The sequence below is a fragment of the Pantoea sp. SGAir0180 genome, from assembly GCF_043546245.1.
Genome location: NZ_CP028071.1, coordinates 1,666,322 through 1,897,007 on the forward strand (window position 1 = coordinate 1,666,322; position 230,686 = coordinate 1,897,007).

Below are 230,686 nucleotides of genomic sequence, written 5' to 3' on the forward strand. Positions count from 1 at the left end.
TTAGCTGCAACGCCCGGGCGTTGTCATTCAGCTCGTCCAGAATCACCTCGGCCTCAGTGTACTGCCCCAGCAGAATCTGCGCCCGCGCCACGTTACGCCACTGTCCCTGTAAAAAATGGTTACTGGCACTGGCCGGTTTTGGCGTCTGACGCAGCCAGTCACGCGCGCTTTTCAAATCGCCGGTCATCTGCCAGTACAGCACCCGCACTTTATCTGCATTGGCCAGCCAGTCATGATGCCAGCGGCCGTTGTTCAGCAGGTTCTCCAGGCGATTTAATAAGGTGCGCGCGTTATCAAGGTTGCCACGGGCGATGGCGCTCTGCACCAGTAAGCCCAGGCACTGGATCTGCTGCTGTGGCTGAAAACCCTGTAATACTTTCATGCCGTCGCGCGCGGCCTGCTCCGCCTCATCCAGCCGTCCCCAGGCCCATAACAGTTGGGCGCGGATGCGCAGCAGAAACTCATGCAACGGGAAGTGAGACAAATGCTGTGCTTTTACCAGCGCGAAGGCCCGCTCCTGGGTTTCATACGCGGTTTGCAGAAAGCCCTGGGCAAACAGAATCTCGCTTTGCTGAATCAGGCTCCACAGCACATAGTGCCAGGCATCTTCCCGGCGAGCCATATGCTCCGTCTGGCGCATCAGCGCCAGCGAGTTACTGAGTTCGCCTTTACAATGCAGAATTTCGCCGTGCACCGAGGTCGCGACAATCCGGCTGTAGTGGCGGCTTTCAGGCAGCGCGTCCAGCGCCAGCATCGCCAGACGCTCGGCCTCATCCGCATTACCGTCATTGATCGCCACCTGCGCCAGTAGCGCGTTAAACTCGCCGCGCAGGACCGCATCGATTTCGCAACGGCTCTCCTGCTCAAACCGGGCCAACAGGCTGTTCACCTCTGTGAAGCGGTGCTGGCTCTGCATCAGCCAGGCCTGCAATAACACCAGGTTGGGATGCGCCAACAGCATACTCCAGGGCAGTGCTTTCAACGACGATTCCAGTAACGGCAGCTCGCTCTGGTTAAACAGAGACCAGGCGTGCTCAATGAGCACGTCCCGCAGCATCTCAGCATCGCCTGAGGCGCGCGCATGATGAATGGCTTCACCCGGAAAGCCCTGCGCCATCCAGCTGGTTGCCGCCGCACGATGCAGGGCGGGAAGTTCTGCAGCCAGCTCCCACTGGCAGCGCTGTTGTAGGAAGCTGCCAAATAACGGGTGATAGCTGAACCACTGACCGGAATCATCCATGCGTTGCAGAAACAGCCCCTGGCGCTCAATCTCCTCCAGCCAGCGTTGGCCGTTCTCCTCACCGGTGACTTCGGCGATCAGCGCCGCATTGAGCGAACGTAGCAGCGCGCTTTTTAACAGGAAATGGCGGGTGGGCAACGTCACGTTATCCAGCACTTCCTCGACCAGATAGTCGTTTAAGTGACTGGCATTAATACCCGACAGACGTCGGGCCGAATGCTGCGCCGCGCCTGCGCCCTGCCGGGCCGACAGGGCGATCAGCTGCAGAGCCGTTGCCCAGCCTGCGACGTCATCGCACAGGCGCCCGGTTTCGTCGGACGCCAGCGGTGCGGGCAACCGGGCAGCAAAAAACGCCTGCGCTTCCTGATGGGTAAAGGCCAGTTGCTGGCTGCTGAGTTCCAGCAGCTGTTCGCGCACGCGCAGATTGGCAATGCCTAACTGCGGCAGATTACGCGAGAGCACGACCAGAGTGACGTTTTCAGGTTGATGGCGTAGAAAGAAGCGCATGGCATCATGAATCGCCGGATTGGTGATGTGATGGTAATCATCAATGATCAGCCACAGCGGCTTATGCCATTCCTGCAAATCGTTAAAGAGTTGGGTAAAAAGTGCGTTAAGGTTGACGTACTGCCGCTTCTGCGCCAGCACTTCACTACGGCGGCAGCATCCCTGCGTAGCCTGCTGCAGGGCCGCCACCAGATAATCCGCAAAGCGCTCCGTCTGGTTGTCGCTTTCATCCAGGGAATACCAGCCCAGCTCGGCTTTATCGGCTGCCCAGTGGGAGATCAAGGTGGTTTTACCGTAGCCAGCGGGGCTGGTCACCAGCACCAGGCGATAGTTACCGGCGGCGGATAATTTTCGTATCAGTCGCTCGCGTTTCACCGTGGTTTCATGCCGGACAGGACGGCTGAGTTTTGAGGGAATTAACATAGACGCACGCTTCTCCATTTGCTTCGGCGCATCATTTTTTTACGCTTCGTAATTATTCTTCACACGTTCAGCTATCCCTTCGGATAAAGCAAGCAGACGCTTAAGTGAATCTTCACAAAAGCGAATCTAATCACACTTAAGTAAAACTTTCGGACTTCCCTCAGGTTCTCCACCCTGCGGCTCCGCCTGCGCGAAATTCTGCCGGGAGGAGGCGCGCGCCGGAACGCAAAAGCACACTGTGGGTTATTCCCTTTTCTCCTTAAAACAGGATTTCCGGCTATGACACAGCATCCCTTTGATCAATCGCTTTTTAACGCTGCGCTGGCGCGCCAGTGGCAACAGTTTGGCCTCCAAGAGGCACACGAGATGACACCGCATCAGTGGTGGCACGCACTGAGTGGTGCGCTGGCTGAAATGCTGCGCGCGCTCCCTGCCCGGCCCGCTTCCGGCGATCAACGCCATGTCAATTATCTGTCGATGGAGTTTCTGACCGGACGACTGACCGGCAATAACCTCCTCAACCTGGGCTGGTATAACGCTGTCGCTGCCGCCTTATCGCAATGGGATGTGTCACTCAGTGACGTACTGGAAAACGAGCGCGATCCGGCGCTGGGTAATGGCGGCTTAGGGCGTCTGGCAGCCTGCTTTCTGGACGCGATGGCCACTGTCGGTCAGCCCGCTACCGGCTATGGCCTCAATTACCAGTACGGTCTGTTTCGTCAGCGTTTTGTCGACGGCGCGCAGGATGAACAACCCGACGACTGGCAGCGCGAGCGTTATCCCTGGTTTACGTACAATGCCCGGCGGGATGTCCAGGTGGGCTTAGGCGGCAGAGTCAGCAACGAAAACGGCACAATCCGCTGGCAGCCCGCGTTTTACCTCAAGGGCGAAGCCTGGGATCTGCCGGTGGTGGGCTTTGAAAATGGCGTGACGCAGCCGTTGCGGCTGTGGCAGGCCACGCATGCGCAGCCATTTGACCTGCAAACCTTCAACGACGGGGCGTTTATGCGGGCTGAAAAACGGGGCATGGATGCGGCGAAGCTGACGAAAGTCCTTTACCCTAACGACCATCATCAGGCCGGCAAAAAACTCCGCCTGATGCAGCAGTATTTTCAGTGCGCCTGTTCGCTGGCTGATATCCTTCGCCGCCACCTGCAGGCGGGCCGTTCGCTCGACAGCCTGGCCGATTACGAAGTGATTCAGCTAAACGACACGCATCCCACGCTGGCGATCCCCGAACTGATGCGGCTGCTGATCGATGAGCACCAATTCAACTGGGACAGCGCCTGGACCCTCACCCAGCGCACATTTGCCTATACCAACCATACTTTGTTGCCTGAAGCGCTGGAGTGCTGGGATACCGGCATCGTCCGCGCCCTGCTGCCGCGCCATATGCTGATCATCCACCGCCTCAATGCCCAGCTAAAGGCAGAAGTGGATGCACGCTGGCCGGGCGATGACGCGGTCTGGGCCCGACTGGCTATCGTACATCATAAGCAACTCCGCATGGCTAACCTGTGTGTAATGAGTTGCTTTGCCGTAAATGGCGTCGCCGCGCTGCACTCCCGACTCGTCAAAGAGGAGCTGTTCCCGGAATACGTCGCACTATGGCCTGATAAGTTTCATAACGTCACTAACGGCATTACGCCACGCCGCTGGATCAACCAGTGCAATCCCCGCCTTGCCCGCCTGATAAGCCACACGCTGAAGCGGCCGTGGATCAACGATCTGGACGCGCTCGCCTCTCTGGAAAACTGGGTGGATGACGCCGGTTTTTGTGCCGACTATCAGCAGATCAAGCAGCAAAACAAGCAGGATTTGGCCGCGTGGATTGCTGAGCGGACCGACATTGTCGTTAATCCCGCGGCGATGTTCGATGTGCAAATCAAGCGACTGCATGAATACAAACGGCAGCATCTGACGCTGCTGCATATCATTGCCCTCTGGCAGATGCTGTGTCGCGATCCACAGGCGAACCTGTGTCCGCGCGTGGTGATCTTCGGGGCCAAAGCGGCACCCGGTTATGCGCTGGCCAAAAACATCATTTACGCCATTAATCAGGTTGCTGAGGTCATAAATCACGACCCGCGCGTGGCCGATCGCCTGAAAGTGGTGTTTATTCCGGACTATAACGTTTCTGTTGCTGAACGACTGATCCCTGCCGCGGACCTGTCAGAGCAGATATCAACGGCGGGCAAAGAAGCGTCCGGCACCGGCAATATGAAGCTGGCCCTGAACGGCGCGCTTACGATAGGTACGCTCGATGGTGCCAACGTCGAAATTGCCGAACAGGTCGGTGAAGACAATATCTTTATCTTTGGCCACACCGTGGAGCAGGTGCAGGCGCTGAAGGCCGGGCATTACGATCCTGTTCAGTGGCGCACCAACGACGTCCAACTCGACCAGGCCTTACAGGCGCTGGAAAACGGCACCTTTAGCGCGGGCGATACGCACGCGTTTGACCTGCTGTTAAACAGTCTCGGTCCTGAGAACGGCGATCCCTGGCGGGTGCTGGCTGACTTCCGTCACTATCTGAATGCTCAGCAACGTGCCGAAGCCTTATGGGCCGATAAGCAGGCGTGGACGCGCGCAGCCATCCTGAATACCGCCCGCTGCGGAATGTTCAGCGCGGACCGTGCGATTCGCCATTACCAGCAGCGCATCTGGCAGCGTAAAGGATAATTACAATGACGCCTTTTCATCCACCTCAGGAGACGGGCCGCATAGCAACGGAATATGTGGATGCGCATGGAACGGTGCAGACGGTTTCTGCCCTCACGCGTCAGCGTTTGCTGACGGCGATGGCGCGCGAGTCGGCCCCATCCACACCATTGCCCCCCGTATGGGTTATCCCACAGGGTAAACCGATAGTGTTAACGCCTGTGCTGACCGGTCCCATGCGCTGGCAGTTAACAAGCGAATACGGGCAGCACTGGTCGGGGCAATGTGAGCCGGATAAACCGTTGTGCTTACCGGAACTGCCTGATGGCTACCATCAATTGCGCCTGACGCAAGGCATGCAACGGGTTATCTGCCAGATAATTGTGACGCCGTCACGTTGCTATGCGCCGGAGGCGTTGCTTAAGGGGCGCAGGCGCTGGGGAACCTGTGTGCAGCTCTATTCGTTGCGCTCAGCGGGCAACTGGGGCATGGGCGATTTTGCCGATCTGCGGCAACTGGTGAACGAGACCGGTCAGCGAGGCGGCGCCTTTATCGGTCTGAATCCGTTACACGCGCTGTTCCCCGCGCTGCCCGATCAGGCCAGTCCTTACAGTCCCTCTTCCCGGCGCTGGCTGAATGTGTTGTATATCAGCGTGCCCGATGTGGCTGATTTTACGCTGAGCGCCGCCGCACAGGCCTGGTGGCTCGCGGCAGAAACGCAGGACGTTCTCCAGCGCGCCCGCGCGGCACAATGGGTGGATTATCCCGCTGTCGCGTCGCTCAAGCTCACCGCACTGCGGTTTGCATGGGCGCAGTTTTTGCAGCGTGATAACGAGGACAGTGAGGTTGTCGCATTCGAGGCGTTTATCGTTCAGGGTGGTGAAAGCCTGCTGCATCAGGGCATTTTCGATGCCTTACAGGCCTGGTTTGTGGGTCAGGATCCAACCTGTCACGGCTGGGATACCTGGCCCGCTGCGTATCAACAGCCGGACAGCGCCGCCGTGCACGCCTTTCGCATCGAACACGGCGATGAGATCCGTTTTTATCAGTGGTTACAATGGCTTGCCGCCCGACAGTTTGCGGCGTGCTGGCAGGACAGCCAGCGGCTACAGATGACGCTGGGACTTTATCGGGATCTCGCCGTCGGCGTGGCCGCGAATGGGGCTGAAACCTGGAGCCAGCGCGCCTTGTATTGCCTGGCGGCCAGCGTGGGCGCGCCGCCGGATATTCTGGGACCGCTGGGCCAGAACTGGGGATTACCGCCGCTGCATCCCGGGGAATTGTATGACCGGGCATACGAACCCTGGATAACCCTGCTGCGTGCGAATATGCGTGACTGTGGCGCACTGCGTATTGACCATGTGATGGCGTTACTGCGTCTGTGGTGGATTCCGGCGGGTGAAACGGCAGCGGAAGGTGCCTATGTGACCTATCCTGTCGACGATTTGGTGGCCATTCTGGTGCTGGAAAGCCAGCGTCACCGCTGCATGGTGATCGGAGAAGATCTGGGTACAGTACCGGATACCATCGTGGCGAAACTGCGTGATGCCGGCGTTTACTCCTACAAAGTGCTCTACTTTGAACGAACCGCTGAACGCGCCTTTCGTCCGCCTGCCGCATGGCCTGCGCAGGCCATGGCGGTAGCCACCACCCATGATATGCCAACGCTGCGCGGCTGGTGGCAACACGACGATCTGACGCTCGGCAGCCAGTTGGGACTCTATCCTGACAACGCGGTGCTGGCCGGGCTCCATCGCCAGCGCAGGACAGCCCGCGCGGCGCTGTTGCAGAGCCTGCAGCGCCAGGGTTATCTGAAGAACGGCGCACTGGTGCAGGCCAACAGCCCGCGCATGAGTCTGGTGTTGAATACCGCGCTTCATTACTATCTGGCTGACTGCAACAGCGCCCTGCTGGGCTTGCAGCCCGAAGACTGGCTGGATATGGCTTCTCCGGTCAATGTACCCGGCACGGTGGAGACCTATCCGAACTGGCGACGTAAGCTCAGCCTGCCGCTGGAGGCGATGTTTGCCGATGCGCGGATTAACGGGCTGCTGGCGACCATGACGCAGAAGCGCGGATAAGAAAATAATGCGGTCCATATCAACCAAAATACAATGCCGATATGGACTGCTAAATGAATTTGGGTGTTGGCTACGCTTCATATGTCATTTCTGTGGCCGGGTTCAATTTACCTTTGGACCGAAACTTGCACACTGGCAAAGATATTAATCAGATTTATTAATATATTGAGAGGGTGCGATGATCGGTTGCTGTGCGTGTTGCGGTATTGCTTTAAACAGGGGGCTTCCCAAAGTCAAAAACAACGTTGAATATAAAAGTTGCCCGAAATGCTCTGTGACACACGGACGGCAGCATATTTACTTTCAGACGCCTAATCACTTTGGAACCACACCCGCGCGTGAAACGATAAATAATCCTCAAGGTCTTCAAAGTTATTGTGAAAGTTGCAGGCCCGCCTCAGAAAAAGACAACCCATCGAGAGTATTTCAGCATGGCTTAACATGTCATCATTTCGAATAGTCGTTCAATTTTCCGGCCGACATTCGTATTTACTTCTCTGACTGACAAAAAAAGGTGCGCCTCAGCGCACCAGGTGGAGCAAATCAGCACTGCGGAGTGATTACTCCTTGCCTTTAACACTGCTGATAAATGTTTTTCGTGCGGAAGGTGAACCGAGCCGCTCTGCTTCGTCGAGCAGTTTAAGCGCTTTATCAATATTGCCCTGGGCCACTGCCTGCCTGATGCTCTGGTTAAAGTAGCTTTCGGTATCGGTGACAAGGGGCTGAGATTTTGTGTCAGGCGCAGCAGTGGGTTGCGCGGCCTGCACGGCAGGTTGTGTTTGTCCGACCGTCACGGGCGTTGAACGGGAAGCGCCAAACAACGGCCCGACCAGTATTGAGGAGGCGGAACTGGTGCTGACGTTGATTTTTAGCCTGCCCGAGAGGCTATGGCGTGCAACGGGATCGGGAATATCCGGCACCGCGTGGCCGGTTCCCCTGGCATAGGCTTTTGCCGGATCCAACAGCGTGGTGGTTTGTGTCAGATCCTTTTCTGTGGTGAACACTAACAGATAGATTTTCTGCTGCCCCGGCACGGGCGTCAGTTTCATTACGCCTTCAAGCCGGTCAGCGGCCATTACGCCGGGTTGCTGATAGGTAAACCAGCGGCTCGGAAACCAGGCGGCCGGACGGAGATGTTCATCCAGGACAAGCACATTAGGGGCAAAGACCTGGTTATTCTGCACCTCACTGCTCAGGGTAATGGTCAGCTCTCCCAGCGTCGCAGGCAGGCTGTAAGCCGCGACCGGGCCCGTCATCCCCGGGACATTCCATCGTGAATGGCTGCCATCAAGCACTGTCACCTGAGCGCGTGAAGTATCCAGCGGCTGCCAGGTCAGGCTTTGCAGACTGGTTTGTGAAAAGTGTGGTGCGGCAGAGACATCCTGCGGCATCAGATTGATTTCGGCGCGGACAGTAGCGCTGTGCCCTGCCAGCAGCATTGCGCTCAGGCTCAGCGCTAATCCGACTTTATGCATTTTCATTGTGAACCTCGCAGAACCGGCAGCGGCACCGCCAGGCAATAGCAGCCGCTACCAGAAAAAAAGAATGCGGTGAGAGAACGTTAACCGGGGATCGCCTTACCACCAGATTTCCATCTGGGCGCCAAAGGTCCACTCGTCATTGTTGCCACGACTGTTGGTGAACAAGCCGTTGCCACTGCTGTCACGTGCGGCCAGCGTGGTGAGATCGCCCGCCGCATCTTTGCTGTAGCCCCACTTCTCATCCCATTTGGCATAGGTCGCAAACAGACGCAGCGCCGGGCGCGACCAGATGCTGTCACCTGCCTGCCATTGCTGGGCAAGCGTGATTTTGTACTGGCCATTGCGCTCGCCGACCTCCTGAGACTTCACGTTGTCATAGCCGACTTCCAGCAGGGTGCTCATGATCGGTGTCCACTTGTACATTGGCCGCACGCCCACGGTGTACCACTCGTTGCCCCGGTTGTTATCGAGGTCGGTGTTCTGGTACATCGCGACGTACATCATGTCCCAGCGCTCTGCCAGCGAGATCGCGCCGTGATCCAGGATCCGGTACAGCCGGCCGTTGTTATTGATATTGCTGCCCTGCGCTAACCCTTTGCCCTGTGACGTCAGCGCGTCCGTGGCGTACTGGAGCACAAACTTGTTGTAGCCCTTCAGCATGCTCTGGGTATGTTCTGCGGTGAACAGCCAGCCATCTTTTGAGGCGCCCTCGTCCAGGCGATAACCGTCACGGGCATTGGCACGACCATAGTCCACGCCCAGCTCAAGCACGCCATTAGGGTTGGTTTCCAGTCCGGCCAGCCGTACGTCAAAGACATCGTCAGCTGTGCTGGTGGCGTAATTGCGGATTCGATCGCTGGAGAAGGTATACGAACCGCCCGCTTCTGAAGAACGGGTTGCCGCAAAAGAAAGCTTTCCAAATCCCAGATCGACATCTTCCAGGCCCGCCCCCGGTCCCGAAATATCCCAGTAGTAGAAGTCGATCATGTGTACATCGTGGCGTTGATAAAAACGCTTACCGGCCCAGATCGTAGAACCCGGCAGCGCATCAATCAGGTTCTTGCCTTTGACATTGGCCTCACGAAACGCCGGTGAGGTGGATTCCCAGTCATTTTGCTGAGAAACCGAGTACGCCACGTTGGTGTCAAAATAGAAGCTCTTATCGCCCTCTTTCCACACTTCCTGACCCAGCTTCAGTTCCGCGTAGGTTTCGCATTCGTTGCCGAGGCGGTATTTACTTTGTGCACCGGTTGCCTGAAAGCATTGCTGCTCGCCGCCGCTACCGGTCCAGCCGATGCCGGAGCGCGCATAACCGGAAAAATCCACCGCCATAAGCGGCGCAGACAGCGTGCCTGTCGCCACGGCCACGGCGAGGGAAAGCTTGCGCAGAGTTAACATTTTCGATCTCCTGAGGTTATTGCTTTTTGTATTTGGCGGGCTCAACACCGGGTTCCTGATGCAGCCTGCGGCACGCGCTTCCGTCCTCGCGGAACAGGTGACAACGCTCGGGCGGCAAGCCAATACCCATCGTGGTGCCCTCTTTTACCAACACCACGTCCTCCTGGCGGTACACCAGGTTTTGACGGATGGCGGGGATTTGGATGTGGATCTGCGTTTCATGTCCCAGTTGCTCGACAACCTGGACTTCACCTTCCAGCGTAACGTCGGCGATCTCGCTGGAGAGAAGGTGTTCGGGACGGATGCCCAGAGACATGTTGCTGCCGACCTGCACACCGGTGCTGTCGACCGGCAGCCATACAAATTGGTTATTGGGCAGGCGCACCTGCACCTGCTCAATGGCGGTCGCCGTGACCTTGACGGGCAGAAAGTTCATTTTGGGCGAGCCGATAAACCCTGCGACAAAGCGGTTGGCCGGATAGTGATACAGCTCCAGCGGTCGGCCAACCTGTGCGACGCGTCCGGCGTCCAGCACGACGATCTTATCGGCCAGCGTCATCGCTTCGATTTGATCGTGGGTGACATAAATCATCGTGCGTCCGAGGCGCTTATGCAGACGGGCGATCTCGATGCGCATCTGCACCCGCAGCGCGGCATCCAGATTAGAGAGCGGTTCATCCAGCAAAAAGACGCGCGGCTCTGCCACCAGAGTGCGGCCAATGGCCACACGTTGACGTTGCCCGCCGGAGAGCGCTTTGGGGCGGCGGTCAAGCAGATGTGCCAGTTGCAGCACTTCGGCGACCTGCGTTACGCGCTGTTCAATGTCCGCTTTCTTCACGCCCGCAAGCTTCAGGCCGAAAGACATGTTTTCAGCGACAGAGAGATGGGGATAAAGCGCATAGGACTGAAACACCATCCCGATCCCGCGTTCAGCGGGTGGGACATCATTCATTCGCCGATCGCCGATCAACAATTCTCCACTGGTGATGGTTTCCAGCCCGGCGATCATGCGTAACAGTGTGGATTTGCCGCACCCCGACGGCCCGACAAAGACCACGAACTCCCCTTCAGCCATCTCCAGGTTAATGTTCTTCGACACCACCGTGTCGCCCCAGGCTTTGGTGACATTGCGTAATACGACGCTTGCCATAGTGCTTTCCTCTCACTCACAAATGCGGCCTGCACGGCAGCGGAAAATTCTGGCGTTTACTATGCGCAGAGCCTTACCCCGTCACATCCTCCGCAAACGCGCTTTTGCTGGGGGAGGAGCCGGGAGGAGGAGAACATGGCGACCTTGACGAACTGCGTGCCGCCGCGCCGTTTTTTGTGATGGATAACGCAGTCTGGTGGGAGCCATTGTGTGAGCTGTACCGTGATAACCCGCTTATTTTGCTACGGCGATCACGGCCCGGCTGGCGCAGGCGTAGACCGCAGGAGGATGAGAAGCCCGACAGAACACCCACAATGTGGCGCAGGTAACAGATGTGTTTCCGCTAACAGGATGGAGTGTTAAAGATGAAAACCGGCGCAAAGATTTTGACTCTGTCAGCCCTTGCGGCTGTGCTGTACTCGGCCTCAGCCATGGCAAAAATTGAAGAAGGCAAACTGGTCATCTGGATCAACGGTGACAAAGGCTATAACGGCCTGGCCGAGGTGGGGAAAAAGTTTGAGCAGGAAACCGGTATTCACGTCACCGTCGAACATCCGGATAAGATGGAAGAAAAATTCCCCCAGGTTGCCGCAACGGGTGATGGCCCGGATATTATTTTCTGGGCGCACGATCGCTTTGGCGGCTATGCCCAGTCGGGTTTATTAGCCGAAGTCACGCCGGACGCGACCTTTCAGCAAACGATCTTCCCCTTCACCTGGGATGCGGTTCGCTACAATGGCAAATTGATCGGCTATCCGGTCTCGGTGGAATCACTGTCGCTGATTTATAACAAAGATCTGTTGCCAACGCCGCCGAAAACATGGGAAGAGATGGCCGCGCTGGATAAGCAACTGCACGCAAAAGGCAAAAGCGCCATCATGTTTAATCTGCAGGAACCCTATTTCACCTGGCCTCTGCTGGCCGCCGGTGGCGCTTATGCCTATCAAGGAAACGCGGGCCATTACGATGTCAACAACACGGGCGTCGACAGTGCCGGGGCGAAAGCCGGTTTGCAGTTTCTGGTCGATCAGGTCAAGGCAAAGGTCCTGAATGCGGATACCGACTATTCCATTGCCGAAGCCGCCTTTAATAAAGGCCAGACGGCCATGACGATTAACGGCCCCTGGGCCTGGAGCAATATTGATAAAAGCGGTATTCACTACGGCGTTGCGGCATTGCCGACGTTAAACGGTAAACCGTCTAAACCTTTCGTTGGCGTGCTGAGCGCCGGCATCAATGCGGCCAGCCCTAATAAAGAGCTGGCAAAAGAATTTCTGGAAAACTACCTGCTGACGGATGCGGGTCTGGAAACCGTCAACAAAGACAAACCCTTGGGCGCGGTGGCGCTGAAGTCTTTTCAGCAAAAACTGGAAAAAGACACCCGTATCGCCGCTACCATGAACAATGCGCAAAACGGCGAGATTATGCCCAATATTCCGCAGATGGCGGCCTTCTGGTACGCCATGCGCACCGCCACGCTTAACGCCCTCAGCGGTCGGCAAACCGTCGATGCCGCGCTGAAGGATGCGCAGTCACGTCTGAATAAATAAACCTTATAAAGCGGGCCGGTAAAACGGGTCCGCCTCTTGCCGTTGAGGAAATCGGGTCATGTCAGAAAAACCGCAAGCGGGACGGCATCGTTCGTTGTTGAAAGGTCTGGTGTTGGGCATGTGCTGCCTGCTGGTCGGCTACCTGTTAGTGCTGATGTACGCCCAGGGGGAATACCTGTTCGCCCTGCTCACGCTGGTGATCAGCGGACTGGGGATCGGGATTTACAGCCAGCGCCGGGCTTACGCCTGGCGCTATGTTTATCCGGGACTGGCCGGAATGACACTGTTTGTGTTGTTTCCCCTGGTCTGCACAGTGGGCATTGCTTTCACCAACTACAGCAGCACCCATCAGCTGAGTCAGGAACGGGCGGAGCAGGTCTTACTCAGCCGACACTATCAGGACGGCGCAGGTCTGAATTTTTCGCTGTTTGCGATAAACGATCGCTGGCAGCTGGTCCTGACGAACAGCGCAGATAATCAGTCCTGGGTTTCCTCGCCCTTTTCCTTTGCGGCGGTCGGAAACCTGAAGATGGTCAGTGGGCCGATTCCAGAAGGAACGCGCGCGTCGCTCCGTGTCATTACGACGCATCGCCAGGCCCTGGGGAAGATCCGCGCTGAAATGCCGGATGGTCGTGAACTGGTGATGAGTTCGCTGCGTCAGTTTTCCGGCACACGTCCGCTGTATCAGGTGGTGGATGGTGACACGCTGAAAAATCAGCAAAGCGGCCTTCGCTATCGGGCAAACCCGGAAACGGGGTTCTACCAGGCGATCACTGCGCAGGGGCAATGGGGAAATGAACAGTTAAGTCCCGGCTTCACCGTAAGCGCGGGCTGGAAAAACTTTGTGCGGGTGTTTACCGATGAGGGGATTCAAAAGCCCTTCCTGGCGATTTTCGGCTGGACGATGATCTTTTCCTTACTGACGGTGGTGTTGACGGTCGCTGTCGGCATGGTGCTGGCCTGTCTGGTGCAATGGGAGGCGCTGAAAGGCAAAGCGATTTATCGCGTCCTGCTGATTCTGCCGTATGCCGTGCCCGCGTTTATCTCCATCCTGATTTTCAAAGGGCTGTTTAATCAGAGCTTCGGCGAAATCAATGTGCTGCTCAGTACGCTGTTTGGGATCAAACCGGCATGGTTTAGCGATCCCACGCTGGCCCGCACGATGCTGATCATTGTGAATACCTGGCTGGGTTACCCCTACATGATGATCCTGTGCATGGGGCTGCTGAAAGCGATCCCAGAGGATTTGTATGAAGCCTCTGCGATGGACGGTGCGGGCCCGCTGCAAAATTTCTTTTTAATTACGGTGCCGCTGTTGCTGAAGCCGTTAACGCCGCTGATGATTGCCAGTTTTGCTTTTAACTTTAATAACTTTGTACTGGTTCAGTTGCTGACCAATGGCGCACCTGACCGACTCGGCACGACCACACCGGCCGGTTACACCGACCTGCTGGTGAACTACACATGGCGCATCGCGTTTGAAGGCGGCGGCGGGCAGGATTTTGGTCTGGCGGCCGCGATTGCGACGCTGATTTTCCTGTTGGTTGGCGCTCTGGCGGTGCTGAATCTGAAAGCTGTCCGAATGAAATTTGATTAAGGAGACGTTATGGCTATGGTGCAACCCAAATCGCAACGGTTGCGTCTGCTTCTGACGCATCTGCTGCTGCTGACGTTTATCGCGGCAATCGTCTTTCCGCTGCTGATGGTCGTGGCCATCTCGCTGCGCGCCGGTAACTTTGCCACCGGCAGCCTGATCCCCGATCAGATCTCCTGGGAGCACTGGCGGCTGGCGCTGGGGTTCAGCGTCCAGCACGCCGACGGTTCCGTTACGCCGCCGCCCTTTCCGGTGCTGTTGTGGCTCTGGAACTCCGTGAAAATTGCCGTGATCAGCGCACTGGGCATTGTGGCGCTGTCGACCACCTGTGCCTATGCCTTTGCCCGTATGCGCTTTAAAGGCCGCGCCAGCCTGTTGAAAGGCATGCTGATTTTTCAGATGTTCCCGGCGGTACTGTCCCTGGTGGCGCTCTATGCCCTGTTTGATCGCATTGGACAATACGTGCCGTTTATCGGCCTGAATACTCACGGCGGTGTGATTTTCGCCTATCTGGGCGGTATTGCGCTGCATGTCTGGACGATTAAGGGCTATTTCGAAACGATTGACCGATCGCTGGAGGAGGCCGCTGCCCTTGACGGTGCCACGCCGTGGCAGGCATTTCGTCTGGTGCTGCTGCCGCTGTCCGTGCCCATTTTAGCCGTCGTGTTTATTCTGGCTTTTATTGCCGCCGTGACGGAAGTGCCGGTAGCGTCTTTACTGCTGCGCGACGTGAACAGCTATACCCTGGCCGTCGGGATGCAGCAGTACCTCAATCCGCAAAATTATCTGTGGGGGGATTTTGCTGCCGCTGCCGTGCTCTCTGCCATTCCGATTACCCTGGTGTTTTTGCTGGCGCAACGCTGGCTGGTTAATGGCCTGACCGCCGGTGGCGTTAAAGGCTGACGGCTCCATCATTTGCCACTGCTGTGCTCGTGTTGGCGGCCACTGGCCGCCTTTTTTAATTGTCGCCTGTCAGATCGTCATAAACGGCACGCAGGCGCATACGCAGATACAGCACGGCTTTGTGCTTGCGCGACAACAGAGTCTGAACGCTTACGCCGGTGGCGTGAGACAGTGCTTTGTAACTTATGCCCTGCAGTTCTGTTTTATCGAACACCTCAAACTGCGCTGGCGGCAGTTCAGACAGTGCCGCTTCCAGGGCTTCCCAAAGCAGCCCCCGGAGATAATCGTCTTCGGGCGTTTGCGGCGTGCCAAACAGGGTTTCCGCCAGTTCGACGTCTACCGCCTCCTCCTCATCATCATCCTGCTCATAAGGAAAAAGCGGCAGTTCTCGTTTCTTACGCGCCCGGTCGGTCATTTCATTACGCGCCGCCCGAAACAACCACGCCGAGATATTCTCTACAGGTTGTTCTACCCCGATCAGCTGACAGGTCACTTCCTGCAAAATATCCTCAGCCTCATCGCGAACGGCGATGCGACCCCGGATAAAAGCGTGGAGTTTTGTTTTGCAGCGTTCAAGCGCTTTTACCAGTGATGCGGCTTGTAATGCGCTGGCCTTCATCGTCATTACTCTGTCCGGGTGTCAGAGTGAGTGTCCGCAGACGGTGGCTGCTCTTCCCGGCATCTGTCCCGACGGTGGTGAGCACGATGGCCGAACCCTTCACGCCGTTGCTTCATAAATTCATCCCGTTCTTCCGGTGTCATCTGCATCCAGCGCTCATGCATGCGCCGCCGCGCCTTGCCAAACATCCCCGGTCTGATGCCCAGGCCGCCAAACAGAATCCGGCACAGCAGCAGCAGTCCGGCGGCCTGCCAGAAACCAATTGTTTTAACGCCTGTAATGGCAGGCAGTATGGCATTCCATAGTGTCATGACCAGCAGACACAGCACGACAATTAACACGCCCCCAACAATGAACGCCTTTGGCAGGCGGTGCCTGCCCATGCCGCGAGAAGGGTGAAACGGGTGATTATCGACATTTCTCATAGTTGTATGACCTCAGCAGTGATTAACATGATGAGGTAGACGAATGAGCCCGCAAAATATTGCTGGCTCGTTAAAAAAAATTTGTTGAGTGTGGAAGGTGGCGGTCCGGTCTGGCATAAAACCGCGCTGCCGATCAGCACAGGCCGACCGGCAACGGGCAAGAGGTAAAAACCACGGGACCGAAAATCCCGCTTATGGTGACAACGTCACATCATGATTTACTTACGTGGTCGGGCGTCACTTTTTCGACCGCCCTGCCTTCAAGCACCGCCTTCACAACGGTAAAAACGTCGGTGTTATCAATATAGTCGCCCTGGTTGTAGCCCACATGCTTAGCATAGCCCGCATCGTTGCCACGCACGCGCTCCGCAAAGGCATCGGCCCCAACGCCTTTTGCCCACAGCGGCACAAGCGCGTTGGAATGGTTGCCGGTTGGACGGAATGAGATGCCGGGCATCATGCCTTTCCCTTTATTAATGACGGCCTGGAAAGGGATGTTCTGCGCATCGGGTCCCATTGGCATGCCGTTGTCGTGATCGGTCGTCACGATCAATAGCGTCTCGTTCCAGTTACTGTTTTTCTCTACCCATTCAATCACGGAGGCCACAGCGTTGTTGAAGTCTGCACTTTCTTCAATCAGGCGACCATATTCCACGCCGACGCAGTTGGGGTTGTAGGAATTCCCCCAGTCGCCTTTTTCGCTACAGGCATTGCTGGTATGCGCGGACCAGTCAGTCGCACCGCCTTCGACCATCATAAAAAAGCCGTCGGGGTTTTTACTCAGGTGCTGAATGGCTCCCCGGGTCATCGTATTCAGGGTCGGTACCGTGGCAATAAACGCATCCCCGGACGGATTCGCCGCATCTTTGCCAACAATGGCGGCCTGACGGCCCTGCTGCAACGTGCCGTTGGGGGCAACGTTCGGCGATCCCAGTAACGGGCCGCTATGCACCAGCGCGCCACTGGCGAGGCGGGCGAACGCCTCAGTACTGCGCACCACTTTCCACGGCTGACCACCCGCAGGGGCCAGCTTGCCAGCATTGAGCAATGTCCAGTCAGCTTCAGACAGGTAACGGTGCGCATCTTCTCCGCACCCCACGGTGGTTTCGTTTGAAGCCAGATGCTGACAGTCGGTGCCGTTGGCGTTAAAGCCCGGCAAACCGGTTCCCATAATCAGATCCAGTTTCCCTGACGTCAGCATTTGTTTCGCAATCGCGTGATAATCGTTACGCGACGCGTTTTGTGCGCCAAAGGCGGCGGGCGTGGCGTGGGAGAACGGCACGCTGGTGACGACGCCTGTCGCTTTGCCCATGGCTTTCGCCGTTAGTGTGACAAAATCAACCGGTTGTCCGTTGTTATCGACGTTGATGGCGTTGTTATAGGTTTTAATTCCTGACGCCAGCGCTGTGCCGGCGGCGGCGCTGTCCGTTGGATTCACCGCCAGATAGTCGTAACCCCTGAACGGCAGATCCTTGTTATCTGTTCGGGTTGTATCCCAGGCTTTCTGCGGATCGTAATTAACCAGAGAGGCATTATTGTGCGTGGCTTTTTTTGAGGCATTCAGGGGATAGGTTGTCATGGCATATTTTGCCGGAAACGCGGCATACGGCGTACTTTCACGGCTGCCATACTGCCAGTAGGCTGTTGCATCCCAGGTGCCCCAGCCTGCCCCGTCATTAATCATGATAATCACATTTTTGGCTTTCACTTCTGCCGCCAGCACGGCGGAGCTGGCGGTCATACCGCCCATTGCCAGCATAAGCAGACTGAGTTTACCCAGAGAAAACGCGGCAGCGGTACGGTAAAGACGTGGTTTGCGTGACATAAAACTCTCTCTATCATTGCGGCAAGCCCCTGACAGACAAGCCAGGTTTCAATCCATGTCAAACAATGTCTGTTTGTAACATTGATGGCTGCGCAGTATTACGGCGACGTGTGACAGTTTTATGAAGAAAATCCCCCTCCTGCTTCCCCCTGTCTGGCCATCGCTTTCAGCGTAACGGATAAAAAGCTTTTATATCAATGTATTGAGGAATCACTTTAAAAAACCTGCTGTAGAAAGCGTGCTGTGTAAAGCTCTGTAAGTGAGCACACGGATGACCCAACGTTAATGCCAGGGCGTGCCGACTTTGTTTGTTAATTTGACGTTGGGATTTTGTGTCTTAATTTCACAACCTGTAAGCAGACACAAAAATCCTGCCAAATTTCAGCTCAAGTGTGGCGGAAGCTTTCATAAGCCTCTGATTAGCAAGAAAAGCCAAATTCATTTACTTGAAAAGGTATTTGATAACTTCTGCCGACAGTATTTAACACGGCAATAAAACGTAAGCACATAGCAAACCCGTAACGATCACTGTCGCGTCGTTTGCCCGTGATAGCGATACATTCCGATATTCAGGAGCATTAAAATGAAAGCACTTGTTCAGGATCTTTTGTCTATCTTCTCTCCTCAGACAGTCAGCCCTGTGTTTATCCGTAGCGGCTTATCTCAGGAAGAAAAAAATGCCATCACCCCGATGGGCGTAACGACGGTGACCTGGGCGACCTCAATGCAGGAAGTGACTGATGCGCTGCTGCGCAAAGCCACCGAGGCCGGTGCTGTGGGTTACCACATTACCCAGGTTGATTCTCACAAACCCGGTAATGACCAGCAGCATATTCTGGAAGCGACCGCGACCCTGTATGCGCTGGATGAGAAGGCATTGCAGAGAGCACACTAGTGACATCTCCATCTTCGCAACGCGTTTTTAGCCCTTCCGAACCCTGCTGATTATCCGGATGATAACAGCAGGGTTTTTTGATCCTTTTCCTGCTGCCAACGCCGGCATAGTCTGCATTTTTAAATGTTTCTCCGGTGTTTCATCGTGCGGTGTAAATCAGAAACTTAACTGTATGATGTAACTAATATCAGTTAAGGGATAAATTGTTTTGCCGCCTGTCGCCCCTGTTTTGCATTCAGCCACTATAGTTTTTCAACGTATTGATTCTCAGACATGAGGTTTTTATGAGCACGCTGTTTTCCACTTTTTCACTCGGTGAATTAACGCTCGATAACAGAATTGTTATTGCGCCAATGTGTCAGTATTCCGCTGAAGAGGGTTGCGCAACCGCCTGGCATCGTATCCATCTGGGGCAGCTCGCCTTTTCAGGGGCTGGACTGTTAATCATTGAAGCGACCGCGGTAGAAGATATTGGTCGTATCACCTACGGCGACCTGGGGTTATGGAATGATGACACCGAAGCCGCACTGGCGGCGGTATTAGCTGACATCCGTCGCTATTCCGATATGCCGATTGGTATTCAGTTGGGTCATGCCGGGCGCAAAGCATCCTGCGACGTGCCGTGGGAAGGCGGCGAACACATCTCGCCTCAGAACGGTGGCTGGCAAACCGTGGCCCCTTCCGCCCTGCCGTTCAGTGAAGGCGATCATCCGCCCAGCGCAATGGACGCCAGCGCGCTGGCGCGTGTCAAAGAGGCGTTTGTCGCTACGGCAAAGCGGGCCGTTCGTCTTGGCCTTGAACTCATTGAGGTGCATGCCGCGCACGGCTATCTGCTGCACCAGTTTCTGTCGCCGCTTTCCAATACCCGCGATGATGAATACGGCGGCTCACTGGAGAACCGAATGCGTTATCCGCTTGAGGTCTTTAAAGCAGTACGTGAGGCCGTCCCGGCCGCCATTCCAGTGGGCGTGCGTATTTCTGCCAGCGACTGGGTTGAGGGCGGCTGGGATGTAAGCCAGTCCATTGCCTTTTCGCAACAGCTGGAAGCGCTGAACTGCGCCTATATCCACGTTTCCAGTGGGGGCCTGTCAGAACAGCAGCAGATCAGCGTCGGCCCGAACTATCAGGTCCCTTTCGCGCGGGATATTCGTCAGCAAATCGGTATCCCGGTGATTGCGGTAGGCTTAATTACCGAGCCGCAGCAAGCCGAAGATATTTTGCAGCAGGGGGAAGCGGATCTGGTCGCGCTGGCACGCGGTATGCTCTATAACCCACGCTGGCCATGGCACGCCGCTGCCGCATTCGATGCAACGGTGAAAGCGCCGCCGCAGTATCTGCGTTCTGAACCTCACGGCGCAAAAGGAACACTGACGCCGGACGAGTAAACCGTTATGGCCGCACGGCGTGCGGCCTTACTGATAGTGTTGAAGACAACGCTGTAGCGCCAGATGCGGGCCGGTCAGGGGCTGACGTGTTGATGCGAAATGCGCCGCCGCCGGTGCCATTGACGTCTGCGCCAGCACAACCTGCTCCGCGCCCTGCTGCCAGGCCGCTTCAACCGCTTCTGTTACACAGGCAAGATAGCCTGCCTGATCCCCCGCTTTAAACTTCTGCCAGGCCCCCGGAATCAGAACGACCTCTGCCCGCCCGTTGACACCGTGAAACAGTGCCCGCGTGGCGCCCAGCGTGGATTCAGCCGCACAAAGCACGACCGTTTGCCTGGGATTTTCGCGGACCGCCTCTGCCAGCATGCTGTCTGTGCGCCAGACCACGCACGGCGAAGATGCGTTTGTAAAGCTTTCAGCCACCGGTCCGAGCGTGGAACAGGTCATCAGAATGGCGTCAAAATGGGGTTGCAGACTCGCCAGCAACGCGCCGATCCGTGCATGAAGTTCAGGCGTCAGTCCGCCACTGGCTTCGGCCTCCGCCAGCAGGTGTGGCATCACCAGATGACTCAGTTGCAGATCTCCCGACGGCAACTGGCTCGCTGCATCGTCAAAGATGCAAATATTGCTGGCCGCAGTATGTAAACAGGCAATAGCGATCATGTGTGGGCTCGGCGTAAAAACAGGTTTTCATCATGCCATGGGCGACGCCAGATTCAAACGTCTCCTCTGTAAGAGAGAGCCGCACGCCATAAACCCACCAGCCCGTATGGTAGCGCCTGCTTATTACTTATGCCGTCAGGCCTGCCATGCGGCATGCTGGATAACGATCCGATAGCCGTCCCTGTCCTGAAAGGTTGCGCCGTTTTTTGCCCAGTACGGGTTAAAAGACGTCACTTCAGTAAACCCGGCACGCGTCATTGCCTGACAACGTTGCTGCCAGCACGCCGCGTCAGGCAGATACAGCACCAGCAGATCGTCAACCGTTGTCGCGGGCTGGACAGGATGGTGCTGACAAGACGTAAACTCCAGATGCCAGGGCAAGGTCTTATCGCCCAGCATAATGCCGCTGAATCCATCATGGTCCCTGAATTCCCCCAGTTTATGCAACCCAAGGCCTGTGCAGTACAGGTCTGCGCTCGCGGTCAGGTCACTGACCGGGCGCGCAATGCGCAGTTGTTGTATCACCATTGCTTCTCCTGATTCTGTAAAAAGGCTATTAATAGTGAGCGTGGATAACGACATAACAGTGAGGTTTATAATGTTTCTGCAGTCAGCACGTTTGTTGCTCAGAGCTATGCGCCCTTCCGACGACAAGGATCTGTTCCGTATTTATGGCGATCCTGCGACCAACACGTTTAACCCGGCAGGCCCGTATCCGAGCCTGGCGTTCGCGCAGCAGAAGCTGGCCGAGAGGCTGGCCGCTTTTGAACGGTACGGGTTTGAAAGCTGGGCGATATCGACGCGAGATGCGCCCGATACGCTGATTGGCTTTGGTGGGTTGAGCGTACGTAAGTTTGCCGGTGAGTTGACGAATAATCTTGGCTATCGCTTTGATACCCAGGCATGGGGTAAAGGTTATGCTACTGAGCTGTCACGTTTTGCCCTGAATTACGGCTTCAACGAGCTGGGGCTGGCGTCCGTGACCGCCTCGGTACGACGTCATCATCAGGCGTCAATTCACGTGCTGGAGAAAAGCGGGTTGCGCTACATCAAAGAGATTTATGACGTCGAAAATGCCCCGCCAAGCCTGTGTTATGCGATGACGCGTGAGCAGTGGCAGGCCGCACAGACCACTGCGGAACCTAAATGTTAGCAGGGTGAGCTGCTAATTAACCTGTGCGCAGACGAATGAGAACGCACCAGGATGTGTACTTATCGTAACGGTGATCGCCAGAGGATTTGTCAAGACGACTTGCTGAAAGGCGCCCCGCGATGATTGTCGATTCACACGCAGAACCCGTGTAAATGGGATTCTGCATGAGGGTGCATTTGCTGGTTTCTGCTTTTTTACTGGTCGGGCCGCCTGAGGTGGTGTCCCTGACACTAACAATCGAAGGCATTTATCACTGTCACCGGTATTGCTTTCAGACCACATTTCCGTCCAGGCATGGCGCTGCATCACACAGCAACCCCCGGGCGCGCTGGTTGGAGCGCAGAATGCTATCGCGCACCGGTACGGTGCCGCTCTCAATGCAGGCTGTCCACTGCTGAGTAGTCAGCACAGCCGCAAAGTTTGACTGCAGCACCACACAGCATACCCGATGAATCTCTTCTGCACTCACGCGCCCTGCCTGATTTTGGTAAGGAACTGAACCTGAAGCATCACTGAGGTATTCCACAGCAATGCCGTTATGCCACGCATGATTAATGGTAGAAAGATTGCAGTTGTGAGTCATATAGCCCACTACCGTCAGCGTGTTAATGGCGTGATCGGCTAACCAGTGCGCCAGTCCCGTTCCGGTAAAAGCGCTGGCCCGATTTTTACTCAAAAGAAGCGCTCGGGGACGTGAAGCGATAACGGGATGCAACTGCCAGCCATCGCTGTTAATCGCAAAAAGCGGTGATTCTGCAGGCGCAGTATGCTGTACCACGATTACCGGTATGTTTGCCGCACTCGCCCTGTCCATGGCAATCGCGATGTTTTCCAGTGAATGTTGCGGATGTGGATATTCAATCGGCAACGCGCCGCTGAAATATTCATTCTGTACATCAATGACAATAAGCGCGCGTTGAGGTAAAGCGGAAACGGTCATAGCCAAATTCCTCAGATTAGTGGCTCTACAGAGCGTAAAGCCGTAGACACCATCTTCACCCGACGATAATCTCAGCAACAGCGTCCCGAAAGACAACGCACGAAAGTATTGGGCCATCGTTATGGAGAATGATCATGTTGTGCAAAAATATCGCGGTACTGGCTTTTCATGACATCAGTCCTTTTCATCTTTCAGTGCCCTGTCTGGTTTTTGAAAACCGTACCGAACATGGCCTGCCCGCTTTTAACCTGCGGGTTTGCGCAGCCGAGACCGCCAGCGGTGATTTAATCCGTACCTGTGCGGGTTTTATGCTAAAAAGTGAGTTGACGCTCGAAGATGCAACAGACGCGGATGTCTTAATTGTTCCCTCCTGGCGTAGCCCACAGGAGCGTCCGTCGGACGCTATGCTGCATGCGATACGAATGGCACGACAGCGCGGTGCTACGGTCGTGGGGTTGTGCCTGGGTGCGTTTGTGTTAGCAGAGGCTGGCGTACTGGACGGATACAAAGCGACTACACACTGGAGCGCAGCACCGTATTTCGCGCAGCATTTTCCCAAAATCAAGCTGATGCCAGATGTGTTGTATCAGGATGCGGATGACGGCAGGCTGGTTACCTCTGCCGGGACAGCCGCCGGTCTTGATTGCTGCCTGCACCTGGTTCGTCGCTGGCACGGCGCCGATATCGCCAATAAGATTGCACGCCGGTTGGTCACGGCCCCGCATCGCCAGGGAGGACAGGCCCAGTACATTGAACAGCCTCTCCATAGCCAGCCGGGAGGCGATCGTCTGTCAGACCTGCTGAACTGGATGGTGGCCAATCTTGCAGAGCAGCACTCTCTGGATTCACTGGCGCAGCGGGTTGCAATGAGCCGACGTAATTTCACCCGCCGTTTTCGCGACCTGACAGGTATGACGGTCAGTCAGTGGTTACAGGGACAAAGGCTGGCCTATGCGCAACGCTTACTCGAAAGCACGCCCCATTCTGTAGAATATGTGGCGCAGTTATCAGGCTTCGGCAGCGCCGTATCACTACGCCAATATTTTAATAAAGCGTTTAATACCTCACCCTCCGCATGGCGGGCACTGTTTGCTCATGTAGGGTAAACGATATTTATCCTTCACTTTTGCTGAGGCGGCACTGTGAGACAGCCTCGTCGGCTCTCTTATCTGTCGCTAATGTCCGGCGGGCATGGCACATCCCTGCGCCACGGGCATCCGTGATAATCAGCCAAGCACATCCTGCACGCAGGCTTTAAACACTTTCACCCCAAGCGCCAGCGCGTCACGGTCAAAATGCATCTCCGGATGATGCAGACCGGGCGTCAGGTTAGCCCCCAGTCCCCAGAAGCCGCCTTTAATCTGTGGACGAAGACGCAGATAGTGAAAGAAGTCTTCACTGCCGGGGGTCGACTTCGGCGCAGTGAGGCCGGTTTCGCCAAATACGCTGCGAATACCGCGTGCGATCACGTCTGTGGCCTCGTCATGGATAATGGCGGCGGGCATCTCTTTCAGAATGCGGATCTCTGCGCGTGCGCCATAGGCGGCGGCGCTGCTCTCAATCGCGCGTACCACCTGTGGTTTGAGGGTAGCCATCGCTTCGTTCTCTGCCGCACGCAGATCCCAGCACACCTGCGCTTTATCAGGGATTGAGTTAGTTACGCCCGCATCACAGAGAAACCGCGTCGCTTTTGCGCTCCATGTCAGCGACGGAGCAAGATGAATGCCATTCACCGCCTGCACCGCGTGCGCAGCGGCATCCAGTGCATTGACGCCCAAATGTGGCCGCGCGGCGTGCGCCGCTTTGCCGTGGAACATCACTTCCACGGTAGCGGACGCTGAGTAGTACATCGCCGGCACGGCCTGGCCCATCGGGCACTCCTCCAGCGGGCGCAGGTGGAAGCCGAGCAACATGTCGACATCATCAAGCACGCCGCCTTCGGTCAGGGCAATCGCCCCGGTGCCCAGCTCTTCCGCAGGCTGGAAGATGAATTTTAACCGGCCCTTTTTCACCAATCCTTCAGCCATCACCTCCTGGGCGGTGGTCAGTACGACGGTGGAGTGGCCATCGTGCCCACAGGTGTGACGCGCCACATGTTGGCCGTCAATGATATGGCCCAGCGCATCCATATCGGCGCGCAGCGCTAACGTCGGGCCAGGCTTACCGCTGTCCAGGACGGCGACAATACCGGTGGTGTTATTTACCTGGCGAGTGACCCGGTAGCCCGCCGCCTCCAGTACGCCCGCGATATAGGCGGAGGTTTTAAACTCTTCGAACCCCAGTTCCGGGATTTGGTGCAGGTAATTAAAGTGCTCAAGTGTACGCGACACGTCTTACTCCTTAGTGCTCAGGCAATAACGCGCATAATCAGCATGGCGATTACGGCATTGAGAATGCTGACCGCCATCAGTAACGGCCAGTACTTCTTCGGCACATCGGCCACGCCCAGCAGGCGCCCCATGTACTGGAGTTGCGAGCCCATCAAAAAGATGGCGGGCGCGAGAATGGTAATCTGGGCCATATCAAGCTGGCCTTTACTCAGCAGGCTGACGGCAACGCCGGTGCCCGCAGAGGAAGAGAGCCAGGCGGTTAACAGTACGGTGATCGCCTCGCCCGGCAGGCCAAAAAGCCCCATCAGCGGTGCGCAAATGTGCCCAATAATCTGCATCACGCCCAGCAAATTGAGCATTTCGGCGATGACATAGGCCATTAATACATTTGGCATCAGATTATTAATGGCGATATTAAACCCTTTGCGCGCACCAATAACGAAAATATCAAACGGATTACCGGAGACTTTTGCCTGATTATTCATTGTCGAAATCTCGCTTATAAACAGTATTTAATGCCAGGCGAACCACGGCGGCACCGACGAATTTAAGAACAAACATTAAAATCAGCGGAATAATAATGGGGAGCGTTAATGAAGCGAACATCGCCGAGCCGATAGAGAAATAGTTATTAATCAACCCGGCACCCGAGTATTGCCACGAGCCCATAATCACCACATCTTTACGGGTGATTTTTTTGCTGTCATAGAGCTCTTTGGTTAATGCCGCGCCGGCATCGGTGCTTTGCAGATCGGTAATCAACGCAAGACCGGTATAACCCGGAATTCCGAGCAGTGGTTTTAACAGCGGAGTAAGTAATTTATGTGCCGCGCGGATCGCGCCGTAATGAGTGAAGATTTCCAGCAGGCCGAGTGCCAGCATTACCGTGGGCACCAGCGAGAGTGCAAAGAGGAAGCCGGCTTTGGCGCTCAGGCCGCCGCTGCCGATAAAGGTATTGGTTTCCGGCGTTTTCATGGTGCCGAACGCGCCACCTAACGTGGTAAAATCGAATGCACCCAGCCAGGCCATACCGTCAACTTTAAAAAAGAAGCCGGAAAAGACCAGCAGCACAATGATCAGTGAAATCCACGCGCCCGGCCCCACTTTCCACTCATCTGTCGCTTCTTTATCTGGCTGCTTCAGTGTTTTTGATTCGCTCATATCATCTCTCTTTACATCTGTAATGGAAAAGTCCTGATACTAAGCAGGATCCATGCCTGAATAGCCCAGCCGTGAAATAAACCTCTTTTATTAAGATTTTTAGTGCAGTAAAACCCCTTCCCAAAAAAACATGAGAACGTCATATCCCTTTTCGGAAAAGTGTATTTTTCTCTGCCTGCCTAAAGGCGCAGGCAAATAACTTCTCACCGTTTTTGGGCGCACTTTTGGTGCAGTACGATGTTGTTCGCTTTTTTTCTTTTCTGACCAGCGAAAATTAACGGTTAATTTGATTATCACTATTTAAACAGCTTGATAAATAGCCGTGGAGTGATGTTATTGTTGCCTTAAGGTCAACAGTAACGAGGAAATGTGGCAGATGTTCCAGGATAAACAGGTGGGCTATCTGTATGAAGTCGGTAACCAGGGCGGCATTCGCCGCGCGGCAGATATCCTCGGGGTTAATGCGTCGGTCGTCAGCCGTCAAATCGCACAACTTGAGCGTGCGCTACAGCTTCCCTTGCTGGAACGGCGTGGGCGTAACGTGGTGTTGACCGAAGCGGGACGCCTGCTGGCAGAGGACTATTTTGTCAGCCGTATGCGGCGCGAAAAGCTGGAGAGCCAGCTTAAAGATCTGCGCCATATGCGCGGCGGAACGCTTTCAGTGCGCATTGGCGGCGGACTGATCACGGCGTTTATCGAAGGGGTTATGCGCGAATTTGCCCAGTCTTACCCGCAGGTGTTTGTCGATATTGTGGTCGGCAGCATGCAGGAGATGATGAACGATATCGTCAGCGGCGAAGCGGATATGGCGCTGGCGTTTGGTCCGATTGGCACACCGGAACTGAAGCGGCACAGTTTCCAGTGGGGGCCGATCTGTGCCGTCGTCGCGCCGCAGCATCCTGTCGCCAGTCTCGCCAGCATCACCATTGAAGCGTTGACTGCTCACCCGCTTATCGCCCTCACAGAGAACTTCGGCCTGCAGCGGCATATGAACGCGATGTTCAAAAGCCAGGGCCTGCAGTTTCATCCGGCTTACCGGTGTAACCTCTTCTCGACCGCCATGAACCTCAGTCAGGCCGGGCTCGGCGTCTCATTTATGACGGCCCACGCCGCCGCCGACCCGATTCGCCAGGGCACACTTGTCGCCGTGCCAATCGATCACCCGATTGCCAGTAGCGCTCAGTGTCACCTGTTACGGAACTCCGACAGGCGCTTTACCCCGGCAGCCCATCATATGTGGCGACTTCTGCATAATGCGTTTCGCGACAGATAAAGGCAGAGACAGCCGTAAGGGCTGGATGTCATGCCAAATGCAGAAACAAATGGACAGCGAAGATGGCTGAAGCCAGCGGTGAGCAAGGAGAAGCGATAAACCGTTGAGTCAGACAGGCAGTATTGAGGCAGTGACAGTGAGAGAGGTATCGCTTAAAAGCCCGGCGTGAAGGCGGAAATACCTTCCCCATCATGCCGGGCAGATGACTCAGCGTGGTGGCGTGAGCAATTCCCGTTCTATCCGCTCCCGGGTCTCAACGGCCTGATATTTCATTTTTTCCGGGTAACCGAACAGCGAAGCGGCCACGATAGGTTCGCCACCCACTTTGAACGTCTGCTCTGCAAACTTCATTTCCCGCAGGGTGCGGAACAGCGTCTCAAAATCCACCTCGCCTTCTCCGATGCCAACATGCTGATGAATGGTCGCATCGACACCGGGTGGATTGACAATGTAGCGGCAATGTTTGGTGTGATTCATCGTATCGGCAATGAGAACATGAGAGAGATCGTGCCCCGCATGACGAAGCATCCTCTCTACGTCCCCTTTTCCTTTATCGTAAAAAAAGGTATGCGGGACGCTGTAAACGTATTTAACGTTATCACTCCTGAATGACCTGACGATATTGACGGTTTCGTCGCTTTCTTCGCAGAAGTCCCATGGATGCGCCTGTATTTCTACACGGATGCCTTCACGTTCGAACAGCGGAAGCAGTGTTTCCATCGAGCGGTAAAACATCTCATCGCAGATTTCAGGTTGATTAGGATCGCCCGCCAGTTCGGTATTAATAACCTGAACCCCCATTTCGAAGGCGATTTCAACGAGGCGTGTCCAGTTTTTTACCGCCGCCTGTCGGCGCAGTTCATCCGGGCCAGACCACCGGTAAACACAAATGAAAGAGGAAATTTCAACGCCCGTTTCGCGCAGGGCCTTCTTATACTCCGCAATGATTTCGCGGCTTGCGCGGGGATGCTTATAGAACGGATTAATTTCCGGATGCGGAGACTGCTCGATGTACTTGTAGCCCCATTCCGACACCTGACGGACCATTTTGGTGATACCCAGATCTTTGATTACATCTACGTCGAATGCAATTTTCATTGATGCCACCTTTACGTTATCTCATGCTGCCTGAGTCGGGTTTCAGGCAGAGAAAGTCACTTAATCGCAAATCTCATCCTCAACAGAATGATGCGCTCAGACCATTTTTCACGACAGCCAATATCAGCATTCCACCCACGTCGAGCCGGATTCGGCTGAACGGACACAGTTTTCCACCCATTTGACGCCCGCCAGACCCGCATGCACATCGGGATACCAGAAATCTTTCAGGAAGGCGTCGTCACCCCGATCGGTGGCATCCATAGCCAGCGCGAAACGTCTGTAGAGGTTTGACCAGGCCTCGAAAAGACCTTCGGGATGTCCCCCTCCGATACGGTCATCTGCACGCGCGGCCGGGTGAAGATAGTCCATGCCCCTTTCCAGGATGCGTACCGGCTCGCCCTGAATTTCAAACCGGAGCTGGTTCGGCTGTTCATCCCACCACTCGATACTGGCTTTAGCGCCGACGATGCGGACTTTTTGCCCATGCATGGAGCCGCAGTTAACGGCGGAGGCCCACAGACTGCCGACTGCGCCATTCTCATATTCCATCAGGACAAACGCGTTATCTTCGAGGGGAGCGCGGCTTTTAACAAAGCTCTGACGCGAGCACAGCAGTCGCCTGATTTTTAAGCCGGGAGCCATAGTTTCAGCGATGCACAACGGATGGGTTGCCAGGTCCCCCAGCACGTAAGTGGGTCCGACAAAGCGCGGGTTAACGCGCCAGCTGGTACTGGCGTTATTTTGTTCAACGGATTCGTTGTGAAAACCGTGTGCAAACTGCATGTTAACAATGCGGATGTCGCCAAGAAGCCCCTCCGCAATCATTTCTCTGGCCTGGAGAATGAGCTGATGACCGGTATAACCATATGTCACGCCGATGATCTTGTTTTTCTCCCGGCTCAGTTTCGCCAGATGCTCAGCCTCTTCGACCGTGAAGCACAGCGGCTTCTCACATATCACATGAAGTCCCGCTTCAAGCGCGGCGCAGCAGACAGCAAAATGCGTGTTGTTTGGTGTGGCGATGGAGACGGCCTGAATACCGTCCTCGCGTTGTCCTTCTGTAGCAAACAGGGTTTCGTAATCGGCATAGCACCGGTCTGGTGAAAGGCCCAGTGCCTCACCAAAGGTGCGCCCACGTGCGGCATCAATATCGAACGCGCCGGCGACTAACGTAAAGGTATGATCACGGAGTGCCGATGAGCGGTGAATGTAGCCAATCTGACTGGTCCCGCCACCGCCGACCATGCCCCACCGAAGTGATTTTTCGAGCGGTTTAATGCCGTTAATCATGATTATTCTCCTCAGAAACCGACGGAATGCAGATAATGCAGACTGGCCGTGACATCACGCAGGCTTGTATCCGCATCACGCGGATCTCTTTCCTGTTCAATGGTTATCCAGCCCTTGTAACGACGCTGGCGCAGAAATGCATGAACGTCCGGATAGTGGATGGCACCGCTGCCAAGAGGACACATGACGCCCTGGGCGCAGGCGGTGAAAAAATCCAGCCCTTCTTTAACTGCCCGGCGCCAGACAGCCTCGTTAACATCCTTGAAGTGCAGGTAATCAATCCTGTCCCAGTAACGTTCCAGCGCGGCCACCGGCGCCATGCCAGCGTAATACAGGTGGCCGGTATCCAGGCAAAGCCCGGCTACGGTATGGGGAATATCGTGGACCAGCTTTTCCAGTTCATCGGCAAACTCAATGCAGCCACCAGCATGGGGATGAATGACTGGCCTGACACCGTACACTTTCCAGGCAATCTCACTCAGAATGGTGATATGTCTTATCATCGTCTGCCAGTCACTGGGATTAAGCCGCGGGGCCTTTTCTGACTGACCGGCTGTGGCGGCACGTTCAGGATCACCAAAGTCGATGATGACAAGATAAGGTGGCGATAACCCCTCATTGACAGCGTCAGCCTGCCGGGTTACGGCGCTCAGGTTGTGGCAGATCTTATGGGTCAGATCGATCATTGCCGGGAAGTTTTCTTCACTGACTAAATCGTCGAAAAGGGTGCCGGCAATAACAGACAGCTGATGTTCCTGAAGTGCAGACGTCAGGGCTTCGGGCTCAACAGGCAAGTATCCCCATGGTCCCAGCTCCAGGCTTTTGTATCCCGCGAGCGCGGCCTCTTTTAGCACGCTCTGCCAGGGGGGAAGAAACGGGTTTTTCGGGTCGTCCACTCCCCAGCTACAGGGTGCAGTCGCTATGGAAATGGTCATGGTTTTTCTCCGGATGCGGCAACACAGGTAAGCACTGACATGCAGGCGACAAATGCCTGACTCAGTGCGCGCAGTATTGCGCCGGTTTTTTGATACCAGCAACCCTCCGTCGTGGATTATTTGATAGAGATCATGATTTTTTTAAATCATATTATTGATAGTTTTACATCAAATCCAGACAGCGCAACCCTCTGCGTGATACGTCGTGAGACGTCAGATATTTTCCCGGGTAACCAGATCGAAGGGAACGGTAACAGAGAGAGGATTGCGGTCGGTTTCCTGATATCTGCGGATAAAAACAGAGACGATCGTCTCAGCCACAACATCGATACGGTGGCGTATCATCACATCGACATGCCCCGCGATAAGCGCCATTTCATCGCCGATGAACGGGCCATGGCAGAGAATTTTTATATCATGTCGCGCACTTTCACAGACCGCCTTGATTACGCCCTCTATGCCACCGCACGGCGCATAAATCATGGCCACACTGGGATGGTTTTTGAGCAGTTGGCTGGCAGCCAGATAGCCCCCACTGATGCTTTCCCGCGTCTGTAACGGCTCAAGCACCACCGCATCTTGTCTGTTCTCGCGCAGGTACGAACGAAAACTTATTTCACAGCTTTCCTGGCAGTTGAAACGGTGATCGCCGAGCAGCACACCAATAACACTGTCTTTTTCCATCATGCGCTCAGCAAACCATCCCGCTGTGCGCCCTGCTTTCAGATTATCGAGACCGATATAGCCCGCCTGACCACAGGGAGAAAGATCGGAAAACAAAGTGAAAATTTGCACGCCTGAAGCGGATAGTTGCTTAATGGTGTGCCGTATAAGAGGATGATCGAGCGCAACTACTCCAATGATATCGACGCGTTTTGCCAGGGCTTCAAGAGACGACACGACTTTCTCCACATCATGTATATCAGCCCACACAAACGCCGGCTCTGTCGCCAGTTTTCCGTCTGCATACCGGCGGATTTCCTCTGACAGCACCTGGTAAAACGAATAATCACTGGGCAGCAGAATAAACCCGGTGCGCACCGCGCTTTTAACCGCCGTGGCTTCTGGCGTCATCACCTTACGCAGATCTTCCCGGTAACCGAGCGCTTCCGCTGCGCGCAGAATACGGTCCCGGGTTTCCTGCTTCACTGACGCTCTGTTATTTAGAACACGATCAACGGTAGCCACCCCGACACCCGCCGCTCTGGCAACCGCTGACATGGATATTTTTTTCATTACACAGCCCGAGATGATAGATTTCTATCATCTTAAACACAAAAAGTGTGCAGCAGCAAAATACTTCTGCTGCTTTACGGCGTTTTTTACAGGATGACGCATTGGCAGAAAGTGACCGCCGCATGACAGCAGGCAATGAAAAAGTGGATGTAGGTTATTCAGCAGAATGCGTGATTAACATTCCAGTCCGTGCGGTTTCATACACCAGTCCCGGCAGGCAGCATTACCCCAGAAAAACACCCTAAGTTTTCCCCTGTGTATTAGTGGCGGTCCTGTGTTTTAGCCGGGAAATGTGTGAAAAGTTTCAAACACCACAAAGCTCGTGAGCACGTAATTTCCATTCCTCAACCTGAGTGGGGTGGTCAAAAGAGTAATAGACGTTAGCGTTCTCAGGCAGGATATTATGCAGTGCCTGCATGCAGTTGGCCTCACAGGGTCGCAATTCAATATAGGCAGCCGTGATGGGTATGACATCATCGCTGGAAAAGCGCTCAATGCGTTCTATCGCAGCAACGAGTGCAGCCATTTCGCCATGCAGCCTTACCCAGTTATTAGTATAGATTCCTGGTGGCACGCTTACCTGCATCCGACTGTTTCCGAACGCATAACGAATATTACCCCGTAGCCGGTACTCGACTACTGCACAGCAGGACTCAGGACCGAAACCAGGCTGTTTCACTAAATTCTTTTTGTTCTCCAGCGTGCGCCTGACAATCGGATAACCGGATCTAAGGGTGTATTCAGTTTTTATCAGTTGCATCAGCGCTTCCTTTACTTGACCATTGTTAATCAATGATATGGGGTTCCGGCGCAAAACTCCATAAGAACAGGACTCTCAGGGGCTGGAAAATTAAGGTCTGCTTAATCATAACCAGAGGGACTGAGTGATGACAGCCGAGCCCTGCTTTTGCCTTACGGCTTCACCAGCTAGCCGCTGCTCTGCATCTGGTTCATATCTGTGGTTCAGATTCAGCCAGTTCTTTATCGTTCGGCTCTGTAAGTATTACGTCTGTAAGGGAAAACCTAATGATGATTTACCATTATGATCAGGAAAATCCATGGCTGTGTCTGAAGAGGTATGTTTCGGCCTGAAATCCTGCACAGGCCAGTCCGGTTAAATCGTAAGGTCCGGTTTGCGCTGTGAGTTCAACGGGTCGATGAAACGCGCTCCTTTATCAGGGGGGCGTTGTGTAAACATCCGCCTTATAACTGATCGCGCTAAATACCAGGTTCATGAACGACGTAGGGCACAAGGTAAAACTGTTCTATTGCTTTATAAGTCATGCCTGATCTTTGCATCACTCGCTGAGAGGAAGCATTTTCAGGAGCGGCAACAGTCACTAAACACGTTACCTCAGCAGCAAAACACTACCAGTCAGCGTCAACCATTGCCTCAGGAGCGTCCTGTCATACCTGTTTCTGAAAACTGTTCCCTGACCCAGTCCGCAAATAATCGTATACGGGGAGCCAGTTGGCGGTTCTCCGGCCAGGCAATATGAACCGGGAGTTCATCAACCTGCCAGTCATCAAACAGCCTGATGAGGTCCCCCTTTCTCAGCGCGTCTGCCACCAGAAACTCATAGGTCGTTACGATGCCCAGGCCCGCGCGCGCCGCACTGAATGCCGCGTAAGCGTCGTTGACGGATATCTGAAACGGACCGCTAAGCGGAAACGATTCGCTGGCTTTCATCAGTTGATGCTCAAAACGTCTGCCACTCTGTGGGGAACGCACCTGAATATGATGAAAGTGCACTAACTGCGTGGGATGGGAGGGTTTACCCTGTCTTTTAAGGTATGCGGGCGCGGCGCATACCACCATGGGCAGTGCTCCCAGAGAGCGGGCAACAAGCGAGTCATCGTGAAGTCGTCCTATGCGTATCACGCAGTCAAACTGATTTTCAATGAGATCGCTGGTTCGGTTGCCCACGCTCGTGATGATCTGTAAATCCGGGTAGCGGTCCATGAAATCCCCCAACCTCGGAATAATCAGGCAGTATGCCAGCGCGCCCGGCATGTCTACCCTGAGCTGGCCACGCCACGTTCCAGCCGCTCCCGAAACGCTGCTGTCCAGTTTTTCCGCCTGGATAAGTAATGCCTGCGCGCCCTTGTGGTAAACCTCACCCTGTTCCGTGAGGCTTAGCCGTCGTGAAGAACGATGTAAGAGTTTTACACCCAGCTCGTTTTCAAGGGCCTGAATCTGCCGTGTCACCGTTGACTTGGGTAACCCGAGACTTTCCGCAGCACGGGTGAAGGCTCCGGTTTCAACGACCTGTAGAAAGCTGCGTATCGCAGAAAATTTATCCATGCCCCGCCTTATTGTTGCTGTATCTGCAATTTAAGTTTGCCTGGCGCCCGATTGTTCATTACGCCCACAACCCTGAATATAAGGCCATCCAGTCCATTCCCCCAACGGAAAAGCACATGAGCAAGCTGTTAAGCTGGCACGTCGCCGGTGCAAAAATCACAAAGATTCCAGAGCAACAGAGCAACGGCATTCCCGTGTTGTCTCTGTTTCCACAGTGGGATCGTCAGTCAGCCTTGCGTTTTGCTGAACACATTCAACGTCATGATCTGGATTTTACAGACGAGACCGTGTCGCTCAGCACACACAGCTGGCTGATTGAAAAAGACGGTAAGGTCATCATCCTCGACACCGCATCGGGTAACGGCAAAAAACGCCCTGGCAATGCAAAGTTTCATGAAATGAACAGCCACTGGCTGCATGCGCTGCGAGCGGCAGGCGTTGAGCCTGAGCAGGTGGATGCGGTCGTTTTAACGCACCTTCATGTCGATCACGTCGGCTGGAATACTGTCTTGAAGAAAGGTCAGTGGCGCCCCACTTTTCCGAACGCCCGCTACTACTTCTCCGCAGATGAATACCATTTTTATCAGAACCCACTTAATGTCATGCCGGAAAGCACAGGTGCAATGGATGACAGTGTGTATCCGGTCGTCGCTTCAGGGCAGGCCGTGTTTCTGGACAGCGCCGAGACAGAGGTCGTTGCCGGGCTGCAGATTCACAGAACACCGGGGCACAGCGTTGATCACCTGGCATTCAGTTTCTCAGACGGCGGTGAGACGGCCCTGTTCTGGGGTGACGTCGTGCACAGCCCGCTTCAGATATTCCTCCCCGAGTGGAACAGCCGCTACTGCGAATTTCCCGACACGGCAAAAAAATCCCGGACAGTGATGATGAATTTTGCTGCTCAGACCCGGGCGCTGGTTTTTACCTCTCACTTTCCGGACAGCTCGGCTGGACGGGTTCTCAATTCAAACGGCCAGTTAACCTGGCAGCACGCCTGACAGGAGAATATCATGACAAACACACCACCGCTGTTCAGCGAAGCTTTCGCCATACCCTCCGATACCAGAGACATTTCATTGTGGCTGCGTCACAGGCGGCGCGCTGATACTACGGACTTTGATGCGGCACAGACGGTTCTGCTGATGCACGGCGCCACTTTCTCATCGGGAAGTCTGTTTGATACACCGCTTGAGGGGGAATCTTTCCTTGATTACCTTGCCGCAGCCGGTCTGGATGTCTGGGCAGTGGATGTGCGTGGATACGGCCGCGCATCAAGACTACCTTCTTTCTCTTTGCCTGCGCGGGAAAATCCGCCGTCAGCGCGTGCTGAAACCGCAGTAAGGGACTTAGGAAGTGCGGTTGATTACGTTCTTGCACATCATGGACTGACGCAGTTGAACCTCATCGGGATGTCATGGGGAGGAACGGTGGCGTCGCTTTACACCACACGGAATACCGCTAACGTGCGGCGTCTGACGCTTATTGCGCCACAGTGGATTCAGGATGGTAAATATGCGCTGGATCCCGGCGGCGAAATAGGCGCATGGCGCGATATTGACATTGATGCAGTGGAATCACGCTGGCTTCAGGCCGCGCCAGACAATAAAAAGAACAGCCTTATTTGTCCCGGCGGATTTATGCAGTGGGCCCGGCAAACAGTGGATGAGGAATCCGATCCGGTTTTGAGAGCCCAGCGCAAAATCCGGGTTAGCACCGGTCCGATTCAGGATACACGGTGTTACTGGGCAAAAAATAAAGGCGTCTACGATCCCGCCGACATCCGCGTCCCCGTATTGCTCTTACATGGTGAATGGGATCGTGATGTACCTGTGAATGCAATCCAGGACTGGTTCCTGCGAGCGACAGGCACCCCCTGGAAGCGCTGGACAGAAATTGGTGAAGCCACACACATGATGGTGCTGGAGAAAAACCGACATCAGGTGTTTGAGCTTACCCGGTATTTTATCAGTCAGGTTCTGGATAAGTAATGAGGCCTGTATCACTCAAGCCTCATGTTCAGAAAAGTATCGTGCCAGACAACATTTGAGCTTACCCGCTATTTTATCAGTCAGGTTCTGGATATGTAATGAGGCCTGTATCACTCAAGCCTCATGTTCAGAAAAGTATCGTGCCAGACAACATCCGCTTCAGGTACAAAGCAACCTCTGAAACAGATTAAGGTCCGTCAGGCGCGAAAAGGGGAATTTCGCCCTGCCCGCTGTTGATACAAATAAAAAGCATTTCGGCTAACCTTTCAGCAAGCAGATATCAGAAGCTGACCGGCATTTTTCCAGCTGATTCTGAATACCGGGGCATGATCTGATGAAGGCATATCGGATAATGTTCTCTCCACAATGGTGCCCCCGAGGCGCTGATAAAAAGCTGTTGCCTGGGTGTTATCTTCAAACACCCACAAATAGAGCGGTGACTCATCATCCCTGCTCTTGACCCATTCGGCTGCGCGCCAGAGAAGTTGTTTTCCTACACCGTGACCACGTAGTGAAGAGCTTACATGCAGGCTGTCTATATAACAGCCCCACTGCGCGTCATAGTGGAGCTTAATACATATGAAGCCTTCAACCTTTCCATCATATTCAGCTACAAACACTGTTTCGCTTTCATTGCTCTGATTCAGTGCTGAGCGCCAGTGTGAAAGACGATCTTCCTGCGCCTGATTTTCAAGGAAATCCGCAGACATCACTTTCGTGTAGGTATCTCTCCATCCGGCGGTGTGCAGATGTGCTATTGCGTCGGCATCACTGCGCTGAGCCTGTCTTAAGTGAATCACTGTTACCTCTCACAAACGCAATGGCGTTTCATGTTAGCAAAATCACATTCAGTCGAAAATCAGCTTATCTGGTTCAAACCATACATCACATTTTACGCAAGGATGAAAATGAATCTGGAAAACTCATGCTGACAGAGTGCTTACCTCATACGTAAATGTCCGCTTCTGATACAAAGCAGACATTCACATAAAGCATTTTCAGGAAACGTGGGGCTTCAGTAATCAACATGTTTTCGATGCTGGCCTGTAAAACTGAGCGCGCATCGCAACAGGATTCAACATTACGACTCTTCAGCAAATCTCTTCCGCCTGTCTGGTATCATACATCAACTGAGCCCGTTCCATTTCCGCTCCATGTTTTAGCGCCCATCCATACAGCGCACTGAATGGCTCCTGAAGCGTCTGTGCCAGCGGTGTAAGGCTGTACTCCACGCTCACTGGTGAAGTAGGCAGCACCTTTCGGAGCACCAATCCATTGCGCTCAAGCCGCTTCAGCGCATCAGACAATGCTTTGTGCGTAATACCCTCCAGCCGGCGACGGAGTTCGTTGAAGCGCACAGGTTCATTACAAAGCACAGTGAGAATTAAAATTGACCATTTATTGGTTATGTTCTCCAGAACCGGCCGCGTTTTCCCTATTTCTTTCAGGTCATTACAATCAGTTTGAGACATGGCGATATATTCCCCGATACCTGATATAAATAAAGTGCGTAATTGTTATTAAGTTTACAAATTATATCATCTGTTTTCCACCCTGAGAGGAGAGAGCAGATGAGTAGATTAGAGAATAAAGTTGCCCTGATACTCGGCGGTGCAAAAGGCATTGGTCTGGCTATCAGCCAGCGATTTGCCAGTGAAGGTGCCACAACCTGGCTGACCTCACGCCGTAATGAGGAGTTAGAAGCAGCCAGTCAGACCATAAAGGGCACTGCCAGGCCAGTCCGTGCTGACGTCAGCCAGATAAGTGAACTGACGCGAATAGTCGATTTAATCAAGACAGAATCCCGCCAGATAGATGTGCTGGTCATCAACGCCGGCATGGCAGAATACGCGACGATTGATGATGTCACGCCGACACATTTTGATGCTGTTTTTGGCCTGAATGTGCGCTCACCGCTTTTTGCTCTGCAGGCAGCCCTTCCTCTGATGAAGGAGGGAGCGAGCGTCGTTTTGATAGGTTCGGTTGCCGATGTGATTGGCACGCCGGGATATGGCGTATATGGTGCCAGTAAAGCAGCACTTCGTTCTTTTGCCCGCACATGGACACGTGAACTCTCCGCCCGTGGCATCCGCGTTAATGTTGTCGCCCCCGGCCCTGTCGATACGGAGATGATGCGTGCAGCCTCTGAAGAGCTACGAAATGAGATAATCAGCACCATTCCCTTATCAAGAATGGGCAAACCTGAAGAAATTGCCAGTGCCGTCCTGTTCCTTGCAAGTGATGAAAGCAGCTATATAGCCATAGCCGGAGCAGAAATCTGTGTGGATGGTGGCATGACACAGGTATGAGGCATGGCGTTCAGTTTCACTAAGATCAGAGAAAAGCTGTACGAGAAACGAACCGGGCGACGACCCGGTTTTTCTTTAGCCAGAATGGCTGTGCTCAAATTCCCGTTTATTTGTATCGGTGTCCGGCAGGCGGTATGCTGCGGCTTATTGCGGCATTGGCGCGCTCGCCGTTAATGAATCCGACATCATTTCAGCAAGGCCCGCTTCTGGCACAAAGCGGACAGGCTGACTGAGCTGAAGATCCGCTATGCGCGAAAAGTGGTCTTTTGCTAATTTCTCAGAAATAGAATAGGTATGCTTTGACTTTGTTCTGTATGAAAGCCTTAACAGCAGGATTGAAAATATGAAACAGGTCAGAATTTATACACTCAAAGACAAACAGTCAGCAGAAATTTATTTTCACCGACACTGGCCCAGACATATGGCCTCTCTCCCAGCCTTTGGTATATATGTAAATCATGTTTATCTCGGGAAAGAATGTCAGGTCATTGCAACCGTTACCTATCAGGAGGATACCGAAATACAAGCTATAAATCAGAAATATATGGCCAGCAAGGAGTTCATGTCAGACATGGAAGGTTTCGATATGTCTTCAATCCTCCGGGTGGATGAAATCATTATTAAGGAAACACTTTTCTGACTTTGCGACTTTCTCAGCCAGCAGGAACATTCCTGTCGCAGTCACTTAAATTGATACACAGCAATTAACCGGCCGTTAAGGCGGGGTCATACAAAGCGCATTTGGCCTGTCCGCTTCTGGCACAAAGCGGACGCTAAAATCTCTTCCTTTGTCCGCTATAAGCGAGAAGCGGACATTTAAACCCCTGTTACCTGGTGCTACCCAGGTCCCGGTCACTTTCCAGACCTTTAAGCATAAGTGTGGCTTCTTCAATACGAACAAATAGCCCTGAATCATCTGTTTCAGCAAACATATAAACTTCCATCTCAACCTCTTCCCCATTGCGCTTAGTACACAATACACGATGTCTGGTAGCATAGAGATTGCCTTCACGAAGTTCGTCATGCACATCAATGTTGCCGAAAGAAATTATTTCGCGAAGTTTACGAGCATGATGAGCAAAGCTATCTAAACTTCCCCACTCATTATCAGTGCGCTGCCGATAACCGGGACTAGAGTGGCGATTAAGTATCTCTTCCAGGGGGATTTCCTGTTGGTTAATAATCTCATCCAATACGTTAGCAATAGAAATCATTTTCATGGTCAGTCCTCATCATAAGTTATCAGTACTCTACAATCGACCTGATGGCTTCGGTACGGTATAAAAGACAATAAATACCTCAAATAAGCCAATATGACCGACCCGTTAATTCCATTCTCCCGGGCTTTTTCTTCTGATGGACCCACTTTGATTGTCGCGGCCCGCCAGTCGGATGCAATAAGGGAAACACCACGTCACCATCACATTCGTGGACAGTTACTCGGCGCTGAGCATGGGCTGCTTACGATCGATGCGGAAGAGTGTCGCTGGGTCGTACCGGCAACGCATGCCGTGTGGATACCTCCAAATATTCCGCATGGTCTGCGCTCGCACGGCCCATATTCAGGATGGAGTGTTTATATATCTGCTGCGGCCTGTGGCGCATTATCTGATAAGCCTGCTGTGCTCTCAGTTACAAATCTGCTACGCGAAGCGATAACACGAGCAGCCTCCTGGAAGGTTGCAGAGCTTAATGCGCCTCAAAAACGTTTATCTGACGTTATCCTTGATGAAATCGGTTCGCTTCCCAGCGTTAATCTTGGGTTGCCAATGCCGCAGGATATACGGCTCTTAAAAGTTGCTCAGGTGCTGTCTGAGAGTCCAGATGACGGTCGCACACTTGAAGAATGGGCATTCTGGGCGGGAGTATCGTCACGCACACTGACACGGCGTTTCAGATCCGAAACCGGTTTTAGCTTTAATGAATGGCGACAGCGCATACGGTTACTCAAAGCTCTTGAGCTTCTTGCCGCAGGCAAGCAAGTGACGACAGTTGCACTGGAACTTGGATATGACAACGTGAGTGCCTTTATCGCCATGTTTCGCAGGGTATTTGGCACCACTCCTGCACGATTCAGAATTTAAATATGCAGGCCCGCATTAAGCATCGGCTTCTGGCTCAAAGCAGACGGTGCTTCTGATAAAACGCACTAATAAACAGATTCAGGCTTTTATGCTGAAAAAGTTTCCTGCATAAAAAAGTAAAAGGGCCGGTGTCAGCCCTTAATTAAATGAAACGCTGTTAACGTAAAGATCAGAAACTCTGCCAGTTGTTTTCATCTGCTGCTGCAACGGCAGGACCTGAACGAAAAGACGATGGCGCGTGTGAAGAAGGTACCCCCTTGCTGCGGACCACCGCAGAGACGTGTGAAACCGGTTTAAGGGTGAAGTTATTGACCAACTGGTTCAGTGATGCGGCCTGCTCCATCAGCGAATTTGAGGCAGCCGAGGCTTCTTCAACCAGCGCGGCGTTCTGCTGAGTGACATCATCCATCTGGTTAACGGCCTGATGCACCTGGCTGATCCCCTGTGACTGCTCACTGGCGGCCACAGAGATTTCATCCACAAGATCGGTAACCTGCCTGACGGCATCATTCATGCGTGACATGTTACTGCCAACACCCTCAGCCTGTTCGGAGCCTGCCTGGACAAAACTCATAGACGATTCGATCAGCTCTTTAATTTCACGGGCTGAAGAGGATGACCGCTGTGCAAGATTACGGACTTCACCTGCCACCACGGCAAATCCGCGCCCCTGCTCCCCTGCCCGAGCCGCTTCAACAGCGGCGTTGAGGGCAAGAATATTGGTCTGGAAGGCAATACCTTCAATCAGCGCAATGATGTCAGTAATTTTTGCGGAACTGTCTTTGATATCGCCCATCGTCAACAGCAGTGTGCGGACACGGCCTGCGCTGTCTTCTGAAATGTCCTGTGCATTTTTGGCCAGCTGGCTGGCAAGCCGTGTGTTTTCTGCGGTCTGACGGACGGTTTCACTGAGTTCAGACATGCTTGCTGCTGTCTGCTCAAGCGATGCGGCCTGCTCCTCCGTGCGCGAAGACAGATCTTCGTTGCCGGCCGAAATCTGCGCCGATGCTGAACTGACAGACTGAGCCGACGCTTCAACCTTAGAAAGTGAGTCTGACACATTCTCAATCAGATGGTTAAAGGCGCTGGCGGTCAGGCCAATTTCATCCCGGCGACTCACATCTGCACGCAGCGTCAGGTCAAGGCGTTCACTGGCGGTTTCCATTACATGACGCATACCGTTCAGCTGACGTTTGATGCCCAAAATGGTTCTGAGGGCGAAGAATGCAAGAATGATAATAGCCATGGCAGAACCGCCGATGAGGCTCCACACTGTTACGTTATAAGTGTGATCATTTTCTTTGCGCAGCGCATTACCAATGTCTACGTTGAGTTTCAGCTGTTTCTGAAAACCGGCATTAAGCTGACGCGCAGCGGCACCAATGCCGTCGTTACCCTGAAGGGAGCCGAGTGAAGCCGCATCATTTTGTGCACGAGAGGCGACCAGAAAAGCCGGTAAAGTGTCCTCAACTTTTTTGATAACGGCAAACGAATTTTCCGTTAACTGACGGTCCTCATCGCTTGAAATATCATTCTTCAGATAATACTGATTGAGCGACTTAATCTGGCTAATCGCCCCCTCGATTTCCTTTTCCAGCACAGCCTGACGGCGCGGGTCTGTCGCACTCTGGTGGCGGTAAAGTGAGATGACAAGCGCATTACTGCTGTCGACCATTTTCCCGATGTCCAGAATGGACGGAACCGTATTTTCCTGAACATAGTTAAAGCGGGACTGAAAGCCGCCCGCCACCAGCACTGCAACGATAACCATTGTCACCAAGGCAGCAGAAAGGAGTGAAAAGGTAAAGAGTAGACGCTGTGTAATGGTCATGTTATTTCCTGCCATAAAGGGATTCTGATGACTGATGAATATCAGTACTAACTCAAACATTCAGACGATTTATCGGCGGGAGAAAAATATCATTTAATAAAAATGATCAGAGAATGACCTATTACTGTGACAGGTGATGAAAACAAAGTTGGGCCGGGGACATAAACAGCACGTTCAACATGGTTCAGATTCGGTGAGTAAAAGCCTGAGGCAGACATGACAAATGGCACTTTTCACACTACGCGAAGTATAAATTATATAACGCATATGTCTTTATGTTCGCTCCAGTTGTTGCGACAGGTTTAACCTTACATCGGCAGGATGGCGTCCTTATTTACAGTAGAAACTGTTGTATTTGCATCCACTTCTGGCAGGCAGCGGAACAGCGCGGTAACGGCGCAGTTTTCGGCTGACGCGATCAGCCCTGAGCGCGAGGTCTGATGCGCAGGGACATGTTTACGTTGCCTGTATGCCCATGATCGTCCTGTGACGCACCTGCGGGTCACGGCTGTACGTTCATTTCGACTTTCCTGTACGATGCGAGTGGCCTGGTGGGTTCGACAGGCTCTTCCCCCGCTCGACATCGATGCGGGCCCGGTATGTCAGCGCAACACGGCGTCGTTGAGAGGACAGGAATGAAAAGCCCGCACTGTCGCTTCAGGTTTTCAGTTCACACGCTCTGTAGACAGGCTGTTTTCCGCCCTTTTTACGGATTGTTCACGATGTTCCTCCTTGCGGTTCTTTGCCTGACGTCCGCGTTATCGCGCGCTGCCGATCTGCCGGACGGCTTTGCCAAAGGCGTGACGGGCGGTAGCGGTGGCGCGGTTGTTCATCCCATCCGCACTGATGATCTGGTGAAGGCGTTGTGCGCCACCTATGACCGACACGGAAACTGTACGGATGATCGTCCCCGGATCATCGCTCTGGATCATACCGTCGATTTTCGTGGAACGGTCATGGTCAACGGCAAAGCCACGACCACGGAAAGGGGTTGCATGGCAAATGCCTGCCCAGGAGGCGGTGGCCAATGGGCGCGCAACGGTGCCAACCAGTTTTGTCAGGGCAAAGCGCCGGTTTCGGTGACCTATGATAATGCCGGTTTAGACCGTCTTAAGGTGGGATCAAATAAGACGCTGATTGGTGTAGGGGCACATGCGGGGATTCAGGGCATCGGGCTTTACGTCGGTGGCGGCGTTCACAACGTGATTATCCGCAATCTGACACTGTCAGATATCAATCCGCAGCTGGTCTGGGGAGGGGATGCCCTTACCATTGATAATGCGGAGGGTGTGTGGATTGATCACAATACTTTCGCCCGCATTGGCCGACAGATGATTGTCACGGGCTGGGGCTCCGCGTCCCATGTCACGCTTTTCGATAACGAATTTGACGGCAGAACACCCTATTCCGCAACCTGCGACGGTCACCATTACTGGGTCTGGCTGTTTCTGGGACACCATGACACATTAACGGTCGCGCGCAATTATGTTCATGATACCTCCGGGCGTGCCCCGCATGCCGGTGGGATGGGCAATGCCAGTGTCCTGGCGCAGCTGGTTAACAATGTCTTTGTCAATCTGACGTATCAGGGCGCGATAATGTCCAGAACACCCTCTTCGCGTCTGCTGGTGGAAGGTAACGCCTTTGAGAATGTGGCTCATCCGCTGTTTAACGACATCAGGCAGCCCGGTAATGCCTTCGCGCTTTTTGATACGAACGCCGCCGCTGGGGAAAACGCCTGTCTGAAAAATCTGGGCAGGCACTGTGTCAGTAATCTGCAAACCCAGAGCGGCACCGACTATCGCCCACAAGATATCTCGGTCCTGGAGGCTTTCAGATACGATCGCGCCTGGCTCGTCTCGCCTGTTTCCGCAGAGGTGGCCAGCGTCCAGGTGCCCCGTGAAGCTGGCGTGGGCCATATTCACAGTCCGGTGCGGTAAGTTTTTTAATGTGAGGGTTTCCCCGATGGCACGTTTATTGTTGCGCATTTTTGTCTTCTGTCTGTTCAGCAGGCTGGGCGTTGCCAGTGCCTTCGGCGTGACACACTCCGGCAACACTCTGGTGGTGGATACCGGTGCCGATCTGGTGTTTAGCATCGATGACCGCAACGGTGATCTGACATCAATGCGGTTTCATGGCAGTGAGCTGGCATCACCAGAGCACAAGGCCTCACAAGTCGCCTCCGGACTGGGGCACGCGCAGGTTGCAGTGAAAACGGCAGGCGATGTCATTGTCATCAGTGCGCAAGCGGGGGAACTTATCCACTACTACATCGCCAAAAAAGGCCGTAATGCCCTGTATATGGCGACCTACGCGCCCGCGCTTCTGCCGGTCGGGGAACTGCGTTTCGTGACGCGTCTGGATGTCAAAAAATTCCCAAAGGCCGACTGGGGCAACGATTCAAACGTCGGAAAAGCGATTGAAGGCAACGACGTCTTTTTGTTGCCTGACGGACGGACCAGTTCCAAGTTTTACTCTGCCCGTCCCATGATTGATGACGATCTGCACGGCGTCCACGGCCCGGGCGTAGCGGTCTTTATGCTGACGGGCAATCATGAGCTCAGTTCGGGTGGCCCGTTCTTTAAAGACATCGCGACGCAAAAAACGCAGATGACACACGAGCTGTACAACTATATGTATTCCAGTCATACCCAGACAGAACCGTTTCGACCGGGGTTGCATGGTATCTATGGGCTGTTGTTTACGACCGGAGAGAAGCCCTCCGCCACTTTAATCGATGTGGGATTTATTCATGCGTCACTGGGGCTGAAAGGGTTTGTCGATCAGACTGAACGCGGCACGCTGTCAGGTATGGTGACAGGAATGAGCGATCGTCCTGCCGCCGTTGTCGGCCTGCGAAACGCCAGCGCCGAATACTGGACGCGCGTGGACAGTCAGGGGCGTTTTACACTGACGGGCGTGCGTCAGGGGCACTATCAGATAACGCTGTACGATAAGGAACGGGAAGTCGCGCAACGTACAGCAGAAATCCAGGCCGGCAGACAAACTCAGATTGCATTAGCCGCACAGACCTTACCGGGTCAGGTTATTTGGCAGACGGGTTCACCGGATGGGACTCCGTCGGGGTTTCGTAACGCCCGTTTGCTGATGTCCGCTCACCCGTCCGATCGGCGTATGTCGCCCTGGACAGCCGCTGATTACCTTGTGGGAACCGCATCAGAAAGCGATTTTCCTGCCGCGCAGTGGCGGGATATTAACTCGCCAACCCGCATCCGTTTCATGCTGTCCCGTCACGATGTGCATGATTTAACTTTACGGATTTTTATTACTCTGGCGCAGTCTGGAGGACGCCCTCAGGTCAGCGTCAATCAACGCTGGACCGCGCCGATTCCGCCGGCTTCTGGCCAGCCTGCGAGTCGGGGGATCACCCGCGGCACTTTCCGGGGCAATAATGCGCTTTTTACTTTTGTCCTGCCGGCTTCCGCCCTGCAGGCAGGAATTAACACACTGGATATCAATGTGGCCTCGGGGCAAAAAGGCACAGGATTTCTGAGCCCAGGCTTCGTCTATGACAGTATTCAGTTAGTGCGATGAGCGGCGCGTTATCAGACCTGAAAAGGCGGAGAAAACGCTGTCTCCATCGCGGTCAGGTTCCCCAGTGACGGCGCACAACAGCCTTGATGACAGGATGTGTTTCTGCCTCTTCCAGCGAAGCACAGAAAGCGGGTCTGGTGCGGCTGAGATGCGCACGCGCATTGCTCCAGCGGCTCACGACACAGGCCAGCATTTCAAGCGCGCCGGGGTTAGCAGGCTGCCATGCGCGCGTGTCAAAAAAGAGATCGCTGAACATGTCCCACTGGTCATAGAGTTTTTTGACCGCCCCCTCGGCCAGCTGCTTACGCTGATCCGGCGAGCCCATATCCAGCCATCTTTCCGGGTAATCAATGATGCCGATGGCGGCATAACAGTTTGCACTTATATACACCAGCCCCCGTAATTGCTGAGCACGAACGTCGGCGTCAGTTGAAAGGATGCCGGCATCAGGACAGGCCATACCAAGATAAATCATGATGGCTGCGCTTTCAGTCAGCACGGACCCGTCAGGCAGGATGAGCGTGGGGATCTGGACCAGCGGATTCAACCGCTTTAAGGTTTCAAACCCACTGTCTTTGTGCCATGAACTCGCCTCAACCGTTGTGTATTCCGCCCCGGCCAATCTGAGCGCCATCTCAATCGCGGCAGCGCCCGAACGTGCGCTTCCATAGAGTGTGTACATATAAGATACCCTGTATGCGTTAATCCCGCGCCCTGAGGCGAGCCTGCATACATATTACCAGCAGTGATGACGTTCATCAGGGTGGCACCAGAAGTAGCATGACTCCCTGCTACAGATGAGAATAAAGGCGGTATTGAGTAATCGCGTAATAAGCATCGGACAAAATCAGGCACGTTATCGACGCGAAAAGAATTACATCATGTCTTAAACAGGTTTCTTTTTGAAATAACAGCGCGTGTTTTGATGTTGCTCAGCGTCTTCATATACGCCATTGATGACGAAACACGGTCATATTTATCACTCTTCTCGTGGCGTTATCAGTCACTTCCTTAATAAAAAGAAAGTGACAGCGAATTCCCCGCTCCTCGTTACAGACAGGATCAGGGACTTCCGTAACAGAATTCCCCTTCTGCTTGCGCCAGGACGTTGTATCCAGAAGTCAGCATTAATGGGCATAATGTCCAAAAAACTGAATCAGTGCCCTGGCCGTCGCTTCAGGTTGCTCCTCCGGCTGAAAATGGCCGCAATCCGCCAGCCGCTGGCTGTGAATATCGTCCCCATACGCTTTCAGGGTGGCGGCCATATCCGCAATAGAGCCCTGATCGGCTGACAGCCCCAGTACCGGCATCGTCAGACGTGTTTGCTGTGCAAGCGCAGCATTCTGTGCCGCTGACTGTGACAGGGCGCGGTAAAACGCCAGTCCTGCGCGCAATCCACCAGGGGCTTTGAGCAAGCGTTCATATTCGTTAATTTCCGTCTCGCCGTAACAACGGTGGTCGGCCGCTTTCTCCCGAAAGAACCATTCCAGATAAATGCGCTCACGCCCCGTCAGTAAGGCTTCGGGAAGATCCGCGACGGCATTGAAGGCGAAGTGCCAGGTCTTCCAGGATTGACGGGAATCTGTGGGCAACGTATCCGGCAGCGATATGCCGGGAATACCGGCGTCCATCAGGGTCAGCGCCCGGATCTCCTCGCCGTAAAGCATCGCATAAGTAAAGGCGACCCAGGCACCGACGTCGTGTCCAGCCAGAAAATACCGGCCTAATGCTAACGATGCGACGAAGGCGTGCAGTCGGCTGGCAACCGTTTGAGTATCGTAGCCCGCAAGCGGTTTATCGGTATCGCCCTGGCCGGGTAAATCGACGGCCACAATGCGAAAGTGCGCCATCAGACCAGGCATAACCTTTCGCCAGGCAAACCAGCTTTCAGGAAAACCGGCCAGCAACACCAGCGGAAAGCCATCCGGTCGGCCACCGGTGACATAATGAAAACGCAACCCTTCCACACGTGCAAAGCAGTGACGAAAACCGTCGGGCGCATCAGGGATCACAGAAGCAGACATAACCTGTTCCTCTTGTCATACGATCACTCGTCGGCAACCGACAGGTGCATGAATGAAAACAAACCCGACGGGCGGACTTGTGCCATTTTCTGGTGAACCAACCTGACCGGCAGTGGCCCGCACAATCGTGATAACCGCCCCGTTTTCGCACGCAGCTTCCTGAGCGGCCTGTTCATTTCGTGTGACCTGAACACGTTCATTAACCCGGTCAGCAACGGACTCAACGTCGGGAAACGGCTCGGCAGTACGCTGTCAGATCCGCAGAATACGGGATCGAAGCCGGCTTCCAGTCGGAAGAACACCTCGTCGCGAGCGTTGGCTGTACGCCAGTATTTTCAGCGTCCGGCCGATAGAGCCGATAGAGCCGATAGATCGGTATCGTGCGTAAGAATCGATGCTTTACCTACTCCTCGCATTCCCTGGTGAAGCGCCAGAAAGCTCTCTGCCGCAGCGGTTTCATTCGCCGTTGCCGCCACAGAGCCGTCCTGTTCGCCCGCTTCTGTCAGGGCCTAGAGTTAGGAAATGATCATTTCCCATATAAATCTGCAGCGGTTATCATGTCAAGCTCAATGCTTCACTTCATAACACGCTAGCTGAGATACCTGGCGACAACGCGAGGCGGGCTGAATACGAGCCGTAACAGGGATGTCAGGATGGCGCATTCCGTCATTCCAAGGCCATCCCGTTATTCTGCCCCCTTATCTGAGGTCTGTTTAGGAACGGTATAACCAGGAAACATACGAAATTGTCAAGGCGAATTATAATTTAATCGCTTTGACAGGCATCATTAAATGTTGCCGGGGAAAGATACACAGCAAAATTCACTTTTATAACGAGAACAAAATGAAAATTTCAACCCGTCTGACTGCAGGTTTCGGCCTGCTTATCCTTCTGTTTATTATCTGCACAGGCACGGCGCTCAATGCCCTTCATAAAGCCCGGGCAAGCATGGATATCGTCGTGAATATCAAGATGAAAAAATATCAGCTTGCGCAGGATATGCTGGGGGAATTAAGGGAGATGGCTATTGATGTCAGAACGCTTGGCCTGCTTAGCGATCCGGTTGCTATGAAACCCGTCGCTGCGCAGATGGAAAAAAATAAAGCTGACTTCATTGCCAATCGTCAGGCGCTGGGCGATCTGTTGCAGATTGACTCGCTTCCGCCGGGTCGCGCGGCCTTTAAAAGACTGACCGACACCGAGAGCGAGTTCTTCAGCATCTTCGCCAAAGCCAGTCAGCTTGGGCTGGCCAACCGTGATAAAGAATTTTTCGAGTGCCTGACAAAAGAGGTACAACCTGTCCAGGATAAAATGCTGAAAGATCTGCTGATCGTCACTAACATTCAGCAGAAAACCAGTCTGGCCGAGGTGCAGCAAAACAGCGCGGCTACCGCCCGTGATACCCTTTTTCTTTTGCTGCTCGCCGGGGCTTCGGTGCTGGTGGGCGTGGGTGCCTGCGTCGTGGTGATCCGCATCCTCATGCGTCAACTGGGCGGTGAGCCCGCCCAGGCCCAGGCACTGGCTGCGACCATTGCGGCTGGCGACCTGACCTCGCCTGTCGTGCTTCGTCGTAATGATACCACCAGCCTGCTGGCCTCGCTCGACAGTATGCAGGCTAACCTGCGCGGGCTGGTCTCGCAGATCAAGGATGCATCGGCTTCCGTTTCTCTGGCGGCTGATGAGATTGACCAGGGTAACACCGAACTCTCATCCCGCACCGAGCAACAGGCCGCCGCCCTGCAGGAAACCGCCGCCAGCATGGAGCAACTCACCGCAACGGTGAAGAGCAACTCGGCGGGTGCGCAGCAGACAGCCGACGCGGCACGGGGGACGGCGAAACTGGCGCGCGAGGGGGAATCTGATATGCAACGCATGACTCATACCATGCATGACATTTCGGTCAGCGCCACCAAAGTGCGTGATATTACCTCGGTGATCGAGAGCATCGCCTTTCAAACTAATATCCTGGCCCTCAATGCCGCAGTAGAAGCGGCGCGCGCGGGTGAGGAAGGGCGCGGTTTCGCGGTAGTTGCAGGCGAAGTACGCACGCTGGCACAGCGCAGCGCCACGGCCGCGCGGGATATTAAAATCCTGATTGAACAGGCCGTAACACAGGTAGAAAGCGGCGTGAACGTGGCCTCTTCCACCGGACAAAGCATTTTGAAAATTGTGGGAATGGTCGGCGAACTCGCGGAGGCGATGGATAACATCTCTCTGGCCTCTTCAGAGCAGATGCAGGGTATTTCGCAGATCAGCGTGGCGGTGAGCCAGATGGACGGTGTGACGCAGAGCAACGCCGCGCTGGTTGAAGAGTCTTCTACGGCCTCGCGTTCGCTTTCTGAACAGGCGCATGCCCTGCGCGGCATGGTGGAGGCGTTCCGTGTCTGAGCCCCATCCGCAGCCTGATGCGCCAGAGAACGATCCGCTTAACATCGCGAAGATAAGTGCGCTGAAGGCCGATATTGATGTCATTTTTATTCAGCTCAGGCACGGTGGCTACGCCAGTATGGACACCTTTGCCAATAACTGGGCGCATCTGATACGTCGGGTTCAGGACATAAAGCCCCTGCTGAGTCGGCCCGGCGTCACCGAAACGTTGCTGCGCACGGATGTGCGGCTGACGGCAGATCTGATGGCGATCAGTTATGCCGTAGAAATCATTGAAAATTTCATGGCCTGCGCCGCACAGCAGGCGAAAGACGGGAAAGACCGACAGGGATAAACGATGGCGCGGACGCTCAGGGGTGCCGCGCGATTGCCTTCAACCTGCATGCAACAGGGCATGGCCCGCCGCGTTTTTCAGGCGGGCTTTTTTTGCCTGAATCAGGTGCTGATTTCGGCTGTGAATCCCCTTTTCAACGGCACTTTCGTGTTGGTCGGGCGAAGAGCCTGTCAACTGAATATTCCTTTACGCCATATGCTGACCCTCCTCCGCCAGGCAGGCATTGTGATGCAGACGAGCCAGCCCGGCTTTTGGGGCTATGCTGCCCTGTTTTTTAAGTCTCCCGACTGAGTTTATTAAGCTCAGACATCGCCTGACGAACCAGCCAGAAGCCAGGGGAATAAAACGCCCGACCGAGTTTTTCAGCCACGGCTGGCGTAACAGTCAGCGTGCCGCGCAGGAGGAACCGGGCCTCATGCATCTGCAGCCCGGAACGGCGGCAGAGCTGTTCTACGCTCATATTGTATTCGGCTAACAAAGACGCCAGAAAGCGTCCGACTGAATGCTCGTCCATAAAGCCTCACTTCTTCCATGGTTTCCCCCGAGCATAAAACACTCATCAGCCCTGTTCAATACGCATGCAATATCTTATTGGGATAAGCGAAACGCTAAACGAGGGCGCGTAAACGGGCAGATTCCCCTGCTCCGCAGGCTTCACACCGCCTGATAAAAAGCGGCAGGATTTAGCCAGATAAAGGCGTGTGCTTTATAAAGACGGGCTCATTGTGGCCCCGCCCCCTCAGCGGCAGAACACAGACCAATACATATGTCGGCGTTATGCTAAATAAAGACGCTGAACGCATCGGCTTCTGTATGGGCCAGCTGCGAAGCCCGACGTTCCGGCCTGGCAGCAAGATAGCTGGCCACCAGATTAAAACCCAGGGTATAGCCCAGCCAGCGCGGCATATCGCCGGCGCCATAAAACCACTTGCTGTGATCGTAATCGGTGCACAGCCAGTCCTGATGCAGTTGTGGCAGATAAGCGTGAATCAGTTCGGCGTTGATGCATTCCCACAGTTCAGGTTCTCCGCCAAAAAGCTCAAGCACGAAATGCCCGGCCAGCCCTTCAGAAACACACGCTTCGCCCAAGGTGGTGCCATAGCCGGGACCTGCCCACCGCGCGGCATGATGAAGTTCATGCGCGAACATCCGTTCAAGCGATTGTGCCGCATTTTGGCAGAATGCAGGATTGTCAGGATCAACCGTCACATACACGATCCCGGGTTCGGGGCAAAATCCGCTATGCCCTTTTTCCGGAACAACTCTGTTTCCCGTTTTAACCACCACATCCAGCGCCGGGAGAGACATAAGGCTATCCGCACGTCTGTGCGTCGCCGTCAGGCAGTCCTTAATCCAGTCACTGTGTGCGGTGAGTGTCTTTTGCGCATCCAGAAAGTGCAGCATCATATAAGACATCGTCTTACCCCCCCAGCCCGTCAGGAAATGACACTATTCTGTCAGATCTTATTGTGCTGAAAAAACTGTCGCCCCGCGCCTGCATCGCGCACAGGGTGGGTTTTCATTTGTGTGCCTGCCGCTGGCTTAATGGGCCCCGCTCACACCGGGTTTACGGTCACAACCAGAGGCGGGATTTGATTCTATTCTCCCCATGCGGGAACGTGTTTTTGACGTTGATAAGCTGCTGACCGGCTTTACATGCATCCTGAGTCTGGAGGACAGCAGCCTGTGCCCTTCCCGTAGAAAGGTGCTGACTTTATCGCCTCTTTCCTTTACGGGGTCAACGCGAAAACAGGCTGACTCCTGGAGGTTTTATCGTTTCCCGTTAAGAACGGGCAGCACACAATCAGCATCACGTCCCGCTTACCGCGCTGCCGCTTTTAACGCTTTATGGCAAAAATGCAGCCGGCGAGAAAACATCACCGGGGCGTTTCCCAGCTAAAAAAACTTTAATTAAATTTATATTAACCACTTCACCTTCCAGGTCACCAGGATGTCACCATGCTGTACAAAGGGGGCTTAATCCAACGTCTCGCTCGGCTTAAATACACAACAAAAAGAAAAAAGATATCAGCTCCGCTTCTCTGCAACCGCCTAAAACATAAAAAAAATTGCTGGATAAATCCGAAACTCCACTATACTGACCAGTGCACTTGTTATCTCCCTACATGGCTGTACACAGAAAATTCCCTGTCGTCAGCCTCCCTGTAAGCTTCAGGAGAACGAAATGAAAAAGAGTAAGATGTTAACTGGCCTGCTGGCCGTTTCAGCTGCCGTCGCGATGTTCAGCAGCGTGAGCGTGCAGGCGCAGACGCCAACGAGCGCGGCGCAGAGCACCACAGCTGGACAAACAGGGACAAAGCTTAGTTCCGGTGACGAAAAAGCAATCAAAGACATGGCGCAGGCAAATATCAATGAAATCGCTGCCGCTAAAATCGCGCTGAGTAAGGCTGAAAGCAGTGAAACCAAAGCCTTCGCGCAGAAGATGATCGATGATCACACCAGTGCCTTGACCAAAGTGCAGACCGTCGCTCAGCAAAAAGGGGTTACGCTGCCGACCGCGCCTGATGCTAAACATAAAGCCATGGCCACTAAACTGGAAAAACAGAGCGGCAAGGCTTTTGACAAGATGTATATGGAAAATGCCGGCGTCAAAGACCACAAGATGGTGTTGTCGACGCTGGAAAGTGACGCGAAAAAGATAAAAGATCCCGATGTGAAGGCGCTGGCAGACGCCCATACTCCGGTTGTCGAGCAGCACCTGAAGTCCGCCCAGGACGCGTCAATGTAAGGCTCTGTGCCAGCCATCAACTAAACAGGTTGTCCGGTGAACCTTTGTCATGCCGCCCGGGCAACCTCTTATTCAGCTTTTCAGGACGGTAACGCGTTTACGTCTGGATCCAGTACGGTCCCGGCCTGCCAAAAAGATACCCTTGCATTAAAGGACATTCATATGTCCTGAGCCAGGCCGCCTGAGCCAACGTTTCCACACCCTCTGCAGTCACTTCCACGTTCAGTTGACGGCACAGTGAAAGAACAGCACTGACGATGGCTGCCGCGCCGGCATCCTGGTGCAGATCGCTGATGAATGACCTGTCTATCTTAATTCTGCTGAAAAGCCCGGAACTGAGGTGGCTCAGTGAAGAAAACCCCGTGCCAAAATCATCCAGAACGACATTAATGCCTGTCTCCCGAAACTTCCGTATCACTTCGTAACTGAAATCCGGGTTGTCGAACAAGGCCGATTCGGTAATTTCCAGTTCGAGCCTGTTGGGATGTAGCCCACTATGGATGAGAACGTTTTTCACCCTGTCAGACAGTTGCGGGTCCCTGAACTGTCGGGGGGAAATGTTTACGGCTATCCGCTCCTGTCCTGACCAGCCCGCCATATCCGTACAGGCGCGCGCAAGCGCGAAGGCACCGATATCATGGATAAGTCCGGTTTTTTCAGCAAGAGGAATGAAAATATCTGGCGGCACACTTCCTCTCACAGGATGATGCCAGCGCAGCAGGGCTTCATAAGCCACAATCTCTTCACTGACGCTGCAGACAACAGGCTGATAAAATAGCTGTAGCTCACCGTTTTCCAGTGCCCCACGCAGGTCGTTTTCCAGGCTGAAGCGCTCTGCCGCAGAGCGGGCAAGCTCATCGGTAAAGATGACCCAGCCGTTACGTCCGGCTGACTTGGCCGCATACAGGGCAATATCCGCCGCCGATAACATACTTTCAGCATCCCGTGCATAGCCGGGAAAGAGGCAGACGCCGAAGCTGCAACCCGACGTAACTTTCCTGCCCTTCAGCATGAACGGCTCCTGCAATACGGCCGTAAGGCGTGATGCCGTTTCGCTGGCTTCAGAGGCTGAGGTGATACCTGGCAGGACGGCAACAAACTCGTCGCCGCCTGTACGGGCCAGTATATCTTCAGGGCGCAGGACGGATTGCAGCCGCGCGGAAACCTCAATAAGCAGTGCATCTCCGGTAGGATGTCCCAGCACGTCATTGATACTTTTGAAACGATCGATGTCGGACACCATGACGGCAAAGGGGCTGTCACCGCTAAGAAGCGTCTCCAGCTCGGGCATCAGGCCCCGCCGGTTAAGGAGCCCTGTCAGTGGGTCATGAAGGGCAAGGTGATTCGCCCTTGCCGCAGCCTGAAACTCCGCAGTGACGTCCAGAATGGTATACAGGAGATAGTCTTCTCCCCCGCCCGAATTAAGCCTTTCAGCCGTGATGCGGAGTGAAAAGGCCGGCTCTGTCGCCGTCGACGAGACCGTTTCGCTGAAACCTTCATCGGGAAGAAGCGTAAAGGCTTGCCTGAACACACCCGCCAGATCGTCTGGCAGATCCGCGTGAAGCGAGGTTTGCGTGTTACCGCTCAGCACCAGTTCCTGCAAACAGGGCAAATTTCTGGCAGTCGGGTTGGCGCGTATAATGTCGCCGGATTTTGCGTCACACAGGATAAGCGCACAGGGCGTGTGACAGAAAACCGCGTCAAGCACCTTATTGGCGTCTGACAACTCCGTTTCTCTTTTCAGGATAACCTGTTGAGCGATGCGTAATGCCGCCCTTTCCTGATAATCATGCGTGACGTCGCGCACGATTTTAATAAATGCCGCATGTTCCTGATCGGAGGGATTAAGGAATTCAATTTCTACGGATGCACGAAATGCGCTGCCGTTTTTCCGCAGCCGCCAGCCTTCGCCTGTAAACTTGCCATGCTCGCGGGCCTCTCTCAGGTTTGCCTCAGGTATGTTCCTGGCCTGTTCATCTTCATCATAGAAAACCGAAATATGTTGCCCTCTGATATCACGGCTGTCCCAGCCCTTAATCTCGCGGCACCCCAGATTCCAGCTCATGACTTCTCCGGTTGAAGACAGCAGGTATATTGCGCAAAGAGACGTTCTGGCCACGGCGGCCCCCAGTTGGTCATTGGTTACGGATTTCATGCGGCTGTCCTTGAAAAGTTCACCGACCTGTTCGGAGATGATCCTGCTTTACAGATGAGTATCGGCGCCGGTGGCCTAAAACAGTGACACAATTTTGTAAAAATTTAGTCAGAGAAAAAAGAGCGACAGGTATTTCTACCTGTCACAAAATAATGCATGCAAGACGGTCGCAACGTTATCCGCTTCTGGCTCAAATCAGCCCCCTCAAATCCGGGGGCGGTTTCAGAATGTTGTCCAGTTTTCTTCCGCATCTTTCCCGGCTGGTCGGCTGGAGTGAGGCGTTGTCGTTGAGGCGGAAACCGTGACCGGCGCTTCAACCAGTGCGGTTTGAGCGACGGGCGATAACGGCTCTGACAGCGTAAAAACAGAGACGGACTGCAGCAATATATCGGCCTGTTCGCGCAGACTTGCTGCCGCTGAAGCGGACTCTTCCACCAGGGAAGCATTCTGCTGCGTCACATCATCAATTTCCGTCACGGCAATGCTGACCTGTTCAATTCCGCGAGCCTGTTCTGCGGTGGCGGCGGTGATTTCCTCCACCCTGTCAGTCAGCTGACCGACCGACGAAACCACGGCAGACATGGTGTCAGCAGAACGCGCCACCAGTGAAGTCCCTTCGCTGACGCGCTGTGCGTTGGCTTCGATGAGCTGACGAATCTCCCCTGCCGCTGTTGCACTGCGTTGCGCCAGCGAACGGACCTCACCTGCCACCACGGCAAAGCCACGCCCTTGCTCGCCTGCCCGCGCGGCTTCGACAGCGGCATTAAGCGCCAGAATATTGGTCTGGAAAGCAATGCTGTCAATCACTGACGTGATATCCGCAATGCGTCCTGAGCTCTCACCAATTCCCTTCATGGTACCGGTGATATCTGTGGTGATGTCATTACCCTGGCGGGCAACGTCACGCACCGTTACCGCCAGCATCGCGGCCTGGCTGGCATTGTCTGCGTTATTCCTGACCGTGACGCCCAGTTCACCCATTGTGGCGGCGGTCTGTTCCAGCGCGCTGGCCTGTTCTTCAGTGCGCTGTGACAGATCGGTGTTTCCCTGAGCTATCTGCAGGCTCGCGGCGGCAACACTCTCCGCGTTCGCCCGGACAGCGCTGACGGTTTGCACCAGTGAATGCTGCATCCCACGAATCGCTATAAGGAGTTTTCCGGTTTCGTCACGTCCTTTGACCGGCACTTCTGCGGTCAGGTCGCCGTCAGCAATGCGCTCTGCGGCCTGCAGCGCGATGTTCACGGGCCTGACAATGCTGCGGGTAATAAACCAGGCCAGGGTTGCTGCCAGCACAATAGCCGCCACGCTGAGGGAGACAAGAACAACCTGAGCGCTGCGCTGCTCTGCCGCTGCTTTGGCACCGGCGGTCTTCATCTGCTGGCCCTGAAAGGTCGCAAGGTCTGTGATAGCCTTTGTGTATTCGTCCTGCGCCTCATAAGCGGGTCCGGTGAGCAGCCGCGTTACCTCATCCCGCTTACCTTCCATGCCCAGTTTTACCGCCTGTTCAGAGTAGGCAAGATACTGCGTACCGGCCCGTTTCATCACGGCGATGAGCTCACGGCTTCTGGGCGCATGAAGTATCTGATCGACTTTATTAAACGCCGTTTCAAGCCGGGCGCGGGACTGCTCATAGTTTTGTTTCAGTCTTTCTTTTTGAGCCGGGTCATCGACCAGTGCGATACTGCGGACCATACGACTCATATCCGTAACGTAAAAGCGCAGGTTACTGGCAGCGGTCGCTTTATCAAAACGATCGCCAGCCAGTTTATCCACGGTGTCGCCCAGGGAGTCGATACGAATTAAACCGGCCAGCGCAATACCGATAAGAAGAAGCAGAATAAAGCCAAAAGCGGCACCCAGTCGAATGCCGATGCGTATGTTGTTCATTACCTTTCCTCGGTTAAAATATAAAAATTAAAATTATTCAGAGCCAGGGTTCAGACCTGACGAGCCTAATCCCGCGCGCGCGTTTTACCGCTCTCTTTCAGCAAACAGCGATCAGGATGATTAAGCTGTTCGGGAACAAGCTGCGCACAATTTATAATCAGGTGCCGTTTTAACACCCTGTTTAACGGGACTGGCCGCACAGAGAAATACGTGTTTGTGGCCCCCTCATGACGTAAGCATGTGAGGAACGGCATCAGACGGCATCGCAGGCTGTCCCTCCGCTTTGATTAACGCAGTAGTGACAGCATGGCCTGCGCCAGCACAGAAGACAGGCGCGCAATCGCCCTACGCAGTGAAGACGGTGAAAGCGTGAGGTTAGTCTGGGTAACCCATGACAGCCCGGTTATGTGGCTAACGGTCATGTTAAATCCTTCTGGTAAAAGCGCGTTTATCCCGTTTTAAAGTTATCGTCACTGTAGTTACTTTCTTTAACTGTGACATACATCAATTATTTTAACCCGTTATTACACGCATCTTAATTCGCTCTTAATGTACGGCGATGGAGAGAAACACAGCCAGGCCGGGCGCGTAACGGTTCCGCTACGCGCAAAAAGCGACCGTTCGCGCCAGCCTCCGTCAGGCGCCGAGTTCTGACCATGACGTAAAGCCGGACCGTTAAGACGTTGACGGATAACAAATGCGTGATGACCGGGGGGCGTGATGGAATATCAATGCGGAAGTTTTTGCCGCTTACGCTTGCAGGGAGGTGCCTGCAGAACCAGGCTGATTGAGGCTATCCCTCCAGGGAAAGATCTTGTTGCATGGATGATGACTTAACCGCCTACGGGCGGTTTTTTTTATCCGGATAAAACAGTGAAGAATCAACATTATCTGGGGTGATGAGACGTTCAGGCGCTTTTCGCGTATCCTCACTGAAAATCATAAGTCCGCCCTGAAGAACAGGGCCAACAGCGTATAAGACTTGTTAACAAGACGGCCCGGCAGGCTGACCGGGCCACTGATTTACAACCCTTTCGTCTTGTTAATCCAGTCCTGCTAAGGTCCTCTTTAAAACAGGCGTTGAAAGCCGCAAGCACGCAAGTCGCAAAGGCGGCGACTCAACCAGGCCGGGAAGCGGTTTCCTGTGCGCTGCCCCGGCGACTTGCCTTACCCCCTTTTCGTCCGGCCTCAACCGCTCTTTCCGGGGTATTTTTAAAATTACCGCTACTGGCGGCTCCGCCTTTCCTTCCGGCTTCCGCCGCACGCTGGGGATTTTCCGCGAAATTTCCCGCGCCACCACGTCTGTTGCTCATATCTGTTACCTTTTGATTATGTAAAATGTTGATGAGAATATAAGCATGGCTGTAATTTTGGATAAAAACAGGAATAAACATAGATTTACGTCGGAAGAATAAAGGGTTTTAGATTCACCGCTTCGCTTTCTACAGATTTTTTATCTATTTAAAGCAGTTTTAACAAAATAAAATTTGCACACCATGAGTGGGTCGTGTACAGTTTCCACAGCCGGCTTTTTAAGAAGATTCTGACCACCATCCCGAGCAGGTTTGCTGCTTGTCTCCTTCTTTGCGAGACAGCGCTTGCCGGAGTCAGCCTGCGGGACCTGACGCAGCGTATGCTTATCAACGATCCTGGCCCCCGGGCGGACAAGGCATGTTCTGATTTTACAGTTTCGGGTGGCCGGGACTACACTCAAAAAACATACAAAAATGATGCTTTAGCGCAATACCGCTTGTCTGCCGCAACGGACTTTTACTGCCAGCAACAAGAAGGTTGATATGTTCAGGAGTGAAGAAGAAAAGGTAAACATTGTTATCGGCTAAGCCCTGCTGTCGCTGCTTAAAGATGATGCAGACATGAGTTCTGAGGCGCTGCGCGTGCAGCTGAACAGGATGCTCAAAACGGAAACTGATGATGCCCGGCGTCAGCTTATCGATCATGCTTTGCGCCAGACCCGCAGACTTTTAAGCGGTGCAGTCAGTGAAGAAAGCAATTTTTTCGGAGAAAGACATCTCCAGTTATGGGCGGGAAATGACCACTAACTTCCTGACAGCATCGGCTGATACACGTGGCAGAGCATGTCGCAGATGTCAGTGAACTCTGCGTTTCATTATCAGCACGGCCTTCTCACAGCCTGCCCCAGGCGGTGTAGCGCGCAGATAATCTCTTCTTTCTTTACACTGGCTTTTTCGCTAAGCAACGGCGAGATAACCTTACCCGCCAGTTCAGGCGCTTTTTCTTCGGTATCTTCTCTGGCTCCCATGAAGCCTCCGTGAAGCAAACGTCCTTACAGTATAGCATTCTGACCGAAGCGGCCCGGCAGCGCCTGATGGACCGCTTCCTGCAGGTCGCAAAAAACGGCCCGGTTAACAGGATGATTTCCGTTTTCGATGGCCGTCCGGCCCCTTCCTGCCGGCAGCACAGTCCGGCAACGTATTCATCACCGCAACCGAACCCAGCGGCAAGCAAAACCTCCCCTTGGAGAAGGCGATCTGTCGCGCCTCAACAGGCCTTGAGACGGGGTTCAGATGAAGCAGATGATAAGAAACGTTGAAGTCGTGATTGACGGGAAGCTGCCCAATCACGTTATGGCCTGTCATACAGCATAAAAAATTGTTCACCCTCGCAGTCGCACGTCCTGACCGCAGGCAGCCCCTCTGCCCGGTGCCGCACGTCAACACAGCACTGGGATGGGCCGGGCTTAAAGCCCGGCCCATATGGCGAAGTTTGCTGGCGAAAGCGGAAGTGAATGGGTTATTCCCCACCTCCACTGATTCTCCCTGACCTCCCACGCCGTCCTTCAGAGGGATACATCTGAGCCGTTACGCGGCGTCTGATTTACCGGGTGTCATACCTTAAAGGTTTCTACCATAGTGCGCAGGGCATGCGCCTGCTCAGAAAGCGACTGTGAGGCGGAGGAGGATTCCTCCACCAGCGCCGCGTTGTTTTGCGTCACACCGTCCATCTGGCTGACGGCGATACTTACCTGCGAGATGCCCTGCATCTGTTCAGATGATGCCAGGGAAAGCTCGTCCATGGATTCAGCCAGTTCGCCGACCATGCCGACGATTTTCAGGATGCTTTGACCAGTTGAGAAGGCCACCGTGACACCGCTCTCCACCTGCGTAACGGCCTGCTCGATCAGCGTTTTAATGTCTTTTGCGGCCGTGGCACTGCGCTGTGCCAGCGTTCTGACTTCGCCCGCCACCACGGCGAACCCGCGTCCGTCCTCGCCTGCCCGCGCCGCTTCGACAGCGGCGTTTAGGGCAAGGATGTTGGTCTGGAACGCGATGCTCTCAATAACGGAGGTGATGTCACGCACTTTGGTGGCGCTGACGGAGATGTCGTGCATCGTGTCTGACATACGCTTCACATCCGTTTCGCCGCTACGGGCCAGTTGCGCGGTCTCACGGGCGGACTCGGCTGTCTGCCGGGCACCCGCCGCGTTACTTTTCACAGTGGCGGAAAGCTGCTCCATGCTGGCCGCGGTTTCCTGCAGCGCCGCGGCCTGTTGCTCGGTGCGGGATGACAGTTCCGTATTGCCTTGTGAAATCTCATCGGCGGCCAGCGCAACGGAGGCGGACGAATCCTTAATTTTTGACACCAGGCCACGCAGGTTCGCCTGCATCCCATCCAGTGAGGCCAGCAGGCTGGTTGTGTCATTGCGGCGCAGCACGACCGGTCCCGTCAGGTCTCCGGCGGCGATGGCGGCGGCGAGCGCCTGAGCCTGAGCCGGTTCGCCACCCAGCTGGCGCATCAGGCTGCGGCTGACAATCATGCAGCCCGCCACGGCAGTCAGCACTGACAGCAGGGTCAGCACGATCAGCATTGCTCTTGTGCGGGAAACGGTCTCGCTGGTCTCGCCAACCGTAAGAACGGTCTGCGCCTTCTGAATCTCTGTCAGTTGGTTGAGCAGTTTCAGAAGCTTTTGCTGAGCCGGTCGCGCAGTCTTCATCAGGTAGACAGTCGCGTCCTGCTGACGGTTTTCCAGCCCCATTTTGGCCGCGGTCATCAGGGTTTGCATGGCGTCATCTTCAGCTGCCAGTATTTCATCCAGCACGGTTTTACCCTGTGCACTGACGCTGTGTGTCATGCTTTCAACCAGTTGCTCCCGCTCGTGGATATATTTTTCCCGCTGTGTCGTCATACGGTCCCATTCGGGCCTGGATTCCTTCTCATCCGTCAGCAACGCCAGATTGCGTGCGGCGATGGCCATATCACGGATATCACCACGCATATCCAGAACGATCGCAAACCGTTTCATTTTGTTGTTTATCGCGTCATTCATGCCGCGCTGTGCATCGGTCAGCGCATGTAACGCAGTGCCCGTACAGATAATTAAAAGCAGAACAAGTAAACCAAAGCCTGTCGCAAGACGCGTCGAAACCTTCATTATATTTTCCCGAATGTTATGTCACTGTCAGGTTCTATCGGCCGCAGACGCGTCAACTGCACAGACTTTACAAAATAAATTGAACACAACTTAATTGACGTCGATATGATTGCGGTCACGTTCAGTTTGGCCGCGGTTTAAAGCATCCATGACGTGTCCGTGATATCTTGTGTTTCCGGCTTCCTGACGTCTGTCGCCTCACACGATTCACCGAACGCTTGCCGGCTTCCCCCTTATCTGGAGCCCCGGCATGAAAGAGATTAATGACGCCAGCGCGAGTAAAGACACCCAACCTCAGTGCCTGGAGGAGTTTCTCTGCTTTGCGCTTTACTCGGCCTCGCTGGCTATGACAAAGCTTTATCAGCCTCACCTGAAACCGCTGGGGCTGACCTATCCACAGTATCTGGCGCTGCTGGTCTTGTGGGAAAAGGATGGCATCACGGTCTCTGAGGTAGGTCAGCGCGTGCAGCTGGACTCCGGCACGCTCAGCCACCTCCTCAAGCGACTTGAGCAGGCAGGCTTTATCAGTCGCCTGCGCGATACCGGTCATGATGAACGCAGAGTGATTATTCGCCTGACTGAAGCAGGCCGTGAACTTGAAAAACGCGCCACAGGCGTACCTGCAGCGATGATTTGTGAAATGGGCATCCCGTTTGAAACCCTGGCCAGCCTGCGCGACGGGGTAAGACAGGTTCAGGAAAAAATTATCCAGGCATTGCCGGAACAGCGGAACCCTGACGCCTGATGTTTTGTCATTATCTCAGACGAAATGACAGGCTGGGGCTGGCAGCAGAGTGCCCCATCTTATCCACTGAAGCACAATCGCACTGATTATGGCCAACCGGACAGACCGGTTTTAATTTGAGAGCAACTTGCTGACCGATTTCGTTTGAAAGTTTAAGAGGGACGATAATGAAAAACGTTGTACTTAGCATGCTGGCTAAAATATCGCATATCGACGCAGGGATGAAGCAGTTAACAGCCCGTGTTGAGGCGCAGTCTCTGCTCATCAGCGCACTTGTGCTGGCGGTGAGTAAAGAAGGCGGTGTGACTGAAATGATTGAAAGTGCTAACAAGGCCATTAACACCGTCATCGACTCTGCTGAATGTGATGATCTGCTGAAGTCTGACGCCGCGCTCCTGCTCAGTGAATTTCAGAGCCTGCTCACCATTTCGAGGGCTGTCGATGGCGCGGATGACGAAATTAATCATGAAGGAATGACTAAACTTAAAGGATTATCCCCCTCTGTGGAATAAGCCGGCTTGGTTAAGCGCCAGGCCACACCTTACCGCCCGTCATCCTTTACCCAACGGGCCAGCAACCGGACGTTATTTATGTTGCGTGGCCCAGCTGACCGTATTTAAAGGTGGAGAGCCAGCTTTTTAGTGCCTGCGGAAGCAAGGGATGAGAAATGTAAAAACCCTGTGCCTGATCGCATCCCCATGAAGCGAGCATATCCAGAGCCTCTGGTATTTCAACGCCTTCAGCCACAACAACATAGTTCAGAGATTTCAGCATACCTATCACGCTCGATGCGATAATGCGGCTTGCTTCATTCGAGGTCAAATCGGCTATCTGCGCCCTGTCAAGCTTGATAACGTCCACCGGCATCCTGCGCAGATAACCAATATTACTGTAACCGGCACCAAAATCGTCCAGCGAAAGACGATATCCTCGTTGTCTTAACTGCGCCATCATTGCCAGGGCGGCAGGATTTTCCGTGGCCAGCTCCGTTTCAAGACATTCGAACTCCAGCAGAGCGGGTGGCAGTTGGGCCTGCGCCATCTTCGCGTCAAGGTGGTCAATAAAGCCACTTCGTGCAAGGTCGCTGACACTGACGTTAACGGATACCGGCAGACTGATGCCCTCGGATAACCAGACGCGCAGCTGACGGATCACCTCCGTAATCACCCAGTCAGTGATATCGCTCATCAGGCTGGTTAACTGCGCTGCGGGCAGAAATTCGGCGGGCGAAAGCTCGCCCCGCTCGGGATGACACCAGCGTATCAGCGCCTCAAACCCCGCCGGTTGCACATCAGATAAGGAAAGCCGGGGCTGATAAACCAGATAAAGCCCGCCTGTACCGGTTTTAAGGGCTGTCGACAGATCGTTCATCAACATGAAATCGCCATTGCGCCTGCTGTCACTCACCTCACTAAACGAACGAGCGCCACCATTGATGCTGATGGCTTCGTGGAGTGCGCTGACCGCGCGCCGCAGGGCTTCCTGGGCCGGTAGCGCCGCTGGCGTAAAGCAGACATCGCCCGCGTACAATGTCAGGTCCATAGCAAGACCTTCGGGCGCGAGAGGCCGCGCGTCGCGCATTGCTTCAAGAACAGCATCGGCCGAAAACGGCTCATCTGAGCGGGACAGGAAGGCAAAGCGCCCAGTGGCTACCGTGTAAAAAATTTTTTCAGGCCCCAGCGCCAGCTTGTTTTGCAACAGACGCCCGCTGTCCCGCAGGAGCGCTTCCACTGGCGGCATGCCCAGTGCCCGGGCCAGTTCATAGGCTCGGGGCATATCAATGCAGTCGATAACGGTGAGCCTGAGGACGTCGGAATGCCCCGCCTCAGACAGTTGATCCAGATGGCGGATGAGTTGCTGACGGTTAGGCAAGCCTGTTACCGCATCCGTTAATCCCGCGACCTGCCAGGCCTTCAGAAAGACCGTCACCATCGCGGCAAGTCGGCTGAGCAACCTGACCTTTTCAGCCGGAAAGGCGTGTGGCTGACTGTCTGTGACGCATAGCGTCCCCATAACCTTTCCTTGCGCGTTGATCAACGGCACGCCCGCGTAGAAGCGGAGGTAAGGCTCCCCCGTGACAAGCGGATTCGTGGCGAAACGTGCGTCCAGTAAGGTATCTGGCACAATGACCGGAATCGCGCTCTCCACGACGAAGCGGCAGAATGCATCCTTGCGATCAGTCTGACACAGCGTCGTGTTGTACTTTGCGCGAAACGTCTGATGCTGCTCATCAAGAACGGATATAAAGCTGGTCGGTATTCCCAGCAACGTGCTGGTCAGGGCGGCGAAGTGGTTGAGTACCTCATCACGCTCCTGATCGGGCAATCGCAGAATGTCTGCGGAGCGTGGCGAAGACTGCGCTCCGTGACGAATGTTTATCAACATGGCGTATCCTTTCCCTGAAAGGCAAAAGTTAAAAAAGCAAGGCGCTGCACTGAAGGACATCCCTGTGCTCAGAAAGCAGGATAATGCTGAATGATAAAACGGCTAAAGCGGATTCGTTACTCAGTTTCAACCGTATGCGTAAACTCCCTGACCGCCCCTTCCACGCGTTCCGAGTTTTTCTTAATGATGGCGATGACCTCGCCGGCCTCACGCATCAGTATGACGCCCTGCTCCGTATTTTTCTGGTTGAGTTCCATACCTTTCAGCACATCCCGGGCCAGCTGATTATTATTTGATACCACCTGTTCTATTTCTTCTGTGGCCCCGCTGACGCTTGCCGCCAGCGCGCGCACTTCGGCGGCCACAACCGCAAAGCTCCTGCCGGACGCCCCTGCTCTGGCAGCTTCAATCGCGGCGTTAAGGGCAATAAGCCGCGTTTGTGTCGCAAACCGTCTGATGGTCTCTACCATGCCGTCAATGCTTCCTGACTGGCTGTTGAGGCGCGCGATGTCAGCGGAGATCGCGTTCATGTCCTGCGCGATCCGGTCCACAACTTCAATACTACTCTCAATTACATTCGCCCCATTCTGCGCATTACCCAGCGTCTGTACAGCCATTTCCCAGGCCTGTACGGCGGCATCGTGCTCTTTTTGGTTATTCAAAACCTGTTCGGTCACATCCGTGGCAAACTTGACGATTTTATATAATTCGCCATTGCTGTTAAAAACAGGATTATACGTCGCGCGCAGCCAGAGTGGCTTCCCGTGATGATTGAGTCTGGGAAACTGCCCCGAAAAAAATTCGCCCTGATTAAGCCTTTTCCAGAACTGCCGGTATTCGTCGCTTGCAGAAAGCTGTTCTGAACAGAACATCCGATGGTGTTGACCCACAACCTGCTCACGTTTGTAACCGGTCGTTTTCAGGAAATTGTCATTAGCATCCAGGACACGACCGTCAGGACTGAACTCAATCACAGCCATTGACCGGTTGATGGCGTTGATCACAGATTCCTGTTCCAGCCCTGCCTCTGTGCGTTCTGAGATGTCCGCCGCTATCTTAATGATTTTGCACACCCTGCCACGGCGGTTCCTGACCGGGATATAACTGGCTTCCAGCCAGACAGGACGGTTTCCTTTAGCCAGCCGCAGATGTTTACCACTGCGAACGTCACCGGCGGCAAGGCGCTGCCAGAAATGGCGGTATTCAGGTGAATCCGTCAGGGAAGACGGGCAGAACATGCTGTGATGTTGCCCAATTATTTCGTGCGCCTCGTAGCCCATTGCGGTCAGGAAAAGCGGGCTGGCTTTCTGAATCGTTCCGTCAGGACTGAATTCAATAACCGGCATCGCGCTGTTAAGCGCCCTGAACGGCGCCGATCTACGCCCGCTGCGAAGATCGTTAAGAAAGGAAAAGACATTTTTTAATACATTAAAGCGCATAACCACGACCGTAATCTGAGTTGACTAATCTGGTTATCGGCTGTTAAGACCCTGGCATTATGTATTGTTGTGATAGTTTCCGTTGATTATTACCGGGTGAAATTAATTCACTAATAAAAAATAAATTTTTTGTATGACCTTCAACAGGATGCGTAAACGACTCCGCTGCAAAAGGCATGCTGCTGCGCAAACTGCGTCATGCAGGCAACCTCGGCAGCCTGACTGACCGCTCGGGCCTGCTCGTCTGAGGATAATGACGGGACACGGCAGTAAAACCGCTGTAAGAACAATCCCCTATTTGCTCAGCGCCCAGGCGGCTGGAACCGGCTTTCCTCCCGCCCGCACTGGCCCGACCGATCCCCGCACCACCATCCAGCTGTCGAATGCCGGTAACGCGCCGGCGGGCTGCTGCCGGATATGGCAGATTAACCGGCGTGCGGCTTCGCGGCCCATCTCATAAACCGGCTGGGCCACGACCGTAAGCGCGGGCGTCATCAGTTCGGTCCAGGGAAAATCATCGTACATAACAAACGAAATATCCTCGGGCACATGCAACCCACGTCTGGCCAGTCCACGTAGAATTCCCATTGCAATCAAATTGTCGGACGCAATCAGCGCACTGGGCGGTTCGGGAAGCGAGAGAAGCTCCGTCAGAATCTGTTCGATGCACGCTTCGTTAAGGGCATTCAGGCGCACCAGATTCGGGTCGAGTGCCATACCGGCATCGTGGTGGGCATCAATCATCCCTTTCACCCGCTGCGCCACCGGCGTGGGTCCTAAGCTCATCGCGTGAGTGTAAGGCGCGGCAATGCGCATACTGGAAAGGTATGCGATACGGTGATGACCGGCGTTAAGCAACAGCTGCGTCGCATCCCTCGCCACGTTAAGAAAGTCAGCCTGAATGGTTTCCACGTCCAGCCCTTCGACGGAACGGTCAAAGGTCATCAGCGCGCGGCCTTCCGTCAGCACCTGTTTAAGATGGTCGTTATCACACGCCAGCGAGCTGCAGGGGGCCACGATGATGCCATCAACGCGCTTGTCCAGCATGACGCGCACGGCTTCCCGTTCCTCTTCCACGGTTTCATCGCTGTTGCTGAGCAGCAAATGAAACCCCGCCTGGCGCGCCACATCCGCCATGCCACGCAGCGCAAGGCCGAAATGCGGGTTTTCAATATCGCCCACGATCACGCCAATCGTGTTCGAACGCCCGGTATTCATGCTGCGCGCCAGCTCATTGGGCCGGTAACCCAGGGTTTCTGCCGCCTGGGTGACGCGGATTTGTACCTCTTCACTTACGGCGCCATAGCCGCCCAACGCTCTGGCCGCCTGGGCTTTTGACACGCCCGCCTGACGTGCCACATCGGCCACAGTGGGTCCGCGTACTTGCTGTTTTTTGCTGGTCATAATTATTTTGAATCACAAGTTGATAACATCGTAATTGACGCTGCTGAAAGCGTGTGCTTAATATCATTGTATCCACTTGAGACCGGTCTCACAACAACTACCGGTTTCATTTTGACCCGCATTGAGACCGGTCTCAATCAGACAGTACTGGCTCAGTGACCTTCGACGTTTCACCTGCAAAATGGAAGAGCTTTATGACATCGCATAAACGTTTAACCAAAATAACCGCCGTTGTCTTCGGCCTCGCGGTAATGCTCTCAACCAGCGTCAGTGCACGGGCAGCCAGCGACAACAATCCCTATGGGCTGATTGAACCGGGCCATCTGCGTGTCGCCAGCCTGGGTGACGCGAAACCCTATACCTTTACGGACAAAGACGGAAATTTCACCGGCTTTGACGTCGAATTTTTCAAAAATGTCGCCCATCGCATGGGCATTGATAAGGTGGATTTTGTCGGACAGGATTTTTCCGCCATCCTGCCCGCCGTCGCCAACGGACAATATGATGCAGGCGTGGCCGCGATCGGAATCACACCGGCCCGTGAAAAAACCGTTGATTTCTCCACGGGCTATCTGGCGGGTTACCTGACGGTGCTCACCCGCAGCGATTCCGGCGTGAAAAACGTGGCAACGCTGGCGCACAAGCGACTGGGCGTCATTCAGGGCACGCTGCAGGAAAGCTATGCGCTGGCCAACTTCAAACAGACCGATCTGGTGCGCTTTCCCGATAACAACGCGGCCGTTTCCGCGCTGAACAACGGCACTATTGATGCCATGTTCCTCGATTACGAAGCCGCCAAAGATTATGCCACCCGCTTCAAACTGGTGACGGCAGCCAACATCCCCTCTTTCGACGCCCCGGCGGGCGTGGCGATAGCGAAAAACAAACCGGCCTTTAAAGCGGCGCTGGACAAAGCCATCAAAGCGGCGATGCAGGATGGGACGTGGAAACAGCTTTATGAGAAGTGGTTTCCGGGCTCGCCTATGCCTGAACAGTATCTGCCTCAGCACAATTAGTCCCCGCGCAACCGGTGTGCGAGTGAATACATTCGGTGACGGGCGTTGTCCGTCACCCGCAACAGAGAATCGGCTATGGATCTGATCACTATTCTTTCCCGTACCTTCTTTGATTTTTCTGCAATGAAGGACGTCCTGCCGCAGCTGCTGGCAACGGGCCTGGTCAACACGTTGATCATCTCGTTGGCCGCCACGCTGCTGGGCACCTTTTTCGGCCTGATTCTGGCGCTGATGGGGATTTCGCCTTCGCGCTGGCTGCGTGTACCGGCCCGGCTGTATACCGATCTGTTTCGCGGCCTGCCCTCTATCCTGACCATTTTGCTGATTGGTCAGGGGCTGGCGCGCTTCAGCTATCAGCTGTTTGGCCCCTCACCTTATCCGCTGGGCATTTTTGCCCTGAGTCTGATTGCCAGCGCCTATATGGGCGAAATTTTTCGCTCAGGGATCCAGAGCATTGAGCAAGGCCAGATGGAAGCCTGCCGGGCGCTGGGCATGAGCTATGGTCGGGCGATGCGGCTGGTGATCATTCCTCAGGGCATCCGCCGCGTCTTGCCTGCCATCGTGAATCAGTTCATCGCGATTATTAAAGACTCTTCGCTGGTTTATCTGCTGGGGCTGATGTCCAGCCAGCGCGAACTGTTCCGGGTTGGCCAGGATGCCGCGGTGCTGAGCGGCAATCTGTCACCGCTGATGCTGGCGGGGCTGTTCTACCTGATGATTACCGTGCCCTTAACCCATGCGGTGAACCATATTGACGTCCGTTACCGCACCGGACGCCGCCGGGCAACGGCGCCGCAGAGCGGACTGAAAGAAATTGATGAGGTGGCGGTAAAACGCGCCGTCACGCCCACGGCCTCCCTGACCAGCGAACGAGGACACTGAGATGGCAACGTCCACTGCATTTCACGGCGCAAGCCTGGAGCTGCGTAATCTGACCCTGGCGTACGGCCCGATTGAGGTGCTGCGCAATGTGTCACTGACCATCGCGCCCGGCACCACTACCTGCATCATCGGCCCTTCCGGATCGGGAAAATCGACCCTGCTGCGCGGTATCAATCGCCTGCATGAACCCAAAAGCGGCGACGTTTTGCTGGCCGGGCGTTCGGTACTGAAGGACAAACCCGATGCGCTGCGGTTGCGCATTGGCATGGTCTTTCAGCACTTCAATCTGTTCCCCGATCACAGTGCGCTGGAAAACGTCGCGCTGGCCCCCTGGAAAGTCAAAGGCCGCTCGAAAACGGAGGCAGAGACAATTGCCCGGCAACGTCTGGCTGAGGTCGGCTTAGCACAGCGCGCCGACCATCGTCCGCGCGATCTCTCCGGCGGGCAGCAACAACGTGTCGCGATCGCCCGGGCGCTGGCGATGGAGCCCGAGGTGATGCTGTTTGACGAGGCCACGTCGGCGCTCGATCCCGAACTGGTGAAAGGCGTGCTGACGCTGATGGCCGAACTCTGTGAGCGCGGCATGACGATGGTGGTGGTCACGCATGAGATGGGATTTGCCCGCCGCGTGGCCGACCAGGTGGTGTTTATGGATGAGGGCGAGATTGTCGAAGCAGGGCCACCCGATCAGTTATTTGAACGTCCACAGTCTGCCCGTTTACAACGTTTTTTATCGGAGGTGCTCTGATGGCACAGCATAAGGTGACAGGTCCCATCCGCACGGCGCTGGTGGGATTTGGCATTGCCGGCAAGGTCTTTCATGCCCCACTGATTTCACACGATGCCGCTTACCGTCTTGAGGTGATCGTGACCGGTAATGCGCAACGCGTCGCCGCGGCAAAAACGCATTATCCCCAGGCGCGAATTGTGCCGGACTGGCCGTCACTGCTGCAGTTGATCGACAACGGCGACATCGCGGTGGATCTTATTGTGCTGGCGACGCCGCCCGCTCAGCACCGTGAGCAGGCTGTCCAGGCCAGCCTGCGCGGTATTCATCTGGTGGTGGATAAACCTTTTGCGCCTGACGTCAACGCGGCGGAAGCGATGATTGACGCCGCCCGAGAGGCTGGCACCCTGTTAACGGTCTTTCACAATCGCCGCTGGGACGGCGATTTTCTGACGCTGCAACGTCTGGTGCAGGACGAGGCATTTGGCACCGTCAGAAGCTTTGAGTCGCGCTTTGAGTGGTGGCGACCTGACGGATTTGGTAACTGGCGCGACAGCGTTTCGCTTGCGCAAGGGGGCGGCCTGCTGCTGGATCTGGGCAGCCACCTGATCGATCAGGCGATACAGCTGTTTGGTCCGGTGCAGGAGGCCAGCGCCGAGCTGGCACGCTATTCCGGCAGTCAGTCCGACAGCGATGAGGATTGCTTCGTTTCTTTACTGCATACCTGTGGCGTGCGTTCGCGGCTGTGGATGAATGGCCAGGCCGCGCTTAATGCTCCCCGCTTCCATCTGCTGGGCAGCCAGCGAGCTTTTACGCACTGGGGCCTGGATAACCAGGAGCCGCAGCTGGCCGCGGGCATGTCCCCGACTGACAGCGCCTACGGCGTAACGCCGCCTGAACGCGCAGCCCGGCTGGGCACCGTGGAGCAAAGTGAGGCGGTGGCGCTGCAGCGCGGCAATTACCCTGAATTTTATCACCGTCTTGCCCGTGCTCTGGTACACGGCGGTCCGCCGCCAGTGGACGCCAGCGAGGCGCTGGGCGTGCTGAAACTTATTGAGCAACTCCATCGGCAAAGTCGCGTACGCCTTGCCTGAATGGGGTATTTTCTGACAGAAGGAATCCATGATGACTGACAACTCTGTGGCCAAAACCGTTGTTGTACTGGGTGGCGGCATTTTAGGCGTTTCCACGGCATGCCAGCTGGCACAGGCTGGCGCGAAAGTGACGCTGGTCACCGAAGCCGAACTCTGTTCTGGCGCATCAGGACGTTCACTTTCCTGGCTTAACTCTGCCGGGGAGCGTTCCGCGCCTTACCATGCGCTGAGAATGGCGGGCATTGACCGTTACCGCACCCTGTTTGCCCGCCATCCCGATCTCAGCTGGCTGCGCTTTGACGGCGCGCTGTTCTGGGCGGCGGATGACGAGGCGGGCACCAAAGCGCGTCATGATTATGAAAACGCCCTTGGCTATGCTTCCCGGCTGGTTAATCCGCGCACGGTGCATGAGGTGGATCCGCAGGTTAACCCCAGCGCGCTGGCCAGCGTCGCTATTGCCAACCCTGGTGAGGGCTGGGTAAGCCTGCCGCATCTGGCCGCAAAACTGGTTGAGGATTTCAAAGCCGCAGGCGGCGAAGTGATTGAACAGGCAGGCAAAGCCAGTGTGCTGACCGCAGGTGGGCGGGCCACAGGCATTCGCAGCGCGAAACGGGGCGACATCATGGCCGATCGGGTGCTTGTCGCCTGTGGTCCCTGGACGCCCGATGTCGTTGCGCCGCTTGGTGTACGCATTCCCAACGGGTCGCCGGTGTCCATGCTGGTTACCACTACCGCACAGGAACGCGATCTTAACGTGGTATTAAATACGCCCCGCGCGGCGATACGTCCCAACCCTGGCCGTACGCTGGCGGTCGATCATGACTGGTATGAAGAGGATATCGTTGCGCATGCTGATGGTCAGTACAGCATCGATCATGCCGTTATTCGCCAGTTAATGGCGGATGGGGGTCACCTGCTTGGCGACGGCGCACCACTGGAAGCAGACAGCTGGAAAATTGGCCTGAAACCCGTGCCGGGGGATGGTGAACCGGTTGTCGGGGAGCTGAAAAAAGTCCCCGGTTGCTTTGTGGCCTTTACCCATTCGGGCGCGACGCTGGCACTGATTCTGGGCGAATTGCTGACGGAGGAGATCCTCAACGATGTCCGGCATCCCATGCTCGCGACCTTCCGGCCGGAACGATTTAACTAAGCCCGCCCCCGCGCCGTCGCCCGACGGCGCGGGAACCGTCTGCGACATGGTTATACGCTGGGGCATCTTCGCCCCCTTTTTCCCCGCCACCTGACGCGACTTTCAGCGTCACCGCCCTTCAGACGCCGTGACGACCGGTATAACGTTGTGCCCCCTGTTCCCCGTGTGACACCGTCACGACGCGCTGGATTCGGAGCAATCTGAACGGGCCACGTGGCGCGCGCTGTGCGTAGCGGTACGCCGGGCGAGTCCTGTTTGCCCTGCCCGTTGACCGCCAGCACGGTTAAGCATGCTTTGTTCTGTCATCTACACTTAGCCATTCATTCCCGGCAACCCTGAGCGGTTTGCCCATGCAAAGGACGACTTTATGACTGAACAATCGACAACAAATCACGCCTGGCTTTTGGCTTCACGCCCCAAGGGTGAACCAACGGAAGACAACTTCCGTTATGTTGCGCAGCCGACACCTGAAATCAAAGATGGCGAGATCTTACTGCGTACGATTTATCTGTCACTCGACCCTTATATGCGCGGACGTATGGATGAAGGGAAATCTTACGCGCCACCGGCAGAGCTGGATAAGCCGATGGTTGGCGGCACGGTTTGTCAGGTCGCCGAATCCAAAAACAGTGAATTTAAAGCGGGTGACTGGGTGCTTTGCCAGAGCGGCTGGCAGGAATATGCCGTGTCTGATGGTAAAGACGTTGCCCGTCTGAATAGCGACCTCCCGCATCCCTCCTGGGCGCTGGGAATTCTCGGCATGCCCGGATTTACGGCCTATATGGGATTAATGGATATCGGTCAGCCGAAAGAAGGCGAAACCCTGGTTGTCGCGGCGGCAACCGGTCCGGTGGGCGCGACCGTGGGCCAGTTAGGAAAAATGAAAGGCTGTCGCGTGGTAGGTGTCGCGGGTGGTGAAGAAAAATGCCGTCATGCGGTAGAAAATCTGGGCTTTGATGCCTGTATCGATCACCACAGCCAGGACTTTGAAGAGCAGCTCAAAAATGCCTGCCCGGATGGCATTGATATCTATTTTGAAAACGTGGGCGGTAAGGTGTTCGATGCGGTCTTCCCGCTGCTGAACCCGGCGGCGCGGGTGCCGGTTTGCGGACTGGTTTCTGCCTACAGCCAAAAAGAGCTGCCGCCAGGCCCTGACCGTACCTCACGCATCATGGCCGGTATTCTGACCCGGCGCATTCGCATGCAGGGCTTTATCATTTTCCAGGATTATGACCACCGCTATCCTGAGTTTTTGAAAGCCATGACGCCGCTGGTGGAAAGCAAGAAAATTCAGTATCGCGAGCACGTGATTGACGGGCTGGAAAATGCGCCTAAGGCATTTATTGATATGCTGAACGGTAAAAACTTCGGTAAGACTGTGGTGAAAGTAGCCTCGTAATCCCACGCATCACGTAATAATGCAACGTCACTGACGTTGCATTTTTTTTAGCGGATGGGCTGCGAAACATGCGTAGCGGCTGCATCATTGGCCTTCGCGACGGCCAGCGCCAGCGCCTCACCGTCTGCCAGCGCCTGACACAATACGCCCATGAAACAGTCACCCGCGCCATGCGTACTGACCAGCGTCACCTTTCGGGCTGGCAACGTTTGCGTATTCCCGGCTTCGCTGAACGCCACACCGTGTTCACCGGCGGTCACCACTACGCACGGAAAGCGAGCAGCCAGTTGGGTTGCCGCCTGCTGTGCCGACGACAGATCGGTGACCACAATGCCACTCATGTCTCGCGCTTCAACCGCATTGACCACCAGCACATCAATGCTGCGTTCAAATTCAGCAGAGAGCGGGCGCGCCGGTGCCGCATTGATGCAGACCGGAATATGCTGCTGCCGTGCTGCCTGCGCCGCCGCCAGATTCACCGCTTCCGGCACCTCATTTTGCAGTACCAGCATCGAAACGCCCTGCCAGAAATCTGCCTGCGCAAACGGCAGGCAGGAAATATGCTGGTTGGCATTGGAGACGACCACTGCGCCGTAATCCCCTTCCGCATCGGTAATCGCCACGCTCATACCAGAGGGCATGTCGTTAAGAACCGCAACGTGTTGTGTTTCTACACCCGCCTGTTGCAGGCGATTCAGTAAGAACCGGCCCTGTTCATCCGCGCCTACGGCCCCGATAAAACACACCGCCGCGCCCGCACTGGCCGCTGCGATTGCCTGGTTGCCGCCTTTGCCACCAAACTTATAGCGGCACGCGGTACCCATGACCGTTTCGCCTTTTTCAGGGCGATGGTGGGCATCCAGCATAATGTCGTAATGAAGACTGCCGGTGACTGCAATTTTGCTCATGCTCAGAATTCCCGCAGATCCTGAACCGCATGCTGGGTTTTCATCAGGTTTTTCTCCGCCCGCTTCAAATCCTTTTTCGCGATAGCCACAAAAAGCGCATCCAGTATATTCAGTTGGGCGATTCGTGACGCGGCGTTTTCCCCTAACAGATGCGATCCCTGAGAAGTTGAATTAAGAACCACATGCGCATGACGCGCAATAGGCGACTCCGCGTAATTAGTAATGACAATCACTCTGGCGCCGTTGCGACCGGCTAATTTCACCGGATCGTTCACGGCACGCGTTGCGCCTGAGTGACTAATGGCAATCACCACATCGTCATCAGATAATACGGCGGCAGACATTAGCATAATATGGGCATCATCATAGGCGCTGGATTTAATCCCTATTTTTAGCATCTTGTGGGATAAATCACGGGCGACCGTTGCCGAACCGCCGACAGCATAAAGATCAATATGACGTGCTTTAAAAATAATATCTGCCGCGCGATTAAATTCGGACACATCTAAAACCGACAGGGTTTCTTCAATAGCCTGAATAGACGTGCGGAAAACTTTTGCCAGTAATTGTTCCGAAGAATCATCAGGCTCAATTTCTGCATGCAAACCGGCCACTTCAGACGCGTTATAATAAATTAAACTGCTCCTGAAATTTCTGAATCCCGTGAAGTTAAGCTTTTTTGTTATCTTCACTATCATCGCTTCCGATACACCGTTCTCCTGCGCAATCTCTTTTAATGAGGTTTGTTCAGTGATGTCGGTTCGGGCCGTGATCGCCTCAACCACGCGCCGTTCTAACGGGGTCAGTTGGGGTAATCGCATACGAATTTGAGCGCCAATGGCTCGCGGATCTTGCTTCATTACTTGCCTCGGGTCGCTCGGTCAATCAACATCGCTATGATAATAATAAGACCGGTAGCGAGCAATTGATAAAACGCCTGAATATTAAGCAGTGTCAATCCATTACGCAGCGCCCCCAGAATAATGACGCCGATCAGGGTGCCAAAAATACTGCCTTTCCCTCCCATCAGTGACGCCCCGCCGATGGCGGCGGCGGCAATCGCATCCAGCTCCCACAGATTGCCAATGGTGGGTTCCGCCGCGCCCAGGCGACCAATCAGAATCAACGAGGCCAGTGACGCCAGCATGCCGGAGATCACGTACACCGTCACCTTGGTGCGCTTCACCGGCACACCCGCTACCCGGGCAGCCTCTTCATTACCGCCAATCGCCAGAATGTATTCGCCCAGCGGCGTCTTATTCATAACGACCCATAAGCACAAAGCAATGACCGCCACCACCACGATGGGCGTGGGCACGCCAAATAGCGTGCTGTTAATCAGGCTACGGAACGACATCGGAATGCCAAAGACCGGATTGCCACCGGTATAAATCAGGGCAACGGCGCGAAACAGCGACAGACCGCCCAGCGTCACAATAAACGGTTGTAGCCCGGCATAAGCAATCAGTGAACCGCTAAACATGCCGCTAATGACCCCGATGCCCAGCGTCGCCATGATTGCCAGGGGGACCGGTACGCCAGAAACCATCAGCGTAGCCCCTAATACGGCGGACAGCGCCGCCGTGGGCCCGACCGATAAGTCAATGCCGCCCGAAATGATTACCAGGGTCATGCCCAGCGCAATTAAGGCATTTATTGACGACTGCTGCATAATATTCAGCAGATTGGGAACGGTTAAAAAGACCGGTGACAAAAATGAGAATGTCACCACAATAATGACCAAACCGATTAAGGTTCCGGCATCGCGCAGGTTGAATTTAAGCAGCGACGAAGAACGCCCTGGCTGCTGCATATTAGTTTGCGTTGTCATGTTTATCGCCTTTATCTTTAAAGGTGTTCGATCAGGCCATTTCTGTTTCTTTAATGGCAAAGCGGGCTATATTCTCTTCGGTAATCGCATCACCGGTTAATGTCTGGGTAATCTTCCCTTCCCGCATGACCAGAACACGATCGCAAATACGAATAATTTCTGTCATCTCTGACGAGACAACAATAATCGCTTTACCTGCCTGTGCCAGGCGCTCAATAAGATTGTAAATTTCGGACTTGGCACCAATATCAATTCCCCGGGTTGGCTCATCAAATAAGAAAACTTTGGTATCAGCTGCTACCCAGCGACCAATAATCACTTTCTGTTGATTACCGCCGCTAAGCGTGCCGATGGTTTTTTCGATATCCAGCGGGCGAAGTTTCAGGTCGCTCATCACATCGTGCGCCACGCGATTTAACCGGAGTTTATTGATTACCCCGGCCAGGGTGAACTGGCGCATAGACGACAGCGCCATATTCATCTTCACGGCGCGCGCTTTGATGATGCCCTCTTTTTTACGATCTTCCGGTACCAGGCCGATGCCTGCCCGGATCGCCGCGCTGATATTGTGGTTGGGGACCAACCGGCCATTGACCTGCACCGTGCCGCTGGTGCGCCTGTCAATACCGGCGATCAGTTTGAGAAGTTCGGTACGTCCTGCACCCACCAGTCCTGCAATGCCCAACACTTCCCCGGCGTTGACGCTAAAATTTGCAGGCGATATGACGTTGCTCCGTCCCAGGTTCTCTACCCGTAATACTTCCTGCGACGTCACGAAAGCATTGTGGTCGAGCTTTTCGATCTTGCGGCCCACCATTTTGGCCACAATGCTCTCTTCAGTTTCATCACAGATATTAACGACCCCGACCTGTTTGCCATCACGCATGATGGTTGCCCGGTCGCACACGCTGAAGATCTCGTTCATCTTATGTGACACGTAGATCAGTGAAACGCCCAGAGACTTCAGGTCGGCAATCAGTTCAGCCAGACGGTCAAACTCTTGCGGTGTCAGGCTGGACGTCGGCTCATCCATGGCGATGATTTTTGCGTCATCCAGTAAGGCACGCGCAATTTCCACCACCTGCTGTTGCGAAACCTTTAGCGCCTTAATCGGCATATCAGGATCGATCGTCGGATCCAGGCGCTTCAGGATTAACGTGGCACGCGCTAACTGTGCCGCTTTATCGACCCACAACCCCTTCGCTTTGGTTAACGGGCGGCCCAGAAACATGTTCTGCGCAACGGAGAGTTCGGGAACATGCTGCAGCTCCTGATGGATCATCGCAATGCCTGCATGACGCGCACTGAGCGGGTTTTTCATGTGTACCGTCTGGCCGTTCACGCTGATTTCACCGCTGTCCGCATCGCGCACGCCGGAAAGAATGTTTAACAGGGTGGATTTTCCCGCACCATTCTCGCCAATCAGGGCATGCACTTCACCCGGCTTCACAAAAAAGTCGACATTTTGTAAAGCTGCAGCGCTGCCGTAGGTTTTGCTGATGCCGCGCATCATTAAGCGATACTGTTCCATACACTCTCCGCCTGGCTTACTGCTGCGCTAACAGCTGACGCAGCTTATCCATGTCTTTGGTAGAAAAGGCATCGGCATTCTCTTTGGTGATGAGCGCCTGCGGTGTTGAGACGACACGTGAAATTTTCTGGCCGTCGATGAGACGCAGCATCACATCCATCGCCACTTCGCCAGTCAGCATCGGGAAGCTGTCTACTGTGCCGGTCAACTCACCGCGCTTGATCGAGGCATAGGCATCTGAAATACCGTCAGTCCCAAATACCGCAACCTGTTTTGCCTTGTCCATTGCGCGCACCGCTTCCACCACGCCAAGGGCCATGGTGTCATTGTTGGCGTAGAAACCAATCAGATCGGGATGCTGTTGCAGAATGGTGCTGGCCGCATTGTAAGCCTGCTCACGGCTCCAGTTCGCTGGCACGCTGGCCACCACATTGAACTTGCCGTTCGCTTTCAGCGTTTCTTTAAAACCACTGGTGCGCTGGCCAGCCGCGTAAACGCCAGGTTGCCCTTCAATGACCGCAACCTTGCCGCCCTGGGGATGGTGCTCAATAAACCACTTCGCCACCCGAACCCCGTTGTCTTTCTGGACGTTGCCAACGTAGTGTTCCGCGTTTGGCATGACGGCATCGTTGACGTTCACGACCGGAATTTTTTTGCTGTTGGCGCTTTCCAGTGCGGGTTCGAGGTTGATATCGGTTTGAGGTGAAACCAACAGGCCGTTAAACGCTTGAGAGATTAGCGTTTCGGCAATCGAGAGTTGTCCCAGCTGGTCGTCTTCATTTGCCGCGGCCTGATAAGCCACGGTGATACCATATTTTTTGGCCGCGTTCTGGTAGCCTTCACCAAGTAAACGCCAGTATTCGTTGGTCAGCGTTTTGGATACGCCGCCAATTTTCAGCGACTTATCGACCTTGGGCATCGCACCGTATTGACTGTCAAGCTGTGACCAGTCAGTACGGTCCGTTTCGGTATCGGATTTGAGGGGTGCCAGATCGGCTGCGTAAACGCTGGAACCGAGCAGCAACGAGGCCAGCACAGCGAGGAGACGTTTTTTCATATTGTTAGCCTTCTAATTATGCATTTGTAAGGTACATCTGGATGGTTTCACACCGACGCGATGACTAACGCGCCAGCATAATGTCGTTGACGATCTGCTGCGACGCCACGGCATCCTGATGACGGATAGCCTCGGCCAGCGCCGCGTTATCATTAAATTGCTCGCACAGTTTCAGGAGGCGTTTCACGGTGGCGATGTTGGTTTCGGCTTCACGCACTGGATCCAGCCCGCTGGCGTCCGGGAACGTGTCGAAGTAATATGCGCCCTGATAGCCATCGCGCTGCATCTGCCACAGGAATTCCAGCGTGGCACGCGGATTCACCGCTCCGACCATTAACCCGTCATCACGTTTACCCCAGCCATCATTCAGATCCAGCCCCAGCAGCCGGGAGCGGCGTGCGACCATGGCGGCAGCCCAGGCCGGAATTTCATTGGCGAACAGGACGTGAGCGAAATCCAGGGTGATCCCCAGGTTCGGGCAGCCCGCTTCTTCCACCGCCAGCAGGCAGGTTGTGACGTTAGGAAAGATGCTGTAGGCGCGGGGTTCGTTAGGTTTGTACTCAATACTCACGTCGACATCCGGGGCATATTCTGCAATTTCGCGCACTGCGCTGACCGCGTCTTCCCAGATTTTTTTGTAATTGACCTGAAAACAGTAATCAAAGCCATCCTGCCCCATCCACAACGTCATCAGTGTTGAGCCGAATTCCCGTCCGGCATCAATGCCGCGCTTGGTGAGCTCGATAGCTTCGCGACGAATGTTGGCATCAGGATGGGTAAAGGCGCCAATCTTGAACTGCGGTGCATCCCAACGCATCTGCATGCCGTTCACTGCCAGTCCCGCGTCCTCAATGGCCTGACGCAGCGTTTTGATATCTGCCGTAAGGTGTTGGGGATAGTTGAGATCCAGGTGGGTCAGGCCATTAACGGTACCCGCACGCGCCACCATTTGCATAACGGAGGGCTTCCCCTGTAACGCTGGCCAGTAGCGATGTGCCCCCGATGCAAACGAGTTAAGACGTGTGGCAAATTTTAAATCAGACATGTGGCGCAATCCTTCATCACAGGGTTGTAATGTACTTTTCTTTTTCACACTTAATTGTGAAGTTATAAGATAATTTACGCCTTGCCGCGCCACACGCAAGCACCAAAACAGACAGGATCGTTGAAATGCGATAACCGTCACGGATAGCTCGTCAGTGGAAAGCCGGGTTCAGAGTGCGAAAAGTCCCAACGGGATGGGCCTGGCGCGATAAAGGTCACGTGTGTGTGAGAGAAAACGGCTATTGGGATGCAATCTGCCGTTGCGCTTCTGCGTTTTACGCTACGCTTATTCCATGCAATACCCGTATAAACATGGAGACTAATTGAATGAGTCACGATGCGCGTAAACCCACCACCACCGACGCAGGCATTCCGGTTGCCAGCGATGAGCACTCGTTGTCGGTAGGACCGGACGGCCCGCTGGTACTGCACGATCACTATCTGATTGAGCAGATGGCGAACTTTAACCGTGAACGTATTCCTGAACGGCAGCCACATGCAAAAGGGAGCGGTGCCTTTGGCTTTTTTGAGGTGACTGAAGATGTCAGTCGCTACACCAAAGCCAACGTTTTTCAGCCCGGCACGAAAACGGATGTGCTGATGCGCTTCTCAACCGTAGCCGGTGAGCGCGGCAGCCCGGATACATGGCGCGATCCACGCGGTTTTTCCATCAAGTTTTATACCCGCGAAGGCAATTACGACCTGGTGGGCAACAATACGCCGGTGTTTTTTATTCGCGACCCGATGAAGTTTCAGCATTTTATTCGCTCGCAAAAACGCCGTGCGGACAACAATCTGCGTGACAACGATATGCAGTGGGATTTCTGGACGCTGTCACCGGAATCGTCGCACCAGGTCACGTGGCTGATGGGCGATCGCGGTATTCCCAAAAGCTGGCGTCATATGAACGGCTACTCCAGTCACACCTATATGTGGGTAAACGCACAGGGCGAGAAGTTCTGGGTGAAATACCACTTCCATACCGATCAGGGCATTGAAAACCTGACGCAGCAGGAAGCCGATAAGCTGGCAGGTGAGGACGGCGATTACCATACGCGCGATCTGTTTATGTCTATTAAAAACGGCCACTTTCCGAGCTGGACGCTCTATATGCAGATCATGCCCTTTGCGGAGGCAGATGAATACCGCTACAACCCGTTCGATCTCACCAAGGTCTGGCCGCACAGCGATTACCCGTTGATCAAGGTTGGAAAACTTACGCTGAACCGCAATCCTACCGACAACCATGCGCAGATTGAACAGGCTGCCTTTGAGCCTAACAATCTGGTGCCCGGTATTGGTCTGAGCCCGGATAAGATGCTGCTCGGGCGCGTCTTTGCCTATGCGGATGCCCACCGCGCCCGACTCGGGGTAAATTACAAGCAGATTCCGGTTAACGCCCCGCAGTCGCCGGTCAACAGCTACAGCAAAGACGGCGCGATGCGTATTAACCCGGTATCCGACCCGGTTTATGCGCCCAACAGCAAAGGCGGCCCGGTTGCCGATGGTGAACGTTATCCAACCGACTCGGTCTGGTCTGTCAGCGGCGATATGGTACGGGCACCCTATTCTCTGCGCCGTGACGACGACGACGTAGGCCAGGCGAATACGTTGATCAATAAGGTGATGGATGACGCCGCGCGTGACCGGCTGGTCAACAACGTTACGGGTCATCTGTTAAACGGCGTGGAAGAGCCAGTGCTGTCGCGGGCTTTTGCGTACTGGCGCAATATCGACAAAACCATTGGCGACCGCATCGCCACGGCCGTGCTGGACGCGCGGGCTAAACGCTAAACCGCCCTGCCAAACGGTGGCATCCGCCACCGTTTTATCCCCGTCGCATTCAGCCATGCTTTGCACAAAACTGCTCAATATCCTCTGACTGAAAATCGGCAAGGTTTGCCATGATCTTTTCCCGTGGCCAGTTCCACCAGGCGATGTGTTGTAAGCGCGTGGCAATCGCCGGATGGAAGCGAACCCGAATCGGTTTGGCGGGCACGCCACCGACCACGGTATAGGCTGCAACGTCTTTCGTCACCACCGCGCCCGCCGCCAGCACCGCCCCGTCGCCCACCGTGACGCCGGGCAATACGATCACGCCATGACCGATCCAGACGTCATTGCCAATGATCACTCTGTCTTCTCGCCGGGCGGTGAAAAAACCGTGGTCGCGCGTGGCGGTCGCGTCGTAATACTCCGGACAATAGGTAAAGCGGTGTTGTGACGCGCGATTCATCGGGTGATTCGGCGCGCCAATCCGGACCTGATTAGCGATCGCGGTGAAACGGCCAATCTCACTGTCGGCAATGCAACAATGTTCACCTACATAGGAGAAATCGCCCAGGGTGCTGTATTCCAGATAGCTGTGAGCCAGAATTTCACACTGCGCGCCAATCTGCGTTTCACGCATGCGTACGCTGGCATCGATTTCGGTTTGTTGAAGTTTGGCGGGTTTTACCGCGGCAAGTGACATGGAAACGCTCCCGGCTCTGGTCTGAGGTCTGGATAAGTGATGCCCGTAAGGCGCCTGACTGCCGCGCCACTGTAGCCGGATAACATGACAGACAATTGACAACGAAAAAGGCGGAGTGGTTAGCTCCGCCTTGGTCAAAGTTCCGGTTATTTTGCATGACCGGTCAGTTGCAAAAGGGCAACGATGATCTGCAAGATGACCCGGATAATCTCCAGAATCAGCTTAGTCAGTTCCATCACTTTCCTTCTCCTGCTTAGGGAGCGCGCTGTTCAGCAGCCAGGACTCTGACATTACCCGCCGACTGCCTGAGCACAACGTTGTGGAGAGGGCTGAGCGGCACTCATGGTTTAAGTCACAGGCCAGCACCACCTGGGACCTGCCGGGATTTACATAACCGTGCTCCCCTGGAAGCAATCAGTTAACCACGGTGCGATGCCCGACGCTCAACACATGTATAAATATACAGCATTTTGGCCAAACTTGAAGTCTTCGCTGTCACTCTTTACACTCAACCTGTGGAGAGTGCTGAGCACCTCGTTTGTCCTCCGGTTACCCGCCGCAGGACGAACAAAAGAAAAAAGGATTTGGCATTATGCCAAATCCTTTTTTTATGCCTGCGCAGTCGCAATTACTTCGCTGAACTGACGCGCCAGATCGTATCACCTGCATCATCGGCGATAATTAACCCGCCCTGCTTATCGCTGGCAAGGCCCACCGGTAAGCCGTGCACTTCTTTTTCATCCTCAGTCAAAAAGCCGGACACCACGGTTTGCGGTTGCCCCACCGGTTTCCCGTTTTCGAATTTCACCCAGATGACCTTGTAGCCGTTCAGTGGCTTACGGTTCCAGCTCCCGTGTTCGCTGATAAAGGCACCGCCCCGGTACTGCGGCATATTCTCTGCACCATAGAACAACAGGCCCAGTGGGGCGACATGCGAGCTCAGAGCGTAATCAGGCTTGATGGCTGTTTTGACCAGATCCGGTCGCTGCGGCTGAGCGCGTACATCAACGTGTTGACCAAAATAGCTGTAGGGCCAGCCATAGAAGCCTTTCTCTTTAACAGATGTCAGGTAGTCAGGCACCAGATCCGAGCCAATTTCGTCACGCTCGTTGACGACCGCCCACAACTGCTTCGTCTGCGGCTCCCAGTCGAGCCCCGTCGGGTTACGCAAGCCGCTGGCATAAATGCGGCTGGCACCGCTGGCGGCATCGACCTCCAGCACGGCGGCACGGCGGTATTCCGCACCAATACCGTTTTCGGTGATATTGCTGTTCGACCCGACGCCGACATACAGTTTGCTGCCATCAGGACTGGCTAACAGCGCTTTTGTCCAGTGGTGGTTAATGGGCCCGCCGGGTAATTCGGTCACCTCTTCCGGCGCGGTGCGAATCTCGGTTTGTCCTTCGCTGTAGGGAAATTTCACCAGACTGTCTGCATTTGCCACATACAGGGTATTCCCGACCAGTTGCATGCCAAACGGCGCGGTCAGATTTTCGATAAAGCGGTGTTGCTCCCACTTGCCATTCACATTACGCAACAGGGTGATGCGGTTACCGCCTTTGCCCCCTTTACCTGAGGCATTTTTTACCAGACCCGTAATCAGCTCTTTCGGCTTGGTCGTGGGTTTGGGTGTGCCGTTGGATTCCGCGACCAAAATATCGTTGTTCGGCAGCACGTAGACCTGACGAGGATGCTGAAGCTTATCGGCAATCTTCTCTATCTTCAGCCCCTCGGCGACCTTGGGCATTTCTCCGTTCTTCCACGGAACACCTTTGGGCACCTGCATCGGCGGTACCATAAAATTTTTGGCTTCCGGCAGCTCAGGATTCGCACCAATCTGTTTTTCAGGCGCGACCGACGCACCGTTATCACACCCGGCTAACAGGGCCGTCAGCGCCAACGCTATCAGGGAATATTGTGGTATTTTCATTGGGGCTTCTCCTTAAGCGATGCGTTGACGAAGGGCAAGTTGCACATTCGCCAGCAGTAGCAGTATCACCACCAGCGTTGAGAGAATCACCGCCGTGGGCACCACTGCGTACGCATCACGGCTGTGAATAAAGGCGTTGGCGATAGCCAGCAGGATAGCCACCAGCGAGATCCAGAAATGGGTTTTCTCTGGCGCGCTGCTGCCGCGGAACAGATAAATAAGACTAATTACTCGTGGCAGAACAGCGATGACCAGACCTATTGCGATTAACCAACTGGCACTGACAGACCAGAAGATGACAGTCGTCTTCATATAGATGATATCGAACAGCCAGGCCGCTACAAAAAAGCCCACCGGTAGAGGTTCGAGGAGAGCGTAAAGCGTCACGGCGATGGCCGATCGTCCAGAGGTGTTGCGCATGATTTTCTCCATTTTCAATAGTTATACAGCCCAGGCACAACGTATTACCTTCCCATCACGTTGTTAACCTGCCTGTAAAATATTAGTAAACCTGAAGAAAAATGATGGTTTTAATTCACCTTTGCAGGCGATGACGGGTAAAGCGGTGTCGTCAGGCCTGATGCGACAGGAACCGGCCTGGATAATCGGCGCGAATGGGCTGTTGCGTCGCATAGCGGCCAAACAGCCTGTAGCGGTTCAGCGCAATGGCGTCGTAAAAAAGGTTACTGAGGCGTTTCGGCAACCAGCGCAGCACGCTCATGATGCGCCACGGCAGCGGCAACTGCTGAAAAACGCGAAAAATAGCCTGCGCCCGAAGCCAGTGCTGTTCATCCCGAATGTAGACGATCGTGCTGATATTGTCGTCAGGCAGGCCGGCCCATCTCAGTAGTGCTTTGCCCTCCTCACTCTGGACGGAAGCAAAACGGACCTGCCGCGCCAGCCGGTGGCGCAACAGGAAACGCACCCATCCTGTACAAAGTTTGCATACACCATCATAAAGCACGACGCTCTCACCCGTTTGCAGATAAGGGGGCTGTGGCATGGGGCGGCTCCTCTGTTTCATCCTCAACAGACGCAGTATAGTCCTTCTTTCCCGTATGCTGAGCCAGCCACTGACAAACCGCCGCTTCATCGATGGCCCTGGCATTAACCCGCAGCAGCGGCCCCAGTGCCATGGGTTGTGCTTCTTCCGCCAGACGACGCAGTTCCGCAAGATACTCCGCGCCGGGGTGACCCGGCATGCGTTGCGCCAGGCGAGCCTGGTAACGCGCCACCGCCTCATCGGGTGAGATCTGCATCCAGATCTCCAGCACCTCATCCACGCCCGCTCGCTGCAAACCCTGCTCCAGCACGCTTTTCGACTGAAACCCAAACCAGGCATCAATCAGAAAAACCGTGTTCACCGGTGACTGGCCCACAATATTCCAGATCGCCTGGTAAGCCGCACAGCCGAGCTGTCGGTTACGCTGACGATCGACCGGGGCGAAGCTGGACATGAAGGGCTCCTTAATGCTGTCCAGCGTTAATACCGGTAAGGTGAAACGCCCGGACAGCATCAGGGTCAGCGTACTTTTGCCCGAGGCGGGAATTCCGTTAACCAGTACTACTCGCTTACTTTCCGCCTGTCTGGTCATAAGATCTCCATGACGTCCGCCACGCTACTGGCCTGGCGTAGTTTGACCAGCGTCGCGTCATCGTCAAGCAGCGAGACAATCGCGCGAATGCCCTCTTCAATGTGGGCATTACTGTCACGGGCACCGAACATGATGACGATATCGGCCTTTTCACTGCCCTCAAACGAGATCGGTTCTGCCAGCACAATCAGACTAAAACAGTCGCGAATAACGCCCGTTTCCGGGCGGGCATGAGGAATGGCGATACCTTCTTCAAAAACATAATAGGCACCGTGCGTGAGCGTGTTATCAATGACAGCCTGAGGATACGAGGCCCGAATATAGCCGCCCGCCACCAGCGGTTTGGCCGCCATGGCGATCACCTGTTGCCAGTCGCTGGCCGCAACCCCGACCTGAATGGCATTGGCTTCCTGTAATAACTGTTTAATGGTCATTACTGCTCCTTAAACTGATTTTCGCACCAGATTGCGTAATTCATCAATTTTCACAAACAGAGGATCGATGTGATCCCGGTAACGACGGCTTTTTGCATAGAGTGATAATGCCCGGTTATATTCCAGCATTAATTGTTTTTGCGTGTCGGTATCGGCGGTATTACTGGCCAGCTTCGCTTCCAGCTGCCTTATTTTCTCGCTGACGGATTCTGCCAGGCGATCCTGTTCGGCCGCATCCTGCGGTTGATTTTCCACTTTCTTTTTCATGAATCCAAACATAGCGACTCCTGCCCCGAAAAGCGCGTGGGCACTTCAGGTTTATTTACGTCGGGATAAATGGGGTTAGCGGAATAACTGCATTTTTTCCACTAATACATTGGTTACCGCATTATTAGCGGGCACCAGGAAATTACGCACGCTGTCGTTTACTTTGCCTTTTTCGAACGTGGTTTTGCACTGCGCCACCCACTGGACATTCATCTCGGTGCCCACGTTCACTTTGTCGATACCGCTGCTGACAGCCAGGCGCATATCTTCATCACTCACGCCCGTTCCGCCGTGCAGGACCAGCGGCGTCGCGGTGGCGTCGGTGATTGCGGCAAGGCGCTGGTGCTGAATATGGGCTTTCCCGGTATACAGGCCGTGCACGGTGCCGATGGAAATCGCCAGCATATCGACGCCCGTTTCGTGCACAAAGCGCCTGGCATCCTCTACAGGGGTAAACGCAATTTCATCCATCTCCACGCATTTACCATCTTCCGATCCGCCGATTGCGCCCAGTTCAGCTTCCACGGAGACATTTAGCGGGCGCGCCATATCAATGACCCGTCGGGTATTAGCAATATTTTCCTCAAGCGGTAAATGTGAGCCATCGTACATGACCGAACTGAATCCGGCGTTAATCGCTGTCTGAATAGCCTCTAAATCAGAACAGTGATCCAGATGCAGACAGGTTGGAATATTTTTACTTTTCGCTAAAGATTTAACGGCATCGACCAGTAATTCGTGTCCGAGATATTTTGCCGTACCGGTAGATATCTGAATCATTAACGGGCTGTGGGTTTGTTCTGCCGCCTTAAAAAAGGCGGGCAGCATTTCCAGACAATGTAGATTAAACGATCCCACCGCTTTAAAATCACGTTCTTTGGCAATCTTGAGCAGGTCAGTGAAATTATAAAGTTTCATGCACGTTTTCCTCACGGGATGAAGTGGATTTTCCGTTAACAAACCAGGCGATAGCGGTAACAAAGGCGACGAATACGGCGACGAACAACCAGTTATTCTGGAAAGCATGTCCCAAAACCAGGCCGGTACTGATGACGTCGGAATCGCTGAAGGTCACGCCGGTAAAGCCATAACTTTCCAGCATCGGCACCAGAATGGCCGGCAGGAAGGTAATGAATAAGCCGTGCACGAAGCCCCCGATCATCGCTCCGCGCCGGCCCCCCAACGCATTACCAAACACGCCTGCCGTGCCGCCTGCAAAGAAGTTGGTGAGCAGACCCGGCAGAATCATTGCCAGACCAAACATCGGGAACACCAGCATGCCGACCACGGAGCCGAGCGTGGTCGCCAGGAAACCGACAATGACTGCGTTAGGCGCATAAGGAAACATGACCGGGCAGTCGAGTGCAGGCTTCGCATCCGGCACCAGCCGCATGGCAATGCCACGGAATGCCGGAACCAGTTCATTCAGCAGCAGTCGCACACCGCTGTAGAGGACAAACACGCCCGCGACAAACTGAATGGCCTGCATAAAGGCATACATCAGGTAGTTGGTGCCGCTGCTGTACTGCGCAATAAAGGCGGGACCGGCTGCCAGCGCAGGGATCAGGTACATTGGCACCATCACCACCGCCATTGACAGGTAGGTGTCCTGTAAAAATTTGAAGTTGTCCGGTAACTTCAGATCCTCCGTCGAACGTGACCCTTTACCGACCACCTTCGCCACGGCCGCCGTCAGCAGATAGCCGATGGTACAGAAGTGGCCCAGGGCAACATCGTCCGAATCGGTAATACGCCTTACCACCGGCTGGGCCAGCGCGGGCATCACGACAGCCATAACGCCACCAAAAATCCCGCCGGTCAGAATCAGCGGTAAGCCGGTTAAGCCTGCTTTATAGCCGATGACCGCACCAATCGTGGCCATCCATAACAACGCCTGTCCGGTCAGGAAGATGTATTTAAACGGCGTCAGGCGGGCAATGATGATATTGACGATAAAGATCACCAGCAGCGTCATGGCCACTTCGGAGCCCAGTTCACGGTTGGCCAGCCCGGCGATGGCAGCCACATCGGTGATGTAGCCCTGCATGCCAAAGCCGTGGGTGAAGATACTGTTCAGGAAGGTCAGTGCGCCGACAATAATATTGATGCCCGCCATCATAATTAAGAAGCCGAGCAGGGTTTTAAACGTCCCTTCGACCACTTTTCCCGCAGATTTCTTTTGCAGCACCAGCCCAATCAGCGCAATAAAAGCGATAAGAATGGATGCCTGCCCCAGTAAATCTTTAACCAGAAAATTGATTACACTATTCATGATTAGCAACCTTCATATTACGTTCTTTTAAGAAAGCCACGATCTTTTGCTCAATTTCGGCTTTATCGGTAAGTTTATTTAATATAATGACCCGTTTAATCTGTTCTGGTGTGGCGTCAGCATTTAAAACATCCGCAAACGCTTTTTGCGTCAGAATCATGTCGGATTTAAATGCATTAGCTTCTGAAATTGTGGTGTGATCGATATCGGCTTCAATTTCCAGTTTTTTTAAAACGGCTTTCGCACTCATTTCGATGGCGAAACTTGAACCCAGACCACAACCACAAACACATAAAATTTTCAGCATGTTTTCTCCTCACACTATTTGCAGTTGTTTAGCGAGTTTATAATGGTGCCCTTCTGTATCGACCAGGCGTTTTTTCATGCTTATTAAGTCAATCGGAATAGGCTTATTGCTGCCGTTAATAATGACGGCTTTATTGCGCATTCCGGATTGAATACAACGAACCACTTCACTTGCCATAATGGTGCCCTGATAAATTTCTTCACAGGTGGGATCGCCATTACGCAGTCCATAACCGACAATCGTTTTGCGAATGCGCACACCGATCAACGGTTCAAGTTGCTTAATTAAGGTATCGATTGCGCCCTGAAAGCCCGGTGAATATTCACGTGTATAGCCCTCAGAGCACAGGATAATGACGCTGTTCTGTTCACTGAGGCGCTGAGTGATGCGCCCGGCCAGCGTCGCCGTCGGAATCTGACACTCGGGGATTAACGCAAAATCCGCATTCGATTTTATTGCCGATTGCAGCGTCAGTTCACCGCAGTAACCGCCGAGCAACTCGACCATAAATACCCGGCCGGTTAATGCGCGGCCCGTATTCCGCAGTTTTGCCACCTCTTTAAGTACCTGCTCACAGGCAGTGGAAAAGCCCACGGTATAATCACTGCCGAAGACATCGTTATCAATCGTCATGCCGATGCCAAAACAGTTCACCCCAAATTCGCTCAGCGTATGTAAAAATTGCAGTGAGCCATCTCCGCCGGCCATAATTAATACATCAATACGCAATGACTTGAGCTGTCGGGTGATGGTTTCGTATTCGCTGCGAATTAATTTTCGCGTGGTTCTTCCCGACTGCATAACCGGAATCGAGGTAACAGAGAAATCCACTAAATCGCGTTGCGCAATTTCCTGACAGACATTATCGATAAGCCCCGGAATACCGCCATTAAATAACACCATTTCCGCCTGCGTCATTCTCGCAATCTGAAAAATAAAATTATTTATGCCGGTAACATCGCCGCCGCTGATTACCATCCCGATTCTCATTCTCCATTCCTCTCTGGCTCAATGCGTCTGCGGGCTATTGTTTCGGGATACAAGCCTTATATTTGCAAGTGAGATCACAAAAACGAGAGTATTTTGCCGGGTGGATAGATTGACAGCGGGGTTATAACAGGTGTTTATGTGAATTAAATCACAATTAATAAGCGCGCCCGTTCTGTGAGCTTCGGTTGATAAAACAACAGGTTAAATATCATCAGGCGAAGAGAAACGGCTATTTCAGGCGCGTGTCCGGATAACAAAAAAACCGCGATGCAGATTTGTGATTTTCGCCTCACTTTTCACTGTGATGCTGACGGGTTAGTTATACGGGCAGCATAGATACCGGTTATTTCGGCAGCGAAAAAGGATTCATCTTGTCCGGTTAAGCGTTTACCGGGTTTTCTTACACGCGCGGCACGATGATGAACGTTTGCGCAAAGCGGGCTGTGTTGTACCGGTGGCGTTGGGTGAAGCGGGCATAAAAAAACCCGGCAACGGATGTGCCGGGCGGGAAAACATGCTGAAAGCGTTATTTTGCGTACGCTTCGGTGGAGATGGTCAGTTTGACATCGTCGCTGACCGCAGGCACGTATTTATCCAGTTTGAAGTCAGAACGCTTGATGGTGCCGGTCGCATCAAAACCAATCGCCTGCTTTTTCACCATCGGATGCTCACCCTGCTTGTTCAGCGTGGCGTGCAGCGTAACCGGTTTGGTGATGCCTTTCAACGTCAGATTACCTTCTACGTCAAATTTGTTATCGCCTTTAGCAATGACTTTGGTGCTGCGGAAGGTCGCGCTCGGGTATTTGGCGACGTCAAAATAGTCGGCGCCTTTAAATTCTTTCGTCAGTGCAGGCACATGGCTGTCAATTTTGGTGACAGGCAAGGTCACGTCAACACGCGACTGCTCGGGTTTGCTGCTGTCGAACACCAGTGACCCCGTGGCATCCGGAATATCGGCGGTAGGATGCGAGAAGCCGAAGTGTTCCCAGCTCATAACGACCGACGTATGCTGTGGATCCAGCTGGTAGTGCATTGTCTCAGCCTGAGAAACCGGGATATACAGCGCGGCAACTGCGATCAGTGGCAGTGTAAAACGTTTAACATCTTTCACTTTTCATTCCTTTTTTATGGCGTCACATTGAGTCTGGTGCAAAGCGGCAGGAATAAAAAGTGAAGAGATTTGGCGTAAACAATCAAAATCATTCAACAATATCGATGAGTAATTATTCTACTGCTTATCGTCTGTACGTAAGATGCGCCACGCTGATTTCTGGCTGCATAACTGGTGATGCAGCTGCGTTAACTGCTGAGTGCTGAGGGCAGCAATATCCTGTGGCGTCAGTGTGGGCAGTGCGTTAGCCTGACGCAGCGCCTCGACGGTGGGTTCTTCCTGCGCTGCGGCTAACTGTGTTTTCACCCCGTCGAGATCGGCCGCGTCTGTCACGGACGTCATCTGCTGCAGAAAATCGTCGCAATACTGAATCAGCGTTGTGGCAGACAGGGTGGGTGACTGAAGCGCAAAAAGAATACCGTCGATATCCACACAACGCTGGTAACGGCAGCTGACGACATAACCGATGGGGCGTTCAACACGGTAGCGCTGATAAAATCGCGGCGCGTATAGCAGCGCCAGCGCGCGCAGTGCGGCCAGCTGTTGAGGATCGGCCAGTGGTATAAACAGCAGAATGGCGCTGTCGTCCGAGGGGTGCGGTATCCTGCTTTCGCCGCTCACCCATGCCCGCGCGGGTAATGTAGGAGAATTGACCTTCAGCACGCTGAGCTGTTGCGCAAGTTGTTGATGTCGACGGGCATTACCGCCCAGAAGGATGGCCCGCCAGCGCTGCGGCTGCACGGACGACGCCAGGCAGTAAGGCAATTGTCGTAGCAGTTCGCGTATTGCAATACCGGGAATGGCAGAGCTGGCCTCTTCCGTTGTCGGCATCAGGCAGGATAACAGTTGCGCCAGCGCCGCGCTGAGCAACGCCTCGTCGGCGGGTAAGTCCAGCGTCAGTTGCCAGACGCCCTGCCTTTCACACCATTCCCCACCGCCGCCAAAGTGACGCAGTACTGCAAACACCGACCGCAAGGCGCTTTCGCAGGCCTGACCTGCCGCCAGCGTGCTGTACAGTTCGGGACGAAGTATCAGCGTGCCGGAGGTTTCATCCGGGTGAATGTGTGGCAACGTCACTGCGGTGGTGGGCAGCCTGGCGGGCGGGAAAGGATTAGGGCCGGGATAAAAAAACCACTTAACAGGGGGAACACTGATGTCGGGCACCTGCCAGCGTGCCAGGGTGAGCGCATAACCCTGTACGCTGCGTGATTCGCCAGCCACGTCGGCGGCACAAACCAGGGTGGTTGCTGGCACACCGGCCAGCGTCTGTAATAAGGGCGAGAGTTCGGGGCAGTCGCCCGTGGCGGCAAACCCTAAAGCCCGCGCCTGAAGCTGCATTAAGGGCGACAATGCAGCCAGCCGCCGCTGCGCAAGGTGCCAGTAGTGTTGCCGCTGCGTCGCTGTGGTATGACTCAAGGCGGCGAAAAATGACTTCAGCAATGCCTGCACCACGGCGGGTTGCTCACCCGTCACTGTCATCATCAACCACTGCGTTTTTGCGGACTGATACAGCCATTTTAGCTGTAGCTGACTGGCGAGCCCGCGCGCATAGAAGGCGGCCAGCAAGCCGCCGGGGGCTTCATCCAGCAAAAACTCGCGCAACAGCGTGACACTGTCACTTAACGCCGTTGGTAACAGCCAGCTCAGCGTCACTTCGGACGGGCCGTCCTGCTGCAACATCAGCCTCCTGTCGGCCGATAATTCAACGTCTGGTGCCGGAAGACTGCCCGCATCGCGAAGGGCAAAAGGAGCAGCAAAAAACTCAGCCAGCGTTGCCAGTTCGTCCAGCGGCTGCGGCCCCTGAAGCCACAGCGTCATCGTGCCGGCGTGATAAAAACGCTGATGAAACGCCCGCAGCGCGGCCTGCAATTCAGTGACGTTGTCACCAAAAACCGCCCTGTTGCCGGTCTGAAAGCGCTGGAAACTGGCCGGTGCGATGACCGTTGAGAATATAGCCGCCTCTGCTCTGGCCGCAGCGTGATGCTGCAGCAGCCGATGCTCGGCATCAATCACAGCAATTTCCTGAGTAATGGCCTCTGGCGTTAACCGCGGCGCGCTCAGCATATCCTGCAGGCGCAGCAGGCCATCAGCCAGACTGTCCGGGGCGACTTCAAAAAAAAAGGCGCTCTGGCGCGCCAGGGTGGTGGCATTCACCTGTCCGCCCTGCGCCTGCACCCAGCTCATCAGCCGCCCTTCGTCGGGCCAGCGCTGGCCACCGCTGAACAGCATATGCTCAAGCAGATGCGCCAGGCCGGGCCAGTTATCAGGTTCATCGTGACTGCCCGCCGCCACCTTCACCAGCGCCGCCGCCTGCGTTGCGTCCGGCTGGTGGACGAGCGTCACGCGGAGTCCGTTCAGGGTCAGGCTGCGTGTGTGCATTACAGATTCCGCGTTTTATAGATCAACTGAGAATTGGTGCGGTTGCGGAACTGTAGCTGACCGATTTTGATATCACTACAGTCTGCCTGACGACGCGCCTCAAGGATTGTGCCGTGATGCGGTGACTTACTGCAGACCGGATCGGTATTATCGGCATCGCCGGTCAGCATAAAGGCCTGGCAGCGGCAGCCACCAAAGTCTTTCTCTTTTTCATCACAGGAGCGGCAGGGTTCCGGCATCCAGTCAAACCCCCGGTAGCGGTTAAAACCAAACGAGTGATACCAGATGTCTTCCAGCGACTGCTCCAGGACCGAAGGAAAGGCCACCGGCAACTGTCGCGCGCTGTGGCACGGCAGCGCCGTGCCTTCTGGCGTGACGCTCAGGAAAATCGCGCCCCAACCGCTCATGCACGGCTTTGGTCGTTCTTCATAGTAATCTGGCGTAACGAACAGCAGGTTAGTGAGGCTGCCCCGCTCGTTCATCTGCGTGCGGTAGCGGTTAACGACCGCCTCCGCCCGGGCAATCTGCTCACGCGTCGGCAATAACCCTTCGCGGTTCAGCTGTGCCCAACCGTAAAACTGGCAGGTCGCCAGTTCAACATCATCCGCCTCCAGCTCAATGCACAGATCGATAATCTTATCGATCTGGTCAATGTTATGGCGATGCAGTACGAAATTCAGCACCATCGGATAGCCGTGAGCTTTCACTGCGCGCGCCATCTCCAGCTTCTGCTGAAAGGCTTTTTTCGAGCCTGCCAGCGCCGCGTTGAGGGTTTCATCACTGGCCTGAAAACTGATCTGAATATGATCCAGACCGGCCTCGCTGAATGCGTCGAGTTTTTTCTCCGTCAGACCAATGCCGGAGGTGATCAGGTTGGTATAAAACCCTAAATCACGCGCCGCTTTGATGAGTTCGGGCAGATCCTTACGCGTCAGCGGTTCACCGCCCGAAAAGCCCAGCTGCACGCTGCCCATGGCACGGGCCTGGCGAAAGACCTCGATCCACTGTGCGGTGGTAAGCTCGCGCGCCTGCTGGGCAAAATCCAGGGGGTTCGAACAGTACGGACACTGGAGCGGACAGCGATAGGTTAACTCTGCCAGCAGCCAGAGCGGTGGGTTGACGCCGGGTTTAGGTTGGGTCACGGAACTGTATCCACTTCTGTTCATAAGCTGACTGCAGGAATTCTTTCACATCTTCGCCCACGCCGCCCGCGTCCGGGAACTGAGCATCCAGCGTGGCAATAATGGAAGCGATATCCTGTTTGCCGTCCACCAGCGCCAGAATGGCCGCTGCGGTTTCATTTAACTTCGCCATGCCTTCGGGATAAAGCACCACATGGCTGTCCTGTGCCGCTTCCCATTGCATACGGTAGCCACGGCGAAAGGCGACAATTGTGTGTTCGTTCATCATTATACCAGTCGGGTTGTGTGCCAGACGGCCTTATCGGTCACGCTGTGATAAGGCGGGCGGTGAAGTTCGTAAGCCATGGTCATGGCATCCAGCAGCGTCCAGAGAATGTCCAGCTTGAACTGCAGAATCTCCAGCATCCTGTTCTGTTTTTCCGCCGTATTACAGAACTCAAGCGCCAGGGCAAGACCGTGTTCCACGTCGCGGTTAGCCTGACTCAGACGGCTGCGGAAGTAAAAATAGCCTTCTTCTTTAATCCATGGATAGTGCTGAGGCCAGCTGTCGAGCCGTGACTGATGAATCTGTGGCGCAAACAACTCCGTCAGCGAACTGCAGGCCGCCTCCTGCCAGTTAGCGCGGCGGGCAAAGTTGACATAGGCATCTACCGCAAAACGCACGCCCGGCAGGACATGCTGTTCAGAAAGCAATGCCTCACGCGTCAGCCCGACCGCCTCGCCCAGCCGCAGCCAGGCCTCAATGCCGCCATCAGCGCCCTGGCTGCCATCGTGATCCAGAATACGTTGTACCCATTTACGCCGGGTGGCCGGGTCCGGGCAGTTGGCCATGATGGCCGCATCCTTCAACGGGATACTGGTTTGATAATAGAAGCGGTTCGCCACCCAGCCCTGAATCTGCTCGCGTGTGGCCTGGCCATTGTGCATCGCGATGTGATAAGGGTGATGGATATGGTAGTACGCGCCTTTATCACGCAGCGCCTGTTCGAAGGCCTGAGGCGACAGGGTTTCCGTAATCAGCATCTTTCGTCCTGCAACTGTATCGCCATTCCGTCCTGACTCACCTCAATGCCCTGTTCAGTCAGGTACTGACGCTGAGGCGACTGTTCGTCAAGGATGGGATTGGTGTTGTTAATATGAATAAGGATTTTGCGTTTTGCGGGCAGACGGGCGAGTAACGCCATCAGCCCCTGCTCTTCAGCCAGCGCCAGATGGCCCATGGCCTTGCCGGTATTTTTGCCCACGCCCGCGGAGAGTAATTCATCGTCCTGCCAGACCGTGCCGTCAATCAGCAGGCAGTCCGCCTGTTCGAGCCACGGCAGAATCACCGCATCCGGCTCGCCCAGTCCGGGCGCATACAGCAGTTTCTGGCCGTTTGCGCGGTTTTCAATAAACAGCGCCACGTTATGGCCCGGTAACGGCCGATCGCGATAAGGCGAGTACGGTGGTGCGTTACTGAGGATTGGAATCGCAGTGAACTGGAGATCCGGACAGACGTCCACGCTAAACGGCGCTAACGGGCGAATGGGCCGATGCTGTAAGCCGCCGTTCCAGTGTTTCAGCATGGTGAACACCGGGAAACCCGTGGTGAGATCGTCATAGACTTCCGGCGTGCACCATACCTGATGCGGACAACCTTCACGCAGACTGAGCAGACCGGTAGTATGGTCGATCTGGCTGTCAGTCAGGATAATGCCGCCGATCGCCGTACCGCGCAGCACACCTTTTTTGATGAGTTCTGGCGTGTGCAAAATCTGCTGACTGATATCGGGGGAGGCATTGCACAGCACCCAGTCCTCGCCATTATCGCTGACAATAATGGAGGACTGCGTACGCGGCGTCGCCTGAACGGTGCCGTTACGGACACCCTGACAGTTGGGACAGTTGCAGTTCCATTGCGGGAATCCGCCGCCTGCCGCCGAACCAAGGACTTTAATAAACATGAAAGGGACCAGGTGTTGAAACAAAATGCCCGCACAAGCGGCGGGCAAAGGATTAACGGTTGGAAATGTACAGTGTTACTTCCAGACCGAGGCGCAGATCAACAAATGTTGGTTTTTTCCACATAATTTTCTTCCTTATAAATAAACAGACAAAGAACGTACTGCAAGACAGCATCGTAACAGGGATTAAAATGCGAACCTTGTCACGCTATTTTCTCGCAGACCCTGGGGTGAAATCAACGAAAAGCCCGTAAGAAAACGTGTTAACGGATGCCGGTAAGGTGTAAAACCCGCAGCCAGTTTCCCCACGTCAATTTCTCAAGCACGCTTTCATCATAGCCTTTGTCGCGAAAAACAGCGAGCAACCGGGGCAACCCACTGACATCGCCGAGCGCATCGGGCACCGAAATGCCGTCAAAGTCTGACCCGAAGGCCACATGATCGCTGCCCATTATGTTAATAAGGTGATCGCAATGTTTGACGATTTCTGTCAAATCGGTGTCGCTGTCACGTTTTCCGTCAGCACGCAGAAAAGCGTTGCCAAAGTTAATCCCGACCACACCGCCGCTGTCGCGAATCGCCCGAAGCTGATCATCCGTCAGGTTACGGGGTTGCGGACAGAGAGCATGCGCATTGGAATGACTGGCGACCAGTGGGGAAAGGCCGAGCCGCGCGGTATCCCAGAATGCCTTCTCGTTCATATGGGACACATCAATCATCATATTCAGCGCGGCCGCCTGCCTGATAAGCGCTTCCCCTTCTGACGTCAGGCCGGGACCGGTGTCGGGTGATCCCGGAAAGCTGCCGCTAACCCCTTCGCCAAAGCGGTTTTTCAGATTCCAGAAAGGCCCAATCGAGCGCACCCCGGCATGATAAAACGCCGTCAACGCCTCGCCGTCGGGATCCAGCGCATCCGCGCCTTCGATATGGGCGACTAACGCCAAAACGCCCTCTGCGCGACAGGCGTCGATTTCTGCCGCGCTGCGGCACAGTTTTACCCGCCCCTCCGCGTGCGCCACGATACGCTGCAGCAGGTCAAGCTGCTGCCACATTATCGTCAGGGGATCATAAGGTTCTTCTGCAGCACGCGTGGACGCGACCTGCGCCAGGTAATCCTTCGGCAGAACAAAAATCGCGCACAGCCCACCTGCGAATCCGCCCTGCTGGATGCGAGGGTAATCCAGATGGCCCTCAGGCACGCCGGCAAAGAACGCCTCAGCAGGCGCATCACGATGGTGCAGCCACAAATTCAGTAACAGATCGTTGTGCCCGTCGAAAATCTGCATAGAAAACCCCCTCAAGAACATCGGGTTATGCTAACGCTGTCGCCCCGCTTCGGCAAATGGCAGCGCACACTGTGCCACAGCCTATGAATCACGATTGTCACTTTTGCGTATCAGGTTGTCAGTTTTGCGCGCGCCGCATGGCTGCGCTTTCGCCACACTGAGCTGACACCGAAAAGGAGAACGCAATGTTAACGAATCCCGCCGAGAAATACCGCCCTTTCCCCCTGGTTGACCTGCCTGACCGTCAGTGGCCTTCGCGGTCAATCAGCCGTGCGCCGCGCTGGCTGTCTACCGACCTGCGGGATGGCAATCAGGCGCTGGCTGAACCGATGAGTCGCGCGCAAAAGCTGCAGTTCTGGCAATTATTGCTGGACTGCGGGGCCAAAGAAATCGAAGTCGCCTTCCCGTCAGCCTCGCAAACCGACTTTGACTTCGTACGGGATTTGATTGAACAGCAGCGCATTCCTGAAGACGTGACGGTGCAGGTTTTAACCCCCGCGCGCCACGATCTGATTGAGACGACCTTCTGCGCCCTGAAAGGCGCACCGCGCGCCATTATCCATTTGTACAATGCCACCGCACCGCTGTTCCGGGAACGTGTATTTAACCAGAGTAAAGCGCAGATTGTGGCGCTGGCTACCGACAGCGCGCGGCAAATCCGGGCCGCCTGCGAGGCCGCACCCGAGACACTGTGGACCTTTGAATACTCCCCGGAAACCTTCTGCTTTACCGAGCCAGCGTTTGCCCTCGACATTTGTGAAGCGGTGGCCGCCGTCTGGGAACCCGGGCCTGAGCGCCCCATGATCATCAACTTACCCGCCACGGTTGAGGTCAACACGCCTAATGTGTATGCCGATCAGATTGAGTTTTTCTGTCGTCACTTTAGTCGTCGACAGGCAGTGTGCATTAGCGTTCATCCGCATAACGATCGCGGCACGGGCGTTGCCTGCGCGGAACTGGCGCTGTTAGCCGGTGCGGACCGCATTGAAGGCTGCCTGTTGGGTAACGGAGAGCGCACGGGGAATGTGGATCTGGTGACGCTGGCGTTAAACCTTTATACCCAGGGCGTTGCCCCCGGACTGGATTTCAGTGACATGGCCCGCGTGATTGAGGTCGTCACCGCCTGCAATAAACTGCCCGTCCATCCGCGTCATCCCTATGCCGGCGAACTGGTGTTCACCGCGTTTTCCGGTTCGCATCAGGATGCAATCAAAAAGGGGTTTACCTGGCGCGCACAGCAGCAGGAAACCGTGTGGCAGATGCCCTATTTGCCCCTCGACCCGGCGGATATCGGCAGCAGTTATGAAGCGGTGATTCGGGTTAACAGCCAGTCGGGGAAAAGTGGGGCGGCCTGGCTGCTGGAGCAGAACCACGGTCTGCAACTGCCGCGCGCCCTTCAGCAGGATTTCAGTCGGTGTGTACAACAGGAAACCGATGCCCACGGAAAAGAAATGACGCAGCACGCGGTCTGGCAACTGTTCTGTCGTCACTACCAGATTGATCGGCCCACGCTGCGTCTGATGGATGCGCAGAGTGAAAGCGAACAAGGCGAGCAAACGCGCCTGCGCGCCCACGTCCGCCATCACGACCACCTTCTCCTGCTGACAGGCTGCGGTAACGGGCTGTTGTCCGCCGCCGTCAACGCGCTGCGTCACGCCTGCGATCTGACGTTAACGATCGAACATTACCATGAACACACGCTGGGAAAACGCAGCGACAGCCGATCGGTTGCCTATGTCAGCTGTATCAATCTTCAGGGAGAGCGCGCATGGGGCGTCAGCATCGACAGCGATACGTCACGTGCCGCCCTGCAGGCCCTCCTCAACGCGGCAGGTCACTTTCTGCCGCCGGGAAGTAGTCCGTCGGTGCCACACCGAGCACACGACGAAACATCGCACTAAACGCACCGGGGCTCTCATAGCCCAGATCGAGGGCGACCTGTAGAACCGGGTCGCCCTGTGCCAGCCGGGTCAGGGCAATGGCCACGCGCGCACGGCGTACCCACTCGCTGAAATAAAGCCCGGTTTCACGTTCGAAGTGACGGGCCAGCGTCCGGCCAGACACATTAAGCCATTCGCTGGCGCGGGCCAGCGTCCAGTCACCGGCGGGCTCCGCCTGAATCTGCATGCACAATGCCTGTAAACGCGGGCTGTCGGGCACGGGCAAGGCAAAGGGCAGCACATCCATGCCGCGAATTTCATCCAGGATCAGCTCGTAAATCCGTTCCGCCCGGCTGGCGGGCGCATAGGAAACCGGTAAATCCATGGCGCTGACGATCAGCGCCCGCAGCAGGGCCGAAATTTGTACGACCTGGCAACTGGCAGGCAGATCGGCCCTGGCCAGCGGGTCCACAAACAACACCCGGGCCGCGACCGCGCCGGTAATCTGTAAGCTATGGCGCGTCATGGCTGGCAGCCAGACGCCGCGGCTGGGCGGTACCACCCAACTGCCCTGTTCGGTTTCAACCCGCACCACGCCACTTAAGGTATGAATCAACTGCGCACAACGATGAAAATGCCAGGGCTCCGTTGCCCCATGCGGATAATCGTGCGCCAGCGGCACCAGCGGACGCGTGCTGAAATCGAAACTGATCGTTGCACTCATTGCGACTTAAGGTACTTATAGATCACCGCTAAATCCTCTTCGCCGTGCCCGGCCTCAACGGCCTGCTGCCAGACGCGGGCGATATTTTCCAGCGCGGGCAGCGTGCTGTCCGACGCCTCAAGCGCCAGCCGGGCATCTTTAAGCGCCCATTGCAGATGCATCTGCGGCGTGTAATCTTCGCTTTCCATCATGGCGAGCTTCATTTTGGCATACGGCGCGGCCAGCGGACCGCCGTCCAGCACCTGCCACAGATCGTGGGTTGAAAAACCAAACTGTTCAGCGAGCCGGTTGCTCTCCGCCAGACTTTGCATCAGGCCGATTAACCAGCTGTTGATCACCAGTTTCATACGCGAACTTTTGCCCGCCTCGCCCAGCCACTGCGTGCCTTTACCTATCGCGGCAAACACCGCTTCAGCAGCCTGGGCACGCGAACGGTCGCCGCTGGCCAGCACCAGAATCTGGGCGTTTTCCGCAGGCGCTTTGGTGCCGGAAACCGGTGCATCGATAAACACCACATCCGGGCGCGTTTGGGCAAAGAAAGCGATTAGCGCATCGGTTTTTTCAACGCCAATGGTCCCCATCTGACACAGCGTGGCGCCCTGCTTCATAGCCGCATTCACCTCATGCAGCACCTGCGCTGTCGTTTCGCCATCGGATAACATCGCAATCACGACATCAGCCTCGCTTACCGCTTCAGATGCCGAATCCGCAAGGTTCAGCCCGGCGTCAACCAGGTCTTCGCCCCGTGCGCGCGTGCGGTTCCAGCCGTGAACCTCAAACCCTTTTTTCAGTAAATTCGCTGCAAAGGCGTGCCCCATGGCACCCAATCCTAAAACCGCTACGTTCATGCTGATTTCCTTGTAGTGAATAGTCAGGCCCGTGTTGCTCATACGGGTTGGCGTAAGATAAAAGGTAGCATCGGTTACCTCGTCCTTCCGTTAACGTCCGCTGTGGCTTCCCAAACCAGTTACTGACAACGCCGCCTGTCGTTCGGCCCGCAACCGGGCCAAACGCGGGAGAGATCTACCCAGGATGCCCGTCTCACGGTTACATCCATCGGCTGAACATTTACGTTTTTCCAGACAACAGACAAAACGATTAACATAAGGGCGATTGTGCCCGTGGGTTCGTTTATCTCCCTATACTGCGACCTGCCGCCAGTCGTCATGGCGTTCGACCCGCATCGGGCTGGCGACCTCCCCCTGGATAGCCGCTTTCAGGCCAAATACAGAGGGATATTAAGCGATTACGCCGGTAAAGCCTGCCGTTTTTTGTGCTGCCTGCCATCTTTTCTCTGCCGCTGACTGCGACGGCAAGCGGATGCCCGGTATCGTGCGCAACCGGATCGATACCGGCTTAGAATCAGCCCCTGAACAGGGCTTTTATGCGGTCGCGGAATGGCGTTATATGAGCAATATTGCCGCAGATGACAGCAACACAGTGCGTGCACCTTCGTATGCCGTAACGGTGGTAAACAGCGGCTAAAAATGGCTGGTTGATGCATAAACACAGGATCTGGTTGGCCGGGTCGATAATCTGGTTGACTATATGGGCTCAGTCATCGTCAACGAAAGCAATGGCCGTTATTACGAATCTGTACCGGGACGCAACTACAGCGTTGGCCTGACAGTTCCAGTAAACGCAGGCGGCTGCGCAGGTGCTTCGTGACCGCTGACTCGCTCTTTCCCTTATTTTTCAGGCATGACGTTGTTACATGCCGGGATAATTTTGCGGGAAGCCGCGAATGGATCCCTGCGTTCTCGCGGGGGCCGGTGGTGCTGAGGCTGACAGGACCTTTATTTCGGCCGTGACATGGCTGTAAACCAGACGCGGCATCGCGCGCCTGGCGAGGCGGGACAGTGAACAGGCGCAGCGCTTACGCCACGCGTACCAGACCCAGGTGCTGGCGGTGTATCATGAGCGGACGCTGGCAGGATTGCACGCAACTGCGCACGGCTGTATATGCCCGTTAGACGTGCTGACACCCATGCGTTGATTGCAGCGACGGCGATGCAGCCTGATCTCATTCTGGCGACGCGTCAGCCGAAAGACGTCCAGGGAATGAGCGTGATGCTGCTCATCCCCTGGCAAGTCGCTTAACCCTTACAGGGCGTTAAGTTTTGCACGCACATCGTCACAACTGCCGGTTTCCCCCAGGCGAGGAAAAATGCGTTTAATGCTGTTTTCGTGCGTATCGCTATTTAAATCCGTCATCGCATCGACCGCTAACGTGACGTTGTAACCTAATTCGTAAGCCTGACGTGCCGTCGACTCTACGCCGATACTGGTGGCAATACCGCAGATAACCACCTGCGTAATACCGCGTTTTTGTAGCTGATCATGAAGCGTGGTTTGATTAAACGCGCCCCAGGTGTGCTTAGTGACGGTGATATCGTTGTGTTGCGGTGTCATCGCCGGTACCAGTGTGGCCCAGTTTGCCGGTAATTCGCCCTGATGCCGGGGGGATTCGGTTCGGCCCGGTGCGCCGCCCGCGACATTCACAATCACGACAGGCAGGTCTTTTTCACGAAAGGCGGCCGCCAGGGCTGCGCAGCGTTCAATAACCGGCTGTGGCTCATGCACAACCGGCAGCGCAACAATCCCCTCTTGCAGATCGATAACAATCAGAGCGGTTTTCGCATCAAGTGTGGTTAAAGCCATGGTGAGTCCTCTGGAAACAGTATAAGAAGTATGGCGCAGGCTGATGCCGCTACGCACCGCCGGTTCGCCGCCAGTGCCCGAACAGGCGCGCCATACAGGGGGAGGCAATTATAGCGTGCCGGGCAGCGCTGAACAGGCGCGGGTCGTTTCAATTTGTAAGTCAGGCTGATTAATGGGCAAACCCGAGCCGGTGCTCAGCGTCGCTCGACATAGTGAATCAGGCTGTGAAAGCGCAGGCGCGTATCCAGCGGATTGCGATAACTGTGGGCCACGTCCGCGCGGAACTGAAAGGCCTCGTCCCGCTTCAGCCGCCGCCAGGTATCAGCAATGCCCAGCAACAGCTCGCCTTCCAGCACCACCACCTGCTCGATCACGCCTTTTTCATGCGCGGCAGAATCACTCTGCGCGCCTGGTGCCAGCTCAACGGCAAGCAAATCAAAGCGTAGCCGATCGTCATAAGGTAACAACGGCGTCACCGCCATCTGCGCATTGTGCTGGCGATAACGGGCCACTTCCCCTTCGGCGATGGGCAACTGATGAACAAAAAACGAGAACGGGACATTAAAGCCGGTGGCGATTTTCCACAGGGTGGCAATCGTCGGGCTGGACTCACCGCGTTCAATCTGCCCCAGCATCGCCTTACTGACGCCTGTTTTCTCGGCGGTTAACGTAAGGCTCCAGCCATTGGCTTGCCTCAGTTGTTTCAGCGCCTCGCCAAGATAGTGATGCAAATTTTCCATATTGTCTCCTGCATAAGCGCATCAGTGTAGCACTTGTGCGTTATAGCGCACTATGCCACGATGTGCGCTATAACGCACAAGAGGAAGAGACCATGTCACTGCGCCATCCACCGTTTCCCGTTACCCTGCCTATGGTGGTGTCAGGCTTTGTCGCCGTGCTGGTCGGCTACAGCAGCACAGGTGCGATTGTTTATCAGGCCGCCCAGGCGGCTGGCGCGCCGCCTGCGCTGATCGCAGGCTGGTTCTCCGTCATTGGCATCGCAATGGGAATCGCCTCAACGGGGCTTTCCCTGGCTTACCGCATGCCGGTGCTGGCCGCCTGGTCCACGCCTGGGGCGGCCTTGCTGGCCACCAGCCTGCCGGGCACGTCTCTCAATGAGGCTGTGGGCGTATTTGTTTTTGCCAATGTCCTGATTGTGTTATGCGGGGTCACGGGCCTGTTTGCCCGCCTGATGAATCATATCCCGGCGTCGCTGGCGGCTGCCATGCTGGCGGGCATTTTACTGCGCTTTGGCTTGCAGACGTTTAGCGACTTCGCCGTGAACTTTCCCCTCGCCGCCACGATGTGTATGAGCTGGTTACTGGCGCGCCGCTGGTTGGCCCGTTATGCCATTCTGATTACGCTTCTGGTCGGTGTTACCCTGGCGGTAGCCCAGAACAGTCTTCATTTTCCGGCGCAGGCTGCCCGTTTCAGCCTTCCTGCGCCTGTCTGGCCGTCGTTTTCACTGCACACGCTTATCGGTATTGGTCTACCCTATTTTTTAGTCACCATGGCGTCACAAAATGCGCCCGGCGTCGCCACCCTACAGGCACACGGCTATCGTCCGTCGGTATCCGGGCTCATGAGCTGGACCGGATTACTGGCGTTGGTTCTGTCGCCGTTCGGCGGATTTTCGGTGTGTGTGGCGGCCATTACGGCAGCGATTTGTATGGGCGAAGAGGTCGATCCCGATCCCCGTCGTCGCTGGATTGCCGCGGCAGTGGCCGGCGGATGTTATCTGTTGGCTGGCCTGTCCGGTGCGCTGATTGCGGTGCTGTTCAGCGCACTGCCGGCTGTAATGGTGCACGTAGTGGCGGGCCTGGCGCTGGTGACGACCCTGGGCGGCAGTCTGCAACGGGCACTGGCAGAGCCTGCTGACCGCGACAGCGCGCTGTTGGCTTTTTTAATCACGGCGTCGGGCGTGACGCTTTTAGGGATCGGGTCGGCGTTTTGGGGATTAGTGGGTGGCGTTATCGCGCATCTGTTATTAAAACGTAAAACAGCGTAACATCATCTGGGCATTGGTTATTTTCCCGGCAGCGGGCGAAAAAACCACGCATTTGACCTCTTTTTCTGCGGTTTGATTTGCCATTGCCCCACGTAAAATCACCGTAATTGACGATAACACGCGATCTTCTGCCTCAGACAACGACCGATAAGGGCCTAACAGGTGGCAAAAACTTTTCTGCGCAGCGGCAATCTGGATGCGGTTCTGGCTTTAGGTGAGAACGGCCAGCCGGTATTTACGTCCGCCCTGCAAATCCGTGAGACCCTGCGTTTGCGCCGCCAAAGCGCACTGGCAGACTGCCTGGCGATTCCGCAAACCAATGAACGTGGCGACCGGCTTGACTGGTACGCGCCTTTTTCCGGCAAAGTCAAATCCTGGATGGCCGCGAGCGATTATGAACGCCGTCAGGCGTTGCAACATCTCACCGCCTGCCAGCAGGATCTGCAAGCCATTAGCGCCCGCGCCCGCGAGGCTGCCAATCCGGCGATGCGCCTGTTTGGCGCGCTGCTCGGCAAGAGCCTGCAATTCCCCAATCAGCAATATGTTTATCTGGTGAACGGTAAACCTGTCATCACCTTTTGGGGATTTGTGGATGCGCAGGAGCGCAACCGTGATGATGCACTTGCCTGCCTGCGTGAAAGCCTGGAGGAGTCGCTGCCTGCTTCGCTGGTCGAACTGCCACCCGAACCTGTTGTGCCGCCTGCGCCCGAACCGGTGGTGGTGCCCGAACCCGCCGCGGTGGTACCGCCGGTCGCAGAGGTGCCCGCGCCTGAGCCGGAACCTGTACCAGAGCCTGTGCCCGCTCAGGCCGCGCGTCGTCCGGCTTTCCGTCTGTGGTATCTGATTCCGACGCTGGCCGTTGCCGCAGCGGCCGCGACGGCGGTTATCCTGCATATGCCGCAATCGGAGCCCGTCACGCCGTCCGCCCCGGTCGCTCAAAACACCGCCCCTGTTGCCGCCATCAGACCGGCAGCCATGGTGCCGGCTGAAAAACTGGCTGACACTTTGCCGCAGAAACCGGCCGCCGTGGTAGCGGGTGCGCAAACCGCCGCCAGCGCTGCGCCTGTGCCTGCAGCGGCACCGTCTGCGACGCTTTCCAACGTGGTTGCGCCTGCGGTGCCCGCGAAACCCGACGATCTGGTGGTAACACCGGATGCCGTACGTGATGGTCAGGTTCAGGTGATTGACGGACGCTGGCGCGTAGAGATCGAAAACATCAAAACGCCAACCGGTAAACCCCCTGTCATGCACTTCCAGTTTAACAATGGCAAGGGCAGCGTACAGATCAACCAGGGGAACACCACCTGTAAGGCCGATGTCACGGCGGCGATGACCAGCGCGGGTAACATGGTGATAGAAAGCCGCTTTACCGCCCGGTGCGCGGACAAATCGCGTTACCGTATGCCGATGTTAGTGTGTCATTCCAGCATTGGCGCCGCCGCCTGCGAAGCGCAATACACCGGGGATCGTGTGTATCCCATTACGATTAAGCGTGAGAGTAAGTAACTATGTTGGCTCCCCTGATCGATGATAAGCAAAAAATTTCTCTGATTGAGAACAGCGGCGTGCAGTTCCTGGATTTTGGTCTGCAACTCTCCGCAACCCAGGCGCGCCGTCAGTTTGTGCGCCAGACCGCAAATGGTCCGTTACTGCGTCTGAATATGGACGGTAACAGCGGTAAATTTTTACTTTACCCGCAGGACGGTGGCGCACCGGAAGTCGTGCGTCCCGAAACCGATATCGCGCTGTCCGACTCCCTGACCTTACTGGAAGCCTGCTGGCTGCCGCTGCCAATGCTGCGTTGCGCCTCAGGTCGTCGCTTTATCGGCGGCCCGGAAAACTGGGCGCGCATGCGGTTAGTGGCGCTGGAAAAACCTGACAGCGCAGGCAACACGCACCGCGTTACGCTGGCGTTTGATACGCGCTGCGTGGCGGAAGAAGATGGCGGCGAACAGTTGGGACTGACGCCATCCGACGCACAGAACGGCGTTACCTTTGCCCTGGCCTGGCACAACTACGAGTTGGGGGAATTTCTTGATCACACCTGGGTAGATGGCTGGCTGCGCGAATCCTTCACTGACCGCGTGTCCGATCGCCGTGAACAGGCCATCAGCCAGGCGCTACGTGAGTTTGAATATCAGGCGCACTACCTCAACCTGCTGGAATTGCTGGGCGAGCAGCTTAACCTCACGGAGATTCACATCCAGGCCGCCACGCTGCAAACGCCAGCCGTCAACGTGGATATCATTCTTGACGTCGGCAACTCGCACACCTGCGGTATTCTGGTTGAAGACCATCCGGAAGAGAGCAACGGCCTGAAGCAGACCTACGAGCTGCAGATGCGCGATCTGTCTCAACCACATCGTGTGTATAACGAGCTGTTCGACAGTCGGCTGGAATTTGCCGAAGCGCGTTTTGGTAAAGCCAACTTTTCGCTGGAAAGCGGCCGTGAGCAGGCCTTTATGTGGCCTTCACTGACCCGCGTCGGACGCGAAGCCAGCCGCCTGGCCTTGCAGCGTGCCGGCCTGGAAGGCAGCACCGGGCTGTCCAGCCCGCGGCGTTACCTGTGGGACGAAGCCCGCTATCAGCCGGGCTGGCGGTTTAATCAGCAGAGCCCACAAGGTGAACCGCAGGCCTGCGCCGCCCCTTTCACCTCACTGATGAATGACGAAGGTCAGCCGCTGTATGCGCTGCCGCTGGATGAACGCCTGCCGGTGTTCTCCGCTCACTACAGCCGCAGTTCACTCATGACGTTTATGCTGTGTGAGCTGCTGGCCCAGGCACTGATGCAAATGAACAGCGCGGCACAGCGTCAGCGCATGCCGCAAAGTCATGCACCGCGCCAGCTGCGTCATGTGATTCTGACGCTTCCGTCCGCCATGCCAAAACCTGAACGTGAAATCTTTCGTCGTCGCATGCAGGAAGCGATTGCGCTGGTGTGGAAAGCTGAAGGCTGGCATCCGGCCGACGAGGAATTTACGGCGGAGACGCAGGCGCAAAGCAGTAAACCCGTGCCGGACGTACAGATGGAGTGGGATGAAGCCACCTGCGGTCAGATGGTGTGGCTGTTTAACGAAACCCAGGTGAACTTTGCCGGCCGCGCAGAAGACTTCTTCAGCAGCATGGCGCGTCCGGATCGTCCGCGTGAAGCCGATGAGCAGCCCGGCAAGAGCCTGCGCATTGCCTCTATCGACATTGGCGGCGGCACTACCGACCTGGCGATTACCCAGTACCGTCTCGATGACGGCCAGGGCAATAACGTCAAAATTACGCCGCGTCTGCTGTTCCGTGAAGGCTTTAAGGTGGCCGGCGACGATATATTACTGGATGTGATTCAGCTGTGGGTTTTGCCAGCCCTGCAACAGAGCCTGCAGAAAGCCGGCCTGACGCTGGCCGAACCGCTGATCAACAAACTGTTCGGCCACGACAGCCGGATGGACGGTCAGGCGACGCTGCGGCAGCAAGCCACGTTGCAGGTGTTTATTCCCCTGGCGCAGGCGGTGCTTGAACGTTACGAAAACTGGGATCCGCTGGAAAGCCATGCCGAAATTAATGCGCTGTTTGGTGAGCTGGTCGATCAGCGTCCGGCAGACGCGGTGCTGGCGTTTGTTAATGGCGAAATCCAGCGTGAATTAGGCGGCAACAGCCGCTTTGACCTGCTTGAGGTGCCGCTGGTGGTCAGCATGGCGCAGCTTCACGGCGAGTTTATGCAGCATCGCATGGCGATCATTCCGGCACTGCGATCTATGTGTGAAGTGGTCTCACTGTATCAGTGTGACGTCCTGCTGCTGACCGGACGGCCCTCACGCTTCCCCGGCATTCAGGCGCTGGTGCGTCATCTGCAACCGCTGCCGGGCAGCCGAATTTTGTCGCTGGAAGGCTATCACACTAGTGACTGGTATCCGTTTAACAAACATGGCCGTATCGATAACCCGAAATCCACGGCCGCCGTGGGCGCGATGTTATGCCTGCTGGCCCTGGATTTGCGCCTGAGCAGCTTCTGGTTCCGCGCGGGCGATTTCGAGCCCTATTCCACGATCCGTTATCTCGGCATGCTGGACGAAAACCAGGCCCTGACCGATGAGAACCTGTGCTACAGCGACATCGACCTGGACGATCCCGCTTTCTCGCTGGATCGCAAAAGCAGCTTCCGGATTCGTGGCAACGTCTGTCTGGGCTTCCGCCAACTGGATAATGAACGCTGGCCCGCGTCGCCGTTGTACAGCCTGACGCTCAATGATGCCGCGCTGGCGCGCAAGGTTGCAGGTGAAAGCGTGCTGCGCGTGAAGCTGGCGGTGAAAGCCGGTCCGGATGCGCCTGGCCCCGAGACGTTGGTGTTAAGCGAAGCCCGACTGGACGATGGTACGCGCGTTCCGCTTGAACATCTGAGCCTCAAACTGAATACTCTCTCCGCCACTGGCAATGCCAATGCGCAATACTGGATTGACAGCGGGAGTGTATGTAAACGATGAGATCGGTTAAACCCCGCCAGCCGCAAACGCTGGCAAAACGCCTGAGTTTATTGCAGGACGCCCTGAATGGCAGCCTGGCATGGATTGAAAACACCCGCGAACAGTCGCCCCGTCTGGCACTGGAAGCCGAAACCCTGACCCTGCAGTTACGTCAGGCCCGTGTGCAAACGCAGGCGCTGGCGCAGCAGGTGGCCCGCCCCGTCACCTTAGCCCTGTTTGGGCAGTCTCAGGCAGGCAAAGCCTGGTTATTAACGGAGATGGTCGCGGATGCCCAGGGACAGTTAATCACCGCGCTAAGCGACAAGCCGGTTAACTATTTTCAGCATATCAACCCGGGTAACCTTGATTTCGCCACGGCGACGCGGTTTACCCATCAGCGCGAGCCGCTGTCGTCGGAGTGGCCGGTAGAGCTGGCCCTGATGAGCGAAGCCGAGGTGCTACGCCTGGCGATTTCGTGTGGCGAAGGCGTCAGCCAGCCCGATACCGCAAACATCGACAGCGTGCTACAACGTCTGCAGCGTCACCGCTTAACGACGCCACTGCCTGGCCTGGAGAGCGATGCGCTGGTCACGCTCTGGTCATGGTGCCGCCGCCATCATTTGTATGATGCACAACTGGATCGGCACTTCTGGCCTCAGGCGGTTGAACTGGCCCCGTGGCTGAGCGTTGACGATCGGGTCCAGTTGTTCTCTCTGCTCTGGCCCGCCGAACCGGCCCTGAATGAGCTGGTGCGGAGCTTGCTGCATCTGCGCCACCAACTGCGCAACAGCACACGCGTGCTGGGGCCGCTTAGCCTGTTAACCGATTCGTCTCTGCTGCCTGCCGAACAGCTTATCGTCCCGGCCAGCGAACAGGATCTCTCGCTGCACATTGAGATCTGCCCGTTAAACGGAAACCGCCTGGCCAAGCCGCAACATGTGGCGCTGGGATTACTGGCGCTGCTGACGCTGGAGGTGACGATTCCGCTCAGCTCCACGCCGCGCACCGCGATCTATGACGAAGCGGACATGCTGGAGCTGCCTGCACCCGGTACGCCGAGTGATGCGGCGCTGCGGGAAGAACGCCAGCGCCTGCAGCAGCAGGATGCGCTGCGCGCACGGCTGCTGGAGCACAAACGTACACTGCTCCCCGGCATCTATGCCGCCCGCCAGGGCATCGATTTGCTGCTGATCTGCACCGCCGCCAGCCAGCGTCAGGATGTGGATATCGCCAGCCGCGCCCTGCGCGAATGGCAACGCCTTCAGCCAAAAAACGACGCGGGTGAAAAACCGCGTCTGATTTGGGCGATCACGCCTTATGATGCGCGCCATCAGCAGGTGAATGTGGATGAGGCGGTACAGCGTCAGGTCGGCCAGCCGGGTCAGCAATGGGGTTCCATGCTGGCACTGGATCGCGCCGGTGTGGATCGCATGTCCGAATGGTTACAGGATGAGATGCAGCCAGAGGCCCGCCGCGATCAGCTTATCGCGCAACTGGCGCAGATTCAGCACATGGTCGTTGAACGTCGGCTACAGCCCTGGACCGAAGCCGGTGCGTCGCCCGATCAGGCGGCGCGCAAGCAGAACATCGCGGATACCTTGTTGAAATGCCTGCAACATCGCACCGGTTTGCATGGAGAACTGCTGGAGCGGCTGCAGCCTTCCCGCGAAGCCCTGCGTCAGCTGTGGCTGAATCAGTCAGGCTCATCCGTTCCTGCCGCCACCACCAGTATTCAGGCACCGGAGAACCAGTTTGGTATCGGTTTTGAGTTCGACCTGTTCAGCGATGCTGAAATTGAACAGCCCGCGCCTCAGCAGTCCAGCTTTGGCCAAGGCCTGACTCAGTTCCCGCGCCAGGTCTTCAGCCTGTGGCTGAACCATCTGCGCCAGTTGCCGGAAAATCAGAGCCTGCTCACGCTGCTGAATATCGACAAAGCCACGATGGAATGGTTAATAGAAGAACTGATCACCGCCAGTTTCCGCACCGGTATCCTGCAGTCGCTGCAAACCGCCCTGCATGAACCGGACGCGCAGAGCATGTCGCATGAGTCGCGCGCCGATCGTCAGGTGACGCGTGCCATGACGGTGTTGGGGGATTTCGTCGCGTGGCTGGGCTTCCTGCAGCGTCCGGAAACAGAACGTCCGGCCAGCCGGGTTAACCGTGGCCAGTCGATCTTCTCACGTCCGCCTGCGCCGAGTGTGAATTTCAGCGCCGGTCAGCGACTGACAAAACTGTCGGCTACGCCAGCAAACCACACGGCGTACTACATATATGACTGGCTGGTGGGCCTGAACACGGTCATTATCGAAAACAACGGCTATACCGGTGGGGGCGATCTGCCGGTCAGCGCGCGCGAAGCGCTAGCCGACCTGCTCAAACCACTGCGTAACTAAGCGTATATCAGGCGCAGTTCGCCACTCAGCGACTGCGCCGCCTCTTCCAGCAACGCCAGAACCGGAGCCAGATCCGCGTCGTGCCGATCGGCATTCAGCAGATAAATCTCCGCCGGCAGGGCCATGCCACCTGTCAGCCAGTCCCAGAGCGCGTCCAGGTTATTGCCGAAGTCGCCGGAGCAGTCGCTTTGCGCGGCAAACTGCCGGTAAAAGGCATCGCGATCCGCCAGCTCACCGAGATCAAACCGTAGGCGCAACATCGTTACTGCACCGGCTTAAAACTGCGATAGTGGTCAGTGGAAAGAAACACCAGCCCGTCTGACGAATACACGAGGCGATCCGCCTCACGATGGCCACAGCGGTAGTTCACATCCGCCTCATACCACTGCCGATCGGAACGTTCAGGTAGCTTTCTTTCGCGGTTGGAAAAGCGATCGCCGCCAATCGCCCGACCCGGCAGCACGTCACACAGATTGCCCTTCGCAGGATTCCAGCCCAGACGGCGGGCCTGCTTCTTTGTGATGTAGTAATCGGGCAACTGCTGATGCTGTAGCACCCAGCGGGCGACGGTTCGCACATCCGTTAAGGCGGCGATGTCTGCGGCAGAGGTTTTGGCAGGTGCAGACGTCAGATAGGGTCGCAGACCTATCCAGGAGAGGATAAGGATGAGGACTAATCCTAACCACAGTTTTTTTGACATGATGACATCCCTGGAAAACAGGATGCAGATAATAGCAGTTTTCTCAGCGGATAAAACAGCGCGGGCCAGATGACCTGGCCCTGGCGGGGTTTACTGCATTGCAGCCTGCGACGGCACACTGTGACGGCGCCACGCACCCGGAGCAACACCATACTGACGCTTGAAGCTGCGGTTGAACGACTGCTGCGAGTCAAAGCCCAGCGAAATGGCTACGTTCAGGATAGGTTCGTTGGTGCTGGTCAGGCGATCCGCTGATTTTTTTAATTTTTTCATACGGATATATTCACCCAGTGGATAGCCTGTGTGCTCTTTAAACATCCGTTGCAGGTGCCATTTTGAGTAGCCCGCGCGCTCAGAAACCGTATCGAGATCGAGGCGTGCTTCAATATTGTTGTCAATCCAGTTAATCAGATCGTGAATAAAAGCGTTACTCATCATTTGTCTTCTCCGGTCGCGACAGCGAACAGTATTAGTATCAGTTGCAGTTACACTTAAAGCGTGACTGACAATGCCATTTAATGCAAGTTTAATTAATACATTAAATGCCGCACATTTTATGGGGACTTACCTCATGCCCTGTCAGGCTGGATGCTGGCCGATAAATCATCGCTCATCAGACCGCACATAAAGTGTATCAGTTATTCTTGCAGTTCTCAGACACACAAGCCTACACTCCTCGCGATAAATTGCAACCATAGAAGTTGCAAATATTGGCCTGCGGGCTTTACTTCACTGTTCATCGCGGAATCACAACAATGATAAGCAACTGGGTTCGTCAGGGAGTTACCCTGCTGGGGATGGGACTGGTCATCAGTCAGTTAAGTGGATGTGACACGGGTCAGGCGAACAGCGCCCCGCCGCCGCCGCCCGAGGTGAGTGCGGCTGTGGTGGTGACAAAACCGGTCAGTCAGTGGGACAGCTTTAATGGCCGCATAGAAACGGTTGAAAGCGTCCAACTGCGTCCACGGGTTTCAGGCTACATCACCACGGTTAATTACCATGAAGGGGATGAGGTGAAAAAGGGTCAGGTCCTGTTCACCATTGACGACCGTAGCTACCGCACCGCACTGGATCAGGCGAGAGCCTCGCTGGCGCGTGCGCGGAGTCAGGCCAGCCTGACCCGCAGTGAATCGGCGCGCACAGAAAAACTGCTCGGTACTCAGGCGGTATCACGTGAGATGTGGGAGCAGCGACGCGCCAGCGCCAGCCAGGCGCAGGCCGATGTGCAGGCCGCCGAGTCGGCTGTGGCCATGGCCCAACTGAATCTGGATTTTACCCGCGTCACGGCGCCCATTGACGGCCGCGCTAGCCGGGCCATGATCACCGCAGGAAACCTGGTAACCGCCGGGGACAGCGCCAGCGTTCTGACGACGCTGGTCTCGCAAGACAAGATGGTGGTCTATTTCGACATCGATGAAACCACCTTCCTGCACTACCAGGCCATGGCGCGTCAGGGCCAGCAACGTCATGCCCTGCCCGTCGAGATTGCGCTGGCAGGCGAACAGGGTTACCCGCACCGGGGTAACGTCGACTTCCTGGATAACCAACTCAACGCCAGTACCGGCACCATTCGCATGCGTGCGCAGCTGGATAACCATCAGCGTATCTTTACGCCTGGCCTCTTTGCGCGGGTTCGCCTGCCGGGTCGTGCAACCTTCAACGCCCTGTTAATTGACGATAAAGCCGTGCTGACCGACCAGGATCGCAAATATGTTTATATCGTTGATGCTCAGGGGAAAGCGCAGCGCCGCGACATTAAGCCTGGTGCCATGGCTGACGGACTGCGTATCGTCGAGGCCGGTTTGCAGGCGGGCGACCGGGTCATCGTTGCCGGACTGCAAAAAGTGTTTATGCCCGGAATGCCGGTGACGGCCAAAACTGTCGATATGGCCGCTACCGCCGCTCAATAACCCGAGGTTGATATGGATTTTTCCCGCTTTTTTATTGATCGGCCAATCTTTGCCGCCGTGCTGTCGGTATTGATTTTCATGACCGGCCTGATCGCCATACCGTTATTGCCCATCAGTGAGTATCCCGACGTGGTGCCGCCGAGCGTGCAGGTGCGTGCCGAATACCCCGGCGCGAACCCAAAGGTCATTGCCGATTCCGTGGCGACCCCGCTGGAAGAAGCGATTAACGGCGTCGAAAACATGATGTACATGAAGTCCGTCGCCGGTTCGGATGGCGTGCTGGTGACCACCGTCACGTTTCGTCCCGGCACCGATCCGGACCAGGCGCAGGTTCAGGTACAAAACCGTGTCGCTCAGGCGGAAGCGCGACTGCCTGAAGACGTGCGCCGGCTGGGCATTACGACGCAAAAAATGTCGCCTACGCTGACCTTAGTGGTGCATCTGTTTTCGCCGGGCAGTACCTATGATTCTCTTTACCTGCGTAATTACGCCACGCTGAAAGTGAAAGACGAACTGGCCCGCCTGCCAGGCGTCGGGCAGATCCAGATCTTTGGTGCAGGCGAATATGCCATGCGCGTCTGGCTGGATCCCAATAAGGTGGCCGCACGCGGCCTGACCGCCGCCGACGTCGTCAGCGCAATGCAGGAGCAGAACGTGCAGGTTTCTGCCGGGCAGCTTGGTGCGGAACCGCTGAAAAAGCAGAGCGATTTTCTGCTGTCGATCAACATGCAGGGCCGGCTCGAAAATGAGCAGCAGTTCGGCGATATCATTTTAAAAACCGCTGAGGACGGCTCGCTGGTGCGGCTGCGCGATGTGGCACGCATCGAAATGGGTGCGGGCAGCTATGCGTTGCGTTCGCAGCTGAACAATAAAGATGCCGTCGGCATTGGTATTTTTCAGGCCCCCGGGGCCAACGCGATCGATCTTTCCAACGCGGTGCGAGCCAAAATGGATGAGCTGGCCACCCGCTTTCCTGACGATGTGAAATGGGCAGCGCCCTACGATCCCACTGTGTTTGTGCGCGACTCCATCAAGGCCGTGGTCCAGACTCTGCTGGAGGCAGTCTTTCTGGTCGTGCTGGTGGTGATTCTGTTCCTGCAAACCTGGCGGGCCTCGATCATTCCCCTGCTGGCGGTCCCTGTTTCCGTGGTGGGCACGTTCAGCGTGCTTTACCTGCTCGGATTCTCGCTTAACACCCTGAGCCTGTTCGGTCTGGTGCTGGCCATCGGCATCGTGGTGGATGATGCCATCGTGGTGGTGGAAAACGTTGAGCGCAATATTGAAATGGGTCTGTCACCCAAAGCGGCGGCGCATCAGGCCATGCGCGAAGTATCGGGGCCGATTATCGCTATCGCGCTCGTGCTCTGTGCCGTGTTTGTGCCGATGGCGTTTCTGTCGGGCGTCACCGGTCAGTTTTACAAGCAGTTTGCCACCACCATTGCCATTTCGACCGTCATCTCTGCCATCAACTCGCTGACCTTATCGCCTGCGCTGGCAGCAATGTTGCTTAAGGATCACCAGGCCGCCAAAGACAGGCCCACGCGCCTGATCGACTGGCTGTTTGGCTGGATTTTCCGCCCGTTTAACCGTTTCTTTCACCGCACGGCCCATGGCTACGAGTCGATGGTAGCGAAAACCCTGCGGCGGCGCGGCGCGGTGTTTGGCGTGTATCTGGTGTTACTGGCGGGTGCCGGCTGGATGTTCCATGCCGTACCGGGCGGATTTATCCCCACGCAGGATAAGCTTTACCTGATTGGCGGCGTGAAAATGCCGGAAGGATCGTCGCTGGCGCGCACGGATGAGGTCATCCGGCAGATGAGCGAAATCGGTCTGCAAACGGAAGGCGTTGCCTATGCGGTTGCCTTTCCGGGCCTGAATGCGCTGCAGTTTACCAATACGCCGAACAGCGGCACGGTGTTTTTCGGCCTGAAACCTTTCAGTGAACGTAAGCGCACGGCGGCGGAGATTAACGCGGACATCAATGCAAAAATCGCCCGTATTCAGCAGGGGTTTGGCTTCTCCATTATGCCGCCACCGATTCTGGGTCTGGGCCAGGGTTCGGGCTATTCGCTTTACGTGCAGGATCGGGCCGGATTGGGCTATGGCGCACTGCAAACCGCGATTAATACACTCTCCGGCGCGGTAATGCAGACGCCGGGCATGCACTTCCCAATCTCGTCTTATCAGGCCAACGTACCGCAACTGGATGTGCAGGTTGACCGTGATAAGGCCAAGGCACAGGGCGTGGCGCTGACGGATTTGTTCAGTACGCTGCAAACTTATCTGGGGTCGTCCTATGTTAACGACTTTAACCGCTTTGGCCGGACCTGGCGGGTGATGGCACAGGCAGATGGCGAATTTCGTGACAGCGTGGAGGACATTGCCAACCTGCGTACCCGCAACGATCGTGGCGAGATGGTGCCCATCGGCAGCATGGTGCATATCACCACCACTTACGGGCCCGATCCGGTTATTCGTTACAACGGCTATCCGGCGGCGGACCTGATCGGTGATGCGGACCCTCGGGTACTGTCCTCCGCCCAGGCGATGCGCCAGCTTGAGGCGATGTCCGGCCAGCTGTTGCCGAACGGCATGAACATCGAATGGACCGACCTCAGCTACCAGCAGGCGACGCAGGGCAATACCGCGCTGATTGTTTTCCCGGTGGCGGTGTTACTGGCCTTCCTGGTGCTGGCCGCGCTGTATGAGAGCTGGACGTTACCGCTGGCGGTGATCCTGATTGTGCCGGTTACCATGCTGTCGGCCCTGCTGGGCGTGTGGTTAACAGGCGGAGACAACAACGTCTTTGTGCAGGTCGGTCTGGTGGTGCTGATGGGCCTGGCCTGTAAGAACGCCATTCTGATTGTGGAGTTTGCGCGCGAACTGGAGATGCAGGGTAAAGGGATTGTCGACGCCGCGCTTGAGGCCTGTCGGTTACGTCTGCGCCCTATCGTGATGACCTCTATCGCCTTTATCGCCGGAACTATTCCGTTGATTCTGGGGGAAGGCGCAGGCGCGGAAGTCCGCGGCGTGACGGGCGTCACGGTGTTCTCCGGTATGTTAGGCGTGACGCTGTTTGGCCTGTTTTTAACGCCGGTGTTTTATGTGGCGCTGCGTAAGCTGGTGACGCGTAACGCCGCGCGCCCGGTTACGGAACACGCGCAGTAATGCGTGTGCCCCGACGATCCTGCGGACGTCGGGGCACTGCCTCTCAACGTCAGTATATACAACGCCTGACCCGTGCCCTGGCGGAGCCGGTTAGCATTTATTTTATCTAAAAGGCGTTGTGCGAGCGCGGACGAGATTACTGAGTACAGGTGTTCGTCAGAGACAGGCAGAGAGGACGTGACGGTGAAAGCTGCCGATGATGAATGCAACACCCTTGCACGTGATGGTCGTCAGTTTACATAAGACGTAAAAAAAGCCGCATCAGCGGCTTTTTTTGCAGTCGGTATCCGGTTCCGTCACCTCAGGCTCAGGCACGGCGGTGCAGTTGCTGGTGTCGTGGGTTTTCAGCTCATTTAACGCGTCGGCGACGGTGCGCTTCGCGAGTACCGCCAGTGACGCCTGCTCGGCTTCCTCGGCAATCGATTTAAAATACCAGCACAGGTTGGCGCTGACCAGGCAACGCGGTGCCACATCCGGGCGAGCCGCCCAGAGTTTTTTATCATCTGTCACAGAGACATAAATATCACGCAGCGTGATTTCAGCTGCGGGTCTGCCCAAATGAATGGAACCCGTACGACCCAGCGTGGACACGATAATGCCATCACGGGTTAATGGGACCATTAACTTACGTATAAAGCTCGGGTTTGCTTCAAGCCCGTAAGCGAGAATCGCGCTGGTAGAGCGTTTTCCCATTTGCTCCGCCACCGCCACACTCAGAACCATTTGCAAAGCTGTCGGGAAGCGATAATCAAGCATCTTTGTATCCTGAATTGCGGTGCATTCTTGTTGTTATATAGCCGCCTAAGTGAACCAACAAACAGGGATGAATATAACAAACACTGTCACTTTTTAGAAGCAACCCACCCGCCACAAGGCACATATTCCCCACCCGGAAGCCCGCGACCGCACAAGGTGCTTATTTGCCCAGCGGTAGCGGACAGCATTAGCGCACAGATGGCGCTGGCGCTGGAAGCCGCTTTTTCAGTGCCACCACCAGCAGCAAGTTAATTACTGCCAGTGTGCACAGTAACCACAGCGTGGCTTTGGGCCCCAACGTCGCAAACACATAGCCCACGCCTAACGGCGTTACCGCCTGCCCCATTAACGCCGGACGCGCCATCCGGCCTGCCAGTACCGCGTACGCTTCAGGTTTTACCATCATCAGCGGCAAAGTGCCGCGCACAATGGCGCGTAAGCCGTTTCCCGCACCGTAAAAGATCATACTTAACAGGGCCAGTTGCGGAAACAGCGCCAGCAACAACAACCCCAGCGCCACCAGCCCCACCGAAAAAAAAGTGGTCCAGATGGGATGGCCCCCTTTAAAGGCCATATCAATGAGACGGGATGCCACCTGGCACGGCCCCAGCAGCGTACTGATTGCCAGCGCCGCCGCCATGCTGTAACCACTGGCCTGCAACAGGGTGATAAGCTGCACCGAAATGGCCGTCATAATCACCGAGGCCAGCGTGAAAATGGCGCACAACAGGTAAAACAAGACTGCGGGCAAATCCGGCGCTGTGCCGGGTGCGCTTTTACGTTTGACGGGTGAGATAAGATGGCCTTTGGGCAAAGCATAAAAATAGGCCGGTAAGACGCTGACCAGCAACAGCGCGGCGATGGCGAAACACGCGCCCCGCCAGTTCAGCCAGTGAATAAGCAGCGCGGTGGCAGGCCAGACCACGCTGGTACAAAAACCGGAAATCAGGGTTATGCCGGTAATGGCGCTGCGTGCCTGCCCACCATAGCGGGTGCCCAGCGTCGCAAACAGCGCATCATACAGCCCCATCGCCATGCCGATGCCGATGATGACCCAGGCCAGTAAAAACACCGGTAAGTGATGGCTGAATCCCATAAGGGTAAGCCCTGCCGCCATCACGATGCCATTGAGTGCCAGCATCAGGCGACCGCCCGTGCGTGCAATAAGGTGGCCACAGCGCGGAGCGAGCAACCCAGACACTAAAATGCCCAGCGATAACGCGCCGTAAACCCACTGTTGCGACCATCCGGTTTCTGCTACAACAGGCGCGGCCATGACCGCCATCAGATAAAACGAACCGCCCCAGGAGAGGATCTGAACCAGGCCCAGCGTGACAATTTGCGTGACACCCGGCTTTTTAATCACGTCCATGTTGAGGATCCGTTAGCAAACAAAGTGTTTTTATAACATGTCCAGCTAAAAGGAAAAATGCCGCCGTTGGCTTTACCGCTTTTTTACGCCCCCCAACGGTCCGGTTACCAACGCGCCCCAGCGGGATTTCTTCTCCCTGTGGTGGTAGAGCACACGCAGCTAAGGCGATAAGGACATTCAAAATGTGCTGTTGCCCTGCCGCACAGTTAATCGCCCGGCAGGATGTGAAAAAATCAGCAACCAAAATGAAAAAGGCATGTCCCGCTCAGGCCTGAGCCGAAGCGGGACGCGCGGCGTGATGTCGTTGCCCGTCTGAACCGGCTTGTGCGTTCCGTTAGCACCGGTGGTGAATTCGGCTATTCTGACTCATGACCTGACAGGACACGGCATAAACAGGAAGATGCCAGGCCGGGCTGGAAAGCCACGCAAGGAGTAAAAGGCTGAATGCACCGCCTTTTTTCAGATATCGACGAACCGGACTTATTAACCCCTATCCAGGAAGCAACGATGACCCCTTCTCTGCCCCTGCTCGATGCGCAGGATGTCACCTTTTCACACGGCGGCAGACAGCTATTGCAGCCGGTCTCTTTACAGCTGTCGCCGGGCGACGTTGTCGTGCTCACCGGTGCCTCCGGCAGTGGCAAAAGTACCTTCCTGAAGATCCTTGCCTCTCTGTTAACGCCAACGACCGGAGAGATCCGCTTTCAGGGCCGCGATATCGCCACGCTCAGGGCCGAGGAATACCGTCAGCAGGTATCGTACTGTTTTCAGACGCCACAGCTTTTCGGTCAGACGGTTTATGACAACCTTGCCCTGCCCTGGCAACTTCGCCGCCAGACGCCGCCACAGGCAAAACTTAAGGCGGCGCTGGAGAGCGTTAATCTCTCGCCGGATATGCTGAATGCTGCGATTGAGCCCCTCTCTGGCGGCGAAAAGCAGCGTATTGGGCTGCTGCGCCATCTGCAGTTTGTGCCGGCCGTGCTGTTACTTGACGAAGTGACCAGCGCGCTTGATGAAGAAAACAGCCTGACGGTACAGTCGCTGATCAGGCGGCTTGTCGCAGAACACCCGATGGCCGTCGTCTGGATAAGTCACGATGTTAACGACATACAGCAGGCAGAGCATGTGCTTCGCCTCACGTCACCTGACAGGGAGAAGATGAATGCATCAGACAACAATAAGTGACAACTCGCTACTGCTGTCGCTGGTTCTGGTCCTGATTGCGTTGCTTATCAGCCAGAAAGAGAAGCTTGGCATGAGCAAAGATATTCTGTGGAGCGTCAGCCGCGCGATCGTTCAACTGGCCATCGTAGGCTATGTCCTCAAGTCGGTCTTTGATGTGAATAACGGCGGGCTGACCGTGCTGATGGTGCTGTTTATCTGCGTCAATGCGGCGCTTAATGCCCGTAAGCGCAGCCGTAACATCGATAATGCCTTTGTGATTTCGTTCGTTGCGATCGCGAGTGGCACCGCCATTACGCTGACCATTCTGGTCATGAGCGGTGCAATCGCCTTTCTGCCTATGCAGGTCATTCCGGTTTCCGGCATGATTGCCGGCAATGCCATGGTTGCTGTGGGGCTGTGTTACAGCAACCTGAACCAGCGCTTCAGCGACAATGCCCAAAAAATTCAGGAGATGCTGAGCCTTGGCGCGCCGGTCAAACTGGCCTCGCAGCGAATCCTTGCCGACAGCATTCGCGCCGCGATGATCCCCACCGTTGATGCCGCCAAAACTGTTGGTCTGGTGAGTTTACCCGGCATGATGTCCGGGCTGATCTTTGCGGGTGTTGACCCGCTTAAGGCGATTAAGTACCAGATTATGGTTACGTTTATGCTGCTTGGCACAGCCAGTTTATCGACCATCATCGCCGTCTATTTTTCGTATCGTCGTTTTTTCACGGCCCGATCGCAGTTGAAAGTCTTAGCGAAGTGATGTTTCAGGCACCACGTCACGTTACCGACGCGGTGTGTTCTTCATTCATAGGTGGGGTTAACGGTCAGGCACTGACTGAACGAGATCCCCCCTGTTTGTGAGGGAGAAAATGCGCGTTGCCGCTGACACATCATGCCCGCCTGAGGATACCCTGCGCTTACCGCTGTGGTGTTTATGGCAGCCGCAAGGCGGGCCTCTTTCTTGAGAACGTGTTTCCACTCATTCAGCGGGCTGAACAGATGAACGCGGCGAATGAGGATTAAGGTTTTATTAATCTTGCGCGGGGAAAATGGCCCTTGTCCTCTCTTACCACAGAGCCCACGCGCTGATGAATACTTTGCTGGAAACCTATAATCAGGATCTGTTCCTTACCATTAATGCCCTTCCCGGCACGCCCGGCTGGCTCATCGATTTTGCGACATTCAGCGCAGAGTATCTGATCTTTCTGCTGCCGCTTATGCTGCTGATTTACTGGTTTACAGGTGGGCGCGCAGAACGCGAAACCGCCCTGTTTGCCATCGTAACGGCCATCACAGGGCTGACACTGAATTTTCTCTTTTCAGCATTCTATTTTCATCCGCGCCCTTTTATGATTCGGCTGGGTCACCTGTGGATCGATCACGCTGCGGATACGTCATTTCCCAGCGACCACGGCACGCTGTTTTTCAGTATCACGCTGGCATTATGGGCCAGGGGTAACTGGGGCTCCGGTGGCATTCTCACGCTCGTCTCACTGCTGGTTGCCTGGTCACGTATCTTTCTCGGGGTTCACTTCCCACTGGATATGGCAGGCGCGCTCGGTGTAGCGGCCGTAGCCGTGATCATCGTAACCCTGTTCTGGCGCAAAAAAGGCGAAACGCTGCTGTCATGTTGCGAAGCCGTATCAATATGTTTATTCAGCCTGCTCCCGGAACGGATTTATCAGTTGTTCAGCCGACATTCGTAATCCTGCGCCGCTTAACCCCGGTGCCTGAAGGCGGCGAAAGCGCCCGCCAGGCACCGAATAACCTTTTTTGGTTTTGTCACCGTCGGTGACCAGCCGCTTCCCACCGGTTCTGTCTACGCTGGTGACGATGGTAATGCACCCTGTCCCGCGTGGAGCTGTCACTCGCTTTTTTCTGGTGGGCTCCATCGCACCCTGTGCTATCTTCGCCCTGCTCATGCCACAGACCGCACCATTTCAGAAAGCCTGTTTAGTATGTTGTAACTATAAAGGCGTTTGCAGCAGCGCGATCTTTCTGCCACATTGAGCATGTTGTAACTACAGGAGAGACTGCGGTGCGTTATGATTTAGTCACAGATATGCAGCAGTGCGTCAAGGATCTCGAAGAAGCCCTGGGAGCATTACGGCAGCAGATTGAGGCGCAGCCGCTGTTAATCGCCCGGGTCTTCAGTCTGCCCCCGATTGAAAAAGGGCATGAACACGATGCGATTACTCAGATTGCCGTGGAGCAGCACCTGGGCACAGAGGCGCGGGAGCGGGCGCTCAACCACTATTGCCGTCTGTTCATGCAGCACCAGTCAGAAAAGCTCAGCACTAAAGCCGCCGTGCGCCTGCCGGGTGCGCTCTGCATCGAATGCAGCGAGCAGGACGCGCAGCAGCTTACCGCGTTTATCAACAGCATCAACCAGCTGAAAGCCCGTCTTGAGCACATGATCACCGTGGAGTCCGGTCTGCCTTCCGAAGCCCGGTTCGAATTTGTGCATCAGCATTTGCGCGGCTTAATTACCCTGAATGCTTACCGGACCATCACCGCCCTTCCCGCGCCAGAGAGTGTGCGCTTTGGCTGGGCAAACAAGCAGGTCATTAAGAACGTTAAACGGGACGAGATCATCGCCCAACTGGAAAAGAGTCTGAAGGCTGGCCGTGCCCAGGCCCCCTGGACACGCGAGCAGTGGGCGGAAAAAGTGCAGCAGGAACTGGCGGATGTACGCGCCCTGCCCGCATCCGCGCGCCTGAAGATTAAACGTCCGGTGAAAGTGCAGCCGGTTGCGCGCATCTGGCGTGCGGAAGAGAAAAAGCAAACGCAGCTTGCCTGCCCGTCACCGATTCTTGTGCTGTGCCGGGATCGCACCCAGGTGCCAAAGTTAGGTGAGCTGCTGAATTACGATGCAGAGGCGATTACGCATCGCTATAAACCCGCCGCAGAACCCCTGCATTTGCTGATCCCACGCCTGCATCTCTGGGTGGACTGCCCGGTGTGATATCAGGGCCTGTGCAGGCCCTGACAGACCTCACTTACGACTTCATGCTGCCCACCATGTCTTCCGGACGCACCCAGGCATCAAACTCCGCTTCCGTCAGATAGCCCAGCTTCAGCGCCGAAGCTTTCAGCGTTAAGCCTTGTTTGTGGGCCTGTTTGGCAATTTCAGCGGCCTTGTCATAACCGATGTGCGTATTCAGCGCGGTGACCAGCATCAGCGACTCGTTGAGCAACTGATCAATACGCTCACGCACCGGTTCGATACCGACAGCGCAGTGGTGATTGAAACTGTCCATCCCATCCGCCAGTAAACGAACGGACTGCAGGAAGTTATGGATAATCATCGGACGATAAACGTTCAGTTCGAAGTTGCCTGATGCGCCCCCCATGTTAATCGCCACGTCATTACCCATGACCTGACAGCACAACATTGTCATCGCTTCACACTGGGTGGGGTTAACCTTGCCCGGCATGATGGAGCTGCCGGGTTCGTTTTCCGGGATAGCAATTTCGCCGATACCACAGCGCGGACCGGATGACAGCCAGCGGACATCATTAGCAATCTTCATCAGTGAAGCCGCCAGGCCTTTCAGCGCACCGTGTGCATGCACCAGCGCGTCGCAGGTGGCCAGGGCTTCAAACTTATTAGGGGCGGTCACAAACGGCTGCTCTGTCAGTTCCGCCAGGGCTTTCGCCACACGCACGGCATATTCAGGATGGGTATTCAGGCCGGTTCCCACCGCGGTGCCGCCCAGCGCCAGCTCGGCCAGATGCGGAATGCTCTGCTCAATATGTTTAAGGTTGTGCTCCAGCATGGCGACCCAGCCGGAGATCTCCTGACCGAGCGTGAGCGGCGTGGCGTCCTGCAGATGGGTACGGCCAATTTTAACGATGTCTTTAAAGGCGTCAGATTTGGCACGCAGGGTTTGCTTCAGAACGTTCAGTTGGGGAATCAGGTGCTCTCGTACCGCAATGACCGCCGCAACGTGCATCGCCGTCGGGAAGACATCGTTTGAACTCTGGCTTTTATTAACGTCATCGTTGGGATGCACCAGGCGGGACATGCCGCGCTCACCGCCCAGCAGCTCACTCGCACGGTTGGCCAATACTTCATTCATGTTCATGTTGGTCTGGGTGCCGGAGCCGGTCTGCCAGATCGCCAGCGGGAATTCATCGCTGTGTTTATCCGCCAGCACTTCATCAGCGGCCTGAATAATCGCCTCCGCCCGCTCCGCAGGCAGTAAGCCTAAATCCCGGTTAACGCTGGCGGCCGCGCGTTTGGTCATCGCCAGCGCGTGCACCAGCGCCACCGGCATCTTCTCTGTTGAGATACGGAAATGCTCCAGGGATCGCTGTGTCTGTGCGCCCCAAAGTTTATCAGCCGGTACATCAATTGGCCCCATTGAATCTTTTTCAACGCGATTGGCTGCCATGACTTTCTCCTTTCACCGTTTTAAATAAACCCTTCGTTCACGCGCGGGTGTTCGCTACGCATGAAGCAGATAAACTCATACAAATTTTTAACATCATCCGAGCTTAGCATCCTTCTTGCGCTGGATATGTATTTTCCATGCCAGTTTCTGCTTTAATAAGCGCAATATTCCCATGCCAGAAAGGCAGTGAAATGAAAAAGATGAGTAATGCGGTGCAATATTATGCCTGGGGGAGCAAGACGGCATTAACCTCCCTGTATGGCATCGCCAATCCTGAAGACTTACCGATGGCGGAACTGTGGATGGGGGCGCATCCCAAAAGCCCGTCCGCCGTTGACGTTGAGGGGCAATCCCGCTCGTTACGCGATGTCATCGCGGCCCATCCGTCGCAGATGCTGGGCGACGCCGTGGCAAAACGCTTTGGCGAACTGCCCTTTTTATTTAAAGTGCTGTGTGCCGATCAGCCGCTCTCAATTCAGGTGCACCCCAGCAAATCCGCCGCCGAAGAGGGGTTTGCGCGTGAAAATGCCGCCTCTGTTCCGCTCAGTTCGCCTGAGCGTAACTATAAAGATGCCAACCATAAACCGGAGCTGGTGTACGCCTTAACGCCGTTTAAAGCCATCAATGGGTTTCGCGAGCGCAACGAGATGGTGACACTGCTCACTCCAGTGGCGGACGCGCATCCTGAGATCGCGCATTTCCTGCGCCAGCCCAGCCCCGACAACCTGGCGCAACTGTTTTCAACCCTGCTGTCGCTTCAACAGGACGAAAAAGCGCAGGCGTTAACCGTACTGAAAAACGTCGTCAGTCAGCAGACAGGCGAACCCTGGCAAACCATTCATGAGATTGCGGAATACTATCCGGATGACAGCGGGTTATTCTCGCCGCTGCTGCTCAATGTGATTACTCTGCAGCCCGGACAGGCGATGTTCCTGTTTGCGGAAACGCCGCATGCTTATCTGCATGGCGTGGCGCTGGAGGTCATGGCCAACTCCGATAACGTTTTGCGCGCTGGCCTGACGCCAAAATATATTGATATTCCGGAACTGATGGCCAACCTCAAATTTGACGAAAAGTCGGCCAGCCAGCTTCTTACACAACCGGAGATACAGCAGGATGGCGAGTATTTTCCCATTCCGGTAGACGACTTTGCTTTCTCCATTCATACGGTGAATGCGCAGCCGCTTACCCTGCATCAGGAAAGCGCGGCACTGCTGTTTTGTATTGAAGGTGAGGCCACCGTCACCAATCGCCAGCAGCAACTGATGCTAAAACCCGGCGAGTCCTGTTTCGTGGCCGCCACCGATGCGCCAGTGTCACTCACCGGCCAGGGCCGGGTGGCACGCGTGTATAACACGTTTAACTGAGACGGCTGACGCCATTGCGCTTAACTGCTATTATTTCAAACTATTAGCTAAAATGCCTGCGGGCGCTTCTTCACCCGCTGTCTGTGACACGGGTGAAATCAAGGATAAGGACGATTCAGCAATGAAAAAGACTCAAGTTGCCGTTGGTGTGGTAGTCGCTCTGGGCGTAGTCTGGACAGGCGCGGCGTGGTTTACCGGCAAAAAGCTGGAAAGCAATATGGATCAAATGATTCAAAATGCTAACGCTCAGTTAACCACCCTGGCGCCCAACAGTCGTCTGAAAGTCAGCTATCAGGATTATCAACGCGGCATTTTCAGCAGCAAAATGAATGTGGTTATCCAGGCCAGCTCTCAGACCGAAGATAATCCTCTGCTCAAGCCCGGCCAGAGCATCATCCTGAACGAGCAGATCGACCACGGCCCGTTCCCCTTCGCACAGCTGAAAAAAGCCAACCTGATCCCCAGCATGGCGTCCGTGCATACCACGCTGACCAATACCGATGCGGTCAAAAAGCTGTTTGAACTGACCAACAACCAGTCGTTTATCAACGCCGAAACGCGTGTGGGTTACAGCGGCAGCACCGACACCGCAATAAAAATTCTGCCCATCGATTATCAAAATGCGCAAACAGCGCAACGCTTAGCCACCAGCGGCGGCACGCTGAATATCAGCGCAGACAACAAAGGCGATAAAGTGGGCCTGGACAGTGACATCGACAGCATTGCCATCACCACCAAAAATCAGGTCGATCAGCCGGTGATGTTTACGCTGAACGGCCTGAAGCTGAAAGCGGATACGCATCTCACCAACGAAGGCGTACGCATTGGCGATCAGTCCATCAGCGTGGATAAAGTGGCCGCCGCAGTCAGCGGTCAGGACGCGGTTATTCTTAACAAGATGGTCGGTGATTCCTCTTTTGATAATCAGTCCGGCAAAATCAATGGCGACATTAATTACAAAATTGACGGCGTTGAGGTGCAGAAGCAGAACCTGGGTCAGTTCGCATTAAAAATGAAGCTGTCACAGTTTGATGCGCAAAGCGTTAAAGCGTTCTCGGATAACTACAACGCTCAGCTGACCACCCTGATGAACCAGCCTGGCGTGGAAGACGATCCGGTGCGTTTCCAGAACGGTGTGCGCGCGATCCTGCTGAACAATTTGCCGACCCTGCTGAAAGGGGCCCCGTCCATCAGCATCGCACCACTAAGCTGGAAGAACGATAAAGGCGAGAGTACTTTCAACCTGAATGCCCACTTTAACGATCCGTCCACGGTGACAGGCGAACCGCAGACGCTGGCGGCATCCGTTGATCGCGTGCTGAAAACGCTGGATCTGAAGCTGTCTGTCAACATGCCGATGGCGACGGAAACCATGCGCCATATTGGCCTGGCTGAAGGTTATCAGGCTGAAGACGCGCAGAAACTGGCCGATCAGCAGGTTAAAGGGCTGGCAGCGATGGGCCAGATGTTCCGTCTGACACAAACGCAGGACAACAACATCGTTACCAGCCTGCAGTATGCCAACGGTCAGGTGAACATGAACGGCGATAAGATGTCGCTGGAGCAGTTCATGTCACGCTATATGCTTGGCGTCCCGACAAACGAAGGCATGCCGCAATAAGGTCAACCTTTTCGATCAAGGCGGCCCTGGCCGCCTTTTTTACGTCACTGCACCGCCCGCTTTTCTCTCCCGATTCGCTCTTATCAGGCGGCCTGCGCGGCGTTCCCGTTTATAAAGTGAACAGTTAACCCCTGCCTTTCACACTTGTTGCGCAAATCACTGGCGTTGTTGCGCAAGATATTTTTATAATGCTCTGCACTTTACAGATATCCAGACGAGTGCACTCCATGATTGATTCAACGCTTCCCCTTACCGACATTCACCGCCACCTTGATGGCAACATCCGTGCACAAACCATCCTTGATTTAGGCCGCCAGTTTAACCTGACCTTACCGGCGGATACGCTGGACACCCTGCGTCCGCATGTTCAGGTCACCGAAACGCAACCGGATCTGGTCAGCTTTCTGCAAAAGCTGGACTGGGGCGTGAAAGTGCTGGGCGATCTTGACGCCTGTCAGCGAATCGCGCGTGAGAACGTCGAGGATGCCGCCCGCGCCGGGATTCACTATGCCGAGCTGCGCTTTTCACCCGGCTATATGGCGATGACCCACCATCTGCCGATTGCCGGTGTGGTTGAGGCGGTGATTGATGGCGTAAAGGCCGGCTGCCAGCAGCATGATATCACCGTGCGCTTAACGGGCATCATGAGCCGGACTTTTGGCGAACAGGCCTGTCTGGATGAACTGAACGGTTTCCTCGCCCATCGCGACCATATTACCGCCGTGGATTTGGCCGGGGATGAACTCGGTGCGCCGGGTCACCGTTTTCTGAGCCACTTCCGTCGCGCCCGGGATGCCGGTTTTCACATTACCGTGCATGCCGGTGAAGCCGCAGGCCCGGAAAGTATCTGGCAGGCGATTCGTGATCTGGGCACTGAACGCATCGGTCATGGTGTGAAGGCTATTGAAGATCGCGCGCTGATGGACTATCTGGCGGAAAACGGTATTGGTATCGAATCCTGCCTGACCTCCAATATCCAGACCAGCACCGTCGCCTCGCTGGCGCAGCATCCGCTGAAAACGTTCCTGGAGCATGGCGTGCTGGCGACCATCAACACCGACGATCCCGCCGTACAGGGCATTGAGCTGGCTCATGAGTACCTGCATGCCGCCCCGGCTGCGGGACTGAGCCAGGCGCAAATGCGTCAGGCACAGGACAACGGCCTGACTATCGCGTTTTTAAGCGCGGCAGAAAAAGCCGCCATCCGGGCGAAAGTGCAGTAAGCATAAAAAAGGCCGCGTTATTCGCGGCCTTTTTAGCGCTGAAAGCGCTTATTTCAGCGACATGGTCTGGCGTTTTTCCGCCGACTGCAGCCCCAGCTCAATCAGTTCCATGACCTGAATGGCTTCTTCCGCCGTCACCGGATTCGCCCCGCGCCCGGAAATGGCATCACGAATCGCAGCGTAATAGGCGGGATAGTTGCCCGGCTGTGTCAGGACAGTTTTTTCATTCAGCGCGTCGCCCTCCACTTGGGTCAGCGTACCGTCACGCATGTCGTAACCCCAGTTCTCGCCCGGCGGGAAATCCCCCGCTTTCAGCCGATCTTCCTGCGGGTCAAGACCGTATTTAACGTAACTGCCGCGCGTACCGTGCACGGTATAGCGTGCGGATTCAGCCGCCACCAGCATGCTGGCGTGCAGCACCACCCGGCGCTGTGGATAGGTCAGCGTCGCATGAAAATAGTCGGTGGTCTGGGCACCCGGCCGCATTTCCGCCAGATCAACGTTAATCGCCACCGGCGGGCCAAACAGCTGTAGCGCCTGATCCAGCAGGTGCGGTCCCAGATCGTACCAGATGCCGCTGCCCACCCCTTTCATCTCGCGCCAACGCTGCCGTACTTCCAGACGGAAACGGTCAAAGTGCGATTCAAAATAACGCACCTCACCCAGCTCACCCGCTGCCAGTAAGCCTTTCAGCGTCAGGAAATCACTGTCCCAACGGCGGTTATGGAACACGGATAACAGCAGCCCTTTGGCTTTAGCTAAGGCATCCAGCTCGCGCGCCTGTGACAACGTCACGGTGAACGGTTTGTCCACCACGACGTGCTTGCCTGCGTTGAGTGCGGCTTTAGCCAGAGGGAAGTGCGTATCATTCGGTGTAGGGATAACAATCAGATCTAACGTAGGATCGTCGAACAGGGCCTGGGGCTCGGCGACGACCTGCACGGCGGGCCAGTCGGCATGGACTTTGCTGGCATCGCTGCTGGAGATGGCAGCCAGTTCAACCTCCGGCGTGCCCGCGATCAGGGGCGCGTGGAAGGTTTTGCTGGCAAAGCCATAGCCGATGAGTCCTACTCGCAGTTTCTCGCTCATTCCTTTTCCTCATTAATCGCTAACCAGACTGATTTAAGACTAATAGTCGGGTCAGGACAAGGAGGATTCCCCTTAAAATCAGGAGACTGAGCGCCGTGCACCGTTCCAGGCGCTCTGACTGGCCAGATTATCGTGTACGTCCTGATTGCGGCGGCGGAAATCACTCGGGCTGACGCCGACGCGCTTACGGAAGACGCGCGAAAAATAAAGCTGATCGTCGTAGCCCACTTCACGCCCAATGCTCGCGATGGGTTCCTGCGTGGTTTGCAGCAGCAACTTAGCGCGAATGACGCGCTGATCTTCCCGCCAGCGAAGCAGGTTCACGCCCATTTGCTCGCGGAACAGGTGCGCCAGCCGCGAAGGTGACAGACACACATGGCGCGCCACTTCCTCGATTTTGACCTCGCTGGCCAGATGATTATTCACATACTGGCAGGCTTCGATGATACGGGGATCGCGGATTTGCTGATGGTTACGTGGATCTTCTTCCACCGCCCGTAACAACAGCCGTTCCAGCAAATTCATTGCCAGTTCTTCGGCAAAACGACGCGATGAGTTGTGGGTTTGTTCAATAGTGGCAAACAGGCGATCAAATTCGCCCCGCAGTGACTCCGGTAAGCGCAGCCGACCAACGCCTTCCTGTTCATCCTGCCAGCGCAGCCAGTCATGCCAGTACGCGCGCGGACGAAAATAGACCCAGCGGTGAAACCACTGCGGACTGTCGGGCGCCCGACCATAATAGTGAGCCGTTTTTGGCTGGAACAGCAGCATTTCACCCGGTTCACAGTCAAAGGCCTTTTCGCCGTCGAACACCCGCCCTTTGCCTTTGATGGTCAGGTTGAGAATATAGCCCTTCATGCCGTGTGGGCGATCAATAAAAAAATCCAGCGGACCATCCGCGGTGATCGGGGTTAATCCCGCCACCAGCCAGGCATTAAACGCGTATCCGGGCAGCAAAGGGTTCTGTTGCTCTGCCGGTAATTCACGGTGATACATACTGTCCTCACTTCGTCGTTGATTGATCACGCGCGGACACCTTTCGCGTCCGCGGGAAGGTTTCACGCCAAATCAGACTTTATTCTTTTGTTTGTAGCGGTCGAATATCACCGCTGCCAACAGTATCAAACCCCGCACAACATACTGTGAGAATGGCGAGATATTTAATAAATTCATCGCATTCTCAACGGTGCCCAGAATCAGTACCCCGGCGATCACATAGGAGATTTTGCCGATGCCGCCCTTCAGTGACACGCCGCCCAGTACGCAGGCCGAGATGACCACCAGTTCATAACCAATTGAGGTCATGGGCTGACCGCTGGTCATACGTGACGCCAGGATGATGCCCGCCGCCGCAGAAACCAGGCCAGAGAGAATAAAGATAATGATGCGGGTACGCACAACCGGCACGCCCGCCAGCCGTGCAGCCTCTTCATTCCCGCCAATCGCCAGCGTGTTGCGGCCAAAGGTGGTTTTGTTCAACAGGAAGGCGAAGATCACCATGGTACCCAGCGTGATCCAGATGGGCGCAGGCACGCCCAGCCAGTTGGCGAAGCCCAGTACGAAGAAGCGCTCGTCTTCGATGCCCACCGCTTTACCGTCCGAGAAGATATAGGCCAGACCGCGCACAATCTGCATGGTCGCCAGCGTGGTAATCAGGGCGTTGATTTTCAGTCGGGCGATAACAAACCCGTTGATAAATCCGGTGATGACACCGAGTAACAGCCCGGCCGCCACCCCCAGCCAGAGGCTCTCGCTCATATTGATCACCACGGCGGTGACCACGCCCGCGCAGGCAATCACCGAGGCCACCGACAGGTCAAAATCGCCGGAGGCCAGGCAGAACAGCATACCGCAGGCCACCATGCCGGACATCGACATGGCCAGCCCCAGGCCTTTCATGTTGATAAAGGAGCCAAAGTTAGGGACAAAAACCGCACAGGCGATGAACAGCAGGGCAAACACCACCAGCATGCCAAAGTTGTCCCAGACGCGCCCAAAATGCACACCCCGGCGAGGGGCGGCTGGCGGCGTATTTGATGTCGTGGAAGAAGTCACGGTACTCTCCTGTCAGGCCACGGCGGCCGCATGTGTCGTTTTAGGCATGGCCAGGCTCAGCGTCAGCTGCTCTGTGGCCTCGTCATGCAGTAATTCCCCGGCGACCGCCCCTTCGCGCATCACGATAATGCGGTCGGCCAGGCCCATCACTTCCGGGAGATCGCTGGAGGCAAACAGCACCGCAATGCCGTTGTTCGCCAGCTGGTAAATCAGGTTATAAATTTCGTGTTTAGCCCCGACATCAATGCCGCGGGTAGGCTCGTCCAGCAAAATCACCTTGATCTCCTCGGACAACCAGCGGCCAAGAATGGCTTTTTGCTGGTTACCGCCGGACAGGTTCATGATCAACTGGTCAGCGCTGGGCGTTTTGATTTTGAGGGAACGGATATGGCTGTCGGCATTCTTCACCTCCCAGCCGTTTTTGATCAGGCAACCGGCGGTGAGGTTATGACGGCGGGCGCTGATGTTGATGTTGTCGCGCACCGAATGCACCGGAATAATGCCTTCGGCTTTGCGATCTTCAGGGCACAGCATCACGCCCGCCCGAATCGCATCAATTGGCGCCGTCACGTTAAGGGGTTCCCCATCCAGCAGAATGCGGCCACCGCGCAGGCGCGTGGCGCCAAACAGCCCTTTCAGCAGTTCGGTGCGTCCCGCGCCCACCAGACCAAACAGGCCGACAATTTCCCCGGCATGCACATTCAGCGAGATTGGCGCTCTGACGCCCTTCGCCTCCACGTCCTGTAGCGCCAGCCGTACCGGGCCTTTTTCCCGCGGCACGTAGCCGTAGATATCACCCAGATTACGTCCGACCATAGCCTGTACCAGATCGTCATGATGCGTATTGGCCATGTCCGTAAAGGTGCGCACATAGCGCCCGTCTTTAAACACGGTGATGGCGTCACTGAGGGCAAAAATCTCTTCCATACGGTGCGAGACATACAGCACCACGCGCCCTTCCGCGCGCAACTGGCGGATCACCCGAAACAGATTGTCGATTTCGCGTGCGGACAGCGAGCTGGTTGGCTCATCAAAGGCAATGATGCGCGCGTTACGGGCAAGCGCTTTGGCAATCTCAACCATCTGCCACTGGCCCAGCGACAGGTATTTCAGCGGCATGTCCGGATCGATGTCCATACCTAAATTTTTCAGTTGCAGCCCGGCTTCGTAACGCAGCAGCTTGCGGTTTACCAGGCCATGCTTATGCGGCAACTGGCCCAGATAGATATTCTCCGCCACGCTCATTTCGGGCACTAAATGCAGTTCCTGGTAGATAATGGCGACACCCGCATCCAGCGCATCCGTGGTGTGCTGGAAATTCATCGGCTTGCCTTTGATGCGAATCTCGCCGCCACTGGGCAGATAGCTGCCGCTGAGGATTTTAAGCAGTGTCGATTTACCGGCACCGTTTTCCCCCATCAGCGCGTGCACCTGACCGCCATGGCATTCAAATGAAATATCCTGCAGCGCTTTCACGCCGGGAAAAGTTTTACTGATGCCATGAAACGACAGAAAGGCTGAATCAGTGTTCATGGTGTCTCCAATAGATGGCTGTGAGGAATCGGGGCACCTGACGCTCAGGCTGAACATCGTCGCGGTGTTCAGCCCTGCTTTCCTGATGACCCGATGGTGTTATCCGTACTGCCTGTTATTACATCAACCCTTTCTTCGCCAGCTCGGTTTTAAAGTTGTCACGCGTAATCAACACGACGTCTGTCACTTCGGTGAATTTCGGTGGCTCCTGTCCTTTGCTTACCCAGTTGTAGAGCATCTGGCTGCTCTTATAGCCATGGATGTCCGGACTTGGCAGCAGTGAGCCATAGAAGCCGGTCGCGTTGGCTTTTGACAGTTCGCTGACGGCGTCGACGCCGTTGATACCGATACCGATCACGTCAGCGGCTTTAAAGCCCTGACCTTCGGTTGCACGCACGCCGCCCAGCACGGTGTTGTCGTTCATGCCGACAATCAGCCAGTGCTTCACTTCAGGGTGCTGAACCAGCAGGGAGTTACCGGCATCAAATGCGCCGGGGATGTCATTCGATTTGGTCGGGACCTGATAGATCTGTTTTTCCGGGAAGCCGGCCGCTTTCAGGGCATCCATCGAACCACCGGTACGACGACGCGCGGTATCCAGTTCGTTAGCGGTGATCGCCATCACGGCGGTGTCTTTGACATCCCAGCCGCGTTTCTGCATTTCTTTATACAGTTCCTGTCCCTGACGTTCGCCAATTTTGGTCGCGGCCATCATGACCAGCGGTACGCTGTCCATCGGCTTGCCTTTGGCGTTCACAAACTGATCGTCCACGGCGATCACCTTCAGGCCATAACCGCGCGCCTTTGCCATGATGGCGGAGCCGAGTTTGGGATCCGGTGTGCAGATCACGAAGCCTTTTGCGCCATTCGCGGCCAGGCTGTCGATAGCATTAAGGGTTTTTTCGCCGTCCGGAACGGCAATTTTGATCACCTCAAAGCCCAGGTCTTTACCGGCTTTATCCGCAAATTTCCATTCGGTCTGGAACCAGGGTTCTTCCGGCTGCTTCACCAGAAAACCCAGCTTCATAGTCTCGGCGATAGCTGATTGTGACATAACCGCTGCCAGCCCGATGGCTGCCAGCGCTTTAGTGAATTTATGCATGATGCTCTCCGGCGCTAGTGGTTTTATCGCTGTTAAATACGAATCGGTGTAAACGCTACCAGTTAACTCTCTTTTGTAGGTACATATGTAAATCAGCACGTTAGCGGGAGCCATGAGGGTAGCCTGCTTAAACGCTGGCCTAGTTTTAGCGGGAATGAAGAAGAAAAATGTAGAGCGGTATCACATCTTAAAATCACGACAGAATGATCCATATATTCAGCAAATTTAACCGTCTGTTAACTTTTGCAATGGATCACAAATTCACTGCGTGTGGCAGAAAAGTGCATATTCTCAGCCAGCCGTGACTAACCCTTCTTTTTTACACATCTCAGGATAAGGAGGTTTATTCACAACAGGAGAGTCAAATGCGTACTGAAGCCATCACCCTGGGGCTGGACTTTGGTAGTGATTCGGTGCGTGCGCTGGCGGTGGATTGTCACACTGGTCAGGAGCTGCACAGTGCCGTGGCCAACTATGCACGCTGGCAGCAGGGACTTTACAGCGATCCTCACAGCAACCGCTTTCGTCACCATCCTCAGGACTATATTGATGCTATGGAGCAGGCCATGCTGGGTGTGCTCGCGGCGCTAAGCGACACGCAACGGGCCGCCGTCGTCGGCATCGGTGTCGACAGCACCGGCTCCACCCCCGCTCCGATCGATCGTGACGGCAAGGTACTTGCCCTGCGGCCGGAGTTTGCGGAAAACCCCAATGCGATGTTTGTGCTGTGGAAAGACCATACGGCCATTGAAGAAGCGGAAGAGATTAATCGCCTGTGTCGCAGCGGCCGCTTTACCGATTACAGCCGCTATATCGGCGGGAGCTACTCGTCGGAATGGTTCTGGGCCAAGATTCTTCATATTACCCGCCAGGATGCTGCCGTGCGCGATGCGGCCGTGTCCTGGGTTGAACTCTGTGACTGGGTGCCCGCCTTACTCAGCAATACCGTCGCCCCGGACAAACTCCGTCGTGGGCGTTGTGCCGCTGGTCACAAAGCGCTGTTTCATGCTGACTGGAACGGCTTACCCGACGCCGACTTCCTTAACGCGCTGGACCCGGCGCTGACTCAACAGCTGGATTCTCCCCTGTTCAGCGAGACCTGGACCGCGGATATCCCGGTGGGCACGCTAAGCCCGGAATGGTCGCAACGCCTGGGTTTACCGCAGCAGGTTACGATTTCGGGCGGCGCATTTGACTGCCATATGGGCGCGGTCGGCGCCGGTGCGCGACCCTATACCTTAGTGAAAGTGATTGGCACGTCGACCTGCGACATCCTGATTGCTGACACCGGGAAAGTCGGCGACCGCGCCATCAAAGGCATCTGTGGTCAGGTTGATGGCAGCGTCGTGCCGGGCGCGATTGGTCTGGAAGCAGGCCAGTCGGCGTTTGGCGATATTTATGCCTGGTACAGCCGCCTGCTGGGCTGGCCGCTGCAGCTGGCAGCGCAGCACCATCCCGAACTCAAACCGCAGTTGGCTGAGATGCAAACGTCACTGATCACCCGTCTGACCGAGGCCTGGGTCGCCAGTCCGCAGTTGGATCACCTGCCCGTAGTGCTGGACTGGTTCAACGGCCGCCGTACGCCCAATGCCAACCAGCGCCTGAAAGGGGTCATTACCGACCTGAATCTCGGCACGGATGCTCCGGCCCTGTTTGGCGGCCTGATTGCGGCCACCGCCTTTGGTGCCCGCGCCATCATGGAGTGCTTCGAGCAGCAGGCAATTCCGGTGGAAAACATTCTTACCCTCGGCGGCATTGCCCGTAAATCCCCCGCCATTATGCAGGCCTGCTGCGACGTGATGAACCGGCCGCTGGATATCGTCGCCTCCGATGAGTGCTGTGCGCTAGGCGCAGCCATCTTCGCTGCCGTCGCCGCGGGCTTTCACCGCGATGTGGAGCAGGCGCAGGACGTCATGGCCAGCCCGATTGACGTGACGCTGCAGCCCGATCCGCAACGCGTCGCGCGCTATCAGGCACTTTATCAACGCTATCAACAATGGTGCGAGACGGCAGAACCCCATTATGCCGCCCGTTCCGCTTCCGCTAAGTAAAGGAGTGGTTTTATGCAACAGTTCAACGTGTGGTTTGTCATTGGTACACAGCACCTCTACGGCGCGGAAACGTTACGTCAGGTTGAACACAATGCCCGGCAGGTGGTGGACGGATTAAATCAGGCGGGTTTGCCTGTACGTCTGACGCTGAAACCGCTGGTCAAATCGCCTGATGAAGCGCTGTCGCTGTGCCGTGACGCCAGTCACGATCAAAACTGTATCGGTATCATTACGTGGTTGCATACCTTTTCGCCGGCCAAAATGTGGATCGGCGGATTGAATGTCTTAACGAAGCCCCTGCTACAGTTTCATACCCAGTTCAATGCCGAGATCCCCTGGGACAGCATGGACATGGACTTTATGAACCTGAATCAAACGGCGCACGGTGGCCGTGAGTTTGGCTTTATTGGTGCGCGCATGGGCCTGCAGCACAGCGTGGTGACCGGCCACTGGCAGGATAAACACAGCCAGCAGCGCGTCGCCAACTGGATGCGTGCGGCGCTGGCCAAACAGGCCAGTCAGCATCTGAAAGTCGCGCGTTTTGGTGACAACATGCGTGAAGTCGCGGTCACCGAAGGCGATAAAGTGGCGGCGCAAATCCAGTTCGGCTATGCGGTTAATGGCTGGGGCGTGGGGGATTTGGTGGAGGTGATCAACAGCGTCAGCGAGGGTGATGTCAATGCGCTGGTTGACGAATATGAAAGCCAGTATCGTTTCTCCGACGTGGCCGCCGCAGGCGGTGAAAAACGGCAAAACGTACTGGACGCCGCACGCATCGAGCTGGGCCTGAAGCGTTTTCTGGACGACGAAGGCTGCAAGGCGTTTACCACCAACTTCCAGACGCTGCACGGCATGACGCAGTTGCCCGGCCTGGCGGTACAGCGCCTGATGGGCCAGGGTTATGGCTTTGCGGGCGAAGGAGACTGGAAGACCGCCGCCCTGCTGCGCATCTTTAAAGTGCTGGCGGGTGACCGTCCCGGCGGCACCTCCTTTATGGAGGATTACACTTACCACTTCTCGCCGGGCAACGATTTAGTGCTGGGTTCTCATATGCTGGAAGTGTGCCCGTCTATCGCGCGGGAAGAGAAGCCGCTGATCGACGTGCAGTTCCTCGGCATCGGCAACAAAGCCGATCCGGCGCGGCTGATTTTCTCCACGCCGGCCGGTCGTGCCATTAACGCCAGCGTGATCGATATGGGCGATCGTTTCCGCCTGCTGGTTAACGTAGTGGACGCGATTGAACAGCCTAAACCACTGCCAAAACTGCCGGTAGCCCGCGCGTTGTGGAAAGCGCAGCCGTCTCTGGCGACCGCCTCTGAAGCCTGGATTCTGGCAGGCGGTGCGCACCATACGGTGTTCAGTCAGGCCCTGACGCTGGACGATATGTATCTGTACGGCGAGATGCACGGCATTGAAGTGCTGGTAATTGATGAGCACACCCGGCTTCCGGCCTTTAAAGATGCGCTGCGCTGGAATGACGCCTATTACCATATGAAGCGCTAAGCACCGCTAGCGAACGCATTAACAAAGCGGCGGGCCAGCCCGTTGGCGGCCCGCTTTTTTTATGCGTCGCGCTCAACCTGAGGCACAGCGTTACTGCCCTGATATCGGGCAATAATCCCCCCTGGCCGCTGTCTGTTTCCTTTGCCAGTCGATCGGCAAAAGCCGCTGCCGGCCTGGCGATATGACCGCCCGATAACGGGACAGGTTATCTTCGTTAACCTTCCCCACCGCGAGGCACCGTTACATGGCTGTCATGCGGCTCAGACGTTGTGCGTGAGGGCAGTGTGACGCGGCGTCACGCTATGACTGCCCGTCTGATCGTTAATGTTTTGATAGTGAACGTCGCTGTGGCTGACGCGCGCGGGCCTGTCAGACAGGAAGCGGCTGTCTTGCTCTGTCTGTTGCGTGGGCGTTGCTGCGGCATTGCCTGCCTTGACCAGAAGCGGCTTCACGGGCGCTGCCGAAGGCTGCCAGGCTATTCGCGCCTCGGTCAGCGTATTTTGGGCCAGATTCTCATTCACCTGCGCCAGTTGCCGCCGCAGCACATTGAGTTTCACTGCGGTCGCCAGCGGAATCTGACGTTCCTGATCCTCCAGCACGCTAATCTGCTGACGGGTCGCATACTGCTGTTGCAGCAACGCGCGGTACTGGCTTTCATAGCCCCAGACCACCGACTGCTCCTGTGCAAACTGCAACGCCGAAATATAGCCTTTGTTCAGCAGCGGTCGCCATTTGTTGACCAGGTTTTGCGCCATGCCAACCTGCGCGGACTCGATTTTGATTTGCTGATCAAGTTGCGCCAGTTGTCCGTTCAGCATGGCGGCCTGGAAGTGGTTATCACTGACCTGTTGCAGCGCCAGCTGCTGCGTGTGGGCCATGTCCTGCAGCAGGCTGCCCTGCTCCAGCTTCAACTGATCGCTGACGAGTTGCATGCCTTTGAGTGCCTGACGGTTTGCCTCGGCGATCATAACGACTGAGGGCGCGGAGGCATGCGGCAAATGTTCACTGACGGCAGCGATTTGTCCGGTCGGGTTGGGTACAGTAGCGGCGCTGAGCGGGCGCGCGGACGCGTGCCGGCTGGACAGGACCTGGCGCAGAGCGGACGCATGATTGTCGACAAAACAGATCAGGCTCACCGTCCCCACCACCAGCGAGAACAGATTACGCCGCACAAAAAGTGAGGCAGAGGAAACGCCGCCAGCCGCGGCCACGCGGGACGACTCAGGTGATGGCTGTTGTAAAAATGGTTTTTCCATTTTTTACCCTTAACTCAGTGCGCGTTGGTGGTCTGTTTACGGGATGTCGCGGAAACGTTTTGCTCCCTGGCGGGCAAAAGGCCTCACCGCACACCTAACATCACATGCCCCGGAGCAGAGATAAAACAGAAGTTCATTTCCAGTCGTTACGCTTTGAAAGGGAATCTCACGATGTTTCACCAGCGGTTCAGGGATGTAAATGCCGATGTCTGGCTAACAGCACGCCTTCTCACCTACATTTTACGCAAGCGAGCGAATTAAATAGGGCGCCAGAAAACACTCAACGTCATTTCTCGCCACGCCCAGCGTCACGCCGATGCCCGCTTGCTTTAAGATCGCAATCCCTTCTCCGCGATTACGCGGATGCGGATCTTCAATGGCGATGTAAATATGTCTGGGCCTGAGCCGGGCCAGTGTTAGTGCGCAGGACGGGGTTCTGCCCTGAAAGGCACAGGGCTCTAGCGTGACATAGATTTCGCACTCTTCTACAGGTAACGTAAGTGTGGAAAGTGCATCAGCCTCAGCATGGTACTGACCCGGTGAACGGGTAAATCCGGTCGAGACAACCCGACCATTGTGAACAATTACGCACCCTACCGGTGGGTTAGGTCTGCAATGCGGCAGCGCATGGCGGGACTGCGCCAGCGCTAACAGCATAAATTGTTGTGATTTTTGCATCATTAACAGGACTCGTCTCATTACCGTTTTACGTCCGTGAGCTTAGCTACAGAACGTAAAACTCAGATAAACTGCCATTCAAATCCCGCAGAGGTGCGGCTGACATAACCTGCCGACGAGCCCGGAAAATGCGAACTAAACCAGCGTGCCTGATGCTCACTCGCCCACGTCATTGCCCAGCGCCGCTGGGCTTCGGCCTGCGCGGCATCAGCACAAAAGCGCGAGGCAAGCTGGGGCTGACTGACCTGCAAATCGTTATGCATCAGGTCACCGGAAAACAGCGCATAATCGCCCGCACTGTGCAGAATAATCGACGCGTGGTCATGACTGTGGCCGGGCGTGGGCACATAGCGCAGCACATCAGCAAACACCGGCTCTTGCGTCACATCGAACGTCTCCAGCAAACCCGCCGCGATAACCGGATTAATGCTGTCCTCTAACAGCGTTTTGCGTGCCGGATCGTGTTGCCAGCCTTTTAACCCGCTATCCGAACAGTAGTAGCGGGCATGTTTGAAAAACGGTGTCCATTTACCGTCCATCCAGTGCGTATTCCAGCCCACATGATCGCCATGCAGATGGGTGATCAGCACGATATCCACCGCGTCAGGATCGACGCCCGCGTCACGTAAGCGCTGCGCATACGGCGTATTCAGCTGATGGGAGAGCGGAGAGCCTGCCCGCTCGCGACCATTGCCGCTGCCCGTATCGATCACAATAAGGTTGTCAGGCGTGCGGACCACCCAACTGTGAACAGAGAGCGTAATCGTTTCCGGCGTTCCGCTCGCTAACGCCTGCGCGGGAAACAGCCATTCCGTGGACAGAGACGCGTCCAGTTCAGGAATTTTAAAGACCTCGCACTCACCTACGCGGTAAACCGGCGTCACAGACATATGACCTCTCAAATCAGGGGAAAATGATACTGGCTCGTCGCATATTGCCATCTTCCCGGCAGCTAAGCACGCTTAGCCCGGCATGCGTTCAAGATCGGCAATCAATCCCGGCCCTGTGGGCTGCCATCCCAGTTGCGCGCGAGTAAGCCTGCCTGAGGCGGACATATCCTGCGCAACGAAATGACTCAGCCAGCCAAAATGATCGGTAGCTTCAGCGGCTGAAAGGGATATGACCGGCAGGTTGAGGATCCGCCCGAGGGCGTCGGCAAGCACGCGCAGCGTAATGCCTTCTTCGGCGACAGCATGATAACGGCTTCCTGGTCTGTTTTTTTCCAGCGCCAGCCTGTAGAGGCAAACCGCATCGTCAAGATGCACTGCTGACCAGCGGTTTTGGCCTTCATCAATAAAAGCGGAAACGCCTGTCTGTCTCGCCACCTCAATCAACGACGTAACCAGGCCCTGCTTCAACGGATTATGTACCTGAGATAACCGCACAACGGAAACGTTGACCCCTTTTTCCAGTGCCACTATTGCGGCCAGCTCGGATGCCCGGCGCGGATTAGGATGAAGCGGGTTGAAATAGTCTTCTACGGCAGGTCTTCCCTGCCCCGTCGAGCCCAGTCCCACCGCCGAGGTGATGATTAAGGGCCGTGCGCTTCCTGCCAGTGCCGTGGCCATCGCGGCGATTGCCTGCCGATCGGCTTCACAGTTTGTCAGAAACGTCGAAAAATCATGGTTAAAGGCGGTATGGATCACTCCCTCGCAGCTTGCCGCGCCCCGTTGCAAACTATTGTGATCGTTAATATCACCCCAAAAGGGCTCGACACCTGCTTTGCTGAGCCTGTCGACACCCTGCTGATGTCGGGTCAGTCCGACCACCTCATGCCCTGCCGCGATCAGATCGGCCGCAATCGCCGACCCGATAAAACCCGTTGCTCCTGTAAGAAATAACCGCATGTCTGTTCGTCCTCTTGTCAGCCTTCGCAACCGTGGTTGTCTACTTTACGGTGGAGAAGGAATGCGCTCTATGTGATAACGTCGCTTTTTTATGTCTGACCGTCTGGGATGATCATGGACCCGCTTTCACAGCTCTTAGCCCTGCTTGAACCACAACGTTACGTTTCCGGTGGTGTGATACTGACGCCGGAGATGTCGGTACAATGGCCCGCTCATGATGGCGTGAAGTGCTATGCCGTCGTAGCGGGTGCCTGCTGGCTGACCGTTGACGGTGTTGCGGAACCCTTGCGCCTTAACGCCGGCGAGTGCTATCTGCTCCCGCCAGGCGCACCTTTCAGGCTGGCCACAAACCCGGACGCGCAGACTGTCGATTTTCAGACGGTGCGGTCTGAGATGGTTGCCGTGACAGCGGCAAAGCTTGATGAAACCTCCGCCTGTTTACTGGTAGGCGGGCATTTCCTGCTGACCGGACGGCCCGCACAGATGCTGTTAGGTACGCTGCCGCCAGTGGTGCATATCCGGCGCAGCGCAGACAGAGCCGCCATGCAATGGGCGCTGGAAAGAATGTCACAGGAAGTCCGTGAAGCGCAGCCCGGCAGCATCCTCATCGTGCAACAGCTGGCATTTATGCTGCTCATTCAGGCGTTACGGCTGTATGCAAATGACCCGCAGCAGTCAGGCTGGCTTGCGGCCCTGAAGGATAAAAAGCTGGGCGCGGCGCTGGCCTGCATGCACCAGCACCCCGAACACAAGTGGACGCTGGCGGAACTGGCAGCCAGGGTGGGAATGTCACGCGCGGTTTTTGCTGAACGATTTAAGCAAACGGTGGGCATCGCGCCCGTCGACTATCTCACGCAATGGCGCATGCATCTTGCCTGCGACCAGTTAAAAAAAGGGAATGGCGGGCTTACCGCGATTGCTGCCGGGCTGGGCTATGAATCTGAGAGCGCCTTTGCAAAAGCCTTCAAGCGTGTCATCGGTGTTTCACCAGGCAAGTTCAGTAAACAAAACGCCTGATCGGGCGGCCCGAAACCAGGGATGATGGCGGGCTTCAGGGGAATATGGCTGCGCGGCGCTGAAAAGCCCTGCGTGAGTACGGCAGCGCTTGCTGCGGGCCTGCACAACGCTCATGAAAGAGGCTTTTAACCTGAATAAATATCACCGCTTTTCCCGCAACATGAGAAATCTTCACATGAGCCGTTTTCATGAGGAGACGGAAACCGGGATATTGGCAGGCCTTACGCCACAAGGGTTCAGGGCGCATTGCATCACGGCACAGTCTGTCCGTTTGTATCCATTCCGCGTATGGCAGAGGCTTTACCTCTGTCGACCATGAAGATGGCTCATGTTGTGTTGAAATTAAGTCGCTTTCCCTTCCTCCGCGCCTCTGGCATAAAATATGCTTTATTGACAAACACACAACGTGAAAGCGGTTAAACGAAAAACCAGAATGCAGGCCAGTCTGGATAACTAACAGCCACAGACCGTTTTTCACATCAGAACGCAGGGTGCATCACGATGAAAAAAGAATTCACATTTACGATTAAGGGCAGTGTTTTCGATGAGAATTACAACCCGTCTGAAAATACGCGCATCACCACCAATTTTGCTAACCTGGCGCGCGGGACGAACCGTCAGGAAAACCTGCGCAATGCCTTAACGATGATTGATAATCGCTTCAACTCGCTGGCGCACTGGGATAATCCAAAGGCCGATCGTTATGGTGTGGAACTTGAAATCATCTCGGTTGAGTTAAATATCGAAAACGAGACGCAACGCGGCGCGTTTCCTGTAATTGAAATTCTGAAAACCCATATCGTCGATAAAAAAACTCAGCAGCGTATTGAAGGTATTGTTGGCAATAACTTCTCCTCTTACGTGCGCGATTATGATTTCAGCGTGCTGCTGTCTGAGCACAATAAAAACAACACCGGCTTCAGCGCACCTGCTAACTTTGGCGATTTGCACGGCAATATTTTCAAGTGCTTCGTGAACTCTTCGGCCTTTAAAGAGAACTTTAAAAAACAGCCGGTCATTTGCCTGAGCGTGTCCAGCAAAAACGTTTATACCCGCACAGGAAACCGTCATCCGGTACTGGGTATTGAATACCAGCAGGATGCCTATTCCCTGACTGACCAGTATTTCCACAAGATGGGTCTGACGGCGCGCTATTTCATGCCGGAAAACAGTGTTGCCCCGTTGGCGTTTTATTTCTCGGGTGACCTGTTGAGTGATTACACCAATCTTGAGCTGATCAGCACCATTAGTACGATGGAGACGTTCCAGAAAATTTATCGTCCTGAGATTTACAATGCTAATTCACCGGCTGGCCAGTGTTATCAGCCAAGCCTGAACCATCTGGACTATTCATTAACGCGCATTGTTTACGATCGCGAAGAGCGTAGCCTGTTAGCGGTAGAACAAGGGAAATTTACCGAAGAGAAATTCATTAAACCTTATAAAGCCGTTCTTGAAGAGTGGTCTGCCAGTTACGCGCTTTGATTAACCGAAATACAAGGTCACCTATTATGAAAACGTTGTTACCTACCTCAACCGCAGGCAGTTTACCGAAGCCATCCTGGCTGGCTCAGCCTGAAACGCTGTGGTCGCCCTGGAAGCTGCAAGGCTCAGAACTGGCTGAAGGGAAAAAAGATGCGCTGCGTTTAATTCTGGACGATCAAATCCAGGCCGGTATTGATATCGTCAGCGACGGTGAACAAACGCGCCAGCACTTTGTGACGACATTTATTGAGCACCTGAATGGTGTTGATTTCGAGAAGCGCGAAATTGTCCGTATCCGTAATCGTTATGATGCCAGCGTACCGACGGTGATCAGCGCGGTTAGCCGTCAGAAACCCGTTTTTATTGACGATGCGAAATTCTTGCGTCAGCAGACTAAGCAGCCAATCAAATGGGCGCTGCCGGGTCCGATGACCATGATTGATACGCTGTATGACGGCCATTACAAGAGTCGTGAAAAGCTGGCCTGGGAATTTGCCAAAATTCTGAATCAGGAAGCCAAAGAGTTAGAAGCGATTGGCATCGACATTATTCAGTTTGATGAGCCCGCTTTTAACGTGTTCTTTGATGAAGTCAACGACTGGGGCATCGCCGCGCTGGAACGCGCTGTGGAAGGCCTGAAGTGCGAAACCGCTGTGCATATTTGCTACGGCTACGGTATCAAAGCCAATACCGACTGGAAGAAGACGCTGGGGACGGAATGGCGTCAATATGAAGAAGTCTTCCCGAAACTGCAAAAATCAAAAATCGATATCGTTTCGCTGGAATGTCAGAATTCGCGCGTGCCGATGGAGCTGATTGAGCTGATTCGGGGTAAAAAAGTCATGGTGGGTGCCATTGATGTAGCAACCAATACCATTGAAACGCCGGAAGAAGTGGCCGCGACGCTGCGTAAGGCGTTGCAGTTTGTGGATGCCGACAAACTCTATCCGTCAACCAACTGCGGTATGACGCCATTATCCCGTGAGGTGGCGCGTGGCAAGCTCCATGCCTTAAGCGCGGGTGCGGCTATTGTCCGTCAGGAGCTTTCAGCATAGTTCACGCGGGTAATCTGCAGCAGGTGAGCGCGCTGACGTGACTCGCCTGCCATCCCTGCCTTGTCGTTATCATCCCTTTGTGTAAGAACAGCCTGGCACTGACCGGGCTTTTTCGTGCGGGGGCCGCTGCCGTCTCTGATGAATTAGCCTGGGCATTGATGATGCCTGCGGAAACGGTGGGATCATGGAGCAGTCCCTGCTCCGCTGTTCAGTCCTTTATAAGCCGGTATCAGGAGCCACGATGGCTGTTCTGGCCCCCTTTCTTACCGGCTTCTGAGGCTTTTTCACGATCGTTTTTGAAATTGCCGCCGCTGTTCTGGCCGCCTTTTTTACCGGCTTCAGAAGCTTTCTCTTTATCTTCCGCGAAATTACCTGATCCGCCACGATGTTCAGTCATAATATTTCCTCTTCAGGTTAAAGTTGTCTGCTTCTTTGCTTCACCATTTGCATGGCACTGTTAAGGTTATAACGCGCCTGTTAATCTGCAAGCGTGGCGGATAAAACATTCGCCGCTTTGTTTAGCGCTTTTAATACTGCCGCGCAACCGCAACGGAGGGCGGAAAATAAAAGCGAAAAACAACAAGATAATCACCATAAAACTCGCTTCTCTTGTTTAAATGCGACTGCTTTCATTCGTCAAAAAATTAACAAGAGGTTACATTTAGGCGTGTAGAACGGCAATTTTCAGGCAAAATAAATACTCAGCCTTAGGCTGACATCCCTTCACGGTTAAAAGACAATCTGTTTACGCACCACCACGTGCTCCCGCAGCATCCCACTCAACCTTTTGCCAGCCTCAGAAAACGACGCTACCACGTCTGACGCCTGCCCTGTAATACCGTGCTCTGCCATTAAGCTTTACCTGTTGGCGTCGGCCACGTGTTAACGGCCTTATTGATCAGGGGCACACTAACGCTGCCTGGAAATAAAAGAGAGTGGTCTGTCGTCAGGAGCAGGTAATGTATTTCAGTCATCCGTCAGCGGCAACAGCGCGCGCTCAGGAAAAGCCACGGCGATTGTGAATATTCATTACTCATCGCGCTCTAAATAAAACCCTGCGCCTAAAAAAGGCTCCCCGCGCCTGTCGCGCGAGTGAATATACCGCTTTATTTTCTCGCCTGGCTGTTTAAAAAGACGACCTCCCGTTTCGTCGGTTAAAACATAACAGGACGCCCCCAACGCCAGCTATGAAAATAGTGGCATTCACTGACATCAAAAAATGCTATCGCGCCCTGTGTGTTGATAAGCGGATTGAGCGTTTCTGTTGGGTAAAAAAAGAAAATGGGATCGTTGCGTGGCAGCATGAATATGTCGCCGTCAGGCCGACAGGTTATAAAAAAGTTAAGATTCGTCTTAAAAAAATCGGGCAGTAAAGCTGTACATGGAATGAAACTTTCGTACAAATTTAATGCTAATAATCCTCATTTTCAAAGAGTAAAAAACCTTTCAAGACGAAGCGGTATTAAAAAAACCGTTTTTTATTTTTTTCCATTGTATTGTTTCGCATTGGAATTATCAGAAACCATCGACCAAAATGAGGCTTTCCACTGTTAATGATGAAATGAGAGAGGATAGACCCATGGTCAAATATCGTGGCGGCGCAGGAAATTTTGCAGCAAACCCCGAGAGAGCCTCTGAAGCGGGTCGGAAAGGCGGCAAAAACAGTAGCGGAAACTTCAGGAACAACCCCGAGCGTGCAGTAGAGGCGGGCCGTAAAGGGGGAAAAGTCAGCCGTCGTACGGGCTAGTTCCCTTTGCGATTTCGCCCGTCTGCCTTTGCCGCGCTGGCGAGCATCTCTTTATACCTCCACCGAAACGCGCAACGCCAGGAAGGCCGCTTATCTTCCTGGCGCTGGCGCACATCTGATTTTTATAAACAGGAGTTTTTATGTTGTCATCCGACACGCTTTGTGCGCTCACAGGCGCCTCCCTGACCAATGTACGACGCTGGCAACGGTATGGACTTGTTGCTGTAGATCCCGTGACAGACTACTGGACAGAAGCCCAGCTCGAAGAAATCCGCGAAGTCATGTCAGCCAATGCCCACGGCGCAACGGCGCAGGAAATGCACGATGGCCGCAGGCAATCAGAGGGCGTAATGACGTATGGCTGGCCCGCCCGCCGTGGCGAAATCCTGACCAGTCTGGAGTTTGGTTCAGACAGGCAGTTGATCCGGATTATCCGTAGCCTGAGTCGGGACTTTGCCGGTGACGATTTTATCCGGTCTTTAATGCGTCCACTCTGCAGTTGGCTGCGCGAGGACCAGCGTCGTGGCGCTGCGCGCAGGCTTGCCCGCTTTGAACATGTCACGGAGCATCATCACGCCTGTGTGACCCGCGCAGCCTCTCGCTCGGCCAGCGTACCGCTGTTGCTTGAGATTGCAGGTGAAGTACAGAACACGGATGTGCTGCTTGAGGCCATCCGGTTAACGGCACAGGGCTTTAGTGTGGATGTCTGCGTGGACACCTCTGTGCCGCTGCCAGCTCATCAGCGTAAGTCTTACGATCACCATCTGATCTGGCAGGCCAGCCAAATCAGCGTTCAGTAGCCGGTTCGCGTTAATGCTGCCCTTCCCCTCTTCATTCCGCAAACAGGTTAGCGTTTTCCCTTCACTCCGCGTGGCTGCGGTATGTTCTCCGGCGCTTTCCCTTGCGTTCTGACACCCCCTTGCGTGCTGTTCTGGTGTGGATACGCGTGACCCCAGCCTTACAGTAAACGCACTCATTTATCCTTCAATCCTGACGTTTTATGAAAGACCGTGGACTAACGCGGGCCATAGCATGGCGGTGATTGCGCCGGACAGGTTAGTTCCGGGCCGCCTTTTCCGGTTACGCATCCCCGGCGGTGCACGCCCCCAGTGATGCGCCCCATACAACTCAATGCCACTGGCGGCGCACAATGCGGTGGCGACGCGATTCTGCACCCGCTGCGTACCGCTTCTCTCAGAGGGCGCACACGTTCTGTGAATACCGGGCTAACGACGTGTGGCAGAGCCGGCCAGTGCGCTTTCAGGCTGAACGCGTTCGAGCCTGACAGGGGTGCTTTTATAGGCCGGTATACCACTTTTGGTATCATGGCTGTCCAGCGGTACCAGTACGTTCGCTTCCGGATAATAGGCTGCGACCGAACCATAGGCCATATCGTGCACCACGATGGTCAGCTTATCCATGCGCCTTGAGGTCAGGCTACCGTCCGGGTCCAGGGCGATGACGTTGACCTGCTCGCCGACGCGTAACTGCCGTTTTTCGGCCTCATCCGGGTTGATAAACAGCACATCCCGGCGTCCTGTTACGCCCCGGTAGCGATCGTTCAGACCATAAAGCGTTGTATTGTATTGGTCGTGGCTGCGCAATGTCGTCAGCACCAGATCGTGGCAGGTCAGTGAGCGTGGATCTTCATTGATGCCCGCCATCACCAGGAACTGCGCTTTTCCTGACGGCGTGTGCCAGATGCGCTCGGATGCGCCATTGGGCAGGCGAAAACCACCCGGTTGTTGAATGCGCTGATTATAGTTTTCGAAGCCCGGAAACACCGCTTCAATGGCCTGGCGGATATTACTGTAATCACGCGTCATCTTGTCCCAGTCGACAACCGTATCAGGCAATGTGGCTTTCGCCAGGCTGGCCACCAGCAGCGGCTCTGACTTCAGGTGCGGCGAGGCGGGATCGAGCGTGCCTCGTGAAGCATGTACCATCGACATGGAATCCTCAACCGTAACACTTTGCGCACCCGAGGGTTGCTCATCCACCTCCGTGCGTCCCAGTACCGGAAAAAGATAACTGTGCTTTGCCATCAACAGATGTGAACGGTTCAACTTCGTCGCCATGTGCACTACCAAATCCAGATTGCGCATGGCAGGAAAGGTGACCTGTGGGTCAGACATGGCTTCAGCCAGGTTGCCGCCAAGGCACAGCAGCGCTTTAGCACTGCCGTCACGGATGGCGCGAATTGCCTCAACCGCGCCGTGACCGTGTTGTCTGGGCGGCGTAAAGCCAAACACTTTTTCCAGACTGTTCAGCAGACTGTCAGACGGGATTTCGGTAATCCCAACCGTGCGATCACCCTGAACATTGGAGTGGCCGCGCAGCGGACAAATGCCGGCCCCCTTTTTGCCCATGTTGCCGCGCATCAGCAACAGATTCGCGATTTGCTGTACATTCTGTGTTCCGTACTGATGTTGTGTAATGCCCATGCCGTAGCAAATAATGGTGCGATCCGCCTCCGCATACAGCCGGGCAAGATGCTGAATCTCTTCACGCTCCATCCCAGAAACTTTCAGAATGTGCGCCCAACTGGTCGCCTCCAGATCGGCCTTCAGTGCCTCGAAGCCCTCAGTGTGTTCATGAATAAAGGCCTCATCCAGCACACCCGGTTCGCCCTGTTCTCTGGCCGTCGCATCCATAGCGATCAGGAATTTCATCATCCCTTTCAACATGGCCGCGTCACCGCCTACGCGCACTTTATAATAGGTTGACGCCAGCTCGGTTGAGCCCATCGACAGCATCTCGATCGGGCTTTGCGGTGAGGTAAACCGCTCCAGCCCGCGTTCGCGTAACGGATTAATCGCAACAATCGTCGCACCACGTTTTGACACCTCTCTGAGCGTGCCCAACATGCGCGGATGGTTGGTGCCCGGGTTATGACCAATACATAAGACAAGGTCGCAATGGTCAAAGTCATCCAGCTCGACGGTGCCCTTTCCTACGCCGATGGATTCCGGCAACCCCACACTGGTCGGCTCGTGGCACATATTGGAACAGTCTGGGAAGTTATTGGTACCGTATTCGCGGGCAAACAACTGCCAGAGAAAAGCGGCTTCATTCGATGCGCGGCCAGAGGTATAAAACTCAACCATGTTCGGATCGCTATAACTGCGCAGCCGCTCACCTATTTCACGAAAGGCCGTTTCCCATGCGATGGGCTGATAGGTATCGCTGGCCGCATCATATTTCATCGGATGGGTCAGCCTCCCTTCGCCTTCCAGATCCAACGCGCTGCGCGCCCACAAATCGCTGACCTTGTTAGCCGCGAAAAAATCGGGCGTGGCACGCTTACTGGTGGCTTCCCACGACACCGCTTTGGCCCCGTTTTCGCAAAACTCAAAAGAAGACGTATGCTGCGGATCAGGCCAGGCGCAGCCGGGGCAATCAAAGCCCTGGGGCTGGTTCACCCTGAACAGGGCAATGACGTCCTGTTTCACCGCCATTTGTCCCCGAATCGCATCCGCTACAGCTTTTAATGCGCCCCAGCCACCCGCTGAGCCGCCATACGGTTTGACCCCAAAAGTACGATTCGTTTCTTTCATTTTTATCCCAACCTGTGTCAATGACTTTTGCTTAAGCCTGGTACAGGATTGGGAACACGCCTGTTAAGCAGGCCGCAAAGCCTGATTTAATTTTTGCAAAATGTTACCTCGCTGCGGTTAATTGCAGCCCATGCGCTTTTAGTGTCCCAACGGCGTTACCCGCCGTGTTTCGCTTAAAAGGCAGAATTTTAAATTACGCGTAAATAGCGAGCCGGCGTCACTTTTCATTTGCATAATCACGGGCAGGCAGCGTCCGCCAAATAGCGGGATAATGACGACGAAAATCATATCCACGCGCGTCGCGTGATATTTATTTATCCGTTCTGCTTATTTCTGGCTGGCCATTGACGCTTCTGGCGGTTTATATTTCTCCGGTGAGTCACGCCAACGGCCTGTTCGCTTACCCTTTCAGTTCTGACTTTACAGCAGCATCCTGTAGAGGTTCTTTTTTACTGGCGCCCCAGACATCATCATAGGCATAGCCGGTCAGCGCTTTGATCACCTCACGGGTTTCGGCATCACAGTCTTTAGGTGAGCCGCCCAGCTTACGGCGTGCGACCTCTTTAATCAGCAATTTGTGGCTGCGCTGGGTCAGTTTGAACTGGAACGTCAGCCAGAAACTCACGGCCAGAAGCGCGCCTGTCACGCCTGCCATCAGCAGGACAATGGCGGTGACTGCGCTATCAGGCTGAGCGCCGTTCCCTTTGGCAAACCCGCTTTCCTGGAGCACCACGCCAATAATAAAGATGGCAATCGCGACCGAACTTTTGCGCGTAAGCACCATGACGCCCGCGAAGATGCCTTCCCGGCGCTGACGGGTTACCATTTCATCAATATCGGGAATGAAGCTGTAAATATTCCACGGAATATAATACAGCCCCGCGCGCGCTATCCCCATAAACAGGAAGGCGGCGCTAAATAACAGCACGGGTACATGCAACTGCCAGAGATAAACGGCATACAGAAAAAGCAACACGACGGCAATAGATATATAAGAGAGTCTCAAGGCGTTAGAGGGCGTCATAGAAAATCTGCCCAGCAACAGCATAAATAAAAAGGTGCCGGGGATAGACATAAACATCATATTACTCAGAAGCAGCGAGGCTAATGAGGCATCCTGTTTTAACCCATAAATAACGAAATAGGTAAAAACGGCAAGAAACACATCCATCGCTGTGAACGAGCAGATATAAATGAGCAGGTGCTGACGAAACGCCCGAATTTTAAATGACGAGGCGAGATCCACAAACATGTGTTTCACATGCGAAAGAAAATGACGCGCGGGTGCCAGTGGCTTTTGAACCTCGTCTGCATCCTGAATATCTTTCGCTTCCCAGGTGGTATACCAGGTAATAAATACCGCAACGCAGTAAATCACTGAGAAAATCACGCCCGTGAGTGTATAGGTGATGGCGTTGTCTTTGCCCGTGTACGTCATGATGACGCCCGGTACCGAGACCGCGAGAAAACTTCCCAGCGAGGAAAACATCATCCGCACGCCGGAAAGGCGAGTGCGTTCACTGAAACGGTTGGTCATTTCTGACGACAGGGTTTCCCACGGCACCAGCACCATGGCAGATAACAATTCGATGGTGAGATAGGTGCCAAGATAATACCAGTAGCTCATATCCGTGACCCATAATGCGCCGTACAGCAGCATCAGAGGCGAGGAAATTAACAAGAAAAAACGACGACGGCCAAATTTGCGCCCGGCCCAGGTATGGCCGAAATTATCCGTGATATACCCCATGATCGGACTCAGTACGGAATCAATTACCCTGGCGATGGCGAAGATGGATCCGGCTTCCAGCACCGATAACCCGCAGTAGGTGGTGTAAAAAAACAGTAACCAGGCACCTATCACTGCAAAGGCGCCGCCCCCAAATAAGTCGGTAATGCCGTAGCCTGTTGCTACGCCATACCCGACGCGACGTTCAGTCGGTTTAACCATTTATCTGCTTCCTGTTCTGGTCGGTGTTTTATAACGGCAAGCCAGTGCCTGCCGTCGCTGTTATCAACAGAATTGGAAAAGAATGGGCGTGCGGGCTGACTACACCGCGTTAGCTAACATTTGGGCTTTGATACACAGTTCAGCCGCTTTAAACGCATGTTCCTGCGTCATGGCGTGCTCGGTGCGATGCAGACAGTCGGTGATCAACTGGCCAAAGAACGGGAAACCCACCGTGCCCGCCACGCTGTAGCGAAACTCACCGTCCTGATTCACCAGATAAACCACATCCTGCTCGTCACGCGTGAGATCGGTATACTTGCGAATTTCGATGTAACCGTCGGTTCCGAGCAGCGTCATTCGCCCGTCGCCCCAGGTCGATAAGCCTTCCGGGGTGAACCAGTCACAGCGAAAATAGCCGGTTGCGCCATTTTCCCCTGCCAGCATCGCCTCGCCGAAATCTTCAAACTGCGGATGGTGCGGATGGTGAAAATTGCGCACCTGACTGGCAACCACTCGGGCCTGACCATTGCCGGTGTAATAGAGAAACTGCTCGATCTGGTGGCTGCCGATATCGCACAAAATGCCGCCAAAGTAGCGACGTTGATAGAACCAGTCCGGACGACCGGTTCCTTCGCGATGCGGGCCCGTGCCCAGCGTTTGCACCACCCGACCAATCGCGCCCTGTTCCACTAACTGTCCCGCGAAAACCGCGCTCTCAACGTGCAGACGCTCGCTGTAGTACACCGCATATTTGCGGCCGGTTCTGGCGCACATGGCTTTGGCATCGTCCAGCTGTTCCAGGCTGGTGAGTGGGGCTTTATCGGTGAAGTAATCTTTCCCGGCCGCCATGACTTTCAGTCCCAGCGCACAGCGTTCCGAGGGAATGGCCGCCCCTGCCACCAGCCGCACCTGTGTGTCAGCGAGAATCGTCTCCAGGGAATCCGCCGCCTGAGCCTGCGGAAACTGTTGCAGGAACCTGTCGACTTTGGTCGCATCCGGGTCATAAACCCATTTCAGCGTCGCCCCGGCTTCAGTCAGGCCATTGCACATCGCATAGATATGCCCATGATCCAGCCCGGCGGCAGCGATAATAAACTCGCCTGGGTTCACAACCGGCTGGGGTTTGCCTTTTGGCGCGTAGTTCATGCCATCCTTTTGATTCATGGTGTTGTCCTCACGCAAAGTTTTTGCCTAACGGGATCGCATCCTCATCCGCGAAATTTTCCACGGAGGCCTGTTTTTCATAAAAGTGCGGTGCGCTGGCAATCAGGCCACCGGTACGGTAGAAGGTGTCGTTGCTGGCAATCGGCAGCGTGACGGTGGTATGGGTTATAGCCGACTTGTAGATGGCGGTGATTAACGCCAGGGATTGCTTGCCCTGCTCACCGTCTACCAGCGGCGCACGCTGCTGCTCAATGGCCGAGAAAAAGTCATCCACCTGACCGGCATGCAGTGTCCATGTCAAGGGCGGGATCTGCGCATACAACTGGTCCAGTTCGTTTTCCAGCGCGATGTGATGATCCTGTTCCGGAAAGCCGTTTTCCGCCGCCTGATAAGCAACAGGTTGCCAGGGCGCAGAGAGCCGCGCTTTCTCGCCCTGTAAAATGATTTTTTGATCTTCACCGTGATGCACCACCGAGGCCGTCAGCTGTGCCAGCGTGCCGTTCGGGTAACGGAAAATAGCGGCACTGAGATCTTCGACCTCCGCATTGTCATGGGCAACATTGCTCATCATGGCGACCACGTCCGTCGGTGCGCCGAGCATCCATTGCAGCGCATCGATGTGGTGCACAGCATGATTGAGCGTGCAGCCCCCACCTTCTTTTTCCCACGTCCCGCGCCACCACAGGTCGTAGTAGGCATGACCGCGCCACCACAATGAATCAACCTGGGCGTGACAAATCTTTCCTGCCAGGCCGGAATCCACGGCCGCTTTTAACCGCCAGAAGGCATCGGTAAAGCGGTTCTGCGCCACCACGGAGAGCACTTTGCCGCTGGCCTTTTGCGCCGCGATCATGGCATCGCACTCTTCAAGCGATGCCGCCATCGGCTTCTCGCACAGCACATGTTTGCCTGCCTGTAGCGCCGCTATCGTATTCTCGGCATGCACATAAGGCGGCGTGCAGACATCCACCACATCGATATCTGCGCCATCCGCCAGCATGGCGAGATGATCGCTGTACACGCGTACATCCTTCAGGCCGTAACGCTGCAATTTATCGCGGGCTTTGTCCGGGTACACATCCACTACCGCCACAATTTTGCCGCGTTCGGGAAACTGCAAAAACGCCTGAATATGTAAATTGGCAATATTACCCATACCTACTATCGCAATTTTTAACATGCCACTTCTCCGTCTTTGACCGTCGCTGTCGTCTTTGCGAGGAACATAGAAAAGCGGCTGTCGTGGAACAAACTGTTTTTGTGAGAATGTTCGCAGAGCGGCAAGGTAGTTTGTGAACAGCATGTAAAATCGCATTACTATCAAGCCACTACGACTGCAAAAAATTGCAAAAATTGATTGGGACGGGGATCACACTATGGCGGGCAAGCTCAGGATGGACGAAATTTCGGCAAAAACCGGATACTCTGTCAGTACTGTTTCGCGCGTACTGAGCGGCAAGGCCTATACCAGTGAAAAAGCCCGTAATGCGATTGTGCGCTGTGCACGTCAACTGGGTGTGTTGCACGACATGGTCAGCAGCCGCCTGTTAATTAACGGTCTGGTGGTCTTTGCGCCCGCCCGGACCTTTGCGCCGCGCGGCGATCACTTCTATCTGGAAGTGACGCGCGGGATTGCCGAAGCCTGTGCCAGCCATGATGTGCATATCAGTTACTGCCCACTGGAGGAACAGCGTGCCGATGTGAAACTGTTTCTGGAGAAGGCGGGCGCAAAAAGCAACGATGCGATCATCATCATCGGCACCGACGATCAGGCGATATTCAGCCTGGCAGCCTCGCTGAATAAACCCTGCGTCCTGATAAATTCCCGCGATAAAGACATGAAACTGGATGCGGTCTCCCCCGATCACCATGCGATTGGGTTCAGCGCCATGCAGCACCTGTTTGAGCAAGGGCATCGCCGGGTTTTGACCGTCACCTGTCTGCGCCGTGAAACGCTGTTTCTGCGGCTGGAGGGAATTAAAGACGCGTACCGCCATTTTCACCTGCCCTTTAGCGCGCAGAAGGACCTGATTGTGGTTGAAGCCTATTCTGAGCATGAAACCGAAGCCGCTCTGAATGGCTGGCTGGACGAACATCCGCGTGAGGAGTGGCCCGATGTGATAGTGCCGGTGGGCAAAGGGATTATTACCGGCGTTCAGACTGTGCTGGCGGCACGTTCCTTGCGTATTCCCGAAGATATCTCACTGATGACGACCGATCTGGCAAGTCAGCTGGCGGGCGCGGCCGGCAGGCCGGTGACAGGCTTTGCCGTCCCGTGTCGGGAGCTGGGCTACGAAGCCATCCAGCTTCTGCAGAACCGTCTGAACCGGCCCCATGCGCCCGTGTATAATCTGCTATTGCAGGCAAAACTGATCGACCACGGCACGGTCGCCAATGCCACTCGCCATGCGGCGCGGGAGGAAATACGGGACGATCAGACACCGGCCTGAACAGAGGGATGCGGGTTTGCAGCGGGCAAGTCATCTGTTGCAGGCCCCGCTCAACGCTAGCATTTGTGATTAGCCGGCTGACACGGGCACAATAGGCGTGAATTCTCACCGAGCCCACAAGGCAAACTGTGCAAAACAGCCTGCCTTTCCTGCCCACATGGCTGAATACAGGCTTCCCTCTTCACCTCATCGTGCTTTGTAAACCGGTTTGCATCGTAGACCTGCCCTGCCGACGCTCTTGCCGGTTCGGCATCCTGACCTCCCCGCCGGACAGTTATCACGCCTGACCCGATCTTCTGGTTCGTTGCTGCGCATGTCAGTTGCCGTGACCGCCTCCCGTTTGCGCTATACAGGTGCCTTCACGATTTCGCCTGCAAACGTGCCAGCATACGTTGCCTGTTGACATAAATAATGGCGCAGAGCAGGAGGCTCAGCATGGCCGTGCTTATAAATACGCCCGGCCCGGTCATGGCCAGCATCACACCACCCAGTAGCGGCCCGGCAGCAATACCGAGCGTTGACAATGTTGAGGCGCCCAGGTAGGCACCTCGATGTTCTGCAGGTGCCAACTGGTCGAGTAAAATATTCAGGTTCGGCATCAGAATCGCTTCGCCTGCACTAAACAACACGGTGACAGACAGCCAAAGCCAACTATCCGCTGTTCGCAGGGAGAAAAAACACAGCTGTGAGAAAAAGAAAATCACTGCACCCAACAGAATTCGCTGAGGTAAATGCATCCTCGCCATAATGCGGACCAGAAAGGTTTGAAATACCAGCACGGTCGAGGCATTCGTGACCAGTATTAACGTCACCAGCTTTACAGCCGCGTCGCTGTTCAGTAATAGAAGGTACTGGGGCAGTACCGCTTCAAAATGAATAAAAACGATACTGCACAATGTGCTGCACAAAAGCCCGGCCACAAAAATTTTATCTCTGATAATAATTCCCATAACCTGGTGAAGTCTAACAGCGGAAACCTTGTCGGCCGGCGGCGTGTTCACCGGTTTACCCGCCGGGATAAACAGGAGCACGTAGATAAAAAAAGGGAAATAGCTCAGGCCGGTTATCAGAAATGTGCCTTTCTGAGACGTCAGGCCAAAAGCAATGCCCACCAGGGGGCCCAACACCGCAGCGACGTTGACCAGGTAGTAGCGCACTTGCAAAGCCAGTGCGCGGCGGCGACGATCGCCCAGTAAATCACTCATTAACGCACGCAAAGGCGGATCGACCCACGCAAAGCAAACGCCGATAATCATCAGGCCGGTAATAAACAGACCGACTCCCGTCGCCTGCGCCAGAAGGATATAGCCGACTGCCGAAAATCCACAGCCCATCAGCAGAATAATCCGTCGTCCTAACCTGTCCGAAATCTGGCCGCCATACATGCCCAGCCCCACGGATACCAGCGCACTACTGGTCATCGCGCAACCGATGGCAACAGGCGACATGTGGTAGTTCTGTGTCATGATCATTGCGATAAATGGCCAGGCCATAAAATAGCTGAAACGAATAATCAGGGTAAAAATGAGCAGCGCGTGAACTGTCGCCGGAAAGGTTTTTAACGTCTTAAATACACCGGGCTCTACCCTGATTTCAGCGGCGGGCTTTGTTGTCATACGTCACCTTATGATGGGTCTGTTGCACACTGAAGCGTCAGAGAAGCGCACGGCTTGTCAATTAGTAATATAAGTATTCCTCACACGATGCAATATAAAATCACGCTAACTCTTTGATTCACAGGCTTATGACGTATTCAACCCTCGCCACAGGATAATGTAATGAAAAGCCTGTTAATGATTTATAACGTCAGGCGTTAATCCTGAAACAAACACCAAGACCGCCAGGGGCGCAGGCGAGAAACAAGGCGATATGGCGCATCGTTGGAAAATTACGTCTGATTCTCACGTCAGCCTGAATGCGCAGGATGGGTTTTACCCACTCTTTAAAGTTCGCCATCCCATCAATGTAAGGCGGCCATTTTTTCTCCTAACGCAGCGGTTTTTAACTGTTTCCTTACTAAAAGGGACGCCGCGCAGAGATAGCCGTTTTTTTATCCGTACATCATGCAGGCCCGGACGCTGCCTGAAATCAGACACTGTTTTGTCAGTGGTTACCCGACAAAGACCCACTCGATTGTGAATAGCAGGGATTATGTGCTCCGGGAAGAAGCCGGGATCGCCGTCGTTCAGGTGATAAGACCGGTTACACCGGATAACAGGGAACGGCTTACAGGTCGTAATACAGCGTGGCGGTTTCAGAGGAAATGGAGACAGGTCTGCCCGCACCAGGTGTTGCTGCCAGCAGAAAGCTTTAACAGGTTGCATGAAGCGAACAGCGCTACAGGCTGGCTGTTTCACCACGTGCTTGTGTTTTCAGACCGGAATAACGGACCCTGTTTAGCATAATATGGCACCCCTCAGGCTGGTGATAACAAGGCGCTAAGCGCGCCCCGAATACCCTTATTGCGGTAGTGCATGTGCAAAGAATTTAACCCCATCAGGCCAGGCGCCCCGGTGGCCTGAAAAGGCGGCAGCGGCGTGACCGATCGTCATATTTCGGCTGCCTGCCTGGGTGATATCCGGGCCGTCTGCGCGTAATCTTGCCAGCGAGATGCGTGACGGCCTGACAACAGCGATATGACCCGGTCTGTGCTGATCCGGGCTTTCATAGGCGACCACCACCAGCATGCCTTTATTCGCCAGCTGCTGAGCGTGCCACGCATCGCTGACCCTGATCCAGCCTGACTGACGCCCTTCACTACTGTCAAACCAGCGCGTTTGTGCGCTCGCCAGGAAAATCTGGCTGTGCTGAGGCGGCCTGAGCATATAGACGCCCAGGCGTGCGCCTACCGCCGCCGCAAACGCGCTGCAGTGCGTATGATTACCGGGACCAGAATAGGTATCCGGTCTGTCAGGCTTGCCCGTTTCCCAGTTGACGTGATGATGATTCAGCCATAAATGCTCCACGTCCGCATGGTCAAGCACGGCAAGAATCTTTTGCGCGTTGGGCGTGAGCGCGCCGCAACAGGGCGCATCCTGCGGCGGCACGGACTGGACGTTGCCAGCCGGAACCGGGCTGGCGACAGCCGACAGGGACGGGAAGAGAAAAGCCGCACTCGCAAAGACGGCCAACGCATATCTGCTCAGTGATGGTTTCATAGTGACCTGACTGTATAGAATTAAGGTTCGGCATTGAAGGGGCTCCTTGAGGAAGCGCGCGCACCCCTTCGTCCGCCATTCCGTGCGGTGAAGCGCCGGAACCCATCGCGCCTGCCTGCACCTTTATTTTACGCCTCTGCCACATCTTCAGGGTTGGGTTTCTGCATGACGAATTGAGCTCTGCCTCCCGGGTATCCCGCCTGAAGCGGCGAACAGCCTGCATGTTTCTGTCATCGCACACCCGGTCGTGGCGTGCCTCGGTGACGTGACACGTCAGGCGGATTTCAACTTACTCCGGTAGGGATTTTTTGCAAGGATCACGTTCTGTAAGAACCGCAAGGTCACCACGGAGAATCTGTGGTGACCCCTGCCCGTTCAGAGCCTGCGCCCGTTTTCAGCAGCACAGGCGTTTGTGTTGATTTTCAAAAACTCTGCCAGTTGGTCTCCGCTGCAGCGGGAACAATATTGCTGACAGGGCGCGTCATGGCGGGCGGAGCTATCGCGCTTTTCACTTCCTTAAACGCGTCAGGTCCTGCACGCTGGATAACAAACGTGGCAACCAGGCGGTTTAATGCTGAGGCCTGTTCCATTAATGAACGCGACGCAGAGGATGCTTCTTCCACCAGGGCCGCATTTTGCTGCGTCACATCATCCATTTGATTGACGGCCAGATGGACCTGGCTAATTCCCTGAGACTGTTCCTGGGCGGCGACAGAGATTTCATCGACCAAATCGGTAACCTGCCGGACGGCATCGTTCATTTTGTGCATATTTGTACCCACCCCTTCAGCCTGTACCGCACCGGCTTCCACAAAGCCCATTGACGATTCAATCAGCGCATTAATCTCGCGGGCTGATGATGACGAACGCTGCGCCAGGTTGCGCACCTCGCCAGCCACGACCGCAAAACCACGGCCCTGCTCGCCTGCCCGTGCGGCTTCGACCGCCGCATTCAGGGCAAGGATATTGGTCTGAAAGGCAATCCCCTCAATGAGAGAAATAATGTCGGTAATTTTGGCCGAGCTTTCGCGTATATCGCCCATCGTCGTCAGCATTGTTTTCACCCGATCTGCGCTGTCTTCTGAAATCTCGCGCGCATTTTTCGCTAACTGGCTGGCCAGTCGGGTATTTTCTGCCGTCTGACGCACCGTTTCACTCAGCTCTGACATACTGGCAGCCGTTTGCTCAAGTGATGCCGCCTGCTCTTCAGTCCTTGCCGATAAATCCTCGTTACCCGCTGACATTTGCGATGACGCTGTACTGACAGACTGCGCGGCACTTTCCACAGCGTTCAGTGACAGCGACACAGTCTGAATCAGATGATTAAACGCTTTTGCCGTCAGGCCGATTTCATCAGAGCGTGTGTCATCTGCTTTGAGAGTGAGATCGAGGTTTTCGCTGGCCTGCTCCATCGTCAGGCGCATGGCATTCAGCTGGCGGCGAATGGCTAAAATTGTCTTAACGGTAAAAAACCCCAGCAGCAAAATAGCGGCGGCTGAGCCGGTGATCAGGGTTAACAGCGTATGGTGATAGGTTCTGTCGTTTTCTCTGCTGAGCGCATTGGCGAGATCGGTATTGAGCTGAAGTTGCTGCTGATAATTCGCAATGAGCTGTCGGGCTTCGGCACCAATCCCTGTTGTCCCCTGCAACATTCCCAGAGACACAGCATCATTCTGAGCACGTGAGGCGGCCAGAAAGGCCGGCAGGTCGCGTTCTATTTTATTAATCATCGTAAACGCCTTTTCCGTCATTTGCCTGTCTTGCTCGTTGGACGTGTCCTCTGCAAGGTAGTGCTGATTAAGCGCACGAATATGTTTGATTGTGTCGTTGACTTCTTTTTCGATGACAGCCTGCCTGGCCAGGTCAGTCACGCTCTGATGATGATAAAGGGCGATGATGACGGCATTACTGCCTTCAATCATCTTTGAAATACCGGTGATTGACGGGACCGTATTTTCATTAACGTATTTGAAGCGGGTCTGAAATCCTTGCGACACGCTGACAGATACGCCAACCATAGCGACCAGCGCTGCGGAAAGCAGCGAAAACGTGAACAAAAGACGCTGAGTTATAGTCATTGTTTTTACCTGGTAAAAGAGAAAAGAAATACGTCTGATATGACTCAGAAAAAAGGCGACATACAGACAGTCAAATAAAATATCGGCGCCATAAAAAAATAATCAAACTGAGTTGCCGCTCTGTTTATACGCCATTTATACATGCCTCTCTCCTGAAAAAACAACTCACTGAAAGGCCTCAGTTATTTTTGCAACGCTGTTTTCTAAAAATTTAATGTCGCGCATTTAAAACGTAATAACACCCCTTTTTCTGTGCCTTACGTTAAGCACCCTCCTTTATCTTTCACTTTTCCTGTTAAAAGGGGAAAGCCATCAAGAAAATTTAAACAGTATTTTAAATGACATATTTAAATATTTTTTCTATACGCGGGAGCGCTGTTTTGTAAGGGAGAAAAATCCTGCATCGCGTCCTCACACTGCTGAGCGGCGTCCTGCTGCTTTCTGATGCGACAGCCAGCCTCACTACACGAAAACGCCATAAAAATACTGTTAAAACAAAAAATTATGGCAAAATCGCGTGGCGACACGTGCCATTAAACCGTTACCCTGTCATTTTCAATACGGGAACATTTCACGTCATCAGCCACGCTGAATGCCTGTACAGTGATGAACCGGCAACGCATAAAACCCTATTTTTAATTTATCCTTAAGCGATAACTCATTACTTATAGCCATAAAAAAAGCCCGGCATGCCGGGCTAACACCAATCAATAAACTGCCACCTTTAGGCCGACACTGTATAGCGCAGCGCAGGAAGTGTAGTTGAGCGCCGCATTATTACTGTAGGGAATACCATAAGAGATGTAATCAGATGTTATTTTTTCGCAAAACTCAATTAAGCGCCGCACTATTTTAATAGCCTTATATCATTTTTCTCTTTTCTGCAATGCTGTGTCATTGCAGCCATATAAACGCTTTGCTGCTGTCTGCTTTTTTAAACGGCATCGTGAACATGAGGTTATTTTTTTACGACGCAGGCGCGGGACATATTTACGTTAACAGAAAAGTGTCTCACAGTCGGCTTTCGCCATCAGCCGGTCAGCGCGCATCAGAAAGCCCTGACAGGGGCTGCGCCTCACCGGGCGTTGATTTTCGCAGCCAGGCGCATCCTGTTAGTCACCCGTGTCATGCTGATAATGACTCGCTGTCAGCTGAGACAGTGAGAATATCCCCCCTCAACATTCATGACGTTGCGTCAGATAACAGGGTTCATCCGGTTACTGCACCGCCCGCCCGGATAGCCCGGCGGGCGGTGATCTGTCAGACCTGAAATGCCTCCACCATGTTACGCAGCGCATGCGCCTGTTCTGACAACGAATGGGAGGCAGAGGATGACTCCTCGACCAGGGCTGCATTGTTCTGCGTTACGCCATCCATCTGGCTCACCGCGATGCTGACCTGCGAAATGCCCTGCATTTGCTCAGAGGAAGCCAGAGAAATATTATCCATAGCCTCAGCCAGCTCGTTTACCCTCCCCACAATGTTGACAATGCTCTGTCCGGTCGTAGACGCCACCGTGGTGCCGTTTTCTACCTGACCTACCGCCTCTTCAATCAGCAGTTTGATATCGCGCGCAGCCGTAGCGCTGCGCTGCGCAAGCGTTCTGACTTCACCGGCCACTACCGCAAAGCCTCGGCCCTCTTCGCCTGCGCGTGCCGCTTCAACCGCAGCATTGAGCGCCAGAATATTGGTCTGGAAAGCAATGCCTTCAATGACGGTCGTAATATCACGCACTTTCGTTGCGCTCATGGATATGTCCTGCATGGTATCGACCATCCGCTGCACATCCTCTTCGCCGCTTCGGGCAAGACGGGCGGTTTCGCGGGCAGATTCGGCGGTCTGCCGTGCGCCGCTGGTATTGCTTTTCACCGTGGCCGTCAGCTGCTCCATGCTGGCGGCCGTTTCCTGTAAAGCTGCCGCCTGCTGTTCGGTGCGGGAAGAAAGCTCGGCATTCCCCTTGGAAATTTCATCGGCGGCTAACGCGACAGCGTTCGACGTATCCCGGATATTCGCGACCATGTTGCGCAGGTTGGCCTGCATGACATGAAGGGAGGCCAGCAGGCTGGTCGTGTCGTTACGACGAAGTGTGACAGGTGACGTTAAATTTCCGGACGCAATCGATGCTGCCAGCACCTGTGCCTGCGCCGGTTCGCCGCCCAGCTGGCGCATCAGCGTACGGATAATGATAACGCAGGCCATCACAGCAACAACCAGAGACAAAAAGACCATTATCGCCATCAGACTGGCCGTACGTGACGCTGACTCTCTGGCATCAGAAACCGTTTTTTGACTCACCTCCATCTGAATTTCAGAAAGCCGATCCAGTGCATCCAGCATTTTCCGCTGTACCGGCCGTACCGTTTTCAGCAGGTAATCAATCGTGGCCGCCTGGTCGCTTTGCATCGCCTTCTGGCCTGCCATGGTGATCAGGTTCAGCGCCTGGTCATCTTTAGCGAGCAGGTTCTCCAGGGCATTTTTTCCTTCGGCTGATACATTCTGTGACATGCTGCTCACCAGTTTTTCGCGTTTCGCCAGGTAGTTCGCTTTCTGGTTTTGCACCCGCTCCCACTCGGTTTGCTTCTCTTTTGCATCGGTCAGTAAGGCAATATTTCTTACCGCAACGGACATATCCCGGGCAGCACTGCGCATATCCTGGATCAGATTGTACCGATACATTTTATTGTTGACGGCATTATCCATGTCGTCCCGTGCCTGCCAGAGTGCGTGAAACGCAATGCCTGTGCAGAGCACAAAAAGCAGGATGAGCAGACTGAAGCCTGCAGCGAGACGTGTGGCAATTTTCATGGTGTTTTCCCCGATAATGTTGCTACTGCTGTGTGTAGTCCGACTTTGCTGAATACATTTGCCGGAAAGATCTCTGCAAATGAAAATGTGTGTTTCCTTCACCTGTCAGTAACGGCTGACAGGGAAATCTATATAGATGACAAAATGAAATTCGGGTGGGACAAAGGGGACAGAAAGCAAAGCCAATACGGCAAAGTCGCGCATAGCGCGGCTGGGAGGGCGAAAACTTACTTTACAGAATATTGTTAGTAAACATGTCACGATAAAACGCGGCGTATCAGACATCTCCCGTGACAGGGGGCTCATGCTGTTCGTATGCGATCTCCCGCTTCTGTGAACAGCATTGTGTTACGTTGACGGCAACGCCCGCAGGCAGGCGTAACCGCATGAATCCTGTACGGGCGGAGGCGGTTCTGTGCCCGGTTTGCGATGAACATCGATACGGTCAGGACGATTCATCGGGTCCCTTTCGGAAATGCCTGTGACGCGATGTTGTCCATTGTTCAGACGGGGAAGATGCCGTAAACCGCTTTTCCATTCCCCCGTTAAGCCGTCTTACCTGCCGCCAGAAAACATGGCAACGGCTATTCTGCCAGGGAGACTGAATGGACGGGGGTGCCCCGGCGATCCCAGCGGCGGGCCATCCACCACAGCAGTGCCGTGATGCACCAGCCAATACACCACGACACATCGTTACCGGCAAACAGCCAGGTGAGTGAACCATGATGAAGTGGATTGTCGATAAACGGCAGTTGTACCAGCACACCCAGGACATAAACGGTAATCCCCACCCTGTTCCAGCGGCCATAACGTCCGTCTGGCTGTGACAGCGCAGGAATATCCACTTTGCCCTGGGTGATCACATAGAAATCGATCAGGCTAATCGCGCTCCATGGCACGAAAAACGCCAGTAAAAACAGCAGAAAATGGGTGAACGTTTTCAGAAAAGCGGGTTCACTCAGCAATCCAATCACACAGGCCACACTGACCATCAGGACCACAAACATAATGCGTGCACCCCGACCCATTGCGGATTGCCGGCGGAAACCCGAGACAATAGTGGTCAGTGCCATAAAACTGCCGTAAGCGTTCAGGGTGGTGAACGTGATTTTGCCGAAGCAGATAGCGAAATAGATCACCATCGCCATCGTGGGCGTACTACCCAGGCTGACAATATAGCCAACCTCGTTGCCCGCAAACGCCTTTCCGGCCAGCGCCGCGACAATCACACCCAGCGTCATGGACGCCTGCGTCCCCGTTACGGTGCCGAAAAACACTGACCAGAACAACGTTTTCGCGGAGACATTCGCAGGCAAATAGCGCGAATAGTCGGAGACATAAGGACAAAATGCGATCTGCCATGAGGAGGAGAGCGATACCGCCAACAGGAAATGAGCCAGCGTGAAGTGCTGATTCTGCCAGACAGGCGTTAAGTCATGCGTCACCACCAATGTGATAAACAGATAAGCAAAAGCCAGTACACCAATAAGGCTGGCCAGTTTGCCAAGCTGATGGATCACCCGGTACCCCAGCACCGCAATGACGATGATTATCGCGCTAAACAGGCTCATACCCGTCGCATTGCTGACATGCACCAGCTTAGCCAGCGCCTGACCGGCCAGCACGGTACCGCTGGCCGAAAAACCGACGTACATCATGCATACCAGCAGCAGCGGAATGACCGCCCCATAGACGCCGAACTGCATGCGGCTGGTGATCATTTGCGGTAAACCCAGGCGTGGCCCCTGAACCGCATGTAATGACATGATGCCTGCGCCCAGGATCTGTCCGACCAGTAATCCCACCAGTGACCAGATCACATCGCTCCCCAACACCACCGCCAGCGCACCCGTAACTATCGCGGTGATTTGCAGATTTCCGCCAAACCACAGTGTGAACTGGCTAAAAGGATGACCATGTCGCTCCCGCAGTGGGATGTAATCAATGGAACGGCTTTCAGAGAGGCGCGGTTTCTCAACGCCTGAATAACCTGCTGCAGATGTTTTGGCCGGCATCATTTCCTCACTGGGCAGTGTATGGGGTGCGTTGCTGTTTACGTCCGGCGGACGCCAACGCAGGGTGACAGCACATGTATAGACAGGCAAGGATAGTGTCATGCTCACGCTAAAGTGACAAGGCCATGCGTCATTGGAAAATGTGATGAGGTCCGTTCGGCAAAATGTGCGCACGAAAAAGCAAAACTGCCTAGTTCTGATACGATTTAAACGTAGCCGTAAAAAGTAATGTCTTTTTTGCTACGAACGTAAACACAGCAAAATTAACCTACATAATGAGACAATAATGAAAATATCCACACGCCTTATTGCAGGTTTTGGCCTGCTTATTCTTTTGTTCATCCTGTGCACCGGGATTGCCCAACAGGCCCTGCATCATGCCCGTGAAGGCATGGACGATACCGTCAACATCAAGATGAAAAAGTATCAGTTAGCGCAATCCATGTACGGTGAAGTCAGAGATATGGGCATTGCCGTCAGGAATATCGCGCTGCTCAGCGACACCCAGGCGATGCAGCCTGAAGTCACGCGGATTCAGAAACAGAAAGCGCTCTTTATTGCTAACCGTCAGGCGCTCGGCGCTATCCTGGCAACCGACTCTACGCCGGCGGGTCGTGAGGCTTTCAAAAGAATTACCGACAGCGAAGGACCAACGTTTGCCGCCCTGGATCAGGCAACCAGGCTCGGGCTGGCCAATCTTGATAAAGAAACCACGGACTATCTGTTAAAGGACGTGCGCCCTGTTCAGACTAAATTACTGAATGCTCTGCGCGATATGACAGAGATTCAGGAGAAAAACAGCCAGGCTGCTGTGCAACAAAACAGCCATTCTACTGCCCGCGCCTCGCTGATTCTGATGCTACTGGCCACCGCTTCTGTGATTGTCGCGGTCGGTGCCTGTGCGGTCACTATCAGCGTGCTGATGCGCCAGCTGGGCGGTGAACCGGCACAGGCGCAGGCGCTGGCCGCCTCCATCGCAGCCGGCGATCTGACCGCCACCGTGTCGCTGCGCCGCAAGGACACCACCAGCCTGCTGGCCTCCCTTGACGTCATGCAAGCCAGGCTCCGTGCACTGGTTTCCCAGATTAAAGAGGCTTCGGCCTCCGTTGCGCTGGCTGCCGATGAAATCGCGCAGGGCAACACCGAACTGTCCTCACGTACCGAACAGCAGGCGGCGGCTTTGCAGGAAACGGCCGCCAGCATGGAGCAGCTGACGGCCACGGTGAAAAGCAATACGGCCGGTGCACAGCAGACGGCGGATTCGGCACGTGAAACCGCACAGCTTGCCCGCACAGGCGAATCTGACGTGCAGCGCATGACGCACACCATGCATGACATTTCGGTCAGCGCCACTAAAGTGCGCGACATCACCGCCGTGATCGAAAGCATTGCCTTTCAGACCAATATCCTGGCCCTGAACGCGGCTGTTGAGGCGGCCCGTGCCGGCGAGGAAGGACGCGGTTTCGCCGTGGTCGCGGGCGAAGTGCGCACGCTGGCCCAGCGCAGCGCTACAGCAGCACGTGACATTAAAACGCTGATAGAACAGGCCGTTGAACAGGTGGAAAGCGGCGTGACGGTTGCCTCCTCAACCGGGCAGAGCATCCTGAAAATCGTTGGAATGGTCGGCGAACTGGCTGACGCCATGGATAATATCTCTCTGGCCTCCTCCGAGCAGATGCAGGGCATTTCGCAGGTCAGTATCGCGGTGAGCCAGATGGATGGCGTGACGCAGAACAATGCCGCCTTGGTTGAAGAATCGTCTTCGGCGTCACGCTCACTGTCAGAACAGGCGCATGCGCTGCGCGGCATGGTCGCGGCATTCCAGGTGTAAAAAAGGCGGCAACCGCCGCCAGTGAGCAATAAATTCGGCAAAAACCTCCAGGAACAGGTGGGCGTCGTCATGACAAAGCCTGTCCCTGGCGGACAGTCGACAGCGGCAGTTATCTTGCTCGATCATGCTGTCCGCCAGGAACGCCACCGCCCCGCACGCAGCGGTGTCGCTGACCGTCCCTGAGACCGGCGTGTCAATGCAGTCCAGACGTCGCGCCCGCCTGTGGCTTAACGCCACACTTTCCTTGCCCCACGCCCGTTTGCCCCACACGGGTGAGCCAGCCTCCTGCCTCAATACAGACGTGAGAACCCCTGGCGTCAGCGCGAGTCCGTCTCAGTCAGCGTTGCCCTGACATGCGGCAGGCTCTGCGGGTAGTTCTGCTGAATAAATTCGATCATTTTTTCCCGCACGTAGCAGCGCAAATCCCAGGCGGTGGGCGAATTTTGTGCCGTCATTAATAATCTGATTGTCATGGTTTTTTCAGAGGTGTCGGTGACCTGAAGCACCTGGGTTTGCTGATCCCAGAGTTTGGTTTCACTGAGCACTTTCTCGAAATGCTGACGCAGCGGCTCAAGCGGCAGGGAGTAATCCACATACAGAAACACCGAGCCCAGGATTTGCGCGTTGTTGCGCGTCCAGTTCTGGAAGGCGTTTTCCGTGAAATAGGTAATCGGCAGCACCAGCCGACGGAGATCCCAGATACGCACGACCACATACGTCAGATTGATCTCCTCTATCCAGCCCCACTCTTTTTCCACCACAACAGCGTCATCAATTTTGATTGGCTGGGTAAAGGCAATCTGAATACCGGCAAACAGGTTAACCAGCGACTTTTGCAGCGCAAAACCGATGATGATGCCTGCGACGCCCGCACCGGCCAGGATGGTCGTGCCGAATTTACGCACGCCGGGAAAGCTGAGCAAGATCATCGACAGACTCAGCGAGACCAGGATCACGATGGCCACTTTTTTCACATAAATTAACTGCGTGCGAATCTTACGGGCACGCAGATTGTTCGACAGATTGATATCGTAGCGAATGAAAAGCATATCCTGCGCCACATTGGTCAACCGAATCAAAATGGAACAAATCGATAAAATGATAAAGATATTGGCGGTGGAGGTGATAAACGCCACGGTTTCAGGACGCAGATCGATGTAGTTAATGCCGATATTGATCAACACCAAGGGGATAAACAGAAACAGCGAACCGCGCAGGTGCTTTTCCAGTGATTTGAACAGTTTTCGGTCCCGGTTCTGCCAGAAGCGGATGAACCTGAGAAAAATAAACCGGGCCAGAAAGCCCACGATAAATGAAAGCGTGACGAGCAATACAGCAGGTATCCATGTTGGCGCACCCGATAACTCCCCAATAAGTAATGGCATCATTTCCCCTTATAGTCCGTCAGCAACCTGAGTTGTCGGATAAGTCACTAAAATCAGTAACCGTTGTGTTCCCGGTTATCTACGAATGAAGTCATTGCGCACATTAGTTTATGAAATTTTTTAACAATTGACTGACCTGTCGGCAAAAAAGCCCTGCCAGCATGCATATGGCCCGAGACAGCCAAATGCAATTAACTGTTATTTATAGCATTTTTATTCTTTCGCGAAGCAGCGGATCGCCGTTCTGTGTGGGGATGTTTATGTCAGCGCAAGCCCTGACAGCCGACGGCCAGGCAGGCATACGCGACTGCCGCCGTTGACAGTACCGCGCCAGGATGCGCGGTGCGGCTGGCAAAACGGGAGAAGAAATCTGTCCCGCTATGCCGTCGGTGTTGCGAAAAAGGCGCCGGTGGGCGGTATCGCTGAGAGGTCGCCCCCCTGCCTGACGAATGGCGCAGGCAACCCTTTAGTATGCCGGAAGAGATCGGTCTTAAAGAGAGCGAGTCCAGCCTTAGAGTCCCAGGCTGGCGAGCAAATCGTCCACGTCATCCTGCGAGGCTGACGGGCTCTCTGATGGCTGTGCAGCAGCCGGTGGACTGGCCACTTTGGCCACAGGCTGTGCGGGCACGTTATCCCTCAGCACCTGAACCAGGTGGACTTCCAGCTCGTTCAGCATTTTCGTCATGCGCTGGATAATCTGGCCCGTCAGGTCCTGGAAACCCTGAGCCATCATCACCGCCTGAAGTTGCTGACGGGTGAAACCGGTTAACTGCGGCACTGTGCCAAGCCATGTGCGCGTTTCTTCCGCCAGCGCCCGTGCCGCGCCCTCGTTTTCCGGTGTGATAGCCGTGCTGTTCCAGCGCGCCAGCAGACTTTCCGCCGTATCCTGTAGCGTTGTCTGCGCAGGCTGTGTCAGCTCCACGCAGCCCAGTACCTCACTGGCCGCATTTTCGGTCATAGTCACCACATAGCCCAGACGCGCGCGGGCATCCGGGATCCCGCCCGCGACCTCTGACAGAATTTGATCGTAGCCCAGTTCACGTAGGCTGTTACGTAAATTACGCAGCATAAAACCTGCACGAATGATCAGTGTGCGCGTATCATCCGCAGATAAAGACAGTTTAAGTTCAGACATCGAAACGCCCTCCGTTCAGAGTTGTGATTAGATTATCGGCAGGCGCGGCCTGAAAATTAATTGCTGTGGTCATTATCTTTATGGCGCAGCGGATAAAGGACGTTGGGAGACGGATTTACAGCGGAGACTAAGGCGCTTGTTGCACGGCCTGCCGGTTAAAACAGGCCGTACTGCTCACTATTTTTTCAGTAAGCGTGGCAGTTGATTATCCAGCTCCAGCAGGCAGGCATCCATCATCTTTTGCGTCACCTGCGTGACTTTGGCGTAATGGTTGGCCGTCCAGTCATTCAGCGGTGCGGTGACATGCGCGGGTTCACATTCCGAAACCACATAGGGACTCAGGATCGTGCCGCCTTCCGGACGTTTATAAAACAGGACCCGATACGTTAAATCGTAGTTACTGTTGCCGGACGACATATCGGTGTACACCAGCGACCATTTTGAGGCAGCAATGAACAAGGGTTGTGTGTAAGCATAACCCCCGCCATTTTTATTCAGCCATTGCTGGATTTTGACGTCGGCTTTGGGCGTGAAATACGCGGCGGTAGGTTCCGGCATGCTGTCAATATCACTGCCCTTGTAGTTATTCTTATCAAATGAACCCGTGCTGATGCCGCCCCCCAGCACGGCACTCAGTACCGCTATTCCCATTCCTGTCCCGGCTCGGGCCGGCGTGACCTGGCGCAGTTTAACATCCGCGTAGGTATTATTATTCATATCGGTAGGTGCGAAAATCGTGTTGACGGTTAGTGAACTGCCGTTCTCCGCCTTGATCAAATGCGTATTTTTATTCTCCGCACATCCCGTCAGAAAGAGTAAAGCCAGCGTGCCCGTAACGATAATTTTGTTCATCATGAATGCCATTCCCTTTATTCAGTCGCCCTAAATCGTTATTTTTTATGCAGTTATAATGATCACACTGCATTTATCTATAACGGGTATTCATGAAAAACCTTTAGGTATTTTTTATTAACCTTTTTTGACGCCCCGTAACCGGCTGTGTCGCTGCCAGCGCCAGGGAAAGACGGAAAGATAATGCAGCCTGTTGTGGCGCGGGCCCGGTTAGCTGGCAGGATGCGCCTGGTCTGTCGCGCCCTGTCGTGATGTCTGTTCCCGCCTGCAACAAGGCGGTGAACAGCGTGTCACGCCCGGAGCTTACTGGCGCGGTGCCCGCAACCGTGCTGATCTGGTCAGATCCCCGCAGTGAACCGATGACGTCCGGCCTGCCGGTAAGCACGCCAGCGATCACCGCGCTGGCTATCAGCCGTTAGCCGCTGTGACCGGCATTAACTAACGCAGCGTGCGCGGGCTTATCCTGCGCCTGGCGTGATTCGCCTGCGGGCGGAAAATGGGTTACTATCCGCGCCCGCTTCCCTTTGAGGCTGCCTGATGTCTGCCCTGTTCGACGATTTTATTGCGCCGCCCTGCCATGAGGCGATCGCGATCCTCTATGAGGACGCGCACCTGCTGCTGATTAACAAACCCAGCGGGCTGCTGAGCCTGTCCGGCAGGCACCCGAAAAATCAGGACTCGGTCCATTTCCGGCTGGCAGCGCGCTTTCCCGGTTGTACCCTGGTTCACCGGCTGGATTTCGGCACCTCCGGGCTGATGGTCATTGCCCGTAATAAGGCGATCAATGCCGCCCTGTGCGCGCAGTTCAGTCAGCGAAGCGTCAGCAAAGTTTACACCGCGCTACTTTGCGGCCACGTTGAACACGATGAGGGAAGAGTGGATGCGCCGATTGCGAAGCAGTTTCCGTTGATGGCGATTTGCGCACGCACCGGCAAACCAGCGCGCTCGCGCTATCAGGTGTTGGCGCGTTTTACGTATGTCCCAGATGACGGGCCGTCTCTGCCGGTCACGCGGGTGCAGTTACGTCCTGAAACCGGTCGCACTCACCAGCTGCGTATTCACTGTCAGCACCTGGGGCACCCTATTTTAGGCTGTGAGTGGTATGGCGGTCTGCCGCCGCACAGCGCACGGGCACCCAGACTGATGCTGCATGCCAGCGAGCTGCATTTTAACCATCCTGTCAGCGGAGACGCGATTCAGGCCCGTCATGACAGTCCGTTTTAGGGGTAAAACGCCATGCGGTTATTCTGCGCCCCGCGACCAGGCGGAGGCGGTCTGAAGCGGCTGATGTCGCGTGGATTACCACATCAAATCGTCTGGCACTTTGAAATCGGCATAAGGATCGTCCTCTTCCTGCGCGTCCTGACTGAGTGCGCTGTTTAAGACAATGCTGTCGGGATCGCGCTGCGCGATCTTATCCGCGACGCTGGCCGGAATAATCGCGTAGTGCGGCTCGTCGCTGTTTTCTGCCATCAGACGGGCAATGGCCAGGCGACCGTTAATCAGTTGGGTCTGCACAGGTTTATCGACCATGATTTTTTTAATCAGGTTGTTATCCGTGAAGTTAAAACCGATCTCACCTTTTGCCACGACGATTCTGTTCATTTCAATTAACTGCTTCACCTGCGCTTTATACTCTTTCGCCAGCACCGCTTGTTTATGCTGTTCGCTGAGCTGCCTGTCCCGCTCGATCTGCGCTTTTTTGTTTTCTTCTACGGCTTCTCGCGCTTCGCGCGCCTGCACGCGTGATTTTTTCGCGGTTCTCTGGACCTTGTCCATTTTTTTACTGGTTACCAGTCCCGCTTTTAATAACTGCTCCTGAAGAGTGAGTTTTGTCATGGTCGTCTCTGCATCGGTGAAATTAGGGTGTAGAAGTGAGCCTGAGGCGTTACCGCCCCGCCTTTTTGCGTCGGCAGACAGGCGGAAAGCGCGAGGTCAGGTACGGATCTGCGGCGCGTGGCAGGTGCGTCATAACGGCGCTGCTGGCGGCGCATGACCTCGCTCCATGAACATCGCCTTGTCGGCCAGGCCGTCGTCCCCGCGGGCCAGCGGCGTTATCGGGCATCAGACTTTGAGCATTTTGACGGTAGCGTCAATATCAATCTCATCTTCCGTGAAGATTAAGGTTGCGCCCTGAAAGGTCGTGATCGCCAGTTTTTTCAGGGTGCGCATCGCTTTCGTCTTTTGCGCTGATTTGGGTCGGATATTATTCATCAGTATTCCCACCGACAGCACCGTGTTTTCTTTATCAATCCCTGCATCTGCCGGAACGTCTTCACTGAAAACAACGTAAGATTTAATCGCGGTAAGTTTGATGCGCTCACCCGCAATATAAATGTATTTACTCTCCGGCAGGACTTTCACCGCAAACGCTGACAGCCCTTTATTATTCGTCGTAGGTTCGAACGTGACCGAGGCATCTTTTTTAATCAGGTCAGGATTGGCAACTTTGATGACATGAAAATAACGGTTATCGCCGTTTTCATCTTTAATAAAACCAAAGCCTTTATCCTGAAACCAGGTAGTAATTGTACCGTTCATCGCCATTGTCGCCTGTTTAATCGTTTATCACCTTAATTTTTGCAGCGCGCAGTGTAAAACACAATGCCCGTACGCACTACGTTTTTGGGCATCATTACGTCCGGTCCCGCCGTTTCAGCCTGCCCCGTCAGTGAGGATCTTCCACACCACCCGGCCCGATGCCGTAAAGCGGCCGCAATTGAGCAAAAACCCCTTCTTTGTCGCGGTAATAAGAAATTATGTGTTTGTGTCGCGCGATATACTTCTTTCATCCACATGAAAGAGGTTAAGCAAATGATTTTCAGGCCAAAATTTATCAGCTTTGATTGCTATGGCACGCTAATCAATTTCGAAATGGGCCCAACGGCAAAGGGCATTTATGCCGATCGGGTCAGCGAAGCGCACATGGCGACTTTCCTGGCGCATTTTCGTTTCTACCGGCTTGATGAGGTGCTGGGTGCCTGGAAACCATTTTACCAGGTGATTGAAAATGCGCTTCAGCGCGCCTGTCATGCCCATGGCGTCGTCTATCAGGAAAGCGATGCGCAGACGCTTTATGCTGCCGTGGCCAGCTGGCAACCTCATCCGCATGTGGTTGAGACGCTGACGACGATAGCACAGCATATTCCGTTAGTGATTTTATCCAATTCCATGATCGACCTGATCCCGCACAGCGTTACCCGTCTCGGCGCGCCCTTTCATGCGGTGTACACCGCCGAAGAAGCCCAGGCCTACAAGCCGCGTGCCCGGATCTTTGAGTATATGTTCGACCAACTGGGCTGCGGCCCCGAACAGATGATGCACTGTTCATCCAGTTTTCGTTATGACCTGATGACAGCGTGCGATCTGGGCTTTATGGCCAGGGCGTTTATCGATCGCGGTCATGAGCCGGCCATTGACGGTTACGGTGTGAACCGCCTGACCGACTTCCGCCAGCTTCCCGGCCTGCTGGGCCTGTAATCTCTTCAACGGCAGGGAAACATCATGTCTGAAACTGAGACACATCAGGCTGTCGCCCTGAATACCGCCGCGCCTGCGCTGTCGTTATCTGCCGTACAGGCGTTAGTGGCAGAGCGGTACGGTATGACGGATACCGTTGTGCAGCCGCTGGCAAGCGAACGCGACCAGAACTGCTGCATTGAAACCCGGACCGGTACGCGTTTTGTCCTGAAAATCAGTAATCCCGCCGAAGCGAAGGCGATTGTCGATTTCCAGATCGCCGCGCTTGAGCATATCGCCGAGGTAGCACCGGATCTGCCCACACCGCGCGTCGTGCGCACATCAGCGGGTAAGAAATGTGACGCTGTCACGTTACCAGCAGGGAGCACCACGCTGGTTCGTATGCTGAGCTGGCTGGAGGGCACTCAGGTCAGGGATACCCAACCTACCCCCGCACAGCGTCGGGCCATGGCGTGCTGTCTGGGCCGGCTGGATTTGGCGTTGCAGGGTTTTTCACATCCGGCCGCCCGCCACGATCTGCTGTGGAATGTTTCCGCCGCGCATCGCCTGATGGACAAACTGGAGGCAGTCATCGATCCGGCACGGCGTCGCCTCGCAGAAAAATTTATGATGCGCTTCACCACCCAGGTATTGCCGCGTCTTGGCTCGCTGCGGGCGCAGGTGATCCATAACGATTATCACCTGTATAACGTGCTGGTTGCGCCAGATGAACAGGAGCGTCTCACTGGCATCATTGACTTTGGCGACATGATCTATGCACCGCTGGTAGGCGAAGTGGCCACTGCCGCGGCCTTTCAGATGACCGGCTGTGACGATCCCTTCGCAGGGGCTGCGCAGTTCGTCGGTGCCTACCACAAAACCCTGCCGCTCACCGATCTGGAACAGGCTCTTGTCACCGACCTGATGGCGACGCGTCATCTGATTACTGTTCTGATTACCGAATGGCGCGCGGCCCGCTATCCACATAACCGCGCTTACATCATGCGTCACAATCCTGCCGCCTGGGAGGCGCTGTCGATGCTGGCAGACCTGTCCCGCGACACGGCACGTGATCGCCTGCTGGCCGAACTCTGATACGGGAGACTTTCATGAAAAGCACCACCGACCTGAATATGGTTAATGCCTATATCCCCGGGCAGGCCGATGTTGACCCGGTGACCGCGGCGATGATTGACCGCCGCGATGCGTTGCTGGGCCCGGCCTATCGCCTGATGTATGAACATCCTCTGCACATCGTGCGCGGTGAGGGTGCCTGGCTGTTCGATCCCGAAGGGCGCCGCTATCTGGATGTGTATAACAACGTGACATCGCTGGGGCACTGCCATCCGGCGGTGACGGACGCCATCTGCAATCAGGTCAAAACGCTGGCCACCAACACGCGCTATTTGCATGACACGATTCTGACCCTGGCTGAGCGCCTGCTGGCGACGGTACCTGAAACCCACCTGGCTCACCTGATGCTGACCTGCACGGGCAGTGAAGCCAACGATCTGGCCTTTCGTATTGCCAAAATCCGGACCGGTGGCACCGGAATTATTGTGACCGAAACCGCCTATCATGGCATTACGGACGCCGTCTCACAGTTCTCACCCTCGCTGGGCAAAAGCGTCGATCTGGGGCCGCATGTTCGGCTGGTCCCTGCCCCGCGCGCCTATCACGCCGACGGTGTCGATCTGAGCGAACGTTTTACCCAGGATGTGGAAATGGCCATTGCCGATCTGCAACGTCACGGCATTCAGCCTGCTGCGTTGATCGTGGATTCACTCTTTACCAGCGACGGGATCCTGCCCGGCCCGACCGGCTTCCTGCACGGCGCGGTGAACGCCATCCGGCAGGCTGGCGGCCTGTTTATCGCCGATGAAGTCCAGCCCGGCTTTGGCCGCACGGGCGAAAACATGTGGGGTTTTCAACGTCACGGACTCAGACCGGATATCGTGACGCTGGGCAAACCCATGGGCAACGGTCAGCCTGTTGCCGGTTTACTGGCCACAGCCGACGTGCTGGCGGAGTTTGGGCAGCGCTCCCGCTACTTCAATACCTTTGCCGGTAATACTGTTTCCTGCGCGGCGGCCCTGGCGGTGCTGGATACCATTGAGCGAGAGGGACTGATTGCGCATGCGCGTGAAACCGGGAACAGGCTGCTGGAAGGCATTCGCGGCCTGAGCCACCGGCACGAAGCCATCGGCGATGTCCGGGGGGCGGGCCTGTTTGTCGGCGTGGAACTGGTTTCTGATCGGCAGAGCCGCGCAGCCGACCGCTGGCTGACCAGTCAGGTGGTGAACCGGATGCGGCAAAAAGGCGTATTGCTGAGTGCCTGCGCCATGGGCCATAACGTATTGAAGATCCGTCCTCCTCTGGTGTTGACGGCCGAACAGGCGGAAATAATAATCGACGTGCTCGACCAGGCGTTGACGGACGCCACCGCAGCACGCATGGGCCATTCAACCTGAGAGAATACGCCATCTATGTCACATGCCAGGCTCCCTGACCGCACCGATATCCGGATACTTGAGCATCTGCAACGCGAGGGGCGCTGTTCGATTGTCGAACTGGCTGAGGCAATAAACCTCAGCCCCAGTCCCTGTCTGGCGCGAACCCGCCGTCTGGAGCAGAGCGGCATTATCGCCGGTTATGCCGCCCGGATTTCACTGAATAAACTGGGCTGCAATCTGGTGGTGTTCTCCGAGATCACCCTGGCGAGTCATTACCCTGCTGATTTCCTGCGGTTTGAAACCGGTGCCCGTCAGTATCGGGAGATTGTCGAGTGCTACAACATCAGCGGCGGCTACGATTATCTGTTGAAAATCATCGCCCCCAACCTTTACCGGTTTCAGGATTTAATGGCGCGGCTGCTGGACGACGAAATCGGCATTGCCAAATTCGCCAGCCGCGTGGTGCTCAGGCACCCCTGGCCGTGGCGAGAAGAACCGTTGAGCGAAATTGCCAACGGAAACTGCAGCTGGGAATAGGCAAGTAACGGGCCTGTGCACGGGCGTTACCTGAGACATCAACCGTTGAACCGCCTTTCCGTCTGTTTCGTTGCGGTGTGGGTCCGCGCCCTGTCCGGCCGTTTTGCGCCCGCTACCGCTGCTGTCTGGCGGCCATATCGACACAGACACGTTTTTTCCTCACCCGACGGGTTACGTCCTTTCTGAACCTGGCAGTTTACGCCTGTCACGGCTTTTAGCGGTCTCGTTCTGACGATGCGCCGCACGAGGCCATAAGACCGCCACTCAGCCGTGCTTTATTTAACAAATTATTTACTTGAGTAAATGTTACTCAAAGTGAATATTTCACCTAAAGCCTTTGCCGAATAATGCCGATACCACGACTGGCGATAGTTAACCTTACAAAATTTTATACCGATCACCTTCCGACCTTTACGTAAAACATTTTCGCATCAGCTCGCCCATCGGGCTCGTTCATGCCGGGGCCTGACACTATGGAATGCATATGAACAACATCAGAATTGGAATACGGCTTGGGGCCGCCTTCGGCTTTATGGCGCTGCTGGTTATTTTTATGGTCCTGATCGGCGTGATAAAAATTAACTCACTCGGCAACGCCAATGATGAGATCTCGGGCGCGCTCTACAGCAAATCCTCCTCGTCTGCTGCGTTGCGCTATTACACCTCTGATATGAGCCGTCTGGCACGAAATGCCATTCTTCTTAAAGACGTGACGAAAAGAGAGAAAGCCATAAGTGATTACCGTGGGGAACGTCATGAAGTGGATACGCTGATCGCGCAGATGGGCAAACAGGTCAGCACGTCTCAGGGCAAAGCGATTTTTGACCAACTGAACGCCCGCTCAGCCCTGTTCCTGCCTTTTATCGATGAGGTTGTCGCGCTGGCTCAGCAGGGAAAAAGTGATGAGGCGACGCAGCTGCTTTTTGGCCCCCGTTACCAGACGCAGGGTGACTTCATGGCGTCGCTGAAAGAGATGCAGACGTTTCAGGAAGCGCGCATGAAATACGCGGCCGACAAATCGGGGGAAGATCGCGCCGATGCGCTGATGATACTCATTATTGCCGGGATTGTTGCGCTGCTGTTGGCCGCCATATCCGCCGCGATTATCACCCGCAGTATTACACGTCCACTGAAAGAAGCGGTTGAGGCCGCCTATCGCGTGTCCCACGGCGATCTGAGTGGTGTCGTCGTAACCACGGGTAAAGATGAAACGGGCAAACTGTTGTCCGCCATCCGCGAAATGCAGGATTCGCTAATCAATACGGTCAGCCTGGTCAGGAAAAACGCGGAGAGTGTTGCCTCGGCCAGCACACAGATTGCTCAGGGTAATGCAGAGCTTTCACAACGTACCGAAGAACAGGCCAGCTCGCTGGAACAGACCGCCGCAACGATGACGCAGTTGGGTATGACGGTCAAAAATAACGTCGACAATGCCCGTCAGGCGGGGCAACTGGCGGTCAGTGTGCGTGAAGTGGCCAATAAAGGCAGTGACGCGACAGAGGCGATCACCGGCACCATGAAATCCATCAGCGACAGCTCCGGCCGTATCGCTGAAATCACCGCCGTTATCGACGGGATCGCTTTCCAGACCAATATCCTTGCGCTTAACGCCGCGGTGGAAGCCGCCCGTGCAGGCGAGCACGGCAAAGGCTTTGCGGTCGTCGCCAGTGAAGTGCGATCGCTGGCACAGCGCAGCGCCACCGCAGCCGGTGAAATTCGCCAGCTGATCGCGGCAAACGCCCAAAGCGTAGGCCAGGGAAATGAACTGGTCGTTCACGCGTCTGAAACCATGTCAGGCATTCTGTCTGCTGTGGGCAAACTGACAGATACGGTAGAAGAGATTACCACTGCCAGTGCCGAACAGGCGCGTGGCATTGAGCAAGTGGGCACCGCCGTGACAGAAATGGACAGCACCACACAGCAGAATGCGTCACTGGTGGAAGAATCCGCGTCTGCCGCATCCAGTCTGAAAGAACAGGCCGACATGCTGTTACAGGCCGTTTCCGTGTTCAGCCTGGGTTCTCCGGCGACCACGGTGGCGACGGCCGGTGTCGCGCCCACGGCCATGTCTCCACGCCAGACGAAGGCGGTTACCACGAAGGCGGACAATGCCGACGACGGCTGGACGAGCTTTTAATAACCTTACCGCGTCGGGTACCGGCGCGGCGGTTTCAAAGACAGAGCCCGGCGGCCGTGCGGGCTTATTCCCCCTGCGCCCGAGCCCTCATCGTTGATGCCCGCGCCTGAGATGACGATAAGGTTGCCGCTGGTTCGTCGCGTCCCTCTTCCCTGCCCGACACCGACAAAAGCGGCGCCGCAGCGCCGCTTTCTCATGCACCTGCCTGACGTCAACTCAGCCGCTTCACCGGTGCATTCTGCTGCCTGTCCCACATTACGGTGAGTAACCGTTGCAGGGCGATAAAGGCAAACAGCAGGATGCCAATGGCGATTTTGGTCCACCAGGAACTGAGCGTGCCGTCGAAGTTAATCCAGGTCTGAATCAGCCCCTGAATCAGGACGCCAAATAACGTGCCGAGAAGGGTCCCTACACCACCGGACAGCAGGGTTCCCCCGATGACGACAGAGGCGATGGCATCCAGCTCAACGCCCAGCCCGGCCAGCGCATAACCCGCAGAGGTGTAGATGGAAAACACAATACCCGCCAGCGAGGCTAACGTGGTCGACAACATATAGATTTTGATGGTCGTGGCGCGGGTTGAAACGCCCATCAGCTGCGCGGAAGTCATATTGCCCCCGATGGCGTACACCTGATTACCGAACCGGGTGCGGTGTGCCAGAATCATCCCGCCTACAACCACCAGCAACATGATCAACGCCAACAAACTGAGCCGCCCGCCGCCCGGCACTTTCCAGGCCAGGCCGGAAAGCGTGGCGTACAGCGGATGATCAATCGGAATGGAGTTTTCGGAGACCAGATAGCTGCATCCACGCAGGAAAAACATGCCCGCCAGCGTAATAATAAACGCAGGGATTTTGAGTGCGTCGATTAGCCAGCCCATCATCGCACCAAACAGCGCCCCCATGCAGAGGACCAGGGCAAAGGCCACCAGCGGATTAAGGTGATAATCGCCGATGACTTTGGCCAGGAAGACGCCAGAAAACGCGATGACGGCCCCCACAGACAGATCGATGCCGCCCGACAGAATCACAAAGGTCATGCCCACCGCGATAATGCCCAGAAACGCGTTATCCGTCAGAATATTACAGATGACCCGCGTCGAGGCAAAACCGGGAAACTGGCTCAGGCAAAACAGATAGCCGAGTACAAACACCAGCAGCGTAATCATTAAAGGCAGATGACGTTTAATCATGATGCACGTCTCCGTTTAAACATCGCAATAAAGCGCGGGGATTGCAGCAGCAGTACACACATCACCACCACCGCCTTCACCACCTGATTAAGTTCCGGCGGAAAGCCCGACAGTAAAATACCGGTATTCATCGCCTGAATAATCAGTGCCCCCATCAGCGACAGCAGAATGTTAAATCGCCCGCCCATCAGCGAGGCACCGCCAATCACCACCGCCAGAATGGCGTCCAGCTCCAGCCACAGCCCCGCGTTGTTCGCATCGGCCCCGCGAATATCGGCCGCCACAATCAGCCCCGCCACCGCTGCGCAGATTCCGCTGATGGCATAGGTGGACATCACAACCAGCCAGCCATTCACGCCCGCATTACGCGCAGCGCGCAGGTTGATCCCGACGGCTTCGATAAACAACCCAAGGGCCGTTTTACGCACCAGCAGCCAGACCAGCAGCGCGACCGCAATCGTGATCCAGACCGGCACCGGCAACAGCCAGAGCGCGCCGTTGCCGAACCAGCCCAGGCTGTCGTTGTTAAACGTCACGATCTGTCCCTGCGTAATTAACTGGGCGATGCCGCGCCCGGCCACCATCAAAATCAGCGTCGCCACAAATGGCTGTATGCGTAACAACGCAACCAGAATGCCGTTCCACAGCCCGCAGGCCAGCCCGCTGGCCACCGTGACCAGAATAATAAACGGCACGCTGTGGCCCGCCACGGTCAGCGTGGCCGCCGTCGCGCCGGCAATCGCCATAACGGCGCCGACCGATAAATCAATCCCGCCTGTGGCAATCACTAAGGTCATGCCAACGGCCAGTATGGCTACTGGCGCAGCCCGGTTGAGGATATCAATCGGGCTGCCAAACAACCGGCCATCCTGTAAATGGATGGCGAAGAAATGCGTGGCAACCAGGCTGTCGACAACCAGCACCAGCAACAGCGCGATAAGTTGCGGCATGCCTGGCGGCAGCCTGAACGTGCGACGTGCCGCCCGGGTCGGGGTAACCGGTGATTCAAGCATGCTGCGTACCTCCATCAGCAATGGCGTTAACGATTGCCGCCACAGAAAGTGCCTCGAGGGGGATTTCTGCTACCTGTTTCAGATCGCGCATAATGATGACGCGATCGGCATAGCCCACCAGTTCTTCCAGCTCCGAGGAAATGACCAGTAGCGCCAGCCCATCTGCACATAACGATTCAATTAAGCGGATAATTTCGGCATGTGCGCCCACGTCAATGCCGCGCGTGGGTTCATCCAGAATCAGGAACTGCGGTTTTGTCACCAGCCAGCGAGACAACAGCACCTTTTGCTGGTTTCCGCCCGACAACAGCTCGACGGGCTGCTCCGCATGCGGTGTGCGAATGCCCAGGCTTTTGATAAAACGCTCGGCAATCGCCTGCTGCTCGCGTTTCTTGATCGGGCGCAGCCAGCCGCGCTGCGCCTGTAACGCCAGAATGATGTTCTCGCGGACAGAAGCCGCCCCGATAATTCCGTCGGTTTTTCGGTCTTCCGGACAAAAGCCCATCCCGAGACGGGAAGCCTGCGCGGGCGTTCGGATCGATTCAACCCTGCCTTTGATTTTTGCCGTGCCGCGATCGGCGCGGCGAATGCCAAACAGCACCTCTGCGGTTTCGGTCCGCCCCGAACCCAGCAAGCCTGCCAGCCCGACCACTTCACCGGGCCGGACCTGAAGCGTGAAGGGTTCGATCGTGCCCTTCTTACCATAATCTTCGAATGACACGACCGGCTGGTTGCTCTTCAGCGTACTGCCCTGACGCTGCAGCGCGGTCGCCATCAGTTCCCGGCCAATCATCAGTTTGACCAGATCAATTTGCGGCAGCGTAGCGGTGTCGTGCGTGGCAATAAACTTGCCGTTGCGCAGAACGGTAATGCGATCGGTAATGCGGTAAACCTGGTCCAGAAAATGGGTGACGAAGATCAGGCTCATCCCGCGATGTTTTAACTCTGTCATCAGGGTGAACAGCATTTCCACTTCGCTGGCATCCAGACTGGCGGTGGGTTCATCGAGGATTAATACCTGGGCGGAGAGATCCACCGCCCGGCAGATCGCAATAATCTGCTGCATCGCGACGGAGTAATGACCAAGCGGCCGCGTGACGTCCAGCACAAAACCGTATTTGCGCATCAGGGCATCCGCCTCGCGCACCATGCGCTTACGATCAATCATGCCGAACCGACGCGGCTCGCGCCCAATGTACAGATTATCGGCCACCGACATATTCGGCAGCATATTCACTTCCTGGTAGACCGTGCCGATACCGATTTTCTGTGCTTCAGCAGTACTGCGCGGCGAAATGGCCTGACCGTTTAACGTAATCGTGCCGCTGTCGCGGGTGTACACGCCGGTCAGCACTTTGATCAGGGTTGATTTGCCTGCGCCGTTCTCACCTAACAGCGCCATGATTTCGCCTTTGCGCAGGCTGAAAGAGACATCGTCCAGCGCTTTCACGCCGGGAAAACCTTTACTGACGCCGTTGATGGCTAAAAGAGGTGATTCATTGTGTGTCGTCATGCTGTCAACTCCGCCCTACATCAAAGAAGACCGCCCCGAAGGGCGGCCTGCGGCTTAGTAACCCATGTTCTTTTTCTTGTCTAACTCGGCCTGCGCGTCAGCAGGTAAAAAGAGTTTTGATTCGGTTCGGATAATTTTGGGTGGCAGGGTGCCGTCTTTTTTGAATTTTTCCAGCGCGTCAAAGGCCGGGCCGGCCATATCTGGCGTCAGCTCGACGTTAGCGTTGGCTTCCCCGGCCAGCATCGCTTTGTAGATATCCGGCACACCATCGATCGATCCGGTCAGAATATCTTTGCCCGGTTTCAGACCGGCTTCTTTGATCGCCTGAATGGCCCCGATGGCCATATCGTCGTTATGGGCATAAACCATGCAGATATTTTTGCCGTTGTTCTCGGCCTTGATGAAACTTTCCATGACTTCTTTCCCTTTACTGCGGGTAAAGTCGCCAGACTGAGAGCGAATCACTTTAATATTCGGGTGGCCACTGATCGCTTCAGCAAAGCCTTTTTTACGATCGATGGCGACGCTCGCGCCAACCGTGCCTTGCAGCTCTACGACATTACATTTTTTATCGCCGACGGTTTTTACCAGCCAGTCACCAATCAGCTTGCCTTCCAGAACGTTATCGGCGGTGACAACGGCCTGATACAGCGAGTTATCTTTTACGACGATGGCGCGGTCCAGCAGGTATACCGGGATTTTGGCATCTTTGGCTTCTTCTAATACCGGCTCCCAGCCCGTCTGCACAACAGGCGCAATAAAGATGGCGTCCACGCCCTGCGCGATAAAGGAGCGCACGGCTTTAATCTGATTCTCTTGTTTCTGTTGACCATCGGCGATCTTTAAATTAATGCCGCGTTTTTTGGCTTCGCTTTTTGCGACATTGGTTTCAGCCGAACGCCAGCCGGATTCTGAGCCTACCTGTGAGAATCCCACTGTCATTTCCGCCGCTAACACTGAGCCACTTAATGCGGCGCTGACCATTGTCGTCAGGAGTAAACGTTTCCACATAGTTTTTCTTCCTCTGAAGGGCGTTTGCTGTACAGGGTAAAGTGCCTGTGTAGCCTGACGTAAAAAAGGGCAGATTAGGGCGACACGCCTCACAAAACTGAGCGATTTAAAGGGGTTACGTTGATTAACGGAATGCTCTCAGCGTGGGCTTATGGACAAAACGCCTGTGTCTTTTTTCAACTTACGTTAAATAAATGTAATAAACAGAATCGCTTAAGTGTGACACTGCTGAAAACGATTACAGCCAGGCGTACAGAATGAGCCATCCCGTTTTCAGCCCCGGGAAAAGTCTGTTTTGTGATTTCCAGCACACACAGAAATCCCCTGTCTCCGGCATGAAACGATTCCGCTGACCGCACTGGCCTGAGGTTTATCCTGGTTATGTTGTTATCCGGCCCTGAATCGCAGTTATACACAATCGATTCGTACATAAAAGCAGATAAAAAGTGACTTGTGACTCAGAAATGATTCTTTTAGGTTGGGTCTGGATGCACCGCTTTACAGCGACAGGATTATGGCGACTATTCAAAACCTGATAAAATTCACCTTTAGCGAGCTATGCCCCACGTTTGTCTGATTTTTGCTTTTTTTCATCCGCGGAACTGGACAGCGTTAAGCGGCTCCCTATACTTGGCCTTCTTTCTTATTGATTCGTTATGACAAAAATGACTGCGCACGATTACCTGTTAAAATTTCGCAAAGTGAATAACCTTGAAAGTCTTGAAAAACTGTATGACCATCTGAATTATTCGCTGTCGGACGACAAAGACATTATCAATATGTACCGGGCAGCCGACCATCGTCGTGCCGAACTCGCATCGGGTGGCCGCTTGTTCGACCTGGGCTGCGTACCAAAGTCAGTCTGGCGCTACGTGGTGTAATCCCGCGCATCTCCCCTGTTCCCGCCCTCCTGTTTTCACTGTTGGTTTGCGTCTGTCTTAACATGCTATTCTGACCCGCTGACGACGTTGAAACAGGATGAACCGCAATGACGACCCCGATGACCGCCCCACGTATTGGCGGCTGGCTTTTACTGCCACTGGCATGGTTGCTGATGACGCTGCTGACCACCGCGCTGGTGATGGCCATGTATCTGACGCCACTGTTTGATGCGCAATGGCGCGAAACCTTGTTTAACCACCGTTCGCTGGTGACGGGCTATTGGGCCATTTCATTATTGACCGCCACCGCATTGTGGGCTTACAGCATGTGGGTTGTGTGGATGTTCTTTAAACGTTCGCACCGTCTGCCGCGCCACTATATCGTGTGGTTGCTGATCACCGTTTTGCTGGCGCTGAAAACCTTTGCCTTTACGCCGGTGTCTGATGCACGCGCGTTGCAGACTTTGCTACTCTCACTGGCCGCCGCCGCCGTTTTTGTTCCCTATTTCAAACGTTCCGCGCGGGTAAAAGCGACATTTACTCAGCGATAACGCTGCTGTTTTCGTCAAGAGTTTAATTCTGAGTGCGGTTGGCGGCTGGCAATAATGCGATGGAGTTGTGATGCAGCGCTTTATCAATGATAATAAGCCGCTTTCTGGTATTCAGGCGAAAAAATGACCGATTATCTTCTCCTTTTTGTTGGCACAGTGCTGGTGAACAACTTCGTGTTGGTGAAGTTTCTCGGCCTTTGCCCGTTTATGGGCGTTTCCAAAAAGCTGGAAACGGCCATTGGCATGGGCCTCGCCACCACGTTTGTGATTACGCTGGCCTCCATTTGCGCGTGGCTGGTGAATCACCTCATTCTGGTTCCGCTGGACTTAGTGTATCTGCGGACCATGGCTTATATCCTGGTGATCGCGGTTGTCGTTCAGTTCACCGAAATGGTGGTGCGCAAAACCAGCCCATCGCTGTATCGCCTGCTGGGTATTTTCCTGCCGTTGATCACGACAAACTGTGCGGTACTGGGCGTCCCCCTGTTGAGCGTTAACCTGAATCACACCTTTCTTCAGGCGGCGCTGTATGGATTCAGCGCCTCGCTGGGCTTCTCGCTGGTGATGGTGTTATTTGCCGGGATGCGTGAGCGTCTGGTGCTGGCGAATGTCCCGGCCCCCTTCAAAGGGAATTCTATTGCGTTGATCACCGCGGGGCTGATGGCACTGGCCTTTATGGGCTTTACAGGTCTGGTGAAATTCTGATGAGTGCAATTTGGATAGCGGTGGCGGTACTGAGCGCCCTGAGCCTGGTCTTTGGTGCCCTGCTGGGTTACGCGTCACGCCGCTTTGAAGTCGAAGAAGATCCCATTGTTGAGCAGATTGACGCCGTGCTGCCGCAGAGCCAGTGCGGTCAGTGTGGTTACCCCGGCTGTCGCCCCTATGCTGACGCCGTGGGCAACAATGGCGAAGCCATTAACAAATGCGCGCCCGGTGGTGAGCAGACCATGCTTAAGCTGGCCGCCCTGCTCAATGTTGAGCCACAACCGATCGATGGCGATGACGAGGCCAAAGCGCCCGTGCGTACCGTCGCGTGGATTGACGAAGAAAACTGTATTGGCTGCACAAAGTGCATTCAGGCCTGCCCGGTTGATGCCATCGTCGGTGCCACGCGCGCCATGCATACCGTGCTGAGCGATGTCTGCACCGGCTGCGATCTGTGTGTTGCCCCCTGTCCTACCGACTGCATTGAAATGCGTCCGGTTGCCACCACCACGGCCAACTGGAAGTGGGATCTGAATACCATTCCTGTTCGGGTGATCCCGGTAGAGAGTCATGCTTAATCTGCTTAATTTCTTTAAAAAAGAGAAGATCTGGGATTTTCAGGGCGGGATTCATCCGCCTGAAATGAAAACCCAGTCCAACGGCACGCCGCTCGCTGAATTGCCGCTGCCGCACCAGTTTATCATTCCCCTGAAGCAACATATTGGCCACGAAGGCGAAATTTGCGTTTCCCCTGGCGATAAGGTGCTGCGCGGCCAGCCGCTTACGTTTGGACAGGGCAGAATGCTGCCTGTACATGCGCCCACCTCGGGCGTCATTGACGCTATCGCTCAGCACATGACAGCGCACCCGTCTGGCCTGTCAGAGCTGTGTATTTTTCTGACGCCTGACGGTGACGATCGCTGGATGCCGCTCTCCCCGCTTCCGGACTACCGTCAGCATGAACGCAGCGCCATTCTTAAACGCATACATGATGCCGGCATCGCCGGTCTGGGCGGCGCGGGCTTCCCGACGGCCACCAAACTGAAAGGCGGCCTGCAGGGCGTCAACACGCTGATCATTAACGCGGCTGAGTGCGAACCTTACATCACCGCTGACGATCGTCTGATGCAGGACTGCGCCGCCGAGGTGCTGGAAGGATGCCGCATTCTGGCCTGGGTGCTTCAGGCGGAGCGCGTGCTGATTGGTATCGAAGATAACAAACCCGAGGCTATCGCCGCCCTGAAGCAGGCGTTGGGTGGTGAGCGGGATTTACAGATCCGCGTTATCCCGACGAAATATCCGTCCGGCGGCGCTAAGCAGCTGACCAAAATACTCACCGGCATGGAAGTGCCGCATGGTGGTCGCTCTACGGATATTGGCGTGCTGATGCAAAACGTCGGTACGGCATGGGCCGTGAAGCGCGCCATTATCAATGGCGAACCGATCACCGAGCGCGTGGTGACACTCACCGGTGAAGCCATCGCGCAACCCCGGAACGTGTGGAGCCGCTTAGGGACGCCAATCAGCCACCTGTTGCACCAGGTCGGTTTTCACCCTTCACCAGGACAAATGGTCATTATGGGCGGCCCGCTGATGGGCTTTACCCTGCCGTCGCTGGATGTGCCGGTCGTGAAGATCACCAACTGTATTCTGGCCCCGTCCGGCACTGAGATGGGCAACACGCAACAGGAACAGTCCTGCATTCGTTGCTCTGCCTGTGCTGACGCCTGTCCGGCCAACCTGCTGCCACAGCAGCTGTACTGGTATAGCCAGGGGGGCGATCACGATAAAGCCCGTGCCCATCACATTGATGACTGCATTGAATGTGGTGCGTGCGCCTACGTCTGCCCGAGTAACATTCCGCTGGTGCAGTACTATCGTCAGGAAAAAGCTGAGCTGCGCGCCATCGACCTGGAAGCCAAACGCACGCTGGAAGCGAAAGCGCGTTTTGAGGCACGCCAGGCACGACTGGAGCGGGAAAAGCAGGCGCGTGAAGCACGTCATGCTGAAGCCAAACAGCGCGTAGCCCGCAGCGAAAGCGGAGAACTGGCTGCGGCAAAAGCCCGCGCCAGAGCGAAACAATCTGCTGAGAATGAAGATGCCGCTGCCGAGGCACGTCATGCGCAGGCCCGGTTACGGCAGGCTGAGGCACAGGCGGAAACCCAGGCACTGAGTCGTCAGACGACCGATCCACGCAAGGCTGCGGTTGAAGCGGCAATTGCGCGTGCCAGAGCGAAAAAACCGGTGACGCCTGACAGTGCTGACACGACTGAAACGGCGGTGGCGGATCCACGCAAAGCCGCGGTGGCCGCCGCCGTCGAACGTGCCAAAGCGAAGAAAGCCGCCCAGGCGGCTGACGCTGAGACGGCCGACACCGCATCCGACGATCCGCGCAAAGCCGCGGTGACCGCCGCCATCGAACGTGCCAAAGCGAAGAAAGCCGCCCAGGCGGCTGACGGTGAGACTGCCGACAACGCATCTGAAGATCCGCGCAAAGCCGCGGTGACCGCCGCCGTCGAACGTGCCAAAGCGAAGAAAGCTGCCCAGGCGGCGGCTGACGCTGAGACGGCCGACACCGCATCTGAAGATCCGCGTAAAGCCGCGGTGGCCGCCGCCGTCGAACGTGCCAAAGCGAAGAAAGCCGCCCAGGCGGCTGACGCTGAGACGACCGACACCGCATCCGACGATCCACGTAAAGCCGCGGTAGCCGCCGCCATTGAACGTGCCAAAGCGAAAAAGCGCGCTGCCGCGCAGGCGCAGGCAGAAGACGCGTCCCGTGAGGCGGCTGTCGCGGCGGCCGAAGCGCACAGGGACGTTGAGCAGGCAGAGAGGGCGCAGGAGCAGGCTAATCATGCCAATGCCGAAGCCGAAGAGGCACCTGAACTCGATCACCCCGCCGATGCGCGTAAAGCCGCGATTGCGGCGGCTGTCGCCCGTGCCAAAGCGCGTAAAGCGCAATCGACATTGACACCTGAGGATTAAATGGCGTTCCGTATCGCAAGTTCACCTTATACTCATAACCGCCGCAGTACCGGCAACATCATGATGCTGGTTATCCTGGCGGCGCTGCCTGGTTTTGCCGCGCAGTGCTACTTTTTTGGCGTGGGAACCTTATTGCAGGTTGTGTTGGCCTCGCTGACAGCGTTGCTGACAGAAGCGGCTATCCTGCGCCTGCGTAACACACCGGTCGCCCCTCAGCTGGCCGACAACTCCGCCCTGCTGACGGCAATTCTGCTGGGGATCAGCATCCCGTCTCTGGCCCCCTGGTGGTTAGTGGTGGTCGGTACGGTATTTGCGATTGTTATTGCCAAACAGTTGTACGGTGGCCTGGGACAAAACCCCTTCAACCCGGCCATGGTCGGCTATGTCGTTCTTCTGATCTCATTTCCGGTTCAGATGACCAGCTGGATGCCGCCAGAAGCCTTACAGGTGATTAAACCCGGCGTGCTGGACTCGCTGAGCATGATCTTTACGGGTCATACCCTGGCGGGCGATACGTTACAGCAACTGCAGTTGGGCGTAGACGGTGTCAGCCAGGCCACACCGCTGGATACCTTTAAAACCGGCTTGCGCGCAGGCCACAGTGCAGAGCAACTGTTAGCCCAGCCCATTTACAGCGGCGTTCTGGCCGGTCTGGGCTGGCAATGGGTTAACGTGGGTTACCTGCTTGGCGGGGTATTCCTGCTGTGGAAAAACACCATTCGCTGGCATATTCCGGCCGCGATGTTGCTGTCGCTGACCGTCTGCGCCACGCTCGGTTGGTTACTGGCTCCCGCCTCGCTGAACAGTCCGCTGATTCATCTGTTTTCCGGGGCGACGATGCTGGGCGCATTTTTTATCGCCACCGATCCGGTTACTGCCTCCACCACTGACCGTGGTCGTCTGATTTATGGTGCCCTGATTGGTCTGCTGGTGTGGCTCATTCGGAGTTTTGGCGGTTACCCGGACGGCGTTGCTTTTGCCGTTCTGCTGGCTAATATATGCGTACCGCTGATTGACTATTACACGCAGCCGCGCGTTTACGGTCATCAAAAGGATTAAATGATGCTGGACACCATACGCAAGAATGGCGTGACCCTGGCTCTCTTTGCCGCGATCACCACCGGCGTCACTGCTGTTGTAAATACCGTGACCAAACCCACCGTTGAGCACCAGACGCAGTTACAGCAAAAAAATCTGCTGGATCAGGTGGTGCCGACCGATATGTACGATAACCACATTCAGCAGGAATGTTACGTTGTCACTGATGCGGCACTGGGTAATGCCAGCCCTCATCATCTTTATCTGGCGCGAAAAGACAACGAACCTGTGGCCGCCGCCCTGGAAACCACTGCCCCGGATGGCTATTCTGGCGCGATTCAGATGCTGGTCGGCGCGGATTTTCACGGTAAGGTACTCGGCGTGCGGGTGATTGAGCACCATGAAACGCCGGGCCTGGGGGACAAAATCGAGTTACGGATTTCTGACTGGATCAACAGTTTTAATGGCAAAGTGGTAACCGGGCCGGATGACAAAGCGTTTGCCGTCAAAAAAGATGGCGGCGAATTCGACCAGTTTACCGGTGCCACCATTACCCCGCGCGCCGTCGTAAATGCCACCAAACGTACGGCATTGTTAATTGAATCCCTGAAAGGGAAACTCTCTTCGTTACCCGAATGTGGAGACGCCAATGAGTGAAGCGAAAAACCTGCTGGTCGGCGGGCTGTGGAAAAATAACTCGGCGCTGGTGCAGCTGCTGGGCCTGTGCCCTTTGCTGGCGGTGACCGCCACGGCCACCAATGCTCTGGGGCTGGGGCTTGCCACGACGCTGGTGCTGACCCTGACAAACAGTTTTATTTCGGCCTCGCGTCGTTGGGTGCCTTCTGAGATCCGTATTCCTATCTACGTGATGATCATCGCCTCTGTCGTAAGCTGCGTGCAGATGCTGATTAACGCTTACGCCTACGGTCTGTATCAGTCACTCGGTATTTTTATTCCGCTGATCGTGACCAACTGCATCGTAGTGGGCCGGGCTGAAGCCGTGGCCTCGAAAAGCAGTATTCCCCTTGCCGCACTGGATGGCTTTGCTATCGGTATGGGCGCCACCTGCGCAATGGTGGTACTGGGTTCGATCCGTGAAATCATCGGCAGCGGCACATTGTTTAACGGTGCGGATCAGTTGCTGGGTCCCTGGGCTAAAGTGTTGCGGATTGACGTGATTCATTTTAACTCGCCAATGCTGCTGGCAATGCTCCCGCCGGGTGCCTTTATCGGTCTGGGCATGATGCTGGCGGGGAAATATGTGATCGATCAGAAAATGAAGCAGCGCGCAGCGCGTCGCGCAGAAGACGCGGCGCTTGATGCGCCGCAGGGCAACACGGGAAAAGCCGTGTGAACCAGACGAAACGCATTGAGATTCTCAGTCGTCTGCAGCAGGCCAACCCTCACCCCACGACCGAGCTGCAGTTCACCTCGCCGTTTGAACTGCTGATTGCGGTTCTGCTGTCGGCTCAGGCGACGGACGTGAGCGTTAACAAGGCTACTGCAAAGCTGTACCCGGTGGCGAATACACCTGCTGCGATGCTGGCGCTGGGCGTGGACGGCGTGAAGGAGTACATCAAAACGATCGGCCTGTTCAACAGTAAGGCCGAGAACGTGATTAAGACCTGCCGTATTTTACTGGACCAGCACGGCGGTCAGGTGCCTGAAGATCGCGCCGCGCTCGAAGCCTTACCTGGCGTCGGCCGTAAAACGGCTAACGTGGTGCTGAATACGGCTTTTGGCTGGCCGACGATTGCGGTGGATACGCACATTTTCCGCGTCTGCAACCGGACGAATTTTGCGCCGGGTAAGAACGTCGAGCAGGTCGAAGAGAAACTGTTAAAAGTCGTGCCGAAGGCGTTTAAAGTCGACTGCCATCACTGGCTGATTCTGCACGGTCGTTACACCTGCGTGGCGCGCAAACCGCGCTGCGGGTCCTGCCTGATTGAAGACCTGTGTGAATATCCCGATAAGGTCGAATAAGCCCGGATAACAGCCTGTGACTGGTCACAGGCTGTTTTACTGTTCAGCGCTGACGCTGCGCCAGCGCCGCCTGCATCCAGGCCATCACCAGCGGCGAATCCTTATCCTGTAATGCCGCCCGTTCGGACTGGAATAAGGTGGCGACATAGAAAGGATGATCGGTCAGTTCAATGCCGCGTACATCGCCGTTCAGATCCCAGGACGTGATCCGCATGTTTTTACCCTGCAGTGCCGCACTGAAAGCCGGGTTCACGCCAAAATTGCAATGATAACCTTCATCGCTGGTCAGCGCACCGTAGGCGCTGGCCATACGCGAGCCGGGTGCAAACGTGACCTCCCCTCGCTGTTCGACCAGTGAGCAGCTTAGCGGCGCAATCACCATCCGACCGGTTTCGCTGGTTTCGGCATGACTGGCATCTTCCCAGCCCAATACGTGGCGGGCATAGTCGATAACCGCATACTGAAACCCGCCACAGGAGCCGAGAAAGGGCTTACCGTTTTCCCGTACCCAACGCAGCATGCTAAACACGCCGTCATCGTTTTTATAGGGGCTGCCGGGCACCAGCCAGACGGCATCATGCTGCGTAACGGCGGACAGATCATCTAAATCCGGGGTGGGAATCCAGTCAGGCTCAATCGGGATGGCAAGGTGCGCCGCGGCGCGCGCCAGCGCCAGGGGAATGGATTGATGCGAAACAGCGTCCGGGCGGTAGTCACCCACTAAGGCGAGACGTAAAGATAACGACATAGCAACATCCTTTTTAGGAAATAAAGAGGCTACGTGAGTGCGCGTGCGCTGTCGAGCAGGTGAGCGCATTTTTGCTGGTTTTTTACGCCTGTTAATTAAGGGCCGGAGGCATTATTCCCTGATGAAACTATTTTCCTTCTGCTGAAATAACAGCGAATAATGTGAGTTTAATCAACTTTATTGCGCACCCGAGGTCGTTTCGCGTCATAATATGCAGATTATTTCAGCAAAACGACGTCAAAAGCCGCATTTCCGGCGCTTTATTCTGATGAAAGATCACTTTCCAAAGCAAAGCTCTACGCAACCGCCGTTTAGTGGTTAATGTCATTATTGACGATCTTAAAAGCTCCACGCAGGTATTTTGAACCAATAAAAAACCTGAAAACATGACAAAATTTCAATCAGTAATATTTATTTAGGTTTTAACACCATATTGACCCTGTCTGGCAGAAGGTAGAAAACGCTTGCCCTGCCGCCTTTATTCAGCCAAATTAGTCGCCGTTTTTCCCATCTAATAAAAATCTGGCCCATGGTGTGATCACATGGCGCGGACGGAATGCCTGTCACGACGCAGGATATGAAATAACAGAGGTACAAGTGTCAACTGCAAACAAACACACCGACGAGGCCGTCAGCCTTAATGCTTTTAAACAGCCCAAAGCGTTTTACCTGATCTTTTCAATCGAATTATGGGAACGTTTTGGCTACTACGGCCTGCAGGCCATTATGGCCGTCTATCTGGTTCGACAGCTGGGCATGTCGGAGTCCGACTCCATTACCCTGTTCTCGTCCTTTAGCGCACTGGTTTATGGTCTGGTCGCTATCGGCGGCTGGCTGGGCGATAAAGTGTTGGGCACCAAACGCGTTATCGTGCTGGGTGTACTGGTGCTGGCCATCGGCTACGCGCTTGTCGCCTTCTCCGGTCATAATGTCAGCGTCGTCTATATCGGTATGGCGACTATTGCGGTGGGCAGCGGCTTGTTTAAAGCGAACCCCTCTTCCCTGCTTTCCACCTGCTACGAGAAAGACGATCCGCGCATTGATGGCGCCTTTACAATGTTCTACATGTCCATCAACATCGGCTCACTGTTTTCAATGATGCTGACGCCGTGGTTAGCCGAAAAATATGGCTATAACGTGGCGTTTTCGCTGTCGGTGATCGGCCTGGTCATCACGCTGCTTAACTTCCTGTTCTGTAAGCGCCTGGTGAAAGACTTTGGTTCCAAACCGGACTTTGCCCCACTCCAGTTCGGCAAACTGCTGATGACGCTGGCAGGTATTGTGGTGTTGATCGCCCTGGCTAACTGGATGCTGCACCATCAGGCCATTGCCCGTATTCTGCTGGGCCTGATTGCGCTGGGCATTATGGTGATCTTTGCCAAAGAAGCCTTCGCACTGAAGGGCGCGGCACGTCGCCGTATGATTGTCGCTTTCCTGCTGATGGTCGAAGCCATCGTTTTCTTCGTGCTTTACATGCAGATGCCTACGTCGCTGAACTTCTTTGCGATTCGTAACGTTGAGCACACCCTTTTTGGCATTACCTTTGCGCCAGAGCAGTTCCAGGCGCTGAACCCGTTCTGGATTATGCTGGCCAGCCCCATTCTGGCAGCCGTGTATAACAAGCTGGGCGACAAGCTGCCGATGCCGCACAAGTTCGCTATCGGCATGGTGCTGTGTTCTGCCGCGTTCCTGGTATTGCCTGTCGGCGCGAAATTTGCCAGCGATGCCGGTATCGTGTCCCTGAACTGGCTCATTCTCAGCTATGGCCTGCAAAGTATCGGCGAACTGATGATTTCGGGACTGGGCCTGGCGATGGTGGCACAGCTGGTTCCACAGCGCCTGATGGGCTTTATCATGGGCTCATGGTTCCTGACCACCGCGGGTGCTGCCGTCATTGCCGGTAAAGTGGCCAACCTGATGGCGGTGCCTGAAAACGTTACCGATCCGCTGATTTCGCTGGTCACGTACGGCAAAGTGTTCCAGCAGATCGGGATTGCCACCGCCGTCATCGCTGTGCTGATGCTGGTGACGGCCCCGCTGCTGAACCGTATGACGCAGACGACGGAAGCGGAAAAAGCCTGAGTGCGATTTTGACACGCAGCAAAAACCGGGCCTTGCCCGGTTTTTTTGTTTTTGTCGCCGATCGGTTCCTGGTAGATTACTCATGCTAATAACTGGTAATTCTGCCACAGGGGATTACTATGCAAACACGACTCGCAACATGGTGGCTTCATGATGAAACTGTTTTGTAAAGCTGGTGCCTGTTCTCTTTCACCCCATATTGTTCTGCGTGAATGTGGGCTGGATTTCACTCAGGTAAATGTCGACCTGCAAACCAAGCTCACCGAGCGCGGGGATGATTTTCGTCAAATCAACCCCAAGGGTCAGGTACCGGCGCTGCAATTGAGTGAGGGTAATGTCCTGACTGAAGGCGCGGCGATTGTGCAGTACCTGGCCGATCTCAAGCCCGATCGTCATCTTCTGGCCCCCGTCGGCAGCCTGACGCGTTATCACACTATTGAGTGGCTCGGCTACATCAGCAGTGAGTTACATAAGAGTTTTTCACCGCTGTTCCGCAACGATGCGCCCGACGAGTACAAAGCGCTGGTGCGCCGTCAGCTGGAGGCAAAATTTGCCTGGGTAAACGGTGAACTGCAGGACAAGCCCTGGCTGATGGGCGTGCATTTCAGCGTCGCGGATGCTTATCTGTATGTGGTGACGCGCTGGGCGAAAGCGCTGAACCTGGATGTCAGCGCGTTGAGCCACCTGCAACAGTGGTTTGCGCGCGTTGAAGAACGGCCATCGGTTCAGGCCGCGCTAAAAGCGGAAGGCCTTATCTGACACGATCAGGGCCGTTACCGGCCCTTTTTTTACAGCTTCTCTGCCGGAAAATAGTGCGTTGGCCGGGCAATAGCGTCCTGCGCGGCAACCAACTGCAGCTCATATTCCCCCATCTCATGCGTTTTCAGCATCACTTCATAGACGGCGGCCGTGACGTGCTCCAGCGCCGCCTGCAGCGACTGTCCGTGCAGCAGATCGACCAGCAATAAGCCGCTGGTTAAATCGCCCACGCCTACAGGCTGGCGAACGCCAAAGTCCACCAGCGGACGGCTGATGTGCCAGGCTTCGTCGGCGGTGACCAGCAGCATTTCAAAGCGATCGCTGCGGCGTCCTGCCCGTGCCAGATGCTTAATCAGCACCACTTTTGGCCCCTGCGTGATCAGCAGGCGGGCAGCCTCAACGGCGGATTCGACACTGGTTACCGTGCGTTCGCTGAGCATTTCCAGCTCCAGCAGATTTGGCGCGATGATATCGCTGGCCGGTAGCGCCATTTTGCAGTGAAACTCCGCCACGCCCGGTGCCACAATGCAGCCCTTTTCCGGATGCCCCATGACCGGATCGCAAAAATACCAGGCCTCGGGGTTGGCGGCTTTTACCTGATGCACGATGTCCAGAATCTTTTCGCCCTGTTCGGCCGATCCCAGATAGCCGCTTAACACCGCATCACAGGTTTTCAGGCGGTCGATATCGGCGATGCCTTTGACAATGTCGGTGAGATGCGACGCCGGCATGACGGTGCCGGTCCAGTGCCCATACTGCGTATGATTGGAAAACTGCACGGTATTCAGCGGCCAGACGTTCACGCCCATACGGCGCATCGGGAACTCTGCCGCCGCATTGCCTGCATGACCAAACACCACGTGCGACTGAATTGCTAAAACGTTTTTCACTTTTTTACCCTGTCGTGCCTTGCCATAAAAAAGGGCCGGAAACCGGCCCTGAAAAGCTACTGCCAGTTGATCAGGCAGTAATGTTTTTTACCGCGGCGTAATAACGTGAAGCGGTTAAACAGCTTGTCGCTGTCGCGGAAGCGGTATTCTGCATCAGACTGCTTCTCACCGTTCAGCGATACGGCATTTGAGCCAATCATGGTGCGCGCCTGGCCGCGTGAGGGTACCAGCTCCGCTTTAACCAGTGCCTGCTGCAGATCGTCCTCAGCAGACAGCGTGATGGTGGGCATGCCGTCCTGCGCCAGCTGTTCGAAATCGGCCTCGGTCATGTCACTGAGCGCACCGGAGAACAGACTTTCCGTGATGCGTTTCGCGGCTGCCAGCCCCTCTTCGCCATGAACCAGGCGCGTAACCTGCTCGGCCAGGACATACTGTGCACGCGGCGCGGTTCCGCTGTTTTTATCTTCTTCTTCCAGGGCAGTAATCTCTTCAATGCTCAGGAACGTGAAGAATTTCAGGAAACGGTAAACATCCGCATCGGCGGTGTTGATCCAGAACTGGTAGAACTTGTACGGGCTGGTTTTCTTAGCATCCAGCCAGACCGCGCCGCCTTCGGTCTTACCGAACTTGGTGCCGTCCGATTTGGTGATCAGAGGAACGGTCAGACCAAACACCTGGTTCTGATGCAGACGACGTGTCAGATCGATACCGGAAGTGATGTTGCCCCACTGGTCCGAGCCGCCGATCTGCAGCGTTACGCCGTGCAGTTCGTTCAGGCAGGCAAAATCATAGCCCTGCAACAGGTTGTAGGAGAATTCGGTAAACGAGATCCCCTGGTCGTCACGGTTCAGACGCTGTTTGACCGCTTCCTTGTTGATCATCTGGTTAACCGAGAAGTGTTTACCAATGTCACGCAGGAAGGTCAGCACGTTCATATTGCCAAACCAGTCATAGTTGTTGGCCGCAATCGCACTGTTCGCCCCACAGTCAAAATCCAGGAATGGCGCAACCTGTTTACGGATTTTTTCGACCCATTCACCGACGGTTTCGCTGGTGTTGAGCTTACGCTCTGCCGCTTTAAAACTGGGATCGCCAATCAGACCGGTTGCGCCGCCCACCAGCGCCACCGGCCTGTGTCCGGCGTCCTGAAAACGTTTCAGGCAGAGCAGCGGTACCAGATGGCCCAAGTGCAAGCTGTCAGCAGTGGGGTCAAAGCCGCAATAGAGCGAAATTGGCCCTTGCGCCAGTTTCTCGACTAACGCGTCTTCATCCGTCACCTGGGCGATCAGGCCCCGTTCTTGCAATTGTTGTATCAGGTTACTGCTGGTCATCACTGACTCCAAATTGATCAGACTGCACCTAGGCTGGTACACAGCTTTCCGCTGAGTTGCGGAAGAAAAAAATGAGGGCTATAGCATAAAGCGCTGACGGCTTCTGTGCCAGCGCTGATAAGGGGAAAGCGCAGTTTTACGGGGCGAGTCGGTCAATTTTCCAGCCGTCGTTATCCCGTTGGTAGAGGAAACGATCGTGAAGGCGATGTTCGCCCCCTTGCCAGAACTCCATGGTGTTAAATTTTACCCGATAGCCGCCCCAAAAACTGGGCAGCGGCACATCGCCCTGCTGGAATTTCTGCTTCAGTTCCAGAAACTTCGCTTCCAGCACACCACGGGCAGAAATCCGGCTGGACTGACGCGAAACCCAGGCACCGATCTGGCTGTCACGCGGGCGGCTGCTGAAATATTTCAGGACGTCCAGCGGCGACAGTTTTTCGACTTCGCCCAGCACCATGACCTGGCGCTCCAGAAAATGCCACGGGAAATGCAGCGAAATACGCGGATTGTTGGCCAGATGTTGTGCTTTACGGCTGCCGAGGTTGGTATAGAACACCATGCCCTGCTCATCATAATGCTTCAACAGCACGATACGCTGATAAGGCTGGCCTTGTTCATCGACCGTGGCTACCGTCATGGCTGTAGGATCGGGCAATTGTGCCTCGCAGGCCTGCTTTAACCAGCTTTCGAACAGCGCCAGCGGATTATCCGGCAAATCGTTACGACGCAGACCACCGCGCGTGTATTCACGACGCAGGTGGGCAATGTTTTGCAGCATTTCATTATCACTCATCATGCACACTCACTCAGATAACGTTAACCAGCCGGTTGCAGCTCGCAGTCATTCACGATGATTTTATCGTTGCGCTCAATAAAAGCACCGTTTCCTTTAGACCAGAAAACATACTGTCCGTCGCTGTAGCGGGCCCCGGAGGCAGAAACGGTTTGCATCAGCGTCAGCGGTTTGCCATCCATGATAAAGCTGACCTGATCTTTAGCGTTATCCAGGGTGACGGTGAGCGGCAAGGTGCCACAGCGATAGTGTAACGTTTCTGGCGCGGGCGACGATTTGTGCATCAGGCTGCAGCCTGACAGCATGACCATGGCAACCACAGTTAATCCTTTTCGCATCAGCGATTCTCCTGTACGTAAAGCAGGCACAACGCGCCCTGCTTTGTTCGGTATGAAGGTTCCGGCAGCGGCAGGTTAACCGTTCCGGCACAGAGGGGCAATTTAACCGATGATCGCACCCGTAGCAGCAAAAGTTTTTTTGTCCGGACGTGGCAAGGTGAAGACTGCAAAGCCAGGGTTTGGTCGGGAAAACGCGACATCGCGCGGCGATGACCAGGGCGGAGGGGGCGAAAGAGACCGGCAACAACCGGGTATTCAGGCGTTGCCGGTGAGGATTAATTACCGCGATAGGTAGAATAGCCGTACGGGCTCAGCAGCAATGGAATATGGTAATGCGATTCACTTTTGTCCATGTGAAATATCACCGGAATTTCCGGGAAAAAGGACGCGTGCTGAACCTTCTGATAATAATCTCCCGTTTTAAATACAACTTTATAATCGCCCGTTTCATATTGTTTATCTGTCGGGAATAGTGCACTAATTCTGCCGTTTTTATCGGTTACCCCTGAGGAAAGCTTAACCCACTTGCCCTGTTCTTTATGTTCGAGGTCAACAGAAATACCGGGAGTCGGCGTGCCGGTCTCCAGATTTAATACGTGTACACTCAGCGGATTCTTCATCGCGGTTGTTTCTGCCGCACAAGCAACGGAACCCATTAATAACGCTGCAACTGCACCCATTTGCCATTTCATTCTCGATTCCTTTTTTTCGTTAACCTGTCAACGAGCGTAAAGGGCCGCAGACTAAATACCAAACCGCAGGCGCTAAATGTGAAATTTCTGAGAGGAATAAATACGCTTTAGCTATTCGCGCTTTTTCTGCGCAAGTGCGTTTATTGTTTCGCTCACCGCCCTGCAAAATTCTCAAAAGCGACTATGCTGTTTAATTCAAGGTCCACTTCAAGGAGATGAAATGCATACTAAATCCCTGTCAGCTGCCGTTTTGCTTGCCCTCTCTCTGGCAACGTTAGCCGGTTGTTCTTCCAACCAGTCCATTAAAACGTCAGACGGCCGTACAATAGTGACCGATGGTAAGCCTCACATTGACAGCGATACGGGGCTGGTGTCCTATCGTGACGCCCAGACAGGCAAAACCGAACAAATTAATCGCGATCAGATCAGCAATATGAGTGAACTTGATAACTAACGGACTCAATCACAGAAATAAGGTGGATAATATGAAGAAGACTCTGATTTTACCGCTGGCAGTTTTGATCGGCATGACCGCATTAACAGGTTGTACCCGCACAAGCTACGCTATTCATACCAACGATGGCCGCACTATTATCAGCGACGGTAAGCCGTCTGAATCTGATGCCGGTTTACTGGGTTATACCGATGCCAATGGTGTGAAACAGCAGATTAATAAAGCGGACGTTAAAGCCGTTTCCGAAGTGCCAAAATAACAGCGTTGCCGCCTGATCAGGGCGGCTTTTTTATTTCCTGCCGCCTCTTCATTGCTTCACCCTCTCAATATCTTTTTATCCGGAAATAACAGATCGTCGAAAACAGTGTAATAACGACTTACACGGCATGTTCATGGCTCATATATCCTTTTGTCTTTCTGACACAGGCGCTCGCCTGTTATGGCCTTTTTCATTCCCTCTCACTTTGCTTTGCGACAATACAAACACATTAGCATCTCTTTCTTATGGACATTTTATTTACAGCGTCAGGTTGCGGTCCGGAATGCCGCTGACGGCCAGGTCACCGTGTCAGGGACCTATCGTAATTTCAGGCCAGTTCGCCACTATCTAGTGGTTTAATCACTTCAATTCTGGCGGATAAAACGGGTCTGTATAAATTTTCGCTCGCTTATTAAGGTGTTAGCCTGCGGTATGAAAGTTCACTTTTTTTAATATTTTCTTTGATAGGTATCACCGAATGAAATCACACTATCGCTATTCATTCCTTTTACTAAACTAATCACTGGGTCGACGACATTCTCACTCACTCTCAGGAGGTGCATATGAATTTTCACGATGAGGCTACCGGTCATAAGATTATTGGTGAAGCTGCGGTGAACCTGGCACTACAGAATGAGGAGATCACGGTGGTTTCACTGATTCGCCAGCTCAGCACGATGGCGGACCATGAAAGCGACGATGAGCGCGTGCTCCTGATCGCCGATGCGCGTAAATGGCTGAAAAGCTTTATTAACGTGGCCACGCGCGAGCGGGCCGAACTCAACTGGATGGTAGTAACGGGCCAGGTTCCCGCCAATGTGACCGAGCATTAACGCTGACAGGTTAGTGCGATACCGCGCTTCGCGGGCGCCGGATGCGTCCGCGTTTACTGCGTGCTAACTGTCTGTATTCTCTCTGTGTCCGCTTTCCGCCCTTCTCCTTGTCCCCGCCTGAATCGCGCCGCGCACTTTTTCTGCGAAAATAGCTGTACAAGTTTTATTCTATTGTATAACTTTACGCTACTTTCAACTGACTACTTTTGAACCACCCGAGAACATCTATGCAACGCAATCATCGCTTACCGCAGAGCGCCGACGATATCTCCCGCTATTTTTCTGCGGCGGGTCTCCCTTCACAGCAGGAAATGCTGGGGCAAATCGTGGTAGATATTTTACGCGCCGGTCAGAACGTGAACCGTAAGTCTATCTGCACTAAACTGCTGCGCCGTCTTGAGCTGTCAGCCAGTCAGGAAGAAGAGCGCCTTTGCCGTGAACTGATTGGGTTGCTGTTTGGTCGTTAAGACGGCCAGTGACTGCCGTGACGGGACGGGGCATCGTTGCGAAGCCGTTGCGGCCTTTTCGCTGCTGCTGCTGGCATTATTGTTGCTGCTGTCGTTACTGTGACGTGACGGCCGTACAGGCTTCCTTGCTTCAGCCCGTCGTCATTAATGGAGTTTATGCGCTAGGATACGGATAGCCTCTTCGCAGATCTGTCGGGTCGTTTTACAGCTTGTCTGGAGACTTTGCTGGTGCAACGCACCAATAATTTCCTGCAGTGTGAGCGTTTTACCCGGCTGCAGGATGTCTGACACAACGCGCCCTAAAAGCGCGTGAATCTCTTCACCGATGTTTGCCCTGTCATGTTTCACGCATAATCCTCAAATTTTACTTTTTCTGTAACAGCAAAGTGTTTTAGAGAAGGCACACTGTGCCTGTGTCTGGCAGCCCGTGGGTGACCGGCCACCCTGCATGGATGACATAAGGGAATATTTACTTCCTAAATGAGCAAAGATTAATCCAGGATTTTCAGGGCCAGCGCAATCGTAGCCTGTTCATCGTGTACATCCGCCACCTTGCCGGTAACACGCATACCAAAGGCAATACGCAAAATCAGTCCTGCAGCCGTCTCCACATCCAGGTCGCGCCTGATGGAGCCATCATGCTGCCCTTCCTGCAAGAGTGACATCAGAAAGGCCTTATTGCGGAAGATAACCTGTGTAACCTGTTGTGACAGCTCCGCATCCAGCACCTGTAATTCAATAGCACTGCCTACGACCAGACAGCCGGTCCGCCCTTCCGTTGACCGGGAAGAATCCAGATAAAACTGGAGTAGTTCACTTAACTTTGCGCGGCCGGTCGAAAAGCGGGCCAGGCGTCCGCGCAGATCCTCGTTGCGGAGCGTGATGTAACGCTGAAAAACCAGCAGGAACAACGATCGCTTGTCCTGAAACGCTTTGTAGATACTACCGACAGAAAGCTGCATTGCCTCACTCAAATCGTGAAGCGAGGCGGCATGATATCCTTTTTGCCGGAACACGATCATCGCCTGGTCCAGAGCCTGTTCGATATCAAATTCTCTGGGCCTGCCGCGTTCTTTTTGTTTATTCGCTGTGGATTGTTGGCTGCTCATGACGACCAGTTTGAGAGGCTGCATTTCCGACATTACCCGGAAACGATAGGCAGAACGATTGTATCTCAGGCACCGGGTGCAAGTACACCCGAATCCCACCCCGGCGCATCGTCTGCACAAAGTGCGGTGCAGGCGATGCCGTGGTGGGATAAAAAGCAGGCCGATCAGGCGTTGGCTTTAAGCAGCTCGTCTGCCGCCAGTTTACCGAGCGCGTTCGCCGCAAAGGGACTGTCGCCCGTCAGTACCCGGCGATCTTTATGCACGGTCCCTTTAATATCGCTGTTAACCAGCGTCAGTCCCATGGCCTGAAGTTTCTCCCCAAAGAACCAGGTTAACTGTCCCGGCATGTAGCCGATATCCGGTGTTTGTTTGTCGGTCGCATCGGGGAAGGCGCAAATTTTATAGCCATTAAGCGGATTGTCGCCTTTGTCCAGAGCAAGAAAGGCAGCCGGGCCATGGCACAGCGAAATCAGGTGACGATCGTTGGCCAGCGTCCAGCGGATCACCTCAGCGACGGCTTCACTTTCGGGCAGCCCTATCAGCGCGCCGTGACCGCCCGGAATAAAGACGCCTGCGTACTCTGACCGGGGCGTCAGTGACTGAACGACAGCGTTCAGCGTCAGCGGGGAACGAAACAGCGACAGGCAGTGATTGTAAAAGCCAATGACCACCTCATCCTGCTGGGGCATCGCCCAGTGTTCAAACTTCACCATCTGCCCGGACAACGTCGCCACATCAAACTGGAAACCGGCCTGATACAGGTGATACATCGGAAGCAGCGTTTCAATCGGATGGTTACCGGTGGAAAACAGGGTGTCGTTATCAAGCGGCAGATAGCGCTCGTCGGTGCAGATCACCAGGACCTTTTTATTCCCTGAATACGGCTGGGGATAGTCGGCATCACCGAGATCAGATGTGGGACGGGTGAACTGGTCAAGTGAGTAGGCAGAAGGAAAAAAGGCGTGATGTTCGGCCCGATCTGCCACCGGCGATTTACTGAGTTCTGACATGACAAAGCTCTCCTTAAGGGGATGGATACCTGTTTTAGCCTAGACCACAACGCCAGATTTAAACCGAGCGGCAGCCCAAACGGCCCCCTTATAAGAGCATTCTGTTGCTGTCATCCCTGCCCGCGCCTTACTTCACCACCGGCAGATCGCTGATGCGCGTGGTATAAGCTGGCGACAGCATTTCGCGCTTCATCGCCCAGCGCTTCTCTGTCCCCTGTCCGGCGAACCACATTTTCCCCTTGCCCGCTTTGTGGATCTGATCGATAACCTGCATCAGATCGTTACGGCCCGGGTTGACCGGTCGCTCATCAAACAAATCCAATTGAGTCACACCGTGGTCAAAGAAGTCGCTCAGGACAACGCCCGCTTTGATATAGCGGTGGCCCGCGATCCAGATGTAGTCCAGCATGTCGGTCGCCACCCGGATAATGTCGCGCGTATCGTGCGACGGCGTCAGTAACTGACCAGTGGCCTGATTACCGTAAAAGTTTTCACCAACGGCATGGGGGCTGGTGCGCAGAAACACCCCGATTTGTCGGCAGTACTGTTTTTCTTTCCGCAGTTTTTCGGCGGCACGTTCGGCATAGGTACAGACTGCCTCACGCACCTGTGCATAGTCTGAAAGACGGCTACTGAAAGAACGTGAGCACATGATCTGCTGTTTGGTGGGTTCGAGGGCTTCTAAATCCTGACAGGGTTCACCGCATAATTCTCTGACCGTGCGTTCCAGCACCACGCTGAAATTCTTACGAATCAGGCTGGGACGCTGACGCGCCAGGTCTGCGGCCGAGGTTATCCCCATCTCCTCAAGCCGCTGGCTGAGACGGCGGCCAACGCCCCAGATATCCTTGACCGGCACCTTCGCCAGCAGTTTTTGCTGGCGCACCGGATCGGACAGATCGACCACACCGTTGGTGTAGCCTGCCCATTTTTTGGCCGCAAAATTCGCCAGCTTCGCCAGCGTCTTGGTAGGGGCAATCCCGACACAGACGTTAAGATGAATTTCTTTTTTGATGCGTTTTTTAATCTGGTGCCCCAGGGTATCAAGCGACATGCAGTGGCTGACGCCGGTTAAATCCAGAAAGGCCTCATCAATCGAATAAATTTCTACCGACGGGGCCATTTCCTCCAGTAGCGTCATGACCCGGGTGCTCATATCCGCATACAGCGCATAGTTAGAGCTAAAGACCTGCACGTTATGGCGGGCAATGATTTCTCGCATTTTAAAAAACGGCACGGCCATGGTGACGCCAAGGGCTTTGGCTTCGGCATTACGCGCAATCACACAGCCATCGTTGTTAGAGAGCACAATAATGGGCTTGCCCTTGAGATCCGGTCGAAACACCGTTTCACAGGAGGCATAAAAATTGTTCACATCAACCAGCGCAAACATGATTAATAAACCGACTTGATCACATAGGTCACAACGCCAAACACTTCGAGCGCGTCTTCTGTGCTAATCACAATGGGTTTGAACTGACGGTTCATTGGCATCAGTTGCAGGCAGGGCTGAAGCTGAAGCCGCTTGACGGTAAATTCGCCCTCAATCGCGGCCACCACAATATCGCCATGAGAAGCCACCAGTGCGCTGTCCACCACCAGCATATCGCCGTCGTTAATGCCCGCTCCGGACATCGATTCTCCACTGACGCGCACAAAGTATGTCGAACTGGGATGCTGAACGATGAGCTTGTTCAAATCAATCCGCTGCTCAACGTAGTCCTGCGCCGGAGACGGAAAACCGCACGGCACCCGCTCGACAAACAGCGGTAATTGCAAAGGCGTGCTCACTTTTGCTGGCCTGATAAATTCCATATTCACCTCTCACGCCAAATTACTGTATATAATTACAGTAATCGCGATCCGCCAGTGCGATCAAGCGAAACCGGAGAGGTTTATGTAAACCAGTTGATGTGGATGGATATTTTTTTCTGCCCTTTTCACCGCCTTATGACAGGCCTGTGCAGCCATTAACCGTACCGGTTGTTTTTTCGCCGGCGCATGCAGAATTCTTCTCTTCGCTGAACGGATGTTTAAAAAGCACGGAACGCTGCCCGTTAGCGGCGCGTATTTATTCGCCGCACAACCCGGGCGGAAATAATGCTGACAGCGTTAGCAACATCAATCGGCTAAGCGTACAAGCGGCGCGCAGACGATAACGGAAATAAACAACCGCCTGACCGTGCATAGTGATAAAAATAGCCCTAAGCAAGTCCGAAAAAGGCGTCAAAATAGCAGGCGATAAACGGGGTCTGATTTGCCAGCGCTGTTTCACGCTGTACGCTCGCCCTTTATGACGGGAAAATCACTACAGCCGATCTTTTTTGCAAAAATGAAGACAGGATCGCCGGATACAACGTTCATCTTTTGTGATGTGAACGTGTCTCATTCGGATTAAAAGTGACAATAATCATATAGTTAAAAAAATAAGATAACGTGAAATGATTTATACTGTGATATCCAACACGTTTGCCTATCATGCCTGCATTACCGCCAAACACGGCTATCACCGTGGCATTGAAAAAAGCATTGAGAGGCAAAATAAAGATGGAATTGAAAAGTACACAGGGAAAAAAGGTCTATTTAACCGAGCAGGAACTTTCTTTAAGCTGGCTTTTTATGACCGGTATGACGGTTAACCAGATCGCGTACCAGATGGCTTCACCTGTACACGTCATCTATTATCTTAAGCAAAAAATCATGCAGAAAGTAGGCGTGAGAAATAACAGTGAGTTTATCCTCTGGCTGATTCATCTCAGAAAATAAAAAACGTCGCGCTGTTTTGCCCGCATGGCAGGATAATACGTTGCCTCCGCCCGCGTGATGAATACGCACAATGTCCGCGCAGGCATCATCGGTTAACCCTGCGCCGTCATCATGCCGGGATAACGTCACCGCGCGCCTGACTCGCCCTGCGCTTTCCGCCGGCAACCGTAACCTGAGCGGCGTGTGGGGCGCATGGGCTTGTGACCGATCCGGTCAGCCATTTACCTGCTGCCTTATCCATTCGCGAAATATCTCCATTGATGGCGTCAGCGTTTTTGATCGCAGCCAGGTTAACCAGTAGCCACCGACATCAATCTCAATGTCAAAAGGCCGCACCAGGATGCCCGCCTCCAGCTCCCGCTGAAACATGCAGACCGGCACCAGCGCGACACCGCCCGTCTGAACCGCTGCCTCGACCATCAGCCGCGAGGAGTCGAAAACCGGACCAGTCATTCTGGGGGGCGTGATATTTGCCGCAGTGAACCAGTTACCCCACTCATCCGCGCGATAAGAACGCAGCAGCGTTTCCCGTAACAGATCGCCGGGCTGCTGCAGCCGACGGGCGATATCCGGCCGGCAAAGCGCAGTCAGCGGTGCGGTAAACAGCGGTTCGTTGTGCGTTGCAGGCCAGGCCCCCGTTCCAAAGCGAATGGCATAATCGATGCCTTCGCCCGCCAGATTCACGACGTTATTATGGGTGCGCACGTTCACTTCCAGCGCAGGATGCTGCTGATGAAAGGCATCCAGACGCGGCAGCAGCCAGCCCAGCGCAAAGGTCCCGACACAGGCGAGTGTCATCACTTCGCGGTATTCACCCCCTTCAAACCGGCGCCAGGCTTTTTCAAGCTGGGTGAACGCCTCGGACACCTCGGCAAACAGCAGCCGGGACTCGTCCGTCATCTCCAGTCCACGCGGTAAGCGCCGGAATAACGTCACGCCCAGCCGCTCTTCAAGTAGCCTGACCTGCTGGCTCACGGCCGCCTGCGAGACGAAAAGTGCCATACCTGCGTGAGTAAAATTCAGGTACCGGGCCGAAGCATAAAAGGCCCGGAGTGCATTAAGCGGAACATCATTTTTCATTGTTAACCCCAGAAATTCTTTTGGCTTCTCTCAAATTATCTCGCTTGTCGATAATTTGAAATCCCTTACTCTTTCCCTCGTCACACTTTTGACAGGCGATATGTCCCGCAATAACGCGACCTTCGTGTCATAACGGGGGCATCAGGTGGCAGAAACTGACATAAGTTTCACGAGGGGCGCATTTTACACGTTTCGCTCAGCACGCCCCGCTTCCTGAGGCGGTGAGGTGCCGGGTATGTCTGAATGCAGATACACATTAACGGAGGTTTATATGGCTACGGCTCCCCGGCTGCGCATCTGTGCAGCGGCAACCCTACTGGCGCTGGCGGTCCCTTTTGTCGCCGAGGCCCATTTCAATGACGCATTGTTAGCGCAACCTGTCCGGCAGCTGGAACACGCCGCAGGCGGACGCTTAGGCGTGGCGGCGATCGACACCGGTGATGGTTCTGTTTTTACTTATCGTGGTAACGAACGTTTTCCCCTTTGCAGCACCAGTAAAGTCTTTACGGTGGCGGCCATTCTGAAGAAAGCGGAAACCGCACAAGGCCTGCTGAATGAAAACATCGCGATTCGTCACGCCGACCTGGTGAATTACAACCCCGTGACCGAAAAACAGGTGGGCGGCACGATGACCGTGGCAGAACTCAGTGCGGCGGCCTTGCAATACAGCGACAACGCGGCGATGAATAAACTGCTGACGCGCCTTGGCGGGCCGCATGCCGTGACCGCCTTCGCCCGCAGCATCGGCGATAACACGTTTCGTCTCGATCGAACCGAGCCCACGCTTAATACCGCTATTCCGGGTGATACACGTGATACAACGTCACCGACAGCGATGGCGCAGAGCCTGCAAAAACTGGTTTTAGGCACGGCGCTGGCACCTGCTCAACGCCAGCAGTTAGCCGACTGGATGAAGGGCAATACAACCGGCACCTACAGCATACGTGCGGGTCTGCCTGCTGACTGGGTGGTCGCGGATAAAACCGGCAGCGGTGATTACGGCACCACCAACGACATCGCCGTGATCTGGCCACCGCATCATGCCCCGCTGGTGCTGGTGACCTACTACACGCAGACCGACAAACACGCGGCCTCGCGTAAGGATGTGCTGGCCAGCGCCGCAAAAATTATCGCCTCAGGTTATGAAAACTAAGCGACCGTAACGGCGTTAACACGTGATATGGCCTGTCTGTACGGGCTGTATCACGCCGCTGAAAAGGTTTGTCAGGTCAATAAACCCGTTGACAGGCATCCGTCACTTCCCTAAATTGAGCGCTTGCTCAAGTCACCGATTTACCGCCAGCACGCCTGCCTGAGCACAGGCGACTGGCCGGGATTACGCCGTGCATACCCACGTTATTTAACCGACAGGAAATAACCTATGAGGCTGGCTTATCATGCAATCCTTCGCCCCCGTAACGGAAGACTGACCGCCCTGCTGCTTGCCTTAAGCCTGATGCCCGGCGCAGTGCTGGCTGTCCCGCCGCCGCTGAACATCGCCGTTTATCGCGGCGCGGCAGGATGTGACGGCTGTTCGGAAATGGTGGTGAAATCGCTCCACGGCCTCACCCGGCCGGTTCGCACAACGTACATCGGCGAGCATGAAACGCTCAGGCTGACGGCACAGAACCTGCGTCAGTTTGATCTCTATATTCAGCCTGGCGGCGGTCAGGATATTCCCGCGGCTTATGCCGCACTGGGAGAGGAAGGCGTCCGGGCTATTCGACAGTTTGTTCGCAGCGGCAAGGGGTTCCTGGGCCTTTGCATGGGGGCCTACCTGGCAGACAGTCAGTGGCTGGGGCTGATTAGCTCACCGCTGGAATCGGAAGTGGGCCGTCCAGGCTCGGGCATTGCTGATGAGGGCGATTACACGATTCGCGTTGACTGGCAGCGTCAGCCAACGCGGTTCTATTATCAGGACGGTCCGTACCTTGAGGGCAATCAAGCCCGGGATGGTTTTACCCCTCTGGCCTTTTACCGGAATGGTGACGTCGCTATCGCCCACTATACGTATGGAAAAGGCACGGTTGTGTTAACCGGACCGCATCCGGAAGCCGACGAGAGCTGGATGGGCCAGGCAGACGGCGGTAAAGACGGCGTTGACACCACGCCCCAGGCAAAAATGTCCCGCCTGTTGGCCGGGTTTGATAACACCCACCGCGTGCCTTAAGCCCGCACTGCGTGAGTGTCCGTGGCCGGGCGGCGTGGCCCTGTCGTGACGGTGCCGCTTTTCCTGTACGCGATGTGAGCGGCATCCGGATCGCTGCGTAGCTGTCTGTCGTGAATATAACCGGGAGATCCGGCTGGCGGACAGCTGACGCTCACGTTCCTTAATCCGCCCTGCGCCCGCCAGGTCGCCGTGCCTGACGGCTGGCACGTGAAGGCAATCAGCGTCGCGCATCCCGTCAGGCAGGGAGATTACACGGTGCTGTCGGCCTCCAGCGCATCCTGAATCGCATCCGCCAGATTGGCAATTTCGTTTGCCACGGCCTGCAAATCCCAGGTTGCTTTAGAGCCATTCGCTGACGTCGAGGCGCTGACTGACTCTTTTGCCACTGCCAGCGCCGCCGCAACGGCGACCGTACGTTTGTGTTGTTCCTGCGTCATGCCCGCGGGCGGCAGTGAAAAATAGTCGTTAACCATTATCATGTCCTTGTGATTCAAGAGGCGTAAACCTTAACGCCCTGCGCGTTCATAAGAAAGTAAATTATGACCACGGCTCCCGACAGATTCACACGGCGCTTCCAGGCAACGCGCCCGCCCCGGCCTGTTTGCAGAGTTCACCTGCCAGACGCGGTTCCCCGTCTGAGCTCAGGGGTTATTAACCTGCCATGTCGACGTTGCCGCCAGGAAGGACGCCGCCGCACACAGCACGCGTGACAGTGATCCGTTCCCGCGTCGCCTGTACAATCCGGCCCGCTCAGAAAAGCCATCTTGTACAAGGTTGTACAACTTTCCAAAGAGGCGCCGCACAGAGGAGCATCCTCAATAACCCCTTAAAAATCAACAGAAAATGTTAATATTTTTAGATTTTATGTTGCAATAAGCGCCGAAAAGTCATCCGACCACTTAAAATTTTATACAAAAAATTGTACAAACTTGGTTTTTTTGTATAACTTTACGGCGTGATGTTAAGTCACTTGTAACGAAAGGTGCTTTGCACCGCATCTGAAGGTGAGTGGATTTCCACCTTCAGATGCAAAATTTTTCCTTCTAACGATTTTGAGGCCATGATGCAAACGACAACGAATACTGAGTCTCAGATTTCAGACTATTTCATGAACGCGGGTGCCCATTTCACCAGCGAAAAAGATGTGATTGCCGAAACCTGGTCAGAGCTTGCTGCCTATAAGGCTCACGTTTCTGAAAAAGACATCGTGCTGGGTTTGATCCACAAACTCGAATGTGAAACCGATGTGACCATGCAGGATATCTATCGTCAGGCCCTGGAGATTGTGCTTCAGCGTACGCCGGGCGATGTCCGTTTTTGATAAGTTGTGATGAAACGCTAATTAGCATGGATGCTTTGCCTTCCCTAAAAATTCGCCCCTGATTCAGGGGCTTTTTTTTTATTTTTTTTCAGCTTACCTCGCCTCTCCTTTCGCGGTAAATCAACAGGTTAAACGCAGCGGCGATGAAGAAAACCTACCTCGCTGCGCTTTATTTCTCTGGCATTCATGACCAGGCTTTTGGCTGTTGATCGATTCCTCACTAACCAGGAGATAACCATGTTTCATCACTCATCAAAGCTGCAGTACCCCGTGCGAGTAGAGAAACCCGATCCTGAATTCGCCATGTTACTCCAGCAAGCCATTGGTGGCGTGGAAGGCGAAATACGTGTGGCAATGCAGTACTTCTTCCAGGCCATGGGCGCACGCGGCGATGCGCGAATCAAAGATCTTCTTATCTCTACGGCAACTGAAGAACTGAGCCATATTGAGATGCTGGGCCATGCGGTGGCCCTCAACCTGGAGGGCGCGCCCCTTTCTTATCAGGAAGCCTCGGCAAAAGATCCCGTGGTGAATGCGATTCTCGGCGGAATGAATCCCCGTCATATCCTGTCATCAGGGCTGGCTGCCCTGCCGGTGAATGCGAACGGCATGCCTTTTGACATGAGCCATATTTACGCGTCCGGCAATGTGGCGGCCGATATGCTGGCAAACGTGACGGCTGAAGCCACAGGCCGGGTACTGGCGACGCGCCTGTACAATCTGACTGAGGATAAAGGCATGAAGGATTTCCTGTCTTTCCTGATTGCCCGCGACACGATGCACCAGCAGCAGTGGCTGGCGGTAATCGAAGATTTAGGCGGCCTGGATGCGTCGCTGCCCATCCCGGACAGTTTCCCACAGGAAGGGGAAGCGCAGGAACATGCTTACTACTGCCTGAATACCTCACTGGATAAACCGTTGCCGAAAGGCCGCTGGAGTGAAGGCCCCTCCTTCGACGGTCGCGGTGAGTTTAGCGCGAAAGAGCAGCCGGATATTTTAGGAGAAGAGCCGCTGCTGGGGAATGCCCGCCCCGGTTCCGGTGCTCAGCAGGCACAAATCGAAGGCGGCGTTCCGCCACTGAAAAAGGGATTGTGATGATCTGAAGGGCCACCGGCCCTTCTTTTTTTGCCCGCCGGTCCTGTCAGGCCACCAGCCTGTGACTTTTTGCCTGCGTGTAAAGCGTTTCTCTGGCCAGGTTCTTCATTTTCACTTCGCACATAATGTCGAAATCGCTAAACGACAATGCCCAGTCATTGAGCGTCGCGTTGAAATAATAATCGGAGTGCGCCCGCAGTTTGGTTTTTGGCACCGCCAGTTGCTGCTGATCGGGGAACCCCTTCTCAGGGATAAGGCCCTCCTGCGAAATGGAATAGTGCAATACTGGCCGTACCCCACGCCAGGACTCTGTAATTTGGGCAATACGAACATCATCGGCCTGAATAAACTGATTCTCCTTCACCCAGTGATGATGAATGTCTAACACGACGGGACACAATGCACGGGCCTGAAGCACGTCGTCCAGCGAACAGGATATCTCATCATTTTCTACCGTCAGCATCAGGCGGGCTTCGGGACTGAGACGGTGAAAGGCCTGTTTAAACCCGTCAAAACCCCGTTTGCCATTCATATGGATGTTGATTTTAAAATCCTGAAAGGTTTTGCCGTAGCCCATCAGGCAGGCGCACAGGGCATGGTATTCCACATCTTCCAGCGCGCGGGTTACTACATCAGGATTGTCTGACGCCAGCACGCTGTACTGTCCCGGATGGAATGACAGACGAATGTTATGCTGTCTGGCCAGTTCACCGCAGCGGGCAAAAAGCGGATACAGTTCCGGCAAAAAACGGGCAAACAGGGGTTTTGCTTCTGGCACGGTGTACAGCGGCAGTAAATCGCTGCCAATACGCATCATTCTTAACGCATCAGGCTGTGTCGCTATCGCCTCCAGCGTTAAATACAGATTCTGCAAATTAGTTTGCGCGATCTCATAAAGCAGTGCGCTGCCCTGCGTCTTATCCAGGCTGAGAAAACGTGTCCGGGTGGTGACGCGAAAGGGAAAGAACTGCTTGCCGTCCGCATTTAAGTACTTGCATGCAAAGCCTAATTTCATAGTCACTCCTGAAAGGTATTCAGAAAGTGTAACAGCTAATTTTTAACTCGCCATTTTGGGCAATTTTATCAATAGGTTAATGACCATCTTTCCAGGTAATGCTTCATTAAACCCATTCTGACAGTGGGTGAACGATAAGCGTCACTCATCCCGTCACAGCCGCTCACCCGTAAGAGAATATTACTTACTGATTTTTCGGGAAATAACTTACGAAAGCCGCAAAAAGTCTGCGTGTGCAGAGTGGCATAATTTCCTGTAACAACTAAAATGACAGTGTGACTAGCTAGTCCTTTTTATCTTACGGAACACTGATATGAGGTCTGACTATGACACAACAGAAATACAGAGGTGGAGCCGGAAATTTTGCTAACGATCCTGATCGCGCCAGTGAAGCTGGCAGTGCAGGAGGCAAAGCCAGCGGAGGTAATTTCAGGAACGATCCTGAAAGAGCCAGGGAGGCCGGTCGGAAAGGCGGCAAAACCAGCCGACGCACGTCTAAGTAGTTCTGAGTAAGGCGCCTTAAGGAAGGACGACGCCATGGACTGGCACTTTTCCTCTGTCAGTTCCCCTTTTATCCGCTCTGCACACTATCACCGGCTCTGCTTTGTCTTTTGTCTGACTCAATCACATCGCCCTTTATCTTAATAAGCGCAGCGGTATAACGCTATGCGTAAAATACCGTATCGCCAGCAACGTGCGTTAATCACGAGAGGCGACCTGTTTCAGAAAATACCGCATGAAAAATAAACGTGCGGCGATTACCCCGGCCCTTCCCCGCCTTTACAGAAAACAATCAACCAGATGAAAAACAAAGAAAAATCATCAAAAACTCGCCATTTAATTTCGCTAATAAATTATTTCCGCCTGTGCTTTGCTGAAAATAAAAAAACAGGCATCACACACCGTGCGATATTTAAGCGCACCGGTTAAACAGAATATTTTCAGGCGTAATCGGTGAGGTGTTCTATATTTACAGCCACCTCACGTCGTATAAAAAAAAGCTGGAGCAATGTGTCATGTCGAATGAGAAATCTACTACGCCCCTGAATCACCGTGCCCCAACCACCGGCCCCGAATCCTCACAGCCCGGCCTGGGATCATTAGCCCCCAAAGACGGTTCACATCAGCCTCCTGCCGAACCCACACCACCGGGGAAACAACCAACGGCGCCCGGCAGCCTTAAAGCACCTGAGACGCGTAATGCAAAGCTGGATCAGCTGGAGGTGAACCGCAAAGGCGGCACAGGCAGCGCGCTGACCACCAACCAGGGCACCCGTATTGCAGACGACCAGAACTCATTGCGCGCCGGATCACGCGGTCCGACGCTGCTTGAAGATTTTATTATGCGGGAGAAGATCACCCATTTTGATCATGAACGCATCCCTGAGCGCATCGTCCATGCGCGCGGCTCGGCCGCCCATGGTTACTTCCAGCCTTACTGCTCGCTGAAGGACGTGACCAAAGCCCATTTTCTGAGCGAGCCTGAGCAGATCACGCCGGTCTTTGTGCGCTTCTCAACCGTACAGGGCGGTGCCGGTTCGGCGGATACCGTGCGGGATATTCGTGGCTTTGCCACCAAGTTCTATACCGAGGAAGGCGTTTTTGATTTAGTGGGCAACAATACGCCCGTCTTTTTTATTCAGGATGCGCATAAGTTCCCGGACTTTGTGCATGCGGTGAAACCCGAACCGCACAATGAGATCCCTCAGGGCCAGAGTGCGCACGACACATTCTGGGATTATGTCTCGCTGCAGCCCGAAACCCTGCACAACGTTATGTGGGCGATGTCCGACCGCGGTATCCCACGCAGCTACCGCACGATGGAAGGCTTCGGCATTCATACGTTCCGCCTGATCAACGACGAAGGTAAAGCCACATTTGTGCGTTTCCACTGGAAACCGCTGGCCGGTAAAGCCTCATTGCTGTGGGACGAATCTCAGAAGCTGACAGGCCGCGATCCCGACTTCCACCGTCGCGATCTGTGGGAAGCGATTGAAGCGGGTGATTTCCCTGAGTTTGAGCTTGGCCTGCAGATGATTCCGGAAGAGGATGAGTTTAAGTTTGACTTTGATATTCTGGACGCCACCAAACTGATTCCTGAAGCGCTGGTGCCTGTGGTGCGCGTCGGCAAAATGGTGCTGAACCGCAACCCGGACAACTTCTTCGCCGAAACCGAGCAGGTCGCCTTCCATCCCGGTCACATCGTTCCCGGCCTGGATTTCACCAACGATCCCCTGCTTCAGGGCCGTCTGTTCTCCTACACCGATACGCAAATCAGCCGTCTTGGCGGGCCTAACTTCCATGAAATTCCGATTAACCGCCCGATTTGCCCTTACCACAATTTTCAGCGTCAGGGCATGCACCGGATGGACATTGATACCAATCCGGCCAACTACGAGCCGAACTCGATCAATGACAACTGGCCACGGGAAACCCCACCGGCGGCAAAAGGAGGCGGCTTTGAAAGCTATCAGGAGCGCATTGAAGGACATAAAGTGCGCGAACGCAGCCCTTCATTCGGCGAATACTATTCACAGCCGCGACTGTTCTGGAACAGCCAGACTGCCATCGAACAGCAACATATTATTGGCGCGTATTCGTTTGAACTGAGTAAAGTGGCTCGCCCTTACATTCGTGAGCGCGTGCTCGATCATCTGCTGCGCATTGACGTCACGCTGGCGCAGGGCGTTGCCGCCAATCTGGGGATTGCGCTCAGCGACGACCAGTTGAATACCGCCGCGCCAAAAGAGGTTAACGGCCTGCAAAAAGATGACAGCCTGAGCCTGTACGCGATCCCGGATGGGGATATCAAAGGCCGCCAGGTGGCGCTGTTAGTCAGCGAGGGCGTTAACGCCGATGATGTGCTGCATATCCTGCAACACCTGAAAACGGCCGGCGTGCATACGAAACTGCTGGCGGCGCACATGGGCCAGGTCAGTGCCGACGATGGATCACAGTTACCCATCGATGCCACCTTTAACGGCCTGCCTTCCCTTACGTTCGACGCCGTGATCGTCCCCGATGGCAACATGGATGCGCTGCTGAAAAGCGGTGATGCGCGCTACTTCCTGCTGGAAGCGTACAAGCACCTGAAAGTTATTGGTCTGAGTGGGGAAGCGCGTCGCTTTAAAGCGCAGTTTGACCTGGATGAGAATCAGCAGGAAGACGGCATCGTGGAAGCCGACAATGCTGAAATCGCGCTGATGAATGATTTCACGGCGGCTATGGCCGAACACCGCGTCTGGTCACGTAGCCAAAAGGCGGAAACCATCCCGGCCTGATGGCGCGTCAGCCAGGCTTTCGGGTCTGGCTGACGTTATCGTGACAACGTCACATAAATTCACCTGTTTGACCGCGAAACCGCTGTTTACGGCGGTTTTTTTGTGCATAACGGCACAGGGTTTTATCTGATTTTCCATAAAATTCTGCGAAAACCAGGGCGGGCCCGATGGCGGTACGTATCAGCCTCGCTGAGGAATAAATCGTGTACAAAGGCGGGCACGCGCAGTAAATGCGGCAACGTAGTCTATGATTAGGGCTTAAGCATGGTGTGAAACAGACGCTGCCTGGCGTCTGAAGCGGTATGACACATAACACTTTCTGAATAGTAACGCAGGCAGAGGTGATGAAGGCGTTCCCCTCTCCTGGGTGCCTGATCTCGTTAACAACATTTTCAACCCGTACCCTCGGCTGACCGATAGCGTGAGGGTGCTTATTGCGTACTTTCTGATTAAAGAGGCAACGGAATGGGATCGACAGCATTTTGTAAGAGTTGGGGGGCGGAGTTTCTGGCCGACGGGAGTGTGCGTTTCCGCGTTTGGGCGACCGGCCAGCAGCAGGTCACGCTGCGACTGGGCGGTCAGGATAGTGCCATGACACCCGCCGAAGACGGCTGGTTTGAATATCATGCCAGCGGCATTCAGGCGGGCGCAGCGTACAACTTTGTGCTGAACGATGGCACCGTTATCCCCGATCCCGCCTCACGCGCGCAGCAGGATGATGTCAGTGGACCGTCGCTGGTTATCGATCCGACACACTATCGCTGGCAGAACACCGACTGGCGTGGTCGTCCGTGGCAGGAAAGCGTGGTCTATGAAATGCATATCGGCACGTTCACGGAAGAAGGTACTTTCCAGGCCGCAATTAAAAAACTGCCTTATCTGGCTGAGACCGGCATCACCATGATTGAGGTGTTGCCGGTCTCGCAGTTTGGCGGCCAGCGCGGATGGGGCTACGATGGCGTGCTGCTTTACGCACCGCATGCCGCCTACGGTACGCCCGACGATTTCAAAGCGTTTATTGATGCCGCGCATGGCTATGGCATTGCAGTTGTACTCGATATCGTGCTTAACCACTTTGGTCCGGACGGAAATTATCTGCCGCTGCTGTCACCCGACTTCTTTCACAAAGATCGCATGACGCCGTGGGGCGCGGGTATTGCCTATGATGTTGACGCCGTTCGCCGCTATATCGCGGAAGCGCCCCTTTTCTGGCTGCAGGAGTATTGTCTGGACGGCCTGCGTTTTGATGCCATCGATCAGATTGAGGATATCGCTGACAAACACGTGCTGACGGAGATTGCTGAGCGGATCCGGGCGGACATTCCTGACCGCCAGATTCACCTCACCACCGAAGATTGCCGTAACGTCATTTTCCTGCACCCCAGGACGGAAAACGGCGGCGTGCCGCTGTTTACGGCGGAGTGGAATGACGACTTCCATAATGCCGTGCATGTCTTCGCCACCGGTGAAACGCACGCTTACTACAAAGACTTTGCCGATCAGCCTGAAAAACGCGTGGCGCGCGCGCTGGCCGAGGGCTTTGTCTATCAGGGTGAGGTGTCCGTTCAGTCCGGTGAGAAACGCGGTGTAGACAGCACGGGACAGCCGCCTGTGGCCTTTGTTGATTTTATTCAGAACCACGACCAGGTGGGCAACCGTGCGCAGGGCGAAAGGCTGATTTCGCTGGCCGGCGCTGAACGCACACAGGTGCTACTGGCGACATTACTGTTATCACCGCATATCCCGCTGCTGTTTATGGGGGAAGAGTATGGCGAAACCCACCCTTTCCTGTTCTTTACCGATTTTCATGGTGATCTGGCTAAAGCCGTGCGTGAAGGCCGGGCAAAAGAGTTTGAAGGCCATGCCGGTCATGAGGGCGAAAGCGTGCCCGATCCAAACGACGAAGCGACGTTTGTGCGTTCAAAGCTGGACTGGCGCAAGCTGGAAAGTGAGGAAGGCCAACGCTGGCTGACGCTGACCCGGTCACTGCTGGCAATCCGACAGCAGTCCATTGTCCCGCTGCTGGCCACCGCAGGCGGTCACAGCGGTCAGGTGCTGGCGACCGCCGAGGGCTTTGTTGCCGTGAGCTGGACCTTTCCTGCGGGGACACTGTCCATGGCGCTGAACATAGGTGAGCAGGCCCAGCCGCTGCCTGAAATGCCCGGTGAAACCCTCTTTGCCTGGCCGAAAGCGGCCGATCGGTTGCCCCAACATTCCATCGTGGTTCGTCTGGCTGCGGGAGACAGCAAATGAGTATTCCAACCGCTACCTACCGTATTCAGTTTCGTAACGGTATGACGTTTGATCGTGCTGCGGCGCTGGTGCCCTATCTGAAAGACCTGGGCATCAGCCATCTTTATGCCTCGCCCATTTTTACCGCTACAAAGGGATCCACCCACGGCTACGATGTCACCGACGTCAACGCGATCGATCCGGCCATTGGCGGTCGTGCGGGCTTTGATCGTCTGGTCAGCGCCCTGAAAGCCGCCGGACTGGGGTTGATTATTGATATCGTACCCAACCACATGGCGGCCTCGCTGGAAAATGGCTGGTGGCGCGACGTCCTTGAGCATGGTCAGGACAGCCGCTATGCACGTTACTTTGATATTGACTGGTCACGGCGCTTAACGCTGCCGTTCCTGGGCGACGATATCGATACCGTGCTGGAAAATGGCGAGATCAGCGTGAAACGCGAGCCCGATACAGGCAAGCCCGCGCTGGCCTATTTCGAAAGCTATTATCCGCTGACCCCGGCAAGCTGGGAGGGCCGAGAAGCAGCAGTGCTCCAGCTCAGCGGCAAAGGCGACCTGGCGGCACTGCATGAGCAGCAGCCCTGGCGGCTGATGTCGTGGCGCAATGCTGCACACGACCTCTCCTATCGTCGCTTTTTCGAGGTCACCGGTTTAGTGGGCGTGCGGGTGGAAGATCCGGCGGTGTTCGAAGATGCGCACCGGCTTATTCTGAGCCTCGTACACAGCGGTGCGGTTGACGGACTGCGCGTTGACCACGTTGACGGGCTGGCCGATCCCAAAGGCTATCTGGAGCAGCTCCGCCAGGCCGCCGGGCCAGATTGTTATCTCACCGTTGAGAAAATCCTGGGCGCCGGAGAACACCTTCCGGCCGACTGGCCCATCTCGGGCACCACGGGCTATGAATTTATTAGCGCGTTGTCTCATGTGCTGGTGGATAATAAAACGCTTGGGTCACTGCGTCAGGCCTGGGAAGACGTCAGCGGCGCTGACGTGCAGATGGAAGAGGAACTGCGTAAAACGAAATGCCTGATGGCAGACCGTAACTTTGCCGGCGAGTTTTCACGTCTGCTGCAGCTGGCCACGGCTATTGCCGAAGATGAAAACGTCGCCGTGCGCCCGGACGATCTGCGCAACGCGCTGCGTGAGCTGCTGGTGGCGTTTCCGGTTTATCGTACCTATGGCAATACGCAGGGCCTGACCGCCGATGACCAGCAACGGTTACAGGCGGTCGCCGCAGACGTCAAGGCATCAGCTCATGCACCGGACAGCCACGCGCTGGATTTCCTGCTGCGCATTATGCAGGGTGATGTGGCGCATGCGGTGACCGGGCAGGCAGACAGCTTCCGTACACGTTTCCAGCAACTGACCGGCCCGCTGATGGCGAAATCCATCGAAGACACGCTGTTTTATCGTCAAAACATGGCGCTGGCGTTGAATGAAGTGGGCGCAGAACCGCTGCAGGCGCAGTTTTCACCGGCGCAGTTTCATGAGGAAATGCAGGACCGCCTTGCGCGCCAGCCCGATGCTCTTTCCGCCAGTTCAACCCATGATACCAAGCGTGGCGAAGATGCCCGTGCCCGTCTCTATACCCTGACAGAAGCACCGCAGCAGTGGGCAGCCTGCGTCGCGCGCTGGCGTGAGCTGAATCGCCCGGCGGTCCGCTCGCTTGCGGAGGGTCCGGCACCCGAAGCCACCGTGGAATGGCTACTCTTTCAGGCACTGGCGGGCGTCTGGTCGCCGACGTTGCAACCGGATGATCGGGCCGGACTGGCCGCCCTGGCCGAGCGCTTTGCCGGCTACGTTGAAAAAGCCCTGCGTGAAGCCAAGCTGCGTACCGACTGGACGGAAAACAATACGGATTACGAACAGGCGGTACTGGATTACGCTCATCATCTGCTCTCCCCTGATAATCAGGCTTTTCTGCAGGATTTTGTCGCCGCATTACAGCCGTTTATTCAGGCCGGGCTGATAAACAGTCTGAGCCAGCGAATTATCAAACTTACCGCACCCGGCGTGCCGGATATTTATCAGGGAAGTGAAGCGCTGGACTTCAGCCTGGTCGATCCGGACAACCGGCGTGAGCCCGATTACGCGGCGCTGGACAAGATGCTGCATGCTGGCATCACCGCGCTGCCCGATACGCCTGAGGGCTGGCTCAGTGGTCACGTGAACCAGTATGCCACGCAGGCCTTGCTGAACGCCCGGCAGTCGCACCCCGCGCTCTTTGCCCGGGGCGCGTACCTGCCGCTGACGGCACAGGGCGCCCATGAGGACGCGCTGCTGGCGTTTGCCCGCACGCAGGGTGACGAGGCGATTATTGTGATTACGCCGCGATTGATTTTTAACACGCTACAGACGCTGACGTCCCCGCCTGCCGGACGCTGGGATGACACCGCGATCCCGCTGCCTGAGGCGCTGGCGCATCGACGCTACCGCGATCTGCTGAGCGGCGAGGAAATCACCCTGACCGACCATATTGCGCTGGACAGGTTAAATAACTTTTGGGCACTGGCACTGTTAGCTTGCTAGAAACAGGCTGGTACAAGGACTAAAACGCCGTTACTGGGTTCGTTAATTGAGAGGGACAGATGTCAAATCATCGTTTTGAAATTACGTCGGGATCGGCCCATCAGCTTGGGGCAAATTATGATGGGCAAGGCGTCAACTTTGCGCTGTTTTCTGCGCATGCAGAACGCGTAGAGCTGTGTCTTTATGATCCCAGCGGCAAGCAGGAGATTGCCCGTCTGGAGCTGCCAGAGTTTACGCATGAGATCTGGCACGGTTACGTGCCGGGTTTACAGCCAGGTGCGCTTTATGGCTACCGGGTGTATGGCCCTTACGACCCGGAAAATGGTCACCGCTTCAACCCTAACAAATTACTCGTCGATCCGTATGCGCGCGAACTGGCCGGAGATATCGCCTGGAATGAGGCGCACTTCGCATATGATTTGTATCACGACGATAAAGATTTGACGTTTGACGATCGCGACAGTGCGCCTTTTACGCCGAAATGTCGCGTCATCGATCCGAACGAATTTGACTGGCAGGATCAGAGCCGGCCGCAGATTCCCTGGTCAGAAACCATCGTTTATGAAACCCATGTGAAAGGCTTCACCCAACTGAACATGGCGTTACCCCCGGAGATGCGCGGCACCTACGATGGCATGAGCCATCAGTCGACGGTGGGCTATATCAAAAGTCTGGGCATTACGTCAGTCGAGTTGCTGCCGGTGCACTGGTTTCCCGACGATCAACACCTGCTGGATAAAGGGCTGAAAAACTTCTGGGGCTATAACTCACTGAACTTTTTTGCCCCGGCCACACGTTATTTCGGCCCGCGTGGGATTCAGGGATTCCGCGATATGGTGCGCGCCTTCCATGATGCCGGTATCGAAGTGATTCTGGACGTGGTTTATAACCACACGGCCGAGGGCAATGAGCTCGGTCCAACCCTGTCGTTTAAAGGCATCGATAACTTCTCCTACTACCGTACGTTACCGGACCAGCATCGTTACTACATTAACGACACCGGAACCGGTAACACGGTCAACACCTCGCATCCACGTGTGTTGCAGATGGTCACGGACTCCTTGCGCTACTGGGCAGAATCCATGCATATCGACGGCTTCCGCTTCGATCTGGGTACAATTCTGGGACGTGAACCGGAAGGCTTCGATCCACGCGGCGGCTTCTTCGACGCCATTACTCAGGATCCGCTGCTTTCCCGATTAAAACTGATCGGGGAACCGTGGGACATTGGTCCGGGTGGTTATCAGGTCGGTGGTTTCCCGCCGGGCTGGGCGGAATGGAACGATCAGTATCGCGATACGGTGCGTGATTACTGGAAAGGCAATAATGTCTCTACCGACTTTGCGGCGCGGTTGCTTGGCTCCGGCGATCTGTATGACCAGCGCGGTCGCCGCCCCTGGGCCAGCGTCAATTTTATCACGGCGCATGATGGCTTCACGCTGAACGACCTGGTGTCGTACAACGAGAAGCATAATGCCGACAATGGTGAAGACAATAACGACGGGCATAACGATAACCGTTCGTACAATTATGGCGTTGAGGGGCCGACGGATGACGAAGGCATCAATGCCGTCCGTGAGCGTCAGAAGCGTAACTTCCTGGCCACCCTGTTTTTCTCGCACGGTACGCCCATGCTGCTGGCAGGCGATGAGTTTGGCCGTAGCCAGATGGGCAACAATAACGGCTATTGTCAGGACAGTGAAATTTCCTGGGTTCACTGGGACAATCTGCCCCCTTCCGCCGAAGCGTTACGCGAATTTACCCGTCACATTATCGCCTTACGTAAAACCCAGCCGTTATTGCGGCGCGAAAGCTGGCGCGATGGCATGGAAATTAAATGGTTCAATGCGGGCGGCGGTCTGCAACAGGCTGAACAGTGGGATGAAGGCTCAACCCTTGGCGTTTATATCGGTCGGCCCGACCTGCAGAATCAGGAAGGAATCTGGTATGACGTGCTGATGTTAATTAATCCTTTCGAGGGTAATGTGCCCTTCCGTATTCCGCAGTTCGGTGACGGCGGCTGGGTGCTGGAACTGACCACCAGCGATGTGGATAAACGCGGTCTGGTGATTACCAAGGAAAAGGACTTCGAACTGGAAGGCCGCAGTATGGCGCTGTTCAGAAGGCCGTAGGCCGGCGTTAGCGCAACGCGTACCGCGATTGCTCAGGTTAAACTCTGCGCATCCGGACGCGCTGCGCTTGACCTGAGCCTGGTGGCTGCCAGGCTTAAACGCGTATCAACAGAAAAGCAACGCCATTAAGGAGGCAACATGTCCAGATTTACAGGAAAAATCGTTGTAGTGACAGGCGCCGGATCAGGAATTGGCGCAGCGAGTGCAAAACGCTTTGCGGAGGAAGGCGCGTCTGTTGTGCTGGTGGGACGTACCCGGGATAAACTGGAAAAGGTCGCGGCACAACTGTCGGGTCAGGACCATATGGTTGCCGATTGTGATGTCGCTGAAGCCGACCAGGTTCAGGCCCTGGCAAGCCGCGTTGAAGAAAAATATGGCCGCGTTGATGTGCTGGTGAATAACGCCGGGATCATCGTGCAGGGCCGCATTCACGAGATTGAACTCGCTGACTGGAAAAAGCTGATGAGCGTTGATCTCGACGGCGTCTTCCACTGCGTGCACTATTTTATGCCTGCCCTGCTGAAAACCCGGGGCAACGTCGTGAACATTTCGTCAGTATCAGGCCTGGGCGGCGACTGGGGCATGAGTGTGTATAACGCGGCGAAAGGCGCAATCACCAATTTTACCCGCTCACTGGCGATGGACTACGGCACCGATGGCGTGCGGGTCAACGCCATTTGTCCTGGCTTTACGTTTACCGACCTGACCGAAGGCGTTAAGAACGATCAGGCACTGCTTGAACGCTTCTACGACCGTATTCCGCTGCGTCGCGCCGGGGAGCCGGAAGATATCGCTGATGCGATTGCGTTTATTGCCAGCGACGACGCCCGCTACATTACCGGGGCGAATCTGCCTGTCGATGGCGGCCTGACCGCCTCAAACGGTCAGCCTAAACAGGCTTAACCGACTTAAGCAGCTGTTCGCAGCTGCTTTTTTATTGACTGCACGACAGCGCCGCTGCCCGTTATTTCACGGGTTCAGCAACTGCCATTTCAACTTCTGGCATTCACGTCGGGCTGACCGGCGCCCTCCGCCTTCTGACATCATAGTCCCTGCTTTATCACGCAGCCTTATTCAGGATGATTTTGGCGTATGTCGTGTCGGCAGCGGACGGCCACGGGAAGTGAGACGGTTGCCGGCTGTGGGACAGACATAGTGGCTCAGACAGACCGTACACAGAATCGCTTCGGGATGATGGATTTTTGCCACTGTCAGCGCCTGCTGACGGCTATACAGTGAACCAATAAATTCCCGGCCACGGCTGTTATAAAGATGAACACAGCCTTCTTTATGAATGATCCATCCGCTTCTGTTGTATGGACACACATAATAGTAGCTTGATTTAAGCATGGTACTGCCCCCGGTGGTTGCTGTATCAATCAGGTGAGAAAAAACAAAGTATGATTTTATTTAATAATGTAGCGTCATTAACACTAGCTGAGAATTATGCCTAAAACTACGCAGGCAATTATAAAACGGTGGTTTTGAGATTTATTCGCAACCTATCTTCGCCCTTCCGTTAATGTTGTATCAGCATCCTGTTTTACAAAACGGTTTATACGGAAAGTTCGGTTCGCCGTCTTAATCATTACGTTCGGCCTTATCGTCTGGCCTCCCGCTAAGAAAAACATACCAAATCAAGGCACTACCCTTTTTAAATCCCGTGCAGGAGACAATAAAAGAGAAAATTTGATTACCTCGCGTAACCTGACTGCTGAGGCAGAGAAACCGCTTTATTAACCGTTCATAAACTGCAAAAAAGACACCAGGATTTCCTCGCCGGACGTCGAAGTACTGATATAATGGAAACGATGCGATACCACGCTGGTAAAGAAAAAACCAGAGCAAATCGGTTGATGCCCGACAGCGTGATCTGAACGCTATTAACCCGTCTGTGACAACGGAACCTCACAGGTAAGCACCCTCCTTGCGCCATGCTGGAAACGCCTGGCTCAAACACATTTTGCAACGGGATTCACGCAGGCTCGGGGCCGCCCGGTCTGGGTTTTGGCAATGTGTGCGGTAAAAAGAACAAGAATCTGGAAGACGTTATGTTGTCGACAATTATCTATCGCAGTCACATCGCTGATCATGTTCCACTGAAAATGCTGGAAGGCCTGGTCGCTAAAGCCAATAAAATTAATGAGTCATCAAGCGTTACCGGCATCTTATTATTTAATGGCACCCATTTTTTTCAGGTTCTTGAAGGTCCAGAGAATGATGTACTGGCGGTTTACGAACGTATCTGCCGTGATACCAGCCACCATAATATTGTGGAATTAATGCGGGATTATGCGCCTTCCCGCCGTTTTGGTAACGTGGGCATGGAGCTGTTTGATCTGCGTGAATACGATAAAACCACTGTGCTTAATGCCGTGCTTGAAAAAGGCACAACCAAATATCAGCTGACCTATGAAGACAGAGCGCTTAAATTTTTGCGCACCTTTGTCGAAGCACGGGAAAAAGAGAATTATTTTGAAATTCCCTCAGCGGAAAGCTGGGATTTTATCAGTGATGATGAGGAAGTGCGCGAAGGTGACGACGCGCTGATTAATCACGAAGGCGTCAATTTTGCTTTTCAGGCGATTATCGATCCCCTTGCACGTAAAATCGTCTCGCTGGAAGCCCTGCTTCGGGGCTCGCAGGGCGAAACACAACAGGATTACTTTTCACGCCTCCCGCCGGAGAACATCTACCGCGACGATCTGCAGTCCAAACGCATCGCTTTTGCACAGGCGAAGGCGCTGGGGATAGACGGCATTATGCTGTCAGTCAACCTGTTGCCCATGTCGCTGGTGCTGGTGCCGGATGCCGTAACGTTTCTGCTTACTGAAATCTACGCCCACGATTTGGTTCCTGAGCAGATCGTGGTCGAGTTTACCGAAAATGAAATCATTTCCCGTCCTGACGACTTTGCAGCGGCGCTGAAACAGCTCAAAGCAGCGGGCATCAGCGTGGCACTGGACGATTTTGGCGCGGGCTATGCCGGGCTATCCTTACTGACGCAGATTCAGCCCGACAAAATAAAAATTGATCGCAGCATTATCAGCAATGTGCATAAAAGCGGCCCGAAGCAGGCTATTGTGCACGCTATTTTAGCCTGTTGTTCGTCACTGGAAATTACCGTGATTGCAGAGGGCATTGAACAGCCCGAAGAATGGATGTGGCTGGAAGCGGCCGGCGTTTCACAATTCCAGGGGTTTCTTTTCTCCTGGCCGAAAGTCAACGGCGTCTCCTCTGTTACCTGGCCTGAGTTAAAATAAGACGGTTATCCGCAGGAAAGTGAATTTTTCGTTCTTCCTTGCCGGACTGAAAACGCGCTGCTAAATATTAGAAGCGCGTTTCAGATTGTGTCATCGCATTGCAATAGTCGACGTGCACGCTGTTTTTAAATTATCAAAGATGTTAAGCAGTCAGATGTTCAGTGTTAAAGGCCGAAGTCACGCGCCGTCTTCAGGCGCGCCCCACAGGTACAGCATTTGAGGAACTGAATGAAGCAAATCATCCGCGGTGATAAAGAACCCGTCCATATCGTAGCCGCCTCGCGCGCGCTTGAAGCCCATATGTCCCGCTATGGTGAGGGAAATAAATACCATCCGGTTATCTATTCAATTGCCTATCGCAGCAAATACTACCAGGTTGAAGTCATTACACGACGTGAAACGATCGTCGCCACCGTCATTACCGGCGTGCGTAAACTGACGCACCTGCCCGGCGTGGCCTGATGCTGTTTTACGCGCCTTCTGCTCAGGGGACAAACCTGTCCCCTTTCTCTCAGCGGTAAAAGCGCGGATTCGCCGGATAAATCGCCCCGATGATGCTTTTCTCCCGCGCCCCGGTCACCGCAGGTAAATTGCCCGGCAAACCAGACAGCGTGCGGTAAGCCAGCCAGGCAAACGCCAGCGCTTCCATATCGTCACCATTAATCCCGACGGTATCGGTTGTCGTGACTTCTGTTCCGGCCAGATGCGCCGCCAGGCGGGCCATCAGCAACGGATTTCGGCTGCCGCCCCCGCATACCAGCAACCGATCGCAGCCATCATTGAGTTGCACCTGTTGCGCAATGGTCACGGCGGTAAACTCGTTTAGCGTGGCCTGCACATCCTGAGCAGCGATGCCGGGAAAGTGGCGCAAATGCTGTTCAAGCCAGCCCAGATTAAACAGTTCACGTCCGGTACTTTTGGGCGGCACCCGCGCCAGCCAGGGTTCACGCAGTAGCGCTTCCAGTAACGCAGGACT

The 230,686-nt window shown here is 55.0% G+C and carries 206 protein-coding genes and 1 pseudogene (2 of these 207 cut by a window edge); 90 read left to right on the forward strand and 117 right to left on the reverse strand.

All coding sequences use genetic code 11. The features are described 5' to 3' along the window. On the reverse strand, nucleotides 1-2,170 hold the 5' portion of the coding sequence (gene malT, locus C1N58_RS07805) for an HTH-type transcriptional regulator MalT (protein WP_394564765.1). Its footprint begins 533 nt before the window's first position; 2,170 of the gene's 2,703 nt are visible here — the first part of the coding sequence; it begins with the start codon at nucleotides 2,168-2,170; the stop codon falls past the left edge of the window. 279 nt (nucleotides 2,171-2,449) lie between these two features. On the opposite strand from malT, the gene malP reads away from it, so the two are divergent. Then, on the forward strand, nucleotides 2,450-4,852 hold the full coding sequence (gene malP / locus C1N58_RS07810) for a maltodextrin phosphorylase (RefSeq protein WP_394564766.1): 2,403 nt from the start codon (nucleotides 2,450-2,452) through the stop codon (nucleotides 4,850-4,852). A 5-nt stretch (nucleotides 4,853-4,857) separates the two neighbouring features. Next, entirely contained in the window at nucleotides 4,858-6,912 is a 2,055-nt protein-coding gene (gene malQ, locus C1N58_RS07815; RefSeq protein ID WP_394564767.1) for a 4-alpha-glucanotransferase, read from the forward strand. Nucleotides 6,913-7,472: 560 nt separating this feature from the next. Here the strand turns inward: malQ and malM are convergent. The 3 genes from malM to malK all read right to left on the reverse strand — a co-directional run bounded on the left by malM (nucleotide 7,473) and on the right by malK (nucleotide 10,941). Next, nucleotides 7,473-8,393: a maltose operon protein MalM gene (malM, locus tag C1N58_RS07820; RefSeq protein ID WP_039340339.1), complete on the reverse strand. Its 921-nt coding sequence runs from the start codon at nucleotides 8,391-8,393 to the stop codon at nucleotides 7,473-7,475. A gap of 96 nt (nucleotides 8,394-8,489) precedes the next feature. Next, the gene (locus C1N58_RS07825) at nucleotides 8,490-9,791 is read right to left on the reverse strand and encodes a maltoporin (protein ID WP_039340341.1); all 1,302 of its coding nucleotides are present in this window, start codon (nucleotides 9,789-9,791) and stop codon (nucleotides 8,490-8,492) included. A gap of 16 nt (nucleotides 9,792-9,807) precedes the next feature. Beyond that, entirely contained in the window at nucleotides 9,808-10,941 is a 1,134-nt protein-coding gene (gene malK / locus C1N58_RS07830) for a maltose/maltodextrin ABC transporter ATP-binding protein MalK (RefSeq protein ID WP_039340343.1), read from the reverse strand. Between the two features lie 365 nt (nucleotides 10,942-11,306). Here malK and malE point away from each other — a divergent pair, with 365 nt between their 5' ends. From malE to malG, 3 genes are read left to right on the forward strand one after another with little or no spacing between them, the layout of a single operon-like run. Continuing rightward, nucleotides 11,307-12,491 (forward strand): maltose/maltodextrin ABC transporter substrate-binding protein MalE, encoded by a 1,185-nt coding sequence (gene malE, locus C1N58_RS07835; protein ID WP_110267499.1) that lies wholly within the window; start codon nucleotides 11,307-11,309, stop codon nucleotides 12,489-12,491. Nucleotides 12,492-12,549: 58 nt separating this feature from the next. After that, complete coding sequence (gene malF / locus C1N58_RS07840; protein WP_394564768.1) at nucleotides 12,550-14,088, forward strand: maltose ABC transporter permease MalF; 1,539 nt, start codon at nucleotides 12,550-12,552, stop codon at nucleotides 14,086-14,088. 9 nt (nucleotides 14,089-14,097) lie between these two features. Next, nucleotides 14,098-14,988, forward strand: coding sequence for a maltose ABC transporter permease MalG (malG, locus tag C1N58_RS07845; protein WP_054633766.1), 891 nt, complete (start codon nucleotides 14,098-14,100; stop codon nucleotides 14,986-14,988). 55 nt (nucleotides 14,989-15,043) lie between these two features. Here malG and C1N58_RS07850 read toward each other — a convergent pair whose 3' ends face one another. From C1N58_RS07850 to C1N58_RS07860, 3 genes are all read right to left on the reverse strand, one after another. Then, nucleotides 15,044-15,607, reverse strand: a complete 564-nt coding sequence (locus tag C1N58_RS07850; protein WP_394564875.1) for an RNA polymerase sigma factor — start codon at nucleotides 15,605-15,607, stop codon at nucleotides 15,044-15,046. 5 nt (nucleotides 15,608-15,612) lie between these two features. Then, complete coding sequence (locus tag C1N58_RS07855; RefSeq protein WP_033741652.1) at nucleotides 15,613-16,032, reverse strand: hypothetical protein; 420 nt, start codon at nucleotides 16,030-16,032, stop codon at nucleotides 15,613-15,615. Between the two features lie 211 nt (nucleotides 16,033-16,243). After that, a complete protein-coding gene (locus C1N58_RS07860) occupies nucleotides 16,244-17,857 on the reverse strand; it encodes an alkaline phosphatase (RefSeq protein ID WP_054687737.1) in 1,614 nt (537 codons plus the stop codon). Between the two features lie 583 nt (nucleotides 17,858-18,440). Here C1N58_RS07860 and C1N58_RS07865 point away from each other — a divergent pair. Together C1N58_RS07865 and C1N58_RS07870 are read left to right on the forward strand one after the other, a co-directional pair. After that, nucleotides 18,441-18,752 (forward strand): YdgH/BhsA/McbA family protein, encoded by a 312-nt coding sequence (locus C1N58_RS07865; RefSeq protein ID WP_033741649.1) that lies wholly within the window; start codon nucleotides 18,441-18,443, stop codon nucleotides 18,750-18,752. Between the two features lie 284 nt (nucleotides 18,753-19,036). Next, on the forward strand, nucleotides 19,037-20,137 hold the full coding sequence (locus C1N58_RS07870; protein WP_054633768.1) for an NADH:flavin oxidoreductase/NADH oxidase: 1,101 nt from the start codon (nucleotides 19,037-19,039) through the stop codon (nucleotides 20,135-20,137). A gap of 27 nt (nucleotides 20,138-20,164) precedes the next feature. On the opposite strand, the gene C1N58_RS07875 is transcribed toward C1N58_RS07870, so the two are convergent. Next, nucleotides 20,165-20,800: an aspartate/glutamate racemase family protein gene (locus tag C1N58_RS07875; protein ID WP_054687738.1), complete on the reverse strand. Its 636-nt coding sequence runs from the start codon at nucleotides 20,798-20,800 to the stop codon at nucleotides 20,165-20,167. A gap of 135 nt (nucleotides 20,801-20,935) precedes the next feature. Next, nucleotides 20,936-21,328, reverse strand: coding sequence for a VOC family protein (locus tag C1N58_RS07880; protein ID WP_110267504.1), 393 nt, complete (start codon nucleotides 21,326-21,328; stop codon nucleotides 20,936-20,938). Nucleotides 21,329-21,398: 70 nt separating this feature from the next. Here C1N58_RS07880 and C1N58_RS07885 point away from each other — a divergent pair, with 70 nt between their 5' ends. Further along, the gene (locus C1N58_RS07885) at nucleotides 21,399-21,953 is read left to right on the forward strand and encodes a GNAT family N-acetyltransferase (protein WP_054633771.1); all 555 of its coding nucleotides are present in this window, start codon (nucleotides 21,399-21,401) and stop codon (nucleotides 21,951-21,953) included. A 271-nt stretch (nucleotides 21,954-22,224) separates the two neighbouring features. On the opposite strand, the gene C1N58_RS07890 is transcribed toward C1N58_RS07885, so the two are convergent. After that, the gene (locus C1N58_RS07890) at nucleotides 22,225-22,893 is read right to left on the reverse strand and encodes a cysteine hydrolase family protein (RefSeq protein ID WP_054633772.1); all 669 of its coding nucleotides are present in this window, start codon (nucleotides 22,891-22,893) and stop codon (nucleotides 22,225-22,227) included. A 134-nt stretch (nucleotides 22,894-23,027) separates the two neighbouring features. Here C1N58_RS07890 and C1N58_RS07895 point away from each other — a divergent pair, with 134 nt between their 5' ends. Next, a complete protein-coding gene (locus C1N58_RS07895) occupies nucleotides 23,028-23,999 on the forward strand; it encodes a GlxA family transcriptional regulator (protein ID WP_394564769.1) in 972 nt (323 codons plus the stop codon). 120 nt (nucleotides 24,000-24,119) lie between these two features. On the opposite strand, the gene C1N58_RS07900 is transcribed toward C1N58_RS07895, so the two are convergent. Genes C1N58_RS07900 through C1N58_RS07910 form a run of 3 tightly spaced genes read right to left on the reverse strand, consistent with a single transcriptional unit; the run spans nucleotide 24,120 to nucleotide 26,384 of the window. Further along, nucleotides 24,120-25,223, reverse strand: coding sequence for a M20 peptidase aminoacylase family protein (locus C1N58_RS07900; RefSeq protein ID WP_033741640.1), 1,104 nt, complete (start codon nucleotides 25,221-25,223; stop codon nucleotides 24,120-24,122). Nucleotides 25,224-25,240: 17 nt separating this feature from the next. Then, the gene (locus C1N58_RS07905) at nucleotides 25,241-25,708 is read right to left on the reverse strand and encodes a YjiG family protein (protein WP_033741638.1); all 468 of its coding nucleotides are present in this window, start codon (nucleotides 25,706-25,708) and stop codon (nucleotides 25,241-25,243) included. Next, nucleotides 25,701-26,384: a nucleoside recognition domain-containing protein gene (locus C1N58_RS07910; RefSeq protein ID WP_394564770.1), complete on the reverse strand. Its 684-nt coding sequence runs from the start codon at nucleotides 26,382-26,384 to the stop codon at nucleotides 25,701-25,703. Before C1N58_RS07910 ends, C1N58_RS07905 begins: the two co-directional genes overlap by 8 nt. A 376-nt stretch (nucleotides 26,385-26,760) precedes the next feature. On the opposite strand from C1N58_RS07910, the gene C1N58_RS07915 reads away from it, so the two are divergent. Further along, nucleotides 26,761-27,657 (forward strand): LysR family transcriptional regulator, encoded by an 897-nt coding sequence (locus tag C1N58_RS07915; protein ID WP_054687742.1) that lies wholly within the window; start codon nucleotides 26,761-26,763, stop codon nucleotides 27,655-27,657. Between the two features lie 207 nt (nucleotides 27,658-27,864). Here C1N58_RS07915 and C1N58_RS07920 read toward each other — a convergent pair whose 3' ends face one another. From C1N58_RS07920 to C1N58_RS07945, 6 genes are all read right to left on the reverse strand, one after another. Next, nucleotides 27,865-28,755 carry a sugar phosphate isomerase/epimerase family protein gene (locus C1N58_RS07920; RefSeq protein WP_394564771.1) on the reverse strand — a complete coding sequence of 297 codons (891 nt, stop codon included), beginning with the start codon at nucleotides 28,753-28,755 and terminating at the stop codon, nucleotides 27,865-27,867. A gap of 123 nt (nucleotides 28,756-28,878) precedes the next feature. Then, entirely contained in the window at nucleotides 28,879-30,048 is a 1,170-nt protein-coding gene (locus tag C1N58_RS07925; RefSeq protein ID WP_054687744.1) for a Gfo/Idh/MocA family protein, read from the reverse strand. A gap of 11 nt (nucleotides 30,049-30,059) precedes the next feature. Then, nucleotides 30,060-30,983 (reverse strand): TIM barrel protein, encoded by a 924-nt coding sequence (locus tag C1N58_RS07930; protein ID WP_054633778.1) that lies wholly within the window; start codon nucleotides 30,981-30,983, stop codon nucleotides 30,060-30,062. A 213-nt stretch (nucleotides 30,984-31,196) separates the two neighbouring features. Further along, nucleotides 31,197-32,219, reverse strand: a complete 1,023-nt coding sequence (locus C1N58_RS07935) for a LacI family DNA-binding transcriptional regulator (RefSeq protein WP_394564772.1) — start codon at nucleotides 32,217-32,219, stop codon at nucleotides 31,197-31,199. A 304-nt stretch (nucleotides 32,220-32,523) separates the two neighbouring features. Next, nucleotides 32,524-32,979, reverse strand: a complete 456-nt coding sequence (locus C1N58_RS07940) for a hypothetical protein (protein ID WP_039340368.1) — start codon at nucleotides 32,977-32,979, stop codon at nucleotides 32,524-32,526. A gap of 633 nt (nucleotides 32,980-33,612) precedes the next feature. Then, complete coding sequence (locus C1N58_RS07945) at nucleotides 33,613-34,524, reverse strand: LysR family transcriptional regulator (RefSeq protein ID WP_394564773.1); 912 nt, start codon at nucleotides 34,522-34,524, stop codon at nucleotides 33,613-33,615. Between the two features lie 116 nt (nucleotides 34,525-34,640). Between C1N58_RS07945 and C1N58_RS07950 the strand changes: the two genes are divergently transcribed. Together C1N58_RS07950 and C1N58_RS07955 are read left to right on the forward strand one after the other, a co-directional pair. Beyond that, nucleotides 34,641-35,522: an MBL fold metallo-hydrolase gene (locus C1N58_RS07950; RefSeq protein ID WP_394564774.1), complete on the forward strand. Its 882-nt coding sequence runs from the start codon at nucleotides 34,641-34,643 to the stop codon at nucleotides 35,520-35,522. Between the two features lie 12 nt (nucleotides 35,523-35,534). After that, a complete protein-coding gene (locus tag C1N58_RS07955) occupies nucleotides 35,535-36,512 on the forward strand; it encodes an alpha/beta hydrolase (protein WP_394564775.1) in 978 nt (325 codons plus the stop codon). Nucleotides 36,513-36,778: 266 nt separating this feature from the next. Here the strand turns inward: C1N58_RS07955 and C1N58_RS07960 are convergent, their stop codons facing one another. Together C1N58_RS07960 and C1N58_RS07965 are read right to left on the reverse strand one after the other, a co-directional pair. After that, nucleotides 36,779-37,312, reverse strand: coding sequence for a GNAT family N-acetyltransferase (locus C1N58_RS07960; RefSeq protein WP_054633783.1), 534 nt, complete (start codon nucleotides 37,310-37,312; stop codon nucleotides 36,779-36,781). A 291-nt stretch (nucleotides 37,313-37,603) separates the two neighbouring features. Continuing rightward, nucleotides 37,604-37,984: a winged helix-turn-helix transcriptional regulator gene (locus C1N58_RS07965; protein WP_033741436.1), complete on the reverse strand. Its 381-nt coding sequence runs from the start codon at nucleotides 37,982-37,984 to the stop codon at nucleotides 37,604-37,606. Between the two features lie 99 nt (nucleotides 37,985-38,083). Here C1N58_RS07965 and C1N58_RS07970 point away from each other — a divergent pair, with 99 nt between their 5' ends. Both C1N58_RS07970 and C1N58_RS07975 read left to right on the forward strand, forming a co-directional pair. Beyond that, nucleotides 38,084-38,821 (forward strand): SDR family NAD(P)-dependent oxidoreductase, encoded by a 738-nt coding sequence (locus C1N58_RS07970; RefSeq protein ID WP_394564776.1) that lies wholly within the window; start codon nucleotides 38,084-38,086, stop codon nucleotides 38,819-38,821. A gap of 343 nt (nucleotides 38,822-39,164) precedes the next feature. After that, a complete protein-coding gene (locus C1N58_RS07975; RefSeq protein ID WP_054687746.1) occupies nucleotides 39,165-39,461 on the forward strand; it encodes an NIPSNAP family protein in 297 nt (98 codons plus the stop codon). A 187-nt stretch (nucleotides 39,462-39,648) separates the two neighbouring features. Here C1N58_RS07975 and C1N58_RS07980 read toward each other — a convergent pair whose 3' ends face one another. Further along, nucleotides 39,649-40,035, reverse strand: coding sequence for a nuclear transport factor 2 family protein (locus C1N58_RS07980; protein WP_394564876.1), 387 nt, complete (start codon nucleotides 40,033-40,035; stop codon nucleotides 39,649-39,651). 99 nt (nucleotides 40,036-40,134) lie between these two features. Between C1N58_RS07980 and C1N58_RS07985 the strand changes: the two genes are divergently transcribed. After that, on the forward strand, nucleotides 40,135-40,905 hold the full coding sequence (locus tag C1N58_RS07985; RefSeq protein WP_072193598.1) for an AraC family transcriptional regulator: 771 nt from the start codon (nucleotides 40,135-40,137) through the stop codon (nucleotides 40,903-40,905). 169 nt (nucleotides 40,906-41,074) lie between these two features. Here C1N58_RS07985 and C1N58_RS07990 read toward each other — a convergent pair whose 3' ends face one another. Further along, the gene (locus C1N58_RS07990; RefSeq protein ID WP_262959060.1) at nucleotides 41,075-42,736 is read right to left on the reverse strand and encodes a methyl-accepting chemotaxis protein; all 1,662 of its coding nucleotides are present in this window, start codon (nucleotides 42,734-42,736) and stop codon (nucleotides 41,075-41,077) included. 722 nt (nucleotides 42,737-43,458) lie between these two features. Between C1N58_RS07990 and C1N58_RS07995 the strand changes: the two genes are divergently transcribed. Both C1N58_RS07995 and C1N58_RS08000 read left to right on the forward strand, forming a co-directional pair. Continuing rightward, nucleotides 43,459-44,676: a pectate lyase family protein gene (locus C1N58_RS07995; RefSeq protein ID WP_394564777.1), complete on the forward strand. Its 1,218-nt coding sequence runs from the start codon at nucleotides 43,459-43,461 to the stop codon at nucleotides 44,674-44,676. Between the two features lie 25 nt (nucleotides 44,677-44,701). After that, nucleotides 44,702-46,291 (forward strand): rhamnogalacturonan lyase B N-terminal domain-containing protein, encoded by a 1,590-nt coding sequence (locus C1N58_RS08000; protein ID WP_367143046.1) that lies wholly within the window; start codon nucleotides 44,702-44,704, stop codon nucleotides 46,289-46,291. 52 nt (nucleotides 46,292-46,343) lie between these two features. Here C1N58_RS08000 and C1N58_RS08005 read toward each other — a convergent pair whose 3' ends face one another. Next, entirely contained in the window at nucleotides 46,344-46,973 is a 630-nt protein-coding gene (locus tag C1N58_RS08005) for a glutathione S-transferase family protein (protein ID WP_394564778.1), read from the reverse strand. Between the two features lie 445 nt (nucleotides 46,974-47,418). Next, the gene (locus C1N58_RS08010) at nucleotides 47,419-48,315 is read right to left on the reverse strand and encodes an alpha/beta fold hydrolase (RefSeq protein ID WP_054687749.1); all 897 of its coding nucleotides are present in this window, start codon (nucleotides 48,313-48,315) and stop codon (nucleotides 47,419-47,421) included. Between the two features lie 843 nt (nucleotides 48,316-49,158). Between C1N58_RS08010 and C1N58_RS08015 the strand changes: the two genes are divergently transcribed. From C1N58_RS08015 to C1N58_RS08025, 3 genes are read left to right on the forward strand one after another with little or no spacing between them, the layout of a single operon-like run. Then, entirely contained in the window at nucleotides 49,159-50,703 is a 1,545-nt protein-coding gene (locus C1N58_RS08015; protein WP_394549449.1) for a methyl-accepting chemotaxis protein, read from the forward strand. Continuing rightward, nucleotides 50,696-51,037 (forward strand): hypothetical protein, encoded by a 342-nt coding sequence (locus C1N58_RS08020; protein ID WP_235318765.1) that lies wholly within the window; start codon nucleotides 50,696-50,698, stop codon nucleotides 51,035-51,037. Before C1N58_RS08015 ends, C1N58_RS08020 begins: the two co-directional genes overlap by 8 nt. Before the next feature lie 3 nt (nucleotides 51,038-51,040). Next, on the forward strand, nucleotides 51,041-51,328 hold the full coding sequence (locus C1N58_RS08025) for a hypothetical protein (protein WP_394564779.1): 288 nt from the start codon (nucleotides 51,041-51,043) through the stop codon (nucleotides 51,326-51,328). Here the strand turns inward: C1N58_RS08025 and C1N58_RS08030 are convergent. Together C1N58_RS08030 and C1N58_RS08035 are read right to left on the reverse strand one after the other, a co-directional pair. Further along, nucleotides 51,312-51,551, reverse strand: a complete 240-nt coding sequence (locus C1N58_RS08030) for an XRE family transcriptional regulator (RefSeq protein ID WP_033741417.1) — start codon at nucleotides 51,549-51,551, stop codon at nucleotides 51,312-51,314. The two genes, C1N58_RS08025 and C1N58_RS08030, sit on opposite strands and share 17 nt — an antisense overlap. 266 nt (nucleotides 51,552-51,817) lie before the next feature. After that, nucleotides 51,818-52,453 carry a DUF2268 domain-containing putative Zn-dependent protease gene (locus tag C1N58_RS08035; RefSeq protein ID WP_054633792.1) on the reverse strand — a complete coding sequence of 212 codons (636 nt, stop codon included), beginning with the start codon at nucleotides 52,451-52,453 and terminating at the stop codon, nucleotides 51,818-51,820. A 769-nt stretch (nucleotides 52,454-53,222) separates the two neighbouring features. On the opposite strand from C1N58_RS08035, the gene C1N58_RS08040 reads away from it, so the two are divergent. Then, complete coding sequence (locus C1N58_RS08040) at nucleotides 53,223-53,786, forward strand: DUF4142 domain-containing protein (protein ID WP_033741414.1); 564 nt, start codon at nucleotides 53,223-53,225, stop codon at nucleotides 53,784-53,786. A 97-nt stretch (nucleotides 53,787-53,883) separates the two neighbouring features. On the opposite strand, the gene C1N58_RS08045 is transcribed toward C1N58_RS08040, so the two are convergent. The 7 genes from C1N58_RS08045 to C1N58_RS08075 form a co-directional block, all read right to left on the reverse strand. Further along, the gene (locus tag C1N58_RS08045; protein WP_394564780.1) at nucleotides 53,884-55,941 is read right to left on the reverse strand and encodes a putative bifunctional diguanylate cyclase/phosphodiesterase; all 2,058 of its coding nucleotides are present in this window, start codon (nucleotides 55,939-55,941) and stop codon (nucleotides 53,884-53,886) included. Between the two features lie 222 nt (nucleotides 55,942-56,163). Then, nucleotides 56,164-57,828, reverse strand: coding sequence for a methyl-accepting chemotaxis protein (locus C1N58_RS08050; RefSeq protein ID WP_033741411.1), 1,665 nt, complete (start codon nucleotides 57,826-57,828; stop codon nucleotides 56,164-56,166). Nucleotides 57,829-58,115: 287 nt separating this feature from the next. Next, the gene (locus C1N58_RS08055) at nucleotides 58,116-58,250 is read right to left on the reverse strand and encodes a hypothetical protein (protein ID WP_283786736.1); all 135 of its coding nucleotides are present in this window, start codon (nucleotides 58,248-58,250) and stop codon (nucleotides 58,116-58,118) included. A gap of 696 nt (nucleotides 58,251-58,946) precedes the next feature. Then, entirely contained in the window at nucleotides 58,947-59,141 is a 195-nt protein-coding gene (locus tag C1N58_RS08060) for a con-10 family general stress protein (protein WP_283788888.1), read from the reverse strand. 369 nt (nucleotides 59,142-59,510) lie between these two features. Further along, nucleotides 59,511-59,786, reverse strand: a complete 276-nt coding sequence (locus C1N58_RS08065) for a hypothetical protein (protein WP_283786738.1) — start codon at nucleotides 59,784-59,786, stop codon at nucleotides 59,511-59,513. Nucleotides 59,787-59,959: 173 nt separating this feature from the next. Next, nucleotides 59,960-60,109, reverse strand: coding sequence for a hypothetical protein (locus C1N58_RS08070; RefSeq protein ID WP_283786740.1), 150 nt, complete (start codon nucleotides 60,107-60,109; stop codon nucleotides 59,960-59,962). Between the two features lie 585 nt (nucleotides 60,110-60,694). Continuing rightward, a complete protein-coding gene (locus tag C1N58_RS08075; protein WP_054633797.1) occupies nucleotides 60,695-62,239 on the reverse strand; it encodes a methyl-accepting chemotaxis protein in 1,545 nt (514 codons plus the stop codon). A gap of 250 nt (nucleotides 62,240-62,489) precedes the next feature. On the opposite strand from C1N58_RS08075, the gene C1N58_RS08080 reads away from it, so the two are divergent. Next, nucleotides 62,490-62,984: a MarR family winged helix-turn-helix transcriptional regulator gene (locus tag C1N58_RS08080; RefSeq protein WP_054633798.1), complete on the forward strand. Its 495-nt coding sequence runs from the start codon at nucleotides 62,490-62,492 to the stop codon at nucleotides 62,982-62,984. Nucleotides 62,985-63,151: 167 nt separating this feature from the next. Next, complete coding sequence (iraP, locus tag C1N58_RS08085; RefSeq protein ID WP_033741400.1) at nucleotides 63,152-63,496, forward strand: anti-adapter protein IraP; 345 nt, start codon at nucleotides 63,152-63,154, stop codon at nucleotides 63,494-63,496. Between the two features lie 76 nt (nucleotides 63,497-63,572). Here iraP and C1N58_RS08090 read toward each other — a convergent pair whose 3' ends face one another. From C1N58_RS08090 to C1N58_RS08100, 3 genes are all read right to left on the reverse strand, one after another. After that, entirely contained in the window at nucleotides 63,573-65,369 is a 1,797-nt protein-coding gene (locus C1N58_RS08090; protein WP_394564781.1) for a sensor domain-containing diguanylate cyclase, read from the reverse strand. Nucleotides 65,370-65,485: 116 nt separating this feature from the next. Further along, the gene (locus C1N58_RS08095) at nucleotides 65,486-66,808 is read right to left on the reverse strand and encodes a methyl-accepting chemotaxis protein (RefSeq protein WP_394564782.1); all 1,323 of its coding nucleotides are present in this window, start codon (nucleotides 66,806-66,808) and stop codon (nucleotides 65,486-65,488) included. Between the two features lie 294 nt (nucleotides 66,809-67,102). Further along, nucleotides 67,103-68,212 carry a LacI family DNA-binding transcriptional regulator gene (locus tag C1N58_RS08100; protein ID WP_262959051.1) on the reverse strand — a complete coding sequence of 370 codons (1,110 nt, stop codon included), beginning with the start codon at nucleotides 68,210-68,212 and terminating at the stop codon, nucleotides 67,103-67,105. Between the two features lie 194 nt (nucleotides 68,213-68,406). Between C1N58_RS08100 and C1N58_RS08105 the strand changes: the two genes are divergently transcribed. The 6 genes from C1N58_RS08105 (at nucleotide 68,407) to C1N58_RS08130 (ending at nucleotide 74,480) form a co-directional block, all read left to right on the forward strand. Further along, nucleotides 68,407-69,228, forward strand: a complete 822-nt coding sequence (locus C1N58_RS08105; RefSeq protein ID WP_039340405.1) for an ABC transporter substrate-binding protein — start codon at nucleotides 68,407-68,409, stop codon at nucleotides 69,226-69,228. A gap of 75 nt (nucleotides 69,229-69,303) precedes the next feature. Then, the gene (locus tag C1N58_RS08110; protein ID WP_033741390.1) at nucleotides 69,304-70,110 is read left to right on the forward strand and encodes an amino acid ABC transporter permease; all 807 of its coding nucleotides are present in this window, start codon (nucleotides 69,304-69,306) and stop codon (nucleotides 70,108-70,110) included. A 1-nt stretch (nucleotide 70,111) separates the two neighbouring features. Then, nucleotides 70,112-70,858, forward strand: a complete 747-nt coding sequence (locus C1N58_RS08115) for an amino acid ABC transporter ATP-binding protein (RefSeq protein WP_039340407.1) — start codon at nucleotides 70,112-70,114, stop codon at nucleotides 70,856-70,858. After that, complete coding sequence (locus C1N58_RS08120) at nucleotides 70,858-71,931, forward strand: Gfo/Idh/MocA family protein (RefSeq protein ID WP_033741388.1); 1,074 nt, start codon at nucleotides 70,858-70,860, stop codon at nucleotides 71,929-71,931. Before C1N58_RS08115 ends, C1N58_RS08120 begins: the two co-directional genes overlap by 1 nt. A gap of 28 nt (nucleotides 71,932-71,959) precedes the next feature. After that, complete coding sequence (locus tag C1N58_RS08125; protein ID WP_394564783.1) at nucleotides 71,960-73,081, forward strand: NAD(P)/FAD-dependent oxidoreductase; 1,122 nt, start codon at nucleotides 71,960-71,962, stop codon at nucleotides 73,079-73,081. Nucleotides 73,082-73,448: 367 nt separating this feature from the next. Further along, nucleotides 73,449-74,480, forward strand: coding sequence for an NADP-dependent oxidoreductase (locus C1N58_RS08130; protein ID WP_283786753.1), 1,032 nt, complete (start codon nucleotides 73,449-73,451; stop codon nucleotides 74,478-74,480). A 47-nt stretch (nucleotides 74,481-74,527) separates the two neighbouring features. On the opposite strand, the gene C1N58_RS08135 is transcribed toward C1N58_RS08130, so the two are convergent. The 6 genes from C1N58_RS08135 to C1N58_RS08160 form a co-directional block, all read right to left on the reverse strand. Then, complete coding sequence (locus C1N58_RS08135; protein ID WP_058708172.1) at nucleotides 74,528-75,388, reverse strand: PfkB family carbohydrate kinase; 861 nt, start codon at nucleotides 75,386-75,388, stop codon at nucleotides 74,528-74,530. 2 nt (nucleotides 75,389-75,390) lie between these two features. Continuing rightward, on the reverse strand, nucleotides 75,391-76,248 hold the full coding sequence (locus C1N58_RS08140; protein ID WP_054633805.1) for a MurR/RpiR family transcriptional regulator: 858 nt from the start codon (nucleotides 76,246-76,248) through the stop codon (nucleotides 75,391-75,393). Continuing rightward, nucleotides 76,248-77,219, reverse strand: coding sequence for an ABC transporter permease (locus C1N58_RS08145; protein ID WP_054633806.1), 972 nt, complete (start codon nucleotides 77,217-77,219; stop codon nucleotides 76,248-76,250). The genes C1N58_RS08140 and C1N58_RS08145 overlap by 1 nt, the downstream gene beginning before the upstream one ends. 31 nt (nucleotides 77,220-77,250) lie before the next feature. Continuing rightward, the gene (locus C1N58_RS08150) at nucleotides 77,251-78,750 is read right to left on the reverse strand and encodes a sugar ABC transporter ATP-binding protein (protein WP_054633807.1); all 1,500 of its coding nucleotides are present in this window, start codon (nucleotides 78,748-78,750) and stop codon (nucleotides 77,251-77,253) included. A 16-nt stretch (nucleotides 78,751-78,766) separates the two neighbouring features. Continuing rightward, nucleotides 78,767-79,807: a sugar ABC transporter substrate-binding protein gene (locus tag C1N58_RS08155; RefSeq protein WP_394564784.1), complete on the reverse strand. Its 1,041-nt coding sequence runs from the start codon at nucleotides 79,805-79,807 to the stop codon at nucleotides 78,767-78,769. A 64-nt stretch (nucleotides 79,808-79,871) separates the two neighbouring features. Beyond that, nucleotides 79,872-80,852, reverse strand: a complete 981-nt coding sequence (locus C1N58_RS08160) for a TIM barrel protein (RefSeq protein ID WP_054633809.1) — start codon at nucleotides 80,850-80,852, stop codon at nucleotides 79,872-79,874. 326 nt (nucleotides 80,853-81,178) lie between these two features. Here C1N58_RS08160 and C1N58_RS08165 point away from each other — a divergent pair, with 326 nt between their 5' ends. After that, nucleotides 81,179-82,645 carry a catalase gene (locus C1N58_RS08165; protein WP_394564785.1) on the forward strand — a complete coding sequence of 489 codons (1,467 nt, stop codon included), beginning with the start codon at nucleotides 81,179-81,181 and terminating at the stop codon, nucleotides 82,643-82,645. A gap of 49 nt (nucleotides 82,646-82,694) precedes the next feature. Here the strand turns inward: C1N58_RS08165 and C1N58_RS08170 are convergent, their stop codons facing one another. The 19 genes from C1N58_RS08170 to C1N58_RS08260 all read right to left on the reverse strand — a co-directional run bounded on the left by C1N58_RS08170 (nucleotide 82,695) and on the right by C1N58_RS08260 (nucleotide 98,980). Then, the gene (locus C1N58_RS08170) at nucleotides 82,695-83,324 is read right to left on the reverse strand and encodes a DapH/DapD/GlmU-related protein (RefSeq protein ID WP_033741380.1); all 630 of its coding nucleotides are present in this window, start codon (nucleotides 83,322-83,324) and stop codon (nucleotides 82,695-82,697) included. 628 nt (nucleotides 83,325-83,952) lie between these two features. Then, nucleotides 83,953-85,254 (reverse strand): PQQ-dependent sugar dehydrogenase, encoded by a 1,302-nt coding sequence (locus tag C1N58_RS08175; RefSeq protein WP_054633811.1) that lies wholly within the window; start codon nucleotides 85,252-85,254, stop codon nucleotides 83,953-83,955. Nucleotides 85,255-85,266: 12 nt separating this feature from the next. Then, nucleotides 85,267-85,674 carry a DUF2231 domain-containing protein gene (locus C1N58_RS08180; RefSeq protein WP_058701939.1) on the reverse strand — a complete coding sequence of 136 codons (408 nt, stop codon included), beginning with the start codon at nucleotides 85,672-85,674 and terminating at the stop codon, nucleotides 85,267-85,269. A gap of 151 nt (nucleotides 85,675-85,825) precedes the next feature. After that, nucleotides 85,826-86,257: a thiol-disulfide oxidoreductase DCC family protein gene (locus C1N58_RS08185; protein WP_033741374.1), complete on the reverse strand. Its 432-nt coding sequence runs from the start codon at nucleotides 86,255-86,257 to the stop codon at nucleotides 85,826-85,828. Continuing rightward, complete coding sequence (locus C1N58_RS08190; protein WP_394549465.1) at nucleotides 86,226-86,849, reverse strand: AAA family ATPase; 624 nt, start codon at nucleotides 86,847-86,849, stop codon at nucleotides 86,226-86,228. Before C1N58_RS08190 ends, C1N58_RS08185 begins: the two co-directional genes overlap by 32 nt. Further along, the gene (locus tag C1N58_RS08195) at nucleotides 86,846-87,283 is read right to left on the reverse strand and encodes a PTS sugar transporter subunit IIA (RefSeq protein WP_033741369.1); all 438 of its coding nucleotides are present in this window, start codon (nucleotides 87,281-87,283) and stop codon (nucleotides 86,846-86,848) included. The genes C1N58_RS08190 and C1N58_RS08195 overlap by 4 nt, the downstream gene beginning before the upstream one ends. 9 nt (nucleotides 87,284-87,292) lie before the next feature. After that, nucleotides 87,293-87,562 carry a hypothetical protein gene (locus tag C1N58_RS08200; RefSeq protein WP_039340416.1) on the reverse strand — a complete coding sequence of 90 codons (270 nt, stop codon included), beginning with the start codon at nucleotides 87,560-87,562 and terminating at the stop codon, nucleotides 87,293-87,295. A gap of 63 nt (nucleotides 87,563-87,625) precedes the next feature. Next, on the reverse strand, nucleotides 87,626-88,468 hold the full coding sequence (locus C1N58_RS08205) for a class II fructose-bisphosphate aldolase (RefSeq protein WP_058701942.1): 843 nt from the start codon (nucleotides 88,466-88,468) through the stop codon (nucleotides 87,626-87,628). Next, nucleotides 88,455-89,822, reverse strand: coding sequence for a PTS sugar transporter subunit IIC (locus C1N58_RS08210; RefSeq protein ID WP_262959047.1), 1,368 nt, complete (start codon nucleotides 89,820-89,822; stop codon nucleotides 88,455-88,457). Before C1N58_RS08210 ends, C1N58_RS08205 begins: the two co-directional genes overlap by 14 nt. Continuing rightward, nucleotides 89,815-90,129, reverse strand: a complete 315-nt coding sequence (locus tag C1N58_RS08215) for a PTS sugar transporter subunit IIB (protein WP_033741363.1) — start codon at nucleotides 90,127-90,129, stop codon at nucleotides 89,815-89,817. The genes C1N58_RS08210 and C1N58_RS08215 overlap by 8 nt, the downstream gene beginning before the upstream one ends. Nucleotides 90,130-90,138: 9 nt before the next feature. Beyond that, on the reverse strand, nucleotides 90,139-91,119 hold the full coding sequence (locus C1N58_RS08220) for a 6-phosphofructokinase (RefSeq protein ID WP_394549466.1): 981 nt from the start codon (nucleotides 91,117-91,119) through the stop codon (nucleotides 90,139-90,141). 526 nt (nucleotides 91,120-91,645) lie between these two features. Further along, nucleotides 91,646-92,230: a YceI family protein gene (locus C1N58_RS08225; RefSeq protein WP_039340419.1), complete on the reverse strand. Its 585-nt coding sequence runs from the start codon at nucleotides 92,228-92,230 to the stop codon at nucleotides 91,646-91,648. A gap of 117 nt (nucleotides 92,231-92,347) precedes the next feature. Beyond that, nucleotides 92,348-94,609, reverse strand: a complete 2,262-nt coding sequence (pqqF, locus tag C1N58_RS08230) for a pyrroloquinoline quinone biosynthesis protein PqqF (protein WP_394549467.1) — start codon at nucleotides 94,607-94,609, stop codon at nucleotides 92,348-92,350. After that, complete coding sequence (gene pqqE, locus C1N58_RS08235; RefSeq protein WP_394549468.1) at nucleotides 94,609-95,751, reverse strand: pyrroloquinoline quinone biosynthesis protein PqqE; 1,143 nt, start codon at nucleotides 95,749-95,751, stop codon at nucleotides 94,609-94,611. The genes pqqF and pqqE overlap by 1 nt, the downstream gene beginning before the upstream one ends. Beyond that, nucleotides 95,738-96,016 (reverse strand): pyrroloquinoline quinone biosynthesis peptide chaperone PqqD, encoded by a 279-nt coding sequence (pqqD, locus tag C1N58_RS08240; RefSeq protein ID WP_110267531.1) that lies wholly within the window; start codon nucleotides 96,014-96,016, stop codon nucleotides 95,738-95,740. Before pqqD ends, pqqE begins: the two co-directional genes overlap by 14 nt. A gap of 2 nt (nucleotides 96,017-96,018) precedes the next feature. Beyond that, complete coding sequence (gene pqqC, locus C1N58_RS08245; RefSeq protein WP_033741349.1) at nucleotides 96,019-96,774, reverse strand: pyrroloquinoline-quinone synthase PqqC; 756 nt, start codon at nucleotides 96,772-96,774, stop codon at nucleotides 96,019-96,021. Beyond that, a complete protein-coding gene (pqqB, locus tag C1N58_RS08250; RefSeq protein WP_033741347.1) occupies nucleotides 96,768-97,694 on the reverse strand; it encodes a pyrroloquinoline quinone biosynthesis protein PqqB in 927 nt (308 codons plus the stop codon). The genes pqqC and pqqB overlap by 7 nt, the downstream gene beginning before the upstream one ends. Before the next feature lie 52 nt (nucleotides 97,695-97,746). Next, on the reverse strand, nucleotides 97,747-97,818 hold the full coding sequence (gene pqqA, locus C1N58_RS08255) for a pyrroloquinoline quinone precursor peptide PqqA (RefSeq protein WP_009090272.1): 72 nt from the start codon (nucleotides 97,816-97,818) through the stop codon (nucleotides 97,747-97,749). Nucleotides 97,819-97,957: 139 nt separating this feature from the next. Beyond that, nucleotides 97,958-98,980 (reverse strand): dipeptidase, encoded by a 1,023-nt coding sequence (locus tag C1N58_RS08260; RefSeq protein ID WP_394549469.1) that lies wholly within the window; start codon nucleotides 98,978-98,980, stop codon nucleotides 97,958-97,960. A gap of 185 nt (nucleotides 98,981-99,165) precedes the next feature. Between C1N58_RS08260 and leuA the strand changes: the two genes are divergently transcribed. Then, the gene (leuA, locus tag C1N58_RS08265) at nucleotides 99,166-100,881 is read left to right on the forward strand and encodes a 2-isopropylmalate synthase (protein WP_110267532.1); all 1,716 of its coding nucleotides are present in this window, start codon (nucleotides 99,166-99,168) and stop codon (nucleotides 100,879-100,881) included. Here leuA and C1N58_RS08270 read toward each other — a convergent pair. Both C1N58_RS08270 and C1N58_RS08275 read right to left on the reverse strand, forming a co-directional pair. Next, nucleotides 100,802-101,584: an AraC family transcriptional regulator gene (locus tag C1N58_RS08270; RefSeq protein WP_110267533.1), complete on the reverse strand. Its 783-nt coding sequence runs from the start codon at nucleotides 101,582-101,584 to the stop codon at nucleotides 100,802-100,804. The two genes, leuA and C1N58_RS08270, sit on opposite strands and share 80 nt — an antisense overlap. Next, a complete protein-coding gene (locus tag C1N58_RS08275) occupies nucleotides 101,581-102,432 on the reverse strand; it encodes an NAD(P)-dependent oxidoreductase (RefSeq protein WP_226375008.1) in 852 nt (283 codons plus the stop codon). The genes C1N58_RS08270 and C1N58_RS08275 overlap by 4 nt, the downstream gene beginning before the upstream one ends. A gap of 457 nt (nucleotides 102,433-102,889) precedes the next feature. On the opposite strand from C1N58_RS08275, the pseudogene C1N58_RS08280 reads away from it, so the two are divergent. Together C1N58_RS08280 and C1N58_RS08285 are read left to right on the forward strand one after the other, a co-directional pair. Next, nucleotides 102,890-103,252: pseudogene (locus C1N58_RS08280) on the forward strand (TonB-dependent siderophore receptor); the annotation flags it as partial. Between the two features lie 294 nt (nucleotides 103,253-103,546). Beyond that, nucleotides 103,547-103,684, forward strand: coding sequence for a type II toxin-antitoxin system VapC family toxin (locus C1N58_RS08285; protein ID WP_160289419.1), 138 nt, complete (start codon nucleotides 103,547-103,549; stop codon nucleotides 103,682-103,684). Between the two features lie 3 nt (nucleotides 103,685-103,687). Here the strand turns inward: C1N58_RS08285 and C1N58_RS08290 are convergent, their stop codons facing one another. Continuing rightward, the gene (locus C1N58_RS08290; RefSeq protein WP_039340433.1) at nucleotides 103,688-104,245 is read right to left on the reverse strand and encodes an isochorismatase family protein; all 558 of its coding nucleotides are present in this window, start codon (nucleotides 104,243-104,245) and stop codon (nucleotides 103,688-103,690) included. Nucleotides 104,246-104,439: 194 nt separating this feature from the next. Beyond that, nucleotides 104,440-104,985: a helix-turn-helix domain-containing protein gene (locus tag C1N58_RS08295; protein WP_033741332.1), complete on the reverse strand. Its 546-nt coding sequence runs from the start codon at nucleotides 104,983-104,985 to the stop codon at nucleotides 104,440-104,442. Between the two features lie 92 nt (nucleotides 104,986-105,077). Here C1N58_RS08295 and C1N58_RS08300 point away from each other — a divergent pair, with 92 nt between their 5' ends. From C1N58_RS08300 to C1N58_RS08315, 4 genes are all read left to right on the forward strand, one after another. After that, on the forward strand, nucleotides 105,078-106,253 hold the full coding sequence (locus C1N58_RS08300) for a benzoate/H(+) symporter BenE family transporter (RefSeq protein WP_324019732.1): 1,176 nt from the start codon (nucleotides 105,078-105,080) through the stop codon (nucleotides 106,251-106,253). 162 nt (nucleotides 106,254-106,415) lie between these two features. Continuing rightward, complete coding sequence (locus tag C1N58_RS08305; protein WP_205951841.1) at nucleotides 106,416-107,759, forward strand: SrfA family protein; 1,344 nt, start codon at nucleotides 106,416-106,418, stop codon at nucleotides 107,757-107,759. Nucleotides 107,760-107,761: 2 nt separating this feature from the next. Beyond that, nucleotides 107,762-110,725 carry a virulence factor SrfB gene (locus C1N58_RS08310; RefSeq protein WP_039340438.1) on the forward strand — a complete coding sequence of 988 codons (2,964 nt, stop codon included), beginning with the start codon at nucleotides 107,762-107,764 and terminating at the stop codon, nucleotides 110,723-110,725. Then, entirely contained in the window at nucleotides 110,722-113,097 is a 2,376-nt protein-coding gene (locus C1N58_RS08315) for a virulence factor SrfC family protein (protein ID WP_394564786.1), read from the forward strand. The genes C1N58_RS08310 and C1N58_RS08315 overlap by 4 nt, the downstream gene beginning before the upstream one ends. On the opposite strand, the gene C1N58_RS08320 is transcribed toward C1N58_RS08315, so the two are convergent. The 3 genes from C1N58_RS08320 to C1N58_RS08330 all read right to left on the reverse strand — a co-directional run bounded on the left by C1N58_RS08320 (nucleotide 113,094) and on the right by C1N58_RS08330 (nucleotide 114,235). After that, nucleotides 113,094-113,357: a barstar family protein gene (locus C1N58_RS08320; protein WP_033741324.1), complete on the reverse strand. Its 264-nt coding sequence runs from the start codon at nucleotides 113,355-113,357 to the stop codon at nucleotides 113,094-113,096. The two genes, C1N58_RS08315 and C1N58_RS08320, sit on opposite strands and share 4 nt — an antisense overlap. Nucleotides 113,358-113,359: 2 nt before the next feature. Next, entirely contained in the window at nucleotides 113,360-113,797 is a 438-nt protein-coding gene (locus C1N58_RS08325; RefSeq protein ID WP_006119088.1) for a ribonuclease domain-containing protein, read from the reverse strand. Nucleotides 113,798-113,887: 90 nt separating this feature from the next. Beyond that, the gene (locus C1N58_RS08330) at nucleotides 113,888-114,235 is read right to left on the reverse strand and encodes a helix-turn-helix domain-containing protein (protein ID WP_006119087.1); all 348 of its coding nucleotides are present in this window, start codon (nucleotides 114,233-114,235) and stop codon (nucleotides 113,888-113,890) included. A gap of 359 nt (nucleotides 114,236-114,594) precedes the next feature. Here C1N58_RS08330 and C1N58_RS08335 point away from each other — a divergent pair, with 359 nt between their 5' ends. Together C1N58_RS08335 and oqxB are read left to right on the forward strand one after the other, a co-directional pair. Continuing rightward, entirely contained in the window at nucleotides 114,595-115,707 is a 1,113-nt protein-coding gene (locus C1N58_RS08335; RefSeq protein ID WP_394564877.1) for an efflux RND transporter periplasmic adaptor subunit, read from the forward strand. Nucleotides 115,708-115,719: 12 nt separating this feature from the next. Next, nucleotides 115,720-118,875, forward strand: coding sequence for a multidrug efflux RND transporter permease subunit OqxB (gene oqxB / locus C1N58_RS08340; RefSeq protein WP_058701955.1), 3,156 nt, complete (start codon nucleotides 115,720-115,722; stop codon nucleotides 118,873-118,875). A 261-nt stretch (nucleotides 118,876-119,136) separates the two neighbouring features. On the opposite strand, the gene C1N58_RS08345 is transcribed toward oqxB, so the two are convergent. Further along, nucleotides 119,137-119,631 carry an RrF2 family transcriptional regulator gene (locus tag C1N58_RS08345; RefSeq protein ID WP_006119082.1) on the reverse strand — a complete coding sequence of 165 codons (495 nt, stop codon included), beginning with the start codon at nucleotides 119,629-119,631 and terminating at the stop codon, nucleotides 119,137-119,139. Nucleotides 119,632-119,818: 187 nt separating this feature from the next. After that, the gene (locus tag C1N58_RS08350) at nucleotides 119,819-121,003 is read right to left on the reverse strand and encodes an MFS transporter (protein ID WP_039340446.1); all 1,185 of its coding nucleotides are present in this window, start codon (nucleotides 121,001-121,003) and stop codon (nucleotides 119,819-119,821) included. A 507-nt stretch (nucleotides 121,004-121,510) separates the two neighbouring features. On the opposite strand from C1N58_RS08350, the gene fetA reads away from it, so the two are divergent. From fetA to tus, 4 genes are all read left to right on the forward strand, one after another. Next, entirely contained in the window at nucleotides 121,511-122,188 is a 678-nt protein-coding gene (gene fetA, locus C1N58_RS08355; protein WP_367143061.1) for an iron efflux ABC transporter ATP-binding subunit FetA, read from the forward strand. After that, entirely contained in the window at nucleotides 122,166-122,936 is a 771-nt protein-coding gene (gene fetB / locus C1N58_RS08360; protein WP_394564787.1) for an iron efflux ABC transporter permease subunit FetB, read from the forward strand. Before fetA ends, fetB begins: the two co-directional genes overlap by 23 nt. A 328-nt stretch (nucleotides 122,937-123,264) precedes the next feature. Further along, a complete protein-coding gene (locus C1N58_RS08365; RefSeq protein ID WP_394564788.1) occupies nucleotides 123,265-123,882 on the forward strand; it encodes an undecaprenyl-diphosphatase in 618 nt (205 codons plus the stop codon). A gap of 356 nt (nucleotides 123,883-124,238) precedes the next feature. After that, nucleotides 124,239-125,141: a DNA replication terminus site-binding protein gene (gene tus / locus C1N58_RS08370; RefSeq protein WP_039341588.1), complete on the forward strand. Its 903-nt coding sequence runs from the start codon at nucleotides 124,239-124,241 to the stop codon at nucleotides 125,139-125,141. Nucleotides 125,142-125,175: 34 nt separating this feature from the next. On the opposite strand, the gene fumC is transcribed toward tus, so the two are convergent. Further along, complete coding sequence (fumC, locus tag C1N58_RS08375) at nucleotides 125,176-126,573, reverse strand: class II fumarate hydratase (RefSeq protein ID WP_006119076.1); 1,398 nt, start codon at nucleotides 126,571-126,573, stop codon at nucleotides 125,176-125,178. Between the two features lie 191 nt (nucleotides 126,574-126,764). On the opposite strand from fumC, the gene manA reads away from it, so the two are divergent. The 3 genes from manA (at nucleotide 126,765) to add (ending at nucleotide 130,784) form a co-directional block, all read left to right on the forward strand. Beyond that, nucleotides 126,765-127,940 (forward strand): mannose-6-phosphate isomerase, encoded by a 1,176-nt coding sequence (gene manA / locus C1N58_RS08380; protein ID WP_394564789.1) that lies wholly within the window; start codon nucleotides 126,765-126,767, stop codon nucleotides 127,938-127,940. Between the two features lie 121 nt (nucleotides 127,941-128,061). After that, nucleotides 128,062-129,561: a YdgA family protein gene (locus C1N58_RS08385; RefSeq protein WP_054633838.1), complete on the forward strand. Its 1,500-nt coding sequence runs from the start codon at nucleotides 128,062-128,064 to the stop codon at nucleotides 129,559-129,561. A gap of 227 nt (nucleotides 129,562-129,788) precedes the next feature. Further along, the gene (add, locus tag C1N58_RS08390) at nucleotides 129,789-130,784 is read left to right on the forward strand and encodes an adenosine deaminase (RefSeq protein ID WP_394564790.1); all 996 of its coding nucleotides are present in this window, start codon (nucleotides 129,789-129,791) and stop codon (nucleotides 130,782-130,784) included. Nucleotides 130,785-130,832: 48 nt separating this feature from the next. Here the strand turns inward: add and C1N58_RS08395 are convergent, their stop codons facing one another. The 5 genes from C1N58_RS08395 to C1N58_RS08415 form a co-directional block, all read right to left on the reverse strand. Continuing rightward, nucleotides 130,833-131,873, reverse strand: a complete 1,041-nt coding sequence (locus C1N58_RS08395; protein ID WP_394564791.1) for an oxidoreductase — start codon at nucleotides 131,871-131,873, stop codon at nucleotides 130,833-130,835. Between the two features lie 78 nt (nucleotides 131,874-131,951). Then, the gene (gene araC, locus C1N58_RS08400) at nucleotides 131,952-132,869 is read right to left on the reverse strand and encodes an arabinose operon transcriptional regulator AraC (protein ID WP_006119067.1); all 918 of its coding nucleotides are present in this window, start codon (nucleotides 132,867-132,869) and stop codon (nucleotides 131,952-131,954) included. Between the two features lie 72 nt (nucleotides 132,870-132,941). Continuing rightward, nucleotides 132,942-133,928, reverse strand: a complete 987-nt coding sequence (gene araH / locus C1N58_RS08405) for an L-arabinose ABC transporter permease AraH (protein WP_033741305.1) — start codon at nucleotides 133,926-133,928, stop codon at nucleotides 132,942-132,944. Between the two features lie 12 nt (nucleotides 133,929-133,940). Next, nucleotides 133,941-135,461: an L-arabinose ABC transporter ATP-binding protein AraG gene (araG, locus tag C1N58_RS08410; RefSeq protein ID WP_324019750.1), complete on the reverse strand. Its 1,521-nt coding sequence runs from the start codon at nucleotides 135,459-135,461 to the stop codon at nucleotides 133,941-133,943. A 118-nt stretch (nucleotides 135,462-135,579) separates the two neighbouring features. Next, on the reverse strand, nucleotides 135,580-136,563 hold the full coding sequence (locus C1N58_RS08415) for an arabinose ABC transporter substrate-binding protein (RefSeq protein ID WP_006119064.1): 984 nt from the start codon (nucleotides 136,561-136,563) through the stop codon (nucleotides 135,580-135,582). A gap of 365 nt (nucleotides 136,564-136,928) precedes the next feature. Between C1N58_RS08415 and C1N58_RS08420 the strand changes: the two genes are divergently transcribed. Then, nucleotides 136,929-138,614: a ribulokinase gene (locus tag C1N58_RS08420; RefSeq protein WP_394564792.1), complete on the forward strand. Its 1,686-nt coding sequence runs from the start codon at nucleotides 136,929-136,931 to the stop codon at nucleotides 138,612-138,614. Between the two features lie 12 nt (nucleotides 138,615-138,626). Then, nucleotides 138,627-140,117: an L-arabinose isomerase gene (gene araA, locus C1N58_RS08425; RefSeq protein ID WP_039340462.1), complete on the forward strand. Its 1,491-nt coding sequence runs from the start codon at nucleotides 138,627-138,629 to the stop codon at nucleotides 140,115-140,117. Between the two features lie 260 nt (nucleotides 140,118-140,377). Here araA and C1N58_RS08430 read toward each other — a convergent pair whose 3' ends face one another. The 4 genes from C1N58_RS08430 to C1N58_RS08445 all read right to left on the reverse strand — a co-directional run bounded on the left by C1N58_RS08430 (nucleotide 140,378) and on the right by C1N58_RS08445 (nucleotide 143,898). Next, a complete protein-coding gene (locus C1N58_RS08430) occupies nucleotides 140,378-141,373 on the reverse strand; it encodes a hypothetical protein (RefSeq protein WP_172912443.1) in 996 nt (331 codons plus the stop codon). A 240-nt stretch (nucleotides 141,374-141,613) separates the two neighbouring features. Beyond that, nucleotides 141,614-142,051, reverse strand: a complete 438-nt coding sequence (locus tag C1N58_RS08435) for a bifunctional diaminohydroxyphosphoribosylaminopyrimidine deaminase/5-amino-6-(5-phosphoribosylamino)uracil reductase RibD (RefSeq protein ID WP_110267814.1) — start codon at nucleotides 142,049-142,051, stop codon at nucleotides 141,614-141,616. 62 nt (nucleotides 142,052-142,113) lie between these two features. After that, the gene (locus C1N58_RS08440) at nucleotides 142,114-142,941 is read right to left on the reverse strand and encodes an MBL fold metallo-hydrolase (protein ID WP_110267543.1); all 828 of its coding nucleotides are present in this window, start codon (nucleotides 142,939-142,941) and stop codon (nucleotides 142,114-142,116) included. A 72-nt stretch (nucleotides 142,942-143,013) separates the two neighbouring features. Beyond that, entirely contained in the window at nucleotides 143,014-143,898 is an 885-nt protein-coding gene (locus C1N58_RS08445; RefSeq protein WP_324019759.1) for an SDR family oxidoreductase, read from the reverse strand. Between the two features lie 114 nt (nucleotides 143,899-144,012). Between C1N58_RS08445 and C1N58_RS08450 the strand changes: the two genes are divergently transcribed. The 3 genes from C1N58_RS08450 to C1N58_RS08460 all read left to right on the forward strand — a co-directional run bounded on the left by C1N58_RS08450 (nucleotide 144,013) and on the right by C1N58_RS08460 (nucleotide 147,455). Next, nucleotides 144,013-144,915, forward strand: coding sequence for an AraC family transcriptional regulator (locus C1N58_RS08450; protein ID WP_394549485.1), 903 nt, complete (start codon nucleotides 144,013-144,015; stop codon nucleotides 144,913-144,915). Between the two features lie 501 nt (nucleotides 144,916-145,416). Next, the gene (locus tag C1N58_RS08455) at nucleotides 145,417-146,400 is read left to right on the forward strand and encodes a DUF1852 domain-containing protein (protein WP_394549486.1); all 984 of its coding nucleotides are present in this window, start codon (nucleotides 145,417-145,419) and stop codon (nucleotides 146,398-146,400) included. A 26-nt stretch (nucleotides 146,401-146,426) separates the two neighbouring features. Continuing rightward, a complete protein-coding gene (locus tag C1N58_RS08460) occupies nucleotides 146,427-147,455 on the forward strand; it encodes a methionine synthase (RefSeq protein ID WP_039340472.1) in 1,029 nt (342 codons plus the stop codon). A 229-nt stretch (nucleotides 147,456-147,684) separates the two neighbouring features. Here C1N58_RS08460 and C1N58_RS08465 read toward each other — a convergent pair whose 3' ends face one another. Continuing rightward, a complete protein-coding gene (locus tag C1N58_RS08465; protein WP_006119054.1) occupies nucleotides 147,685-147,852 on the reverse strand; it encodes a con-10 family general stress protein in 168 nt (55 codons plus the stop codon). A 332-nt stretch (nucleotides 147,853-148,184) separates the two neighbouring features. Further along, nucleotides 148,185-148,307, reverse strand: a complete 123-nt coding sequence (locus C1N58_RS08470) for a hypothetical protein (protein ID WP_269750921.1) — start codon at nucleotides 148,305-148,307, stop codon at nucleotides 148,185-148,187. Nucleotides 148,308-149,034: 727 nt separating this feature from the next. Between C1N58_RS08470 and C1N58_RS08475 the strand changes: the two genes are divergently transcribed. Both C1N58_RS08475 and C1N58_RS08480 read left to right on the forward strand, forming a co-directional pair. Next, nucleotides 149,035-149,202, forward strand: coding sequence for a con-10 family general stress protein (locus tag C1N58_RS08475; RefSeq protein ID WP_006119050.1), 168 nt, complete (start codon nucleotides 149,035-149,037; stop codon nucleotides 149,200-149,202). A 140-nt stretch (nucleotides 149,203-149,342) separates the two neighbouring features. Further along, the gene (locus C1N58_RS08480) at nucleotides 149,343-150,002 is read left to right on the forward strand and encodes a hypothetical protein (protein WP_172912440.1); all 660 of its coding nucleotides are present in this window, start codon (nucleotides 149,343-149,345) and stop codon (nucleotides 150,000-150,002) included. Between the two features lie 426 nt (nucleotides 150,003-150,428). On the opposite strand, the gene C1N58_RS08485 is transcribed toward C1N58_RS08480, so the two are convergent. From C1N58_RS08485 to C1N58_RS08500, 4 genes are all read right to left on the reverse strand, one after another. Further along, on the reverse strand, nucleotides 150,429-152,759 hold the full coding sequence (locus tag C1N58_RS08485; protein ID WP_394564793.1) for an FdhF/YdeP family oxidoreductase: 2,331 nt from the start codon (nucleotides 152,757-152,759) through the stop codon (nucleotides 150,429-150,431). A gap of 400 nt (nucleotides 152,760-153,159) precedes the next feature. Continuing rightward, on the reverse strand, nucleotides 153,160-154,710 hold the full coding sequence (locus tag C1N58_RS08490; RefSeq protein WP_394564794.1) for an MFS transporter: 1,551 nt from the start codon (nucleotides 154,708-154,710) through the stop codon (nucleotides 153,160-153,162). Nucleotides 154,711-154,809: 99 nt separating this feature from the next. Further along, nucleotides 154,810-155,874, reverse strand: a complete 1,065-nt coding sequence (locus C1N58_RS08495) for a Gfo/Idh/MocA family protein (RefSeq protein WP_110267548.1) — start codon at nucleotides 155,872-155,874, stop codon at nucleotides 154,810-154,812. A gap of 10 nt (nucleotides 155,875-155,884) precedes the next feature. Further along, on the reverse strand, nucleotides 155,885-157,054 hold the full coding sequence (locus C1N58_RS08500) for a Gfo/Idh/MocA family protein (RefSeq protein WP_058709183.1): 1,170 nt from the start codon (nucleotides 157,052-157,054) through the stop codon (nucleotides 155,885-155,887). A 196-nt stretch (nucleotides 157,055-157,250) separates the two neighbouring features. On the opposite strand from C1N58_RS08500, the gene C1N58_RS08505 reads away from it, so the two are divergent. After that, the gene (locus C1N58_RS08505; RefSeq protein WP_033741281.1) at nucleotides 157,251-158,324 is read left to right on the forward strand and encodes a LacI family DNA-binding transcriptional regulator; all 1,074 of its coding nucleotides are present in this window, start codon (nucleotides 157,251-157,253) and stop codon (nucleotides 158,322-158,324) included. Between the two features lie 359 nt (nucleotides 158,325-158,683). Here C1N58_RS08505 and C1N58_RS08510 read toward each other — a convergent pair whose 3' ends face one another. The 5 genes from C1N58_RS08510 to C1N58_RS08530 form a co-directional block, all read right to left on the reverse strand. After that, nucleotides 158,684-159,940, reverse strand: coding sequence for an MFS transporter (locus tag C1N58_RS08510; RefSeq protein WP_006119040.1), 1,257 nt, complete (start codon nucleotides 159,938-159,940; stop codon nucleotides 158,684-158,686). Nucleotides 159,941-160,783: 843 nt separating this feature from the next. Further along, entirely contained in the window at nucleotides 160,784-161,482 is a 699-nt protein-coding gene (locus C1N58_RS08515) for a hypothetical protein (RefSeq protein ID WP_110267549.1), read from the reverse strand. A gap of 422 nt (nucleotides 161,483-161,904) precedes the next feature. Then, nucleotides 161,905-163,560 (reverse strand): methyl-accepting chemotaxis protein, encoded by a 1,656-nt coding sequence (locus C1N58_RS08520; RefSeq protein ID WP_394564795.1) that lies wholly within the window; start codon nucleotides 163,558-163,560, stop codon nucleotides 161,905-161,907. 1,260 nt (nucleotides 163,561-164,820) lie between these two features. Further along, complete coding sequence (locus C1N58_RS08525) at nucleotides 164,821-166,365, reverse strand: methyl-accepting chemotaxis protein (protein ID WP_394564796.1); 1,545 nt, start codon at nucleotides 166,363-166,365, stop codon at nucleotides 164,821-164,823. A gap of 584 nt (nucleotides 166,366-166,949) precedes the next feature. Beyond that, a complete protein-coding gene (locus tag C1N58_RS08530) occupies nucleotides 166,950-168,380 on the reverse strand; it encodes a purine-cytosine permease family protein (protein ID WP_394564878.1) in 1,431 nt (476 codons plus the stop codon). A 286-nt stretch (nucleotides 168,381-168,666) separates the two neighbouring features. Here C1N58_RS08530 and C1N58_RS08535 point away from each other — a divergent pair, with 286 nt between their 5' ends. Beyond that, nucleotides 168,667-170,211, forward strand: coding sequence for a methyl-accepting chemotaxis protein (locus C1N58_RS08535; protein ID WP_033741269.1), 1,545 nt, complete (start codon nucleotides 168,667-168,669; stop codon nucleotides 170,209-170,211). A gap of 317 nt (nucleotides 170,212-170,528) precedes the next feature. Here the strand turns inward: C1N58_RS08535 and C1N58_RS08540 are convergent, their stop codons facing one another. The 3 genes from C1N58_RS08540 to C1N58_RS08550 all read right to left on the reverse strand — a co-directional run bounded on the left by C1N58_RS08540 (nucleotide 170,529) and on the right by C1N58_RS08550 (nucleotide 173,583). Further along, entirely contained in the window at nucleotides 170,529-171,596 is a 1,068-nt protein-coding gene (locus C1N58_RS08540) for a mechanosensitive ion channel family protein (protein ID WP_033741268.1), read from the reverse strand. A gap of 511 nt (nucleotides 171,597-172,107) precedes the next feature. After that, a complete protein-coding gene (locus C1N58_RS08545; RefSeq protein WP_039340497.1) occupies nucleotides 172,108-172,731 on the reverse strand; it encodes a protein phosphatase CheZ in 624 nt (207 codons plus the stop codon). A gap of 177 nt (nucleotides 172,732-172,908) precedes the next feature. Then, a complete protein-coding gene (locus C1N58_RS08550; protein ID WP_253274972.1) occupies nucleotides 172,909-173,583 on the reverse strand; it encodes a hypothetical protein in 675 nt (224 codons plus the stop codon). A gap of 287 nt (nucleotides 173,584-173,870) precedes the next feature. On the opposite strand from C1N58_RS08550, the gene C1N58_RS08555 reads away from it, so the two are divergent. Then, the gene (locus tag C1N58_RS08555; protein WP_394549496.1) at nucleotides 173,871-174,002 is read left to right on the forward strand and encodes a hypothetical protein; all 132 of its coding nucleotides are present in this window, start codon (nucleotides 173,871-173,873) and stop codon (nucleotides 174,000-174,002) included. A gap of 118 nt (nucleotides 174,003-174,120) precedes the next feature. Further along, complete coding sequence (locus C1N58_RS08560) at nucleotides 174,121-174,807, forward strand: RluA family pseudouridine synthase (RefSeq protein WP_394564797.1); 687 nt, start codon at nucleotides 174,121-174,123, stop codon at nucleotides 174,805-174,807. Nucleotides 174,808-174,882: 75 nt separating this feature from the next. On the opposite strand, the gene C1N58_RS08565 is transcribed toward C1N58_RS08560, so the two are convergent. Beyond that, nucleotides 174,883-175,422 (reverse strand): DUF2058 domain-containing protein, encoded by a 540-nt coding sequence (locus C1N58_RS08565; RefSeq protein WP_039340501.1) that lies wholly within the window; start codon nucleotides 175,420-175,422, stop codon nucleotides 174,883-174,885. Nucleotides 175,423-175,647: 225 nt separating this feature from the next. After that, nucleotides 175,648-176,130 carry a cold-shock protein gene (locus tag C1N58_RS08570; RefSeq protein ID WP_033741260.1) on the reverse strand — a complete coding sequence of 161 codons (483 nt, stop codon included), beginning with the start codon at nucleotides 176,128-176,130 and terminating at the stop codon, nucleotides 175,648-175,650. 267 nt (nucleotides 176,131-176,397) lie between these two features. Between C1N58_RS08570 and C1N58_RS08575 the strand changes: the two genes are divergently transcribed. From C1N58_RS08575 to C1N58_RS08595, 5 genes are all read left to right on the forward strand, one after another. Further along, a complete protein-coding gene (locus C1N58_RS08575) occupies nucleotides 176,398-177,063 on the forward strand; it encodes a haloacid dehalogenase type II (RefSeq protein ID WP_039340502.1) in 666 nt (221 codons plus the stop codon). A 24-nt stretch (nucleotides 177,064-177,087) separates the two neighbouring features. Continuing rightward, a complete protein-coding gene (locus C1N58_RS08580; RefSeq protein ID WP_394549499.1) occupies nucleotides 177,088-178,137 on the forward strand; it encodes a phosphotransferase in 1,050 nt (349 codons plus the stop codon). Nucleotides 178,138-178,151: 14 nt separating this feature from the next. After that, entirely contained in the window at nucleotides 178,152-179,513 is a 1,362-nt protein-coding gene (locus tag C1N58_RS08585) for an aspartate aminotransferase family protein (RefSeq protein ID WP_054687794.1), read from the forward strand. Nucleotides 179,514-179,528: 15 nt separating this feature from the next. Beyond that, nucleotides 179,529-180,032 carry an Lrp/AsnC family transcriptional regulator gene (locus C1N58_RS08590; protein WP_033741252.1) on the forward strand — a complete coding sequence of 168 codons (504 nt, stop codon included), beginning with the start codon at nucleotides 179,529-179,531 and terminating at the stop codon, nucleotides 180,030-180,032. 484 nt (nucleotides 180,033-180,516) lie between these two features. Then, nucleotides 180,517-182,169 carry a methyl-accepting chemotaxis protein gene (locus C1N58_RS08595; RefSeq protein ID WP_394564798.1) on the forward strand — a complete coding sequence of 551 codons (1,653 nt, stop codon included), beginning with the start codon at nucleotides 180,517-180,519 and terminating at the stop codon, nucleotides 182,167-182,169. A gap of 211 nt (nucleotides 182,170-182,380) precedes the next feature. On the opposite strand, the gene yjfF is transcribed toward C1N58_RS08595, so the two are convergent. The 4 genes from yjfF to ytfQ are packed head-to-tail and all read right to left on the reverse strand — an operon-like array spanning nucleotide 182,381 to nucleotide 186,901. Beyond that, nucleotides 182,381-183,364, reverse strand: a complete 984-nt coding sequence (gene yjfF / locus C1N58_RS08600) for a galactofuranose ABC transporter, permease protein YjfF (protein ID WP_033741251.1) — start codon at nucleotides 183,362-183,364, stop codon at nucleotides 182,381-182,383. Continuing rightward, entirely contained in the window at nucleotides 183,361-184,377 is a 1,017-nt protein-coding gene (gene ytfT / locus C1N58_RS08605; RefSeq protein ID WP_054633867.1) for a galactofuranose ABC transporter, ATP-binding protein YtfT, read from the reverse strand. The genes yjfF and ytfT overlap by 4 nt, the downstream gene beginning before the upstream one ends. Next, on the reverse strand, nucleotides 184,370-185,890 hold the full coding sequence (locus C1N58_RS08610; protein WP_283786844.1) for a sugar ABC transporter ATP-binding protein: 1,521 nt from the start codon (nucleotides 185,888-185,890) through the stop codon (nucleotides 184,370-184,372). The genes ytfT and C1N58_RS08610 overlap by 8 nt, the downstream gene beginning before the upstream one ends. Before the next feature lie 54 nt (nucleotides 185,891-185,944). Beyond that, nucleotides 185,945-186,901, reverse strand: a complete 957-nt coding sequence (ytfQ, locus tag C1N58_RS08615) for a galactofuranose ABC transporter, galactofuranose-binding protein YtfQ (RefSeq protein ID WP_033741249.1) — start codon at nucleotides 186,899-186,901, stop codon at nucleotides 185,945-185,947. Nucleotides 186,902-187,566: 665 nt separating this feature from the next. On the opposite strand from ytfQ, the gene ydgT reads away from it, so the two are divergent. The 9 genes from ydgT to nth all read left to right on the forward strand — a co-directional run bounded on the left by ydgT (nucleotide 187,567) and on the right by nth (nucleotide 195,041). Beyond that, complete coding sequence (gene ydgT, locus C1N58_RS08620) at nucleotides 187,567-187,782, forward strand: transcription modulator YdgT (protein WP_033741248.1); 216 nt, start codon at nucleotides 187,567-187,569, stop codon at nucleotides 187,780-187,782. A 107-nt stretch (nucleotides 187,783-187,889) separates the two neighbouring features. Further along, a complete protein-coding gene (locus C1N58_RS08625; protein ID WP_033741245.1) occupies nucleotides 187,890-188,333 on the forward strand; it encodes a DUF2569 domain-containing protein in 444 nt (147 codons plus the stop codon). 123 nt (nucleotides 188,334-188,456) lie between these two features. Next, nucleotides 188,457-189,038: an electron transport complex subunit RsxA gene (rsxA, locus tag C1N58_RS08630; protein WP_013025663.1), complete on the forward strand. Its 582-nt coding sequence runs from the start codon at nucleotides 188,457-188,459 to the stop codon at nucleotides 189,036-189,038. Continuing rightward, on the forward strand, nucleotides 189,038-189,616 hold the full coding sequence (gene rsxB, locus C1N58_RS08635; protein WP_033741239.1) for an electron transport complex subunit RsxB: 579 nt from the start codon (nucleotides 189,038-189,040) through the stop codon (nucleotides 189,614-189,616). The genes rsxA and rsxB overlap by 1 nt, the downstream gene beginning before the upstream one ends. Beyond that, on the forward strand, nucleotides 189,609-192,020 hold the full coding sequence (rsxC, locus tag C1N58_RS08640; protein ID WP_394564799.1) for an electron transport complex subunit RsxC: 2,412 nt from the start codon (nucleotides 189,609-189,611) through the stop codon (nucleotides 192,018-192,020). Before rsxB ends, rsxC begins: the two co-directional genes overlap by 8 nt. Continuing rightward, complete coding sequence (rsxD, locus tag C1N58_RS08645; RefSeq protein ID WP_006119020.1) at nucleotides 192,021-193,079, forward strand: electron transport complex subunit RsxD; 1,059 nt, start codon at nucleotides 192,021-192,023, stop codon at nucleotides 193,077-193,079. A gap of 3 nt (nucleotides 193,080-193,082) precedes the next feature. Then, the gene (gene rsxG, locus C1N58_RS08650) at nucleotides 193,083-193,715 is read left to right on the forward strand and encodes an electron transport complex subunit RsxG (protein ID WP_054633959.1); all 633 of its coding nucleotides are present in this window, start codon (nucleotides 193,083-193,085) and stop codon (nucleotides 193,713-193,715) included. Then, nucleotides 193,708-194,412, forward strand: coding sequence for an electron transport complex subunit E (locus C1N58_RS08655; RefSeq protein WP_054633871.1), 705 nt, complete (start codon nucleotides 193,708-193,710; stop codon nucleotides 194,410-194,412). Before rsxG ends, C1N58_RS08655 begins: the two co-directional genes overlap by 8 nt. Then, nucleotides 194,409-195,041, forward strand: a complete 633-nt coding sequence (gene nth / locus C1N58_RS08660; RefSeq protein WP_006119017.1) for an endonuclease III — start codon at nucleotides 194,409-194,411, stop codon at nucleotides 195,039-195,041. The genes C1N58_RS08655 and nth overlap by 4 nt, the downstream gene beginning before the upstream one ends. A 43-nt stretch (nucleotides 195,042-195,084) precedes the next feature. Here the strand turns inward: nth and C1N58_RS08665 are convergent, their stop codons facing one another. Then, nucleotides 195,085-195,789 (reverse strand): CTP synthase C-terminal region-related (seleno)protein, encoded by a 705-nt coding sequence (locus C1N58_RS08665; protein WP_039340525.1) that lies wholly within the window; start codon nucleotides 195,787-195,789, stop codon nucleotides 195,085-195,087. 597 nt (nucleotides 195,790-196,386) lie between these two features. Here C1N58_RS08665 and dtpA point away from each other — a divergent pair. Then, nucleotides 196,387-197,871 carry a dipeptide/tripeptide permease DtpA gene (gene dtpA, locus C1N58_RS08670; RefSeq protein ID WP_033741223.1) on the forward strand — a complete coding sequence of 495 codons (1,485 nt, stop codon included), beginning with the start codon at nucleotides 196,387-196,389 and terminating at the stop codon, nucleotides 197,869-197,871. 153 nt (nucleotides 197,872-198,024) lie between these two features. Further along, nucleotides 198,025-198,630, forward strand: coding sequence for a glutathione transferase GstA (gene gstA / locus C1N58_RS08675; protein WP_172912631.1), 606 nt, complete (start codon nucleotides 198,025-198,027; stop codon nucleotides 198,628-198,630). 29 nt (nucleotides 198,631-198,659) lie between these two features. Here gstA and pdxY read toward each other — a convergent pair whose 3' ends face one another. The 5 genes from pdxY to uraH all read right to left on the reverse strand — a co-directional run bounded on the left by pdxY (nucleotide 198,660) and on the right by uraH (nucleotide 202,674). Continuing rightward, entirely contained in the window at nucleotides 198,660-199,520 is an 861-nt protein-coding gene (gene pdxY, locus C1N58_RS08680) for a pyridoxal kinase PdxY (protein WP_006119013.1), read from the reverse strand. 56 nt (nucleotides 199,521-199,576) lie between these two features. Continuing rightward, nucleotides 199,577-200,851: a tyrosine--tRNA ligase gene (tyrS, locus tag C1N58_RS08685; RefSeq protein WP_110267562.1), complete on the reverse strand. Its 1,275-nt coding sequence runs from the start codon at nucleotides 200,849-200,851 to the stop codon at nucleotides 199,577-199,579. 136 nt (nucleotides 200,852-200,987) lie between these two features. After that, nucleotides 200,988-201,644 carry a pyridoxamine 5'-phosphate oxidase gene (gene pdxH, locus C1N58_RS08690; RefSeq protein ID WP_033741468.1) on the reverse strand — a complete coding sequence of 219 codons (657 nt, stop codon included), beginning with the start codon at nucleotides 201,642-201,644 and terminating at the stop codon, nucleotides 200,988-200,990. A 23-nt stretch (nucleotides 201,645-201,667) separates the two neighbouring features. Beyond that, nucleotides 201,668-201,982: an MliC family protein gene (locus C1N58_RS08695; RefSeq protein WP_394564800.1), complete on the reverse strand. Its 315-nt coding sequence runs from the start codon at nucleotides 201,980-201,982 to the stop codon at nucleotides 201,668-201,670. A gap of 275 nt (nucleotides 201,983-202,257) precedes the next feature. After that, complete coding sequence (gene uraH, locus C1N58_RS08700) at nucleotides 202,258-202,674, reverse strand: hydroxyisourate hydrolase (RefSeq protein ID WP_006119009.1); 417 nt, start codon at nucleotides 202,672-202,674, stop codon at nucleotides 202,258-202,260. A 220-nt stretch (nucleotides 202,675-202,894) separates the two neighbouring features. Here uraH and C1N58_RS08705 point away from each other — a divergent pair, with 220 nt between their 5' ends. The 4 genes from C1N58_RS08705 (at nucleotide 202,895) to ycgZ (ending at nucleotide 204,687) form a co-directional block, all read left to right on the forward strand. Continuing rightward, nucleotides 202,895-203,128, forward strand: coding sequence for a YgdI/YgdR family lipoprotein (locus C1N58_RS08705; protein ID WP_054633875.1), 234 nt, complete (start codon nucleotides 202,895-202,897; stop codon nucleotides 203,126-203,128). A 31-nt stretch (nucleotides 203,129-203,159) separates the two neighbouring features. Then, a complete protein-coding gene (locus C1N58_RS08710; RefSeq protein ID WP_033741210.1) occupies nucleotides 203,160-203,387 on the forward strand; it encodes a YgdI/YgdR family lipoprotein in 228 nt (75 codons plus the stop codon). 563 nt (nucleotides 203,388-203,950) lie between these two features. Then, on the forward strand, nucleotides 203,951-204,220 hold the full coding sequence (locus C1N58_RS08715) for a hypothetical protein (RefSeq protein ID WP_033741209.1): 270 nt from the start codon (nucleotides 203,951-203,953) through the stop codon (nucleotides 204,218-204,220). A 227-nt stretch (nucleotides 204,221-204,447) separates the two neighbouring features. Continuing rightward, nucleotides 204,448-204,687 (forward strand): regulatory protein YcgZ, encoded by a 240-nt coding sequence (gene ycgZ / locus C1N58_RS08720; protein WP_033741208.1) that lies wholly within the window; start codon nucleotides 204,448-204,450, stop codon nucleotides 204,685-204,687. Between the two features lie 144 nt (nucleotides 204,688-204,831). On the opposite strand, the gene C1N58_RS08725 is transcribed toward ycgZ, so the two are convergent. From C1N58_RS08725 to umuD, 5 genes are all read right to left on the reverse strand, one after another. Continuing rightward, nucleotides 204,832-205,035, reverse strand: a complete 204-nt coding sequence (locus tag C1N58_RS08725; protein ID WP_394549512.1) for a hypothetical protein — start codon at nucleotides 205,033-205,035, stop codon at nucleotides 204,832-204,834. A gap of 143 nt (nucleotides 205,036-205,178) precedes the next feature. Continuing rightward, on the reverse strand, nucleotides 205,179-205,820 hold the full coding sequence (locus C1N58_RS08730; RefSeq protein ID WP_394564801.1) for a TetR/AcrR family transcriptional regulator: 642 nt from the start codon (nucleotides 205,818-205,820) through the stop codon (nucleotides 205,179-205,181). Between the two features lie 140 nt (nucleotides 205,821-205,960). Next, a complete protein-coding gene (hchA, locus tag C1N58_RS08735; RefSeq protein WP_394549514.1) occupies nucleotides 205,961-206,806 on the reverse strand; it encodes a glyoxalase III HchA in 846 nt (281 codons plus the stop codon). A gap of 127 nt (nucleotides 206,807-206,933) precedes the next feature. After that, nucleotides 206,934-208,199, reverse strand: coding sequence for a translesion error-prone DNA polymerase V subunit UmuC (gene umuC / locus C1N58_RS08740; RefSeq protein ID WP_394549515.1), 1,266 nt, complete (start codon nucleotides 208,197-208,199; stop codon nucleotides 206,934-206,936). A gap of 2 nt (nucleotides 208,200-208,201) precedes the next feature. Next, nucleotides 208,202-208,621, reverse strand: coding sequence for a translesion error-prone DNA polymerase V autoproteolytic subunit (umuD, locus tag C1N58_RS08745; RefSeq protein ID WP_033741198.1), 420 nt, complete (start codon nucleotides 208,619-208,621; stop codon nucleotides 208,202-208,204). A 663-nt stretch (nucleotides 208,622-209,284) separates the two neighbouring features. On the opposite strand from umuD, the gene C1N58_RS08750 reads away from it, so the two are divergent. Then, complete coding sequence (locus C1N58_RS08750; protein ID WP_394564802.1) at nucleotides 209,285-209,572, forward strand: helix-turn-helix transcriptional regulator; 288 nt, start codon at nucleotides 209,285-209,287, stop codon at nucleotides 209,570-209,572. 213 nt (nucleotides 209,573-209,785) lie between these two features. Here the strand turns inward: C1N58_RS08750 and C1N58_RS08755 are convergent, their stop codons facing one another. Next, nucleotides 209,786-210,652, reverse strand: a complete 867-nt coding sequence (locus tag C1N58_RS08755) for a LysR family transcriptional regulator (RefSeq protein WP_162285647.1) — start codon at nucleotides 210,650-210,652, stop codon at nucleotides 209,786-209,788. 271 nt (nucleotides 210,653-210,923) lie between these two features. Here C1N58_RS08755 and bla point away from each other — a divergent pair, with 271 nt between their 5' ends. Further along, entirely contained in the window at nucleotides 210,924-211,805 is an 882-nt protein-coding gene (bla, locus tag C1N58_RS08760; protein ID WP_205955257.1) for a class A beta-lactamase, read from the forward strand. 228 nt (nucleotides 211,806-212,033) lie between these two features. After that, nucleotides 212,034-212,822 carry a BPL-N domain-containing protein gene (locus C1N58_RS08765; protein ID WP_394549516.1) on the forward strand — a complete coding sequence of 263 codons (789 nt, stop codon included), beginning with the start codon at nucleotides 212,034-212,036 and terminating at the stop codon, nucleotides 212,820-212,822. 248 nt (nucleotides 212,823-213,070) lie between these two features. On the opposite strand, the gene C1N58_RS08770 is transcribed toward C1N58_RS08765, so the two are convergent. Further along, nucleotides 213,071-213,295 (reverse strand): hypothetical protein, encoded by a 225-nt coding sequence (locus C1N58_RS08770; RefSeq protein ID WP_394549517.1) that lies wholly within the window; start codon nucleotides 213,293-213,295, stop codon nucleotides 213,071-213,073. Nucleotides 213,296-213,885: 590 nt separating this feature from the next. Here C1N58_RS08770 and C1N58_RS08775 point away from each other — a divergent pair. Next, on the forward strand, nucleotides 213,886-214,143 hold the full coding sequence (locus C1N58_RS08775; protein ID WP_033741464.1) for a biofilm development regulator YmgB/AriR family protein: 258 nt from the start codon (nucleotides 213,886-213,888) through the stop codon (nucleotides 214,141-214,143). 237 nt (nucleotides 214,144-214,380) lie between these two features. Continuing rightward, complete coding sequence (locus tag C1N58_RS08780) at nucleotides 214,381-215,238, forward strand: manganese catalase family protein (RefSeq protein ID WP_039340546.1); 858 nt, start codon at nucleotides 214,381-214,383, stop codon at nucleotides 215,236-215,238. A 46-nt stretch (nucleotides 215,239-215,284) separates the two neighbouring features. Here the strand turns inward: C1N58_RS08780 and C1N58_RS08785 are convergent, their stop codons facing one another. Beyond that, nucleotides 215,285-216,253 (reverse strand): apurinic/apyrimidinic endonuclease family protein, encoded by a 969-nt coding sequence (locus C1N58_RS08785; RefSeq protein ID WP_394564803.1) that lies wholly within the window; start codon nucleotides 216,251-216,253, stop codon nucleotides 215,285-215,287. A 326-nt stretch (nucleotides 216,254-216,579) separates the two neighbouring features. Between C1N58_RS08785 and C1N58_RS08790 the strand changes: the two genes are divergently transcribed. The 6 genes from C1N58_RS08790 to C1N58_RS08815 all read left to right on the forward strand — a co-directional run bounded on the left by C1N58_RS08790 (nucleotide 216,580) and on the right by C1N58_RS08815 (nucleotide 227,350). After that, nucleotides 216,580-216,756: a con-10 family general stress protein gene (locus C1N58_RS08790; RefSeq protein ID WP_072021692.1), complete on the forward strand. Its 177-nt coding sequence runs from the start codon at nucleotides 216,580-216,582 to the stop codon at nucleotides 216,754-216,756. A gap of 513 nt (nucleotides 216,757-217,269) precedes the next feature. After that, entirely contained in the window at nucleotides 217,270-219,534 is a 2,265-nt protein-coding gene (gene katE, locus C1N58_RS08795; protein WP_394564804.1) for a catalase HPII, read from the forward strand. Nucleotides 219,535-219,999: 465 nt separating this feature from the next. Further along, the gene (gene treZ, locus C1N58_RS08800; protein ID WP_058701998.1) at nucleotides 220,000-221,787 is read left to right on the forward strand and encodes a malto-oligosyltrehalose trehalohydrolase; all 1,788 of its coding nucleotides are present in this window, start codon (nucleotides 220,000-220,002) and stop codon (nucleotides 221,785-221,787) included. Continuing rightward, nucleotides 221,784-224,315 (forward strand): malto-oligosyltrehalose synthase, encoded by a 2,532-nt coding sequence (treY, locus tag C1N58_RS08805; protein ID WP_394564805.1) that lies wholly within the window; start codon nucleotides 221,784-221,786, stop codon nucleotides 224,313-224,315. Before treZ ends, treY begins: the two co-directional genes overlap by 4 nt. A gap of 59 nt (nucleotides 224,316-224,374) precedes the next feature. Further along, nucleotides 224,375-226,447, forward strand: a complete 2,073-nt coding sequence (gene glgX / locus C1N58_RS08810) for a glycogen debranching protein GlgX (protein WP_394564806.1) — start codon at nucleotides 224,375-224,377, stop codon at nucleotides 226,445-226,447. A 138-nt stretch (nucleotides 226,448-226,585) separates the two neighbouring features. Beyond that, nucleotides 226,586-227,350, forward strand: coding sequence for a meso-2,3-butanediol dehydrogenase (locus C1N58_RS08815; protein WP_033741178.1), 765 nt, complete (start codon nucleotides 226,586-226,588; stop codon nucleotides 227,348-227,350). 171 nt (nucleotides 227,351-227,521) lie between these two features. Here C1N58_RS08815 and C1N58_RS08820 read toward each other — a convergent pair whose 3' ends face one another. Further along, nucleotides 227,522-227,797, reverse strand: coding sequence for a hypothetical protein (locus C1N58_RS08820; protein WP_033741176.1), 276 nt, complete (start codon nucleotides 227,795-227,797; stop codon nucleotides 227,522-227,524). A 701-nt stretch (nucleotides 227,798-228,498) separates the two neighbouring features. Between C1N58_RS08820 and C1N58_RS08825 the strand changes: the two genes are divergently transcribed. Then, a complete protein-coding gene (locus C1N58_RS08825) occupies nucleotides 228,499-229,710 on the forward strand; it encodes a diguanylate phosphodiesterase (RefSeq protein ID WP_006119001.1) in 1,212 nt (403 codons plus the stop codon). A gap of 228 nt (nucleotides 229,711-229,938) precedes the next feature. Further along, nucleotides 229,939-230,172 (forward strand): DUF4060 family protein, encoded by a 234-nt coding sequence (locus C1N58_RS08830; RefSeq protein ID WP_006119000.1) that lies wholly within the window; start codon nucleotides 229,939-229,941, stop codon nucleotides 230,170-230,172. 49 nt (nucleotides 230,173-230,221) lie between these two features. On the opposite strand, the gene anmK is transcribed toward C1N58_RS08830, so the two are convergent. After that, nucleotides 230,222-230,686, reverse strand: the final stretch of a protein-coding gene (gene anmK, locus C1N58_RS08835) for an anhydro-N-acetylmuramic acid kinase (protein ID WP_006118999.1). It continues 657 nt past the right edge of the window; 465 of the gene's 1,122 nt are visible here — the last part of the coding sequence; the start codon falls outside the window, past its right edge; it ends in the stop codon at nucleotides 230,222-230,224.

Excerpts from the sequence above, each read along its gene's own strand:
- malP (WP_394564766.1), top strand. The coding sequence starts at position 2,450 with ATGACACAGCATCCCTTTGATCAATCGCTTTTTAACGCTGCGCTGGCG.
- malQ (WP_394564767.1), top strand. The coding sequence starts at position 4,858 with ATGACGCCTTTTCATCCACCTCAGGAGACGGGCCGCATAGCAACGGAA.
- malM (WP_039340339.1), bottom strand. The coding sequence starts at position 8,393 with ATGAAAATGCATAAAGTCGGATTAGCGCTGAGCCTGAGCGCAATGCTG.
- C1N58_RS07825 (WP_039340341.1), bottom strand. The coding sequence starts at position 9,791 with ATGTTAACTCTGCGCAAGCTTTCCCTCGCCGTGGCCGTGGCGACAGGC.
- malK (WP_039340343.1), bottom strand. The coding sequence starts at position 10,941 with ATGGCAAGCGTCGTATTACGCAATGTCACCAAAGCCTGGGGCGACACG.
- malE (WP_110267499.1), top strand. The coding sequence starts at position 11,307 with ATGAAAACCGGCGCAAAGATTTTGACTCTGTCAGCCCTTGCGGCTGTG.
- malF (WP_394564768.1), top strand. The coding sequence starts at position 12,550 with ATGTCAGAAAAACCGCAAGCGGGACGGCATCGTTCGTTGTTGAAAGGT.
- malG (WP_054633766.1), top strand. The coding sequence starts at position 14,098 with ATGGCTATGGTGCAACCCAAATCGCAACGGTTGCGTCTGCTTCTGACG.
- C1N58_RS07850 (WP_394564875.1), bottom strand. The coding sequence starts at position 15,607 with ATGAAGGCCAGCGCATTACAAGCCGCATCACTGGTAAAAGCGCTTGAA.
- C1N58_RS07855 (WP_033741652.1), bottom strand. The coding sequence starts at position 16,032 with ATGAGAAATGTCGATAATCACCCGTTTCACCCTTCTCGCGGCATGGGC.
- C1N58_RS07860 (WP_054687737.1), bottom strand. The coding sequence starts at position 17,857 with ATGTCACGCAAACCACGTCTTTACCGTACCGCTGCCGCGTTTTCTCTG.
- C1N58_RS07865 (WP_033741649.1), top strand. The coding sequence starts at position 18,441 with ATGAAAGCACTTGTTCAGGATCTTTTGTCTATCTTCTCTCCTCAGACA.
- C1N58_RS07870 (WP_054633768.1), top strand. The coding sequence starts at position 19,037 with ATGAGCACGCTGTTTTCCACTTTTTCACTCGGTGAATTAACGCTCGAT.
- C1N58_RS07875 (WP_054687738.1), bottom strand. The coding sequence starts at position 20,800 with ATGATCGCTATTGCCTGTTTACATACTGCGGCCAGCAATATTTGCATC.
- C1N58_RS07880 (WP_110267504.1), bottom strand. The coding sequence starts at position 21,328 with ATGGTGATACAACAACTGCGCATTGCGCGCCCGGTCAGTGACCTGACC.
- C1N58_RS07885 (WP_054633771.1), top strand. The coding sequence starts at position 21,399 with ATGTTTCTGCAGTCAGCACGTTTGTTGCTCAGAGCTATGCGCCCTTCC.
- C1N58_RS07890 (WP_054633772.1), bottom strand. The coding sequence starts at position 22,893 with ATGACCGTTTCCGCTTTACCTCAACGCGCGCTTATTGTCATTGATGTA.
- C1N58_RS07895 (WP_394564769.1), top strand. The coding sequence starts at position 23,028 with ATGTTGTGCAAAAATATCGCGGTACTGGCTTTTCATGACATCAGTCCT.
- C1N58_RS07905 (WP_033741638.1), bottom strand. The coding sequence starts at position 25,708 with ATGAATAATCAGGCAAAAGTCTCCGGTAATCCGTTTGATATTTTCGTT.
- C1N58_RS07910 (WP_394564770.1), bottom strand. The coding sequence starts at position 26,384 with ATGAGCGAATCAAAAACACTGAAGCAGCCAGATAAAGAAGCGACAGAT.
- C1N58_RS07915 (WP_054687742.1), top strand. The coding sequence starts at position 26,761 with ATGTTCCAGGATAAACAGGTGGGCTATCTGTATGAAGTCGGTAACCAG.
- C1N58_RS07920 (WP_394564771.1), bottom strand. The coding sequence starts at position 28,755 with ATGAAAATTGCATTCGACGTAGATGTAATCAAAGATCTGGGTATCACC.
- C1N58_RS07925 (WP_054687744.1), bottom strand. The coding sequence starts at position 30,048 with ATGATTAACGGCATTAAACCGCTCGAAAAATCACTTCGGTGGGGCATG.
- C1N58_RS07930 (WP_054633778.1), bottom strand. The coding sequence starts at position 30,983 with ATGACCATTTCCATAGCGACTGCACCCTGTAGCTGGGGAGTGGACGAC.
- C1N58_RS07935 (WP_394564772.1), bottom strand. The coding sequence starts at position 32,219 with ATGAAAAAAATATCCATGTCAGCGGTTGCCAGAGCGGCGGGTGTCGGG.
- C1N58_RS07940 (WP_039340368.1), bottom strand. The coding sequence starts at position 32,979 with ATGCAACTGATAAAAACTGAATACACCCTTAGATCCGGTTATCCGATT.
- C1N58_RS07945 (WP_394564773.1), bottom strand. The coding sequence starts at position 34,524 with ATGGATAAATTTTCTGCGATACGCAGCTTTCTACAGGTCGTTGAAACC.
- C1N58_RS07950 (WP_394564774.1), top strand. The coding sequence starts at position 34,641 with ATGAGCAAGCTGTTAAGCTGGCACGTCGCCGGTGCAAAAATCACAAAG.
- C1N58_RS07955 (WP_394564775.1), top strand. The coding sequence starts at position 35,535 with ATGACAAACACACCACCGCTGTTCAGCGAAGCTTTCGCCATACCCTCC.
- C1N58_RS07965 (WP_033741436.1), bottom strand. The coding sequence starts at position 37,984 with ATGTCTCAAACTGATTGTAATGACCTGAAAGAAATAGGGAAAACGCGG.
- C1N58_RS07970 (WP_394564776.1), top strand. The coding sequence starts at position 38,084 with ATGAGTAGATTAGAGAATAAAGTTGCCCTGATACTCGGCGGTGCAAAA.
- C1N58_RS07975 (WP_054687746.1), top strand. The coding sequence starts at position 39,165 with ATGAAACAGGTCAGAATTTATACACTCAAAGACAAACAGTCAGCAGAA.
- C1N58_RS07980 (WP_394564876.1), bottom strand. The coding sequence starts at position 40,035 with ATGATTTCTATTGCTAACGTATTGGATGAGATTATTAACCAACAGGAA.
- C1N58_RS07985 (WP_072193598.1), top strand. The coding sequence starts at position 40,135 with ATGACCGACCCGTTAATTCCATTCTCCCGGGCTTTTTCTTCTGATGGA.
- C1N58_RS07990 (WP_262959060.1), bottom strand. The coding sequence starts at position 42,736 with ATGACCATTACACAGCGTCTACTCTTTACCTTTTCACTCCTTTCTGCT.
- C1N58_RS07995 (WP_394564777.1), top strand. The coding sequence starts at position 43,459 with ATGTTCCTCCTTGCGGTTCTTTGCCTGACGTCCGCGTTATCGCGCGCT.
- C1N58_RS08000 (WP_367143046.1), top strand. The coding sequence starts at position 44,702 with ATGGCACGTTTATTGTTGCGCATTTTTGTCTTCTGTCTGTTCAGCAGG.
- C1N58_RS08005 (WP_394564778.1), bottom strand. The coding sequence starts at position 46,973 with ATGTACACACTCTATGGAAGCGCACGTTCGGGCGCTGCCGCGATTGAG.
- C1N58_RS08010 (WP_054687749.1), bottom strand. The coding sequence starts at position 48,315 with ATGTCTGCTTCTGTGATCCCTGATGCGCCCGACGGTTTTCGTCACTGC.
- C1N58_RS08015 (WP_394549449.1), top strand. The coding sequence starts at position 49,159 with ATGAAAATTTCAACCCGTCTGACTGCAGGTTTCGGCCTGCTTATCCTT.
- C1N58_RS08025 (WP_394564779.1), top strand. The coding sequence starts at position 51,041 with ATGGCGCGGACGCTCAGGGGTGCCGCGCGATTGCCTTCAACCTGCATG.
- C1N58_RS08030 (WP_033741417.1), bottom strand. The coding sequence starts at position 51,551 with ATGGACGAGCATTCAGTCGGACGCTTTCTGGCGTCTTTGTTAGCCGAA.
- C1N58_RS08035 (WP_054633792.1), bottom strand. The coding sequence starts at position 52,453 with ATGTCTTATATGATGCTGCACTTTCTGGATGCGCAAAAGACACTCACC.
- C1N58_RS08040 (WP_033741414.1), top strand. The coding sequence starts at position 53,223 with ATGAAAAAGAGTAAGATGTTAACTGGCCTGCTGGCCGTTTCAGCTGCC.
- C1N58_RS08045 (WP_394564780.1), bottom strand. The coding sequence starts at position 55,941 with ATGAAATCCGTAACCAATGACCAACTGGGGGCCGCCGTGGCCAGAACG.
- C1N58_RS08050 (WP_033741411.1), bottom strand. The coding sequence starts at position 57,828 with ATGAACAACATACGCATCGGCATTCGACTGGGTGCCGCTTTTGGCTTT.
- C1N58_RS08055 (WP_283786736.1), bottom strand. The coding sequence starts at position 58,250 with ATGACCGTTAGCCACATAACCGGGCTGTCATGGGTTACCCAGACTAAC.
- C1N58_RS08060 (WP_283788888.1), bottom strand. The coding sequence starts at position 59,141 with ATGAGCAACAGACGTGGTGGCGCGGGAAATTTCGCGGAAAATCCCCAG.
- C1N58_RS08065 (WP_283786738.1), bottom strand. The coding sequence starts at position 59,786 with ATGATCGATAAGCTGACGCCGGGCATCATCAGTTTCCGTTTTGAGCAT.
- C1N58_RS08070 (WP_283786740.1), bottom strand. The coding sequence starts at position 60,109 with ATGGGAGCCAGAGAAGATACCGAAGAAAAAGCGCCTGAACTGGCGGGT.
- C1N58_RS08075 (WP_054633797.1), bottom strand. The coding sequence starts at position 62,239 with ATGAAGGTTTCGACGCGTCTTGCGACAGGCTTTGGTTTACTTGTTCTG.
- C1N58_RS08080 (WP_054633798.1), top strand. The coding sequence starts at position 62,490 with ATGAAAGAGATTAATGACGCCAGCGCGAGTAAAGACACCCAACCTCAG.
- iraP (WP_033741400.1), top strand. The coding sequence starts at position 63,152 with ATGAAAAACGTTGTACTTAGCATGCTGGCTAAAATATCGCATATCGAC.
- C1N58_RS08090 (WP_394564781.1), bottom strand. The coding sequence starts at position 65,369 with ATGTTGATAAACATTCGTCACGGAGCGCAGTCTTCGCCACGCTCCGCA.
- C1N58_RS08095 (WP_394564782.1), bottom strand. The coding sequence starts at position 66,808 with ATGCGCTTTAATGTATTAAAAAATGTCTTTTCCTTTCTTAACGATCTT.
- C1N58_RS08100 (WP_262959051.1), bottom strand. The coding sequence starts at position 68,212 with ATGACCAGCAAAAAACAGCAAGTACGCGGACCCACTGTGGCCGATGTG.
- C1N58_RS08105 (WP_039340405.1), top strand. The coding sequence starts at position 68,407 with ATGACATCGCATAAACGTTTAACCAAAATAACCGCCGTTGTCTTCGGC.
- C1N58_RS08110 (WP_033741390.1), top strand. The coding sequence starts at position 69,304 with ATGGATCTGATCACTATTCTTTCCCGTACCTTCTTTGATTTTTCTGCA.
- C1N58_RS08115 (WP_039340407.1), top strand. The coding sequence starts at position 70,112 with ATGGCAACGTCCACTGCATTTCACGGCGCAAGCCTGGAGCTGCGTAAT.
- C1N58_RS08120 (WP_033741388.1), top strand. The coding sequence starts at position 70,858 with ATGGCACAGCATAAGGTGACAGGTCCCATCCGCACGGCGCTGGTGGGA.
- C1N58_RS08125 (WP_394564783.1), top strand. The coding sequence starts at position 71,960 with ATGATGACTGACAACTCTGTGGCCAAAACCGTTGTTGTACTGGGTGGC.
- C1N58_RS08130 (WP_283786753.1), top strand. The coding sequence starts at position 73,449 with ATGACTGAACAATCGACAACAAATCACGCCTGGCTTTTGGCTTCACGC.
- C1N58_RS08135 (WP_058708172.1), bottom strand. The coding sequence starts at position 75,388 with ATGAGCAAAATTGCAGTCACCGGCAGTCTTCATTACGACATTATGCTG.
- C1N58_RS08140 (WP_054633805.1), bottom strand. The coding sequence starts at position 76,248 with ATGAAGCAAGATCCGCGAGCCATTGGCGCTCAAATTCGTATGCGATTA.
- C1N58_RS08145 (WP_054633806.1), bottom strand. The coding sequence starts at position 77,219 with ATGACAACGCAAACTAATATGCAGCAGCCAGGGCGTTCTTCGTCGCTG.
- C1N58_RS08150 (WP_054633807.1), bottom strand. The coding sequence starts at position 78,750 with ATGGAACAGTATCGCTTAATGATGCGCGGCATCAGCAAAACCTACGGC.
- C1N58_RS08155 (WP_394564784.1), bottom strand. The coding sequence starts at position 79,807 with ATGAAAAAACGTCTCCTCGCTGTGCTGGCCTCGTTGCTGCTCGGTTCC.
- C1N58_RS08160 (WP_054633809.1), bottom strand. The coding sequence starts at position 80,852 with ATGTCTGATTTAAAATTTGCCACACGTCTTAACTCGTTTGCATCGGGG.
- C1N58_RS08165 (WP_394564785.1), top strand. The coding sequence starts at position 81,179 with ATGAGTCACGATGCGCGTAAACCCACCACCACCGACGCAGGCATTCCG.
- C1N58_RS08170 (WP_033741380.1), bottom strand. The coding sequence starts at position 83,324 with ATGTCACTTGCCGCGGTAAAACCCGCCAAACTTCAACAAACCGAAATC.
- C1N58_RS08175 (WP_054633811.1), bottom strand. The coding sequence starts at position 85,254 with ATGAAAATACCACAATATTCCCTGATAGCGTTGGCGCTGACGGCCCTG.
- C1N58_RS08180 (WP_058701939.1), bottom strand. The coding sequence starts at position 85,674 with ATGCGCAACACCTCTGGACGATCGGCCATCGCCGTGACGCTTTACGCT.
- C1N58_RS08185 (WP_033741374.1), bottom strand. The coding sequence starts at position 86,257 with ATGCCACAGCCCCCTTATCTGCAAACGGGTGAGAGCGTCGTGCTTTAT.
- C1N58_RS08190 (WP_394549465.1), bottom strand. The coding sequence starts at position 86,849 with ATGACCAGACAGGCGGAAAGTAAGCGAGTAGTACTGGTTAACGGAATT.
- C1N58_RS08195 (WP_033741369.1), bottom strand. The coding sequence starts at position 87,283 with ATGACCATTAAACAGTTATTACAGGAAGCCAATGCCATTCAGGTCGGG.
- C1N58_RS08200 (WP_039340416.1), bottom strand. The coding sequence starts at position 87,562 with ATGTTTGGATTCATGAAAAAGAAAGTGGAAAATCAACCGCAGGATGCG.
- C1N58_RS08205 (WP_058701942.1), bottom strand. The coding sequence starts at position 88,468 with ATGAAACTTTATAATTTCACTGACCTGCTCAAGATTGCCAAAGAACGT.
- C1N58_RS08210 (WP_262959047.1), bottom strand. The coding sequence starts at position 89,822 with ATGAATAGTGTAATCAATTTTCTGGTTAAAGATTTACTGGGGCAGGCA.
- C1N58_RS08215 (WP_033741363.1), bottom strand. The coding sequence starts at position 90,129 with ATGCTGAAAATTTTATGTGTTTGTGGTTGTGGTCTGGGTTCAAGTTTC.
- C1N58_RS08220 (WP_394549466.1), bottom strand. The coding sequence starts at position 91,119 with ATGAGAATCGGGATGGTAATCAGCGGCGGCGATGTTACCGGCATAAAT.
- pqqF (WP_394549467.1), bottom strand. The coding sequence starts at position 94,609 with ATGCACACACGCAGCCTGACCCTGAACGGACTCCGCGTGACGCTCGTC.
- pqqD (WP_110267531.1), bottom strand. The coding sequence starts at position 96,016 with ATGAACGAACACACAATTGTCGCCTTTCGCCGTGGCTACCGTATGCAA.
- pqqC (WP_033741349.1), bottom strand. The coding sequence starts at position 96,774 with ATGCTGATTACGGAAACCCTGTCGCCTCAGGCCTTCGAACAGGCGCTG.
- pqqB (WP_033741347.1), bottom strand. The coding sequence starts at position 97,694 with ATGTTTATTAAAGTCCTTGGTTCGGCGGCAGGCGGCGGATTCCCGCAA.
- C1N58_RS08260 (WP_394549469.1), bottom strand. The coding sequence starts at position 98,980 with ATGCAGATTTTCGACGGGCACAACGATCTGTTACTGAATTTGTGGCTG.
- leuA (WP_110267532.1), top strand. The coding sequence starts at position 99,166 with ATGTTAACGAATCCCGCCGAGAAATACCGCCCTTTCCCCCTGGTTGAC.
- C1N58_RS08270 (WP_110267533.1), bottom strand. The coding sequence starts at position 101,584 with ATGAGTGCAACGATCAGTTTCGATTTCAGCACGCGTCCGCTGGTGCCG.
- C1N58_RS08275 (WP_226375008.1), bottom strand. The coding sequence starts at position 102,432 with ATGAACGTAGCGGTTTTAGGATTGGGTGCCATGGGGCACGCCTTTGCA.
- C1N58_RS08285 (WP_160289419.1), top strand. The coding sequence starts at position 103,547 with ATGCCCGTTAGACGTGCTGACACCCATGCGTTGATTGCAGCGACGGCG.
- C1N58_RS08290 (WP_039340433.1), bottom strand. The coding sequence starts at position 104,245 with ATGGCTTTAACCACACTTGATGCGAAAACCGCTCTGATTGTTATCGAT.
- C1N58_RS08295 (WP_033741332.1), bottom strand. The coding sequence starts at position 104,985 with ATGGAAAATTTGCATCACTATCTTGGCGAGGCGCTGAAACAACTGAGG.
- C1N58_RS08300 (WP_324019732.1), top strand. The coding sequence starts at position 105,078 with ATGTCACTGCGCCATCCACCGTTTCCCGTTACCCTGCCTATGGTGGTG.
- C1N58_RS08310 (WP_039340438.1), top strand. The coding sequence starts at position 107,762 with ATGTTGGCTCCCCTGATCGATGATAAGCAAAAAATTTCTCTGATTGAG.
- C1N58_RS08315 (WP_394564786.1), top strand. The coding sequence starts at position 110,722 with ATGAGATCGGTTAAACCCCGCCAGCCGCAAACGCTGGCAAAACGCCTG.
- C1N58_RS08320 (WP_033741324.1), bottom strand. The coding sequence starts at position 113,357 with ATGTTGCGCCTACGGTTTGATCTCGGTGAGCTGGCGGATCGCGATGCC.
- C1N58_RS08325 (WP_006119088.1), bottom strand. The coding sequence starts at position 113,797 with ATGTCAAAAAAACTGTGGTTAGGATTAGTCCTCATCCTTATCCTCTCC.
- C1N58_RS08330 (WP_006119087.1), bottom strand. The coding sequence starts at position 114,235 with ATGATGAGTAACGCTTTTATTCACGATCTGATTAACTGGATTGACAAC.
- C1N58_RS08335 (WP_394564877.1), top strand. The coding sequence starts at position 114,595 with ATGGGACTGGTCATCAGTCAGTTAAGTGGATGTGACACGGGTCAGGCG.
- oqxB (WP_058701955.1), top strand. The coding sequence starts at position 115,720 with ATGGATTTTTCCCGCTTTTTTATTGATCGGCCAATCTTTGCCGCCGTG.
- C1N58_RS08345 (WP_006119082.1), bottom strand. The coding sequence starts at position 119,631 with ATGCTTGATTATCGCTTCCCGACAGCTTTGCAAATGGTTCTGAGTGTG.
- C1N58_RS08350 (WP_039340446.1), bottom strand. The coding sequence starts at position 121,003 with ATGGACGTGATTAAAAAGCCGGGTGTCACGCAAATTGTCACGCTGGGC.
- fetA (WP_367143061.1), top strand. The coding sequence starts at position 121,511 with ATGACCCCTTCTCTGCCCCTGCTCGATGCGCAGGATGTCACCTTTTCA.
- fetB (WP_394564787.1), top strand. The coding sequence starts at position 122,166 with ATGCATCAGACAACAATAAGTGACAACTCGCTACTGCTGTCGCTGGTT.
- C1N58_RS08365 (WP_394564788.1), top strand. The coding sequence starts at position 123,265 with ATGAATACTTTGCTGGAAACCTATAATCAGGATCTGTTCCTTACCATT.
- tus (WP_039341588.1), top strand. The coding sequence starts at position 124,239 with ATGCAGCAGTGCGTCAAGGATCTCGAAGAAGCCCTGGGAGCATTACGG.
- fumC (WP_006119076.1), bottom strand. The coding sequence starts at position 126,573 with ATGGCAGCCAATCGCGTTGAAAAAGATTCAATGGGGCCAATTGATGTA.
- manA (WP_394564789.1), top strand. The coding sequence starts at position 126,765 with ATGAAAAAGATGAGTAATGCGGTGCAATATTATGCCTGGGGGAGCAAG.
- C1N58_RS08385 (WP_054633838.1), top strand. The coding sequence starts at position 128,062 with ATGAAAAAGACTCAAGTTGCCGTTGGTGTGGTAGTCGCTCTGGGCGTA.
- add (WP_394564790.1), top strand. The coding sequence starts at position 129,789 with ATGATTGATTCAACGCTTCCCCTTACCGACATTCACCGCCACCTTGAT.
- C1N58_RS08395 (WP_394564791.1), bottom strand. The coding sequence starts at position 131,873 with ATGAGCGAGAAACTGCGAGTAGGACTCATCGGCTATGGCTTTGCCAGC.
- araC (WP_006119067.1), bottom strand. The coding sequence starts at position 132,869 with ATGTATCACCGTGAATTACCGGCAGAGCAACAGAACCCTTTGCTGCCC.
- araG (WP_324019750.1), bottom strand. The coding sequence starts at position 135,461 with ATGAACACTGATTCAGCCTTTCTGTCGTTTCATGGCATCAGTAAAACT.
- C1N58_RS08415 (WP_006119064.1), bottom strand. The coding sequence starts at position 136,563 with ATGCATAAATTCACTAAAGCGCTGGCAGCCATCGGGCTGGCAGCGGTT.
- C1N58_RS08420 (WP_394564792.1), top strand. The coding sequence starts at position 136,929 with ATGCGTACTGAAGCCATCACCCTGGGGCTGGACTTTGGTAGTGATTCG.
- araA (WP_039340462.1), top strand. The coding sequence starts at position 138,627 with ATGCAACAGTTCAACGTGTGGTTTGTCATTGGTACACAGCACCTCTAC.
- C1N58_RS08430 (WP_172912443.1), bottom strand. The coding sequence starts at position 141,373 with ATGGAAAAACCATTTTTACAACAGCCATCACCTGAGTCGTCCCGCGTG.
- C1N58_RS08435 (WP_110267814.1), bottom strand. The coding sequence starts at position 142,051 with ATGCAAAAATCACAACAATTTATGCTGTTAGCGCTGGCGCAGTCCCGC.
- C1N58_RS08440 (WP_110267543.1), bottom strand. The coding sequence starts at position 142,941 with ATGTCTGTGACGCCGGTTTACCGCGTAGGTGAGTGCGAGGTCTTTAAA.
- C1N58_RS08445 (WP_324019759.1), bottom strand. The coding sequence starts at position 143,898 with ATGCGGTTATTTCTTACAGGAGCAACGGGTTTTATCGGGTCGGCGATT.
- C1N58_RS08450 (WP_394549485.1), top strand. The coding sequence starts at position 144,013 with ATGGACCCGCTTTCACAGCTCTTAGCCCTGCTTGAACCACAACGTTAC.
- C1N58_RS08455 (WP_394549486.1), top strand. The coding sequence starts at position 145,417 with ATGAAAAAAGAATTCACATTTACGATTAAGGGCAGTGTTTTCGATGAG.
- C1N58_RS08460 (WP_039340472.1), top strand. The coding sequence starts at position 146,427 with ATGAAAACGTTGTTACCTACCTCAACCGCAGGCAGTTTACCGAAGCCA.
- C1N58_RS08465 (WP_006119054.1), bottom strand. The coding sequence starts at position 147,852 with ATGACTGAACATCGTGGCGGATCAGGTAATTTCGCGGAAGATAAAGAG.
- C1N58_RS08470 (WP_269750921.1), bottom strand. The coding sequence starts at position 148,307 with ATGGCAGAGCACGGTATTACAGGGCAGGCGTCAGACGTGGTAGCGTCG.
- C1N58_RS08475 (WP_006119050.1), top strand. The coding sequence starts at position 149,035 with ATGGTCAAATATCGTGGCGGCGCAGGAAATTTTGCAGCAAACCCCGAG.
- C1N58_RS08480 (WP_172912440.1), top strand. The coding sequence starts at position 149,343 with ATGTTGTCATCCGACACGCTTTGTGCGCTCACAGGCGCCTCCCTGACC.
- C1N58_RS08485 (WP_394564793.1), bottom strand. The coding sequence starts at position 152,759 with ATGAAAGAAACGAATCGTACTTTTGGGGTCAAACCGTATGGCGGCTCA.
- C1N58_RS08490 (WP_394564794.1), bottom strand. The coding sequence starts at position 154,710 with ATGGTTAAACCGACTGAACGTCGCGTCGGGTATGGCGTAGCAACAGGC.
- C1N58_RS08495 (WP_110267548.1), bottom strand. The coding sequence starts at position 155,874 with ATGAATCAAAAGGATGGCATGAACTACGCGCCAAAAGGCAAACCCCAG.
- C1N58_RS08500 (WP_058709183.1), bottom strand. The coding sequence starts at position 157,054 with ATGTTAAAAATTGCGATAGTAGGTATGGGTAATATTGCCAATTTACAT.
- C1N58_RS08505 (WP_033741281.1), top strand. The coding sequence starts at position 157,251 with ATGGCGGGCAAGCTCAGGATGGACGAAATTTCGGCAAAAACCGGATAC.
- C1N58_RS08510 (WP_006119040.1), bottom strand. The coding sequence starts at position 159,940 with ATGACAACAAAGCCCGCCGCTGAAATCAGGGTAGAGCCCGGTGTATTT.
- C1N58_RS08515 (WP_110267549.1), bottom strand. The coding sequence starts at position 161,482 with ATGAAACCATCACTGAGCAGATATGCGTTGGCCGTCTTTGCGAGTGCG.
- C1N58_RS08520 (WP_394564795.1), bottom strand. The coding sequence starts at position 163,560 with ATGACTATAACTCAGCGTCTTTTGTTCACGTTTTCGCTGCTTTCCGCA.
- C1N58_RS08525 (WP_394564796.1), bottom strand. The coding sequence starts at position 166,365 with ATGAAAATTGCCACACGTCTCGCTGCAGGCTTCAGTCTGCTCATCCTG.
- C1N58_RS08530 (WP_394564878.1), bottom strand. The coding sequence starts at position 168,380 with ATGCCGGCCAAAACATCTGCAGCAGGTTATTCAGGCGTTGAGAAACCG.
- C1N58_RS08535 (WP_033741269.1), top strand. The coding sequence starts at position 168,667 with ATGAAAATATCCACACGCCTTATTGCAGGTTTTGGCCTGCTTATTCTT.
- C1N58_RS08540 (WP_033741268.1), bottom strand. The coding sequence starts at position 171,596 with ATGCCATTACTTATTGGGGAGTTATCGGGTGCGCCAACATGGATACCT.
- C1N58_RS08545 (WP_039340497.1), bottom strand. The coding sequence starts at position 172,731 with ATGTCTGAACTTAAACTGTCTTTATCTGCGGATGATACGCGCACACTG.
- C1N58_RS08550 (WP_253274972.1), bottom strand. The coding sequence starts at position 173,583 with ATGAACAAAATTATCGTTACGGGCACGCTGGCTTTACTCTTTCTGACG.
- C1N58_RS08560 (WP_394564797.1), top strand. The coding sequence starts at position 174,121 with ATGTCTGCCCTGTTCGACGATTTTATTGCGCCGCCCTGCCATGAGGCG.
- C1N58_RS08565 (WP_039340501.1), bottom strand. The coding sequence starts at position 175,422 with ATGACAAAACTCACTCTTCAGGAGCAGTTATTAAAAGCGGGACTGGTA.
- C1N58_RS08570 (WP_033741260.1), bottom strand. The coding sequence starts at position 176,130 with ATGGCGATGAACGGTACAATTACTACCTGGTTTCAGGATAAAGGCTTT.
- C1N58_RS08575 (WP_039340502.1), top strand. The coding sequence starts at position 176,398 with ATGATTTTCAGGCCAAAATTTATCAGCTTTGATTGCTATGGCACGCTA.
- C1N58_RS08580 (WP_394549499.1), top strand. The coding sequence starts at position 177,088 with ATGTCTGAAACTGAGACACATCAGGCTGTCGCCCTGAATACCGCCGCG.
- C1N58_RS08585 (WP_054687794.1), top strand. The coding sequence starts at position 178,152 with ATGAAAAGCACCACCGACCTGAATATGGTTAATGCCTATATCCCCGGG.
- C1N58_RS08590 (WP_033741252.1), top strand. The coding sequence starts at position 179,529 with ATGTCACATGCCAGGCTCCCTGACCGCACCGATATCCGGATACTTGAG.
- C1N58_RS08595 (WP_394564798.1), top strand. The coding sequence starts at position 180,517 with ATGAACAACATCAGAATTGGAATACGGCTTGGGGCCGCCTTCGGCTTT.
- yjfF (WP_033741251.1), bottom strand. The coding sequence starts at position 183,364 with ATGATTAAACGTCATCTGCCTTTAATGATTACGCTGCTGGTGTTTGTA.
- ytfT (WP_054633867.1), bottom strand. The coding sequence starts at position 184,377 with ATGCTTGAATCACCGGTTACCCCGACCCGGGCGGCACGTCGCACGTTC.
- C1N58_RS08610 (WP_283786844.1), bottom strand. The coding sequence starts at position 185,890 with ATGACGACACACAATGAATCACCTCTTTTAGCCATCAACGGCGTCAGT.
- ytfQ (WP_033741249.1), bottom strand. The coding sequence starts at position 186,901 with ATGTGGAAACGTTTACTCCTGACGACAATGGTCAGCGCCGCATTAAGT.
- ydgT (WP_033741248.1), top strand. The coding sequence starts at position 187,567 with ATGACTGCGCACGATTACCTGTTAAAATTTCGCAAAGTGAATAACCTT.
- C1N58_RS08625 (WP_033741245.1), top strand. The coding sequence starts at position 187,890 with ATGACGACCCCGATGACCGCCCCACGTATTGGCGGCTGGCTTTTACTG.
- rsxA (WP_013025663.1), top strand. The coding sequence starts at position 188,457 with ATGACCGATTATCTTCTCCTTTTTGTTGGCACAGTGCTGGTGAACAAC.
- rsxB (WP_033741239.1), top strand. The coding sequence starts at position 189,038 with ATGAGTGCAATTTGGATAGCGGTGGCGGTACTGAGCGCCCTGAGCCTG.
- rsxC (WP_394564799.1), top strand. The coding sequence starts at position 189,609 with ATGCTTAATCTGCTTAATTTCTTTAAAAAAGAGAAGATCTGGGATTTT.
- rsxD (WP_006119020.1), top strand. The coding sequence starts at position 192,021 with ATGGCGTTCCGTATCGCAAGTTCACCTTATACTCATAACCGCCGCAGT.
- rsxG (WP_054633959.1), top strand. The coding sequence starts at position 193,083 with ATGCTGGACACCATACGCAAGAATGGCGTGACCCTGGCTCTCTTTGCC.
- C1N58_RS08655 (WP_054633871.1), top strand. The coding sequence starts at position 193,708 with ATGAGTGAAGCGAAAAACCTGCTGGTCGGCGGGCTGTGGAAAAATAAC.
- C1N58_RS08665 (WP_039340525.1), bottom strand. The coding sequence starts at position 195,789 with ATGTCGTTATCTTTACGTCTCGCCTTAGTGGGTGACTACCGCCCGGAC.
- gstA (WP_172912631.1), top strand. The coding sequence starts at position 198,025 with ATGAAACTGTTTTGTAAAGCTGGTGCCTGTTCTCTTTCACCCCATATT.
- tyrS (WP_110267562.1), bottom strand. The coding sequence starts at position 200,851 with ATGACCAGCAGTAACCTGATACAACAATTGCAAGAACGGGGCCTGATC.
- pdxH (WP_033741468.1), bottom strand. The coding sequence starts at position 201,644 with ATGAGTGATAATGAAATGCTGCAAAACATTGCCCACCTGCGTCGTGAA.
- C1N58_RS08695 (WP_394564800.1), bottom strand. The coding sequence starts at position 201,982 with ATGCGAAAAGGATTAACTGTGGTTGCCATGGTCATGCTGTCAGGCTGC.
- uraH (WP_006119009.1), bottom strand. The coding sequence starts at position 202,674 with ATGAAATGGCAAATGGGTGCAGTTGCAGCGTTATTAATGGGTTCCGTT.
- C1N58_RS08705 (WP_054633875.1), top strand. The coding sequence starts at position 202,895 with ATGCATACTAAATCCCTGTCAGCTGCCGTTTTGCTTGCCCTCTCTCTG.
- C1N58_RS08710 (WP_033741210.1), top strand. The coding sequence starts at position 203,160 with ATGAAGAAGACTCTGATTTTACCGCTGGCAGTTTTGATCGGCATGACC.
- C1N58_RS08715 (WP_033741209.1), top strand. The coding sequence starts at position 203,951 with ATGAATTTTCACGATGAGGCTACCGGTCATAAGATTATTGGTGAAGCT.
- ycgZ (WP_033741208.1), top strand. The coding sequence starts at position 204,448 with ATGCAACGCAATCATCGCTTACCGCAGAGCGCCGACGATATCTCCCGC.
- C1N58_RS08730 (WP_394564801.1), bottom strand. The coding sequence starts at position 205,820 with ATGCAGCCTCTCAAACTGGTCGTCATGAGCAGCCAACAATCCACAGCG.
- hchA (WP_394549514.1), bottom strand. The coding sequence starts at position 206,806 with ATGTCAGAACTCAGTAAATCGCCGGTGGCAGATCGGGCCGAACATCAC.
- umuC (WP_394549515.1), bottom strand. The coding sequence starts at position 208,199 with ATGTTTGCGCTGGTTGATGTGAACAATTTTTATGCCTCCTGTGAAACG.
- umuD (WP_033741198.1), bottom strand. The coding sequence starts at position 208,621 with ATGGAATTTATCAGGCCAGCAAAAGTGAGCACGCCTTTGCAATTACCG.
- C1N58_RS08750 (WP_394564802.1), top strand. The coding sequence starts at position 209,285 with ATGCCTGCATTACCGCCAAACACGGCTATCACCGTGGCATTGAAAAAA.
- C1N58_RS08755 (WP_162285647.1), bottom strand. The coding sequence starts at position 210,652 with ATGAAAAATGATGTTCCGCTTAATGCACTCCGGGCCTTTTATGCTTCG.
- bla (WP_205955257.1), top strand. The coding sequence starts at position 210,924 with ATGGCTACGGCTCCCCGGCTGCGCATCTGTGCAGCGGCAACCCTACTG.
- C1N58_RS08765 (WP_394549516.1), top strand. The coding sequence starts at position 212,034 with ATGAGGCTGGCTTATCATGCAATCCTTCGCCCCCGTAACGGAAGACTG.
- C1N58_RS08770 (WP_394549517.1), bottom strand. The coding sequence starts at position 213,295 with ATGGTTAACGACTATTTTTCACTGCCGCCCGCGGGCATGACGCAGGAA.
- C1N58_RS08775 (WP_033741464.1), top strand. The coding sequence starts at position 213,886 with ATGCAAACGACAACGAATACTGAGTCTCAGATTTCAGACTATTTCATG.
- C1N58_RS08780 (WP_039340546.1), top strand. The coding sequence starts at position 214,381 with ATGTTTCATCACTCATCAAAGCTGCAGTACCCCGTGCGAGTAGAGAAA.
- C1N58_RS08785 (WP_394564803.1), bottom strand. The coding sequence starts at position 216,253 with ATGAAATTAGGCTTTGCATGCAAGTACTTAAATGCGGACGGCAAGCAG.
- C1N58_RS08790 (WP_072021692.1), top strand. The coding sequence starts at position 216,580 with ATGACACAACAGAAATACAGAGGTGGAGCCGGAAATTTTGCTAACGAT.
- katE (WP_394564804.1), top strand. The coding sequence starts at position 217,270 with ATGTCGAATGAGAAATCTACTACGCCCCTGAATCACCGTGCCCCAACC.
- treZ (WP_058701998.1), top strand. The coding sequence starts at position 220,000 with ATGGGATCGACAGCATTTTGTAAGAGTTGGGGGGCGGAGTTTCTGGCC.
- treY (WP_394564805.1), top strand. The coding sequence starts at position 221,784 with ATGAGTATTCCAACCGCTACCTACCGTATTCAGTTTCGTAACGGTATG.
- glgX (WP_394564806.1), top strand. The coding sequence starts at position 224,375 with ATGTCAAATCATCGTTTTGAAATTACGTCGGGATCGGCCCATCAGCTT.
- C1N58_RS08815 (WP_033741178.1), top strand. The coding sequence starts at position 226,586 with ATGTCCAGATTTACAGGAAAAATCGTTGTAGTGACAGGCGCCGGATCA.
- C1N58_RS08820 (WP_033741176.1), bottom strand. The coding sequence starts at position 227,797 with ATGCTTAAATCAAGCTACTATTATGTGTGTCCATACAACAGAAGCGGA.
- C1N58_RS08825 (WP_006119001.1), top strand. The coding sequence starts at position 228,499 with ATGTTGTCGACAATTATCTATCGCAGTCACATCGCTGATCATGTTCCA.
- C1N58_RS08830 (WP_006119000.1), top strand. The coding sequence starts at position 229,939 with ATGAAGCAAATCATCCGCGGTGATAAAGAACCCGTCCATATCGTAGCC.